The 230,686-nt window shown below is 68.3% G+C and carries 207 protein-coding genes, 4 tRNA genes and 2 pseudogenes (2 of these 213 only partly in view); 134 read left to right on the top strand and 79 right to left on the bottom strand.

Annotated elements, in window-relative coordinates:
• From B0I29_RS22695 to B0I29_RS22660, 8 genes are all read left to right on the top strand, one after another.
• Positions 1–578 carry the 3' portion of a LytR/AlgR family response regulator transcription factor gene (locus tag B0I29_RS22695; RefSeq protein WP_111651043.1) on the top strand. Its footprint begins 160 nt before the window's first position, so the window shows 578 of its 738 coding nt (coding positions 161–738); its start codon lies beyond the left edge, outside the window; it ends in the stop codon at positions 576–578.
• A gap of 209 nt (positions 579–787) precedes the next feature.
• On the top strand, positions 788–1,474 hold the full coding sequence (locus tag B0I29_RS22690; RefSeq protein WP_111651042.1) for a response regulator transcription factor: 687 nt from the start codon (positions 788–790) through the stop codon (positions 1,472–1,474).
• Positions 1,471–2,523, top strand: coding sequence for a HAMP domain-containing sensor histidine kinase (locus tag B0I29_RS22685; RefSeq protein ID WP_245972682.1), 1,053 nt, complete (start codon positions 1,471–1,473; stop codon positions 2,521–2,523). The genes B0I29_RS22690 and B0I29_RS22685 overlap by 4 nt, the downstream gene beginning before the upstream one ends.
• A 62-nt stretch (positions 2,524–2,585) precedes the next feature.
• A complete protein-coding gene (locus tag B0I29_RS22680; RefSeq protein WP_245972681.1) occupies positions 2,586–4,103 on the top strand; it encodes a DUF4153 domain-containing protein in 1,518 nt (505 codons plus the stop codon).
• Positions 4,104–4,134: 31 nt separating this feature from the next.
• Positions 4,135–4,536, top strand: coding sequence for a hypothetical protein (locus B0I29_RS22675; protein WP_111651040.1), 402 nt, complete (start codon positions 4,135–4,137; stop codon positions 4,534–4,536).
• A complete protein-coding gene (locus B0I29_RS22670; RefSeq protein WP_111651039.1) occupies positions 4,533–6,158 on the top strand; it encodes a sodium/solute symporter in 1,626 nt (541 codons plus the stop codon). Before B0I29_RS22675 ends, B0I29_RS22670 begins: the two co-directional genes overlap by 4 nt.
• Before the next feature lie 40 nt (positions 6,159–6,198).
• On the top strand, positions 6,199–6,984 hold the full coding sequence (locus tag B0I29_RS22665; RefSeq protein ID WP_111651038.1) for an ABC transporter ATP-binding protein: 786 nt from the start codon (positions 6,199–6,201) through the stop codon (positions 6,982–6,984).
• Positions 6,975–8,573 carry an ABC transporter permease gene (locus B0I29_RS22660; RefSeq protein WP_245972680.1) on the top strand — a complete coding sequence of 533 codons (1,599 nt, stop codon included), beginning with the start codon at positions 6,975–6,977 and terminating at the stop codon, positions 8,571–8,573. The genes B0I29_RS22665 and B0I29_RS22660 overlap by 10 nt, the downstream gene beginning before the upstream one ends.
• Here the strand turns inward: B0I29_RS22660 and B0I29_RS22655 are convergent.
• Both B0I29_RS22655 and B0I29_RS22650 read right to left on the bottom strand, forming a co-directional pair.
• A complete protein-coding gene (locus B0I29_RS22655) occupies positions 8,570–8,767 on the bottom strand; it encodes a hypothetical protein (RefSeq protein ID WP_245972679.1) in 198 nt (65 codons plus the stop codon). The two genes, B0I29_RS22660 and B0I29_RS22655, sit on opposite strands and share 4 nt — an antisense overlap.
• A 121-nt stretch (positions 8,768–8,888) precedes the next feature.
• Complete coding sequence (locus tag B0I29_RS22650) at positions 8,889–9,128, bottom strand: hypothetical protein (protein WP_245972678.1); 240 nt, start codon at positions 9,126–9,128, stop codon at positions 8,889–8,891.
• 59 nt (positions 9,129–9,187) lie between these two features.
• Here B0I29_RS22650 and B0I29_RS22645 point away from each other — a divergent pair, with 59 nt between their 5' ends.
• The 9 genes from B0I29_RS22645 (at position 9,188) to B0I29_RS22605 (ending at position 17,940) form a co-directional block, all read left to right on the top strand.
• Positions 9,188–9,751, top strand: a complete 564-nt coding sequence (locus B0I29_RS22645; RefSeq protein WP_375790624.1) for a flavin reductase family protein — start codon at positions 9,188–9,190, stop codon at positions 9,749–9,751.
• A gap of 118 nt (positions 9,752–9,869) precedes the next feature.
• Positions 9,870–10,223 (top strand): DUF485 domain-containing protein, encoded by a 354-nt coding sequence (locus B0I29_RS22640; protein WP_111651034.1) that lies wholly within the window; start codon positions 9,870–9,872, stop codon positions 10,221–10,223.
• Complete coding sequence (locus B0I29_RS22635) at positions 10,223–11,896, top strand: solute symporter family protein (RefSeq protein WP_111651033.1); 1,674 nt, start codon at positions 10,223–10,225, stop codon at positions 11,894–11,896. The genes B0I29_RS22640 and B0I29_RS22635 overlap by 1 nt, the downstream gene beginning before the upstream one ends.
• A 137-nt stretch (positions 11,897–12,033) precedes the next feature.
• On the top strand, positions 12,034–13,260 hold the full coding sequence (locus B0I29_RS22630; RefSeq protein WP_111651032.1) for an LCP family protein: 1,227 nt from the start codon (positions 12,034–12,036) through the stop codon (positions 13,258–13,260).
• A 114-nt stretch (positions 13,261–13,374) separates the two neighbouring features.
• Entirely contained in the window at positions 13,375–14,568 is a 1,194-nt protein-coding gene (locus tag B0I29_RS22625) for an LCP family protein (RefSeq protein WP_111651031.1), read from the top strand.
• A gap of 17 nt (positions 14,569–14,585) precedes the next feature.
• The gene (locus B0I29_RS22620; protein ID WP_111651030.1) at positions 14,586–14,921 is read left to right on the top strand and encodes a rhodanese-like domain-containing protein; all 336 of its coding nucleotides are present in this window, start codon (positions 14,586–14,588) and stop codon (positions 14,919–14,921) included.
• A 13-nt stretch (positions 14,922–14,934) separates the two neighbouring features.
• Entirely contained in the window at positions 14,935–15,729 is a 795-nt protein-coding gene (locus B0I29_RS22615) for a glycerophosphodiester phosphodiesterase (protein ID WP_111651029.1), read from the top strand.
• Between the two features lie 84 nt (positions 15,730–15,813).
• A complete protein-coding gene (locus B0I29_RS22610) occupies positions 15,814–16,992 on the top strand; it encodes a sensor histidine kinase (RefSeq protein WP_111651028.1) in 1,179 nt (392 codons plus the stop codon).
• 72 nt (positions 16,993–17,064) lie between these two features.
• Positions 17,065–17,940 (top strand): DUF5926 family protein, encoded by an 876-nt coding sequence (locus tag B0I29_RS22605; protein WP_111651027.1) that lies wholly within the window; start codon positions 17,065–17,067, stop codon positions 17,938–17,940.
• Between the two features lie 4 nt (positions 17,941–17,944).
• Here the strand turns inward: B0I29_RS22605 and B0I29_RS22600 are convergent, their stop codons facing one another.
• Positions 17,945–19,141 carry an arginine deiminase gene (locus B0I29_RS22600; RefSeq protein ID WP_111651026.1) on the bottom strand — a complete coding sequence of 399 codons (1,197 nt, stop codon included), beginning with the start codon at positions 19,139–19,141 and terminating at the stop codon, positions 17,945–17,947.
• 287 nt (positions 19,142–19,428) lie between these two features.
• Here B0I29_RS22600 and B0I29_RS22595 point away from each other — a divergent pair, with 287 nt between their 5' ends.
• From B0I29_RS22595 to pheA, 5 genes are all read left to right on the top strand, one after another.
• The gene (locus tag B0I29_RS22595; RefSeq protein ID WP_111651025.1) at positions 19,429–20,166 is read left to right on the top strand and encodes a hypothetical protein; all 738 of its coding nucleotides are present in this window, start codon (positions 19,429–19,431) and stop codon (positions 20,164–20,166) included.
• A 92-nt stretch (positions 20,167–20,258) separates the two neighbouring features.
• Positions 20,259–20,711, top strand: a complete 453-nt coding sequence (locus tag B0I29_RS22590) for a PAS domain-containing protein (RefSeq protein WP_111651085.1) — start codon at positions 20,259–20,261, stop codon at positions 20,709–20,711.
• A gap of 83 nt (positions 20,712–20,794) precedes the next feature.
• Positions 20,795–21,187: an ACT domain-containing protein gene (locus tag B0I29_RS22585; protein ID WP_111651024.1), complete on the top strand. Its 393-nt coding sequence runs from the start codon at positions 20,795–20,797 to the stop codon at positions 21,185–21,187.
• Positions 21,188–21,211: 24 nt separating this feature from the next.
• A complete protein-coding gene (locus tag B0I29_RS22580) occupies positions 21,212–21,817 on the top strand; it encodes a hypothetical protein (protein ID WP_111651023.1) in 606 nt (201 codons plus the stop codon).
• Positions 21,818–21,843: 26 nt separating this feature from the next.
• Positions 21,844–22,785: a prephenate dehydratase gene (gene pheA / locus B0I29_RS22575; RefSeq protein WP_111651022.1), complete on the top strand. Its 942-nt coding sequence runs from the start codon at positions 21,844–21,846 to the stop codon at positions 22,783–22,785.
• Here pheA and B0I29_RS22570 read toward each other — a convergent pair.
• The 3 genes from B0I29_RS22570 to B0I29_RS22560 form a co-directional block, all read right to left on the bottom strand.
• A complete protein-coding gene (locus B0I29_RS22570; protein WP_111651021.1) occupies positions 22,782–23,525 on the bottom strand; it encodes an AIM24 family protein in 744 nt (247 codons plus the stop codon). The genes pheA and B0I29_RS22570 overlap by 4 nt on opposite strands.
• A 26-nt stretch (positions 23,526–23,551) precedes the next feature.
• Positions 23,552–23,899: a metallopeptidase family protein gene (locus B0I29_RS22565; RefSeq protein WP_181557928.1), complete on the bottom strand. Its 348-nt coding sequence runs from the start codon at positions 23,897–23,899 to the stop codon at positions 23,552–23,554.
• Positions 23,900–23,981: 82 nt separating this feature from the next.
• Positions 23,982–24,410, bottom strand: coding sequence for an OsmC family protein (locus B0I29_RS22560; protein ID WP_111651020.1), 429 nt, complete (start codon positions 24,408–24,410; stop codon positions 23,982–23,984).
• A gap of 67 nt (positions 24,411–24,477) precedes the next feature.
• Between B0I29_RS22560 and B0I29_RS22555 the strand changes: the two genes are divergently transcribed.
• The 4 genes from B0I29_RS22555 to B0I29_RS22540 all read left to right on the top strand — a co-directional run bounded on the left by B0I29_RS22555 (position 24,478) and on the right by B0I29_RS22540 (position 28,219).
• Positions 24,478–25,179: a hypothetical protein gene (locus B0I29_RS22555; RefSeq protein ID WP_146616860.1), complete on the top strand. Its 702-nt coding sequence runs from the start codon at positions 24,478–24,480 to the stop codon at positions 25,177–25,179.
• A gap of 65 nt (positions 25,180–25,244) precedes the next feature.
• Entirely contained in the window at positions 25,245–26,504 is a 1,260-nt protein-coding gene (gene serS, locus B0I29_RS22550) for a serine--tRNA ligase (protein ID WP_111651018.1), read from the top strand.
• 105 nt (positions 26,505–26,609) lie between these two features.
• Positions 26,610–27,425, top strand: coding sequence for an HAD family hydrolase (locus B0I29_RS22545; protein ID WP_111651017.1), 816 nt, complete (start codon positions 26,610–26,612; stop codon positions 27,423–27,425).
• Entirely contained in the window at positions 27,422–28,219 is a 798-nt protein-coding gene (locus B0I29_RS22540) for an HAD family hydrolase (RefSeq protein ID WP_181557922.1), read from the top strand. The genes B0I29_RS22545 and B0I29_RS22540 overlap by 4 nt, the downstream gene beginning before the upstream one ends.
• A 1,369-nt stretch (positions 28,220–29,588) precedes the next feature.
• Here B0I29_RS22540 and B0I29_RS22535 read toward each other — a convergent pair.
• Positions 29,589–30,044, bottom strand: a complete 456-nt coding sequence (locus B0I29_RS22535) for an Lrp/AsnC family transcriptional regulator (protein ID WP_111651083.1) — start codon at positions 30,042–30,044, stop codon at positions 29,589–29,591.
• Between the two features lie 68 nt (positions 30,045–30,112).
• On the opposite strand from B0I29_RS22535, the gene ddaH reads away from it, so the two are divergent.
• Entirely contained in the window at positions 30,113–30,946 is an 834-nt protein-coding gene (gene ddaH / locus B0I29_RS22530; RefSeq protein ID WP_111651015.1) for a dimethylargininase, read from the top strand.
• 33 nt (positions 30,947–30,979) lie between these two features.
• Positions 30,980–31,543: a bacterial proteasome activator family protein gene (locus tag B0I29_RS22525; RefSeq protein ID WP_111651014.1), complete on the top strand. Its 564-nt coding sequence runs from the start codon at positions 30,980–30,982 to the stop codon at positions 31,541–31,543.
• Positions 31,544–31,718: 175 nt separating this feature from the next.
• Here B0I29_RS22525 and B0I29_RS22520 read toward each other — a convergent pair whose 3' ends face one another.
• The 3 genes from B0I29_RS22520 to mobA all read right to left on the bottom strand — a co-directional run bounded on the left by B0I29_RS22520 (position 31,719) and on the right by mobA (position 33,696).
• Positions 31,719–32,786 (bottom strand): T3SS (YopN, CesT) and YbjN peptide-binding chaperone 1, encoded by a 1,068-nt coding sequence (locus B0I29_RS22520; RefSeq protein ID WP_111651082.1) that lies wholly within the window; start codon positions 32,784–32,786, stop codon positions 31,719–31,721.
• 64 nt (positions 32,787–32,850) lie between these two features.
• Complete coding sequence (locus tag B0I29_RS22515; RefSeq protein ID WP_111651013.1) at positions 32,851–33,096, bottom strand: DUF6457 domain-containing protein; 246 nt, start codon at positions 33,094–33,096, stop codon at positions 32,851–32,853.
• The gene (mobA, locus tag B0I29_RS22510; RefSeq protein WP_281270905.1) at positions 33,097–33,696 is read right to left on the bottom strand and encodes a molybdenum cofactor guanylyltransferase; all 600 of its coding nucleotides are present in this window, start codon (positions 33,694–33,696) and stop codon (positions 33,097–33,099) included.
• Positions 33,697–33,782: 86 nt separating this feature from the next.
• On the opposite strand from mobA, the gene fdhD reads away from it, so the two are divergent.
• Together fdhD and B0I29_RS22500 are read left to right on the top strand one after the other, a co-directional pair.
• Positions 33,783–34,610, top strand: coding sequence for a formate dehydrogenase accessory sulfurtransferase FdhD (fdhD, locus tag B0I29_RS22505; protein WP_111651011.1), 828 nt, complete (start codon positions 33,783–33,785; stop codon positions 34,608–34,610).
• A 71-nt stretch (positions 34,611–34,681) separates the two neighbouring features.
• Positions 34,682–36,313, top strand: coding sequence for an alkaline phosphatase D family protein (locus tag B0I29_RS22500; protein WP_111651010.1), 1,632 nt, complete (start codon positions 34,682–34,684; stop codon positions 36,311–36,313).
• Positions 36,314–36,376: 63 nt separating this feature from the next.
• Here B0I29_RS22500 and B0I29_RS22495 read toward each other — a convergent pair whose 3' ends face one another.
• Together B0I29_RS22495 and B0I29_RS22490 are read right to left on the bottom strand one after the other, a co-directional pair.
• Positions 36,377–37,402: a DUF4192 domain-containing protein gene (locus B0I29_RS22495; RefSeq protein ID WP_111651009.1), complete on the bottom strand. Its 1,026-nt coding sequence runs from the start codon at positions 37,400–37,402 to the stop codon at positions 36,377–36,379.
• Between the two features lie 75 nt (positions 37,403–37,477).
• Positions 37,478–37,981 carry a GNAT family N-acetyltransferase gene (locus B0I29_RS22490; RefSeq protein ID WP_111651081.1) on the bottom strand — a complete coding sequence of 168 codons (504 nt, stop codon included), beginning with the start codon at positions 37,979–37,981 and terminating at the stop codon, positions 37,478–37,480.
• A gap of 57 nt (positions 37,982–38,038) precedes the next feature.
• On the opposite strand from B0I29_RS22490, the gene B0I29_RS22485 reads away from it, so the two are divergent.
• The 3 genes from B0I29_RS22485 to B0I29_RS22475 all read left to right on the top strand — a co-directional run bounded on the left by B0I29_RS22485 (position 38,039) and on the right by B0I29_RS22475 (position 40,386).
• Positions 38,039–38,917, top strand: coding sequence for a fructosamine kinase family protein (locus B0I29_RS22485; RefSeq protein WP_111651008.1), 879 nt, complete (start codon positions 38,039–38,041; stop codon positions 38,915–38,917).
• Positions 38,918–39,090: 173 nt separating this feature from the next.
• Positions 39,091–40,107, top strand: coding sequence for a GTP 3',8-cyclase MoaA (gene moaA / locus B0I29_RS22480; protein ID WP_111651007.1), 1,017 nt, complete (start codon positions 39,091–39,093; stop codon positions 40,105–40,107).
• A 6-nt stretch (positions 40,108–40,113) separates the two neighbouring features.
• Entirely contained in the window at positions 40,114–40,386 is a 273-nt protein-coding gene (locus tag B0I29_RS22475) for a MoaD/ThiS family protein (protein ID WP_111651006.1), read from the top strand.
• On the opposite strand, the gene B0I29_RS45855 is transcribed toward B0I29_RS22475, so the two are convergent.
• The gene (locus B0I29_RS45855; RefSeq protein WP_181557921.1) at positions 40,387–41,205 is read right to left on the bottom strand and encodes a VOC family protein; all 819 of its coding nucleotides are present in this window, start codon (positions 41,203–41,205) and stop codon (positions 40,387–40,389) included. It abuts the gene before it with no gap.
• Between the two features lie 1,295 nt (positions 41,206–42,500).
• On the opposite strand from B0I29_RS45855, the gene B0I29_RS22465 reads away from it, so the two are divergent.
• From B0I29_RS22465 to B0I29_RS22440, 6 genes are all read left to right on the top strand, one after another.
• Positions 42,501–43,646: a metallophosphoesterase gene (locus tag B0I29_RS22465; protein WP_111651004.1), complete on the top strand. Its 1,146-nt coding sequence runs from the start codon at positions 42,501–42,503 to the stop codon at positions 43,644–43,646.
• A gap of 65 nt (positions 43,647–43,711) precedes the next feature.
• Positions 43,712–46,843: a UvrD-helicase domain-containing protein gene (locus tag B0I29_RS22460; RefSeq protein ID WP_111651080.1), complete on the top strand. Its 3,132-nt coding sequence runs from the start codon at positions 43,712–43,714 to the stop codon at positions 46,841–46,843.
• Positions 46,844–46,954: 111 nt separating this feature from the next.
• Entirely contained in the window at positions 46,955–47,563 is a 609-nt protein-coding gene (locus B0I29_RS22455) for an LppU/SCO3897 family protein (RefSeq protein ID WP_111651003.1), read from the top strand.
• A gap of 91 nt (positions 47,564–47,654) precedes the next feature.
• Complete coding sequence (locus B0I29_RS22450; RefSeq protein ID WP_111651002.1) at positions 47,655–48,860, top strand: ATP-binding protein; 1,206 nt, start codon at positions 47,655–47,657, stop codon at positions 48,858–48,860.
• 28 nt (positions 48,861–48,888) lie between these two features.
• Positions 48,889–49,467 (top strand): DoxX family membrane protein, encoded by a 579-nt coding sequence (locus B0I29_RS22445; RefSeq protein WP_111651001.1) that lies wholly within the window; start codon positions 48,889–48,891, stop codon positions 49,465–49,467.
• A 235-nt stretch (positions 49,468–49,702) separates the two neighbouring features.
• Positions 49,703–51,016, top strand: coding sequence for a glycosyltransferase family 87 protein (locus tag B0I29_RS22440; protein WP_111651000.1), 1,314 nt, complete (start codon positions 49,703–49,705; stop codon positions 51,014–51,016).
• Between the two features lie 10 nt (positions 51,017–51,026).
• On the opposite strand, the gene B0I29_RS22435 is transcribed toward B0I29_RS22440, so the two are convergent.
• From B0I29_RS22435 to moaC, 4 genes are read right to left on the bottom strand one after another with little or no spacing between them, the layout of a single operon-like run.
• Positions 51,027–51,452, bottom strand: coding sequence for a molybdenum cofactor biosynthesis protein MoaE (locus tag B0I29_RS22435; protein WP_111650999.1), 426 nt, complete (start codon positions 51,450–51,452; stop codon positions 51,027–51,029).
• Positions 51,453–51,461: 9 nt separating this feature from the next.
• The gene (locus B0I29_RS22430; protein ID WP_111650998.1) at positions 51,462–52,691 is read right to left on the bottom strand and encodes a molybdopterin molybdotransferase MoeA; all 1,230 of its coding nucleotides are present in this window, start codon (positions 52,689–52,691) and stop codon (positions 51,462–51,464) included.
• A 23-nt stretch (positions 52,692–52,714) separates the two neighbouring features.
• Entirely contained in the window at positions 52,715–53,206 is a 492-nt protein-coding gene (locus tag B0I29_RS22425; protein WP_111650997.1) for a MogA/MoaB family molybdenum cofactor biosynthesis protein, read from the bottom strand.
• Positions 53,179–53,670 carry a cyclic pyranopterin monophosphate synthase MoaC gene (gene moaC / locus B0I29_RS22420; protein WP_111650996.1) on the bottom strand — a complete coding sequence of 164 codons (492 nt, stop codon included), beginning with the start codon at positions 53,668–53,670 and terminating at the stop codon, positions 53,179–53,181. The genes B0I29_RS22425 and moaC overlap by 28 nt, the downstream gene beginning before the upstream one ends.
• 455 nt (positions 53,671–54,125) lie before the next feature.
• Here moaC and B0I29_RS22415 point away from each other — a divergent pair, with 455 nt between their 5' ends.
• From B0I29_RS22415 to B0I29_RS22400, 4 genes are all read left to right on the top strand, one after another.
• A complete protein-coding gene (locus tag B0I29_RS22415; RefSeq protein ID WP_111650995.1) occupies positions 54,126–56,654 on the top strand; it encodes a putative bifunctional diguanylate cyclase/phosphodiesterase in 2,529 nt (842 codons plus the stop codon).
• Between the two features lie 5 nt (positions 56,655–56,659).
• Positions 56,660–57,961, top strand: coding sequence for a glycosyltransferase 87 family protein (locus tag B0I29_RS22410; RefSeq protein ID WP_221402544.1), 1,302 nt, complete (start codon positions 56,660–56,662; stop codon positions 57,959–57,961).
• A 1-nt stretch (position 57,962) separates the two neighbouring features.
• Complete coding sequence (locus B0I29_RS22405; protein WP_111650993.1) at positions 57,963–58,352, top strand: TFIIB-type zinc ribbon-containing protein; 390 nt, start codon at positions 57,963–57,965, stop codon at positions 58,350–58,352.
• Positions 58,353–58,755: 403 nt separating this feature from the next.
• Complete coding sequence (locus tag B0I29_RS22400) at positions 58,756–59,073, top strand: YbaB/EbfC family nucleoid-associated protein (RefSeq protein ID WP_111650992.1); 318 nt, start codon at positions 58,756–58,758, stop codon at positions 59,071–59,073.
• A gap of 79 nt (positions 59,074–59,152) precedes the next feature.
• Here B0I29_RS22400 and dnaB read toward each other — a convergent pair whose 3' ends face one another.
• Complete coding sequence (gene dnaB, locus B0I29_RS22395; RefSeq protein ID WP_111650991.1) at positions 59,153–60,601, bottom strand: replicative DNA helicase; 1,449 nt, start codon at positions 60,599–60,601, stop codon at positions 59,153–59,155.
• Positions 60,602–61,159: 558 nt separating this feature from the next.
• Here dnaB and B0I29_RS22390 point away from each other — a divergent pair.
• Positions 61,160–65,935, top strand: coding sequence for a hypothetical protein (locus B0I29_RS22390; RefSeq protein WP_111650990.1), 4,776 nt, complete (start codon positions 61,160–61,162; stop codon positions 65,933–65,935).
• Positions 65,936–66,025: 90 nt separating this feature from the next.
• Here B0I29_RS22390 and rplI read toward each other — a convergent pair whose 3' ends face one another.
• The 5 genes from rplI to B0I29_RS22365 form a co-directional block, all read right to left on the bottom strand.
• Positions 66,026–66,475 (bottom strand): 50S ribosomal protein L9, encoded by a 450-nt coding sequence (rplI, locus tag B0I29_RS22385; RefSeq protein ID WP_111650989.1) that lies wholly within the window; start codon positions 66,473–66,475, stop codon positions 66,026–66,028.
• Positions 66,476–66,489: 14 nt separating this feature from the next.
• On the bottom strand, positions 66,490–66,729 hold the full coding sequence (rpsR, locus tag B0I29_RS22380) for a 30S ribosomal protein S18 (protein ID WP_007073789.1): 240 nt from the start codon (positions 66,727–66,729) through the stop codon (positions 66,490–66,492).
• A gap of 35 nt (positions 66,730–66,764) precedes the next feature.
• Complete coding sequence (locus B0I29_RS22375) at positions 66,765–67,331, bottom strand: single-stranded DNA-binding protein (protein ID WP_111650988.1); 567 nt, start codon at positions 67,329–67,331, stop codon at positions 66,765–66,767.
• Between the two features lie 65 nt (positions 67,332–67,396).
• Positions 67,397–67,687, bottom strand: a complete 291-nt coding sequence (gene rpsF, locus B0I29_RS22370) for a 30S ribosomal protein S6 (protein WP_014448192.1) — start codon at positions 67,685–67,687, stop codon at positions 67,397–67,399.
• Positions 67,688–67,981: 294 nt separating this feature from the next.
• Entirely contained in the window at positions 67,982–68,965 is a 984-nt protein-coding gene (locus B0I29_RS22365) for a hypothetical protein (protein WP_146616859.1), read from the bottom strand.
• A 128-nt stretch (positions 68,966–69,093) separates the two neighbouring features.
• Between B0I29_RS22365 and B0I29_RS22360 the strand changes: the two genes are divergently transcribed.
• Positions 69,094–69,870 (top strand): deoxyribonuclease IV, encoded by a 777-nt coding sequence (locus B0I29_RS22360; RefSeq protein WP_111650986.1) that lies wholly within the window; start codon positions 69,094–69,096, stop codon positions 69,868–69,870.
• A 24-nt stretch (positions 69,871–69,894) separates the two neighbouring features.
• The gene (locus B0I29_RS22355; RefSeq protein WP_245972677.1) at positions 69,895–71,910 is read left to right on the top strand and encodes a polysaccharide deacetylase family protein; all 2,016 of its coding nucleotides are present in this window, start codon (positions 69,895–69,897) and stop codon (positions 71,908–71,910) included.
• Positions 71,911–71,947: 37 nt separating this feature from the next.
• Here the strand turns inward: B0I29_RS22355 and B0I29_RS22350 are convergent, their stop codons facing one another.
• The 3 genes from B0I29_RS22350 to B0I29_RS22340 form a co-directional block, all read right to left on the bottom strand.
• Positions 71,948–73,465, bottom strand: coding sequence for a glycosyltransferase family 87 protein (locus tag B0I29_RS22350; protein WP_111650985.1), 1,518 nt, complete (start codon positions 73,463–73,465; stop codon positions 71,948–71,950).
• 139 nt (positions 73,466–73,604) lie between these two features.
• Complete coding sequence (locus B0I29_RS22345) at positions 73,605–76,001, bottom strand: transglycosylase domain-containing protein (protein ID WP_311733588.1); 2,397 nt, start codon at positions 75,999–76,001, stop codon at positions 73,605–73,607.
• A gap of 439 nt (positions 76,002–76,440) precedes the next feature.
• Positions 76,441–76,863 (bottom strand): DUF5318 domain-containing protein, encoded by a 423-nt coding sequence (locus tag B0I29_RS22340; protein WP_111651079.1) that lies wholly within the window; start codon positions 76,861–76,863, stop codon positions 76,441–76,443.
• A gap of 159 nt (positions 76,864–77,022) precedes the next feature.
• Here B0I29_RS22340 and B0I29_RS22335 point away from each other — a divergent pair, with 159 nt between their 5' ends.
• Complete coding sequence (locus tag B0I29_RS22335; protein ID WP_111650983.1) at positions 77,023–77,676, top strand: PadR family transcriptional regulator; 654 nt, start codon at positions 77,023–77,025, stop codon at positions 77,674–77,676.
• A 20-nt stretch (positions 77,677–77,696) separates the two neighbouring features.
• Entirely contained in the window at positions 77,697–78,776 is a 1,080-nt protein-coding gene (locus tag B0I29_RS22330) for an inositol-3-phosphate synthase (RefSeq protein ID WP_111651078.1), read from the top strand.
• Positions 78,777–78,937: 161 nt separating this feature from the next.
• Here B0I29_RS22330 and B0I29_RS22325 read toward each other — a convergent pair whose 3' ends face one another.
• On the bottom strand, positions 78,938–79,393 hold the full coding sequence (locus B0I29_RS22325; protein WP_111650982.1) for a methylated-DNA--[protein]-cysteine S-methyltransferase: 456 nt from the start codon (positions 79,391–79,393) through the stop codon (positions 78,938–78,940).
• A gap of 88 nt (positions 79,394–79,481) precedes the next feature.
• On the opposite strand from B0I29_RS22325, the gene B0I29_RS22320 reads away from it, so the two are divergent.
• The 4 genes from B0I29_RS22320 to B0I29_RS22305 all read left to right on the top strand — a co-directional run bounded on the left by B0I29_RS22320 (position 79,482) and on the right by B0I29_RS22305 (position 82,732).
• On the top strand, positions 79,482–79,994 hold the full coding sequence (locus B0I29_RS22320; protein WP_260329723.1) for a SigE family RNA polymerase sigma factor: 513 nt from the start codon (positions 79,482–79,484) through the stop codon (positions 79,992–79,994).
• Positions 79,991–81,028, top strand: a complete 1,038-nt coding sequence (locus B0I29_RS22315; RefSeq protein ID WP_111650981.1) for a YncE family protein — start codon at positions 79,991–79,993, stop codon at positions 81,026–81,028. Before B0I29_RS22320 ends, B0I29_RS22315 begins: the two co-directional genes overlap by 4 nt.
• Positions 81,029–81,110: 82 nt before the next feature.
• Complete coding sequence (locus B0I29_RS22310) at positions 81,111–81,620, top strand: SigE family RNA polymerase sigma factor (protein ID WP_111650980.1); 510 nt, start codon at positions 81,111–81,113, stop codon at positions 81,618–81,620.
• Positions 81,617–82,732, top strand: a complete 1,116-nt coding sequence (locus B0I29_RS22305) for a WD40 repeat domain-containing protein (protein WP_111650979.1) — start codon at positions 81,617–81,619, stop codon at positions 82,730–82,732. The genes B0I29_RS22310 and B0I29_RS22305 overlap by 4 nt, the downstream gene beginning before the upstream one ends.
• Here the strand turns inward: B0I29_RS22305 and B0I29_RS22300 are convergent.
• A complete protein-coding gene (locus B0I29_RS22300) occupies positions 82,729–84,159 on the bottom strand; it encodes a CCA tRNA nucleotidyltransferase (RefSeq protein WP_111650978.1) in 1,431 nt (476 codons plus the stop codon). The genes B0I29_RS22305 and B0I29_RS22300 overlap by 4 nt on opposite strands.
• Positions 84,160–84,216: 57 nt before the next feature.
• On the opposite strand from B0I29_RS22300, the gene B0I29_RS22295 reads away from it, so the two are divergent.
• The 8 genes from B0I29_RS22295 (at position 84,217) to B0I29_RS22260 (ending at position 92,984) form a co-directional block, all read left to right on the top strand.
• Positions 84,217–85,095 carry a hypothetical protein gene (locus tag B0I29_RS22295; protein ID WP_245972675.1) on the top strand — a complete coding sequence of 293 codons (879 nt, stop codon included), beginning with the start codon at positions 84,217–84,219 and terminating at the stop codon, positions 85,093–85,095.
• Between the two features lie 53 nt (positions 85,096–85,148).
• Positions 85,149–86,927: a murein biosynthesis integral membrane protein MurJ gene (murJ, locus tag B0I29_RS22290; RefSeq protein WP_111650976.1), complete on the top strand. Its 1,779-nt coding sequence runs from the start codon at positions 85,149–85,151 to the stop codon at positions 86,925–86,927.
• Between the two features lie 213 nt (positions 86,928–87,140).
• The gene (locus B0I29_RS22285; RefSeq protein WP_111650975.1) at positions 87,141–88,691 is read left to right on the top strand and encodes a protein kinase family protein; all 1,551 of its coding nucleotides are present in this window, start codon (positions 87,141–87,143) and stop codon (positions 88,689–88,691) included.
• A gap of 30 nt (positions 88,692–88,721) precedes the next feature.
• Positions 88,722–89,417 carry an RNA polymerase sigma factor SigM gene (gene sigM, locus B0I29_RS22280; protein WP_375790625.1) on the top strand — a complete coding sequence of 232 codons (696 nt, stop codon included), beginning with the start codon at positions 88,722–88,724 and terminating at the stop codon, positions 89,415–89,417.
• Positions 89,414–90,319: a hypothetical protein gene (locus B0I29_RS22275; RefSeq protein WP_111650973.1), complete on the top strand. Its 906-nt coding sequence runs from the start codon at positions 89,414–89,416 to the stop codon at positions 90,317–90,319. Before sigM ends, B0I29_RS22275 begins: the two co-directional genes overlap by 4 nt.
• A 122-nt stretch (positions 90,320–90,441) precedes the next feature.
• Positions 90,442–91,401 carry a thioredoxin-disulfide reductase gene (gene trxB / locus B0I29_RS22270; RefSeq protein ID WP_111651076.1) on the top strand — a complete coding sequence of 320 codons (960 nt, stop codon included), beginning with the start codon at positions 90,442–90,444 and terminating at the stop codon, positions 91,399–91,401.
• 15 nt (positions 91,402–91,416) lie between these two features.
• A complete protein-coding gene (gene trxA / locus B0I29_RS22265) occupies positions 91,417–91,734 on the top strand; it encodes a thioredoxin (protein ID WP_111650972.1) in 318 nt (105 codons plus the stop codon).
• A 98-nt stretch (positions 91,735–91,832) separates the two neighbouring features.
• Positions 91,833–92,984, top strand: coding sequence for an N-acetylmuramoyl-L-alanine amidase (locus B0I29_RS22260; RefSeq protein WP_111650971.1), 1,152 nt, complete (start codon positions 91,833–91,835; stop codon positions 92,982–92,984).
• Here B0I29_RS22260 and B0I29_RS22255 read toward each other — a convergent pair.
• Positions 92,981–93,646, bottom strand: coding sequence for a GNAT family N-acetyltransferase (locus tag B0I29_RS22255; RefSeq protein WP_111650970.1), 666 nt, complete (start codon positions 93,644–93,646; stop codon positions 92,981–92,983). The genes B0I29_RS22260 and B0I29_RS22255 overlap by 4 nt on opposite strands.
• Before the next feature lie 191 nt (positions 93,647–93,837).
• Between B0I29_RS22255 and B0I29_RS22250 the strand changes: the two genes are divergently transcribed.
• Positions 93,838–95,148, top strand: a complete 1,311-nt coding sequence (locus B0I29_RS22250) for an aminotransferase-like domain-containing protein (protein WP_111650969.1) — start codon at positions 93,838–93,840, stop codon at positions 95,146–95,148.
• Between the two features lie 8 nt (positions 95,149–95,156).
• The gene (locus B0I29_RS22245; protein WP_375790616.1) at positions 95,157–96,116 is read left to right on the top strand and encodes a D-alanine--D-alanine ligase family protein; all 960 of its coding nucleotides are present in this window, start codon (positions 95,157–95,159) and stop codon (positions 96,114–96,116) included.
• A 553-nt stretch (positions 96,117–96,669) separates the two neighbouring features.
• Here B0I29_RS22245 and B0I29_RS46850 read toward each other — a convergent pair.
• The 9 genes from B0I29_RS46850 to rpmH form a co-directional block, all read right to left on the bottom strand.
• Positions 96,670–97,536 carry a hypothetical protein gene (locus tag B0I29_RS46850; RefSeq protein ID WP_245972685.1) on the bottom strand — a complete coding sequence of 289 codons (867 nt, stop codon included), beginning with the start codon at positions 97,534–97,536 and terminating at the stop codon, positions 96,670–96,672.
• 5,840 nt (positions 97,537–103,376) lie between these two features.
• Positions 103,377–104,489 carry a ParB/RepB/Spo0J family partition protein gene (locus tag B0I29_RS22230; RefSeq protein WP_111650967.1) on the bottom strand — a complete coding sequence of 371 codons (1,113 nt, stop codon included), beginning with the start codon at positions 104,487–104,489 and terminating at the stop codon, positions 103,377–103,379.
• A complete protein-coding gene (locus tag B0I29_RS47490; RefSeq protein ID WP_375790626.1) occupies positions 104,486–105,550 on the bottom strand; it encodes a ParA family protein in 1,065 nt (354 codons plus the stop codon). Before B0I29_RS47490 ends, B0I29_RS22230 begins: the two co-directional genes overlap by 4 nt.
• A gap of 807 nt (positions 105,551–106,357) precedes the next feature.
• Positions 106,358–107,209 carry a 16S rRNA (guanine(527)-N(7))-methyltransferase RsmG gene (rsmG, locus tag B0I29_RS22220; RefSeq protein WP_181557920.1) on the bottom strand — a complete coding sequence of 284 codons (852 nt, stop codon included), beginning with the start codon at positions 107,207–107,209 and terminating at the stop codon, positions 106,358–106,360.
• A gap of 2 nt (positions 107,210–107,211) precedes the next feature.
• A complete protein-coding gene (locus B0I29_RS22215; RefSeq protein ID WP_245972673.1) occupies positions 107,212–107,787 on the bottom strand; it encodes a Jag family protein in 576 nt (191 codons plus the stop codon).
• A 98-nt stretch (positions 107,788–107,885) separates the two neighbouring features.
• Positions 107,886–108,914, bottom strand: a complete 1,029-nt coding sequence (yidC, locus tag B0I29_RS22210; RefSeq protein WP_111650965.1) for a membrane protein insertase YidC — start codon at positions 108,912–108,914, stop codon at positions 107,886–107,888.
• A 1-nt stretch (position 108,915) separates the two neighbouring features.
• On the bottom strand, positions 108,916–109,173 hold the full coding sequence (yidD, locus tag B0I29_RS22205; protein WP_111650964.1) for a membrane protein insertion efficiency factor YidD: 258 nt from the start codon (positions 109,171–109,173) through the stop codon (positions 108,916–108,918).
• A complete protein-coding gene (rnpA, locus tag B0I29_RS22200; RefSeq protein WP_111650963.1) occupies positions 109,170–109,526 on the bottom strand; it encodes a ribonuclease P protein component in 357 nt (118 codons plus the stop codon). Before rnpA ends, yidD begins: the two co-directional genes overlap by 4 nt.
• Positions 109,527–109,564: 38 nt before the next feature.
• Positions 109,565–109,702 carry a 50S ribosomal protein L34 gene (gene rpmH, locus B0I29_RS22195; RefSeq protein WP_111650962.1) on the bottom strand — a complete coding sequence of 46 codons (138 nt, stop codon included), beginning with the start codon at positions 109,700–109,702 and terminating at the stop codon, positions 109,565–109,567.
• Between the two features lie 556 nt (positions 109,703–110,258).
• Between rpmH and dnaA the strand changes: the two genes are divergently transcribed.
• The 6 genes from dnaA to B0I29_RS22165 all read left to right on the top strand — a co-directional run bounded on the left by dnaA (position 110,259) and on the right by B0I29_RS22165 (position 117,946).
• Positions 110,259–112,130: a chromosomal replication initiator protein DnaA gene (gene dnaA, locus B0I29_RS22190; RefSeq protein ID WP_111650961.1), complete on the top strand. Its 1,872-nt coding sequence runs from the start codon at positions 110,259–110,261 to the stop codon at positions 112,128–112,130.
• 1,089 nt (positions 112,131–113,219) lie between these two features.
• Positions 113,220–114,353: a DNA polymerase III subunit beta gene (gene dnaN / locus B0I29_RS22185; protein WP_111650960.1), complete on the top strand. Its 1,134-nt coding sequence runs from the start codon at positions 113,220–113,222 to the stop codon at positions 114,351–114,353.
• A gap of 39 nt (positions 114,354–114,392) precedes the next feature.
• Positions 114,393–115,265: a phosphogluconate dehydrogenase (NAD(+)-dependent, decarboxylating) gene (gnd, locus tag B0I29_RS22180; RefSeq protein WP_111650959.1), complete on the top strand. Its 873-nt coding sequence runs from the start codon at positions 114,393–114,395 to the stop codon at positions 115,263–115,265.
• 3 nt (positions 115,266–115,268) lie between these two features.
• Positions 115,269–116,399, top strand: coding sequence for a DNA replication/repair protein RecF (gene recF, locus B0I29_RS22175; RefSeq protein ID WP_111650958.1), 1,131 nt, complete (start codon positions 115,269–115,271; stop codon positions 116,397–116,399).
• A gap of 328 nt (positions 116,400–116,727) precedes the next feature.
• Positions 116,728–117,315, top strand: coding sequence for a DciA family protein (locus tag B0I29_RS22170; protein WP_111650957.1), 588 nt, complete (start codon positions 116,728–116,730; stop codon positions 117,313–117,315).
• A 175-nt stretch (positions 117,316–117,490) separates the two neighbouring features.
• Positions 117,491–117,946: a hypothetical protein gene (locus B0I29_RS22165; protein ID WP_146616858.1), complete on the top strand. Its 456-nt coding sequence runs from the start codon at positions 117,491–117,493 to the stop codon at positions 117,944–117,946.
• Positions 117,947–117,996: 50 nt separating this feature from the next.
• On the opposite strand, the gene B0I29_RS22160 is transcribed toward B0I29_RS22165, so the two are convergent.
• Positions 117,997–118,563 carry a hypothetical protein gene (locus B0I29_RS22160; protein ID WP_111650955.1) on the bottom strand — a complete coding sequence of 189 codons (567 nt, stop codon included), beginning with the start codon at positions 118,561–118,563 and terminating at the stop codon, positions 117,997–117,999.
• Between the two features lie 530 nt (positions 118,564–119,093).
• Between B0I29_RS22160 and gyrB the strand changes: the two genes are divergently transcribed.
• From gyrB to B0I29_RS22135, 6 genes are all read left to right on the top strand, one after another.
• A complete protein-coding gene (gene gyrB / locus B0I29_RS22155; protein WP_111650954.1) occupies positions 119,094–121,046 on the top strand; it encodes a DNA topoisomerase (ATP-hydrolyzing) subunit B in 1,953 nt (650 codons plus the stop codon).
• A 106-nt stretch (positions 121,047–121,152) separates the two neighbouring features.
• The gene (gyrA, locus tag B0I29_RS22150; protein WP_111650953.1) at positions 121,153–123,666 is read left to right on the top strand and encodes a DNA gyrase subunit A; all 2,514 of its coding nucleotides are present in this window, start codon (positions 121,153–121,155) and stop codon (positions 123,664–123,666) included.
• A gap of 3 nt (positions 123,667–123,669) precedes the next feature.
• Positions 123,670–124,548, top strand: coding sequence for a DUF3566 domain-containing protein (locus B0I29_RS22145; RefSeq protein WP_111650952.1), 879 nt, complete (start codon positions 123,670–123,672; stop codon positions 124,546–124,548).
• Positions 124,549–124,624: 76 nt separating this feature from the next.
• A tRNA-Ile gene (locus B0I29_RS22140) sits at positions 124,625–124,698 on the top strand.
• 179 nt (positions 124,699–124,877) lie between these two features.
• Entirely contained in the window at positions 124,878–125,006 is a 129-nt protein-coding gene (locus B0I29_RS46330; RefSeq protein WP_220091386.1) for a DLW-39 family protein, read from the top strand.
• Between the two features lie 10 nt (positions 125,007–125,016).
• Positions 125,017–125,089 (top strand) — tRNA-Ala (locus B0I29_RS22135).
• 75 nt (positions 125,090–125,164) lie between these two features.
• Here B0I29_RS22135 and B0I29_RS22130 read toward each other — a convergent pair.
• On the bottom strand, positions 125,165–125,575 hold the full coding sequence (locus B0I29_RS22130; protein ID WP_245972672.1) for a tyrosine-type recombinase/integrase: 411 nt from the start codon (positions 125,573–125,575) through the stop codon (positions 125,165–125,167).
• A gap of 306 nt (positions 125,576–125,881) precedes the next feature.
• Here B0I29_RS22130 and B0I29_RS47830 point away from each other — a divergent pair, with 306 nt between their 5' ends.
• The 4 genes from B0I29_RS47830 to B0I29_RS22115 all read left to right on the top strand — a co-directional run bounded on the left by B0I29_RS47830 (position 125,882) and on the right by B0I29_RS22115 (position 129,932).
• On the top strand, positions 125,882–126,424 hold the full coding sequence (locus B0I29_RS47830; protein WP_111650951.1) for an aminoglycoside phosphotransferase family protein: 543 nt from the start codon (positions 125,882–125,884) through the stop codon (positions 126,422–126,424).
• Between the two features lie 335 nt (positions 126,425–126,759).
• On the top strand, positions 126,760–127,161 hold the full coding sequence (locus tag B0I29_RS45255; RefSeq protein WP_146616857.1) for a hypothetical protein: 402 nt from the start codon (positions 126,760–126,762) through the stop codon (positions 127,159–127,161).
• Positions 127,139–128,662: a tetratricopeptide repeat protein gene (locus B0I29_RS22120; RefSeq protein WP_111650950.1), complete on the top strand. Its 1,524-nt coding sequence runs from the start codon at positions 127,139–127,141 to the stop codon at positions 128,660–128,662. Before B0I29_RS45255 ends, B0I29_RS22120 begins: the two co-directional genes overlap by 23 nt.
• A gap of 394 nt (positions 128,663–129,056) precedes the next feature.
• On the top strand, positions 129,057–129,932 hold the full coding sequence (locus B0I29_RS22115; RefSeq protein WP_146616856.1) for a hypothetical protein: 876 nt from the start codon (positions 129,057–129,059) through the stop codon (positions 129,930–129,932).
• A 241-nt stretch (positions 129,933–130,173) separates the two neighbouring features.
• On the opposite strand, the gene B0I29_RS22110 is transcribed toward B0I29_RS22115, so the two are convergent.
• On the bottom strand, positions 130,174–130,947 hold the full coding sequence (locus B0I29_RS22110) for an LPXTG cell wall anchor domain-containing protein (RefSeq protein WP_111650948.1): 774 nt from the start codon (positions 130,945–130,947) through the stop codon (positions 130,174–130,176).
• A gap of 102 nt (positions 130,948–131,049) precedes the next feature.
• Here B0I29_RS22110 and B0I29_RS22105 point away from each other — a divergent pair, with 102 nt between their 5' ends.
• From B0I29_RS22105 to B0I29_RS47825, 5 genes and pseudogenes are all read left to right on the top strand, one after another.
• On the top strand, positions 131,050–131,415 hold the full coding sequence (locus B0I29_RS22105) for a hypothetical protein (protein ID WP_146616855.1): 366 nt from the start codon (positions 131,050–131,052) through the stop codon (positions 131,413–131,415).
• Positions 131,416–131,501: 86 nt separating this feature from the next.
• Positions 131,502–132,905, top strand: a complete 1,404-nt coding sequence (gene mptB, locus B0I29_RS22100) for a polyprenol phosphomannose-dependent alpha 1,6 mannosyltransferase MptB (protein ID WP_111650946.1) — start codon at positions 131,502–131,504, stop codon at positions 132,903–132,905.
• The gene (locus tag B0I29_RS22095; protein WP_111650945.1) at positions 132,902–133,801 is read left to right on the top strand and encodes a glycosyltransferase 87 family protein; all 900 of its coding nucleotides are present in this window, start codon (positions 132,902–132,904) and stop codon (positions 133,799–133,801) included. Before mptB ends, B0I29_RS22095 begins: the two co-directional genes overlap by 4 nt.
• Positions 133,802–133,875: 74 nt before the next feature.
• On the top strand, positions 133,876–134,547 hold the full coding sequence (locus B0I29_RS22090) for a DUF6461 domain-containing protein (protein WP_146616854.1): 672 nt from the start codon (positions 133,876–133,878) through the stop codon (positions 134,545–134,547).
• 95 nt (positions 134,548–134,642) lie between these two features.
• Positions 134,643–134,969, top strand: a pseudogene (locus tag B0I29_RS47825) (NUDIX domain-containing protein); the annotation flags it as partial.
• Between the two features lie 74 nt (positions 134,970–135,043).
• On the opposite strand, the gene B0I29_RS47820 reads toward B0I29_RS47825, so the two are convergent.
• On the bottom strand, positions 135,044–135,466 hold the full coding sequence (locus B0I29_RS47820) for a hypothetical protein (protein ID WP_425452336.1): 423 nt from the start codon (positions 135,464–135,466) through the stop codon (positions 135,044–135,046).
• 158 nt (positions 135,467–135,624) lie between these two features.
• Between B0I29_RS47820 and B0I29_RS22080 the strand changes: the two genes are divergently transcribed.
• Positions 135,625–136,173, top strand: coding sequence for a YbaK/EbsC family protein (locus B0I29_RS22080; protein ID WP_111650942.1), 549 nt, complete (start codon positions 135,625–135,627; stop codon positions 136,171–136,173).
• A 51-nt stretch (positions 136,174–136,224) separates the two neighbouring features.
• Here the strand turns inward: B0I29_RS22080 and B0I29_RS22075 are convergent, their stop codons facing one another.
• From B0I29_RS22075 to B0I29_RS22065, 3 genes are read right to left on the bottom strand one after another with little or no spacing between them, the layout of a single operon-like run.
• Positions 136,225–136,866 carry a DsbA family oxidoreductase gene (locus B0I29_RS22075; protein WP_111650941.1) on the bottom strand — a complete coding sequence of 214 codons (642 nt, stop codon included), beginning with the start codon at positions 136,864–136,866 and terminating at the stop codon, positions 136,225–136,227.
• 1 nt (position 136,867) lies between these two features.
• Complete coding sequence (locus B0I29_RS22070; protein ID WP_111650940.1) at positions 136,868–137,302, bottom strand: SufE family protein; 435 nt, start codon at positions 137,300–137,302, stop codon at positions 136,868–136,870.
• A 40-nt stretch (positions 137,303–137,342) separates the two neighbouring features.
• Positions 137,343–137,732 carry a CBS domain-containing protein gene (locus B0I29_RS22065; protein WP_111650939.1) on the bottom strand — a complete coding sequence of 130 codons (390 nt, stop codon included), beginning with the start codon at positions 137,730–137,732 and terminating at the stop codon, positions 137,343–137,345.
• A 169-nt stretch (positions 137,733–137,901) separates the two neighbouring features.
• Here B0I29_RS22065 and B0I29_RS22060 point away from each other — a divergent pair, with 169 nt between their 5' ends.
• The 7 genes from B0I29_RS22060 to B0I29_RS22030 all read left to right on the top strand — a co-directional run bounded on the left by B0I29_RS22060 (position 137,902) and on the right by B0I29_RS22030 (position 147,297).
• The gene (locus B0I29_RS22060) at positions 137,902–138,672 is read left to right on the top strand and encodes an SGNH/GDSL hydrolase family protein (protein WP_111650938.1); all 771 of its coding nucleotides are present in this window, start codon (positions 137,902–137,904) and stop codon (positions 138,670–138,672) included.
• A 38-nt stretch (positions 138,673–138,710) separates the two neighbouring features.
• Entirely contained in the window at positions 138,711–139,610 is a 900-nt protein-coding gene (locus tag B0I29_RS22055) for a sulfurtransferase (RefSeq protein WP_111650937.1), read from the top strand.
• A gap of 67 nt (positions 139,611–139,677) precedes the next feature.
• Positions 139,678–141,411 carry an HSP90 family protein gene (locus tag B0I29_RS22050; RefSeq protein ID WP_111650936.1) on the top strand — a complete coding sequence of 578 codons (1,734 nt, stop codon included), beginning with the start codon at positions 139,678–139,680 and terminating at the stop codon, positions 141,409–141,411.
• Positions 141,412–141,413: 2 nt separating this feature from the next.
• Positions 141,414–144,314, top strand: coding sequence for a tetratricopeptide repeat protein (locus B0I29_RS22045; protein WP_111650935.1), 2,901 nt, complete (start codon positions 141,414–141,416; stop codon positions 144,312–144,314).
• Between the two features lie 32 nt (positions 144,315–144,346).
• A complete protein-coding gene (locus B0I29_RS22040; protein WP_111650934.1) occupies positions 144,347–144,952 on the top strand; it encodes a TetR/AcrR family transcriptional regulator in 606 nt (201 codons plus the stop codon).
• Positions 144,953–145,077: 125 nt separating this feature from the next.
• A complete protein-coding gene (locus tag B0I29_RS22035; protein ID WP_111650933.1) occupies positions 145,078–146,409 on the top strand; it encodes an acetyl-CoA carboxylase biotin carboxylase subunit in 1,332 nt (443 codons plus the stop codon).
• A gap of 9 nt (positions 146,410–146,418) precedes the next feature.
• The gene (locus tag B0I29_RS22030) at positions 146,419–147,297 is read left to right on the top strand and encodes a hydroxymethylglutaryl-CoA lyase (protein WP_111650932.1); all 879 of its coding nucleotides are present in this window, start codon (positions 146,419–146,421) and stop codon (positions 147,295–147,297) included.
• 120 nt (positions 147,298–147,417) lie between these two features.
• Here the strand turns inward: B0I29_RS22030 and B0I29_RS47485 are convergent, their stop codons facing one another.
• On the bottom strand, positions 147,418–147,549 hold the full coding sequence (locus tag B0I29_RS47485; protein ID WP_260329696.1) for a hypothetical protein: 132 nt from the start codon (positions 147,547–147,549) through the stop codon (positions 147,418–147,420).
• A gap of 70 nt (positions 147,550–147,619) precedes the next feature.
• On the opposite strand from B0I29_RS47485, the gene B0I29_RS22025 reads away from it, so the two are divergent.
• From B0I29_RS22025 to B0I29_RS22010, 4 genes are all read left to right on the top strand, one after another.
• The gene (locus B0I29_RS22025) at positions 147,620–148,558 is read left to right on the top strand and encodes a hypothetical protein (protein ID WP_111650931.1); all 939 of its coding nucleotides are present in this window, start codon (positions 147,620–147,622) and stop codon (positions 148,556–148,558) included.
• Between the two features lie 249 nt (positions 148,559–148,807).
• Complete coding sequence (locus B0I29_RS22020) at positions 148,808–150,121, top strand: chaplin family protein (protein ID WP_111650930.1); 1,314 nt, start codon at positions 148,808–148,810, stop codon at positions 150,119–150,121.
• Between the two features lie 165 nt (positions 150,122–150,286).
• Entirely contained in the window at positions 150,287–151,810 is a 1,524-nt protein-coding gene (locus B0I29_RS22015; RefSeq protein WP_111650929.1) for an acyl-CoA carboxylase subunit beta, read from the top strand.
• 53 nt (positions 151,811–151,863) lie between these two features.
• Positions 151,864–153,021, top strand: coding sequence for an acyl-CoA dehydrogenase family protein (locus B0I29_RS22010; RefSeq protein ID WP_111650928.1), 1,158 nt, complete (start codon positions 151,864–151,866; stop codon positions 153,019–153,021).
• Between the two features lies 1 nt (position 153,022).
• On the opposite strand, the gene B0I29_RS22005 is transcribed toward B0I29_RS22010, so the two are convergent.
• Positions 153,023–153,511 (bottom strand): MarR family winged helix-turn-helix transcriptional regulator, encoded by a 489-nt coding sequence (locus B0I29_RS22005; RefSeq protein ID WP_111650927.1) that lies wholly within the window; start codon positions 153,509–153,511, stop codon positions 153,023–153,025.
• Positions 153,512–153,615: 104 nt separating this feature from the next.
• Between B0I29_RS22005 and B0I29_RS22000 the strand changes: the two genes are divergently transcribed.
• The gene (locus tag B0I29_RS22000) at positions 153,616–154,194 is read left to right on the top strand and encodes a YceI family protein (RefSeq protein WP_111650926.1); all 579 of its coding nucleotides are present in this window, start codon (positions 153,616–153,618) and stop codon (positions 154,192–154,194) included.
• A 180-nt stretch (positions 154,195–154,374) separates the two neighbouring features.
• Complete coding sequence (locus B0I29_RS21995) at positions 154,375–155,853, top strand: glutamate-cysteine ligase family protein (RefSeq protein WP_111650925.1); 1,479 nt, start codon at positions 154,375–154,377, stop codon at positions 155,851–155,853.
• Positions 155,854–155,860: 7 nt separating this feature from the next.
• Here B0I29_RS21995 and B0I29_RS21990 read toward each other — a convergent pair whose 3' ends face one another.
• On the bottom strand, positions 155,861–157,237 hold the full coding sequence (locus B0I29_RS21990; protein ID WP_111650924.1) for an MFS transporter: 1,377 nt from the start codon (positions 157,235–157,237) through the stop codon (positions 155,861–155,863).
• Positions 157,238–157,379: 142 nt separating this feature from the next.
• Between B0I29_RS21990 and B0I29_RS21985 the strand changes: the two genes are divergently transcribed.
• The gene (locus B0I29_RS21985) at positions 157,380–158,123 is read left to right on the top strand and encodes a PASTA domain-containing protein (protein WP_111650923.1); all 744 of its coding nucleotides are present in this window, start codon (positions 157,380–157,382) and stop codon (positions 158,121–158,123) included.
• A gap of 6 nt (positions 158,124–158,129) precedes the next feature.
• Here B0I29_RS21985 and B0I29_RS21980 read toward each other — a convergent pair whose 3' ends face one another.
• Positions 158,130–158,432 (bottom strand): hypothetical protein, encoded by a 303-nt coding sequence (locus B0I29_RS21980; protein ID WP_111650922.1) that lies wholly within the window; start codon positions 158,430–158,432, stop codon positions 158,130–158,132.
• 781 nt (positions 158,433–159,213) lie between these two features.
• Between B0I29_RS21980 and B0I29_RS21975 the strand changes: the two genes are divergently transcribed.
• Both B0I29_RS21975 and B0I29_RS21970 read left to right on the top strand, forming a co-directional pair.
• Positions 159,214–159,438 carry a DUF397 domain-containing protein gene (locus B0I29_RS21975; RefSeq protein WP_111650921.1) on the top strand — a complete coding sequence of 75 codons (225 nt, stop codon included), beginning with the start codon at positions 159,214–159,216 and terminating at the stop codon, positions 159,436–159,438.
• A 145-nt stretch (positions 159,439–159,583) separates the two neighbouring features.
• The gene (locus B0I29_RS21970; protein WP_111650920.1) at positions 159,584–160,069 is read left to right on the top strand and encodes a hypothetical protein; all 486 of its coding nucleotides are present in this window, start codon (positions 159,584–159,586) and stop codon (positions 160,067–160,069) included.
• A gap of 17 nt (positions 160,070–160,086) precedes the next feature.
• Here the strand turns inward: B0I29_RS21970 and B0I29_RS21965 are convergent, their stop codons facing one another.
• From B0I29_RS21965 to B0I29_RS21955, 3 genes are all read right to left on the bottom strand, one after another.
• Positions 160,087–160,719, bottom strand: a complete 633-nt coding sequence (locus B0I29_RS21965; RefSeq protein ID WP_111650919.1) for a hypothetical protein — start codon at positions 160,717–160,719, stop codon at positions 160,087–160,089.
• A 61-nt stretch (positions 160,720–160,780) separates the two neighbouring features.
• Positions 160,781–161,599: a WecB/TagA/CpsF family glycosyltransferase gene (locus B0I29_RS21960; RefSeq protein WP_245972671.1), complete on the bottom strand. Its 819-nt coding sequence runs from the start codon at positions 161,597–161,599 to the stop codon at positions 160,781–160,783.
• Between the two features lie 332 nt (positions 161,600–161,931).
• Positions 161,932–162,014, bottom strand: a tRNA-Leu gene (locus B0I29_RS21955).
• Positions 162,015–162,264: 250 nt separating this feature from the next.
• Here B0I29_RS21955 and B0I29_RS21950 point away from each other — a divergent pair.
• The 7 genes from B0I29_RS21950 (at position 162,265) to pknB (ending at position 171,122) form a co-directional block, all read left to right on the top strand.
• Positions 162,265–163,050 carry an FHA domain-containing protein gene (locus B0I29_RS21950; protein WP_111651073.1) on the top strand — a complete coding sequence of 262 codons (786 nt, stop codon included), beginning with the start codon at positions 162,265–162,267 and terminating at the stop codon, positions 163,048–163,050.
• Positions 163,051–163,055: 5 nt separating this feature from the next.
• Positions 163,056–163,538 carry an FHA domain-containing protein FhaB/FipA gene (locus B0I29_RS21945; RefSeq protein WP_111650917.1) on the top strand — a complete coding sequence of 161 codons (483 nt, stop codon included), beginning with the start codon at positions 163,056–163,058 and terminating at the stop codon, positions 163,536–163,538.
• Positions 163,535–164,938, top strand: a complete 1,404-nt coding sequence (locus tag B0I29_RS21940; protein ID WP_111650916.1) for a PP2C family protein-serine/threonine phosphatase — start codon at positions 163,535–163,537, stop codon at positions 164,936–164,938. The genes B0I29_RS21945 and B0I29_RS21940 overlap by 4 nt, the downstream gene beginning before the upstream one ends.
• 77 nt (positions 164,939–165,015) lie before the next feature.
• Entirely contained in the window at positions 165,016–166,473 is a 1,458-nt protein-coding gene (locus tag B0I29_RS21935) for an FtsW/RodA/SpoVE family cell cycle protein (protein WP_181557926.1), read from the top strand.
• A complete protein-coding gene (locus B0I29_RS21930; protein WP_111650914.1) occupies positions 166,470–167,966 on the top strand; it encodes a peptidoglycan D,D-transpeptidase FtsI family protein in 1,497 nt (498 codons plus the stop codon). Before B0I29_RS21935 ends, B0I29_RS21930 begins: the two co-directional genes overlap by 4 nt.
• Position 167,967: 1 nt before the next feature.
• The gene (locus B0I29_RS21925) at positions 167,968–169,335 is read left to right on the top strand and encodes a serine/threonine-protein kinase (RefSeq protein WP_111650913.1); all 1,368 of its coding nucleotides are present in this window, start codon (positions 167,968–167,970) and stop codon (positions 169,333–169,335) included.
• Positions 169,332–171,122, top strand: coding sequence for a Stk1 family PASTA domain-containing Ser/Thr kinase (gene pknB / locus B0I29_RS21920; protein WP_111650912.1), 1,791 nt, complete (start codon positions 169,332–169,334; stop codon positions 171,120–171,122). Before B0I29_RS21925 ends, pknB begins: the two co-directional genes overlap by 4 nt.
• A gap of 60 nt (positions 171,123–171,182) precedes the next feature.
• On the opposite strand, the gene B0I29_RS21915 is transcribed toward pknB, so the two are convergent.
• From B0I29_RS21915 to B0I29_RS21900, 4 genes are all read right to left on the bottom strand, one after another.
• Positions 171,183–171,833 (bottom strand): aminodeoxychorismate/anthranilate synthase component II, encoded by a 651-nt coding sequence (locus B0I29_RS21915; protein ID WP_111650911.1) that lies wholly within the window; start codon positions 171,831–171,833, stop codon positions 171,183–171,185.
• 4 nt (positions 171,834–171,837) lie between these two features.
• The gene (locus B0I29_RS21910) at positions 171,838–172,125 is read right to left on the bottom strand and encodes a hypothetical protein (RefSeq protein ID WP_111650910.1); all 288 of its coding nucleotides are present in this window, start codon (positions 172,123–172,125) and stop codon (positions 171,838–171,840) included.
• Between the two features lie 3 nt (positions 172,126–172,128).
• Positions 172,129–174,138 carry a class E sortase gene (locus B0I29_RS46840; protein ID WP_245972670.1) on the bottom strand — a complete coding sequence of 670 codons (2,010 nt, stop codon included), beginning with the start codon at positions 174,136–174,138 and terminating at the stop codon, positions 172,129–172,131.
• A 428-nt stretch (positions 174,139–174,566) separates the two neighbouring features.
• Positions 174,567–175,337, bottom strand: a complete 771-nt coding sequence (locus tag B0I29_RS21900; RefSeq protein ID WP_181557925.1) for a DUF881 domain-containing protein — start codon at positions 175,335–175,337, stop codon at positions 174,567–174,569.
• 258 nt (positions 175,338–175,595) lie between these two features.
• Between B0I29_RS21900 and B0I29_RS21895 the strand changes: the two genes are divergently transcribed.
• The 6 genes from B0I29_RS21895 to B0I29_RS21870 all read left to right on the top strand — a co-directional run bounded on the left by B0I29_RS21895 (position 175,596) and on the right by B0I29_RS21870 (position 181,965).
• A complete protein-coding gene (locus tag B0I29_RS21895) occupies positions 175,596–175,859 on the top strand; it encodes a cell division protein CrgA (protein ID WP_111650909.1) in 264 nt (87 codons plus the stop codon).
• 160 nt (positions 175,860–176,019) lie between these two features.
• Positions 176,020–178,170, top strand: a complete 2,151-nt coding sequence (locus B0I29_RS21890) for a (Fe-S)-binding protein (RefSeq protein WP_111650908.1) — start codon at positions 176,020–176,022, stop codon at positions 178,168–178,170.
• Positions 178,171–178,304: 134 nt separating this feature from the next.
• Positions 178,305–179,639, top strand: coding sequence for a hemolysin family protein (locus tag B0I29_RS21885; protein ID WP_111650907.1), 1,335 nt, complete (start codon positions 178,305–178,307; stop codon positions 179,637–179,639).
• A complete protein-coding gene (locus B0I29_RS21880; RefSeq protein WP_111650906.1) occupies positions 179,632–180,663 on the top strand; it encodes a hemolysin family protein in 1,032 nt (343 codons plus the stop codon). Before B0I29_RS21885 ends, B0I29_RS21880 begins: the two co-directional genes overlap by 8 nt.
• A 110-nt stretch (positions 180,664–180,773) precedes the next feature.
• Positions 180,774–181,658, top strand: a complete 885-nt coding sequence (locus B0I29_RS21875; RefSeq protein ID WP_111650905.1) for a LamG-like jellyroll fold domain-containing protein — start codon at positions 180,774–180,776, stop codon at positions 181,656–181,658.
• 31 nt (positions 181,659–181,689) lie between these two features.
• Entirely contained in the window at positions 181,690–181,965 is a 276-nt protein-coding gene (locus tag B0I29_RS21870; protein WP_111650904.1) for a helix-turn-helix domain-containing protein, read from the top strand.
• Here B0I29_RS21870 and B0I29_RS21865 read toward each other — a convergent pair.
• From B0I29_RS21865 to B0I29_RS21855, 3 genes are all read right to left on the bottom strand, one after another.
• On the bottom strand, positions 181,952–185,020 hold the full coding sequence (locus B0I29_RS21865) for a FlgD immunoglobulin-like domain containing protein (protein ID WP_111650903.1): 3,069 nt from the start codon (positions 185,018–185,020) through the stop codon (positions 181,952–181,954). The two genes, B0I29_RS21870 and B0I29_RS21865, sit on opposite strands and share 14 nt — an antisense overlap.
• 435 nt (positions 185,021–185,455) lie before the next feature.
• Positions 185,456–185,526: transfer RNA gene (locus B0I29_RS21860), tRNA-Gly, on the bottom strand.
• Positions 185,527–185,581: 55 nt separating this feature from the next.
• Positions 185,582–186,088: a pyridoxamine 5'-phosphate oxidase family protein gene (locus tag B0I29_RS21855; RefSeq protein WP_111650902.1), complete on the bottom strand. Its 507-nt coding sequence runs from the start codon at positions 186,086–186,088 to the stop codon at positions 185,582–185,584.
• 75 nt (positions 186,089–186,163) lie between these two features.
• On the opposite strand from B0I29_RS21855, the gene dcd reads away from it, so the two are divergent.
• Positions 186,164–186,742, top strand: coding sequence for a dCTP deaminase (gene dcd / locus B0I29_RS21850; RefSeq protein WP_111650901.1), 579 nt, complete (start codon positions 186,164–186,166; stop codon positions 186,740–186,742).
• Here the strand turns inward: dcd and B0I29_RS21845 are convergent.
• A complete protein-coding gene (locus B0I29_RS21845) occupies positions 186,720–187,205 on the bottom strand; it encodes a YcxB family protein (RefSeq protein WP_111650900.1) in 486 nt (161 codons plus the stop codon). The genes dcd and B0I29_RS21845 overlap by 23 nt on opposite strands.
• A 111-nt stretch (positions 187,206–187,316) precedes the next feature.
• Between B0I29_RS21845 and B0I29_RS21840 the strand changes: the two genes are divergently transcribed.
• A complete protein-coding gene (locus B0I29_RS21840; protein WP_111650899.1) occupies positions 187,317–187,622 on the top strand; it encodes a YciI family protein in 306 nt (101 codons plus the stop codon).
• A gap of 49 nt (positions 187,623–187,671) precedes the next feature.
• Here the strand turns inward: B0I29_RS21840 and B0I29_RS21835 are convergent, their stop codons facing one another.
• Positions 187,672–188,214 (bottom strand): phosphoribosyltransferase, encoded by a 543-nt coding sequence (locus tag B0I29_RS21835; protein ID WP_111650898.1) that lies wholly within the window; start codon positions 188,212–188,214, stop codon positions 187,672–187,674.
• Positions 188,215–188,338: 124 nt separating this feature from the next.
• On the opposite strand from B0I29_RS21835, the gene B0I29_RS21830 reads away from it, so the two are divergent.
• Positions 188,339–189,466, top strand: coding sequence for a PP2C family protein-serine/threonine phosphatase (locus tag B0I29_RS21830; RefSeq protein WP_111650897.1), 1,128 nt, complete (start codon positions 188,339–188,341; stop codon positions 189,464–189,466).
• A 22-nt stretch (positions 189,467–189,488) separates the two neighbouring features.
• Here the strand turns inward: B0I29_RS21830 and B0I29_RS45850 are convergent, their stop codons facing one another.
• Complete coding sequence (locus B0I29_RS45850; protein WP_181557918.1) at positions 189,489–189,644, bottom strand: hypothetical protein; 156 nt, start codon at positions 189,642–189,644, stop codon at positions 189,489–189,491.
• 284 nt (positions 189,645–189,928) lie between these two features.
• Here B0I29_RS45850 and B0I29_RS21825 point away from each other — a divergent pair, with 284 nt between their 5' ends.
• The 5 genes and pseudogenes from B0I29_RS21825 to B0I29_RS45835 all read left to right on the top strand — a co-directional run bounded on the left by B0I29_RS21825 (position 189,929) and on the right by B0I29_RS45835 (position 195,406).
• On the top strand, positions 189,929–191,785 hold the full coding sequence (locus B0I29_RS21825) for an acyl-CoA dehydrogenase (RefSeq protein WP_111650896.1): 1,857 nt from the start codon (positions 189,929–189,931) through the stop codon (positions 191,783–191,785).
• A 173-nt stretch (positions 191,786–191,958) separates the two neighbouring features.
• Positions 191,959–193,146 (top strand): Ig-like domain-containing protein, encoded by a 1,188-nt coding sequence (locus B0I29_RS21820; protein ID WP_111650895.1) that lies wholly within the window; start codon positions 191,959–191,961, stop codon positions 193,144–193,146.
• 108 nt (positions 193,147–193,254) lie between these two features.
• Positions 193,255–193,425 carry a hypothetical protein gene (locus B0I29_RS45845; RefSeq protein WP_181557917.1) on the top strand — a complete coding sequence of 57 codons (171 nt, stop codon included), beginning with the start codon at positions 193,255–193,257 and terminating at the stop codon, positions 193,423–193,425.
• Between the two features lie 30 nt (positions 193,426–193,455).
• Positions 193,456–194,280 (top strand): annotated as a pseudogene (locus B0I29_RS47815) (S8 family serine peptidase); the annotation flags it as partial.
• A gap of 70 nt (positions 194,281–194,350) precedes the next feature.
• A complete protein-coding gene (locus B0I29_RS45835) occupies positions 194,351–195,406 on the top strand; it encodes an Ig-like domain-containing protein (protein ID WP_181557916.1) in 1,056 nt (351 codons plus the stop codon).
• Between the two features lie 7 nt (positions 195,407–195,413).
• On the opposite strand, the gene B0I29_RS21810 is transcribed toward B0I29_RS45835, so the two are convergent.
• On the bottom strand, positions 195,414–195,932 hold the full coding sequence (locus tag B0I29_RS21810; RefSeq protein WP_111650894.1) for a SixA phosphatase family protein: 519 nt from the start codon (positions 195,930–195,932) through the stop codon (positions 195,414–195,416).
• A 115-nt stretch (positions 195,933–196,047) separates the two neighbouring features.
• Here B0I29_RS21810 and B0I29_RS21805 point away from each other — a divergent pair, with 115 nt between their 5' ends.
• Entirely contained in the window at positions 196,048–196,329 is a 282-nt protein-coding gene (locus B0I29_RS21805) for a DUF6458 family protein (RefSeq protein WP_111650893.1), read from the top strand.
• Positions 196,330–196,368: 39 nt separating this feature from the next.
• Here B0I29_RS21805 and trhA read toward each other — a convergent pair whose 3' ends face one another.
• Complete coding sequence (gene trhA, locus B0I29_RS21800; protein WP_111650892.1) at positions 196,369–197,043, bottom strand: PAQR family membrane homeostasis protein TrhA; 675 nt, start codon at positions 197,041–197,043, stop codon at positions 196,369–196,371.
• 190 nt (positions 197,044–197,233) lie between these two features.
• On the opposite strand from trhA, the gene B0I29_RS21795 reads away from it, so the two are divergent.
• Positions 197,234–197,980, top strand: coding sequence for a LamB/YcsF family protein (locus B0I29_RS21795; RefSeq protein ID WP_111651069.1), 747 nt, complete (start codon positions 197,234–197,236; stop codon positions 197,978–197,980).
• On the opposite strand, the gene B0I29_RS21790 is transcribed toward B0I29_RS21795, so the two are convergent.
• The 7 genes from B0I29_RS21790 to B0I29_RS45250 all read right to left on the bottom strand — a co-directional run bounded on the left by B0I29_RS21790 (position 197,977) and on the right by B0I29_RS45250 (position 208,462).
• Positions 197,977–199,773: an NHL domain-containing thioredoxin family protein gene (locus B0I29_RS21790; protein WP_111650891.1), complete on the bottom strand. Its 1,797-nt coding sequence runs from the start codon at positions 199,771–199,773 to the stop codon at positions 197,977–197,979. The genes B0I29_RS21795 and B0I29_RS21790 overlap by 4 nt on opposite strands.
• Positions 199,774–199,855: 82 nt before the next feature.
• Entirely contained in the window at positions 199,856–203,539 is a 3,684-nt protein-coding gene (locus B0I29_RS21785) for an LppU/SCO3897 family protein (protein ID WP_146616853.1), read from the bottom strand.
• Positions 203,540–203,871: 332 nt separating this feature from the next.
• On the bottom strand, positions 203,872–204,009 hold the full coding sequence (locus B0I29_RS45830; RefSeq protein WP_181557915.1) for a hypothetical protein: 138 nt from the start codon (positions 204,007–204,009) through the stop codon (positions 203,872–203,874).
• A gap of 201 nt (positions 204,010–204,210) precedes the next feature.
• Positions 204,211–205,611 carry a dihydrolipoamide acetyltransferase family protein gene (locus B0I29_RS21775; RefSeq protein WP_111650888.1) on the bottom strand — a complete coding sequence of 467 codons (1,401 nt, stop codon included), beginning with the start codon at positions 205,609–205,611 and terminating at the stop codon, positions 204,211–204,213.
• A 5-nt stretch (positions 205,612–205,616) separates the two neighbouring features.
• Positions 205,617–206,603 (bottom strand): alpha-ketoacid dehydrogenase subunit beta, encoded by a 987-nt coding sequence (locus B0I29_RS21770; RefSeq protein WP_375790618.1) that lies wholly within the window; start codon positions 206,601–206,603, stop codon positions 205,617–205,619.
• On the bottom strand, positions 206,603–207,745 hold the full coding sequence (gene pdhA / locus B0I29_RS21765) for a pyruvate dehydrogenase (acetyl-transferring) E1 component subunit alpha (protein ID WP_111650886.1): 1,143 nt from the start codon (positions 207,743–207,745) through the stop codon (positions 206,603–206,605). Before pdhA ends, B0I29_RS21770 begins: the two co-directional genes overlap by 1 nt.
• 495 nt (positions 207,746–208,240) lie before the next feature.
• Positions 208,241–208,462 (bottom strand): hypothetical protein, encoded by a 222-nt coding sequence (locus B0I29_RS45250; protein WP_146616852.1) that lies wholly within the window; start codon positions 208,460–208,462, stop codon positions 208,241–208,243.
• Between the two features lie 367 nt (positions 208,463–208,829).
• Here B0I29_RS45250 and B0I29_RS45245 point away from each other — a divergent pair, with 367 nt between their 5' ends.
• Complete coding sequence (locus B0I29_RS45245) at positions 208,830–209,228, top strand: hypothetical protein (protein WP_181557914.1); 399 nt, start codon at positions 208,830–208,832, stop codon at positions 209,226–209,228.
• Positions 209,229–209,235: 7 nt separating this feature from the next.
• Here B0I29_RS45245 and B0I29_RS21750 read toward each other — a convergent pair whose 3' ends face one another.
• From B0I29_RS21750 to B0I29_RS21740, 3 genes are read right to left on the bottom strand one after another with little or no spacing between them, the layout of a single operon-like run.
• On the bottom strand, positions 209,236–210,435 hold the full coding sequence (locus B0I29_RS21750) for a hypothetical protein (protein ID WP_111650883.1): 1,200 nt from the start codon (positions 210,433–210,435) through the stop codon (positions 209,236–209,238).
• Positions 210,436–210,468: 33 nt separating this feature from the next.
• Positions 210,469–212,121: a GTPase gene (locus B0I29_RS21745; protein ID WP_111650882.1), complete on the bottom strand. Its 1,653-nt coding sequence runs from the start codon at positions 212,119–212,121 to the stop codon at positions 210,469–210,471.
• Entirely contained in the window at positions 212,118–213,992 is a 1,875-nt protein-coding gene (locus tag B0I29_RS21740) for an ABC transporter (RefSeq protein WP_375790619.1), read from the bottom strand. Before B0I29_RS21740 ends, B0I29_RS21745 begins: the two co-directional genes overlap by 4 nt.
• A gap of 214 nt (positions 213,993–214,206) precedes the next feature.
• Here B0I29_RS21740 and dnaK point away from each other — a divergent pair, with 214 nt between their 5' ends.
• The 4 genes from dnaK to B0I29_RS21720 all read left to right on the top strand — a co-directional run bounded on the left by dnaK (position 214,207) and on the right by B0I29_RS21720 (position 218,454).
• Entirely contained in the window at positions 214,207–216,069 is a 1,863-nt protein-coding gene (gene dnaK, locus B0I29_RS21735; RefSeq protein ID WP_111650881.1) for a molecular chaperone DnaK, read from the top strand.
• The gene (gene grpE, locus B0I29_RS21730; protein ID WP_111650880.1) at positions 216,066–216,683 is read left to right on the top strand and encodes a nucleotide exchange factor GrpE; all 618 of its coding nucleotides are present in this window, start codon (positions 216,066–216,068) and stop codon (positions 216,681–216,683) included. The genes dnaK and grpE overlap by 4 nt, the downstream gene beginning before the upstream one ends.
• Positions 216,684–216,772: 89 nt before the next feature.
• On the top strand, positions 216,773–217,993 hold the full coding sequence (gene dnaJ, locus B0I29_RS21725; RefSeq protein ID WP_111650879.1) for a molecular chaperone DnaJ: 1,221 nt from the start codon (positions 216,773–216,775) through the stop codon (positions 217,991–217,993).
• A gap of 20 nt (positions 217,994–218,013) precedes the next feature.
• Positions 218,014–218,454, top strand: coding sequence for a heat shock protein transcriptional repressor HspR (locus tag B0I29_RS21720; protein WP_111650878.1), 441 nt, complete (start codon positions 218,014–218,016; stop codon positions 218,452–218,454).
• 60 nt (positions 218,455–218,514) lie between these two features.
• Here the strand turns inward: B0I29_RS21720 and B0I29_RS21715 are convergent, their stop codons facing one another.
• From B0I29_RS21715 to B0I29_RS21700, 4 genes are all read right to left on the bottom strand, one after another.
• Complete coding sequence (locus tag B0I29_RS21715) at positions 218,515–218,961, bottom strand: hypothetical protein (RefSeq protein ID WP_111650877.1); 447 nt, start codon at positions 218,959–218,961, stop codon at positions 218,515–218,517.
• Positions 218,962–219,149: 188 nt separating this feature from the next.
• Positions 219,150–220,301: a cation:proton antiporter gene (locus tag B0I29_RS21710; RefSeq protein WP_221402571.1), complete on the bottom strand. Its 1,152-nt coding sequence runs from the start codon at positions 220,299–220,301 to the stop codon at positions 219,150–219,152.
• A gap of 65 nt (positions 220,302–220,366) precedes the next feature.
• On the bottom strand, positions 220,367–220,864 hold the full coding sequence (locus B0I29_RS21705) for a cation:proton antiporter regulatory subunit (protein ID WP_111650875.1): 498 nt from the start codon (positions 220,862–220,864) through the stop codon (positions 220,367–220,369).
• Positions 220,865–220,930: 66 nt separating this feature from the next.
• Positions 220,931–222,151, bottom strand: coding sequence for a sugar efflux transporter (locus B0I29_RS21700; protein WP_111650874.1), 1,221 nt, complete (start codon positions 222,149–222,151; stop codon positions 220,931–220,933).
• 134 nt (positions 222,152–222,285) lie between these two features.
• On the opposite strand from B0I29_RS21700, the gene clpB reads away from it, so the two are divergent.
• From clpB to B0I29_RS21665, 6 genes are all read left to right on the top strand, one after another.
• The gene (gene clpB / locus B0I29_RS21695; protein ID WP_111650873.1) at positions 222,286–224,874 is read left to right on the top strand and encodes an ATP-dependent chaperone ClpB; all 2,589 of its coding nucleotides are present in this window, start codon (positions 222,286–222,288) and stop codon (positions 224,872–224,874) included.
• A 562-nt stretch (positions 224,875–225,436) separates the two neighbouring features.
• Positions 225,437–226,714 carry a hypothetical protein gene (locus B0I29_RS45825; RefSeq protein WP_181557913.1) on the top strand — a complete coding sequence of 426 codons (1,278 nt, stop codon included), beginning with the start codon at positions 225,437–225,439 and terminating at the stop codon, positions 226,712–226,714.
• Positions 226,715–226,990: 276 nt separating this feature from the next.
• Positions 226,991–227,938 carry a hypothetical protein gene (locus tag B0I29_RS45820; protein WP_181557912.1) on the top strand — a complete coding sequence of 316 codons (948 nt, stop codon included), beginning with the start codon at positions 226,991–226,993 and terminating at the stop codon, positions 227,936–227,938.
• A gap of 392 nt (positions 227,939–228,330) precedes the next feature.
• On the top strand, positions 228,331–228,735 hold the full coding sequence (locus tag B0I29_RS45240) for a hypothetical protein (RefSeq protein WP_146616850.1): 405 nt from the start codon (positions 228,331–228,333) through the stop codon (positions 228,733–228,735).
• A 57-nt stretch (positions 228,736–228,792) separates the two neighbouring features.
• Positions 228,793–229,170, top strand: coding sequence for an ArsR/SmtB family transcription factor (locus tag B0I29_RS21670; RefSeq protein WP_092549981.1), 378 nt, complete (start codon positions 228,793–228,795; stop codon positions 229,168–229,170).
• 97 nt (positions 229,171–229,267) lie between these two features.
• On the top strand, positions 229,268–229,942 hold the full coding sequence (locus B0I29_RS21665) for a class II aldolase/adducin family protein (protein WP_111650869.1): 675 nt from the start codon (positions 229,268–229,270) through the stop codon (positions 229,940–229,942).
• 87 nt (positions 229,943–230,029) lie between these two features.
• Here the strand turns inward: B0I29_RS21665 and B0I29_RS21660 are convergent, their stop codons facing one another.
• Positions 230,030–230,686, bottom strand: the 3' portion of a protein-coding gene (locus B0I29_RS21660) for a VTT domain-containing protein (RefSeq protein ID WP_375790620.1). 453 nt of this gene lie beyond the right edge of the window; only the last 657 of its 1,110 coding nucleotides appear in the window; its start codon lies off the right edge, out of view; the stop codon is at positions 230,030–230,032.

Genomic DNA, 230,686 nt, shown 5'->3' with positions numbered 1-230,686 from the left:
TGGACATCCGGATGCCCGGCCTGGACGGCATGGAGCTGGCCCGGATCCTGCGCCGGTTCGCCCAGCCGCCGGCGATCGTGTTCGTGACGGCGTACGACGACGGGGCTGTGGACGCGTTCGACCTGGGTGTCACCGACTATGTGCGCAAGCCGGTCCGGGCGGAGCGACTGGGTGAGTCGCTGCGCCGGGTGGCCGGTCTGCGCGCGGCACCCTCGCCCGCGACGGCACCTGACGAACCGGCGATCCCGGTCGAGCTGGCCGGCACGACGAAGATGCTGCCCCGCTCGTCGGTGCGCTGGGTGGAAGCGCAGGGCGATTACGCCCGGCTGCACACCGGAGAAGCCTCCCACCTGGTACGCGTCTCGCTCGCGACCCTGGCCGAACGCTGGGCGAACGCCGGTTTCGTGCGAATCCACCGGTCCTTCCTCGTGCAGCTGCGCCTGGTCACCGAGCTGCGCCTGACCAACTCGGGATACGTCGTATCGGTCGACGGCGTGGAATTGCCGGTGAGCCGCCGGCACACCCGAGACCTGAAAGATCGTCTGATTCGGGCCGCAAAACACGACTGGACCCGATAATCCACACGGTTGTCCACAGCCTCACGGACTTCTCCACAGAGTTATCCACAGGCTGACCCCCAGTTTTCTTAAGTCCCGGATCGTCTCCACAGATCCTTTACAAGTCCGCCGCCCCCTCTCCTCAGCTGGTCAATAAGCTGCTGACCCAACCGGCCGGTGAGTCACGGGGACGCACCGGCCGCCTCAAACAGGGAAGCCGGGGACCGAAAATGGAGACGATCGAGCGGCGCGTCCTCGTGGTCGAGGACGAGCGGGTCATCGCCGACGCCGTGGCCGCCCGGCTGCGTGCCGAGGGCTTCCAGGTCCACCTGGCCGGCGACGGTCCGGCAGCGGTCGAGGCGGCCCGCACGATCCGGCCGGACGTCGTGGTGCTGGACGTGATGCTGCCCGGTTTCGACGGCCTCGAGGTGTGCCGCCGGATCCAGGCGGAGCGGCCGGTTCCCGTACTCATGCTGACCGCCCGGGGTGACGAGACCGACCTGCTGGTGGGTCTCGCGGTGGGCGCCGACGACTACATGGCCAAGCCGTTCTCGATGCGGGAGCTCGCGGCCCGGGTGCACGCCCTGCTGCGCCGCGCGGAGAAGAACCAGGCCCACGCGAAAAAGAACCAGCTCCAGCTAGGCGACCTGGAGATCAACTCGTCGGAACGCCGCGTCACCCGCGCCGGGGTGGAGATCCACCTCACCCCGACCGAATTCGACCTGCTGGTTCACCTGGCCGGGCGCCCGCGCACTGTCGTTCCCCGGGAACGCCTGCTGGCCGAGGTCTGGGGCTGGGCCGACGCTTCCGGGACGCGAACCGTCGATTCCCACATCAAGGCCCTGCGGCGCAAGCTGGGTGCGGACCTCATCCGCACAGTGCACGGCATTGGGTACGCCCTTGAGGTCGACCGATGATCACCGGATTCATGCAGTTCGTCCACAATGTCGCCGCACAACTCTTCGGCTGGCTACCCACCCCACTCGACCCGGTCCGCTCGATCAAGGCGAAGCTCTCGCTGGCACTGGGATTCGCGGGCGGAGTGGGCCTGCTGGTCTTTCTCTGGAGCATCGACTTCTACCGGGTCGACCTGCTCTGGATCGCGATCGCCGCCGCCCTCGGCCTGGTGACGCTGCAGGTCATGGCGCATGGAGCGACAGTGCCGCTGCGCGAGATGACGGTGGCCGCCCGGGCGATGGCTCGCGGTGACTACACCCGGCGGATCCGCACCCGCTCGCAGGACGAGGTGGGTGAGCTGGCCTCGGCGTTCAACCAGATGGCCGCGGACCTCGCGGCCGCGGACCGCCAGCGGCGCGAGCTGATCGCGAACGTCTCGCACGAGTTGCGTACGCCCATCACGGCACTTCAAGGCCTGTTGGAGAACATCGTCGACGGCGTGGCAGCGGCCGAGCCGGAGACGATGAGCACCGCGCTGGCACAGACCCAGCGGCTGAGCAGGCTCGTCACCGACCTGCTCGATCTGTCCCGTTTGGACGCCGGCGTGGTGCCGCTGCGCCGCGACGTGATCGACGTGCCGGCGTTCCTGCACGACGCGGTGCGGGAAGCCACCATGAACGCCGGCGACGGCGTGCGGTTCGAGGTCTCCGCACCCGGGATGTCGATCTCCGGTGACCGGGAGCGGCTGCACCAGGTCCTGGCGAACCTGCTGGACAACGCGGCCCGGCACAGCCCGGCCGGCGGCACGGTGACGGTCCGCGCCGAGCGCCGCGACGAGCATCTGCTGCTCGCCGTGGTGGATCAGGGCATGGGCATCCCGGCCGGCGAACGGGAACGGGTCTTCGAACGCTTCACCCGCGGTGAGCGGGCCACCGGCGGCGGTACGGGCCTCGGCCTGGCGATCGCCCGCTGGGTGGTCCAGATGCACCAGGGCTCCATCGCCGTGGTCGAGCCGGACGGCGACCGCGGCTGCCACATCCAGGTAAAACTCCCGCTTCACACCGCCTGACGAAAGGCGAGGCCATCATGCCCACGGCACCTCCAGCTCTACAGACCGGACAAAAGGGAGATTTGCACGGGCCTTGGCCGCCCACTCGCCGCGACGGCGTGCTCTGGCCCGGTCCCGGTGCTCCGGCCTCCGCACCCACCCTGCTGGCCCTGGCCGGCGCCGCGATCGTGGCGGCTCTGGCCGTGCCGCTCGACCGGCCCGGCATCGGCTGGCTGGTCACCGCGATCGCCGGCACCGCCGCACTGATCGTCGCCCGGGTCGTTCCTGGCCGGCCGGGCATACCCCCGCTGGTGCAACGCCCGCAGAAGAAGGGGACGCCGGACCGCTACGGGTGGGCCGTAGCCACGGTCGCCCTGCTGGCCGTCGGCACGTTCCGCTCGGCCGACTGGCTCTTCGCGCTCTGCGTGCTGACCGGCACCGTCACCGGCGCGATCGCGATCAGTTCCGGACGTTCGCTGAGGGCCATCGCTGTCGCGTACCTCAGTGTCCCGATCGCAACCGTGCGCGGCCTTCCCTGGATCTCCCGCGGTCTGTCGCGGCTGCGGAGCAGCAGCAGCGGCTCACCGGTACGCGTTCTCGGCACCGCCGTGGTCTCGATCGTGCTGCTCGCCGTCTTCGGAGCGCTCTTCGCCTCGGCCGATGCCGCGTTCGCCCGGGTCTTCGAGGCGGCGATCCCGGACATCCGCGGTGACGTGGTGGCCCGGTGGATCTTCGTCGGCGGCTTCACGTTCCTGCTGCTCGCCGGTGCCGCATTCCTGCGTGCCGCGCCGCCGTCGGCCGGCAGACTGGATCACACCGAGGGCCGCAAGGTCGGCTGGCTGGAGTGGGCCGTCCCGCTCGGCCTGCTGGTCCTGCTCTTCGCCGCGTTCGTCGCGATTCAGCTCACCGTGCTCTTCGGCGGCGTCCGATACGTGGTGGAGACCGACGGCCTGACCTACGCCGAGTACGCCCGCAGCGGATTCTGGCAGCTCTGCGCCGTTACCGTCCTGGCCCTCGTGGTGCTGGCCGGCGCGGCCCGATGGGCGCCCCGGCGAACCCCTGCCGACCGGATCCTGCTGCGTACCGTGCTGGGCAGCCTCGCCGCGCTCACCCTGGTGATCGTCGCCTCCGCGCTGCACCGGATGAACGTCTACACCGACACCTACGGGCTGACCCGGCTGCGGCTGCTGGTCGCCTGCTGCGAGGCGTGGTTCGGGTTGGTGCTGGCCATGGTCCTGGTCGCCGGCATCCGGATCCGGGCGCCCTGGCTGCCCCGGGTGGCGATCGCGGCCGGCGTGCTGGCACTGCTCGGCCTGGCCGCGGCGAACCCGGACCGGATGATCGCGGAGAACAACGTGAGCCGGTTCGAGCGTACGCAGCGCATCGACATGGCGTACCTCGCCGGGCTCTCGCCGGATGCGGTGCCGGCTCTTGCCGAGATCTCCGACGAGGAGAGGCGGCTCTGTCTGGTGTGGGCGATCAATGACGGTATGTCGCCCGACGACTGGCGTGGCTGGAATCTCGGCCGGCAGTCCGCACGCGAGATCATCGGAAATTCACGGCCGCTCCAGAACTGCTGGGAGCTCATCTACCGGTCTTGACATTTCGGCCGGGCCGGACAGACTCGCGGACATGGCCGCCGATCAGCCCACGTCCGCGCCGGACCCCACCAGCAGGACCCGGGTCGTGCTGGCCGAGGCGGCGGCCCGGCGTAGCGCCACCGACCGGACCGGCATCGATCTCGCCGAGCAGACCCCGGTCGGTGAGGCGCTGGTGAAAGGCCTGGTGCGGGCCCAGCTGGCCCTCGCGCTGCGGCTCTCACTGGTGGTCGTGGCCGGCCTCGGAACCCTGCCGCTGCTGTTCGTCGCGGCACCGGCGGCCGGCTCGTTCCGGGTCGCCGGGGTGCCGCTGCCGTGGCTGCTGCTCGGCCTGCTGTCGTTCCCGTTCCTGGTCGGCGTCGGCGCGGCGTACGTGCGCTGGGCCGAACGCAACGAGCAGGACTTCGCCGCGCTGATCCGGAGGCCGGAGCGGTGAATCCGTACCTCGGTCCCGGCCTGATCGTGGTGGTGCTGCTGACCGTGGCGATCGGGGCGTACGGCCTGCGGTTCGCGCGTACCACCTCGGATTTCCTGGTGGCTTCCCGGTCGGTGAGCCCGACGTGGAACGCGGCGGCGATCAGCGGGGAGTACCTGTCGGCCGCGTCGTTCCTCGGCGTCGCGGGACTGATCCTCTGCTACGGCGTGGACATGCTCTGGTACCCGGTGGGATTCGCCGCCGGGTACCTCGCGCTGCTGCTGTTCGTGGCGGCGCCGCTGCGCCGGTCCGGCGCGTTCACCCTGCCGGACTTCTGTGAGGTCCGGCTGCGATCGCGCACATTGCGCCGGCTGGCGACCGGGTTCGTGCTCTTCATCGGTTGTCTCTACCTGCTGCCGCAGCTGCAGGGCGCCGGGCTGACGTTCGCCACGATCACCGGCGGGTCGTACGTCTGGGGCGCCCTGCTGGTCGGCGTCGTGGTCACCGCGAACGTGGCTTTCGGCGGGATGCGGGCGATCACCTTCGTGCAGGCGTTCCAGTACTGGCTGAAGCTGACCGCGCTGGCCGTACCCATGATTTTCTTGATCTTGCAGTGGCAGTCCGATGGCCGCCCGGCAGCGACGCCGCCGCAAGGCGCGGTCTTCCCGGCCGCCACCACCGTGGTGATCGAGCAGGACGCGATCATCAATGGGAACCAGCCGGTCAAGGCCGGCGAGAGCCTGGAGTTCGCGGCCGGCGATCCGGTGCCGCGGATCAGCACGGTCGACGCCGGCTTCGGCGCGGACTGGCTGCTGCCCAGCGGTGACCAGGAGCTCTTCGCGACATATTCGCTGATCCTCGCGACGTTCCTGGGCACGATGGGTCTGCCGCACGTGCTGGTCCGCTTCTATACGAACCCGGACGGCGCCTCGGCCCGGCGCACCACCCTCGTCGTGCTGGCCATGGTCGGGCTCTTCTACCTGCTGCCCACCCTGTACGGCGTGCTCGGCCGGATCTACACACCGCAACTGCTGATGACCGGTCACACCGACGCTGTGGTGCTGCTGCTGCCCGAGGCCGCGCTCGGCGGCGGTCACCTGGGCCGGCTGCTCGGCGCGCTGGTTGCCGCGGGCGCGCTCGCCGCGTTCCTCTCCACCTCGTCCGGCCTGCTCACCAGCATCGCCGGGGTGATCTTCACGGACATCCTGCGGTCCGGCCGCAGCGGCTCGATCCGCGAGTTCAGGCTGGCCACCGTGCTTGCCGCGATGGTGCCGACCGGGTTCGCGCTCTATGTGTCCGACATGGACGTGTCGAAGGTAGTGGGTCTCGCCTTCGCGGTCGCGGCGTCCAGTTTCTGCCCGTTGCTGGTGCTCGGCATCTGGTGGCGCGGCCTGACCGATGCCGGCGCCATCGCCGGGATCATCGCCGGCGGCGGCGCGTCGGTGGCCGCCGTGGTGATCACCGTTCTCGGCCCGCCTCTCTCCGGATGGGTCGCCACGTTCGTGGAACAGCCCGCCGCATGGACCGTTCCGCTGGCTTTCCTCGTGATGGTCGGCGGCTCTTTACTGACCAGCCGGCGGGTTCCGGCCGACGTTGGGGCGACCATGCTCCGGCTGCACGCACCGGAGTCACTGAGGGTGTGACCGGTTCCGCCGAGGCGCTTCGGACCGATACGTTCGTCTTATGACCATCCCGGCACAGCGCCCTCCGAGCGAACAGCCCAGTGCCGCGATGTCGCTGCGGGGCCTGGTGAAGAATTTCGACACCCGGCTCGCCGTCTCCGGTGTCAGCCTGGAGGTCCCCGCCGGCTCGTTCTACGGCCTGCTCGGCCCCAACGGGGCCGGAAAAACCACGACCCTCTCCATGGCCGTCGGCCTCTTGCGGCCCGACGCTGGTCAGGCTTTCCTTCTTGGGTACGACGTATGGGCCTCGCCAGCAGAGGCGAAAGCCCTGGTCGGCGTGCTTCCCGACGGCGTCCGGATGTTCGACAGGCTGAGCGGCCCGGAGCTGCTGGCGTACCACGGACTGCTCCGCGGCATGCCCGCCGACGTGGTCGACCAGCGCGCCCGGGACCTGCTCGACGTCCTCGAACTCGGCGTCGACAACCGCACCCTGGTGGTCGACTACTCGGCCGGGATGAAGAAGAAGATCGGCCTGGCCTGCGCGCTGCTGCACGCGCCCCGGCTGCTCGTGCTGGACGAGCCGTTCGAGGCGGTCGACCCGGTCTCGGCCGCGCTGATCCGCGACATCCTCCAGCGGTACGTGACCGGCGGCGGCACCGTGGTCTTCTCCAGCCACGTCCTGGAGGTGGTGGAACGCCTCTGCTCACACGTCGCGATCCTCTCCGACGGGGTGCTACGCCTGCACGGCACGCTCGCCGCGGTCCAGGCCGACCGCCCGCTGCAGGACGTGTTCGTGCAGGTCGTCGGCGGCCGGGTGGCGACCGGCTCGGAGCTGGCGTGGCTGTGACCGCCTGGTCGTTCGTCCGCTTGAAACTCCGGATCACCGGCAACGGCCTGCGCGGCCGTACCGCCCGGATCGTGGTCTTCGTCCTCGGCGCGGTCGCCGCCGGGTTCGCCGCGGTCGTCGGTTACTCGGTCTTCGCCGTTCCCGGCCTGCTCGACAATCCGCGCGCCGCCGGCCTGCTCTTCCCGTTCGGTGGCGCGCTGCTCGTACTCGGCTGGTTCTTCCTGCCACTGCTCTTCTTCGGTGTCGACGACTCGCTCGACCCGGCGCAGTTCGCACTTCTGCCGCTGCCCCGCCGCACGCTGATCACCGGGCTCGCCGCCGCCGCGCTGGCCGGCATCCCGGCGCTGTCCACCCTCGCGGCCACCGCCGGAACTGTCGACTCCGCGGCCCGGCTCGGCGGACCGGGCGCAGCGTTCGCCCAGGTACTCGGCATCATTTCCGGCCTGGTCCTGTGCGTGGTGATCAGCCGGGCCCTGACCAGCGCGTTCGCCGGTGCGCTGCGATCGCGCCGGGCCCGTGATCTGGCGACCATCATGCTGGCCGTGGTGGCCGCGTCGATCGGCCCGGCCCAGCTGCTGCTGCTCGGCCTGGTGAACCGGGCGGACTGGGACAGCGCCGCCTCGATCGCCACGATCGTCGGCTGGACCCCGCTGGCCGCTCCCTACACGATGGGTCTCGATGTCGCGGCGGGACGGGTTTGGGCCGTACCCCTGAAGCTTTTGATCGTCCTCGTGGTGATCGCCGCCATGCTCTGGTGGTGGAGCCGCACGATCGAGGCCGCGATGTCCGGCACCGCCGGCAGCCGAGCCGTCGGCCGCGCCACCAGGAAGAACGACAATCGTGATCCGGTCGCGCGGCTGCTTCCCCGATGGGCGCCGCGGTCGCGGTTCGGCGCGCTGATGGCCCGGGAGACCCGGTACTGGTGGCGCGAGACCCGGCGGCGGGCCGCGCTGATCACCCTCGCGGTCGCCGGCGTCTTCCTGCCGCTCTCCACCGTCTTCGGCACGGGCGGCGCGGGCGCCGGGGGACTCGCGGTTCTGGTGGGCGCGATCGCGCCCATCGGTTTGGCCAACCAGTTCGGGTACGAAGGAAGCGCGAACGCCACCAACCTGGCAACCGGAGTTCCGGGCCGGCTGGAGGTGCACTCCCGAGCCGCCGCGCACGCCCTCTTCACCGTGCCGATGCTGCTGCTCGTCGCGGCCGTCACCGGGTTCGCGGCGGGCGGGCCGGGCGGCGTCCCGGCGCAGGTCGGCATGCTCCTGGCGGTGTACGGATTCGGTCTCGCGCTGGTGCTGCCGATCTCGGTGGTGTTCGCGTACGCCCTGCCGGATCCGACGACGCCGTTCGCGCTCTCCTCCGGCGGCGGCATCAGCAAGGCGCTGCCCAGCCTGGGCGCGATGGTGGGCGCGCTGATCGGCGCCATCCCGGTTCTGGTCGCCGCTTACCTGCTCGGCCCGGTCTGGACGTGGGTGGGTCTGCCGCTCGGTGCGGGGTACGGCCTGGGCGCGTACCTGATCGGCGCGAACCTGGCCGGGTCCATGCTGGACAGGCGGATGCCGGAGGTCCTGGCCGCGGTGACGACGCGTTAGCGCATCTTGCGCAGCCCATCCCGCTTCACGAAAATGACCCGTCGCTCGGTGGCGTCGCCGGACGGGCCCAGCACGTAACCGTCGATCCAGAGCCAGCCGTCGTAAGTGATCCGCGGATCGACCCGGATCACCCGAAATGTCAGGGACCGGGCTCCCGCGAACTGGACACTGGCCGCACCACCCACGTAAAGCACGTCCCCTGCCTGGGGCAACGCTTCACTCATAGGCGGGCCGCCTCCCGTCATCACCGCGATCGACACTACACAAATCGGGTGATCGGATGACAGGTAGGCGACCGTCCACTTTCGAGTGCAGTCAGGGCCGGCCCGCCGTACGCGACTCGGGGCCGACCAGGCCGTCCTGGCGTACGAAGATCCGCCGCCGCTGCAGCGCGTTGCCGGCTGGACCGAGGACGTAGCCTTCCAGCCAGATCCAGCCGTCGTAGGTGACCCGCGGGTCAACCCTGATGATCCGGAATGTCAGCGCCCGATCGCCCGAGAACTGGACGCTTGCATCGGCACCGACCATGACGATGTCGCCCGGTCGCAGCACCACTCGACGTCTCCCTCCGTGGACCAGCCGACTACAAAATAGTTCCTGATCAATTAAATGGGATAGCGGCATGCACAATCTGTAATAGGGAGAATGATCGGATGAACACCGACGAACCGGGCGGCCGAATTCACTCATCCGATCCGTTCGCCGTGCCGGACTCGGAAAAATCCGCCGTGCGCCGCCTCCGGGGCCGGTTCGCCGCGCCCGTCACGGTCTGGACCACACCCGGTCCGGGCGGCCTCACCGTCTCGTCCACCGTGGTCGCCGACGGCAATCCGGGCCGGATCCTCGGCCTGATCGACGAGGAGAGCGACTTCTGGGACGCGGCCGAGCAGTCCGGGCGCTTCGCGGTCGTCACCCTGACATCCGCCGACCGGCAGCTGGCCGACCGGTTCGCCGGCCTGATGCCGTCGCCGGGCGGGCTCTTCGCCACCGGCGACTGGCAGGACACCCCGTACGGCCCGGTGCCGGCCGGCGCCGCCACCTGGGCCGGTTGCCGGCTGGAGAGCAACCGCGAATGCGGGTGGGCGCTGCTGGTCGAAGGCGTGATCGAATCGATAAACGTTTCTGACCTCGCGACCCCGCTGGTCCACTATCGGGGGCGGTACACCGGCCTCGCCTGACTACCACTGGGCGCAATCAGACCACCACTGGGCGCAGACGACGACCGGCGGGCGGTGACCTGGCACACACCTTCGTACGGTGCCGGGACAAGACCGAGCCCGAAGGTGGTGAATCCCCGTGCCTGCTTCAGCGGATAGATACCTCGAAGTCCAGCGCTCCGAGGAGTTCGCTCAGCTCCGCCACAAGCTGCGCAGCTTCATCTTCCCGACGACGATCGCGTTCATCGTCTGGTACGCCCTCTATGTACTGCTCTCCGCGTACGCGCGGGACTTCATGAGCATCAAGCTGATCGGCAACATCAACATCGCCCTGGTGTTCGGCATCCTCCAGTTCGTGTCGACGTTCGGGATCGCCTGGTTCTACGCCCGGTACGCGGCGAAGGAGCTGGACCCGCGCGCCGACGCCGTCTACAACGAGCTGGAGAACAACCCCGAGGCCGCCGCCACCACGCCTGAGGGGAGCGCCAGCTGATGGAATTCCTCTTCGCAGCGGAGGCGAGCACCAGCACCTCACGCACGCTGACCATCACGCTCTTCCTGGTCTTCGTCGCGATCACGCTCGGCATCACCATCTGGGCCAGCCGGCAGACGAAGACCGCCACCGACTTCTACGCCGGCGGCCGGCAGTTCTCCGGCTTCCAGAACGGCATGGCGATCGGCGGCGACTACATGTCGGCCGCGTCGTTCCTCGGCATCGCCGGCCTGATCGCCCTCTACGGGTACGACGGCTTCCTCTACTCGATCGGCTTCCTGGTCGCCTGGCTCGTCGCGCTCCTGCTGGTCGCCGAGTTCCTGCGCAACTCCGGCAGGTACACGATGGCCGACGTCCTGGCGTTCCGGATGCGCCAGCGGCCGGTACGCACCGCGGCCAGCGTCTCCACCATCGTCGTGTCGATCTTCTACCTGATCGCCCAGATGGTCGGCGCCGGCGCGCTCGTATCGCTGCTGCTCGGGCTCAAGCCGGGCACCGAGTTCCTCGGGATGGACGCGGCCACCGCCAAGGTCGCGACGATCATCCTGGTCGGCACGTTGATGATCATCTACGTGACGGTCGGCGGGATGAAGGGCACCACCTACGTCCAGATCGTCAAGGCGTTCATGCTCATGGGCGGTGCCTTCATCATGGTGCTGCTGGTGCTGGCGCACTACAAGTTCAACCTGTCCGCGCTGCTCGGCGACGCCGCGGAACAATCCGGCAAGGGATCGGCCTTCCTGGAACCCGGCTTGAGATACGGCGTGGAGACCGCCGGCGACGCGGCCAAGACGTTCTACAGCAAGATGGACCTGCTCTCGCTGGGTCTCGCTCTGGTGCTCGGCACGGCAGGCCTGCCGCACATCCTGACCCGCTTCTACACGGTTCCGACAAGCCGGATCGCGCGTAAGAGCGTGCTCTGGGCGATCGGCATCATCGGCACCTTCTACCTGTTCACCCTGGCCCTCGGCTTCGGCGCGGCGGCTCTGGTGGGTGGCGCGAACATCACCGCGCAGGACAAGGCGGGCAACACCGCGGCGCCGCAGCTCGCTCAGGCGCTCGGCATCGACTATTTCGGCGGCGAGACCGGCGGCGCGATCATGCTGGCGATCATCGCGGCCGTCGCGTTCGCCACGATCCTGGCCGTAGTGGCCGGTCTCACACTGGCTTCTTCGTCGAGCCTCGCGCACGACTTCTACGCCAGCGTGATAAAGCGCGGGAACGCCTCCGAGCGTGACGAGGTGCGCGTCGCCCGGATCGCGGCCCTCGGCATCGGCGCGGTCGCGATCGCTCTGTCGATCTTCGCGCAGAGCCTGAACGTCGCCTTCCTGGTGGCGCTCGCGTTCGCGGTGGCGGCGTCGGCGAACCTACCGGCGATCCTCTACAGCCTCTTCTGGCGCCGCTTCAACACCGCCGGCGCTCTCTGGTCCATCTACGGTGGCCTGGGCTCCGCGGTGCTCCTCGTGTTCTTCTCACCGGTCGTGTCCGGCTCCGCGACGGCCATGTTCCCGGACCAGGACTGGCACTTCTTCCCGCTGTCCAACCCGGGCATCATCTCGATCCCGCTCGGTTTCCTCTTCGGCTGGATCGGCACGGTCATCTCCAAGGAGACCGACCCGGAGAAGTACGCGGAACTCGAGGTCCGGTCGCTGACCGGCCACGGGGCACACTGACTCGACACCTAGCACGGGCCGGCGAGTCGCCACGCCGGCCCGTGTGTCGAATCTCATAACCGGAGAAAATCTCCCACCTTCGTGCCGAAGCGAGCGGCGGGTCCAGATCCTTCGCCTTGACTACGTAATCTGGATCCATGTCAGCCACCTCCTCCCCTAGCGGCTACCCCTCCGGACGGGCGTCCGTGCCCGCTTACGGGGGCCGGGCTCAGGCCCGCCCCACGGGAGGCCCGCGCGACGACTACGACAACTACGACGACTACGCGCCGACCGACCGGTCCCCGAGCGGGCCTGGCGGCCCCGGCGGGCCCGGCGGGCCCGGTGGACCCGGCGGCCCCGGCGGTCCCGGGCGCTCCTACAAGGGACGCCGCCCGCGTCCGCGCTGGAAACGGATCGCGCTGGTGGTGGGCATCGTCCTGCTGATCCTGGCCGTGATCGCCGGCGTCTCGGCGTACGGATACTTCAACGGCCTGGACAACAATCTCAAGCGCACCGACGCGTTCTCCGAGATCACCGCGGACCGGCCGGCCAAGACGGTCGAGGGCGCGTTCAACATCCTGCTGGTCGGCAGCGACTCCCGGGACCCGGACGCGAAGCAGGACGCCAAGAACGCCTGGCGCGCCGACACGCTGATGGTCATGCACGTCCCGGCCGACCACAAGTCCGCTCAGCTCGTCTCGATCCCGCGTGACCTCTGGGTGCAGATCCCGGCCGGCAACAACGACGCCTGCACCTCGGGCAGCCGGGCGAAAATCAACGCGGCCTTCGCGTTCGGCGGCATCCCGCGCGCGGTGCGGACCGTCGAGTGCATGACCGACGTGCGCATCGACCACGTCATGGCGATCGACTTCGGCGGCTTCAAGGAGGTCACCGACGCGATCGGCGGCGTCGACCTCAAGGTGGACCAGAGCATCACGTCGATCCACAAGCCGTACCGGAAGTTCACCAAGGGCATGATGCACATGGACGGCGCCCAGGCGCTGGACTGGGTGCGTCAGCGCAAGCAGTTCGCCCGCGGCGACTTCGCCCGCATGCAGCACCAGCAGGAGTTCCTGAAGGCCGTCATGGACAAGGCCGCGAGCGGCGGCACCCTGGCCAGCCCGACCAAGCTGGACGCCTTCCTGGACTCGGTCTCGGCAGCGGTCACGGTCGACGAGACGTTCTCGCTGAAGGACATGGCACTGCAGTTCCGCAGCCTGCGCGGCGAGAACCTGACGTTCATGACCAGCCCCAACAAGGGCAGCGACACGATCAGCGGCCAGTCCGTGGTGGTGTCCGACCGGGAGAAGGCGATCGCGCTCTACAAGGCGATGGCCGACGACAAGATGGCCGAGTACATGGCCGCAAATCCGGTCAAGAAGTAACATCCGGCCGCAGGTGGGACGGCTTCTTCAGATTGAAACTTGCTAGATCTTCAGTTGTACGCAGGGTGTCCGTAAGGTTATGCAGCCCCTCCTCCCACCCCCTTGGAGAGCTGCATGACCGTCACGGCCGACCGTCCGACGCCGTCATCGGATCTTGCCTCTCTGCTCGACCCCGACGCGCCTGACGGGCCACGGGAGATCCGGTCCCGCAAGGCGAAAAAGGTTCGCTCGCCGCTCTGGGCCCGGATCACCACATCGGTCGGCGTCGTACTGCTGGTGGCGAGCGCGGGCGGGCTGGTCGGCGGCAAGGTCATGATCAGCAAGACGACCGACAGCATCGCGCTGGAGAACCTGACCGGCGACGCGAAAAAGACCGAGGCGGAGGGCGGCGGCGCCACCCTCGAGGGCCCGATCGACATGCTGCTGATGGGCGTGGACGCCCGGGAGCGGTGGGCCGCCGACGAGCTGCGGTCCGACACGATCATCGTGCTGCACATCCCGGCCAGCCACGACCAGGCGTACCTGATCTCGATCCCGCGCGACACCGAGGTCACCGCCCCGGCGTTCGCGCCGAGCAAATACTCCGGCGGCACGGTCAAGGCGACCGAGGCGTTCTTCTTCGGCGCACAGAACGGCGGCGGCTGGACCGGCGGCGCCCAGCTGCTCTCGAAGACCCTGAAAGCCGAGACCGGGATCAGCTTCGACGGCGCCGGCATCATCAACTTCGGCGGCTTCAAGCAGGTCATCGACGAGCTCGGCGGCGTCAAGATGTGCGTCGACCAGCAGGTCACCTCGAAACACATGAAGCTGGTCGGCGGCGAGCCGATGTGGCTGGCCGAGGCCCGCAAGTCCGGCAAGCCGATGAAGGACGTCGTGCACGAGGTCGGCTGCAAGGAGATGGAGGGCTGGGAGGCGCTTGATTACGCCCGCCAGCGCTACGGCCTCAAGAACGGTGACTACGACCGCCAGCGCCACCAGCAGCAGCTGATCAAGGCGATGGCGAAGAAGGCGTCCAGCAGCGGCACCCTCACCAACCCGCTCAAGATCAGCTCGATCATCAAGTCGGCGGGCGAGGCGCTCGTCCTGGACATCGGCGACATCCAGCTCACCGACTTCGTCCTGGGGCTCTCCGGCGTCGCGGCGAACGACATGGTGCTGCTCCGGACGAACGACGGGACCTTCTCCGGCAACGGCAACGGCCGCGAGGTCTTCAACGACACGAGCAAGGCCATGTTCCAGGCGGTCAAAGAGGACAAGCTGGCCGAGTTCGTACTCGACAACCCGGACGTCGTCGCAACCGAGAAGTGACGTCGTAATCTGTTCCCGTGTTCGGACCACACGTACCCAGCATCACCTCTGACGAGGTTGAGCCCGGCGCCTTCCTTCTCGACGTTCGCGAACCCGACGAGTGGACCGCCGGGCACGCGCCCGGCGCCCACCACCTGCCGATGATGGAGGTCCCGGCCCGGATGGCCGAGGTACCGACGGATGGCGACGTGGTGGTGGTCTGCCGGGCCGGTGGACGCTCCGGTCAGGTCGTCGCCTATCTGATCAACCAAGGGTGGGACAACCTCCGCAACCTCGACGGCGGCATGCAGGCCTGGGCCGCTGCCGGGCGCGATGTAGTGAGTGAGGACGGACAGCCGGCCCGCGTGATCTGAAAGTCCCAGGGACATGCCCGCCGAAAACTACCGTCCGCTCGTCTTCGCCCATCGTGGCGGAGCGGACGCACTGCCCGAGCACACGCTCGGGGCGTACCTGCGCGCGCTGGAAGAAGGCGCGGACGGCCTTGAGTGCGATGTTCGCCTGACCCGTGACGGCCATCTGGTCTGCGTGCACGACGGGCGCCTGGAACGGACCAGCAACGGCCGGGGACGGGTCAGCGCCAAGACCCTCGCCGACCTGGAGACGCTGAACTTCGGCTCCTGGCACCCCGGGTACCCCGCCGAGGAGGAGCTGCCGGTCCTGTCCCGGCTGCTCACCCTGGAACGGCTGCTGGAGGCGCTGCTCTCCTCCGGCCGCCGGGTCCGCCTGCTGATCGAGACGAAACACCCGTCCCGGTACGGCGCCGAGGTGGAGCGCCGGCTCGTGCGGATGCTCCGTCACTACGGACTCGCCGATCCGAAGCCGGACGACCTCGTACAGGTCACCGTGATGTCCTTCGCGGCGCTGGCACTGCGGCGCATCCGGGCGCAGGCGCCCGGTGTGCCGCGGGTCTTCCTCATGGAGTTCGTCCCGCCCGGCCTCGGCCGCGGACGGCTGCCGTTCGGCGCGCACGCCGCCGGACCCGGCGTCGAAGTGATCCGGGCACGGCCCGGGCTGCTGCCGGCGATCCGCGCGGCCGGACACCAGACATACGTCTGGACCGTGAACGAACCAGCGGATCTCGAACTCGTCCTGGCACACCGGGTCGATGGTGTGATCACCGATCGTCCACGGTTCGTGCTGGACCAACTCGGTGGAGTGTGACCTGCGACACTCAACGGCCACCAGCTGCAGGATCCGCTTAGGTTCATCTGCCCAAAACCCGGCGGGCGAGGCAGACTCGCAGACATGCCGGACCGCCGTCCCGACTACGTGACACTGACCCGGGGTCAGATCGCGGCGCTCGACCGCGTCAACGCGGGTGAGCCGGGTCTGTCCGTGCTCCAGCAGTTCGTCCGGCTCGCGCAGGACGTGCTCGGGGCACGCGGCGCGGGCTTCGCGGAATACGCGACGGGCCACGCCCGGATCATCTCGGCCACCGGGGTCTGCGAGCCGGCGCTCGGCCGCCGCGTGGAGCGGCCCGGCAACCCGGCGGTGCTGCCTCTCGACTCGGTGAACAGCGCGTTCGCCGGCAAGATCGAGGGCGGGGAGCTGCGCCACATGCTCGGCGCCCGCTGCGAGATGAACCGCATCGTGGTCGGCTCCCTGCACGTCTACTTCGGCGATGACGACGACCCGGGCCCCGAGCACCACGCCGTCATGGAGCTCATCGCCGGCCACCTGGGCCGTCTCTACGGGCGGCAGGCCGGGCTCCCGGTGCACCCGGAGCCGGCGCCCGAGCAGGCCCTGCGCCAGGAGGACCGGGACCTCTGGGTCGCGGTCACCAGCCACGAGTTGCGGACGCCGGTCACGGTCATCAAGGGGTACGCGGACACCCTCACCAACCACTGGGAGACCCTCGGTGAGGCGGGGCGCAGGGAGGCCGTCCGGGTCATCGGCACCCGTGCCGGCGAGCTGGCCCGTCTGCTGGACCGTCTCCTTTCGGCCACCACCGACGACGGCTCGGTCGGCACGTCAGCGGCCGGCCCGTTCGACCTGGCCGAGGCGTTGCGTGCGGCGGCCGGCGAGCTGCCCGGCGCCCTGCGGGGACGGATCCGCTTCGGCGACCTGCCGCCCGGCCTGCCGAAGGCGTACGGGAACCGCGACTCCATCACCACGATCCTCACCGAACTGGCCACCAACGCCGAGCGGAACTCGGAACCGGACACCCCGATCGAGGTCTGTGCCGGCACCGACGACGACACGCTGCGGTTCCGGGTCTCCGACCAGGGCGTCGGCATCGCACCGGAAAACGTGGAGCGTGCCTTCGAGCGTTACTGGCGGGCCGGCGACAACGGCCGCCAGCCCGGCGCCGGGCTCGGCCTCTACCTGGTCCGCCGGTTGATAGAGCGCCAGAACGGCTGGGTCTCGCTACGCCCGAGGGACAGCGGTGGCACGGTCGCCGAAGTACGCCTTCCGCGTGCCTGAATCCTCCCATTTCCGGACACGGGGTGGCCCACGTCACGGGTTCCGAGGAACAACCGCTTACGCTGTTTCCTCGTGAGCAAGCGTCGTAAGTCCCGCGAAACCGCCCCGAAGACCAAGCTGCGCGACATTTTCGTCGCCCGCCCCTTCGAGGGCCTGGCCGATGAGCCGGAGTGGGTCGCGCTGCGCGAGCTGGTCCCCGCGGCCTCCGCGCCGCTGACCCTCAAGCCCGAGGTCGTCGAGGAGTTCGGCGACCGCCCGGTCACCCTCTCCACCGTGCTGCCGATGGCCTGGCCGGCGATGACCCGGGCCGACGGCCGCGTCTTCATCGGTCTTCAGCGGCACGTCCAGTCCGGTGACGTCTCCCGCGACCTGGCCGTGGCGATCCTCAGCGCGCTGCAGACCAAGCCCGGTGACACGGTCGCCGTCCCGGCGCTGCCCGGCGAGGGCCCGCGCCTGCAGGACCTCCTGGTCGACGGCCCGCTCGACATCACCATGCACGACGGCTTCGAGTACTGGCTGGACGCCGACCAGATCCAGGACTCCAACGTGCGGGCGTCCCTGGAGCGGGCGAACGCCTCCATCTACCCGACAATCCGGCTCGCCGCCGCGAAGGCCGCGTACTGGTGCCGGGTCGCCCCGGAGAAGAGCCACATCCGCTGGGTGCTCCCGGAGGCCGAGGACCAGGCTCTGGACGCGCTGGCCCGGCTCTCCGCCGCGGGCGAGCTCCTGCTCGGCGAGAACACCAAGTTCGCCGGCATGTTCCGCGCCCACGGCGTGCTCGTCCCGGTCTGGGACGTCCCCGGCGAGCCGGACGGCACCGACTTCGAGGCCCCGCTGGCCGATTTCGCCAAGCGGTACGCCGACACCCTCGCGGTCAACGAGCCCCTCGACGCGGCCGCCCGCCGCGCCAAGCAGGGCCTGATCGGCCGCCAGCTCACCCTCCGCTGACCCGTTATCGGCTAGTTAGCGGATCACGCGTAATCGGGCAGCTCATGCACCTCGGGCCGCCCCGGCCGCTGCCCAGCTCGGAACCGCTGATCCGGATCACTTCGATCCCGGCGCGTTCCAGCTGGGCGTTCGTCTCCACGTTGCGCTCGTAAGCGACGCAGAGCCGAGGGGCGAGCGCCAGCGTGTTGTTCCCGTCGTCCCACTGCTCCCGCTCGGCGGTCACCGGGTCGAGTCCGGTGTCGATCACCCGCAGGTGGTCGATGCCCATCGCCTCGGCGGCCGCCTCCAGGAACGGGCGTGGCGCGCGGACCAACAGCTCGTCGTCGAGCCCGGCGGTCACGGTCCAGGCCACCAGCGAGCCGGCGACGTTGGGGTACATCACCACGGCGTCGACGTCGACCATCGTGCAGACGGTGTCGAGGTGCATCGTGGCGCGTTCCTGGGCGATCGGCACGGCCAGCACGGTGTGCGCGAGGCCGGCGGACAGCACGCGGCGGGCGAGACGTTCGGCGCCGGCCGGTGTGGTGCGCTCGCCGACGCCGATCGCGAGCACCCCGGGCGCCAGGACCAGCACGTCGCCGCCCTCGACGTGTTCCAGCGCCGGGTCGTACAGCAGTGGCGCCGTGGCGAAGCGCGGGTGATAGCGGTAGATCGCCTGGGTCAGCGTGGTCTCCCGGCGGCGGGCCGGCATGGCCAGGCTGGTGACCGCGACCCGGTCGCCCACCCAGACCGACGAGTCGCGGGTGAAGAGCAGGTTCGGCAGGGGGTCGATCACGAAGTCGTACCGGTCCATCATTTCGTAGACCAGGCCGCCGGCGCCGGGCTTGATCTCCTCGTGCGCCAGGCCCGCCATCAGGACACCGGCCAGGCGCGCCGGTTCCAGATCGCGAAGGTACGACGTGACGACCGCCCGCAACGAGTCGCCGAGGCGTGGATCGGCCAGCACTCCCGCGGTCAGCTCCTCGCGGGCCTGCTCCACGGCGAGGGTTTCGGTCAGCAACGTTTCGAGATACAGCACCTCGACGCCGCGGGACCGTAAGGCCTCGGCAAACGAGTCGTGTTCCTCTTGGGCCCTGCCGACCCACGGAATAGCGTCGAAGAGCAGGGAGTCGTTGTTACGTGGCGTCAGCCGGGCCAGCTCAGCGCCGGGCCGGTGCAGCAGGACGGTGCGCAGGGTGCTCACTTCACTGTCGACGTACACATCGCCGACGTTAGCGGGTACCGAGTGCGATCAGGTCGTGACGTTCTGACTAGATCTTGGGACGACCATGCATCCCACGGACGGTGGCGATAACTTGTCAGGGTGCGACGAGACTGCGGCACTCAGGCGTACACATGCACCATCCGAAAGAAGATGTTGTCCGTGAATGCGGCATTCATCCATAGTCCTTCACCTTTCTTTCCACTCTCCAGACCTGTTCCGTAGGCACACGAGCACGTACGGTAGTTGGAAAAGAGAGCCCAACTGACCTTTTGCCGGAGGTCGCAGTGACTGTCTTCCCCGCCCGCCCCGCTCTTCCCGTCCCGACCAGGGCACTCACGCCCTCTGACCAACACCATCCGGGGCCATCCGCCCTGGAGCCTCCTCGTCTCACGCCCGCCGAGTGGGCGCGGCGTCGTCGCGCCGACCGCGACGCACGGCGTCTCGAGGCAGCCGGAGCTCGCGCGCTGACGCGACTCGACCGTCTCGGGCCCAACTGGCACATCGTCGACTGGCCTCGCACGGACGTCATGCAGGCGTACGCCGAGCCCGATCCCGCCGACGAGCGCGCCGGTTTCCTCGCCATCGGTCCCGGCGGTGTCTATGCGGTCACCGTCGCCGACCACGGCCGGTCCCGCGTCCTGATCGCAGGCGACGTCGTGCAGATCAACGGAAAGCGCCCGCAGTACATCGCGGAGGCTCGCCGGGACGCACGCCGGGCTGCCAAGGCACTCTCCGCCGCCGTCGGGATGAATGTGCCGGTGACAGCCGTGCTGGCATTCGTCGGATCGGGCGTCATCAGCGTCCACGGTCTACCGAAAGACTGCCTCGTCGCCACCGACAAGGAGCTTGACCGCTTGCTGATCGCCGGGGGCGCGAAAATCTCCCCGGCTACCGCCAGCAAACTCTCAGCCGTGGCACACCACCCGGGAACCTGGGCAAATGCGCCCTATCGGCCCGCTGGTGACTACCGTTGGTACAGCAACGGACAGACGGCCGCTGACAAGCGGCCGACCCGCCGGTAACGTTCCTTCCTGACGTCGTCGACGGCCGGCGCCGTGATCGAGTGATCGATCGCCGCGCCGGCGGTCGCCGCGATGGATACGAGGAGGAGCGGGTGGCGCATGTTGAGCTCTCCCTCTCGGGAGCGTTCGTACCCCAGGCCCGGACACCAGCCGAAGCCGAGTTCGTCACCAGCGTGGAGCGCTGGAGCGCGGCGGTGGCGATCGCCGAGGAGCCGTGTCTGGTCATCGACAACAGCGGTCTGATCCTGGCCGTCTCACCCTCATGCAGCGAGCTGCTCGGCCTGGGCAAGCCCGCCGAGGCGCTGGGCCAGCGGCTGAACTCCGCACTGCAGCTGATCGACTTCACCGCCGGCGCAGGCCGGCTGGAGGAGCCCGAGGCGGACAAGATTCCGCCGCTGCTCGCGGTGAGCAGCGAGCGCCTCGCGCGCGGGCTGCTGCGGGTGGCGGGCGACCCTCCGCTGACCGTCGACGCTGTCTCCACGCCGTTGCTGGCGGGTGATCGGGTGGCCGGTTCGCTGACCTTCCTATCCCCAGTACGGTACTGACGTCCGCTTTGTCCTCGAAGGTGTGGCGTTTGCCGCAGCTGACTGGCATTGGTCGTTACACGCCCGCAACGTAGTCTGCCCTCATGCTGGATCTAGACCTGTTACCAGGTGAGTACGCGGTGTGCCGGTTGCCCGCCGGTTCAACCCTGCCCGCCTCCCTCACGACGGGTCCGGACGACAAGAGCGTGATCTCGGTGACCTGGGGCGTCGACGAGCTCTCGATCATCTGTCCCCAGCACCGGGCTCCGGCCGACGCGATCGCCGACACGGCGTGGCGATGTCTGCGCGTGACCGGCCTGGATCTGAACCTGACCATGACCGGCGTGCTCGCCTCGCTGGTCGGCCCGCTCGCCGAGGCCCGCGTCAACATCGTGACCTTCTCGACGTACGACACGGATTACCTGCTGGTCCCGTCGGTACGCCTCACCGAGGCGGTCAACACCCTGACTTCGGTCGGCCACCGTATCGCCGGATGACCGCCCGGCTCCTACGATGAGCCGGTGTCCCCCCGCACACGCCGTTTTCTCCCGGTCGCAGGTCTCCTGCTGATGGCCGGCTGCGGTGCGCCGCCACCCGCGGCCCCCGTGGATGCCCCCGCACCCGTGGTCAGCGCCCCCAGCGTGGCCGCCATCCCGTCGTTGCCGCCTGTCACGTTCGTTCCGCTGGACCCGACGACGACAGCGCCGCCCATCGCGACACTTCCGACGACGTATCCGACCTATCCCACGGTGACCGCGACGGTCCCGACGGTTCCGACGGTTCCGACGACCTCGCCGGTGACCACCACCTCGCCGACGCCGTCACCCACTCTGTCGCATGCGAAGAAGTGCACCGGCGAACCGACCGGCAAACAGATCCTCGCCCTGCTCAAGGGCAACCCGGCCGTTCCGGACGCCACGTTGAAGGTCGACGAGGGCCCGTTCTGCTCCGGCGTCTGGTCGTTCACCACGGTCAAGCTGGCCACCGGGGACGCCGAGACCCTCTCCGTGGTCACCACCGGCAAGGGCAGCACCCTCACCCTGGTCACCGCCGGCACCGACGTCTGCAACCCCCGGGTCCAGACCGAGGCACCGGTCGGCATCCGCGTACTGGCCTGCGGCTCCTGAACCGTCCGAACACATAGACTGGCCCGATGCCCGGTACGCCGCCCACACGATTCGCATACCTCGGTCCGGAGGGCACCTTCACCGAGGCCGCTCTGCGTACCCTCCCGGCCGCCGAGCGTGGGGTACGCACCCCGGCCCGCAGCGTCCCGGAGGCCCTCGAAGCGGTGCGTTCGGGCGAGGCGGACGCCGCCCTGGTCCCGCTGGAGAACTCGGTCGGCGGGGCCATCCCGGTCACCCTCGACGAGCTGATCACCGGCAGCCCGCTGATGATCACGCGAGAGGTGCTGCTGCCTGTCGAGTTCGTGCTGGCCGCGCGGACCCTCACGCCGCTCGCCGAGTTGCGGACGATCGCGGCGCACCCGCAGGCGTCCGCGCAGTGCCGGCACTGGCTCCAGGCGAACGTGCCGGACGCCGTCGTGGTGGACGTGCTCTCCAACGCCACCGCGGCGCTCAGCGCTGCCGCCGGGGAGTACGACGCGGCCATCTGCGCCCCGATCGGCGTGCCCCGCAACAACCTGGCCGTGCTCGCCGAGAAGGTGGCCGACCGGGCCGAGGCGGTGACCCGCTTCGCGCTGCTCACCCGCCCGGGCGCGCCGGCCGCTCCGACCGGCGACGACGTGACGTCGCTGGCCGTCTCGATCCGGCACGACCAGGTGGGCGCGCTGCTCGCGGTGCTCACCGAGCTGGCGGTGCGGGGCATCAACCTGTCCCGCATCGAGTCCCGCCCGACCGGTGAGCAGCTCGGGACGTACGTCTTCTTCCTGGACTGCACCGGGCACGTGGCTGAGGCCCGGCTCGGCGAGGCCCTGCAGGGCCTGCGCCGGATCTGCGCCGAGGTGCGGTTCCTGGGTAGTTATCCCAAGCACCGGCTCCAGCCGGAGTCGCCGGTGGCGCCGCCGCGCGGCCTCTCCGACACCGACTTCGCCGACTCGGCGGCCTGGCTGGAGCAGCTGCGCAACCCGGTCTAGTCGTCGAAGAGGTTGTCCAGGATGCCGCCACCGCCGCTTGACTTCGACGAACCCTGACCGGCGCCGGCCAGGCCACCCGGGGGCTCCTCGGACGGCTGCACGATCACGAAGCCGCGGCCGCTGAAGCTCATCGTGAACCGCTCACCGGTGCTGCGGCCCAGCAGCGTGCCGAAGCTGAACTGCTCGGCCCGGTGGAACCCGGTCTGCAGCGAGGCCGACCAGGCGATCGCGGCCTGCGGGTCGACGTATGTCGGCGCGTCGACGTTGAGCACCACGGGCGTGCCGTTCGTCATCACGGCGATCCGCCCGGCGCCGGTGAAGACGCAGTTGAACAGGCCGGCGTTGGACATCATCCCGGCGCCGCCGACGACCTTGATGTCGTAGTTGAGCGTCGAGTCGAAGGCCAGCACGTTCGACCCGTTGATGGAGAGGGCGTCACCCTGCTCCAGGTCGATGAGGTGGATGTCGGCGGCGCGCTCGGCCAGGAAGACGTCGCCCTGGCCGCGTACCCGCATGAGCGGCACACCCTCGCCGGTCAGCTTCTGCTTGAGGAACTTGCCGAGGCCGCCCGAGCCGAGTGCCTCGAACTGCACCTGACCCTGGTACGCCACCATCGACCCGGTCCGGGCCAGAAATTCGCCGTTCAGCTCAGCCTTGAGCAGCTTGGAGTTCTGGAGCCGCAGCCCGGGCTGAGCCGATTCCTTCTCGAGGTTTTCCGCTGAGAAAAGTTCGCTGCGCATGATCCCAGAGTAGAAACTGGGAGCAATTAACCCCAACCGAGGTCGTGAAGTCGCTGGTCATCGATCCCGAAATGGTGGGCGATCTCGTGCACCACGGTGATCGCGACCTCGTCGACCACGTCCTGCTCGCTGTCGCAGACCTGCAGCGTGGCGTTGCGGTAAATGGTGATCCGATCGGGGAGCGTCCCTGCGTAATCCCAGCCTCGATCGGTGAGCGCCGTGCCCTCGTAGAGGCCGAGCAGGTCGTCGCCGCCGTCCGGCGGGGCGTCCTCGACCAGGAAGACCACGTTGTTCATGAGGGAGAGCAACTCGTTGGGCACCTCGTCCAGAGCATCTCCGACGAGCTCTTCGAACCGTTCACGACTCATGTTCACCGGCACGGTCGCAATTGTGCCCGGAATACAGCGTTCGATGGGAAACCGGCGCGGCCGGAACCGCGCCGGGCCCAAAAAAGATCTAGACGAGCTTCGCGACCAGGGTGATCGGAGCACCCGGCGAGAGCAGCTTGGAGATCGGGCAGTTCTCCTTGGCGCCTTCGGCGATCTTCTGGAAGGTCGTGTCGTCGATGCCGGGAACGTCGCCGACGGTCTCCAGTTCGATGCCGGTGACGCCGAAGCCGCCGTCGACCTTGTCCATCCGGACCTTCGCGACGGTCTCCACCGACGTCGGCGTGAAGCCCGCGTCGGCGAGGCCCTTCGAGAACGCCATCGAGAAACAGCCGGAGTGCGCGGCCGCGATGAGCTCCTCGGGGTTGGTCCCCTCGCCCTCCTCGAAACGCGACTTGAAGGAGTAGTTCCCCTGCAAGCCGCCCTTACCGGTCTTGACAGTGCCGGAACCCTCGGTGAGGTTCCCTTCCCAGCGAGCTGAAGCAGTACGAATAGGCATGACCAGAACGCTAGCCCATCCGGCGGCCGCTGGTCCGTAGTCGACGCAAGGGGCCATTATGGAGCGCATGTCCTCCGATTCCGAGTCAGTGATCGAGTTCGGTGCGCCCGAGGCGGCGGAGAAGCCCCGCCGCTTCACGTACCTTCGCGACCTCGGTTCGGACCGGCGGGTCCCGGCCCTGGTCGCCGGGATCGGCGGTGTCGCGGCCTTCGCCTCGTTGATCTCCGAGTGGCAGGTCACGACGATGGACAACATCGCCTTCGTCGACGGCGAGCCGGTCCAGTCCGAGATGTTCCCGGCCAACCTGATCGATCTCGGTGGGGCCGGCGCGGCGTACCTCGGTGGTCTGTTTTTGCTGGTGACCGCGGTCGTGCTGACTCTTTTCGGTCCGGTGGCCGGCCGGCGTTACACCCGGCTGGCCGGGCTGAGCCTCGGCGGCATGCAGATCGCCCTGCTCCTCGCGGTGATTCAGATGCTCGGCTCCCAGTCGCTGCTGGTCTCCCGGTTCCTGAGCGTGCAGATCAACGACGACCCGCCGGTGGTGGAGTACGGCCGAGGCATCTGGTGCGCCCTGGCCGGAGTGGCGGCCGCCTTGGTCGCCCTCTGGATCTCGGACCGCGCGCCGGAACCGGATGACAACGAGCGCCGCGTGATCACCCGGACGGACGACGAGGAACCGCTGCCGGACGCGCCGCTGGAGCTGAGCATCACCCCGTCAGCGCCGTTCGCCCAGTTCCCCGGAGACCGCGATCAGCCACACCGGCTCTAGCCGATCGGGACGCAGGGGTATATCCGGGTGCTGATCGGACCAGCGCCCCGGTAGGCTCGGCAACCGTGATTGACCTGCGTCTGCTCCGGGATGACCCCGAACTGATCCGCGCCAGCCAGCGAACGCGCGGCGAGTCCACCGAGGTGGTCGACGTGCTGCTGCGCGCCGACGAGGAGCGACGAGCCGCCACCCAGCGGTTCGAGGCGGTCCGGGGCGAGCAGAAGTCCATCGGCAAAGACGTCGCCAAAGCAATAGGGGACGAGCGGGCGGCGCTCTTAGCGCGTACCAAAGACCTTGCGGTTGAGGTGAAAGCGGCGGAAGCCGCGGCAGGCGAGGCCGAGCAGGCACTGCGTCGCGCGCACCTGGCCGTGCCGAACATCGTCGAGCCGGGTGTGCCGGCCGGTGGTGAGGACGACTTCGTGGTGTTGCGCGAGGTCGGCGTGAAGCCGGAGATCGCCAACCCGAAGGACCACCTGGAGATCGGCGAGGCGCTGCGCGCGATCGACACCGAGCGTGGTGCGAAGGTGTCCGGTTCGCGGTTCTACTTCCTCACCGGCGTCGGCGCGCTGCTGCAGCTCGGCATGCTGCAGCTCGCGATCCAGCAGGCGGTCGAGCACGGGTTCATCCCGTCGATCACGCCGACCCTGGTGCGGCCGGAGTCGATGGAGGGCACCGGCTTCCTCGGCGCGCACGCCAGCGAGATCTACCGGCTCGAGGCCGACGACCTCTACCTGGTCGGCACGTCGGAGGTGGCCCTCGCGGCCTACCACTCGAACGAGATCCTCGATCTGAACGACGGTCCGGAGCGGTTCGCCGGCTGGTCGACCTGTTACCGGCGCGAGGCCGGCTCGCACGGCAAGGACGTGCGCGGCATCCTGCGGGTCCACCAGTTCGACAAGGTGGAGATGTTCTCGTTCTGCAAGCCGGAGAACGCGCTCGCCGAGCACCAGCGCCTGCTCGCCATGGAGGAGGAGATGCTCGCCAAGGTCGAGATCCCTTACCGGGTGATCGACGTGGCGGCCGGTGACCTGGGCAGCAGCGCGGCTCGCAAGTACGACTGCGAGGCCTGGGTGCCGTCGCAGGGCCGGTACCGCGAGGTCACCTCGACGTCGAACTGCACCACCTTCCAGGCCCGCCGGCTCAACGTCCGATACCGGGACGAGAACGGCAAGTCGCAGACCGCCGCGACGCTGAACGGGACGCTCGCCACCACCCGGTGGCTGATCCCGATCCTGGAGAACCACCAGCAGCCCGACGGCTCGGTCCGGGTGCCCAAGGCGCTCCAGCCGTTCCTCGGCAAGGAAGTGCTCGAACCCGTCAAGTGATCGCAACCGGCCGGCTACCAATTGTCATGGCAGCTGGTAGCCGAGCCGGTGTAGCGTTCTCCTTCCGCCCTCCGCGGGGGTTTCACCAAACCCTCGGAGGTCACGATGCTCAAGCCCGGTCTCCCCAAACTGATCGCCACGGACCTCGACGGCACCCTCGTCCGCTCGGATGACACGGTGTCGGCGTACACCCACGAGGTCTTGGACCGGGTTCGCGCGGCGGGCATCCGCATCGTCGCGGCGACCGGCCGCGGGCCGCGCCTCACCTCACTGGTCCGCAACGACATCCGCGTCGCCGACTTCCTCGTGCTGGCGCAGGGTGGCTGGGTGCTCGACCAGGCCGAGTCGCGGTACCTCCGCCAGGCCCGGTTGCCCGGCGAAACCCTCGGGCAGGCCCTCGCCGCCCTGGAGGCCGCGATCGGCAGCCCGCTCTCGGTGATGTTCGAGGCGCTGGAGCACGACGAGTCCCCGCTCTGGGGTGACTACGACCCGACCTGGCGTTACCCGGTGACGGTCGAGACGCGTACCCGGGCCGAGTGCCTCACCGGCGAAGTGATCAAGGCGTTCGCGCGGTCGTTCGACCACCACGTGGACGAGCTGCTCGCGGTCGCCCGCCGGGTCGTTCCGGCGGACCTCGCCACGGTGACCCAGGCCGGCCTCGACTACGTGGAGATCTGCCCGGCCGGCGTCGACAAGGGCACCGGCCTGGCCGTGGTCGCCGAGACGGTCGGCGTCGATCCGGCGGACGTGCTCGTCTTCGGCGACATGCCGAACGACCTGCCGATGTTCGCCTGGGCCGGCTGGGGCAAGGTCGCCGTGGCGAACGCCCACCCGGAGCTGCTCGCCCAAGCCGACGCGGTGACGCTCACCAATGATCAGGACGGTGTGGCGGTGTTCTTGGACGAGCTATTGTCGAGGTGATGAGCTTTCGCCTGGTAGCCACGGACATCGACGGCACTCTGATCAACAACGAGCGGGTCCTGACCAGGCGCACTCTGGACGTTCTGGCCCAGGTTCCGGTCCCGGTCATCCTGGTGACCGGCCGCCCGTTTCGCTGGCTCGACCAGCTGCAGGACCAGCTGCCCAACCCGCTGCCGGCGGTCTGCGCGAACGGCGCGGTCATCTACGACCCGCACACCGACGAGGTGCTGCGCGCCGACTCGATGCCCGTCGACGTCCTGCTCGACGTGACAAAACGCCTCCGCGACGCCGTCCCCGACATCGTCCTGGCCGTCGAGGTCGAGGACGGCCGCTCATTCCTGCACGAGGAGGCCTGGCCGATCCGCTGGGCCGGCGACCACCGGATCCAGGTGATCAGTTCCCCGTCGGAGCTGACGTCAGCGCCGGCGGTCAAGCTACTGGCCCGCTCCGCGTCCGCCGACCCCGACGACTTCCTGGCGCTGGTCAGCAACACCCTGGGCGGCATGGCCGAGGCCACCCGCTCCTCCTCGTCAGCCCTGGTCGAGATCTCCGCCGCCGGCGTCACCAAAGCCGCCGGCCTGGCCTGGCTCTGCGAACGCGACGGCATCACCGCCGACCAGGTCCTGGCCTTCGGCGACATGCCCAACGACATCCCGATGCTGACCTGGGCAGGCCGAGCGGTGGCGGTGGGCAACGCCCACCCGGCGCTGCAGGCGGTGGCGGATGAGATCTGCGAGACGAACGACAACGATGGCGTAGCCCTCTACCTGCAAAAAACCTTCAACCTTTTTTAGTACGCCCAACGCAAGGTGCCGTGGTCCCGAGGCCCTGACGTCCATGCCCCGGCGCTTCCCGCCGCCGGCCCTGGCGCCCCCAAGCCCAAACCACCCCACCGCCACTCGCCACCCGCAGCCGTTCCGCAGCGCTCCGCCCGCCGCCGGTTGCCGCCGGTTGCCGGTTGCCGCCGCTTGCCGGTTGCCGCCGCTTGCCGGTTGCCGCCGCTTGCCGCTGCCCGCCCGCCGCACGGTGCCACCGCCAGCCGCCCGCATTCGCCGCCACTCGCCGATGTTCGCCCGCCGGCCGCCGCCCGCGTTTCGCCACCGCTCGCCGATGCCCGCCGCCGATTGCCGCCCGCGTTTGCCGCCGCTTGCCGATGTTCGCCCGCTGGCCGCCGCCCGTTGGCGGCTGTCGGACGCCCTCCACTCTCTGCGAGCCAGGGTGACCCACCCAAAGCCGACACAGAACGGCCCCAACACCGCCCCCGTGTCGAGTTGGGGTCCGAACCGCACCCAAAATCGACACACACACCGCGATTCGTCTGCCGTGTCGATTTCGGGTTCGATATGCGCCTCGATTCGACACGTACCGGCGACGGCACTCGCGGCGTGTTGCCTTTGGCTCCGCCGAGCGAAGTGAAGCCCGGCCCCTGGACGAGCCGTAGCTCAAATAGGTCATCGGACTCTGGTTCGGTGTCTGGCCTACGGCTGGTGGACGCGAGCTGTAGGCCCGGTAGGTCATCGCAGCCCTCGTGATATGTCTGAGCTTCGGCTCGCCCGGGCGAAGAGACCTGCAGCAGCAAAGACGCGCCGTAAGTCGACACGGAACGCGGGTTTCGGGCGGGCGTGTTGAATTCGGGTGCGGATTGAACCTGAAGTCGACACGCAGCTGGTTGGGGCGCCCGATCTTGTGAGGTTGGGGCGTCCGGCCGACCACAAACTCACTAGTTTCCTCAACCCGCCCGGCCCGCCCGACCCGTTCGCCCCATTCAGCCGATTCGGCCCGGGGTCCGGGGTGTCCGCGCCTCAACTCAACACGCAGGGCCACGAATCGGCGGGGTGCACACGCCGAACCCCGCACGGCCGACGCTGGGCCAAGCCCAATCTGCTCAGCCGGCCACGAGGGACACCAGAACCGGCCCCGTCACGGGACACCACGACCGGCCCCGTCACGGGACACCACGACCAGCCGCGTCACGGGACACCACGACCAGCCCCGTCACGAGACACCACGACCGGCCGCAAGCGGCTCCCCCGGAACCGGGTGCGTCAGGGGACGCCGGGGCCGGCGGCGGGAAGCGCCGGCGGGACGGACGTCAGTCGCCTCGGGCTAACAGCACCCCGTGGCTGCGGTTGACCAAGCCGTGTCTCGTACCAAATATGCCCTTTAAACCGGCCCCACCGTCGTAGGCGTTTCCACCAAGCGTGACAAAACCACCATGCTTCGCGTGGACGTCACGAACGACTCGGCGCGCAGCTTCTCCAACGCCTGCTCTAAATGCCCGATATCCGCCGCCCGCAAATGCACCAGAGCGTCCGCCTGGCCGGAAACCGTGTACGCCGCCACCACCTCCGGATGCCGCCGCGCAGCCACCGTGATCTGGGCCGGCGTGGTCCGCCCGGTGCAGAAAAGCTCCACGAACGCCTCGGTGGTCCACCCCACCGCGGCCGGCTCGATCACCGCGGTGAATCCCTTGATCACGCCGCTGGAGCGCAACCGGTCGACGCGGCGTTTCACGGCCGGGGCGGAGAGGGAGACCTTGGCGCCGACCTCGGCGTAGGAGGCGCGGGCGTCGGCCACCAGCAACGCAATGATTCGCTGGTCAATCGCGTCCATCTGCAACGATTCGCCTCCGAGGAGCAAGATTTCTAGCTGTTTGCCGCACCGCAGCCTACCTACCCTTTAGTTTCATGAGCTACATCGAGCGATCGCCGCGAAACAGGACATATCTCATGTGTCCGCCGGAGCATTTCACGGTGGAGTACGCCATCAACCCGTGGATGGACACCAAGATCGCGGTTGACGGCGCGCTGGCGCTCAAGCAGTGGGCTTCGCTCCGCGACACTCTCACCGATCTTGGACACCTGGTGCACGTGCTCGACGCGCGGCCCGGTCTGCCCGACATGGTCTACTCCGCGAATGGCGCGTTCTCCGTCGACGGCACGGTCTACGGCGCCCGGTTCAAATACCCGCAGCGCGCCGGCGAAGCCGACGAACACCGCGCCTTCTATGCCGAAAAAACCGACAACTGGCGATTTTTCGCACCGGAGCAGGTCAACGAGGGTGAGGGCGACTTCACCTATCTCCCCGGCGCCTACGGCGGCATCGTCCTGGCCGGTTACGGCTTCCGCACCGACCCGGCCGCCCACGCCGAGGCGCAGGAGATCCTCGGCCGCCCGGTCATCTCACTCAAGCTGGTCGACCCGGCGTTCTACCACCTTGACACCGCCCTGGCCGTCCTCGACGACCGGCACGTCACGTACTACCCCGAGGCGTTCTCCCCGGCCTCCCAGCGAGTATTGGCCCAGCTCTTCCCGGACGCTCTGCTCGCCGACCGTTCCGATGCCGAAGCCTTCGGCCTGAACCTGGTCAGCGACGGCCGGCACGTGATCCTGAACACCGAGGCCACCGCGATGGGCCACAAGGTGCGCGCCGCCGGATATCTCCCGGTCCACGTGAACCTCTCCGAGCTCAAACTGGGCGGCGGAAGTGTCAAGTGCGCCGTGGCGGAGTTGCGGCCGTAACGCCACGAGATCGGGTGCGCAAAGATAGAACCCATGACCGACGACACCCGCACCACTGAGCACTCCGAAGACGGCTCCGTCATCGTCGTGGGCCCGGACGGCCGTCCGATCGGCACGTTCCAGGAGGACGGCTCGCTGACTCCGGAGGAACCGGGCAACCTCATCGAGCAGCCCGCGAAGGTCATGCGCATCGGCAGCATGGTCAAGCAACTGCTCGAAGAGGTGCGCGCCGCCCCGCTCGACGAGGCCAGCCGCGGCCGCCTGCGGGAGATCCACCAGCGCTCGATCAAGGAGCTGGAGGACGGCCTCGCACCCGAGCTCCGCGAAGAACTGGAACGCCTCTCGCTGCCGTTCGAGGGCGACACCCCGCCGAGCGAGGCCGAGCTGCGCATCGCTCAGGCCCAGCTGGTCGGCTGGCTGGAAGGCCTCTTCCACGGCATCCAGGCCGCCTTGGTCGCCCAGCAGATGGCCGCCCGGCTCCAGCTCGAATCCATGCGCGGCGGCAGCGGCCGCCCCGCACTCCCGGTGGGCGGCAGCCTCATCCCGGGCCGCCAGGCCACCGGCGAAACCCCCGGAAACACAGGTCAATACCTCTAAAAGATTTGGTACGCACAACGCAAGCGCCCGCGATTCCGAGGCGACTGACGCCCCTCCCGCCGGCGCACTACGCCGCCGGCACCGGCGTCCCCTCACGCTCGGCCTGCCGCGATCTAGGCAAGTTCGGCCCACATGTGGTGACCGAGACTTGCCTAGATCGGCGGTCAGCTGACGGCTAGAGGTACATCCCGGGGCGGTGCTCGTCGGACGGGCGGTCCTTCGCCGGCACCGGCTTGTCACCCTCGCCGAAGAATCGTTTGCCGCCGAACTCGCCGTGCAGCCGGTCGTCCAGCTCGTCGGCGAGGCCGGTCATCACCTGCACGGCCAGCATGAGGTGGATGGCCTGGAAGTTGCGGCCGAACACCGGGATCGACGCCCACACCGTGTCCTGCGCGACGTACAGCCGGCCGATCGGCATCCGGTTGGTCAGCTCGGAGAGCTTCACGTAAAGCTGCTCGGTCGGCTCGACGTCGGTCAGGACCGGCGAGAAGACGTCGACCAGGGGCGGGTTGTCGCGTACCCGTACGAAAACCATCGCCGAGCCGGCCCGGATGCCGATGTCGCCGTCGGCGTCCACCTGCAGCTGGTCGACAGTGGTCTTCGACATGGTGGCGACGACCGTGCGGACGCGCTCCTCCAGCGGCACCACGTCGGCGTCGACGTTCGCGAGGGCGGCTTCCAGTGCGGCGTCGTCCTCAAGCCCGCCCAGGTCGGCAACGCCACCGATGGACGGCTCGTGCCGGGCGGTACCGAGCGGCGCCGACTCGATCGGCTCGTCCTGCTCGTCATGGACCAGGTAGACCAGGAACGCCGGGTGCGGAGCCCCGTACACATCGCGCAGCGTGCGGGAGACCACGGTGGCGAGCTGGCTCGCCTTCTCCTGTGAGCTCCGCAGGCCGAACGAGTCGCCCGAGCCCGGCAGCACGCCGGGCGGGGACCAGCCGAGCGCGACCATGTCGGCGACCGCGGTGCGGTTCATCCGGTACTCCGTGGGGAGTTCGGCGTTGCCCACCGCGAGAGCCTCGACAACACCGTCCTGCAGAACCCGCAGACTCACCGAGTAGACGGCGGTGCCGGTCCCGGACGCGGTCGGGTCCAGGGTGATGTCGACGTGAGCGTCCGGCGGCAGCGCCGGCAGCAGCGCGGCGAGCGCGGCGGCGAACTCCCGCCATGCGTCAGTGACCTTCGCTCGCAGGTCTGCCGTGGTCGGCTCCTCGAGCAGAATGCTTTCGTCCGGCGTCATGATCGCCACCTCCGTTCCCGTCACCCTATCGAGCAATGACGGGACGTGAACGCCCTGTCCGGCGTCAGCTTTGATCTTTGCGATCGCCCCAGGTCAGCGCCCGGGAACTGATCTTGCGAGCCACTTCCGCCGGGTCCGCTCCGCGGCCCACGGCAAGACCCATGAGGTACGCGGTGACCGGCGCACCCGGCCGGAGCACGTTGTGCGCGACATCGCGTGCCACGTCCAGCAGCTCGGCCGTCGGCACCTCATCGGGCCGGACACCGAGTTCGGGCCCGATGACGGCGAGCCAGTCGTCCAGCTCTTTCACCTATCGCGCCCATTCCTCGGCGGTGCGCAGGTCGTCGTCGGTGTCGCAGTCGAACCACGGCGGCGGGCCGGGACGACGCCAGGACACCTCGGCGACCCGGACCTTGTCGAGCAGCGACCGCACCGAAGCGCCGTGCAGGTCACCGCGCTCCTCGGCGAGCCGGTCCAGAGCGGCGCGCAACGATTTCGTCCGCCACACACCACAGAGCACCTGGAGATGGCCCTCGGCGTCCCGGTAGACAGCGCCCTCCATCGGCGCCGACTCCATCGTCAGCCGCAGCACGTCGATCGCCTCACCGGTGAGGAAAGGCAGGTCGGCGGCGAGCAGAGCGGTGAACGCGATCGTGTCGGGGACCAGCGCCAGCCCGGCCGCAGCGGCCGCGACGGGCCCGCCACCGGGCGGCTCCTCGCGGGTCACGTGCACCGAGACCGGCAGGTCGGACGGCACGCGGCCGACCACGACCCGAGGGTCGGCGTCGTGAACCGCGGCCAGGACACGGGTCAGCATCGACTGGCCGGCAACCGGCAGAGTCGGCTTGTCCGCACCGCCCATCCGCCGTGCCGCACCACCGGCCAGGACCACCGCCGCAAATCCCCCCACGTGAGTACCGTATCCCGACCGCGTGCCGGACGTGACCGCGCGCTCACTTCAAAGCCGTGTGGTGAACGTCGCCGTACGCTTCCCACATGGGTAGGAACGTGACGCGCCGCACCGTGGTCAGCGTCGACTTGGGCGCGTCGCCGCCCACCCGGCGGCGGCCTGACGAGCTCGCGGCGGAGGAACCGCTCGAGATCAGGGTGCGGAAAAAACCGCTCGCTGTGACCATGCGCACTCCCGGCCACGACATCGACCTCGCGATGGGCTTCCTGCTGAGTGAGGGCGTCATCGGCAAGGCCGACGACGTGCTGACCGCGCAGCTCTGCGCCGGCACCGACACGCCGAACACGTACAACGTGGTCGACGTGGTGCTCGACCCGCACGTGCCGCCGCCGGTCACCGACCCGAGCCGGAACTTCTACACGACCAGCTCGTGCGGGGTCTGCGGCAAGGCCAGCATCGACGCGATCCGCACCCGCTCGAAATTCGAGGTGGCCGGCGACCCGCTGGAAATCCCGGCGCGAGTCCTCGCCGAGCTGCCGGAGACGTTGCGCGCGTCGCAGCGGACGTTCGACCGGACCGGCGGGCTGCACGCGGCCGGCCTCTTCACCGCCGCCGGCGACCTGCTGGTGCTCCGCGAGGACGTCGGCCGGCACAACGCTGTCGACAAGGTGCTCGGCTGGGCGCTGCGCGAGGGCCGGCTGCCGCTGTCCGGGCACGTGCTGATGGTCTCCGGCCGGGCCAGCTTCGAGCTGACCCAGAAAGCGTGGATGGCCGGGCTTCCGCTGCTCGCGGCCGTCTCGGCGCCCAGCACGCTCGCTGTGGAGCTGGCCGACGAGGCGGGGATGACGCTGATCGGCTTCCTGCGCGGGCAGCGCATGAACATCTACGCGGGAGCCCAGCGCGTCACGTTCTGACCATATGACGTTCCGTTGACCGCAATGTCGCACCGGCATCCACATTCATCCATGCGACACAGGCTGCGGTCATGTCTGTTTCGCGTCGTAGCCTGCTGCTGACCACCGCCGGCGCCGCCACTGTCTGGCCGCTCGCGGCCGCGGCGGCGCCTTATCGAGGACCACTGCGCTCCGACCCGTTCACCCTGGGCGTCGCCTCCGGTGACCCGGATCCGGACGGTTTCGTCCTCTGGACCAGGCTCGCCCCTGTCCCGCTCGCCGAGGACGGCCTCGGCGGCATGCCGTACCGCAACGTGCCGGTGGCCTGGGAACTCGCCGCCGACGAGAGGTTCCGCAAGGTGATCCGCCGCGGTGTGGCCGTGGCCCGTCCCGACCGCGGGCACAGCGTCCACGTCGAGCTGGACGGCCTGTCGCCGGGACGGGAGTTCTTCTACCGCTTCCGGGCGGAGCGGTTCACGTCGCAGGTCGGCCGGACCCGTACCGCGCCGGCCCGCTCGGCCAGGGTCACAGCGCTCGCCATGTCGTTCGTCTCCTGCTCGCAGTACGAGCACGGGTACTTCACCGCGTACCGCCGGCTGGCCGAGGACGAGCCGGAGCTGATCCTGCACCTCGGCGACTACCAGTACGAGTACGCCCCGGACACCTACAACATCCCGGGCGGGAACCCGCGCGACCACGAGGGGCCGGAGACCGTCACGCTGGCCAATTACCGGCAGCGGCACGCCCAGTACAAGACCGACCCGGACCTGCAGGCCGCGCACGCCGTGGCGCCCTGGGCCGTCGTCTGGGACGACCACGAGACCGAGAACAACTGGGCCGACGAGGTGCCCGAGGCCGCCGACCCGAACTTCCTGGCCCGCCGGACCGCCGCGTTCCGGGCGTACTACGAGAACATGCCGCTGCGCCGCACCTCGGTGCCGCGTGGGATCGACCTCCAGCTGTACCGGCGCCTGCACTGGGGCCGGCTCGCCACGTTCCACATGCTCGACACCCGGCAGTACCGCGACGACCAGGGCTGCGGCGACGGATACAAGGACTGCCCGGCCGCGTACGACCCGGCGCGCAGCATCACCGGGCCCGAGCAGGAGAAGTGGCTGCTCGACGGCTTCCGGCGGTCCACGGCTCGCTGGGACGTGCTCGGCCAGCAGGTCTTCTTCGGGCAGCGGGACAACAACTCGGGCCCGTCGAAGGTGCTCAGCATGGACTCCTGGGACGGTTACCAGGCGTCCCGGGAGCGGATCACCCGCGGCTGGGTCGACGCGGGCGTCCGCAACCCGATCGTGCTCACCGGCGACGTGCACGCGCACTGGGCCGACGAGCTGAAGCTGGACTACGACGACCCGACCTCGAAGACCGTCGGCACCGAACTCGTCTGCTCCTCGATCACCTCGGGCGGCGACGGCGCCGACGTGGCGAGCGGCAACCACCCGTGGGCGGCCTGGAACCCGCACCTGCGCTTCTACAACAACCAGCGAGGGTACGTCCGGACCACGATCACCCAGGATGCGCTGACCGCTGATTTCGTGGTTCTGCCGTACGTGACGACCGCTGGCGCGCCGGCGCACACGCGGGCCACCTTCGTCGTCGAGGACCGGGTGCCGGGACTGCACCAGGTGGCGGACAACCCGGCCCCGGCCACGTCGCTGCGAGCCGGAACCGATCTCGGCGAGCAGACCGTCCAGCAGGAGACCGAACGTCCCTGACCTCGCTCATCGGGCCCGCCTTCTTGCTTATCGGGCCCGCCTCGCTCACCGGGCTTGCCTCGCTCATCGGGCCCGCCTTTCACGGCGGGCCCGATCCGGGCGCGCCATCGAGCCGACCATGTGCGGCGACAGCCCGAACCCGAGCACCTGGTGCAACAGACTCGCCAGCTGGTGCTGCGGCTCGACGGCGAGGGCGCGGTCCACCGCCACCCGGGCCAGAGCGCCGTTGCCGGCACGCCAGGCGGTGAAGCCGAGCAGGCAGGCCGGCGCCGGGACGTAGACCTGCTCGACCCGGCGCAGCACGTCGGTCCAGAGCCGGATCCGCCACTCCTGCGGCTTGATCCGGTCCAGTGCGTAATCCTCCACGGCGCGGTCCACCAGCAGTGCGCCGAGCCAGGCCAGCTCGTCCGGGTCGAGCGAGCGGGACGACCGATATCGGGACTCCGCCTGGCGGACCGCGATCTGGCCGGCGCGGCAGATCCGGCGGGCGTACCGTGCCGCGCCCAGGTCGTCGGCGAGCAGCTCGGCGAACCGTTTCCGGGCCCGCTCGGTGGCCGCCGCCATGGCCTCGCGTTCCTCGCCCTCCACCGGCGCCACCCGGGCGACCAGGTCACGCCGGCTGGGCAGCGCGACCTGACCTCGGAACGTCGCCTCGGCCGCGATCACACTGTCCGGCGGCAGGCACGGCGTCCCGTCGTCCGGACAGCAGCGCAGGTCCTTACAGAGATACGACCACCAGCGTCCTTCGGTCACCCGGAGTGCGTCGTTGAGGCGTACGCCAGAAAAGCGCAACGCCACCATCAGGCGCGACACCGCGGGGGTGACTCGGGCCGCAGGCCCGAAGCCGACCACAACGAGTGACTGGATCTCCTGGCGGGCCACCGTCGCGGCGACCGTCAGCGCGAGTTCCTGGGCGTCGCCGTCGTCGCAGTCCGGTGGCGGCAGCTCGTAGCAGGCACCGAAAGTCACGTCCTGTCCGGTGAGACCGAGCACGGTGACGCTGTTGGCCGGGTGGTAACCGAGCACGAACGGCACGATCGCGATCAGATCGGACGGGGTACGGGCGATGAGCGGGCAGTCGGTTGTCATGCCCGGCAGAGTTGCGGCTTTCTCACCCCGGCCGCGTGCCTCAATTGTTTTCTGTGGACAACGTGTCCACAGGCTCTAGCTTTTGAAGGGCAGCTCGTGGAGCTGGAGGCCTTCCTCGTGCCAGGCGTGGCTGTGCCGGTCCAGGTCCATGGTCAGCTCGATCGAGGAGACCACGTCGTAACCGGCCGCGTGCAGGCTGCGGATCGCGTCGACGTTGCGTGACTCGGGGGAGATGGTCAGCGACGTCATGTTCCGGTTTTTCGCCTCGGCCGCGACGTGCTGCAGCAGCAGGCGGCCCACGCCCTTGTGCCGGTGCGTCGCGGTGACGACCACCGGGTCGACCTCGCCGGCCCGGTCTCGCATGATCAGCCCGACCATCCCGATGACCCCGTCGTCGGCATGATCGGCGACCCAGAGCCCGGAGAGGTCGAGCCTCGTCAGGTACTCCTCGAAGCCCGCTCCGCTGTCGTCGGCGGTTTCCCCGTACATCTCGTTGTGCTGCCGGGTGAGCTCCGCCCACAGGTGCCGGCCCGCCGAGTGATCGCTCGGGCGATAAGAACGCACAGCGACAGGGGTCATGCCGCCCATCATGCCTTCGAATTGGGATGTTCGTCACCAGAAGCGCAAGATAAGCGGGTGGACATGGCGTACCTGCGCGCGCATCCCCAGCACCTCCCGACATTTCTCACTCACCAGCGGATCCGGGAAACGCCGGTGGGCGCGGGAGTGTGCGTCGCGCGGCGGTTGACGCTTGATGACGGAACGTCGCTTTTCGCGAAGAACTGGCCTTCTGATCCCGCGCCGACGGGGCTGTTCGCGGCTGAGGCGTCGTCACTCGGGTGGCTTCGAGAGTCCGGCGCGGTGCCCGTACCCGAGGTGTTCGTCGCGCTGCCGGACCTTCTCGTCCTGGAGTGGGTCTCGCCGGGGTTGGCTTCCGCGTCGGCGGCGGCTGCGTTCGGTCGTCAGCTCGCATCGCTGCATCGCAGCGGGTCGCCCACTTTCGGCGCGCCATGGCCCGGCTGGATCGGACCGTTGCCGCTGGACAACAGCGTGGTTTCCGGCGCGTGGGGGTCCTGGTTCGCGGAACGCCGCCTGCTGCCGTACCTCCGGCTTTCAGCCGATCGCGGCGCGCTCTCCGGCGAGGACGTCACGGCCGTCGAGAAGATCATCAAAACCATTGATCGGTACGGGGGTTCGGAGGCGCCCGCTCGCATCCACGGAGATTTGTGGCCGGGCAATGTGCTCTGGGGTGCTGGTGGGCAGGGGTGGCTGGTTGACCCGGCTGCTCATGGGGGTCATCGGGAGACGGACCTCGCCACGCTGCGGTTGTTCGGTGGTGTGCCGTTCTTCGATGTGGTTCTGGAGAGTTATCAGGAGGAGTGGCCGCTCGCTGATGGGTGGCGGGAGCGGGTGCCGTTGCATCAGTTGCATCTTTTGCTGGTGCACGCGGCGGCGTTCGGGAATGGGTATCGGAGTGCTGTGATGGGTGCGGTGGACGCGCTTATGCGGGCTTGATCGGGTGGCGGGTCTCGCTTTTGCGAGCGGTTGGGTTTGCCTTGTTCGCGCGCTGCCTCACTGCTGTCCCGGCTACTGCCCATACAGCGATATGCGTAACGGCGATTCGGGTCTGGAGCGGCTAGATTCGATGTTGTGAGCCTCTTCCAGAGATCAGCAGCCGTCCGCGTTCGGTGGCGTCCGTGACCGTGCTCGCCGACCGGTTCGGCCGCATCGCGACCGACCTGCGTGTCTCACTCACCGACCGGTGCAACCTGCGGTGCACCTACTGCATGCCCGCCGAGGGCCTGGCCTGGATGCCTCAGCCCGAGCAGCTCACCGACGACGAGGTCAGCCGCCTCGTGCGGATCGCGGTCGAGCAGCTCGGTGTCACCGAGGTCCGCTTCACCGGCGGTGAACCGCTGATCCGCCGCGGCCTGGTCGGCATCATCGCGGCCGCGGCGAAACTCACGCCCAAGCCCAAGCTGTCGGTGACCTCGAACGGCATCGGCCTGGACCGGATCGCGATCTCCCTGAAAGAGGCCGGCCTGGACCGGGTGAACGTCTCCCTCGACACCCTGGACCCGGCCCGTTTCCACACCCTGACCCGCCGCGACCGGCACTCCGACGTGCTGGCCGGCCTGCGCGCCGCCGCCGAAGCGGGCCTGACCCCGGTGAAAATCAATACCGTGCTGATGCGCGGGGTCAACGACGACGAGGCGCCGGCTCTGCTGCGCTTCGCCCTGGACCACGGTTACCAGCTTCGCTTCATCGAGCAGATGCCGCTGGACGCGCAACACCAGTGGGACCGCCACGTCATGGTCACCGCCGAGGAGATCCTGGCCGCTCTGGAACCGTTCGCCCTCCAGCCTGACGATGTTTCACGTGGAACAGCGCCGGCCGAAACCTGGCTGATCCCGGGCTATACGGACGCGGCCGGCCAGCCCGCCCGAGTCGGGGTCATCGCCAGTGTGACCAGGCCGTTCTGTGGGGACTGCGACCGTACTCGTCTGACCGCCGACGGCCAGGTCCGCAACTGCCTCTTCGCCACCGACGAGAGCGACCTCCGCAAACTGCTCCGCGGCGGCGCCACCGACGACCGCATCGCCGAGGCGTGGCGAGCCGCGATGTGGGGCAAGCGAGCCGGCCACGGCATCGACGACCCCACCTTCCTCCAGCCCGCCCGCCCGATGTCCGCAATCGGAGGCTGACCGGCAATGAGCCTGATCTCCAGTGAGGCTGGTCCCGTGCTGACCGTGCGCTATTTCGCCGGTGCCCGAGCCGCAGCCGGCGGGGTGTCCGAAGAGTCCGCCGAAGCCGCAACGGTGGACGAACTGACCCAGCTGCTGACCAACCGCCACGGCGAACGGCTGGCCCTGGTCATGAAGGCAGCCAGCTTCCTGGTGAACGGCCTGGCCTGCCACGACCGCACCGCCGAACTCCCGGCCGGCGCAACGGTGGACGTACTGCCCCCATTCGCCGGCGGCTGATCAGTCCCGCCCCTGCCAGGTGGTCACACAGATCTCGTTGCCTTCAACGTCGGCCAGAACCCAGAAGGCCGGCGCCCGGGTGTCCGACAGCAGCCGCCCGCCGGCTCGTAGGGCGGCGGAGATGCGGGTTGAAGCGTCGTCGTGCGGAACGCAGAGGTCCAGGTGGATGCGGTTTCGCTGCGGCCGAGGCTCAGTCATCTGCTGAAACCAAACAACCGGCCCCTGCCCAACCGGGTCAACAAGAGGCCCGCTGCCAGCTTCGCCCTGAGCGGGCCGTGTTTCGGAGGGCTGCGTTTCGGAAGGCCGTGTTTCGGAGGGCCGTGTTTCGGAAGGCCGTGTTTCGGCGGGCCGTGTTTCGGCGGGCCGTGTTTCGACAGGCTCCGTTTCGGCGGGCTGCGTTTCGGCGCCGAAGTCCGTGTATCCCAGCACCGCCTTCCAGAACGGCCGGATCGCTCCGACGTCGAGGGCGTCGATCGCAATCTCGAGTTCCTGCACCGATCGAACACCAGCAGCCGGATCCGTCCTCAACCCGAGATCCCTGGCAGCAGCGGTGATCCGATGCGCGAGTTCAACGTCCCGGGCGGTGACCCCAACCGGCCGCCGCGACTCAAGCACAAACTCAACCCGGTCCGCCCGCAGGTCAACCCGAAGATGCTCGTCGGCCTCCCCACCACAAACCTCAACAGCCTTAGCAGCGACGGCAAGCCCAACACCAAGCGATCCCACCGACACCGAGGTCCGCAAGGTACCCAACAAAAAACGCCAACCGTGCCCACCAACAGCTTCCGAAGCCCCACCACGACTCAAAATCCGTTCCACAGCAACAGCCTCAAGCAAAGATCCCCCACAGGTCGACCCCACGCACTTTGCTCCACCGCACCGAACTCCTCCACCGCACAGGGTTGCTCCACCGCACCGAATTCCGGCAGGTCCAGCGCCGGCACCGATCCCCAGCCAGGACGTCCGGTCCAGCAGGCCGCACCGAGCACCAACCAGTCCGCCCGGTCCCAGCTGGCCCCAGCGCCGTCACACCCAGCATCGAAACCAGCTCGCCTGATCCAGCTGCCCTCCACTGCCCCCACACGGCCGGCGAACCAACACCGACCCCGCCGGCCATCTGAGGTAGCCGCGTCACCGGCGATGCGCGACGTCGAACTGTGGCCGAGCGTGTTCCGTCGCCCTAGATCTCATCGCCGCAGGGCCGAGCCGTAGCTCAGATAGGTCATGAGGCTGCTTTGACCTGTCTGACCTACGGCTCGTGCCCCGCAGCCGTAGCTCAGACACCCCAAAGACGTCCGATGACCTATCTGAGCTACGGCTCGCCCCGTCGAACGGCTCGCCCCGTCCCAGCAGCCGCCCCGTTCCCGCAGCCGGTTCGGTCCCAGCGGCCGGTTCGGTCCCAGCGGCCGGTTCGGTCCAGCGGCGGGGGTGGTCCGCTTGGCGAGGCCGAGGGCATCACACCGCGAGCATTCCCGCCCCGCTGTGTGTCGAGTCGAGGTGCATATCGAACCCGGAATCGACACGGCCAGGGTGGTTCGCGGGCTGCGTGTCGCAGTTTGGGGGCGTGTCGAACCCGAAGTCGACACACTGGTCGGGCCTGCGCGATCTTGGGCCACTGTTCCCGTCAGAGTGTGGTTCGGGGACCACGATCGCCGCGGGAAGGCCCGGGGCGGACAGGACCGAGCGTCCGCTGCCAGCGGGATTTTAATCAACCAGCAGGGGTCAACGCCGACAGCCAGCCGACCCCGATCCACGCAGCGAAGGCACTCAAAAGCCCACCGTGTGCCCCCGTCCCGGGCAGCCAACGCCACACCGTGCGCCCTCGTCCCGGGCGGCCAAGAGCCCACCGTGTGCCCCCGTCCCGGGCGACCGAGAGCCCACCGTGGGCTCTCGCATCGCTCGACACCCGAAAAGCCCACTTCGTCGGCCTCCTAACCGGAGCACACTCGCGATCTTGAGCGATCTCACACCCCAGAAGGTCGAAAATCGCTCAAGATCCGAGGGGAGACGGCCAACCCCGCGAACCGCGCGAACCCAGCCCCCGCCACCCCTCGGCAACACCGAATCCGGCAAGCTGTTGACCAGGCGTGCCAGCCCCAAGGAGGCAAACCCAGTTGATCTTCAACACGCTGGTTGTGATCAGCATCGTGGTGATCCACTGGTACCTCTGGAAGCGCCTCGTCCACAACACAACCCACCCCGGCCTGCCCCGCCGCATCGGCACCGCAATCGTCATCGCCCTCGGGATCTCGATGCCGATGACCCTCTTCGGCGTCCGTGACGGCTACTTCCCGTGGCTCTACTGGCCCGGATACATCTGGGTAGCGGTCATGTTCTACCTACTGGTCACCCTCACCATCGTCGAAACCCCTCGATGGATCCGCTGGGCGATCACGCGCAGGTCGAAAACCCGTACCCAAGAAGCTCCTGAAAAACCCGATGAAGAACGACGGCTCCTTCTCGCGCGCGGCACCGCGATCTTCGCGGGCCTCACGGCCGCGAGCATCACCGGGTACGGAGTAAAAACCGCAGCCGGCCCACCAAGAATCAACCGCTTCCACATGCCGATGACCAAGCTGCCGAGACGCATGGACGGCATTCGCCTGGCGGTCGTCTCGGACATCCACATCGGCCCGACAACCGGCGCGGAGCACGCCCGGCGAGTAACCCAGGTGATCAATTCGGTGAACGCGGACATCGTCTGCGTCGTCGGCGATCTGGTCGACGGCACGGTGGCGCAGATCGGCCCGTTCGTCGCGCCACTAGCCGGAATCCAGTCCCGAAAAGGCACCTACTTCGTCACCGGTAACCACGAGTACTACACCGATTACACCGAGTGGATCGACGAAGTAGCCGAGTTCGGAATGCGGCCGCTGCGCAACGAACGGGTGGAACTCGACGGCCTGGATCTGGCCGGCGTCAACGATCTGGACGGGGAAATGTACGGCGACCCCGCCGATTTCGCCCTGGCTCTCGGTAATCGGGACATGACCCGTCCGGTGGTCCTGATGGCGCATCAGCCGGTCGCCGCCGAGGAGGCCGCGCCCTACGGCGTGGACCTCCAGGTCTCCGGTCACACCCACGGCGGCCAGATGGTGCCGTTCAACCTGCTCGTCCGGCTGTCGCAGCCGGTAGTCTCCGGCTTCGGGAACGTGGACGGCGTGCCGGTCTTCGTGACCAACGGCGCCGGTTCGTGGGGCCCGCCGGTTCGGGTCGGCGCCCCTCCGCAAGTCACCGTCATCGAACTGCGTTCGGCGTGACCAATCAAGATCGGTAAGTGTGTTTGAGCGTGGCGATTCGTGGCGGCACCGAGGGCCGTGACAGGATGCGGGACGTGGAGGTCACCGCGGGAACTTACGTCGCGGACCTTCACATTCATTCGCGATACTCGCGTGCCTGCAGCCGTGATCTGACGCTGCCGAACCTGGCCTGGTGGGCCCGGCGCAAAGGCATCGCCCTTCTCGGCACCGGCGACTTCACTCACCCGGCGTGGTTCGAGCATCTCAAGGAGAGCCTCGAGCCGGCCGAACCGGGTCTGTTCCGCCTGAACAAAGACGACGAAGCGAACGTGACCAAACGGCTGCCCGGCTCACTCAGCGGCACCGCACCGGCCCGCTTCATGCTGAGCGTCGAGATCTCCACGATCTACAAGCGGGACGATCGCACCCGCAAGGTCCACCACCTTTTGTACGCGCCGGACTTCGCAAGCGTCGAAAAGATCAACACGGCCCTGGGCCGGATCGGCAACCTGACCGCGGACGGCCGGCCCATTCTCGGCCTGGACTCGCGCGACCTGCTCGAAATCACCCTGGAGTCCGGCGGGTACCTGATCCCGGCGCACATCTGGACGCCCTGGTTCTCGGCGCTCGGCTCCAAGTCCGGCTTCGACGCGATCGCCGACTGCTACGCCGACCTGGCCGAGCACGTCACCGCCGTGGAGACCGGCCTCTCGTCGGACCCGGCGATGAACTGGCGCGTCTCCAGCCTCGACAAGTACCGCCTCGTCTCGAACTCGGACGCGCACTCACCCGCCGCGCTGGCGAGAGAGGCCACACTCTTCACCGGCACACCCGATTACTTCGCGGTGAAGGACGGCATCGGCCTGGCCGGCACGCTGGAGTTCTTCCCGGAAGAGGGCAAGTACCACGCGGACGGCCACCGAGCCTGCGGCGTGAACTGGGATCCGGCGAAGACCCGCGAGTCGCAGGGCCGATGCCCGGAGTGTGGCCGGCCGTTGACGATCGGCGTGCTGAGCCGGGTCGAGGACCTGGCCGACCGCCCGGTGGGCTTCCAGAAACAGCAGCACGTCGAGCACCTGATCCAGCTGCACGAGATCATCGGCGAGATCCACGGTGTCGGCCCGAAGTCGAAGACGGTCGAGGCCCAGCTGAACCACCTGGTCGCGACGCTCGGCCCGGAGCTGGACATCCTGCGCAACGTTCCGGTCGACGACATCGGCAAGGCGGGCGGCGAGGAGCTGCGCGAGGCGATCACCCGGCTGCGGCGCGGCGAGGTCCGGCGGATCTCGGGCTACGACGGCGAGTACGGCGTGATCACCCTGTTCGAGCCGGGTGAGCTGCGGAACCGGAACAGCGCGCCGCAGGTGGAGACGCTGTTCGACATGCTCCCGGTGGATAAGCCGAAGACGAAGGCCGAGCCTTCCCAAAAGGACAAAAGGCCTAAGTCGACCAAGGAGCGGCCGGCCTCCCCGCCCCTCGCGCCCCCGCCCAGCCCGCACGAGCCGTTCGAGCCGATGCTGGCCGGCATGGAAGAGGTCGGCACCGGCCTGCTGGACCGCCTCGACGCCATGCAGCGAGTGGCCGCGTCCGCACCGGGCGGGCCGCTGCTGATCGTCGCCGGCCCCGGCACCGGCAAGACCCGCACGCTGACGCACCGGATCGCGTACCTCTGCGCCGAGCTGGGTGTCTTCCCCGAGCGGTGCCTGGCCATCACGTTCACCCGGCGGGCCGCCGCCGAGCTGAAGGAACGCCTGGACGCACTGCTCGGTGACGTGGCCGAGGACATCACGGTCGGCACGTTCCACTCGCTCGGCCTGGCCGTGCTGAAGGAGAACGCCAAGGCGGCCGGCCTCGGCGCGAACTGGCGGATCGCCGACGAACGCGAGCAGGCGCAGGCCCGGGAGCAGGCCGGTGTCGACGATGCCGCGTACCGGAAGCTGCTCCGCCAGCAGGACCTCGTCGATCTGGATGACCTGATCAGCCTGCCGGTGTCGCTGCTGCGCGACGACCAGGCGCTGGTCGAGCGGTACCGCAAGCGCTGGCAGTGGATCTTCGTGGACGAGTACCAGGACGTCGACGAGCTCCAGTACGAACTGCTGCGCCTGCTCAGCCCGCCGGACGGCAACCTGTGCGCGATCGGCGACCCGGACCAGGCGATCTACTCGTTCCGCGGCGCCGACGTGCGGTACTTCCTGCGCTTCAACAGCGACTTCGTGGACGCCCGCCTGGTACGCCTGACCCGCAACTACCGCTCCTCGGCCCCGATCCTGGCCGCCGCGGTGCAGGCCATCGCGCCGTCCTCGCTGGTCAGCGGCCGCCGGCTGGACCCGGCCCGGCTCGACCCCGAGTCACCGCTGGTCGGCCGGTACCCGGCGCGCAGCGTGGCCGACGAGGCCGACTTCGTGGTCCGGACCATCGACGAGCTGGTCGGCGGACTCTCCCACCGGTCGCTGGACTCGGGCCGGGTCGACTCCCGCGCCACGGTCACCGGAACCGTGTCGTTCTCCGACGTCGCGGTGCTGTACCGCACCGATGCGCAGTCCGGCCCGATCCTCGACGCGCTCTCCCGGGCCGGGGTGCCGGTGCAGAAGCGCTCGCACAACCGGCTGCGTGACCGGCCCGGCGTCCAGGTCATCGCCCGCGAGCTTCGCCACGCGGGCGGGCTCGGTGGCTCACTCGCGGCGCGGGTCAAGCTCGCTGCTCAGGTCCTTGCCCAGCGGTACGCGGCACCGACCCTGGACGGCGAACAACTGGCCCCTGAGGACGTCTGGTCGGCCGCGGACCTGCTGATCCCGTTGGCTCTGCGGGTCGGTGACGACCTGCCGCTGTTCCTGCAGCAGCTGGAGACCGGCGCCGAGGTGGACGCTCTGGACCCCCGCGCCGAGGCGGTCAACCTGCTGACCCTGCACGCCGCGAAGGGCCTGGAGTTCCCGGTGGTCTTCCTGGTCGGCTGCGAGGACGGGCTGCTGCCGCTGCGCTGGCCCGGTTCGGCGCCGACCGACGACGAGATCGCCGAGGAACGCCGGCTGTTCTTCGTCGGTCTGACCCGGGCACAGGACCGGCTCTACGTGAGCTACTCGGCCAAGCGATTCCGGCACGGCAGCGAGCGAGAGCAGTCCCCGACGCCGTTCCTGGACGTTATCGATTCGGGGCTGTTCGAGCGGCTGGGCGAGGCCACGCCGTCAAAACCGAAGGATCGCCAGCTCCGGCTGCTGTAAGAGCCCTCGAACAAGGCAGCCTGCGAAAAATGCCCGCGATTCCGGCAACGTCCGGATCCGTGCCGCGCGCTACCGTGGCAGGCAGCGAAATCCGCTTCTGGAGGAACCCCGATGTCGCAGAACGGGCCGTTCCCTGGCCAGCCGTGGCCTGGCCGGCACACCGAGGAGCCGTACTCGGAACCGTCCGACCCCTGGGGCGAGCACGAGCCGTCGCAGCCCTGGAGCCCACCACCGGCCCCGCCGATCCCGCAGCAGCAGCCGTACGCGCCGCAGTGGAACCAGCCGCAGCCACAGCCCAAGCGCGGATTCGCGATGGGCGCCCTGGTCGCGGTGCTCAGCGTGCTGGTCGGCGGCGGCATCGCGACGGCGGCCTGGTTCGTGGTGAACCGCGACGACGACAAGACTCCGCCGGTCGCCGCGGAAACCACCGCACCGGCCGGCACCGGCCCGCGCCCGCAGGCCAGCGAGGACGCCCGGTTCGCGACGAAGGGTCAGTGCGTCCGCAACGACGGCACCAACCTGGAACCAAAACTGCGCGTGGTGGCCTGCGCGGCGAACACCTATGAGGTGCTGAAACGCGTTGACGGCCGGACCACCGGCGACAAGGACGCGATGGGCAAATGCGCCAAGGTCGACGGCTACACGAAGTGGTACTACTACGACACCGAGTACGACGACGTCGACGTAGTTCTCTGCCTACGTGAGTATGGGAAGGTCTAGCAAATTCGCTAGATACCTCTAGAGGCCGGTCGAGAGTGAATTCGAGCGGACTCTAGCGTTCACACTAGACAGCCCGATACTGTGCTACGCCATGGATCCCGTGCGGAACCCGTATGCTCCCGGCGCCGGCCAGCGCCCACCCGAGCTGGCCGGGCGAGGCCGTGAGCTGGACGTCTTCGACATCGTGCTGGAGCGGGTCGCCCGCGGCCGCCCGGAGCGCAGCCTGGTCCTGACCGGCCTGCGTGGCGTCGGCAAGACCGTCCTGCTCAACACTCTGCGGTCGGCGGCGATCGGCCGCCTCTGGGGCACCGGCAAGATCGAGGCCAGGCCGGACCAGTCGCTGCGCCGCCCGGTCTCCGGCGCGCTGCACATGGCGATCCGCGAGCTGGCGCCGCACCACCGCGACCCGGACCGGGTGGACGAGGTGCTCGGCGTGCTCAAAGCCTTCGCACTGCGGGCCAACGACGGCAACGCCAAGCTGCGGGACCGCTGGGCGCCCGGCATCGACGTGCCACCGGCCCGCGGCCGCGCCGACTCCGGCGACATCGAGATCGACCTGGTCGAGCTCTTCACCGACGCGGCGTCGCTCGCCACCGACGTCGGCACCGGGATCGCCCTCTTCATCGACGAGATGCAGGACCTCAGCGCCACCGACGTGTCGGCGCTCTGCGCGGCCTGCCACGAGTTGTCGCAGCTCGGCGCGCCACTGATCGTGGTCGGCGCCGGCCTGCCGCACCTGCCCGCAGTGCTGTCCGCCGCGAAGTCGTACTCCGAGCGCCTCTTCCGGTACGCCCGGATCGACCGCCTGGACCGCGACGCCGCCGACCTGGCCCTGGGCGTACCGGCCGAGCGTGAGGGCGTCGAGTACGAGCAGGAGGCGCTGGACCTGCTCTACGAGAAGTCCGGCGGCTACCCGTACTTCGTTCAGGCGTACGGAAAAGCGACCTGGGACCACGCGCCGCAGACCCCGATCACGGCGAACGACGTGCAGGTCGCGGCACCCGAGGCGGAGGGTGAGCTGGCGGTCGGCTTCTTCGGCTCCCGGTTCGAGCGGGCCACCCCGGCCGAGCGGGAGTACATGCGGGCCATGGCCGTGCTCTCCAGCGATCCGGGCAACGACATGGACGCCGCCGTGCCGACCTCGGACATCGCGACCTCGCTCGGCCGCAAACCGGCCAGCCTGTCCCCGGCCCGGGATGCGCTGATCAAAAAAGGACTCATCTACTCCGGCGAGCGCGGCACTGTCGCGTTCACCGTCCCGCACTTCGGCCGCTACCTCAGAACGCAGCCGGTATGACACCCCTACTACGGGTATAACGAAGTTCATGAAGCCCGTTCGCAGCGCCGCCCGAGCCATGCTCGCCTCGATCTTCGTGATCAGCGGGGTCCGCGTGCTGATCCAGCCCGGTGAGGGCCGGATCGCAGCGGCCCGGCGGGTCACCGACCCGATCACCCCCCTTCTGGAGAAGGCGGATCCGCGCCTGCCCACTGACCCCGCCACGCTGGTCCGGGTCAAGGCCGCCGCCGACATCGTGGCCGGGCTCGCCCTCGCCACCGGCCGCTTCACCCGCCCGGCCGCCGCGGTGCTCGCCGCCGGCCTGGTGCCGACCACCCTCGTCGGCCACCCGTTCTGGGCCGCGGCGAAAGAGGACCGGGCCAACCAGCAGATCCACTTCCTGAAGAACCTGGGCCTGCTCGGCGGTCTGCTGCTCGCGGCCGCGGACACCGAGGGCCAGCCGGGCCTGCGCTACCGGACCAGCCACGCCGTCGATCGCAGCCAGCAGAAACTGACCCATGCGGTCGACCGTTCACAGCGTGAGGTGAAGCGCGCTGTGCGTACCGCGAAGCGCGAAGCACGCATCGCCGCGCTCTCCGCGTCGGCCGCGCGGAAGCTTCCTGGCTGATCTTGAAACCACTCGTCCGGCTGATCCCGCCGCTTAGATTGTCCTGATAACAACCTCTAAGCGGCCTTTGCGTTAAAGCGGACGAGGGGCCGCACGGTCGGTATGCGCCTTCTAAGCTCACTTCCGCCCGGCTACAAACCTGCCGCCCACTCTCACCTGGTTTGCCCATTTCTGGGTCCGGCCGCGAGAGGGCGACAGCCGTGCCGTGCCCGGAGGACGAGACGGGGGTCGCTCCATGCCGGCAATCGAGAAGGGTGCGCGCCGCGCTGCGCGCAGACGTTCAGCGCTCCTTGCGCTGGGCGGCCTGCTCACGCTCCTGCTCATCACATTCTGCATTCATGGGTACGCACTAAGCACCCTTGAAGTCCAGTTGGCGGCAATCCGCTCCTGGATAATCGGGGACGGGCTCTATACGTACCGTGAGGACGGCACCCCGTTCGGCGCCGCTCTCTCCCCAGTCCTGGCCCTGATGCTGGCACCCCTCGTGGTGCTCCCGCTGCCGGTGGCCGGCTGGCTGCTCGCCCTGACCAGCCTGGCCGCGCTGATGCTCGCCCTGATGGTGCTGGCCGGACCGGCCGCCCGCGAGCACGGCCGCAGCCGCACCCTGATCGTCCTGACCCTGACCGCGCTGGCCCTGCTGGCCGGCCCGGTACGCGCCACGATCGGCCTGGGCCGCGTCGACCTGATCCTGTTCGGCCTGGTGGCGGCGGACCTGGTGGCCCTGCGCCGGGCGACCCTGGCCCGGCAGCGCTGGTGGCGAAGTCGTTCCGCCACCGGTGACCGATCGCCGGCCGCCCGGCTGCGCCGCGTCTGGTTCACCGGCGGCTGGGCCGGCGTGGGCATCGGCCTGGCCGGCGCGATCGCCGCCGGCCCGCTCCTGCTGATCGGATACCTGCTGGTCAGCAAGCAGCGCCGGGCCGCACTGACCGCCCTGGTCACCGCCACAACGGTCTCGCTGTGCGCGCTGATCGCCGCGCCTTCGGAAACCCTGACCTGGTTCGGCACCACCCTCTGGGAGATCGACCGCGCCGCGCCGCTCAGCGATCCGGGCAACCAGTCGCTGGCCGGCGTGCTGGCCCGCCTGTACGGCGACTCCGCGCCACCGGTGCTGGTCTGGATCTCGTTCGGCGTGCTGCTGCTGGCGGTCGGCCTGATCCGGGCTCGCTCGGCGCACGCCGACGGCGACGAGACCGCGGCGTTCACCCTGGTGGCCCTGGCCGGGGCGGCGGCCGGACCGGTCACCTCGCCCGGCGAGGCGATCTGGCTGCTCCCGGCGGTGCTGATCCTGGCCGACGAGGCGATCCGCCGCCGGTTGGGCACCCGGCTGCCGCGCTCCCGTTTCACCGGCGTCGGATTCGCGGCGACCGCCCTGGCCGGTTACGCCCTGATGGTGCTCGACCCGCTCGCCGCACAGACCTGGAACGGTTACGCCGTTGCCCTGATCCTGCTGGTCAACGCGCTGCCGTGGCGTCACGACAACCTGCCCGCCGCGCCGGCGCGCCGACCGGTCCGGCGCGCCGCCGCGATCCCCGGCCCACGGGGCGGCTAGGGCTCAGTGGCTAGGGGCAGTTCACCCATTCCTCGGTGCCGTCCTGGAAGACCTGGCGTTTCCAGATCGGCAGCCGGGCTTTCGCCTCGTCCACGAGCCGCGCGCACGCCTCGAACGCGGCCGCCCGGTGGGCGGTGCTGACCGAAGCGACCAGCGCGACATCGCCGATCTTCAGGGTGCCGACCCGGTGCGAGACGGCCACCGCGTAAACCGCCGGGTCGGCGGCGATCTCGTCGGCCACCTCCCGCAGGATCGCCGCGGCGGTCGGGTGGCCCTCGTATTCCAGCAGGGTCACACCTCGCCCGTGGTCGTGGTCGCGCACCACACCCTGGAAGGAAACCACCGCTCCGGCCCGCACGTCGGCCACCGCGGCCTCGTGCGCGGCCAGGTCCAGTGGTTCGTCGACAACCTCGGCGTGTGTCACCACGCCAGCCATGACAGTCACTCAGCGCTCCCCGGGCAGCAGTGGAAGGGGCAGGAAGGGCACCAGGTCGCCGGCCTGCGCCTGGGTGCCGGGACGGACCACGACGAACCCGTCCGAGTTCGCCAGGCCGCGCAGCATCGCGGAGCCGACGTGGCCGACCGGTGTCGCGGTGCGCCCGGCCGGATCGAACGCGGCGAGCGCCAGGTGGGTGAAACCGCCCCGGCCGGGCACGGCGGTGCCGGCCTCGACCTGCGGCAGCGGCGGCAACGGGCGGCCACGCAGGCCGGCCAGCAGCGGCGCGACAAGCGTGACCAGGGCGATCACCGCGGACTGCGGATTTCCGGGCAGGCCGGCCAGGAACCGCGGACGGTCGCCGGGCACCCGGGCCAGCAGCATCGGGAACCCGGGGCGGACCGCCACCGTGTTCACGATGTACTCCGCACCGAGCTCAGCCAGCGCGGGGTGCAGGTGGTCGACCGGGCCGTGCATGGTCCCGCCGGTGGTGCAGATCAAATCGGCCTCGTCGAGCCCGGCGCGGATCGCGTCGAGGTGGGCGGCCAGGGTGTCCTTGACCGGCCCGGTCACGCCGGTGACGGTCGCGCCGTAACGGCGCAGCCAGCCGGGGACCTGCGGGCCGAGTGAGTCGCGGACCCGGCCCGCGCCGGGCGGGCCCTCGGTCAGCAGCTCGTCGCCGAAGACCAGCATCGCGGCGCGCGGCTCCGGAAAGACCGCGAGGTCCTGGTAACCGCAGGTGGCCGCGACGCCGATGACCGCCGGGTCGATCGCGGTCCCGGCCGGCAGCAGTTCCTCACCACGGCTGGCCTCCTCGCCCGGCAGACGCCAGTCGGGGATCTGGCCCCGGCGCGGCTCGCCGGAGACCCGGCCGTCGGCACCGGTCGTCGAGTCCTCGATCCGGACCAGCGCGGTCGCGCCCTCCGGCACCATCGCGCCGGTGGCGATCTCGACGCAGGCGCCGTCACCGCTGAGCGGCGGTGGCGTGCCGCCGGCCAGCACCCGGCCCTCGGGAAGCCACGGTCCCGGCCCGCGCACCGCCCAGCCGTCGATGCTGGAAGTGGGGAACGCGGGCAGGTCGGTGAGCGCTCGCAGCGGCTCCGCGAGGGTCCGGCCATCCGCGGCGGCGAGCGGGATCCGCTCGGCACTGCCGGAGGCGGCCAGGCCCGCCGCGTATGCCAGAGCCCGCGCCTGCTCCCAGTCGACTGGGCCCTCGGTCACACCGGTCGTGTCGGTCACCCCGAGAGCCTATCGCCGAGACATCAATGATCTCCGCCGCGGATCTGGTCGACGGTGTGTTTCAGGATCGGCCCGAGCACGGCGAGCCCGTCCTTGGCCCCGCCCGTCGAGCCGGGCAGGTTGACGATCAGGGTGCGGCCGGCCACACCGGCCAGGCCACGGGAGAGCGCCGCCGCCGGAACCCGGTCCCGGCTGTACGCGCGAATCGCCTCGGCGATGCCCGGGATCTCGAAGTCGAGCAGTCCCCGGGTCGCCTCCGGCGTTCGGTCGGTCGGCGTCACGCCGGTGCCGCCGCTGGTCAGCACGACGTCGAAACCCTCGGCGACGGCGGCTTTCAGCGCCTCGGCGACCGGGTCGCCGTCCGGCACGACGACTGGGTCGCCGATCTCGCAGCCGAGCTCGCGTAGTCCGCTGACGAGGCGCGGGCCGCTGGTGTCGGCGTAAACGCCGGCCGCCGCGCGGTTCGAGGCGACGATCACCCGCGCTCTCACGGGCGGTCCTCCGGGCGTACCCAATCTCCGGTCTTGCCGCCCTCTTTGCGCAAGACGCGGACGGCCTCGAGGCTCGCGGCCGGGTCGACCGCCTTGATCATGTCGATCATCGCGAGGCCGGCCGTGGCGACCGCGGTGAGGGCTTCCATCTCGACGCCGGTGCGGTCGGCGGTCTTCGTGGTTGCGGTGATCTCCACTGTGGTGTCACCGAGTGTCAACTCCACGGTGACACCGTGCAGTCCGATCGGGTGACAGAGCGGGATCAGATCCGGGGTGCGCTTGGCGCCCATGATGCCCGCGAGGCGGGCCACCGCGAGGGCGTCACCCTTGGGCAGGCCGTCGCGGCGCAACAGGTCGATCACCTCGGCCGTGGTGCGAACCCGGCCTGCGGCGACGGCACGGCGGTTGCTGACCGCCTTGGCCGACACGTCGACCATCCGGGCGGCGCCGGTCTCGTCGACATGAGTCAGCTGGAATTCCTGGGGCATACCGGGAGCTTATAGAGCGCCGGCGGCCATCGCGTTCGCATCACTGCCGTATTGGCTTCACACTTTGTCCATACCGGGAGGTCATGCTTCCGGCACTGGTCAGGGCAGGCGCGGACGCGGACGAAAATGAAATTCGGAATGCGATTTCCATCGCATTGAGTCGCCATTCCGAAACTGTCGGTGACGAAGTTGCGATCTATTCTCGCATTCTGCGCATAGTTACACGATCCACTTGAAACCGACATGCTCAGGACCCTAAGTTCTGTCCTGTCGCGACAGACAAGTGCCAGATCCCCGTCACCGGAGCACGTTTCCGGCGGCGCCCGCCCAAAATGAGGAGAAAGCCATGCGCGGCAGCAACGACTGGAGCTGAGGACGACAGTGCGCGATAAGGCGTGCATGAATAGCCTGATGGCCTGGAGCGACGAGGCGATTGCGCTCGGCAACGAGGCGACATGACTGAGACCAGCACCAACGACGACGCGACCGATCGGCGGCTACGGCTGCTCATCGGTCTCGTCGTCGTTGCGGCGTTGATCACGACGGCCGGCTGGGTGCTCTACCTTCTGCACAACCCCGGCCCGATTCCGGCGCCGTGGGCGCTGGCCCTGCTCAGCGTGGCGGTGGTGGCCGCCAACCGGCTCAAGGTCTCGGTCCGCATCCGGTCCAGCTTGGACGGCACGACCTGGGGCGAGGTCCCGGTCCTGGTCGGCCTGATCCTGTTCCCGGCGCCGTGGGTGGTCCTCTGCTCGGTCGCCGGCGTCACGGCCCTCAAGATCTTCGCCCGTCAGGGTTCCCTCAAAACGGTGTTCGCGGCCGCCAAGGAAGCGCTGACCGCGAGCGCGGCCGGCCTGGTCTTCCTGGTGGCGGGCGTCCAGCCGGACATGCTCGAGCCGTCCTTCGCGCCCCTCGCCATCGTCATCGCCCTGGCCGCGTTCACCCTGGTCGACAACGTCGTCTTCGTGCCGGTCATGGCGGTGAACACGCAGACCAGCGTCCGTCTCGCCGCGCTGAAGAACAGCAAGCGCAAGCTCCTCGGCTTCCTCGGCCAGCTCGCCGCCAGCCTCCTGGTGGCCGGCTTGCTCGCCGCCGACGCGAACATGCTGCTCCTGCTGGTCGTCCCACTCGTTGTGGCTTGCATGCACCTCTGGCAGTCCCGCAGCGCCCGCACCCGCGAGGAACGCGAGTCGTGGCAGCGTCTGGCGAAAGCGACCGACGAGCTGAACGCGGTCGACCTCACGCAGGTGCTGCACGCGGCGACCACCCGTGCGGCGCAGATCTTCTCAGCGGCCGAGGCCACGATCGACGTGACCGCCGGCGGCGCCCGGCGCACCGTGCGCGCCACCGATTCACACGTGCTGACCGACGGACCGCTGCTCACGGCGCCACCGCAGCGGGACGAGAAATCGGTCGACCTGGTCGCACACGACGGCGGCATGCGTGTCGGCGTGCTGCGGCTCGGCTTCGGCGGTGCGGTCCGCCTCACCGAGGTCGAGCAGTACAAACTGCGCACCTTCGCCTCCGCGGTCTGCACGGCCATTCGCAACGCCCAGGCGTACGCGGAGCTCGCTCGGATCGCCGCGGAAAATGAGCACGCCGCCACCCACGACCCGCTCACCGGACTGGCCAACCGCCGCCGGCTCTACGAGCACGCCGGTGACCTCTACCAGAGCACCGATCAGGCCGGTCTCTTCGCGCTGCTGCTGATCGACCTCAACCACTTCAAAGAGGTCAACGACACTCTCGGGCACGCCGCCGGCGACGACGTCCTGCGCGAGGTCGCCGGCCGGCTCAGCGACGCGGCCGCCGAGGGTGACCTGGTGGCCCGGCTCGGCGGCGACGAGTTCGCGGTGCTGATGACCGGCCTGCCGACACCGGCGCTGGCCACCCACCGGGCCACCTCGATGCTCACGTCGCTGGACGCCAGCATCGAGGTCGAGGGCATGCAGATCACAGTGGACGCTGCCGGCGGCATCGCCCTGGCGGCCGGCAGCGGTGGCGTCGAGGAACTGATGCGTCGCGCCGACATCGCGATGTACCAGGCGAAACGCACCGGCCAGCCGACCGCGATCTACGTGCACGCCCGGGACACCGCCGACCTGGAACGGCTCATGCTCACCGGCGACCTGCGGCGGGCCGTGGCCGAGCACGAGTTCTCCGTCGAGTTCCAGCCGATCGTCGACCTGGGCAGCGGCGAGGTGGTCTCGGCCGAGGCGCTGGCCCGCTGGCGGCACCCGGCGCAGGGCAGCCTCACCCCGGTGCAGTTCCTGGAGACGGTGGAACGCTCCGGTCAGCTGCCGGCGTTCGCCGACGCGGTGCTGGAGCAGTCGCTGATCGCCATGCAGACCTGGCGGGAGGCCGGCTTCGACCTTCCGGTGGCGGTGAACGTGTCACCGCGCAGCCTGCTCGACCCGAAATTCCCGGCCACCGTGCTGGCCCGGCTGGCCCGGCACGACGTACCGGCGAACAGGCTCACTCTCGAACTCGCCGAGACGCTCACCATCAGCCAGCTCGAAGTGGTCGAACGCGCGCTGGCCGAGCTGCGCAACGCCGGCGTCCGGCTGGCGATCGACGACTTCGGCACCGGCGTCTCGTCGCTCTCGGTGCTCTCCCGGATCCCGGTGCACCAACTCAAGATCGACCGCGAGTTCGTGGCGGCCGTGGAGACGTCGGCGGAAGCGTCCGCCGTCATCCGGACCACCGTCGACCTGGCCCGTAACCTGCACCTCACGGTCGTGGCCGAGGGTGTGGAGAGCGAACCGCAGCGTCGCGCCCTCTGGGAGCTGGGCTGCCTCGCCGGGCAGGGCCACCTGTTCGCCAGGCCGTACTCGGCGGCCCGCTTCCTCGCGGCGCTGCAACGCGGTTCCGGTGGTCGTCCCGGGGTGCTCGCGGCGGCTCTGCACGATGCCGGCGCCGTGGTGCGGATGCCGGTGCGCCGAGCCGGCGGCACCGGGAGATCACCTCTGCCACACTTGCCCGCGTGACCGACCTGCTCAAAACGACCGGCCTGCTCAAGCGCTTGGACCGGGCGGGCGGCGGGCTCGTTGCCGACCTCGTGCTCTACGTGTTGTCCGCCGCGTTCGCACTGATCACCGCGCTGACCTCGACGTTGCTGCCGCACCGGGCGTGGGGGGCGGTGGCCGCCTGGGGTTACGGAGCGGCTGCTCTGGTCGTGGTGGTGCAGCTCTTTCGGCGTACCCAAGGGTCTCGCTCTGGCCTGGATTTTTCCGCCGGTCGAGCGGTCCTTGCTTGGGTGACCTGGGCCGCTGTCGCGCTGTTGCCGGTGATCATTCAGTCGGTGCAGCGGGCCGGCGGGCGCACCGATCGCGCGCAGGAAGAGGTTGTGGTCGTCGAGCACATGGGCGAGTCGCTGGTGCACACCGGCACGCCGTTTCTGAGCCGCGCCGAGATCGCCGCGCTGCCACTCGACGAACGTCTGCTCGGTTATCGGCCCTACCAGCCCGGCATGTCCATTTTCGGTCTTCCGCGCGCGATCGCCGGTGATCATTGGTGGACCGACGCCCGGATCTGGTTCGCGATCTTGACGGTGGCCGCGCTCGCCGCGGCCGTCACCCTTCTGCGTTCCCACCCCCATCGGGTACGCGCGATCCAGGCGGCAACCGTGCTCCCGGTGACCGCGCTGACCCTGGCTACCGGCGGCGACGACATCCCGGTGCTGGCCCTGTGCCTGCTCGCGCTGGCCCTGGCCGCGACCGGTCGTTTCGGCTGGTCGGGCGTCGCGGTGGGAGCGGCCGCCGCCTGCAAGCTCTTCGCCCTGCCGGTGGTCGCCGTCCTGGCCGTGCTGGCCGTGGTGACCGGGCACTGGCGCCGGTTCCTGCCGGCCGCGATCGGTCTGCCGCTGCTCGCCCTGGTGCCGCCGCTGCTGGTGAACGCGGACTCGCTGATCGAGAACGTGCTGCGGTTCCCGCTCGGGCACGGCCTGGTCACCAGTCCGGCGCAGTCGCCGTTTCCCGGATATCTGATCTCGCAGATCCAGCCCGGCGGGCGTTACATCGCCATGGGTCTGCTGGTCACGGCCGCTGCGGGCATCGGGTTGTGGCTGATCCGGCGGCCACCACGCACGGCGTCGGCGTCGGCGCTGTTCTGCGGGTGGGGGCTGCTCGCCGCGATCCTGCTGATGCCGACCACCCGTTTCGGGTACATCCTGTACCCGGCGGCGCTGCTGACGTGGGCGCCGGTACTGGGTTTGACGAGTTTGTCGGCGGTCGGACACAGCCAAGACACAGGTACAACGGCTGCATTGGATGACACAGCCTTGTACCGTCAATGAAATGATGACCTGTCCCAAGTGTCATGGCGAGATGCGGGTCTACGAGCGCAGCGGCGTGACGATCGACCAGTGCGGCGAGTGCCGCGGGATCTTCCTGGACCGCGGCGAGCTGGAGAAGCTCTTCGCCGCCGAGGCGTCGTTCAACGCCCGGCCGGCAGGACCGGGGCAAGCTCCGCCGCCCCCGGCGCCGGCTCCGCATCACCAGAGCCACCAACAGCCCGGTTACCCGCCGCCTCCGCCGCCCCCGCCGGCTTACGGCGCTCCGGGTTACCCGCCGCCCGCTCCGGCGTACGGTCGCCCCGCTGCCTACGGCCACCACGGGCACTACCGCGGCCAGCAGCACCACGGGCACTACCGGCGCCGGAGTTTCCTCCACAACCTGTTCGACTGAGCTTCCGGGTCCGCCTGGGCCTTTGGTTCGTCGTTCCTCAGGGCCGATCGGGCCGCGACCTGCTTCAGAGTCGTGGCTGGGTCGGCCCTGTGTCGTTGCTGGTTTTCCTTGTCCACGTTTTGCTCGGGGCTGTCCGCGCTTTGGGAAGTTGTGTTTCCGGACCCTGTCTTTCGGGCTCCGAGGGGCGTCCACGCTCAGTGATGACGCCTATTCCTTTTTTCGCATTCGTGGTGCCATTGATCACTGTCGGTGACCACCAAGCGGAGTCGGCCCGTCACTTAAGAGCGAACTATTTCGATAAGTCTCTCTTTTCGTGTGCGTTACGAAGTTACAGAAATACGCAACGTCGCGGATCTTGGGTATTGTCACGTCGCCCCCTCTTGCGGTGAACGGAGGAAGAACCGTGACTGAAACCCTGCGGACCGACCTCGAAGACGTGTACGGACGATACGAAGAATTACGTTCCGGAGTGGACGAATTGCAACGGAGCATCGCCACGATGCAGGTGAGCTCCGAGTCCGAGGACGGCGCCGTTCGCGCCACTGTGGACGCCGACGGCCGCCTCATCAACCTGCTGCTGAACCCGGACGCGTGCCGGGATTGGGACGCCAACACGCTGGCCCGCGTGATCGTCCAGACCGTGCAGAACGCCTCGGCCGACAAGTACGACCAGATCGAGAACCTGGTCTCCCACCACCGGCCGGCCGAGACCGAAGCCTGACGACGTTCGCCCCGGGTGGGGGCCGCGGCGTGTTTGCGCCGCGACCCGGGGTCTTGTTGTTTCAGAGTGCCGGATCGACTCAGATGGCCATGTCGACGAAGCGCGAGAGATGCAGCTGAGCTGCCACGGTGACCGTGTCGGTCGGGCCGTTACGGTGCTTGGCCACGATGAAGTCGGCCTCGCCGGCTCGCGGTGATTCCTTGTCGTAGTAGTCGTCGCGGTGCAGCAGGATCACGACGTCGGCGTCCTGCTCGATCGAGCCGGACTCACGCAGGTCGGACAGCTGTGGCCGCTTGTCGGTGCGCTGCTCGGGACCACGGTTCAGCTGGCTCACCGCGATCACCGGGCACTCGATCTCCTTGGCCAGCAGTTTCAGGCCACGGGAAAGCTCCGAGACCTCCTGCTGACGGCTCTCGGTCTTTTTCGGCGAGGACATCAGCTGGAGATAGTCGATGACGAGCAGGCGCAGGTTGTGGCGCTGCTTGAGCCGCCGCGCCTTCGCCCGGATCTCCATCAGGTTCATGTTGGGCGTGTCGTCCACGAAGATCGGCGCCTGACTGATCTCGCCCATCCGCCGGGCCAGTTTCGTCCAGTCGTCGTCGGAGAGCTGCCCCGACCTCAGGTTGTGCAGCGGCACCCGAGCCTCGGCGGAGAGCAGACGCATCACCATTTCGATCTTGCTCATTTCGAGCGAGAAGATGGCGCTGGCGTGACCGTGCTGGATCGCCGCGTTGCGGGCGAAGTCCATGCTCGCGGTCGACTTACCGAGACCGGGGCGGCCGGCCACGATGATCAGCTGGCCGGCGTGCAGACCGTTCAGCAGGCGGTCCAGGTCCTGGAAGCCGGTCGGGACGCCGGTCATCATGCCGCCGGACGCACCGACCGCCTCGATCTCGTCGAGGGTGGGCTGGAGCATGTCGCCGAGGGCCGCGAAGTCCTCGCTGACGCGTTTCTCGGTGACGTCGTAGATGGCCTGCTGGGCCAGGTCGACGATGTCGTCGACGTCGCGGCCGCCGTTGCCACCCGTGCCGTAACCGAGCTGCACGATTTTCGTCCCCGCCTCGACCAGGCGGCGCAGGATCGCGCGCTCCGAGACGATGCGTGCGTAATAGGCGGCGTTGGCCGCGGTCGGCACGCTCTCGATCAGCGTGTGCAGGTATGGCACCCCGCCGATCCGCCCGAGGTCACCGGAGTCCGCAAGCGCCGCCGACACGGTCAGGGCGTCAGCGGGCTCACCCCGCCCGTAAAGATCGAGGATGACGTCGTAGACCGTCGAGTGCACCGGACGGTAGAAGTCGGTCGTCTTGAGGATCTCGACGACGTCAGCGATCGCGTCCTTGGAGAGCAACATGCCGCCCAGCACGCCCTGCTCGGCCGCGACGTCCTGCGGTGGGGCCTTGTCGTAACCGCCTCCGCCGCCCCCGCCACCACCACCGCCGCCTGAGCCGTTGCCGCCCTTACCCCCCGAACCCCCGCCGGACTGCGACGGTGGACGAGACTCCGGCCTTGCGTCATCGGTGATCGACACCCGGAGACTCCTTCCCGCTGGCAATGCCTGGTTGTCACACCCACTTGTCACGCCCGCTTGTCACGATCGAACAACCTGGGTACGACACTTTCGGCTGAACCTCGGGCCGAGTTCAGAGAAAGTCTCCGATCAAAAACGGCACCCGGGGCTGGACCACTGTACGAATCCGGCCCCCACCTGCCCAACTACGTCGGTGGACGAGCCTCGGGACAACCTCGGGACAACCTGTGGACATCTGCCTTCTGCCTGTGCACAGCATGTGGACAACTCTTGGGGATGCGAGCGGTACCCCATGCCCCAGCAGGAGTTTTGTCATCCCCACCTGTGGAGGGCAGAAAAGGTTCCGGATCAGGGGAAATACCGTCCCGGGTGAGCAAACCGTCGCACTGAGGCGTTGCGGTTCCGTCCTGAGCACGTCACCCTTTGCACGTGGACCAACGGGAGTGGGACTACGGCGCCCGCATGTCGCGCGAGAGGCGCGCTGCGGAGGCTTGGCCCACCCGGGAACCGGAACCTGATCCGGAACCCAGATGGGCCTCGCTCACTGACACCGGCAGCATGGCGCCGAGTGACGAGGCGCTCACTTGGCAGCGTCGCGCTGACGCATGGGCGCAGAACGCCGACGTCGAGGTTTACGACGGCGGTGGCGGTCACGCTGTGGAACCGTCTGGTAACCGTTGGTCCGATGTTGCCTCGACGGGGCGTACCGCCCTTCCCGCTGAAGGCACCGGCTGGCGCACCGAGACCGCCGAGTGGCGGGCCACCGGCGCACGCTGGCGACAGACCACCGAGTGGCGCTCGTCCACCGGCTCGCACGTGTGGCGTTCCACCACCGAGGCGTGGGAGTCCGACGAAGAGCTCGCCCGGGCCAACGAGCAGCCCGCCATCTCCGGCACGGCCTGGCCCACACCCGCGCAGGAGGAGAGCAGCGGCGACAGCCCCGCCTCCTGGCAGCGCCGGGCCACCACGCCGGTCGAGCAGACACCATCCTGGCAGCAGCCGTCCACCTCCACCCCGTCGTGGCAGCAGCCCGCCTCGTCAACGCCCTCCTGGCAGCAGCCGGCCTCCTCTTCCTCGGCTCCGTCGTGGCAGCAGCCGGCCTCCTCGGCTGCCGCTCCCTCATGGCAGCAGCCGGCCTCTTCGTCTGCCGCTCCCTCGTGGCAGCGGGCCAGCGGATCGTGGAACAACCGCGTGCCCGAGCAGCAGCAGCCCGGCCCGGGTGAGAACACCACCGGCCTGGCCCGCTGGGAACGCGCCGACGCCCCCGGCTGGCAGACGACACCCGCCGAGGACGCGCAGCACCTGGTTCGTGAGGACGATCGGGCTGCTTGGCGGCGCGATTCGGCGTACCGGGACGAGCCGCCGCGCCGCGGCCGCCGACGCGCCCCCGAGACCGAGGCGGCGCCCTCCGGCGGCACCGGCTGGTCGACCGGATCAGAACCGGACACCTGGGAACGCCACACGGACACCGGCAGCATCCCCGCCTGGGGTGCGGAACCGCCCGCGTCCGACACCTCCACCAAGGGCGGCCAGCCGCGCCGCTACAACAAGGGCGGCGGCGACTGGCGCGAGGACACCTCGTCCTGGAGCGCCGAGCCGGACACCAGCAACTGGACCCGCGACCCGGACACCGGCCAGTGGAGCCGCGCCGAGGACGACCCGCGCGTACTCGCCTGGCGCGCCGAGGCAGCTCGCCGCGAGTCGGGGAAGGGTGACGAGGCAGCGGACGAGCCCCTGCCCACCCGCACCGGCCGACGCTCCCGCCGCGACGGTCCCGGCGGCGGTGCTCCTGGCGGCCCTATTGGCGGTCCTGTTGGTGCCGGCGGCCCTGGTGCTCCTGGCGGCGCGCGTTCTGGTGGCGGGCATTCCGGTGGTTCTGGCCGGGGTGCTGGTGGCCCGCGTGACGGTGTTCCGGGTGGTCCGCTGCCGAGTAGCTCGGCGCCTTCTCCGGATGCCGCGTGGCCGACCAGTTCCGTTCCCGGCGACCCGCCGCAGACCGGCTCACGCGGGACCGCGATGCTGCCGGCCCCGCGAAGCAGCATGCCGAGCAGCCGCCCGCGAAGCGCACTTCCCGCCTCGAACGGCGCGGCTCCGGGCAGCGCGGCGCCATGGAGCGGCGCCTCAGCACCGAGCGCTTCCATGCCCGGTGCTTACGACACGGGCCAGTTCCGCTCAGGCGAGGGCGGACGAACCCGTCCTGGCGGCGACACAGGCCAGCCACGCCCCGGCGACACCGGCCAGCTGCGTCCCGAAAACACGGGCCAACTCCGTCCTGGCGACACGGGCCAACTCCGTTCCGGTGACACCGGCCAGCTGCGTCGCGATGACAGTGGCCGTCTCCGGCCCGGCGACACCGGCCAGTTCCGCCGTGATGACAACGGTCGACTGCGTCCTGGCGACACGGGCCAGCTGCGCCGTGATGACAGTGGCCGCCTCCGACCGGGCGACAGCGGACAAATCCGGCCTGGCGACACCGGCCAGTTCCGGTCCGGGGGTTTCCCCGCTGACGAACGCCGGGGGCGTGAGGAGCGAGGCTCCGAAGGTTATGCCGCGACGCCGCCTGGCGGTGGCCGTCGCCGTGCGCAGGAGCCCGATCCGGGCGCGGAGCCCTGGCAGGTCCGCCGCGACGCCGAACGCCCCGGCCCGCTGCCCCCACGCCGCGAACTACCCGCCGGCGGCTCGCAGCGTCCCGATCCGGACCAGCAGCGCCGCCCCTACGGCGACCAGTCGCAGCAGTGGGCGCTGCCCAGCGCCCCGCTGCGCCCCATCGAACCGCGCACCGACCAGCGCCCGGCCGATCAGGCCCGCCCGGACGACCGCTGGGACACCTCCCGCGAGCCGTCGGCCCCCGATCGCGCCTGGCCCGGCACTACTCGCCCGGACGCTGCCCGCTCGGACACCGCCCGCCCGGTGAGCGGCCCCGCCTGGCAGGACGGCTCCCGCGGCCAGACCTGGCAGGACGGCGCCCGCAACGACCCGGCCCGGCCGGTGAGCGGCACGGCGTGGCGCGACGGCACTCGCCCCGACCCGACGCGACCGGCGAGTGGGCCCGCGTGGCAGGACAGCGGCCGAGGTTCGGCCTGGCCCGACCCGGCCCGTAACGACCCGGCCCGCAACGAGCCGGCACGGCCCGATCTGGGCGGCCCGTCCGGCGGTACCTCGTGGCAGGACACTTCTCGCGGCCCGGCCCGGCCCGGCGACACGCGTGGTGCTCCCAGCTGGCGTGACTCGTCCCGTGACGACACTCGCGGTGCGGCGTCCGCCCCTTCGTGGCAGGACACTTCGCGTACCGACCCGGCCCGTCCGGTGAGCGGCCCCGCCTGGCGCGACGGCACCCGCAACGATCCGGCGCGCCCCGCGAGCGCCCCGGCCTGGCAGGACGGCGGCAGCGGCGCGTCCTGGTCCGACCCCGCCACCGGCCGGCCCGGCCCTGCCCGCGGCGACCAGCGCGGCCCCGGAGCCACCCCCAGCTGGCAGGACGGCCAGCGCGGCCCGTCCGAGCGGGACGCGGGCGGACGCCCTTCCTGGCAGGACACCTCCGGCGACGTGCGCGGTGCTGCCAGCGGTCGCCCCTCATGGCAGGACACCTCCGGCGACACCCGGAGCGCCCGGCCGTCATGGCAGGACACCTCCGGCGACACCCGCGGCACACGCCCCTCGTGGCAGGACACCTCGGGCGACGTTCGGGGTGACAACAGCGGACGCCCGTCCTGGCAGGACACGTCCAACGACATCCGCGGTGGCCGCCCGTCATGGCAGGACGCAGGCCGCGGCGGCCCCTCGCGGCAAGACGACCGCGGCACCGGCCCGTCATGGCAGGACGACCGTGGTACCGGCCCCTCGTGGCAAGACGACCGTGGCACAGGCGGCCCGTCATGGCAGGACGACCGTGGCACCGGCGGTCCCTCTTGGCAGGGTGAGCGCGGATCCGGCCGTCCCGAGCAGCCCGCACGGCCGACCTACAACGCGCCCCTCGCGCTTCCGGCGGGCCGCGAACTTCCTCCGGGCCGTGAACTGCCCCCCGGCCGCGAGCTTCCGGCCGGCAACGGCTGGAACGACGCGCCCCGCGACAACCCGGGACGCCCCGGATACGGCGCTACCCGCGACGAGCCGGCACGACCCGGCTACGGCGGGGCCCGTGCTCTGCCCGCCGGCCCTTCCTCGTGGCAGCAGCCGGCACAGGAGCCCGCACAGGACCCGTGGAACGAGGGTCGCAAGCCGGCCTACGGCACGCCCGGTCCGTCTCGCGAGCTGCCCGCCGGCGCCTGGCCGGACCCTCTGAGCAACCCGCCGCGACGGGCGAGCGTTCCGGGATACGGCTCCGCCGACCCGTGGAACCCGCGCGGCCCGATCGCCGAACCGCCGCCCGGCAACGGGTACGGCGAGACCGGTGAAACCGCCGACTGGCTCGCGGCCGAACGTGCCGCTGGTGGTCGCCGGGGTGCTGACTATCGCGACGGCGCCGGTGAGGGTGGTGAGACCGACTGGCGCCAGTCGCTAGAGCCTCAGAGCGACGTTGCCGAGGGTGAATCCCGGCGATATGACACGTCGGACTTTCCCCCCTTTCGGCCCAGTGGGTCCGCAACGGTCGCCGGAGCGGCGAATCTGGCCCTGAGTGCCACGTCCGTCATCTCGACGGTCCCGGACGGCACCCCGCCCGGCGCGATCCCGACAAATCCGGCAGCCCTGGCAACCGGCCCGGCCCGGACGGCAGCACCGGCGACGCCCGGCGCACCACGAACGGCACCGGCACCGCCCGGCACGCCACGAACGGCACCGGCCACGACCGGCGCGGCGCGAACGGCGCCGGCTACGGCCGGTGCGGCGAGCTGGGCGACGGCAGGTAACCCCGCCGGGACGTCGGCCGGTGCGGTAGCCGAGGACGACCTCGACACCTCGTGGCCGCCGCGCCGCAGCACGGGTGCGTTCCAGGGCACCGGCTCCTACGAGCGGCGCCCGATGACGAGCGGTCTCGTCGCGAGCCGCGGCACCGACCTGCTCGACCCGGACGACGACGAGGCCGACGAAGAGGCAGCCGGCGGTCCGCTGGCGGCTGTCGGTTACACGGTGGTCTGGTACGGCGTACCCGTGGTCCTGTTTGTGGGCGGCATGTTCCTGCTCAACTCCGGGCAGCGCAGCCACGCCCTGGACACCCTGGCGAACGCAGCACCCGAGTTCGCCGTCTCGCTGTTCATCAGCGTGCTCGTGGCGGTCGGCCTGCGCAAAGCCACCACCGCCTGGAAAGCCGCCAGCATCGGCCTGGCCGCAGCCGTGGTGGGCGGCGGAATAGCGACCGTCCTGAGCTCCGCCATCACCGGCAACAGCCTCAGCTGACCGCACCACCCCACCGAGACGAGCAAACCCACCGGGAAACACAAAAAGCGCGCCGGGCCGAAGCCCAGCGCGCTTTCTCGTGCAGCCTGATTACTTGGCGGCGACGACGTTCACCGGGAACGTCGCGGTCACCTCGGGGTGCAGCTTGACCGACACGTTGTACGAGCCCGTGGTCTTGATGTGACCCGGGAGCTCGAGACGACGACGGTCCAGAGCCGGACCGCCGGCGGCCTTGACCGCGTCGACGATCTCGGCCGGGGTGATCGAGCCGAACAGGCGGCCACCGTTGCCGGAGCGCGCGTTCAGCGTGACCTTGAGGCCGGACAGCTGGCCCTTGACCTCGGTCGCCTGGCCCAGGTCACGGATCTCGCGGGCCTCGCGGGCCCGCTTGATGACCACGACCTGCTTCTCAGCGCCCTTGGTCCACTGGATGGCGAAGCCCTGCGGCAGGAGGTAGTTACGGCCGTAGCCGTTCTTGACCTCGACGATGTCGCCGGGCGTGCCGAGACCGGACACTTCCTGAGTGAGGATGATCTTCATCTGGGTGTCCTCTCTCAGCGCGCCGTAGCCGTGTACGGCAGGAGCGCCATCTCGCGGGCGTTCTTGACCGCGCGGGCGATCTGCCGCTGCTGCTGGGAGGTCACACCGGTGACGCGGCGGGCACGAATCTTGCCGCGGTCGGAGATGAACTTCCGCAGAAGCGCGGTGTCCTTGTAGTCGATGTAGGTGATCCCGTCCTTGTCGAGCGGGTTCACCTTCTTCTTCGGCTTGCGAAGCGCAGCAGCCTTAGCCATTGCTCTTACTCCTGAACTCAAGAAAGCCCGAGGGCTTAGAAGGGAGGCTCATCGTCGAACGAGGAGTTGCCGCCGCCGGAGCGGCCGCCACCACCAGTGGAAGCGGCAGGTGCAGCCGTGGCCCAGGGGTCGTCGAAGTCGCGGTTTCCGCCGCCGCCTCCGCCGTTGGTGTTTCCACTGGGCTGCCGATTGCCACCACCGGAGGCGCCGAAGCCGCCACCCCCGCCGCCGCCGGACCGGCTTGCCTTCTGCACTTTCGCCGTGGCGTAGCGCAGAGACGGGCCGATCTCGTCGACCTCGAGCTCATAGACGGTGCGCTTCTCGCCCTCACGCGTCTCATACGACCTCTGGCGCAGGCGGCCCTGCACGATCACCCGAGCGCCACGCTGCAGCGACTCGGCGACGTGCTCAGCAGCGTCACGCCAGATGTTGCACGCGAGGAAGAGTGGCTCGCCGTCTTTCCATTCGCCCGACTGCCGGTCCAAGGTCCGCGGCGTGGAAGCGATGCGGAACTTGGCGACTGCCGCACCCGAAGGGGTGAAGCGCAGCTCAGGGTCGTCGGTAAGGTTCCCGACGACCGTGATGGTGGTTTCTCCTGCCATGACTTCTCCTCGCCGCTTTCAGTCGTTAGAGGCAAAGGGTCTCAGGACCCTCTGACAAAAACGCCTCAGCGGGTCTCGGGACGGATGACCTTGGTGCGGAGGATGGACTCGTTCAGCCGGAGCTGACGGTCCAGCTCAGCGACGGCCTCGGGGGTCGCCTGAAGGTCGACGACGGCGTAGATGCCCTCGGCCTTCTTGTTGATCTCGAACGAGAGCCGGCGACGGCCCCAGACGTCGAGCTTCTCCACCGAGCCACCCGCGGTCCTGATGACGTTCAGGTACTGGTCGAGCGACGGTGCGACGGTGCGCTCCTCGAGCGAAGGATCGAGGATCACCATGAGTTCGTAATGACGCAAGACATTCACCTCCTGTGGGCTATACGGCCACGGTCTCTCCGTGGCAGGAGGTCTTGTGTCGCACGCAGAAGAAAGCCGTGGGTATCGAGCGCCCACGGCGAACACACTGCGAACCGAGCCAGCATACCCAGCCGAGGCCGCTTACCCAAAAAGCGATGACCCCGTCAGGTGACGAGGTCATCGCTTCGTACAGCCGCGGGGCGTCCGGTCCGATTCGTTGGGTGGGACCTGGGGAGGAACGACCACACCGATGAGGTTGGACGCGTCCGCCCCGCGGAGCTTTCAGAAGGGAGCTTACGCCACATTCGTGCGAGATGCACGTTGTGACACGATTGCCCGAATCGCGGCGATTGAGACGCCGAGAACGCAGACCAACGCCGTCATCCCGAGCAGCCCGATCGGCTTACCCTCGCGAATCGGCCCGACCGCGGCGACCGGATCGGTGGCCGCCACAGCCGACGGTTCCTCGTCGTCCAGCACCGGCACGGCGAATTCGTCGGAGATCGAGGGGATGACCGAATCGGTGGCCGGGGCCGTCTTCTTGGACACCGCTTTTCCGGGCGGCATACCGGCGAATGCAGGTGCGCCTACTCCACCCGTACCCCTGACTGGTTTTGCTCGCAGACGCTGGCTGACGGCGCCCTGCGGCATGGCCGCGGCGGAGGCCGCGCTGCTCACCGAGGCCTGGGGACGATCGGTTGCGGTTCGGCGCGAATCGGTACGCGAGGAGTTCGCCCCGCGGTCCGGACGCTGCGCAGCCGAGGCCGCGCCCGATTTCGAAGAGCCGCCATGGGTACGCGCAGGCGAGCCCGACCCGGACGGCTTGGAAAGCGTGGCAGCGCCACCCTGCGGGCGAGGGCTCAGGTTGGGCCGGCCCGACGTTGCCGAGGGCTCGGCCGTGACGATCATCGGGACGACATCCTCGCCGTGGTCACACTCCGGCGTGAGCATCACCGAGGTGGTGCCGCGACGGAACACCAGGTCGGCCGAGCCGTCCTCCGGGATCGTGCCCTTCTCGACGTTGCCGAGCTTGAGCCGCGCGTCATGACCGGTCCGGTTCCGCACCTGGATGACGCTGTCCGCGGGAACCTTCATCGACTCGACGCTCGGCTTCGACTCGCAGGTCAGGCCGAGCACCCCGTCACCGTTGAAGCTCACCCGGCGGTCGCCCGGGTCGAGCTGCTCGGCGCTCGCCGTCCCGCTGGCAAGCAGTGGCGCGCCGAAGATCAGCCCGCATAGAAACACTGCTGCCACCCGGTATCGGACTCGCCGCGACATGCACCACTCCCCAAGTTCGCCACCGGACACGCCGGTATCAGTCAAACCGTAACCAATACGGACAACGAGGACGGAACGACCACGTGACGCAAGAGAAAAGCGTCGGACCCTCGTCGTACGCTCGACCCATGCGCATCGGAGCCCACGTCGATTCCGCCGAACCGCTGGTCGAGGCCGCCGCTCGCGGCGCCGACGCGGTGCAGTTCTTCCTCACCGACCCGCAGGGTTACAAATCCCCCAAACCGCGCGAGGACGCAGAGCAGCTGCGAGCCTCCGAGGTGGACATCTACGTCCACGCGCCGTACATCGTGAACGTCGCCTCACCGAACAACCGGATCCGCATCCCCAGCCGCAAACTGCTTGTCGCGCACGCCAAGGCAGCCGCCGAGATCGGGGCAAAAGGCCTGATCGTGCACGGCGGCCACGTCGGCTCGGGCGCCGACCTCGCCGACGGCTTCGCGAATTGGCGAAAGGCCTTTGAGTACGCGGAGAAGGAAGGCGGCCTGCCCCTCCCGATCCTGATCGAGAACACCGCGGGCGGCGACAACGCGTGCGCCCGGCGCTTCGACGACCTGGCCCGCCTCTGGGACGCGGTCGGCGGGTTCGGTGCCGGCTTCTGCCTGGACACCTGCCACGCCTTCGCCGGCGGGGAAGACCTGACCGGCATCGTCGACCGGCTCAAGTCCATTACTGGCCGCATCGACCTGATCCATGCGAACGATTCAAAGGGTGGATTCGACTCGGGCCAGGACCGTCACGACAACCTCGGGAGTGGGAAGATCGACCCCGAGTTGGTGGTGGCCGCGATCCGCGCTGCTGGCGCTCCGGCGATCGTGGAGACCCCGGGCGGAGCGGATGGCCAGTCCGCCGACATCGCCCTTCTGCGCGAGCGGGCGGGCGGCTGACAGGCACCGCGGCACTGGAGGGTCATGACCGAGCAGCAGCAACCTAACGCCGGGGCGGCGGTCAAGCCCCGGCGCTGGCTCAGGCCATGGCTCGGAAAATCCGAGGCGAAAGCCGAGGTCGCGCTGAAGATTCCGGAGCAGCGCAAACCGGCAGAATCCCCCAAAGAGGATGCTCAGGAAAAGGTCGCTCCCGAAAAAGAGCGGACCCCTCTGCCTTCCACCCGGCCGCCCGGCGCGCCGCCCGACCCGTGGACCGTCTTCGCGACCACCCCCGAGCAGCCGCCCGGCCGGATCCGCCGGGGCCTGGCCGCCGTCGGACGCACCCTCATTCATGAGTACGCCCTGGCGGCGTACGCGAGTGTCGTGATCGCCGTCCTGATGACCTGGCCGGCTATCCGTTACCCGCTGCACACCCTGCCGCAGGACCTCGGCGATCCCTCCCGTCAGGCCTGGCAGCTCGCCTGGGCCGGGCACATCCTGATCACCGATCCGAAACTCCTGTGGCATGCGAACGCGTACTTCCCGCTGACCGACAGCTACGCGTTCGGCGACAGCCTGCTCGGTTACGCGCCGTTCGCGATGCTCAGCAACGGGCCGGTCACCGCCGTCCTGATCTACAACCTGCTGTTCATCGCGGCACACGCGCTGCTCGTCTTCGGGGCGTACGCCCTGGTTCGCCAGCTCGGCGCCCGTCCCACCGGTGCGGCCGTCGCCGCGATGGCGTTCGCGTACGCGCCTTGGCGGCTGGCGCAGGAGGGCCACCTCGACATCATCTCGGCGGGCGGCATCCCGCTGGCCCTCGCCATGCTGGCCCGGGGCCACGGCTGGTCGATGCGGTACGGCCTGCGCCCGTCTCGGCGGCACGCCGGCTGGGCGGCCGCCGGCTGGCTGGTCGCGGCCTGGCAGATCAGTCTCGGGTTCGCACTCGGCATCCCGTTCGCGTACGTCCTGGGTCTGATTTTGATCGTCCTGGTGGTCGGATCGCTCGCTCGCCGGGTGCGGAAACCCGAGTTCCGCGCGCTGGCCCGGTTCCTGCGCAAACCAACAGTTCCGCTGCTCGGCTGGCGGCTGGCGATCACCGACACGCTCGGTGCCCTGATCTTCGCCGGGGTCGCGCTGCTCATCGCCGTGCCGTACACCCGGGTCGCGGACAGCCCGACCCGGGCCGATGAGATCGACTTCTTCTCGCCGCCGCTGCGCAGCCTGCTGATCGGGCCGGCCGAGTCGCGGATCTGGGGCGGCGCGCACGAGGTGCCGCGCGCCTCGCTGGGCTGGGCCGCCGAGATGTCGCTGCTGCCCGGCTTCGTGCTCTACGCGCTCGCCCTGGCCGGCCTCGGGTTCTCGGTCTGGCGGCTGCGGCACCGGATGGTCCTCATGGTCGCCATCACATTCGCGGTGGTGCTGACCATGGGTACGAACTACCTCGGCGGGCGCTTCACCTACCTGCCGCTGTTCGGCCACTACGGTGCCTCGTTCGACCAGCGCATTCCCGGCCGGCTGATGCTCTGGGTGACGTTGCTGCTGGCGATCCTCGCGGCCGGCGCGGTCGACGACTTCGTCCGGCGTGCCGAGCATCTGGCCGCGCAGCGGGTGCCGGCATGGCCCGGCCCGTGGCTGCGGCTCGCGATGCTCACGCCGCTGATCCTGGTCGCTCTGGAGGGCTGGAACAGCACGGCGCATCCGGTGGTCCCGGAGCAGCCCGCGGCGATGCGTACCGTCACCGGTCCGATGCTGGTGCTGCCGACGGCCGAGCTCTCCGATCAGACCGTGCAGCTCTGGTCGACCTCGGAGTTCCAGGCCATCGCGAACGGTGGCGGCACGTTCGCCGCCACCCGGCAGAGCGAGCTACGCAGCCGTGTGGCGACGTTCCCGGACATCGCCAGCATCGAGTACCTGCGGTCGATCGGGGTCGGCACCGTGCTGCTTCTGCGCGATCAGGTGGCCGGCACGTCGTGGGAACGTGCCGGCGACATCCCGGTGGATTCGCTGAACATCAAGCGTGAGGACCTGACCGACGCGGTCGTCTTCCGCCTGAACTGAGGCCCGGGCTGAATCCTGAGCTGAAGCTCGAACCGCTCTACAGCGTTTTGATCAACGACCTCGGGTTGGCGCGGATCTCCTCCGCCGCCTCCGGGGAGGGCCCGAGACCGAACGCCCGCCGGAACCGGGTGACCCACGGCGCCTCCGGGCCGTCCAGCGGACCGGCCTCCGGGTCGGCCCCGTCGTATGACTGCCGGACGTCGTCCAGTTCCGGCCGCCAGATCTCGCGCGCCACCAGAGCGAAGAGCAGACCGACGGTGACCAGGCGTGCCGTCGAGGCGAGCACGAACGTGCCCTCCGGGATGACCGACTTGCCGCCGGCGCCGATCAGCTCGGCGTAGAACGCGGCGAGGTACCCGACCTCGGCGATGCTCCACGCGATGACCGCGCCCCACTTCGGCCGGGCCAGGACGATCAGCGGCAGGAGCCAGAGCACGTACTGCTGCGACCACACCTTGCTGGAGATCAGGAACGCCGCGACGACCAGGAACATCACCTGCGACAGGCGCGGCCGGCGCGGGGCGAGCAGGCCGAGGAGCAGGATGCCGAGACAGATGAGGGCGAAGAACCCGTACGACACGTAGTTGAGCGTCGGGACGTGGTTGCTCAGCCACTGGAACGGACCCTGGTCGCCCTCGGTGCCGGCGGCCCACTTGCCGTCCAGGTACCGGCCGACGTACCAGAACGTGCCCCAGTCGATCGGCCGCTCCGAGTTGAGCTGGAAGAACCGCAGCCAGCTCTCGTGGTACCAGTAGAAGACCGGGAAGTTGACCACCGCCCAGGTGACGGCCGTGGCGAGGAACGAGCTGATGAACGGACGCAATCGTCCGGTGCGCAACGCGAGGATCAGGATCGGCCCGAGGATGAACAGCGGCCATAGCTTCGCCGCGGCACCCAGTCCGAAGAAGACACCCGCCCAGACCGGCTTGCGCTTCGTCCACAGGAAAAGCCCGTACGCGGCCAGGCCGATCGCCAGGAAGTCCCAGTTGATCGTCGCGGTGAGCAGCAGGATCGGCGAGAGCGCGAAGATCGCCGCATCCCATGGCCGGCGCCGGCGCAGCGCCAGGATGATGCCGACAGTGGCGACGGCGAAAAGGGACAGCACCAGGGCGTTGGCGTTGTAGAACCAGCTGCCCTGGTTGATGTCCGGGTGATCCTGGCCGTACCAGTGCACCGGCAGGCCGAGCGCGCCCATGAAGTAGCCGGTGACGACCGGGTACTCCACCGGGTGGTCGACGTACGGGACCTTGCCCTCGTTGATGCCCTCGGCGTAGTAGAGCGCCAGCACATCGGTGTAGCAGTACCGGGTGTACTGGACGTTCTTCTGCCAGTTCCCGTCCATGCAGGGCGACTTCTGCACCCAGGACAGCGCCAGGACCAGGCAGGTCAGCGCGAGGACGATCCGTGGCGCGTTCCAGAACCGGCCGGGCCGCGAGTCGGGTCGCACCGCGTGCGAGCCGAGCGGGCCGCCGATGAACTGAGAGAGTCCCCGTACGAAACCGTCCGAGGTCGGTTCAGAGACGTCCGGCTGATCGGTGGACGGTTTCGCGCTCATGACTTGGCATCATGCCGCATCCGCCGCCATTAGCGGTGACAGGCCGCGGTGCCACACCGATCTTCACAGAACTCTTCCCACAACAAGGACGGCGCCCGCCTCCAACCGGAGGCGGGCGCCGTCAACGCATCAAGACGCGTCAATCACCGTCGTCGGTGTCCCCGTTACCGTTTCCATTGCCGTTCCCGGCATTGCCGGTGTCTCCGGTGTTCCCAGTGTTCCCGGTGTTGCCTTCCTGACCCTGGCACAGGATCGGGAACTGCTGGCAGACCTGGCTCTGGTTCGGGTCCTCGGTCGGAGTCACGACCGGCGGCGGGTCCTGGCCGTTCGCGTACTCGCTGTCGGGGTTACCCGTCTCGATCCGGTCCGGGAAGTCCTTCTTCTCCCACTTGAGCTCGTCGACAACGGTCTCGATGAACTCTTCCCAGATCGCGGCGGGAGTGCCGGAGCCGAACATCTTCTTCGTGCCGCCGGCTTCCTTGAGCTCGACCTTGTCCTTGGCGCCACCGACCCAGACGGTCACCGCCAGCTGCGGGATGCCGCCGACGAACCAGGTGTCGCCGTTGCCCTTCTTGTACTCCCAGGTGCCGGACTTGGCGACCGACTCACGGCCGTCCGAGATCCGGTTGTCGGCGGCCTTGGGGATCTCCGACATGACACCGAGCAGGTTGGACATCTGCGCCGAGTCGAAGACCTGCTTGCCCTTGAGGTTGTCGCTCGAGACGGTCGTCTGCTTGCCGGTGTTCGAGTCGCGCTTCTTCACCGTCTTGATGAAGTGAGCGTCGTGCCGGACACCGCCGTTGACGATGGTGGCGACACCCTGGGCGTGCTCGAGCGGCACCACGCGGTACTGGCCGAAGGCGACCTCGTTGTCGAAGTAGCCACCGCTCTTCCACTTGGAGGCGTTGGTCTTGGTGAGGTCGACCATCTCGCCGCTGAGGCTGCCCTCTTTGGCGTCCGTCCACATGTAACGGATACCGGCGTCACGGGCTGCCGCGATGACCTTGTCTCGACCGATGTTGTTGGCGATCCAGTAGAACGGGAAGTTGTACGACTTGACCGTCGCGAACTCCAGGTCGCAATACTTGATCTTGCCCTGACACACGGCTGAGTCCTCGGCGCCCGCGTTACTGATCTTGGTGCCGTTCGGACGCTTCTGCGTACCGTCCCAGGTCGTCTTGAACGAGATGTCTTCCTTGAGACCGGCGGCCAAGGTGTAAATCTTGAACGTCGAGCCCGGCGACTGGCCGCCGTAGTCGAGAATTCCACTGCCGTCGCCGGCCATGTAGCCGCCGTAGTCCATGCCGTTCGGGTCGTCGCCGGCGTAGTAACCGAGCACCCGGCCGGTGTCCGGGTCGATGCCGATCACGGCGGACTGGTAGCTCTTCGGGCGCCCGTTCAGCGGCGACGTCTTGCTCTTGCGCGAGCCGGCGGCCTCGGCCGCGGCCTGCACCTTCGGGTTGATCGTCGTGGTGATCGTGTAACCACCCTGGTTGTACTCGTCCTCGGTGATGCCCATCTGCGCCAGCTCGAACTTCACGTGCCGCATGACCATGCCGACCGGCTTGCCGTCGGCACAGGTCTTGCACGTGGCGCTCTTGCTGATCGGGTTCACCTTCGGGTACGCCCGCTTGTCGTACTGCTCCTGGGTCATCCAACCCTTTTCGAGCATGTTCGCCAGCGTGTACTCCCACCGATCTTTGGCATCGGTCGGGTTGTAGTTCGGGTCGTAACCCTTGTGGTAATCGTTCGGGTAGGGCTGCTTGATGATCGAAGCGATGACCGCCGCCTGGTAGACGTTGATCTCGTTCTTCGCGCCCTTGACGACCGAGGCGTTGAAGTAACCGTTGGCCGCGGCCTCTGCGCCGTACCGGCCCTCGCCGAGGTCGATGTAGTTCAGGTACATGCCCATGATCTGGGGCTTGTCGTACTTCGACTCGAGCTTGCGGGCGATGACCGCCTCACGCAGTTTCCGGCTGTAGCTGATCTCCTTGAGCTCAGCAACGTGCCGGGCGTACTGCTGGGTGATGGTCGAGGCGCCCTGCTTGTCGCCACCGGTGAAGTTGTTCCACGCGGCGCGGGCGATGCCCTTCATGTCGATGCCGTTGTGGGTGTAGAAGTTCTTGTCCTCAGCGGCGGCGACGGCGTTCTGCATCACTTCGCTGATGTTCTGGTAGGGGACGTTGATACGCGGCGAACCATCTTTCGCCAGCGTGTTCCCCTTCGAGTCGGTGATGACGTTCATCTGCGCCTCGGCCTCAGGCGTGGGCAGTTCGACGTCGTCGAAGAAGTACGTGCCACCGACGATGCCGACACCGAGCATGATCACCAGGACGGCTGCCGCGGCGGTGAGGATGTTGGCACGGCGATGCTTCTTGTCCGCCTTGCTCCGGCCACCTCGGCCGGGCCCACCACCACCGGGGCCGCCGAAGCCGGGACCACCCGGGCCGCCAGGACCGCCTGGCCCACCACCACCGGGCGGGACGGGCCGCACCGCGGCGCGGGCGACGGAGGCTCGGCCACCAGCGGGTGGCACCGCGGCGCCGGCCCGAGCCGGGCCAACCGAAGCCGAACCGACCGAGGCGCGCCCAGCTGGGCCACCAACCGAGGCGGAACCGACTGAGGCCGAACCCACCGATGCCCGGCCTGCTGAAGCGCCGCCCACCGATGCACGCCCGGCCTGACCGGCCACTGACGCGGAACCCGAGGGACGTCCCCCGAAATCGTCGTCAGGCGTGGAAGCAGCGGACGGCCCGGGCACTCGGGCCCGGGCTCGTGCGGACTGCGGATCGCCGTACCCGTTCATGTGTTCACACCTACCGGTCGCGGGGGCGGAACAGGCCGACCCGGCGGGGCCGTCCTGTCTATGCGCCTCGAGCGGACGTTTTCAGCTGCGATGGCGGCTGTCTTGTCAAATCCTGGAAGTAACAGAAACTCGGTCCCAAACCTGTACACGGTAACGAGATCGAACCGGTTCACCGACGCCCCTCCCCACCGTGTGACGCAAGCGGCGTGTCGGTATCGGATTCAACGAGGCCATCCCGGCCGAGCACGTAGCGCTCGATCAGGTGGTTCCACGCGCAGGAGCGGCACACCTCGACCACGAAGACCTGAAACTCACGCAGCGTCATCGCGAGAACTGGCAGCTCTGCCAGTTTCCGCGCCTGGCCGGCGGAGTTCTTGAGCTCTTCGCCATAGACGTAGTGCACAAGTGTCAGGTTGTCGCGGCGGCAGATCGGGCACCGCTCGTCGGTCGGCTCGCCGTGGTATGTCGCCGCGTTTCTCAAGTAAGGAGACGCGTCACACACCTCAAGTGCGCCGACCTGGCCGTTCCGCACGTCGCGCAGGACTGCTCGCCTCTGTAGCGAGTAGTCGATGACCTGCCGCTGCGTGCGCATGGCGAAGAGAGTACGCGGTTGCCGCATCCGCGGCGACAGCCATCACGCAGCGTGGCGAGTCAACTCCGGAGCAGTGTCCGAGTTGCGCACTTGGCGGGGCCGATCTACGGTGACGATGTATCGGGCCGATACATCGGGACACACCGCGAGGAGGGTCGAGTGCTGGAATTGGCGATTCTCGGTCTCCTCCAGGAGGCTCCGATGCACGGTTACGAACTCCGCAAGGAGCTCGCGACCAAGCTCGGCACGCTCCGGGCCGCCATCAGTTACGGCACGCTGTACCCGACGCTGAAGCGTTTGAAGCTGGCCGGTTGGATCGGCGAGGCCGAAATGACCGAGACCAGCGACATCATTCCCCCGATGACCAGCAAACGGGGCCGCGTTGTCTACAAGATCACGGCCGAGGGCAAGGAACGCTTCGCGGACCTGCTGACCCAGACCGGCCCGGAGACGTACGACGACACCGGCTTCGGCGTCCACTTCACGTTCTTCTCGCGCACCGACCGGGCCACCCGCCTCCGCATTCTGGAAGGCCGCCGCCGCCGGGTCGAAGAACGCCGCGAAGGACTTCGTGAAGTTTTGGCTCGCGCTGCCGATCGTCTGGACGCGTACACCCTTGAACTTCAACGCCACGGGCTCGACGCGTGCGAACGCGAAGTCCGCTGGCTGGAAGAACTGATTACCAATGAGCGCTCCGGCCAGACCCCCGGGCGCAGCCGTTTCGGCCCTGCCGGAGCGCAACCGGCCGCCACACCGGCGGCCGGCTCGGAAACACCCCCGGAACAACCGCGTCCGCATCTGGACCGGCCGTGATGAACAAGGAGGCAAACGCGATGGGCTCCGTCCGCGTCGCCATCGTCGGTGTGGGTAACTGCGCCTCGTCCCTCGTGCAGGGCGTGGAGTACTACAAGAACGCCGACCCCAACGACCGCGTCCCGGGTCTCATGCACGTAACCTTCGGCGACTACCACGTCTCTGACGTGAAGTTCGTCGCGGCGTTCGATGTGGACGCCAAGAAGGTCGGCATGGACCTGAGCGACGCGATCGTCGCCAGCGAGAACAACACGATCAAGCTGACCGACGTGCCGCCGACCGGCGTCACCGTGCAGCGCGGCCCGACCCACGACGGTCTGGGCACGTACTACCGCGAGATGATCGAGGAGTCCTCGGCCGAGACCATCGACGTCGTGCAGGCTCTGCGCGATGCCGAGGTCGACGTGGTCGTCTCCTACCTCCCGGTGGGCTCCGAGGTTGCCGACAAGTTCTACGCGCAGGCCGCGATCGACGCCGGTTGCGCGTTCGTCAACGCTCTGCCGGTCTTCATCGCCTCGAACCCGGAGTGGGCGCAGAAGTTCACCGACGCCGGTCTCCCGATCGTCGGCGACGACATCAAGAGCCAGGTCGGCGCCACCATCGTGCACCGGGCGCTGGCGAAGCTGTTCGAAGACCGCGGTGTCGAGCTGCTGCGCACGTACCAGCTCAACTTCGGCGGCAACATGGACTTCATGAACATGCTGGAGCGCAACCGCCTGGTCTCGAAGAAGATCTCGAAGACCCAGTCGGTCACCTCGCAGATCCCGCACGAGATGGTCAAGAGCGACGTCCACATCGGCCCGTCGGACCACGTGCCGTGGCTCGACGACCGCAAGTGGGCGTACATCCGCCTTGAGGGCCGCTCCTTCGGTGACACCCCGCTCAACGCCGAGCTCAAGCTCGAGGTGTGGGACTCCCCGAACTCGGCCGGCGTGATCATCGACGCGGTCCGCGCCGCGAAGATCGCCCTCGACCGTGGCGTCGGCGGCCCGATCCTCTCGGCCTCGTCGTACTTCATGAAGTCCCCGCCGGTGCAGTACAGCGACCACGACGCCCACGCGGCCGTCGAGGCGTTCATCAAGGGCGACATCGAGCGCTAAGCACCACCTGAGCGAAACTCAAGCTCAGCGAAAAGGCCGGTCCACGTCGTGGGCCGGCCTTTTTCACAACCCCACTTCGGTACGCGTCGACGGCCTCTCGGTCCACCCGGCCGACTGACGTCCGTCCCCCCGGCGCGCTCCGCCGCCGGCACCGGCGTTCCCTAACTCCACAAACTGGTCAGCGCCACCCGTGCCTCCAACTCCAGCAGCTTGCGTTTGCGATCGAGGCCGCCGCCGAAACCGACCATCTTGCCGCCCGCGCCGACCACCCGATGACACGGCACGATCACCGGGATCGGGTTGCGATTGCAGGCGGTGCCCACGGCCCGAGCCGCTCCCGGATCACCCAGCGCGGTGGCGATCGCCCCATAAGTGATCATCTCGCCATAAGGGATCTTGGCGATCTCGCCCCAGACGGCACGCTCGAACTCGGAGCCGCCGCGCATCTCGACCGGCACCGTGAACTCGGTCAGCTCACCCGCGAAATAGGCGCTGAGCTGCTGTGCGGCAGGATGCTCGGCGACCGGGCCCGGCTGCGCGCCGAAGCGCACGCTCACCACGACGTCATCCTCGGCATGAACACCCAGCGGCCCGATCAGGGAATCGACGACGAACATGGCTCCGATTCTCCCTCGGAGGTCTGACAACTTCGTGCAAAGTTCCAGGACCGAACGGCGTACTTCTATCCGGGAGGTGACCGTGACTTTGTCGAACGAGGCGGAGTTCACCGCGTTCGTCGTCGATCGGGCGCCGGCGCTGGTCCGTGTCGCGTACGCGCTGACCGGCGACCAGCAGACAGCAGAGGACCTGGTCCAGTCGGCACTGGCGAAGGCATACGCCCGATGGTCGCGGATCAGCGGTGATCCCGAGCCGTACGTGCGACGGATCATCTACAACGACCGGGTCTCCGGCTGGCGCCGCCAGGGCCGCCGTCCCGAACTGCTGATGGCCGAGCTTCCGGAGGCGGGTCCGGCGTACCGGCACGACCAGGACACCGCGCTGCGCCTGACGCTGCGGCAGGCTCTTCTTTCCTTACCTCCCCGGCAGCGTGCCGTGCTGGTCCTGCGCTATCTGGAGGACCGATCGGTCGAGCAGACCGCCGAGGTCCTGGGCTGCCGGCCCGGCACGGTGGCCAGCCAGGCCGCCCGCGCGCTGAAGAAGCTGCGCGAACTGGTGCCCGAGTTGGACGACGCGACCGCCGTGGAGGTGCTGCGATGATCGACGACCTGCTCCGAGCCACCGTCCGCGATCTCGCCGACGAATCCGGCACCCCGCACGGTCTGGCCGCCCGGGCACTGGCCGACGGCCATCGGATCCGGCGCAACCGCCGCACTGCCACCGTCGCCGCCGCGCTGGCCGCGGTGCTGGCCGTGACCGTCCCGATCGTGATCGCGCGAACGCCGGCCGACGAGACCAGGCCGTTGCCGGCCGCGACGGTCACGGTGGCCCCTGCGCCGGCCTTCAAGCAGACAGAGGTGTTCACCGGACCCGGCGGCGTTCCGTTGCTGAGCATCGAGGACCGCACAAAGACTTTCGTCCTGAACCCGAAGACCGGCGGCTACCGAGAACTCCCCGCGGGTGTCGTCTGGATCGAGCCGTCCCCGGACGGCCGGCGCGCGGTGGTCGGGCGAGAGAACTCGGAGAAGGTGGAGATCCTCGACCTTCGCACCGGCGAATCCTGGCGGACAGCAGTGACCAGGACATCAAACGTTTCCTGGTCGGGAGACGGCTCCCGGGTTCTGGTCTCCCACGAGACGGGCTACTCGATCATTGAGCCGGCCCGGCGGCGAAGCACAGACCGCACGATCGAACCCGGCCAGCTGGCGTGCCTCGAATTCTGCGAGTTCACCTGGTTCGCCGGCGACACCCGGATCGCGCTGCCGCAGGTCTCGAAGCTCGGCGAGCAGGAGTCCCGAGTCAGCGGCGTGGCGACGTTCGAAGCGAACAGCGGCACGGTGATCGAACAACTGCCGATCAAGGCGCTGCCGATCGACCAGTTCTCGGCGTCCCCGGACGGGCGTCTGCTGCTCACCCGGCAGAACCAGTCGCCGGAGCAGATATCCATGATCGAAATCGCTTCCCAACGGGAGATCGCTCACTTCTCCGTCGCCTGGTCCCAGTTTCTCGCCGACGGGACGGTGCTGGCCCAGAACGGGGGCATCCTGACCAGGTATGCCGCGACCGGTGCCGTACTCGAGAAGGTGGCTCTGCCGCCAGAGCTGACCGGACGGCACCTGACGTTCGGTCTCTGACGTTCGGTTTCTGACGCTCGGTTTCTGGGAGAACATGCAAGCTTTCCGATCGGTCATGCGTCTGACCTCGTGGAGGTGACCGGTGAAGCAGTCGCTCGAAGACGAGTTCACCGCGTTCGTCGCGGAACGAGGGCAGTCGTTGCTCCGGATCGCGCACGCTATGACGGGGGATCGGGATGCCGCGCAGGACCTGGTGCAGGGTGCGCTGGCCAAGGCGTATTCGCACTGGCCACGCATACATTCCGACGCGGAGGCGTACGTCCGCAAGATCTTGTACAACGACCGGGTGTCCGCCTGGCGCAAGGCCGGCAACCGCAACGAGGTGACCGTCGCCGACGTGCCCGACCGGGCGAACCGGGAACGGCACGACGACGACGTGGCGGAGCGCCTCGCACTGCGTGAGGCGCTGCTCTCGCTCCCCGCCCGCCAGCGCGCGGTGCTGGTGATGCGTTACCTCGAGGACCGTTCTGTGGAGGAGACCGCCGAGGCGCTCGGCTGCCGGCCCGGAACGGTGGTCAGTCAGGCCTCCCGTGCCCTGGTCAAGCTTCGCGCCCTGGTCGGACGTGTCACGCCCTTGGAGGCATCCCGATGAGAGATCTGGAGGACAACCTGCGCGACGCGGTTCTCGACCTCGCCGACGATGCTCCTCGGCCGCTCGATCTCGCGGCCGCCGCGCGTACCAAAGGCCGCCGGATCCGGAGGCGGCGCCATATCGCCTTCGGCGCTGTCGCGGTGGCGCTGATCGCTGTCACCGTGACGCCGTACACCGTGCTCCGCAAGGACGCTGCCGAGCCACTGCCGGCGGCAACCGTGAGCCCTTCGGTGGAGGCGACGCCGACCACCGTTTCCCTGAGCGCCTTCGACGCCGGCAAGCCATATCGGCTGCTCGGCGGCGCGGTCATCACCGCGCTGAGCCGGACCGTGGACAAGCCGGACTCGCCGGACGTGTACACCGAGGACGAGATCCATCACGTGCTGCTCAACCGGAAAACCGGCCGATACGGGGAGCTGACCGGGAGGTACGGGGCGGTGGTGCCCGGCCCGGACGGCCTCATCGCGGCCTACGGCGGCGCGACGGCGGAAAAGACGACACGCATCGTCACCGCGTCGGGAGCCATCCGGCGCACGATCTTCTACCGGCCGATCGGCGGTGACCCTGATCCTGAGTGGTCGCCGGTCGACTCCCGGCTGCTCATCCCGACGTCGGAGGGCTTCGCCATCACCGACGTGACACGGGACGACGACGTCAGAACGGGCGCACTCTCCAACTGCCCGGACTGGTGCTCCCTGTCCTGGCTACCGAACGGCAAGGAGTTCGCGGTGACGCAACGCGACTCCACCCAGCCGCGCTCCGAGGCGATCCAGGAAAAGGTCGGATCGCTCGACATCTACTCGGCCGGCACCGGCAAGCTGGTGCGATCGATCAAGATGACCGGCCGGCCGCTCGGCACCCGTGCCTGGTCCCCCGACGGCCGGCACGTCCTGGTCCGCCCCGAGAGCGGCGCGATCACGCTCGCCGACGTCAGGAGCGGCGCACCGATCGCCGAACTGATCGGCTCGGACGCCCTCTATCTGAAGGACGGCCGCATCCTCACGGTCGACGACGAGTTCGTGATGCTCTACGACGCACAGGGCCGCGCCCTGGAACAGGCCGACCTGCCCCGAGAATTCCAGGGCCTGACCGTAAAAGCAGGACTGCCCTAAGAAACGTGCCCCTGCTCGCGGGCCCACTTGAACAACTCCGCCTCGGCCTCGTCGCGATCCAGCGGCCCCCGGTCGAGGCGGAGCTCTTTCAGGAACCGCCACGCCTGCCCGACGATCGGACCCGGCGGCACACCGAGGAGCTCCATGATCGCGTTGCCGTCCAGGTCGGGGCGGACCTTGGCCAGGTCCTCCTCGGCCTCTATCCGGGTGATCCGCTCCTCCAGCGCGTCGTAATCCGTCGCCAGCTGCGAGGCCTTGCGACGGTTGCGGGTGGTCACGTCGGAGCGGGTCAGCTTGTGCAGACGAGAGAGCAGCGGACCGGCGTCGGTGACGTAACGGCGCACTGCCGAATCAGTCCACTCGCCTCTCCCGTACCCATAGAAGCGCAGGTGGAGGGCGACAAGCCCGACCACCTCGGAGATCACGTCCTTGGGGTACTTCATGGCTTTCATGCGCTGCTTGGTGAGCCGCGCGCCGACCACCTCATGGTGGTGGAAGCTGACCCGGCCGTCGCGGCCGACCGCCTTTGTCGCCGGCTTGCCGATGTCGTGCATGAGGGAGGCCATCCGGAGTACGAAGTCCGGGCCCCCGTCGCCTTCGAGCCGCATCGCGTTCGTCACGACGATCAGCGTGTGCTCGTAGACGTCCTTGTGCTGGGCGTGCTCGTCGATCTCCAGCTTGAGCCCGGAGACCTCGGGGAGGAACCGGTCGGCCAGCCCGGTGTCGACCAGCAGGCGCAGGCCACCGATCGGGTCGGCGGCGGTCATCAGCTTGGTGAACTCGTCACGGATGCGTTCCGCGGTGATTCGGTCGAGATCAGGCGCCATGTCCCGCATAGCGGAAATAACCGGCTCGTCCACTGTGAACCCGAGCTTCGCCGCGAACCGCGCGGCCCGCAGCATCCGAAGTGGATCATCGCCGAACGAGGCCTGCGGTGCGGCCGGCGTCCGGATGAGCTGCCGTGAGAGGTCCTCAAGCCCGCCGAACGGGTCGGTGAACTCGTGCCCCGGCACCGAGACGGCCATCGCGTTGATCGTGAAGTCCCGCCGCGACAGGTCGTCCAGCAGCGAGTCGCCGTAGGAGACGATCGGGTTGCGGGTCAGTCCGTCGTACGCCTCGGCGCGGAACGTGGTGATCTCGATCCGCAGACCGTTTTTCTGGATGCCGATCGTGCCGAACTCCCGGCCGGTCTCCCAGATCGCGTCGGCCCACCCGTGCACCGCCGAGAGCGTTTGCTCCGGCCGCGCGTCGGTGCAGAAGTCGAGGTCGTCGCCGAGGCTGCCGAGCAGCGCGTCACGGACCGAGCCTCCGACGAGGTGGAGCTCATGGCCCGCGGCGGCGAACCGGCGGCCTAACTCGTCGGCGACGGGGGACACGCGGAGCAGCTCGGCTACCGCTTTCTGCTGGGCGGAATTTAAGACAGACATGGGGTGACCAGCTTATAGGCTTTGGCAGTCGGCCAAGTCGCCGGGCAGGATGGCTGCGTGCCCGTTTCTGAGGCGCTGCTTCCCCTGACCCAGGACCCCGGGTTCTGGACGGGACAGATCAGCGAAACCGACGACCTCCCACCACAGCTCCGCGTGTCGTTTCCGGTGGTGGACGGCTATTCGCTGGTCCTCGACATCGAGTTTCCCGCAGGCGATCGAGCCCTCGGTCTTCGCCGTCCCGCGTCGAGCGAACCGGTCCAGCTGGGCTGGTCGCCGGCCGCCGGTCCGTACCCCGCCGCGCTGCACTGGTGGGAGCTGGAGTCATTCGCACGGGTGATCGCTCTGGAAGATCCACTGCTGCCCCATCCCGGTCTGGTGGTGGCCCTGCTGTCCCCGTTCGCCCCGGCGACCGCCGACGACGATCTGACGGCGATCACGGCGGTGCGTGAGGCCGCGTACCGATCGCTGCGCCGGGAGGTTCCGCCCGCGATCGATTCCGGGCCGGAACAGACCCCGCTGCCGCTTTTCGCCGACGAACGCTGGTGGCCGGCCCCGCAGGCTCTCTCACCCCAGGTTCTCGACGAGGCCGCTGTCGCGGCCCTGAGCGCCCCGGCCTGGGCGACACTCCAGGTCCGTGCCGGGAGTCGCTTTCCGCACGAGGACATCCTCGATCTCGTACGCCGAACCGGCGCGCGCCTGCGCCACATGCCCGAACAGCATTGGTACGCACAAACCCGCGCCCTGGCCCGCCGGATCACCGACTCCGGCGACCTGGCCCTGGTGCCGGCGCTGCTCGGCGCGCTGACCGAGGCCGGATGCGACCACCCCACCGTTCTGGATGCGCTGAGTGAGCCCTTGGTTCCGCTGGAGGCATGCTGGATGGTGGAAACGCTGGCCGGAGCAGATCCCGGCACCCTCCTGCGTCACCACCTGTGACCGTCACCCTTATGGTGACTTCAATATCGGCACGTGTGTAGGAGGAGACTCGGGTGAACGGCGGTCTCTACCGGAGCACGCATGCGACGCCAGATGATCAGCAACCACCGGCGGAGGACGGCGTCACCGTGATCTCGGTGGATGCCGAGATCCCCGGCGGCGACCAGGCCCTGCCTCCCGAGCAGGTGCCGCCGACGCAGGGCAGCGATGCCCAGGGAAGCGGTGACGGCGGCACGGCCGGGCAGAGCGCGATCATGGCGATCGGCAGCCTGGTCAGCCGGGTCATCGGCTTCGTCCGGAACGCTCTGATCGGCATGACCCTCGGCGCCGGCGTGGGTGACGCGTACACGAGCGCCCAGTTCCTCCCCGGCCAGATCTACGAGCTGCTGCTCGGCGGCATCCTCTCCAGCGTGCTGATCCCGCTGCTGGTCCGGCGGCGCAAGGCCGACCCGGACGGCGGCCAGGAGTTCACCCAGAAACTGCTCACCTTCGCCGTCACCTCGCTGGCGATCGCGACGGCGCTGGTCGTGGTGGCCGCCCCGGTGATCACGGCGTTGCAGGCCAGCGACGGGAACACCGAGGCGTACTCGGGACTGGTCACCAGCTTCGCGTACCTGATCCTGCCGATCATCTTCTTCACCGGCCTGTCCGCGCTGATCGGCGCGGTGCTGAACGTACGCGGCCATTTCGCCGCGCCGATGTGGGCGCCGATCCTCAACAACATCGTGGTGATCGCTACCTGCGGTGTGTTCGTGCTCGCCTTCGGCACCGACGGCGGTCTCACCCCGGAAAGCATCACCCCGGCACAGATCGCGCTGATCGGCGGCGGCACCCTGCTCGGCATGGTGGTGCAGGCCGCCGGCCTGCTGCCGGCCCTGCGCAAGGTCGGTTTCCGCTGGAAGTGGCGCTGGGACCCGCGCGCGCTCGGCCTGCGCGAGATCGGCAACCTGGCCGGCTGGATGCTCTGTTACGTCGCGGCGAACCAGGTCGCGGTCTTCGTCGTGGTCCGCATCCTCAACGAGGTGGCCGGCAAGGGCAGCGCCAGCGTCCTGGCCTTCAACAACGTCTACCTGCTGACCATGATGGCGCACGGCATCATCGGCGTGTCGGTGATGACCGCCCTGCTGCCGAAGATGAGCGCCGCAGCAGCCGACGGCCGGTACGACGAGGTCAGCGCCGACCTGACCCGCGGCATCAAGCTGGTCAGCGCCGCGCTCGCCCCGATCGCCGTGGTCTACGGCGTGCTCGGCGACCCGCTGGCCGTCTTCCTCTTCCAGGGCGGCAACTTCGACAACGACGCGGCGCTGGACACCGGCACCGTACTGACCGTCTCAGCGTTCGCTGTGCTGCCGCTGTCGATCAGCTACCTCTGCACCTATGCCTTCTATTCACTGCAGGGCAACAAGACGGTCGCGCTGATCAACATCCCGGTGGTCGCGGTCCGGATCGGCGCGTACTTCGCCCTTGCCGCAATCCTCAGCGAGTCGCTCTCGGCGGCCGGCATGACCGCCGCGAACGCCGTGTCGTACCTCGCCTCGGCGGTGATCTCGCTGACCGTGCTGCGCCGCAAGATCGGCCGGCTGGACCTCGGCTCGGTCGCGGTGTCGCTGATCAAGGTGATCGTGGCAGCCGCGGTCGCCGCCGGACTCGGCCTGCTGGTCGTGAGCCTGCTGCCCGGCGCCGGCGAACCGGACGGCCGGATCGAGGCCCTCGTCCAGCTGCTCGCGGGCGGCGCGGTGATCCTCGTCGCCTATCTGGCCGCGGCGCTCGGCCTGCGTGTCCAGGAGATCAGCCAGGTCGTCGGGATGGTTCGCCGCAAACTGGGTCGTTGATCAAGCGGAAGCCCGTCCTGATCAGGAGTTTCTGATCCAGCTCCGCCCGGAATGTCCCGATTGATGGCGGCACGATGCGATGCCGCGCCGGGGGGACGACCTGCCAGACCCTGGCCCTGTACGGGTATGGTCGGTGAGCATGTGCGCGGGAGCACGTTGTCCTGAGCGCCGAGTCATGTACCACCCAGGTATGCACCACCCGAGGGAGGACTGGTGACCCAGGTCGGCGAAGGCCACGAGACCGCGGCCGACGAGGCCGGACCGGTCTTGACCTTCGGTGCGCCCACAGCCGGGGAGATCCTGGCTGAGCGTTACCAGCTGGAACAGCACGTCAACAACGACAGCGCGGGCCGTCAGGTCTGGCGCGGCATCGACGTCATTCTCCGGCGCCCGGTCGCCGTCGTTCTTCGACACCCCGGCGGCGCTTCCGCCACCGAGATGCTCCAGGCCGCGGTCGCCGCGAGCCGCGTGATCCACCCCAACCTGGTCGGCGTCTACGACGCGATCGACGAGCAGGAGCGGGCGTACGTCGTTCGCGAGTGGGTCGAGGGCGAGTCGCTGCGTGACCTGGTCGGTGCCGAGGGTCCTCTCGACCCGGCGCGGGCCATCGCCATCGCGCACTCGGTCGCTGACGCGCTCACGTCGGTGCACGCCACCGGGATGATCCACGGCAACGTGCACCCCGGCACCACGCTGATCGGCGACGACGGCCGGGTCGTGCTGGCCGACGCCCGGGCCGACTCGGCGGACAGCGTCGAGCTGGACATCCGCGCGGTCGGCGGGCTTCTCTACTTCGCGCTCACCGGCCACTGGCCGCACAACGAGATCAGCGACTCCGCGCTGCCGGATGCGAATCGCGACAGTTCCGGCAACCCGGCGGCGCCGCGGCAGATCCGGGCCGGCGTCCCGGCGTACCTGGACGACCTCACCATGGACCTGCTGGACAGGCGGGTCGCCGCACCGGCGGCCGACGCGCTCACGGCCGAGCTGGGCCGCCTGGACGCCGCCGCCGAGGACGAGGAGTACGAGGACGTCGGTCCCCTGCGCTTCGTCCAGGGCAACGCGTCGTCGAGCGAGCCGATCAAGAGCACTCCGAAAATCATGCTGGGCGTCGGCGCGCTGGTCATCATCGCGATCGTCGGCCTGATCTTCGGCATCCGGGCGATCAGCAGTTCCAGCAGCACCGACACCGAGGCCAACCCGCCGGTCACGGCCGGCGCCGGCCAGGATCCGGAGACACCGGCCGGTGGCGAGACCGCGGCGCCCGAGCCGAAAAAGATCGCACTCACCGCCGACCAGGTCCGCATCGTCGACGCGCCGCCCGGTTCCCGTGGCGACTCCGGCGAGGCGAAATACGTCGTCGACGGCGACCCGGAAACCGCCTGGACCACCTCGCGGTACGACGGCGCGCCGAACTTCGGCAACCTGAAAGAGGGCATGGGCGTCCTGATCAACCTGGGCAGCCCGCGCTCGCTCGCCGAGGTCCGGGTGTCCACATCCGCGCCCGGCGTGGCCATGGACGTGCGCTACGGGACGAACGACCCGGGTGACAGCCAGAGCGGCGACGGCAAGATCCTCAAGGACTACAAGAAGCTCGGCGACGGCGACGCGGAGAAGAGCACCGGCACCAACTGGGCGTTCTCCGGCTTCGAGCCCGACCAGAAATACCAGTACGTGCTGGTCTTCCTGACCGAGCTCCCGCCGAACGAGGACGGCGCCGGTTTCAAGGTCAGCGTCAACGAGATCGAGTTGTACGGGTTCTGACGGCCCCTCCCAAGAGCCGCGGTGGACTACATTGCTGGCGTGACTTCCCGGGACGTATCTGCCGGTGTGCCCGGTGCGGGCGAATCCGCGCCGAGTGATGCCGAGTTGATCCGTGCCCACGTGGCAGGCGAGCCGGATGCTTTCGCCGAGCTGGTTCGCCGCCACCGGGACCGCCTCTGGGCGGTGGCGCTGCGCACTGTCGGCGAGCGCGAGGAGGCCGCCGACGCGCTGCAGGACGCTCTGCTGAACGCGCATCGCAACGCGGCCCGGTTCCGCGGCGACTCGGCCGTGACCACCTGGCTGCACCGGATCGTGGTGAACGCCTGCCTGGACCGCCTTCGCCGGCGCCAGGCCCACCCGACCGTCCCGCTGCCTGACGGCAACCGTGACGAGGATCGCCCGTCCGCTCCGGAACCGGCTGCTCCCGCTCCCGACCATGACACCGCGCTCGTCGTCCGCGACGCGCTGGCCGCCCTTCCGGTCGACCAGCGGGCCGCGATCGTGCTGGTCGACGTGCAGGGATACCCGGTCGCCGAGGCGGCCGTGATGCTCGGTGTGGCGGAGGGCACAGTCAAGAGCAGGTGTGCCCGCGGGCGAGCCAGGATGGCGGTGACCCTCGGGTTCCTGCGGGGCGAAGGGAACCGTCCGGGCGGCGGCAACGTCGGATCCGGGTCGGGGCCGGTGACTTCCTTGCCGGCCGGGCACGATCGGAGGGATCAGCGGTGACGGGCGCCGAGTTCGACGGGGTCGACCTCGATCTGCTTGCCGATTTCATCGGCGGCGCTCTGATCGGCACGCCCGACGACGAGCGGGTGAGCGTCCTGGTCGCCGACGACCCGGTGTGGCGGGAGGCCTATCAGCGCCTCGCCCCGGGGATGGCGGCGATCGGCACGATGCTGCGTGACCTGCCTCCCGACCCGATGCCGACTGATCTTGCCGGGCGGCTGGACGCGTTGTTCAGCACGGCTCCCACGGTCACTGCGCCGTCGCAGGAGCAGGCCGCTGATTCCGTACCCGGGAAGGTCTTGGATCTTGCGGAGGCGCAGCGTGAGCGCGCCGCTGGGGCCCGGCCACGACGCAGGCCGCGCTGGGCCGCACCCGTCTCGATCGCGGCCGGGGTGATCGCTTTCGCGGGGTTCGGGCTGAGCCAGATCTCCGGCGGCGACGCGACCGACTCCGGCGCGAGTCTGAGCGAGGCGCAGGGCGCCGCGGACCCTGACGCACCGATGGTCGCGATGGCGCCGGCGGTGGGTTCGGTCCTGCAGTCCGGCTTCGACTACGACGCCGCGACGCTGATCCAGGAACCCGCGTCGCTGATGGGCAGCCGTTCGGCCTCCTCAGCGGCGGTCTCCTCCAACGATGTCGACGAGTCCGCGGCGGCGACGAAAAATCCGCTCAGCCGGCTGCTCGAACCGAGCGCGCTGGCCGACTGCCTGGACGCGATCGCCCGGCAGAACGGCGGAGGGCCTCTCACTGTCGACTCGGTGGATTACGCCTTCTACACCGGCGCTCCGGCCCTCATCGTCCGGTTCGCGGCGGCCAACGGCGGGTGGGTGTGGGCGGTCGGGGTGGCCTGCGGCACGCCCATCGGTGACGCCGACGCCCTGGCAAAACTGCCGGTACGCTGACCGAACCCCGGTGAGGTCCGACACGGCCGGAACCTGGGGAATGGCGAATGCCTAGCATGACGTTCTAGCGTGCAGTGTCGCCGGCGTTTCGGTACGGCGACAAACAGACTGAGGAGTCGGCAGTGGACGAGGTCCGCAATCTGATCATCATCGGTTCGGGGCCGTCCGGCTACACCGCGGCGCTCTACGCGGCCCGGGCGAACCTCAAGCCCCTGGTGATCGAGGGCGTCCAGTCCGGTGGCGCTCTGATGACCACCACCGAGGTGGAGAACTTCCCTGGTCACCGCGACGGCATCATGGGCCCCGAGCTCATGGACAACATGCGGGCGCAGGCCGAGAAGTTCGGCGCCGAGTTCATCACCGACGACGTGACCCGCGTCGAGCTCGGCGACAAGCCGACCGAGCCGGGCACCGAGGGCCTCAAGACCGTCTGGGTCGGCGAGAAGGAATACTTCGCTCGCGCCGTGATCCTGGCGACCGGTTCCGCGTGGCGCCCGATCGGCGTGCCCGGCGAGCAGGAACTGCTCGGCCGCGGTGTCTCGTCGTGTGCCACCTGTGACGGCTTCTTCTTCCGCAACCAGCACATCGTCGTGGTCGGCGGTGGCGACTCCGCGATGGAGGAGGCCACCTTCCTCACCCGGTTCGCCGAGACCGTGACGATCGTGCACCGGCGTGACTCCTTCCGGGCCAGCAAGGTCATGCAGAAGCGTGCGCTGGACAACCCGAAGATCAAGGTCGAGTGGAACACGGTCGTCGAGGAGGTCCTCGGCGACGACGGCAAGGTCGGCGGCGTCCGCCTGCGTGACGTCAACTCCGGCGAGACCAAGGTTCTCGACGTCACCGGCGTCTTCGTGGCGATCGGTCACGACCCGCGCAGCGAGCTCTTCAAGGGTCAGGTCGAGCTGGACGACGAGGGCTACGTCAAGGTTCAGTCGCCCAGCACCCGGACCAACGTCGTCGGCGTGTTCGCCGCCGGTGACCTGGTCGACCACACGTACCGGCAGGCCATCACCGCGTCCGGCACCGGCTGTGCCGCGGCGCTGGACGCCGAGCGTTTCATCGCTTCATTCGTAGAGCTGTAAGACCGGAGGGTCCTTGTGAAGGTCGTCACCGAACAGACATTCGCCGCCGACGTGCTGCAGTCCGACAAGCCTGTGCTTGTCGACTTCTGGGCCGAGTGGTGTGTGCCGTGCAAGAAGGTCGACCCGCTGCTCGCCGAGATCGCCGAGTCGGAGCTGGGCTCGCAGGTGGAGATCGTCAAGGTCAACATTGACGAGAACCCGCAGATCGCGATGCAGTACCAGGTCATGTCGGTTCCGACGCTGACCATCTTCAAGGGCGGCGAGCGAGTCAACTCGGTCGCCGGCGCGAAGCCGAAGAGCTTCCTGGTCAACTTCATCGAGTCGGCTCTCTGACGGCCGTTCGTAAGCCCGTTCGTACGCCCCGCGCCGTTCTGGTACGCGGGGCGTACGCTCGTCAAGGTTCGTCCTTCCTCGCCCCTAGGGAGTCGTGAGTGCGGTCCATCCGACGCGGAGACACCGGTCCTGCAGTTTCCGAAATCCGGTCGATCCTGGCCGGTCTGGAGCTGATCTCCTCAGACGAACCGGATGTGTTCGACGAGGCGGTCGAGGACGCGGTTCGCGCGTTCCAGCAGGGCCGAGGGCTCGGTGTCGACGGTCTGGTCGGCGACGAGACCTGGGGCGCTCTGGACGCGGCCCGCTGGCGTCTCGGCTCGCGGACGCTTTTCCACTCGGTCCCCGACGCGCTGGTCGGTGAGGACGTGCGGGCGCTTCAGGAGCGTCTGCTGGAGATGGGTTACGACACCGGCCGGCCCGACGCGATCTACGGTTCGCGTACCGCCCGGGCGGTGGCACAGTTCCAGCGTGAGGTCGGCCTGGCGCCGGACGGCTCCTGCGGCCCGCAGACCATGAAAGCGTTGCGCCGGCTCGGCCGCAAGGTCGTCGGTGGCCGCCCGCAGTGGCTGCGTGAGGCCGAGGCCTTCCGCCAGTCCGGTCCCAACCTGGTCGGCAAGACCATCGTGATCGACCCGGGTCACGGCGGCGGTGACGACACCGGCGTCGTGGTGCCCGACGGCCCGCTCCGGTGGAACGAGGCGGACCTCGTCTTCGACCTGGCCACCCGGCTCGAGGGCCGGCTCGCCGCGGCCGGCATGCGGGTGCACCTGACCCGTGGCCCGTCGCCGACGGCCCCGATGAGCGGCGCCGAGCGCGCTGCTCTCGCCAACAGCCTCGGCGCGGACCTGCTGATCTCGCTGCACCTCGACGGCCAGGACTCCGAGACCGCCCAGGGTGTCGCGACCTATCACTACGGCACCGGCAACGGCCTGAGCTCCACTGTCGGCGAGCGTCTGGCGGCCCTGGTGCAGCGCGAGATCGTGGTCCGGACCGGGATGCACGACTGCCGCACCCACGCGAAGACCTGGGACCTGCTGCGCCTGACCCGGATGCCGACGGTACGCGTCGACCTCGGTTACCTGACGTCGCCGCACGACCGCGAGCACCTGATCGACCCGGCGTTCCGTGAGCAGATCGTCGAGGCGCTGCTCGCCGCGGTCCAGCGGATGTATTTCCCGGTGGAACGGGACGTGCCGACCGGCTCGATCGACGTCCGGCAGCTGCGTCTCGCCTTGGCCGACCGCGCCTAGTTGTCCATGCTGCTGGTGGCCGGCATCGGCCGCAGCAGCTTTTCCGGGCTCATCGAGCCCAGCAGCTTTTCCAGCGCGTACTCGACGTCGGACTTCCAGGACAGGGCCGTCCGCAACTCCAGCCGCAGTCGCGGGTAACGGAAGTGCGGGCGGACCGTCTTGAAGCCCACCGACAGGAAGAAGTCGACAGGGGCCAGGCAGGTGCCGTCGCGCTTTTCCTCGTCGTCGGGCTCGCCGGCTTTCGCGTCGCCGAACGCCTCGATCGCCTTGATCCCGCGTTTCGTCAGGTCACGCGCCACGCCCTGAACCAGCATCCGGCCGAGGCCGCCGCCGGCGAACGCGGGCACGACCTTGGCCGTGGTGAGCAGCGCGGCGTCCGCGCTGACCGGGGACGTGGGGAACGCCATCGAGCGGGGGACGTAAGCCGGTGGCGCGTACATCACGAAGCCGGCCGGCATGCCGTCGACGTACGCCAGTTTGCCGCAGGAGCCCCACTCCAGAAGCGTCTGGGAAACCCATGCTTCTTTTTCCAGACCGGGGTCACCACTGGCACAGGCTCGCTCGGCGGAGACCGGGTCGAGCTCCCAGTGAACGCACTGCCGACAGGGCCGGGGCAGGTCCTCAAGAGTGTCGAGGGTGAGATTGACCAGGCGCCGCGACATGGCGAACCCCCTGCACAGGACCGGGACGGATTGGAAACGCTCATCCGCGCCCCCCGGCGAATCCTACGCCGGAATCACCATGAACGGGAGCAGGTCGGGCAACGGCCCAATGGGACGGCCGGGCTCAGGTGCCCTTTCCCCGTTTACTATCGATGGCGTCTGCACCACCGATATAGCGAGGTGAGAGCCGCATGACCGGCACAACTCAGGACGATTACACCGATCGGTACGCGCGACGTGTTCGCGGGATGACCACTTCGGAGATCCGCGCACTGTTCGCCGTCACCAGCCGCCCCGAGGTGGTGTCGCTGGCCGGCGGTTCGCCGTACATCGCGGCCCTCCCGCTCGACGCGGTCGGCGAGATGCTGAACCGTCTCGGTTCCGAGCAGGGCACCACCAGCCTTCAGTACGGCATCGGCCAAGGCACGATCGAGCTGCGCGAACGCATCTGTGACGTGATGACCCTGTCCGGCATCCACAACGCGTCCCCGGACGACGTGGTGGTCACCGTCGGCGGCCAGCAGGCCCTCGACCTCCTGGCCCGGCTCTTTCTCGACCCGGGCGACGTGGTGCTCGCCGAGGGGCCGACGTACGTCGGCGCACTCGGCGTCTTCCAGGCCGCCCAGGCACAGGTGAAGCATGTGGCCATGGACGCGGAGGGCCTGATCCCGGCAGCACTTGAGGAAGCCATCGCGGAAACGGAGAGAGCAGGCCGCCGGGCCAAGTTCCTCTACACGATCCCGACCTTCCAGAACCCCGCCGGTGTCACCCTCTCGGAGGAGCGGCGCGAGCAGGTGCTCGACATCTGCGAGCGCGCCGGTCTGCTGGTGATCGAGGACGATCCGTACGGAATGCTGTCCTTCGAGGGTGAGGCGCCGCTTCCGTTGCGCGCCCGCCGCCGCGACGGCGTCTTCTACGTCAGCACCTTCTCCAAGACGTTCGCGCCGGGCCTGCGGGTCGGCTGGATCCTCGCGCCGCACGCTGTCCGGGACAAGCTCGTCATGATGAGCGAGGCCAACGTGCTCTGCCCGAGCGCGTTCGCCCAGGGCGCCGTCACGCAATACCTGACGGCGATGCCCTGGCAGGAGCAGATCAAGGTCTACCGCGAGATCTACCGGGAACGCCGCGACACCCTGCTCGAAGCCCTCGAGGCGCAGATGCCGGAAGGCACCACCTGGACCCGCCCGACCGGCGGCCTCTTCGTCTGGGCCACCCTCCCCGAGGGCCTCGACTCCAAGGCGATGATGCCCAGGGCCATCGCCGCGCGCGTCGCGTACGTCCCCGGAACGGGTTTCTACGCCGACGGGACGGGCCGGGGCAACATGCGGCTCAACTTCTCGTTCTCGTCGCCTGAGCGGCTTCGTGAGGGCGTGCGGCGCCTGTCCGGGGTGATGGAGAAGGAGCTGGAGATGCGTGCCGTCTTCGGCGGCTCCGCTGCGCTGGCTCACCAGCGCCGTCGTGGTCCAGCCGCTGCCGACACTCCCGGCCACGAGTTGGCATGATCACCCCTATGGGTACGCGTGACGAGTTGCGGATTTTGGTGCTGGCCGGCGGTCTCTCCTACGAGCGGGACGTGTCCCTGCGGTCCGGCCGCCGGGTTCTGGACGCGCTGCGTTCGGCGGGCCTGACGGCCGAATTGCACGACGCCGACGTCTCGCTGCTTCCGGCTCTGCAGGCCGACCCGCCCGACGCCGTGGTGATTGCCCTGCACGGCGCCACCGGCGAGGACGGGTCGCTGCGCGGGGTCCTGGACCTCTGCGGGATTCCGTACGTGGGCGCCGACGCGCGCACGGCCCGCCTCGCGTGGGACAAGCCGTCGGCGAAGTCGATGCTGCGCGAAGCAGGTATCCCGACGCCGGACTGGGTGGCACTGCCACACGACCGGTTCTCCGAGCTGGGCGCCGTGGCGGTGCTGGACCGCATCGTCGACCGCCTGGGCCTGCCCCTGATGGTGAAACCGGCACAGGGCGGCTCAGGCCTGGGCGCAGCCGTGGTCCGCGACGCCGCGGACCTGCCGGCGGCGATGGTGGGCTGCTTCGCGTACGACTCGACCGCGCTTGTCGAACAGTTCGTCACCGGCACCAATGTCGCCGTCTCGATCATCGACCGGGGCAACGGCCCGGAAGCACTGCCGATCGTCGAGATAGTCCCGCGCGACGGGGTGTACGACTACGCGGCCCGATATTCGGCGGGCCTGACGACGTGGCACGTGCCGGCCCGGTTGCCGGCCTCACTTGCCTCGCAGGTGTCGGAGGCGGCGCTGGCGGCGTACAAGGCTCTGGGTCTACGCGACCTGTCCCGCATCGACGTGATCGTCGGCGCGGACGGCGAGGTGCAGGTGCTGGGCTGCAACGTCTCCCCGGGGATGACAGAGACCTCGCTGCTGCCACTGGCCGTCCAGGCTGCCGGGGTGGATCTGGGTGAGGTCCTGAGCGGGCTGGTGGAACAGGCAGTGGGCCGCACCGCCTGAAGTTCCGGTGAAGTGGTTCAGCGAAGCCCGGTCGTCGTTGGTGACGCCGGGCTTTTCGCTTGCCTGCTCGCTTCTATGCGGTAGTCGCCGTTGCTGAGAGGCCTCCCAGGCGTTCACCACTCGGGCCATCTGTTCCGTTTTCTGAGACGGATCACAAAGCGATCGTGGTCCCCAAAGATCTCGCGGTTCCAACGAGTGTGTCGAGTTCGGGTTCGGTACGCGCGAACTGACAGGCGCTCAGCCTCATTGCGCGTTGCGCGTTGCCGTGCTCGTCGGCCTTCGCGGTTCGATGTTTCCCGTGAAACATGCCGCCGGCGACCCGGTCTGACGAAGCGGTGGCCAAAATCCGGGCGTTGCACAGCGGTCTGCAGCCTCGCACGGGCGTTGCCTCGCGATCCGGCCCGGAGCCTCACAGGCCCTTCGTGAGCCCGCTTCCCCACGCTCGGGTCGGGCTGAAGCCTGGGACTGTCAGCCGAGTCAGCCGAGTCAGCTGAGCCAGCTGAGCCAGTTGGGTCTGCCGGGCCAGTTGGGTCTGCTCGGTCTGCTGAATTGGTCAGGCTGGCTGAGGGTTGGTGGGTGACTGGGGTGCGGCTGCGGTGGGCGCTTCGGGTAGCGGCGCCGTTCGAGAGTGGGGCTCTGGTTCGGCGTCCGGCGCCGGGTCACCTTGCGGAAGCGTCGAGCCGACGACTGTTTGCGGGGTGTCCGAGGGCGATTCGGTTACGCGTACCCCAGAATCAGCCGCCGCCGAGGCGGCCTCGATGTCACCAAGGGTTTTTGGCCGGCGGTTTTCGTCGGCGTCCGTGTCCTGCGCCGCGGCGGGGTTTGTGCTCGTAGGGGTGGGGGCCGCGAAAGTCCCGGCGGACTCCCACTGGATGTGAGCCGGTTCGGCGTTCGCCTTGCCGCCGAAGTCGGCGAGCCAAGCGGCGACGTGGGCGAGGTTCTCGCGCCACTGGGACTCCGGGATGACCGGCAGGAGATCGTCCCAGAGCGAGAGGAACGTGCCGCGGAGCTGCAGGCGCCCATAGGGCCTAGCGAGGAACCACATGTGGAGATGCGCGGAACCATCACCCCATCGGTTGACGTGCACCCGCGCCACGCCATCGAGCGAGCGGATGGCCCGCTCAAGCCGGACGGTCATGACGCCGAGCTCTGCGGCCAGCATGTTGGTCAGGTCGCCGATGTCGAAGTGCGAACGGCACTCCAGGATCAAAACCATCGGCAAGCCAGTCGGGCGGTCCATCGCCCGGACCCGCCATCGCTCACTAACCCAGATGTACGCGTCGTCGTGCGTGCCGCAGGCCACACAGTCCGACGCATCCTCACCGCTTCGCGGCGGCTCAACCTCCACGGGAGGCGCAAGCTTTTTGACCCGCATGTCCCCCTCAAAGGGGAAAGACGGCCAACGTGTGAAGTCAGGCAGGGGGGCGGTGTTCTCGGACACGACGTGACCTTAGCCCAGCTCAGGAGGGGCTGTCCTGGGTCAATTTCGCACGACGGAGGGACGCCTTTCCACCCGCCCGAGCGGGGTTGGCACTTAGACAGGCGTAACGCTGCCACTCTCCCCGGATGCATCCCAAAGTTATCCACAGAAGTTATCCACAGGCTGCCGCGTTTCACGTGAAACGCGACGTAGAACGCTTGTAGACCCTGTGGATAGAGCGGTGGACGAAGGTGACGGCATCGGCGATGTTTCACGTGAAACGGGTTGAACGCGTTCGTCAACAGGCGTCACGCACAGGTTGTGGATAGTGGCGTTGGCGTATGCGCAGAGAGGGGCGAGCGTCACTTTCGAGGATGGCTACGGAGGGTGGTGGTCGGGGTGGGTCTCGGGTTGCGGTGATCCACCGTTTGGAGGTCGCTCGACGGTGGGAGACCTGTTTCACGTGAAACGGGCGAGGCATCGGTGTGTCGCTAAATCTTGTGCTTGGTCGTTGCCGGCGCGGTGGAGAGTTAGGCATCCCCGAAGTGGTCGGCTGCCGGGCTTAGTCGGGGTGACCCACCGCCGAGGGCGGGTCGGCGCGGGTGTTGGTCGGCGCGGGTGTTTGGTCGGCGCGGGTGTTGGTCGGCGCGGGTGTTGGTCGGCGCGGGTGCTGGTCGGCGCGGGTGTTGCTTGGCGCGGGTGCTGCTTGGCGCGGGTGCTGCTGGCGCGGGGACCTTGGCCGCGTTCTCTGCCGCCATGTTTCACGTGAAACGCGAGAGTGACTTGCATCACGCTGCCGCCGTTTGAGGGACCGGCTGGGCAATGACGGCTGCGATCGCTCGCCGAGCATCGCCGGCGCCTCTCGGTCCATGCCCAAGGGAGCACCACGATGCCGGCCTAAAGTCTCGTCCCGTGGCCCCCGGCGCGTTGTCCAAAAACGTTCACCGGGTTAGCGCCTACTTCACGGGCAGCGGATGGGCCAGGCGCTGGGTGTAGCAGCGTATGCGCCAAGACCGCCGCCATCCGCGCGCCCAGCTGCGGATCTTGTTGACTCTCACGGATACGTGTCCGCACAACTCTTCAAGGTCGAATAGGGCTGGCCGATGCTGAGCAACCGCACTGGCGAACTCCATCGCGGGTCAATCACGTTTCGTGGGCCCGGCAACCGTTCGTGGTCAACGCACCGGGCGACAACGCCCTCGAGAGACCTGGAGTGGCGGTTCCACAAGCCGGCTTCGGCAAAAGCGATCTACGCAACGCTCAGCTCAAACTGACGGCACTCGCCCGCAACCACCGGGGACCAAAGGTTCCAAGGGTGAAGCACGCCAAGGCACCAGTTGATAAATCGGCCAGCCGACGGCAGCTCGCCATGTACACCTTTGCGCTTGCTGGACTGACCCGGGCCGGCGCCTCGTAACCCATCGCAAGTCGGCCCGACTCCACCGAACACACAGAACTCCAATCAACGCCGATCCCGGTTCCCGAGGCCCCGGGCCCCCTGGGCGCGGGTCGGAGCGCGGGCGCGGGTCGGAGCGCGGGCGCGGGTCGGAGCGCGGGCGCGGGTCGGAACGGGCGCGGGTGCGGGGTGCGGGGCGCGCGGGGAGCGGGGAGCGCGGGTGCGGCTTCCCATCAAGTTTTCAGGAGTCGGCCGGATTGGCTCCAATCGGGCTGATGCCCATGCTCCTTCGACACTGACGCGGGACGTCGATCAGGTAGCCGCAGGTCGACGGATCCGGTCATCCCCATCGTTGTGCCAAACGATCGCCGTCCCGAGCTCCTGCCGTCAGCCCACCCAGTCGGGGCCTAGCCCAGCCTCCAGTCGAAGGCCATAGGGATCGTCAACACCCACGACCGATGAGACATCGGGGATGGCGCTGCTCAGCAAACAACCCGCCTCCTGCTGATCTGAACCACGGCCGTCGGGAGCGCTGCACGGCCAAATTGGCCTCGGCTCCAGGAGCTGGTCACCGACCCCGAACCGCACCCCCGGTTCAGGCACCGACGGTCTGCGGCCTGACTTGACCAATGTGCCGGCTGACGAACTCGCCTAGGTACACGCACGTCGCACGCCGCCGAAGAGCGCGGGCGACAGACACCCGACCATGCGGGTCCAGGCACCGCCACCCGAACTGCGTGCCAGGAAAGCCCGCCCAATCCGAAGTAGGCCGGGGGAAGCCTGCCCCTCCGCCGGCTTACCCACCACCAGCCAGCAGACCATCCACCAATTTCGGCGCCTGACGATGCTCCACCCAAGGAGCAGACAAGGTTGCCTACGACGTTCCCGGCCGGAGTACCTCGGGCGCAAGACTCACCGAGGACCCACCTGGCTCAACCTCGCTGACAGCCGGGAGGGGCAGCGGCTGCCTCTAGGAGCCCGGCCACGAGAGCATGGCGTGGCCGATAGCTCGAGGCAGTAGCCGACACCGCGGACCTCAAACCCGGGCTACGGCGCATGGCACGACCCCGTCGTAGCTACCAAAACTCGACGTGATGCCACCCCTGCCGATCCCAGTCGTCCCAGTCGTGCATCCAGCCCGAACATAAGGGAGCCGATTCAGATAGGTGCTACCGCCCATCCCGACAAGGCCAAGGCACTGAGACCACCAGACTCCAAGGCGGCGGGGCGGGCAGTACGCGGCGAAGGCATCCTCGTCGCAGCCTGTCGAATACCGGCATGGACCGCAGCATCAAGTAGAAGCCCGTCTGCCCGTTGACCGATACCTCTTTCCTAGCCGCCATGAATTCAGGTGGGCCCGCTACGCGCAGGCGTCCAGGAGGGCCTCGGGGGAAGGACGCAGGCGAGGCGAGGCGGCGTGCACCGGTGCCGGGCGGACGGAAGGCGGCAGCGCCGGGCGGGGCAATGAACGACGCTGAACGGAGGGCTAGGCGGCGATTGCAGGGGCGGGAGGGACGAGCCGGCGGGCAGACGAGCCGGCGGGCAGGAGGGCAGACGGGCATCGAGACGGTCAAACTCAGTGGATGACAGCGAATGACCGGGTTTGGCAACTTCGCTCCCCAACGGCCTAACGCGGTGCCGAGCGCCGACGTACATGCGACATGACGTTGTCCTGCCATCAGGCTCGGTCCAGGAGTCAGCGCGATTGCCGTCGGGTGCTCGTTTCACGTGAAACATCGGGATCGCGAAGTGCTGTGGATCCGCCCCGGAACGGAGGGCTGCCAGCATGCCCGAGCACAGCCCTACCCGTCTCAACAAGCTTCGCGCAAAACGCGGACGCCTCAAAACGGCCCGGGCCGGAACTGAGGTCGGCTGCCAGCGCCCCGCCCTCGCCCGCCAGGGGTTGCCCGTCTGCTGGGCCGTTCCTTATCGCCGCCACCGTCAAGGCACGACATCGCTGCCATCGTTGAGGCACGACGTTAGTTCGGCCGAGCTACAGATGCGGTCAACAACCAGGGGCCGGCCACCCTGCTACAAAAAGCTCCAACCCGCGGACACACGGCCAGTCCTCGGGACGACTCACACCAAACGAAGGTCTCACCAGAAGGTTCGGCGACGCCAGCCGTCGAACACGCCGGAGCAGTCAGTCTGAACGCCCGAACTCTTGGACCGGGACTGCCGGGCCAGTTCACAGATCACCCACCTGGCTGCCAAGAGCTACCGCGGGTCTGAACTATCCCGGTCTCAGGCTCCAGCCCACCCAGGATCGACTCGCGACCACGCACCGCAGCACGACGACTCGCGACCACGCACCGCAGCATGAAACTGCGCGGAGCTCGCCGATACCCAAAAGTTCGATAGCCCTAAGGACCAACAGCCTGGATGAGACAGAAGGCTGAGAGCCGAAACCGACCGCGCCACCGCGCCTCCGGCTGCTCCGACATCACGGCCGCTCGCCGCCGGCCACTCGCCATTGCCTCCTCCTCGCCCGCATCCGTTGTCCGGACCCCAAGCGCTCCGGCCTATGCCGGCGCGGACTTGGGACCCACTTTCCAGCCGAGGCAGCGAGGGCAGGGCCCGGACCAAAACCGGCCCTGCGGATAGCGAACCGGCTGTGGATAGCAAACGGGCGACCGCCAAGCTACCCATCGCAGCCCCGTCACCCAACGCGCGGCCGTCACGCGATGCCTGCAAACCCGCCTCGTCTAGACCGGCCCGTTTTCCGCTGTTCAATCAAGACCGAGACGAACACCGCCGACACCTGCTACCCGGACCTAGCGGGGGGCGGCCGATTCCTCAACAATCGCTGTCCCCGTTTCACGTGAAACATGACGAGCGCCGACAGCTCCAACACCGAGCGGCGAGAAACCACGCTCCGCATCGCGGCCACAGAAGAACGAGGCGCGACAACAAGGACCGATCAGAAACCCAGGGCAAGGATGACTCGCCACTCCATCGCTTCCAAGGAGCGCAGCCCGCCAACTCTCCGTTCGGAATCAGCCCCAAAAGAAGACCCGAGACGACCACTGGCAGCGGGTCCAATCGCCGCCTCCCGTGACTAGCGATGTCCACCATCGGAAGCCTGAGAATCTGCACTTCGATAGGCAGTGCATCGCGGGCAGCGCAATAACAGTGCCTCGTACTCCACTACGGCTGACCCACTCACGGCTCACAGGTCGGACGCGCCAGCCGTCACCAACGAGAAGAGGGCTGCACTCTCGGCATCACATGCGCCCGCGTCTTGCATGGACAGGTTGGCCCCGCATCAGACCGCCCCCGATGCGCGCAGACCTCCATCCGGCCAAGCGCAGAACCGCCTGCCTACTGATGGGAGAGCCGAACCCGCCCCGCCTGGCGTAGGACCTACGCCTACTCGGACGTCACCACCGCTCAGCGTCCGTTAGCCCAGCCGGCTGATGCGACTGGGCTAGATCCGCACCGCACCTTGGCCGCCGCCCCCGACCTTCCAGCGCGCGCCCAAATCTCGCCAGGGCAGGCCGGTCATCATCGCGACCCCGTGCCACCGAAACTGTTCATCGGCCTAAGCAAGCCAGGCGCCCAAGGAACCCCGAATCGGAATTCCACGAGGGCGAATCATTCCGACCTAGACCCATGCCTGGCTGAGGGTGTCTAATCGCTAGCCCCTGGCCCTAGTCCTGGCCCAAGGGCACACCGGGCGGCGGCCAGCTTGCCGGCTAGTCCCGGATTGAAGTCGGAGCCAAAGCCACGTAGGCCCAGGAACACCTAGCCCACATCCACGCTAGGCGAGAGGCGCTGCAGACGACGTGTTGTCACCGCAGGGGCTTGCCAGTCACAGCCCTCGCCTCCGCGATTCCCCACCTCTGCACCCTCGACCCGTCACGGCCTGATGGGACGACGCCTCAAACTGGCAAGGCCGCGAAGAAAGTAGAGGAGGGACGCGGAGCAAGAAGCATGCCACCCGAAAGAAGAAGTGAGGCAACGCGATAGATACCCCGACCCCAGCCGCAACAAGAACCACCACCGGTCGAAGACTCGATCGTCACGCCCGACCAGAGGGCCCAGGACGAGACCCTTCCACCAGTCGACGCTCACAGCGGCATAGGGCAATGAGTAACCCAGACCGCGCACGCACGCGGCATGGTCAACACCAACCACGTCGACAGCAACGCCCCACCGACCGCAGCTCCGAGATCGCAAATCCAGGTCGCAAACAACCACCACAACCACGAAGATCACTCAGCTTTTGGAGAAGCCGACGAAACCCCCAAAAGCCACAATCCAAACGCCCCAAACCGCCTGCCCCACCCACCACAAAACCCCAGGAGAATCGTTCTGACAGAAGCCCCTGAAGCCCTTCTCACATCCAAGACCAACCCAGAAACGCCCCAAAAAACAAGGCGCGCTCCAAACTCGGCGCGCGCCCAACAAATCCAAAACCCAAACCAAAACCCAAACCCGAAAGCTACTCGCCCGACTCTTCCCCGCGAGCACCCTCATCCTCGACACCGATCATGCCGACTATCCGTTCCAAGTCATCCACCGTCGCGAACTCGATCGTGATCTTGCCCTTGTTCCGGCCGATATCAACCTTCACCCGGGTATCGAACCGATCTGACAACCGCTCAGCCAAATCATTCAGCGCCGGCGCATGCACCTTCGCCCGCCGAGCCGGCGCCGTCTTCTTGACCGGCCCGTCCGCGACAGCAAGCTGCACAAGCTCCTCAGTAGCCCGGACCGACAGCCCTTCAGCCACGATCCGCAGCGCGAGCTTCTCCTGCGCCTCGCTGTCGTCCAACCCGAGCAACGCCCGAGCATGCCCAGCCGACAACACCCCAGCAGCCACCCGGCGCTGCACCGGCGCCGGCAAATTCATAAGCCTTATGGTGTTGGAGATCTGCGGCCGACTACGCCCGATCCGCCGAGCCAACTCCTCATGAGTGGCCCCGAACTCTTCGAGCAGCTGCTGATACGCAGCCGCCTCTTCAAGCGGGTTCAGGTTCGCCCGGTGGATGTTCTCCAGCAGAGCGTCACGGAGCATCGCGTCATCAGGCGTACTCCGGATGATCGCCGGGATCGTCTCTTTACCCACAGCCTGAGCAGCCCGCCACCGGCGCTCACCCATGACGAGTTCGAATCGGCCATCGCCGACGTCACGCACCACGATCGGCTGAAGGAAGCCGACCTCCAGGATGGAGGTCTTGAGTTCCTCCAGCGCTTCCTCGTCAAAAACGTGCCGCGGCTGCTTAGCGTTGGGCTCGATCGAGGTGACCGGAAGCTCTGCAAACCGGGCACCAGGCACCGGCGCCAGCTCCACATCCGAACCATTCGAAACCGGCGGCGCAGAAACAGCGGGAACAGCAGAAGCCCCCGAAGAACCGGAACCACCCGAAGAACCGGAAACGCCGGAAGCGCCAGAAGCGCCCCCGGAAGGTGCCGCAGCCGGCACCGAAACCGCCACTGACTCAGGTACCGCCACATCCACCGAGGAAGGCGCAGCAGCCGGTTCAGCAGCAGGAGCCGTGGGGATCAACGCACCCAGGCCACGGCCTAGGCCACCCCGCGGACGGTTCTTCATGCCGTGCCTCCTGTGTTGACCCCACGAACTGCGATCTCAAGGGCGGCCTCGAAATAGCTGGTCGCACCCCGTGATCCCGGATCGTAGGTCATCACAGACTGTCCGTAGCTCGGAGCCTCCGAGACTCGCACGTTTCGGGGAATGACTGCGTTCAGAACCTTCGTCCCAAAGTGGTTGCGGACGTCCTGCTCCACCGCGTCAGCCAGCCGGGTCCGGCGGTCGTACATCGTCAAAAGGATGGTCGAGACGTCGAGCGTCGGGTTCAGGTGCTGCCGGACCAGGTTGATGTTGTTGATCAGCTGGTTGAGGCCCTCCAGCGCGTAGTACTCGCACTGGATCGGGATCAGCACCTCCTGCGCGGCACACAACGCGTTGACCGTCAGCAGGCCGAGCGAGGGCGGGCAGTCGATGAAGACGTAGTCGAACTTCTCCGGGTGCCCCGCGATCGCGCGAGCAAGGCGGGACTCACGAGCCACCACCGAGACGAGCTCGATCTCCGCACCGGCAAGGTCGATCGTCGCCGGCACACAGAACAGGTTCGGGATGCCCTCGACCGCCTGCGCGACCTCGGCCAGTGGCACGTTGTCGATCAAACAGTCGTAGACGTCAGGCACACCGGCGTGGTGTGGCACGTTCAAACCGGTGGAGGCGTTGCCCTGCGGGTCAAGGTCCACCACCAGGACGCGGTTGCCGTGCAGGGCGAGCGCCACTGCCAGGTTCACCGTCGTGGTCGTCTTCCCGACGCCGCCCTTCTGGTTGGCGACGCAAATCACCCTCGGGTGGTCTGGGCGCGGCATGATGATCTCGCCGCTCGGGTTGAGGATCTGCACAGCTCGCAACGCTTCCATGGCAAGGGGCGGATCGTCCTCATCCCCGCCCGGCGTTTCACGTGAAACATGCTCGTCCGGCCGAACGGGGACACCAGGAAGTGGAGCGCCAGGGGTAAGCGCAGCCGAGACGGAGGGTGGAACGCCGTAGTCATACGACGCCGATGGGCCGTATCCCCCCGCCCTGGGCTGCGGAACGTTTTGGTCGCCAGCGTGCAGTCCGCCCACGCTCACTCCCGACGGCCTGTCGAGAGGCGACTCGGTTTCACGTGAAACACCGTACTCATGCACCGCTATATCCCTGTTGGTTAGGAACGGGTTGGCCGGCAGAACGTGGGCCCCGGCAACAGAAATCCGGTCCACACTATCGACGCTCAGCCAGCCTACGGGTGTCGGGCAGGTGTTGCCATGGTCCGAAGTCTGATGAGTCGAGCGCAACGTCGCACCATCATCTGCCGAAGCATCTTTTGACCATGCCTCCCGGAAGACCATCGCCCCAGGCACGAGCCGCAAAAACCCCCCGCCATCGCCGCCGGCTTCCTGCAACGCAGGCTTCAAATCTCTGTTGGTACGCGTAACCGACCGCCACAAACGCATCGCAGCACTAACGCCAGCCCCAGGCTCGCCGTCCGCCCCGAAAACGTCGGCACCTACACGCCGCCCGGTCGACACGACTTCGGGCGCCACAGTGGCACTCAGGCCCCTCAGAAGACCGCCCGCACGCGAGCCCCCGGCTGCCACGGCCCCCTGAACCAATTCGACCACCGCCCCAGACGAAGGTCCGGCGGATTCTTGGAGAACCTCGTCCACAGCAGGCCAGATCAGAAACCCGCACACGACACGAGGACCAGCCGACAGTTCAATTTCGGTCAGGACGTCCCGCTCAACGGCGACAAGGTCACTCGAAGGCGCGACCGAAGCCCCCGAAAGAACCGAACTCTCAGGAGCCGACCCCCCCGAAAGAGCGGGATCAACCGATGGCGCGGGGTGCGTCTTCCGGAAAGGACGAAAAGCACGCTTCCGTGCACCCCGCTTGGCCATCTATCTCCTCCGCGTCTTCTTCCGCCCCCCACCGCGCTCAGCGGCCCGAGAGTTTTCACTCCGCGCCCGAACCGGTGACGGCTGGCGCTCTTTCACCACGTCCACCACCGTCGCGGGCGGTTCGATCAGTCCCACCCCGCAGAGCCGGACGGCCACTTCACCGCCGCCCAGGTCGGACAGCGCCTGCCCGTGTTCAGCGACCTCGTCGGCCGCCGAAGCACCCTTGAGCGCCAGCAGCCGGCCACCGACCTTCGCGAGCGGCAGGCACCAGCCGGCCAGCTTGTCGAGGGCGGCGACAGCCCGGGCCGTGACGATGTCCGCTTCGAGGTGGCCGGCGACCTCTTCGGCGCGGCCACGGATGACCATGACGTTGTCGAGGCCGAGTTCATCGACCGCCTCGTCGAGGAACGCGGTACGCCGGGCCAGCGGTTCGACCAGCGTGATCGCAAGATCAGGTCGGGCCACTGCGAGCACGATACCGGGCAAACCAGCACCAGAGCCGATGTCAACGACCGAAGCGCCGAAAGGGATTATTTCCGCCATAACGCCACAGTTGATCAGGTGACGTTCCCAGAGACGCGGCGTCTCCCGCGGACCGATCAGCCCCCGGATCACCCCGTCAGTGCCGAGCAGCTCCGCATAACGAACAGCCACCGGAAGCCGGTCCCCGAAGATCTCCTCCGCAACCCCCCGCAACTCATCAGGCGGAAGCGGAAATCCCGGGGGCAAGGCACCTTCCCCCGAAGAAGAAAGACCAGAAGAAGAAGGACCAGAAGAACGCGGGAAAGACGACGGCCCGGGCGAATCACTGCCCGGGCCGAGGTCACCCGCGCCGAAGCGTGGGTTCGTCACGATCAGTCCGCCACACGCACCACGATGCGGCGGCTGGGCTCGACACCCTCGGACTCGCTCTGCACACCCGGGATCGCGTTGACCACGTCGTGCACGCACTTGCGCTCGAACGCCGACATCGGCTCGAGGCGTACCGGGTCGCCGTGCTCCTTGACCTTCTCCACCGCGTTGCGGCCGACCGCGGCAAGTTCCTTGCGGCGGGCGGCGCGGTATCCGCCGATGTCCAGCAGAAGCCGGCTGGGAGAACCGGTGGCCCGGAAGATCGCCAGCCGGGTGAGCTCCTGCATCGCTTCGAGCGTGGCGCCGCGCTGGCCGACGAGCGGCTGAAGCCGGTCACCGACGACCTCGACCATCGGCCGGCCGGCCGAGACCAGCTCGTCGATGTCACCGTCGTAGTCGAGGATGTCCAGCAGCCCCTCGACGTAGTCCGCAGCGATCTCACTCTGGCGGAACAGGTCGCTGTCCGAGGCGACGCTCTCCGACTTCTTCGCCTCGGCCGGGGCCTCGGATTTCTCGTCGGCAGTGGCCACGACGGCCTCAGCCGGCTCGGCGGAAGGGGGAGTGCTGGTGTCGGTCACGGTCTCATCTCCGTTGTTTCCGATGTTTCCCGCAGAGCGGGGAGGTCTGTGGCGGTAAGGGGAGCGGTCCAGGCCCTGATCAGGGCCTGGACCAGCGATCATCCCTTGGGTTTGTTCGCCGGCCGGGTGCCCTTCTTCGGATTCACCGGTTTGGCGCCGGGCTTCGGGGCCAGGGCCTTGGTCTCGGCGACCGGAGAAACCGGCTCGGGCGCGGACTTACGACCGAAGAGCCCACCAGTACGCGCGGGCTGCACCGGGTTGGCGGCACCGGTACGCGAACCCGAGGATGCCGGACGGGCCGACGACGTGGTCGCAGCACCCTTGTTCATCTGGATCGGCGGGAACTTCCGGAGCACCCACTGCTGCTGGGCAAGGGTGAACAGGTTGTTCGTGACCCAGTAGATGACGACACCGATCGGGAACAGCGAGCCGGAGATCAGCAGCGAGAACGGGATGCCGTAGAGCATCAGCCGCTGAATCATCTTCTGCTGCGGGTCCTCGGCCCAGCCGGTCTTCAGGATCATCTGACGGCTGGTCAGGAAGGTCGTCGCCATCATGATCAGAACCAGGACGCCGGCCAGGACCTTCACGGTCATGGCATCGGCGCCCACGGCCGCGAGCTCGGCGGCGGACGAGCCGAACTTCGCGCTGATCGGGGCGTTGAAGAGGTGCGCGTTGGCGGCACTGTCGAACTGCTCGAGCGACCATCCGTACAGAAGCTTGTACTTCTCGGAGATGCTCGGGTCGAGGTGCTGGAGCACGTGGAAGAGGCCGAAGAAGACCGGGATCTGCAGGAACATCGGAAGGCAACCCATCAGCGGGTTGGCCTTCTCGGTCCGGTACAGCTCCATCATTTCTTTCTGGAGCGTCTCCCGGTCACCCTTGTGCTTCTCCTGGAGAGCCTTGACCTTCGGCTGCAGCGCCTGAATCGCGCGCTGGCTCTTGATCTGCTTCACGAAGACGGGGAACAGGATGATCCGCAGGGTCACGACCAGGAAAATGATCGCCAGGATCCAGGCCCAGTTGGTGCCGAGCACGCGGCCGTCGGGGATGCCGATGGCGTCCCACAGGGCATGCCACCGTAGGAGGATCCACGAGATGGCGTTGTAGATCCAGTCGAGACTCAATCTAAGCTCCAGTCACATCGGCAGGACGGTGACGGATCCGCTCAGGCACCGGGTCGTACCCGCCAGGGTGGAAAGGGTGGCAGCGCAGGAGCCGCCAGATCGCCAGGCCCGTCCCTCGCAACGCACCGTGCCGCGCCAGAGCCTCCTGGGCGTACGCGCTGCATGAGGGATAGAACCGACAGCGTGCCGGCAGCACCGGACTCAAGTATCGACGGTACGCGACGACCGCTGCGGTCAGGAGCCGGGCAACGACGCTCATCGAGGCCGCCGGGGTCTGCGAGCCGCCGCGATCGCCCCCTCCAGATCCGAGGCGAGGGTGGCGTACGCCGCCTCGGCGGAAGGCGGCAAAGCGCGAACCACCAGGAAAGCACCCTCGGGAAGCTCAGCAAGATGCGACCGGACCAGCTCACGTAGCCGTCGGCGAACCTTGTTGCGGATCACCGCGTTGCCCACCGCTTTGGAAACGACGAAGCCGGCGCGCGCCGTAGAGGCGAACGCCGGCTCCTCGATAAGCAGATGAACGACCAGAGTCCCGCGACCAGCACGGCGGCCACCGCGAATCGTTGCGGCGAAGTCAGTGCTACGTCGCAGTCTCTGTGCCGCGGCTAGCACGATTATCCGGTCATTCAGGCCTGCGCCAAGCGGTCGGATCAGGCCGACAGCTTGTCGCGGCCCTTGGTCCGGCGGGACGACAGGATCGCGCGGCCTGCACGGGTGCGCATGCGCAGCCGGAAGCCGTGGGTCTTGGCACGCCGGCGGTTGTTCGGCTGGTAGGTGCGCTTGCTCACGTCAGAACTCCGTCTTCGTACTACGTCCAGGGGGCATCGGGCTGCAAGACGCCACTTTAGCAGAACGCGGCGGAGCAACCGCCCAACCCTACGGAGAGGCCATCTCACGGTCAACCATATCCTTGGTCGGCACGCCGACAGGCGGGTCTGAACGACAGCCACCAGGTCTTTCCGCGCACAAAGTGAATCTTTTCCTGCAATCGGGCCCCGCACGGTCCGGTCTGCGGTTGTAGTCCACCTGTCACCGCTGTTAGCGTGCGCGGTTGCTGGTCTCACCGGGCCGTTCGCAGACCGTGAAGCGGCGGCCAAAACCGGACAAGCAGGTGGATCGTTCGCCACGGTGAGCCTGATTTCAGCCCGCGCCACTACAGGCTCCGGTAACTCTGCCGACCAATCCGGCCGGGAGCGGCCATCAGCAACGCCACGGGTTGTGGATAACCTGTGGATAGCCGGTGGCGCCGTGCGTGTTCAGCACGTTAGCTGGACACGGGTTGGACAGGCGGAAGGCCGGACACAAGGTCCACCGGGGGTCGGTGGCGATGGGGGTGGCGCGGCGGTGGCCGATCAGGTCGACCTTGGTGAGGTGTGGAAGGCGACTCTGGGTGAGTTGTCCGACGAGATCGCCTCACCGCAGCAGCGCGCCTACCTTCAATTAGTACGTCTACGGGCAATCGTCGAGGACACCGCTCTGTTGTCGGTTCCGGACGCCTTCACTCGTGACGTCATCGAGTCCCGGATGCGCCCGGCAATCACCGAGGCACTCACCCGCCGGCTGAACAGGCCGATACAGGTCGCGGTCACCGTTCGTCCTCCCGAGGACGGCTCAGGCATGCCCGGCCGGGTGTACGGCACTCCGATGGAGGCTGCCCAGCCCCAGGTGGAGCCGCAGCCCCGGCACTACGCCGACCCGCCGCGGTACAACGAGCCCAATCCGTACCAGCAGGAGCTGCCCGGTTACCCCGGCACCCAGCGCCCTCAGGAGCCGGCGTACCAAAAGGACTCGTACCAGAAGGACCCGTACCAGAAAGACCAGTACCAACAGGAGCAGTACCAGCAAGAGCAGTACCCGACCGGCTCCGCGCAGCACTCCCGCAACGTGCCCATCGCGCGTGACGGCCAGGAGGCGCTCTTCGCCGACCCGATGCCGCAGTCGCAGCAGCCGCCGCATTCTCTGAACCGTCCGCAGGCCCGCCAGATGGACAAGGCCCCGGATCCGGAATCGCCGAACGACACCGTCGCGCACCGGACCGCCGCCGACCAGTCCCACCTGCGCGACAACCAGCGGCGTCACGACCCGCGCCGCGACGAACCGATGCCGACGCGCGGCGACAACGGCCCCGGCCGTCCACAGGTCGACCTGCGTGGTCCCGGCTCCTCGCCGCGCCCCGGTGGCAACGACGGCAACCGGCTCAATCCGAAGTACATGTTCGAGACGTTCGTCATCGGCTCGTCCAACCGCTTCGCGCACGCGGCCGCCGTCGCTGTCGCCGAATCGCCGGCGAAGGCGTACAACCCGCTGTTCATCTACGGCAGCTCCGGGCTGGGCAAGACGCATCTCCTGCACGCGATCGGCCATTACGCCACCACCCTGGGGCACGCGCGCTCGGTCCGCTACGTGTCGACCGAGGAGTTCACCAACGATTTCATCAACAGCCTGCGGGACGACAAGACGCAGGCGTTCCAGCGGCGATATCGCGACGTCGACATCCTGCTGATCGATGACATCCAGTTCCTGGAGAACCGCGAGCGGACCCAGGAGGAGTTCTTCCACACCTTCAACACGCTGCACAACGCGAACAAGCAGATCGTGATCAGCTCGGACCGCTCACCGCGCCAGCTGGCCACTCTGGAAGACCGCATGCGCACGCGCTTCGAGTGGGGCCTGCTCGCCGACATCCAGCCGCCGGACCTGGAGACGCGTATCGCGATCCTCCAGAAGAAGGCCGCCCAGGAACGGATGTACGCCCCCGACGACGTCCTCGAGTTCATCGCCTCGCGCGTCTCCAACTCGATCCGTGAGCTCGAAGGCGCCCTCATCCGGGTGACAGCGTTCGCCAGCCTCACGCGCTCGCCGGTCCAGCTCTCCCTCGCCGAAGAGGTCCTCCGCGACTTCATGCCCGACGGCGCCGGCCCGGAGATCACCGCCGACCAGATCATGGTCTCCACCGCGGATTACTTCGGCGTCTCCCTCGAAGACCTGCGCGGGCACTCCCGCAGCCGGGTACTGGTCAACGCCCGCCAGGTCGCCATGTACCTCTGCCGCGAGCTGACCGACCTCTCCCTCCCGCGCATCGGGCAGGCATTCGGAGGCCGCGACCACACGACAGTCATGCACGCCGACCGCAAGATCCGGCAACACATGGCCGAACGCCGGTCGCTCTACAACCAGATCGCTGAGCTGACGAACCGCATCAAGCAAAACACCTAGATCTTTTGGGTACGAGTCCAAGGGCTCAACAACCGCAACAACGTGGCCCCTGCCGTTCGAGGCAGGGGCCACGCCCGTTTCCAAAGACATCGCACCCACACCGCCCACAGGGCCTCTGAGCCGCTTGTGCACAGCCCATAACCCCAGCTCAAGCGGCCGACAACCGCACTTGTCCACAGGGTGTGCGCAACGCACGGCACCGCACTGTCCTGGTTGATCAGCAACGGCCGCCAGCGATCATCGCCCCCGAGCCGCCGGACACCGCTGTACACAGGCTGCTCGCGCCACCTTGCCCACATACCCACAGGCCCTTAACCAGCGCCTATACCAAAACGGCACAGGTTATCCACCGCTTGTGCACCGCGTTGTCCACAGGTTATGCCCAGATCATCGCAGCTCAGCCCGCATATTGAAGCTTTTCGCAGAGCAAGATTGAGAGCCGGAACCGGGATGTTGTCAACGTCGGAACGGGTCGGTTTCGTGCCAACGTTTTCCACACTAATCCACAGGTCTCCACAGGCTCTGTCCCCAGACGGTGGATAACTGCTGACACCACAACCCACAGATGTGCATGAACCCTGTGGAAATCGATGTGGACAGACACGGACGGTCACATCTTTGTCCACCGCCTGTGGACGCCTGTGGATTTCCTGTTGAAGGTTCTGGGGACGACGACCCGGTAGCGTCCCAACGTTTTGCACAGGGCAGGGGATAAAACCGGTGGACAACCTGGGGACAGCCTGGGGACAGCGGTGGACAAACGCCCGTACGGTCAGCGACTGTGGACGAAGGCGGGGGTTTATACCCTGGTTATCCACCTGTGAATCACCGGTGGATAACCCTCTGACCAGGTGAAACTCGGGTTCTCCACAGAATCCACAGCACCGATGAAGACGACTAGTTATCTCTTTAATAGAGAACAAAAACCAATCATCAGCGTTGTGGAAGGTGTGGAGGGGTTCGCGAGAGCTCGCCGACCGTCCTGCTCGACTTCTCAGCACCGGGGTCGGGCGCACACGCAGAGCACCGGAGCCATAGAGTTTCAGTGGGGTCGAAGCCCCCGTAAGAGAAAGCATCGCGGAGGACAGCATGAAGTTCCGGGTGGAGCGAGACGCACTTGCCGACGCCGTGGCCTGGACAGCCAAGAGCCTGCCGAGCCGGCCGTCGGTTCCGGTGCTCGCCGGCGTCCTGCTGCGGGTCACTGACGGGCGGCTGCAGGTCTCAGGGTTCGACTACGAGGTCTCGAGCCAGGTGAGTGTCGAGGTTCAGGCGGACGCTGACGGCGCCGCTCTGGTCTCCGGCCGCCTGCTCGCCGAGATCACCAAGGCACTCCCCGGCAAGCCGGTCGACATCGCGGCTGTCGGTGCGCACCTCGAGCTCGTCTGTGGCAGCGCACGTTTCACCCTCCCCACGATGCCGGTGGAGGACTATCCGGCTCTTCCGGAGATGCCTTCCAGCACCGGCACCGTCGACGCCGCTACGTTCGCCTCAGCGGTCTCCCAGGTGGCCATCGCGGCCGGCCGGGACGAGACGCTGCCGATGATGACCGGCGTCCGCATCGAGCTGAACGGCACGTCGATGGCGATGCTGGCCACCGACCGCTACCGGCTGGCGATGCGTGAGATCGAGTGGAGCCCGGACGACCCGGACATCAGCATCAACGCGCTGGTCCCGGCGAAAACCCTGAACGACACCGCCAAGGCGCTCGGCCCGATCGGCGGCGGAGTCACCCTGGCCCTGGCGCAGGGCAGCGCCGGCGAAGGCATGATCGGTTTCGCCGGTGGCGCCCGCCGCACCACGAGCCGCCTGCTCGACGGGGCGAACTACCCGCCCGTCCGCTCGCTCTTCCCCAGCTCGCACAACTCCGACGCCCGCGTCGGTGTCGCCGCACTGGTCGAGGTGGTCCGCCGTGTCGCGCTGGTCGCCGAGCGCACCACCCCGGTGCTGCTGAGCTTCAGCGAGGACGGTCTGGTCGTCGAGGCCGGCGGGACGGAAGAGGCTCGGGCGAGCGAGGCGATGGAGGCCACCTTCACCGGTGAGCCGCTGACGATCGGCTTCAACCCGCAGTACCTGATCGACGGTCTGCAGAACCTCGGCGCACCGACCGCGGTGCTCTCTTTCGTCGACGCGTTCAAGCCTGCTGTGATCTCCCCCGCTGGCGAAAGCGGCGAAATCATCCCGGGATACCGCTATCTGATCATGCCGATCCGGGTAACGCGCTGATACTGAGCGAGGATCATTCGCACTTCTAGGGGGAAGACCATGCAACTCGGCCTGATCGGTCTCGGCCGCATGGGTGGCAACATGCGGGACCGACTGCGTGCATCGGGGCACGAAGTCGTCGGATTCGACCACAGTCCGGACAAGAGCGACGCCGCCAATCTTGCCGAACTGGTCGAGAAGCTGGCCACGCCGCGCGTGGTCTGGACCATGGTGCCGGCCGGCAAGATCACCGAAGACACCATCAACGAGCTCGCGGGACTGCTCTCCCCGGGCGACATCGTGATCGACGGCGGAAACTCGAAGTTCACCGACGACGGACCGCGTGCGGAACGTCTGAAGGCCAAGGGCATTCACTACCTGGACGTCGGCGTCTCCGGCGGCGTCTGGGGCATCACCAATGGGTACGCCCTGATGGTCGGCGGCGAGGCCGAGCAGGTCGCGCACTGTCAGCCGATCTTCGACGCGCTCAAGCCCGCTGGTGAGTTCGGCTTCGCGCACGCCGGCACGCACGGCGCCGGCCACTACGCCAAGATGATCCACAACGGCATCGAGTACGGGATGATGCAGGCCTACGGCGAGGGTTACGAGATCCTCCTGGCGTCCGAGCTCGTCCACAACGTGCCCGCGGTCATCAAGAGCTGGCGTGAGGGCAGCGTCGTGAAGTCGTGGCTGCTCGACCTGCTCGACCGCGCGCTGGACGACGACCCGACGCTCGCCAACCTCAAGGGGTACGTCGAGGACACCGGCGAAGGCCGCTGGACCGTCGACGAGGCTGTCCGCCTCGCCGTGCCGGCCCATGTCCTGGCCGCCTCGATCTTCACGCGTTTCGAGTCGCGTCAAGCCGACTCGCCCGCGATGAAGGCCGTTGCCGCACTGCGTCAGCAGTTCGGTGGGCACGCGGTCAAGCGCTGATTCATGCACGTACGCCGGGTCGAGCTCACCGACTTCCGCTCCTATGAGCGAGTGGCCGTGGATCTCGACCCCGGCGTGTCCGTGCTCGTCGGCCAGAACGGCATGGGCAAGACGAACCTGATCGAGGCGCTCGGTTACGTGGCCACTCTGGACAGTCACCGGGTGGCCACCGACGCGCCTCTGGTCAGGGCCGGGGCGACCTCCGCCGTGATCCGGTGCGCGATTGTCCACGATGGACGTGAACTGCTGGTCGAGCTGGAGATCGTTCCGGGCAAGGCCAACCGGGCCCGCCTCAACCGTTCGCCGGTGCGCCGCCCTCGCGAGGTGCTCGGCGCCCTGCGCATGGTGCTCTTCGCCCCGGAGGACCTCGAGCTGGTCCGTGGCGATCCGTCCGAGCGCCGTCGTTACCTCGACGACCTGCTCGTCGCCCGCCAGCCTCGGTACGCCGGCGTCCGCGCCGATTACGACCGGGTGGTGAAGCAGCGAAACGCCCTGCTCCGGACGGCGTATCTGACTCGCAAGGTCGGCGGCTCCCGCGGCCAAGACCTGTCGACGCTCGCCGTCTGGGACCAGCATCTGGCCCAGCACGGCGCCGAGCTGCTGGCCGGCCGGCTGGAGCTCGCGGCAGCCCTCGGCCCGCACCTGACCAAGGCATACGACGCGGTGGCTGCCGGGCGGACTTCGGCCGCGATCGCGTACGCATCCCGGCTCGGTGAATCGCTCACCGCCGACCGGACCGCGTTGCGGGAGGCCCTGCTCGCCTCTCTTGAGGAACGCCGCACCGCGGAGACCGAGCGGGGAACGACCCTGGTGGGCCCGCATCGCGACGATCTCACCCTCAGCCTCGGCGATCTGCCGGCCAAGGGCTACGCGAGCCACGGCGAGTCCTGGTCGTTCGCGCTGGCGCTCCGGCTCGCCGCCTACGACCTGTTGAGATCGGACGGCATCGAACCCGTGCTGGTCCTCGACGACGTCTTCGCCGAACTCGACTCGGGTCGCCGCGAACGCCTCGCCGCCCTGGTTTCCGACGCCGCCCAATTGCTGGTCACCTGCGCGGTCCCGGAAGACGTCCCGCCCTCGCTGCGCGGCGTCCGCTACGACGTCACCACCGGGTCGGTGATCCGTGCCGACTGACCACGATCGGACACCCTGGCCCGACGAAGAGTGGCCCAACGAAGAGCCCGACGTCCCTTACGAGCCCCCTCAGCTCTTCGGGGAGGCCCTGGGTGATCTTTGGGGTGGGTCGGGTTCGGGTGCGCGTCCGGCGGAGCGTGGAGCGCCCTCTGAGGGCGCGCGGCGTCCCGCCGGCGATGATCCCTGGGCGACAACCCCGGAGTGGAGGTCCAAGCGACCCGCCCCCGCCCGCGGACAAACCCGCGAGGGTACGCCCAATGCACAGCCTGTGGACAACGCAGCGGAGCCGCCCCGGAGACCCACCGCCAGCCGCCCTGTGGACAAACCTGTGGGTTCTGAAAAGTCCAGTGAATCCGCAGTTCAGAAGCCTGTCTCCGATGAGGTTAAGGCTGAGGAACCCGCTCTGCCGAGCCCGGATCTGGCCGGCCCGGAGCTGGCGCGAGCCGTTCTGGACGCGGCCCTGGCTCGCCGGCGGGAGTACGCGAAGCAGCCCAAGCGCCGCAAAACCGGCGGAGGCAGCGGGCGACGCCTACGCGGTTACTCCGGGCCGGGCCCGGACCCGCGCGACCCGCAGCTCTTCGGCGACATGCTGCAGCGGCTGATGAAGTCCCGCGGCTGGGAGAAACCGAAAGCCGAGGCGACCGTCTTCGGCTCGTGGTCGAAGGTGGTCGGCCCGGACATCGCGGCGCACAGCCGGCCGGTGAAACTCGAAGGCGGCGTCCTGACCGTCGAAGCCGAATCCACAGCCTGGGCCACCCAGCTCCGGATGCTCGCCGCCACCCTGCTGCGCAAGATCGCCGGCGAGGTGGGCCACAACGTGGTCACCAAGCTGAACATCCACGGCCCGGCAGCACCGTCCTGGAGCCGAGGCCCTCGCCGAGTGCAGGGCCGAGGCCCCCGGGACACCTACGGCTGACCACAGGCCGCAGCACCCGCTCAGCTCGACTACCGCCACCCCTGGCGATCTTGGCGAGTTTGGGCCGAAATGTGGTCGCAACTCGCCAACATCGATGGGATTGGTGCAACCAGACGCCGGGTTCGAGCGTCTGAGTTGCATGATCGTGCGACGGTTGGTGGTTTTGCTGCTTCTCGTGATCGGTCCGATACCGTTCGTGGCCGGACCGGCCTGGGCCTGCTCCTGCAAGGACGGCATCGGGATCGAGGACGCCGAGCTGGCGTTCGACGGCGTTGTCCGGACTGTCGAACGCGACAGCGGTCAGCAGCAGGTCCGGTTCGCCGTCGAGGCCGTCGCCAAGGGCGTGGCCGGCAACGAGGTGACGCTGACCACATCGGACAACGAGGCGTCCTGTGGATATCGGTTCGCCGAAGGCGGGCGGTACCGCGTTCTCTCCGTCGCCGGCACCACCTCGCTGTGCAGCGGCAACGAATTGCTGACGGCCAGCCCCATTCCCAGCCCCGGCACCCGCGCGGCGATCGGCAGGGTCGCCGACGACCGCGTGGCGATCTTCTGGACGGGTTCCGGCCTGGTCGCCCTCTTCGTCACCGTCGGCCTGGCCCTGCTGATCCGCCAGCCGAAGTCCCGCTGACCCGCTGCCCACAGGCTCGGTCTGAGCCTGTGGAAAACCGGCTGAACGACTCAGTAGTCGGCGAAGATGGCGAAGCCGCGCTCGGCGCAGCGGCGGTAGAAACCGGCCAGGATCACCAGCTCGGTGCGGGCGAAACTCCAGTGCGGGGCGTTGCCGGCGTCGTCGCGCAGCGCGGTGAGCCGGTGTTCGAGCCAGCGAAGCTGCTGGTCAGCCAGCCGTCCGCCGGCGATCGCAGTGCGCATGACCTCGGCGACGGTGTCGAAGGTGACCAGGTCGCCGAACTTGTCGTGGCCCTCGACGAAACGTTCCAGACCGCCGGCGATCCAGGCGCAGCCGTCCGGATCGATCACCGGATCCTCGTCCTCGGCGGCCGCGTCGGTGGCGTACAGGACGCCCTCCAGACCCAGCAGAAGATCGACAAGCTCGGTGTACGCGGTCGCGCGTACCGTCCCTGTCTTGGCGATGTGTAGCGCGAGCGCGCCGGTAGGCGCGGCGATCTCGGGTCGGTCGGCGATCGTTCCGAAGTCGACGAACTCGGCGGGCGCGACCGGGTCGTAGTACTGATTTGTCCGCGGCCAGTGCACGGCGACGTTGTCCAGGCCCTTGTCATGAGCCATCGGGGCCACCCCTCCTCGGACTGTCATGCGGCGCCTCCGGTGACACCGGCCCGCGCGGGCGAGGTTACGACACCAGCCCCTGCCGCTGTCGAGCAGTGTCGCAGTGTGTGCCGGTTAGGCACGGCAGGCGCGCCCGGCACTTCTGGCACCCGCAGCACTTGTCGTTGCGGTGGGCGGCAAGTCCGTGTAGGGGAACACGTGGGTAGCGACCCAAATCCCGCTACGGGACTCTCAGGCACCCGGAAGGGGTGCCGGACCCTCGCCAACTCGCGTCGGCGGAGTAGAATCGACAGTGACCGGGAAAACTGTGCTTGGCGGTGGAGGGCAACCCTCGTCGTTACGCTACGCGGTTTTCTCAGCCGATCACGATCCGCGGGCCGTCCGCGGCGACCGGCGCGCATGGTTTTACCGGTGGTCCGCTTCCCCCCCGCGGGTGTTTTCCCTGGTGAGACGTGTGCGCGCGGCCGCTGCCGTCGTGCCCGCCAACCCCGCTGCGGGGCAGACGTTCCGCAGCGAGAAAGTGGCCGAGGGTGTCAGAGAACAAGCAGGAGTACGGTGCTGATTCGATCACCGTGCTCGAGGGCCTCGAGGCAGTCCGCAAGCGTCCCGGCATGTACATCGGCTCGACCGGTGAGCGCGGTCTGCACCACCTCGTCTGGGAGGTTGTGGACAACGCCGTCGACGAGGCGCTGGCCGGATACTGCGACACCATCGACGTGGTCATCTTCGACGACGGCGGGGTTTCGGTCACCGACAACGGCCGTGGTTTCCCGGTCGACCTGCACCCGCAGCTGAAAAAGCCGGGTGTCGAGGTCGCGCTGACCGTGCTGCACGCGGGTGGCAAGTTCGACAACCAGGCCTACAAGGTCTCCGGCGGTCTGCACGGCGTCGGCGTCTCGGTCGTCAACGCGCTCTCCACCAAGATGGCCGTCGAGATCCACAAGTCCGGCAACGTGTGGCGGCAGAAATACGACTACTCGAAGCCGAGCGAGCTGATCAAGGGCGAGCCGACCGACAAGACCGGCTCAACCGTCCAGTTCTGGCCGGACCCGAACATCTTCGAGACCGTCGACTTCGACTTCCAGACGATCTACCGCCGGCTTCAGGAGATGGCGTTCCTCAACAAGGGACTGACCATCAGCTTCACCGACCTGCGGCCCACCTCGGTCGACGAGAACGGTGAGGCCCGCTCGGTCACCTTCATGTACGCGGACGGCATCGCCGACTTCGTGCGGCACCTCAACGCGACGAAGAGCGCCATCCACAAGACCGTGATCCAGTTCGACGCCGACGCCCCCGAGGAGGGCATGGCCGTCGAGATCGCGATGCAGTGGAACGAGTCGTACGGCGAGTCGGTCTACACCTTCGCGAACCGCATCAACACCCACGAGGGCGGCACCCACGAGGAGGGTTTCCGCGCCGCACTGACGACCATCGTCAACAAGTACGGCGTGGAGAAGAAATTCCTCAAGGCCGACCAGAAGCTCTCCGGCGAGGACATCCGTGAGGGTCTCGCCGCGATCATCTCGGTGACCTTGGCGAACCCGCAGTTCGAGGGCCAGACCAAGACGAAGCTCGGCAACACCGACATGAAGAGCTTCGTGCAGAAGGTCTGCAACGAGCAGCTCGCCGACTGGTTCGACCGCAATCCCGCGGACGCCAAGCTGATCATCACCAAGGCGGACCAGGCCGCACGCGCCCGGATCGCCGCGCAGCAGGCGCGCAAGCTGGCCCGGCGCAAGTCGCTGCTGGAGTCCGGTTCGATGCCGGGCAAGCTGGCCGACTGCCAGTCCACCGACCCGCGCGAGACCGAGCTGTTCATCGTCGAGGGTGACTCGGCCGGCGGTTCGGCCAAGTCCGGCCGGGAAAGCCGCATCCAGGCGATCCTCCCGATCCGCGGCAAGATCCTCAACGTGGAGAAGGCCCGGATCGACCGGGTGCTGAAAAACAACGAGGTCCAGGCGCTGATCACGGCGATGGGCACCGGCATCCACGACGAGTTCGACCTCTCGAAGTTGCGGTACCACAAGATCATCCTGATGGCCGACGCCGACGTCGACGGCCAGCACATTCAGACGTTGCTGCTCACCCTGCTGTTCCGCTTCGTGCGGCCGCTGGTCGAGCACGGCCACGTCTACCTGGCCTCGCCGCCGCTCTACAAGCTCAAGTGGAACAAGCGTGGCGACGACGCCCAGTACGCGTACTCCGACCGGGAGCGGGACGGCCTGATCGCGCTGCGTCAGCAGAAGAAGCCGAACGCGAAGCCGGACGACATCCAGCGGTTCAAGGGTCTCGGCGAGATGAACTTCCAGGAGCTCTGGGACACCACGATGAACCCGGACACCCGGACGCTGCGCCAGGTGACGCTTGATGACGCCGCCGTCGCGGACGAGTTGTTCAGCGTGCTGATGGGTGAGGACGTCGAGGCGCGGCGTTCGTTCATCCAGCGCAACGCCAAGGATGTTCGCTTCCTGGACATCTGATCCGGGGCCGTATCCACAGCGTGCAGGTACTTTCCACAGTGTTATCCACAGCATTTTGTCGGCTTTGTCCGAACTTGCCTGGAATCACCTTGAGTAAGGGTTAACAGTGACTGACACTCCCGAGCCCCCGGACGGCGACGAGATCCAGGACGATGCCGGCGGCGGTGTGAGCCAGCGCGTCGAGCCGGTCGGCCTCGAGGTCGAGATGCAGCGTTCGTACCTCGACTACGCCATGAGCGTCATCGTGGGCCGCGCGCTGCCCGACGTCCGCGACGGCCTCAAGCCCGTCCACCGCAAGATCCTGTACGCGATGTACGACGCCGGCTTCCGGCCGGACCGCGGATACGTCAAGTGCGCGCGCGTGGTCGGCGACGTGATGGGTAACTACCACCCGCACGGCGACTCGTCGATCTACGACGCCCTGGTCCGGATGGGTCAGCCGTGGTCGCTGCGGTACCGGCTGATCGACGGCAACGGCAACTTCGGTTCACCGGGTAACGACCCGGCCGCCGCCATGCGGTACACCGAGGCGAAGCTGTCCCCGCTGGCGATGGAAATGCTGCGGGACATCGACGAAGACACCGTCGACATGCAGGACAACTACGACGGGCGTACCAAAGAGCCGACGATCCTGCCGGCCCGCTTCCCGAACCTTCTGGTCAACGGCTCCGAGGGCATCGCCGTCGGCATGGCCACCAAGATCCCGCCGCACAACCTGCGCGAGGTCGCGGCGGCCGTGCAGTGGTGTCTGGACAACCCGGAGGTCGACGAGGCCACGACGCTTGAGGCGCTGCTCGAGTTCGTCAAGGGCCCCGACTTCCCGACCAAGGGTCTGATCGTCGGTCAGCAGGCGATCCAGGACGCGTACCGCACCGGTCGTGGCTCGATCCGGATGCGCGCGGTCGTCGAGGTCGAGGAGGACCCGCGTGGTCGTCCGTGCCTCGTGGTGACCGAATTGCCGTACCAGGTGAACCCGGACAATTTGGCCGAGCGGATCGCCGAGCTGGTCAAGGAAGGCAAGCTCACCGGCATCGCGGACATCCGTGACGAGTCCTCCGGTCGTACCGGTATGCGCCTGATCCTCGTGCTCAAGCGCGACGCGGTCGCCAAGGTCGTGCTGAACAACCTCTACAAGCACACCCAGCTCCAGGAGACCTTCGGCGCGAACATGCTGGCGCTGGTCGACGGCGTGCCGCGCACGCTGAACCTGGCCCAGTTCATCCGGTACTACGTCGAGCACCAGATCGAGGTCATCCGCCGGCGGACCGCGTACCGCCTGCGCAAGGCCGAGGAGCGCGCGCACATCCTGCGTGGTCTCTCCAAGGCGCTCGACATGCTCGACGAGGTCATCGCCCTGATCCGCCGTTCGCCCACTGTGGAGGATTCGCGTCAGGGCCTGATGCAGCTGCTCGACGTCGACGAGGTGCAGGCCACCGCGATCCTCGACATGCAGCTGCGCCGCCTGGCCGCCCTGGAGCAGCAGCGGATCATCGACGAGCTCGGCCGGATCGAGATCGAGATCGCCGACCTCAAGGACATCCTCGCGAAGCCGGAGCGGCAGCGGGCGATCGTTTCCGAGGAACTCGGCGAGATCGTGCAGAAGTTCGGGGACGAGCGGCGCACCCAGATCATCCCGTTCGACGGCGAGGTTTCGATGGAGGACCTCATCGCCCGCGAGGACGTTGTGGTGACCATCACACGAACTGGTTATGCGAAGCGCACCAAGGTCGATCTGTACCGGTCGCAGAAGCGCGGCGGCAAGGGCGTGAGCGGCGCATCCTTGCGTCAGGACGACATCGTCTCGCACTTTTTCGTCATCTCGACCCACGACTGGATCCTGTTCTTCACGAACAAGGGCCGGGTATACCGGGCGAAGGCGTACGAACTTCCCGAAGCCATGCGTGTGGCCAAGGGACAGCACGTCGCGAACCTGCTGGCGTTCCAGCCGGACGAGCAGATCGCCCAGATCATCCAGATCCCGGATTACCAGGTCGCGCAGTACCTTGTGCTCGCCACTAAGAATGGGCTCGTGAAGAAGACGCGCCTGGAGGAATTTGACTCCAACCGCAGCGGTGGCATCATCGCCATCAACCTGCGGGAGGATGACGAATTGGTGGGCGCGGCGCTGGCAGCACCCGAGGAAGATCTGTTGCTGGTCTCCAAGAAGGCGCAGGCCATCCGCTTCAACGCGACCGATGAGGCTCTTCGCCCCATGGGTCGTGCGACCTCCGGTGTGATCGGCATGCGGTTCAGTGACAACGACGAGCTTCTCGCCATGGAAGTGGTGCGCGAGGGCATGGATGTGTTGGTCGCCACTGACGGTGGGTATGCGAAGCGCACGCCGATCGAGGAGTATCCGGTGCAGGGCCGTGGCGGCAAGGGTGTGCTGACCGCCAAGATCACGGAGCGACGTGGTGGACTTGTGGGTGCTCTGGTGATCAGCCCGGAGGATGAACTGTTTGCCATCACCAGCAATGGTGGTGTCATCCGGACTCCCGTGAAGCCTGTACGGCGCACGAGGGATCGGAACACAATGGGGGTCAAGCTGATGGACCTCCCTGAAGGTGTAACCATCGTGGCGCTTGCTCGCAATGCCGACGAGCCTGACGAACAGGACTAGTTGATGCCGGAGACACAGGCGAAGTCGGGGGGCCCGGGAAGCTCAGCGACTCCGGACGATGCGGCGAAAAAGGACGCAGCCGCAGCGAACGGACGCGAGTCCGCAGGGCGCGCCGCTGTCCCCGCCGATGCCCCGACCGCGCCGAAATTCACTCGGGCGCCGGGCATGGCACCGCCGCCGGGTGACCCGGCCGGCGACGGCCAGGCCGCTGACAAGCGGCCAGGCGGTCCGTCCGTCGTGAAGGGCTCGGCATCCGTGCCGGTCGTCACCAAGGGCAAGGGTGCGGCGCCGGGGGCTTCCCAGGGACGTCCCACTGGTGCACCCGCACCGGGTCAGGGCCAGACCGGCCCGCAGCGGCCATCTGGGACCGCCGCGCCGGCCGCGCCAGGCGCGGCCAAGCAGCGTTCCGGTCCGCCGGCCGCGGGATCCGCGGCGGTCGGTGCCGCCCGTGTCTCCGAGGCGGTTCGTTCCGCGCGCTCCACGGTCTCCTCGGCCGCGGCACGCGGACCCCGCAGGGCCCGGCTCAACCTCAAGCGGATCGACCCCTGGTCCGTCATGAAGTTCGCGTTCGCAGTCTCGATCGTGCTCTTCATCGTGGTTGTCGTCGCGACCTCGGTGCTCTACCTCGCCCTCGACACCATGGGCGTGTGGAGCTCGGTCAACAACAGCCTCAAGGACCTCGTCACCGCCAGCGGCGGCGCCGAGGCCAGCTCCGGCGGCTCCTTCCGGATCACCGCATGGGGCGTGATCGGCACGTCGATGCTGATCGGCGCGGTCAACGTGGTGCTCTTCACCGCGCTGGCCACCCTCGGTGCGTTCATCTACAACGTCTGCGCCGACCTCGTCGGCGGCGTCGAGCTCACGCTCGCCGAGCGGGACTGACATCTGGTCGGGTTGCGAGCCACCCCCGCTTTGGAGGCTCGCAACCCGATGCGGTAACGTTCACCCCGCAGTTGAGGGGGCTATAGCTCAGTCGGTTAGAGCGCAGAGCTGATAACTCTGAGGTCGATGGTTCGATTCCATCTAGCCCCACGATCGTGATGGGTGATCTGTGTTGGTGAGTTTCCACCAACCAGGTCACTTTCGTCATGTCTGCCGGGGGGGCCGAGCCCCCCGAACCCCCCACGGTGCGATTCGCTTGCGCTTGCTGGTGGGTTGCGGTTTGCTTTTGTACGGGGTTCGCGTGCTCGTATTTCCGAGGGGATGTGCTCGTGCTGAAGAAGCTTCTGATCGTGGCCGGTGTGGCTGGTGCTGCTTACCTGGTTGTGAAGAAGGTCAAGGCTTCCAGCGACGAGCGTGCCCTGTGGCACGAGGCCACCACTTCCCCCGACCTTCGCTAATCAGCGAAACGGGGCCCTAGCTCAACTGGCAGAGCACCGCCTTTGCAAGGCGGGGGTTAGGGGTTCAAGTCCCCTGGGCTCCACTTTTCTGGTCCCTGACCAGGCAATTCTGAGTTCCAAGATCTTTGGGACCATCTCGGGACCATCTCGGGACCACTTCACTGGTGGTCCCACCGGCCCGCAGCGGCCGACTTCAGCACCTCTCCGACCACTCCACGGCGGCGCTCACGGCGCGGCCAGAAGTGGACGTAGGTCTCCAGGGTGATCTGGAGTATGGAGTGCCGTAGCGCTCTCTGAACCTCCTTCGGGTCCGCGTGATTCGTGATCAGCGTGGTCGCGAAGCAGTGCCGCAGCGCGTGGAAGCCGCCGTGTTCCTCGGGCCAGCCGGCGGCCCGGCGCCACTTCACCCACTCAGCCGACCAGGTGCGGTCCGTGAACGGATTGCCGTGCACGGTGGTGAACAGCAGCGGCACCGCGCGCCGGACCGGGCGACCGGTCGTGATGTCCGGCATCCCGACCTCGACCGGCGGGTATTCCTTCACGTGGTACTCCAGCGCGGCGGCGACCATCGGGTCCAGGTCGAGGGTGCCGGCGGCCGGGTCGAAGGTGCGGACGCCCTTGGGCAGGCTGAGGTAGAACCCGCCGTACCGAAGCAGCCGACCTGTGGGCCGCGCACGTCGAGGAGCAGTTCCGGGCGATCTGCGAGCGCTACCGGGCCACCCCGCGTGAGGTGCTGTCAGCGCGGTACGGGTTCGTGGTCGCGGTCGACACCGCCGACGGCCCGCTTGTGATCCGCAGCAGTCCCGACCCGCACGAAGCGATCAAGCCGCTGTTGCGGCCGCGCTTGCTGACCTGGGCGCCGCGCCGCTCCCCGTGTGCACGAAACGCTCACTACGGATCACTGCACCTGGACTGTGCTCGACCGGGTGCTTCCAGGCACACCTCTCAGCCAGGCCAACCCAGCCACGGTTGATCCGCGTGCGCTTTTCGAGCCGCTGGCAGCGATGGCCGATCAGGCGGCGCCCCGACCCGACAGGCCCTCGATTTTTCATTGGCTTCGTGAGCGGCTCGAAGACGACCACCTTACGGACCTCCGGCCGGGCACATCCGTTGCTCCAGCAGGAGAGCGGGAGACCGCCTTGGCGCTTCTGGACGATCTGGGCCGCGATCACCGTCCCGCCCTATGCCACGGCGACGCCTCAAGCGGCAATATCATCTCCAGCGGTCTACGGGATTGGAAGTACATCGATCCACGCGGTATGAGCGGCGAGCACACTTACGACGTTGCGGTTTTGGTCATTAGGATTCGGTCAGCCCGGGGGTCGCCAAATATGACTCGCCGGATCGCAAGTTTGACCCAAGTTGCCCTCGACAGGCTCGACGCTTGGACGGCGGTGGCCTCAGCCGCACGCGTGTAGTTTCGGGACGTAGACCAGCTAAAACGGTCATAAGGCGGCCATATCCACGGCCGCCCCAGCCTCATCAGAGGCGAGTGAACCAGCCCTGTGCAGTGAATTACCGAGTTGCTCTAGTAGATCGACGATGGCGATGGGGAAGCGCAGGTGAGCACGTACGGGTGCTGCCTGGAGGACGTGTTGCCGACGCAGGTCCCCTCGATCATCCGCGTCTGGCACGATCGAACACTATGGCGAGTCAAGCAGCGGGCCCGAGTGACCAAAAGCGGTCTTGGCTGTTGCCCACACTCGTAGGCCTGGGCGTCTGGCTAACAGCTGGACTCGGTTTCGTCATCAACATGGCGACTGACCTGGTGCCAGAGTCCTGGGAGAACTGGGAGCCCTACCCATGGGTAGTCGGTGGAGCAGTCCTTGCGCTCTCAGGACTTGCAGCATGGGTGGCGGCAACCGCTCAGCGTCGGGAGCTGGATGCCAGCCCTAGCGCTACCTTGGGCCAGGACAGTAGTCAGCAATCGGGTGGCATAGCAGTAGGTATAAATCAAGGCACTGTGGTATATACCGAGCCGGAAAAACCTACCCAGGGCGGTCCAATGCTTCGAATCAACCGCTGGGATGGCACAAAGTCGGAGTCGGTCGAGATCTTCAGTGAAGAGCTGGCAATAGCTTATCTACAAATTGAATCGACCTGGAAGCGAAACGGTGAAACCGGCGAGGGCCATGATGACCGATCCAATGTCTGATGTTCTAGCACGGGTCGAGCGGTTTCGTCGCCAGGTAGAGGAAGCGAATGAAGGCGATGCCACAGAGCTTTCGAACCTGCTTGCTGATTTGCCCGAGTCTGTTGATAGGGCGCGTGTCGCAAGCGAAATGCGAGGGCGCCTAACCGCGGTTGCGGAAGCGTTGCGGCAATGGCTCTCTACCGCCCAGGGAGGCGAGGGTGCAGCCGCTGAAAGTGCTGTGGACCTAATGGCAGATATCGCCTCGGCTCTCCGAGAGTTGGGCGATCCATCTGAAGCCAGGAGGCTCTTGGAGCTGGTATTAGAGGAACGTCGAGAAAAGCTTGGCGAGAATAATCGCAGCACTCTTACGACAAGAAACAACCTCGCTGCTGCTCTCCGCGATCTAGGTGATTTCTCGAGCGCTCGGCGGATCTTCCAGGAAACCCTTGATGCTATGCGTCGGACTTTGGGAGAGGAGGATCCGGAAACGCTTACAGCAAAAAGCAATCTTGCCACCGCACTAGTCGATGCAGGAGATGTTACAGCAGGCATTGACCTACTTTCGGATACCTTGCAAGCGCGGCAGAAGGTTCTCGGCGCTGAGCATCCGGACACGCTTGTAACCAAAAGTAACCTGGCTGCTGTCCTTTTGCGTGCCGGTCGACCGAATGATGCCACTCCATTGTTGCGCGAAACTTTGCAAACAAGGGAGCGAATTCTAGGCGAAACTCATCCGGTCACCCTAACAACTGTGAACAACTTGGCACTATCGCTGGCGAATAGCGGTCACGATGTAGAGGCTTCTGCTCTCATGGATAGCGCTATTTCCGCGCTTCTTGAGGCTTATGGGGAAGATCATCCCGACACGCTCGCTGCCCTTAATAATAGGGCGACGATGGCTGCCCGGACGGGTGAACACGTGCTCGCTGAGGAATTATTGCAACGTGCGTTGGTGGGGTATCGCCGAATACTCGGCCCTGATCATCCTTCATTTCTTACCTCAATGAACAACCTTGGTGTTGAACAGAGGAGCCTCGGAAATTATGCGCAGGCGAGGGAAACGTTTGAGGAAACTGTGCGCGCCATGCGTAGGGTTTACGGTCCTTCGCATCCATCCACTCTTCGTGCTATGAGTAATTTAGCGGCAGTGTTGAATAGCCTTGGGCAGGATGATCTGGCGGAGCCAATACTTCGAGATATTCTGGCGACGCGTTCTCAAAATCATGACCCAAACCCCTCGGATAGGGTTGCGGCTCTCTTGCGCCTTTCGGCAATTATCACTCACCGGGCTGGTGAGAATGGCGGTGCTGAGGTTGCCGCGGTACGGAGAGAAGCTATTCCGTTCATGGAGGAAGCGGTGCGGCTTGCTAAATGGAAGTATGGCGATGATTCGGAGTTCACCGTTGAAGTTGTTAGGCTGCGAAACGAGCTGACTAGGTCGGTAGCAGACTTCGAAAACGAGGAGCGGGCGGATTCGGAAGAGCTTAATGATGACGCGGCTGGCTCGAACAAAGAATCTTGATCGACTAATACTCTAGCTGCGGCGAAGAGGATCCGGGATCTGGATTCCGGTTGGGTGATGTTGCCGAATTTGCCTGTACTGGATCAAGGCGCCGCGCAAGCGCGGCGCGGGCCGGTCGCACTCGGCCTGCTGGCGGGCTCCGCCCGGCATCGGCCGGCGCGCCGGCCGATTGCTGTGCGAGCAGAGACAGTGCGACGCCTCCGGCGGGGGCACTCGGACTTCTGGGATGAATGCCATCCCGACCACCGACGACCCAGGCGAAGCCGAGCAGGTCTGGGCCTGGGTGGCAAGGTCGTTCGTCCGGTTGGGCGCTCCACCTTGTCACCCAGGCCCAGACCTGCTTCACGGTGTGTGGGTCGACGGCGGACGGGATGGCGGGCGGTACGCTGCCGCGATGTCGGACTTCCTGGGACGGGTCGGCCAGCTTGGCCGTGACCTGTGGGATTGGATCGGGGGCACAAACCCAGATGCTTGGGCTGCGGGTGCCGGTTGGACTACTGCGGCGATCGCTTTAGTGGCCAGCATCGCGGCTTTCCGCCAAGTACGCGAAGCGCGAACACTCCGAGAAGAGCAGGCACAGCCCTACGTGGTTGCCTTCATGGAGGCCAGCCAGACCAGCCAGCACATTGTGGAGCTGGTCGTGAAGAACTTTGGTACGACAGTGGCGCGGAATGTGCAGATGGACTGCCAACCTCCTCTGAAGCGAACGTCTTCCGGTAAAGACGCCACCGAGGAGGTCAGGGTATTCGAGTCCTTGCCCGTCTTGGTGCCTGGACAGGAATGGCGCATTTTCTGGGATAGCGGTGTTTCGAGGAAGGATGCGAACCTGCCTGATAGATACGAGGTGACGCTTCGCTATCAGGATTCGCATGACAAGAACATGCCGCCTACGCAGGCGATTCTTGATTGGGGCTTCTACAAGAGCCGAATGTGGGTGGAGACGTTCGGAACGCACCATGCCGCGAAGGCTCTTCGCGAGTTGAGCTCTTCGGTCAAGCAGTGGACCGAATCAGACGGCGGGCTAAGCGTCTTTGTGCGAGACGGCGAAATCGAGGACGAGCGGCGCCGCGCAAGGAATGCGGAGATGTACGCAAGGCTAGAGGCACTCAACGCGCTTCAGGTGGAGGGTGGGGGAGACGACGTTGAGGACGCACTTTCCGCTCCCGCTAACGAGGATGCAGTCGCAGAGGGATCACCTGACAGTGAAGGGCCGACGGAACGGCCGACGGGAAATGGCGATGTGACCGGCGACCGAGTACAGCCAGCGTGAGAAGATCATCCGGACCATATCGGGACCACATAAGCCCGCAAAGTGATGTCAGATGACGAGCTTTGATCTAAGACAACAGCAGCTCACACGACGGTTCGCTACTGAGAAGCCGATGATCTCGCCTTTGGGGTTCAAGTCCCCTGGGCTCCACTTTCAACGCCTCTCACCAGGCGATTTCGCGAGAGCTTGCTCAATGAAAAACCCCAGGTCATTGACCTGGGGTTTTCTCATTGCGGGCCGGTTAGGCCACGAAGCGGGAACGGCGGCGGCGGCCGATCAGGTAGCCGGCTCCGCCGAGGAGCAGTAGCGCGCCGCCTACGCCGGCCATGGTTCCGGTGTCGGTACCGGTCACGGGCAGTCCACCGTCTTCGCCATCCTCGCCGGCGGGAGCGTCCGTGCTGGCGGAGGGCGTAGCAGCAGGTGTGGCAGTTGTCGTGGCGCTGGGACTCGTGCTCGCCGTGGCGCTGGGACTGGTGCTGGGCGTGGCGCTCGGTGTGGTGCTGGGCGAGGCGCTTGCCGTCGGGGTGGGCTGCGACGCGCAGTCGAGGGCGCGTGCGGTGTACAGATCCTCGTTCAGGTAGGTCAGGAAAGCGTCGATGGTGCCGTTGCCGAGCACCTTCTGTGCGGCAGCCTGCACGTTGGCGCCGGCGTCGGTCATCGTTCGGTTGACCGAGATCCGCAGAGCCACCGTCCAGGCGGTCTGCACGCCCTTCTTGAGGAAGGCACGCAGGTCGTCCGCGGTGCCGTCCAGCCGATCCTGGATCGCGCCGGGCAGGACGGGCAACGAGTCGGTTTTCGCCGCGGCCAGGATCCGGTTGGCGACAACCCGGATCTCGACGTCCGTGGCAGTTTCCAGGTCGATGGTGATCAGCTCGCGGATGTCTTTGAAGAGCTTGCGCTCGACCGTTTGGCAGGCCGCGTCGAGCCCCGGAGTTGCGGCCTGTGCCGTCGCCGGTGCCGCAGGGATCAGTAGGGCCAGCGCCACCACGCCGCCGGCCAGAATCATTCGTCGCATCTAGGTCTTTCCCCCGTTGAAGGCCAAAGCCCGCAGATACTAGCGTCGATGGACGGAGAGGTTCCAGCGTGTCCGGCCGGGTCGCGGCACTATCGTGGCTGGGTGGATCAGGGTGAGCAGACGCAGGCCAGGTGTTCCGGCGACCATGAGATCTTCAAGGAGCGACCGTTTCCGTTTCCCGGGGACCGCTTTCCTGAGGACCTGGGCGCGGTCATCCAGCGGACGGTTTCGGACGGTGCCGAACCGGCTCGGGAGGTCATTCACCTCGATGACAACGGCTGGCTTGTCAGCGACGGCGTGAACGACTGGAACGCGCCGGGTGCCGTTCAGGTGGCTTGCCTGACTCACCTCGTCGACCTCGACCCCTCGGTGGAGCAGGTGGCGAACCTGCCGCTGGGACATGTGGCATTCCGCAAGGACGCCAGAAGTCCGTGGACGGTCGAGCCGTTCGCCGGCCTGGAGGATTAGGCAGCCGCCGGCGTGTTCAGGTCGGCTGGGGTCCACTTTCAACTCCGGTTGGTCGGTTCGACACTCTTCGTTGAAAGAGTGCGGCCGTGTTCAGCGATCATGGCGCGCGGCAGCTTGCCTTCTCGCGTGTCGCCGGGGCGGCCGGCTCCTCTCTGATTACCGGGGGCGGGTTCGCCGCCGGCGCGCTTCCGGTCGGGGTCACCTTCGTGACCGAGGTCCGGCATGCCCGGGTCGGTCTGGTCTGTGTTTACAGCGGGCTGGCGCTGCTCCTTCTCGCCTGGTGGTGGTACGGGCGAGTGACCAGGAGCACACCCGACGAATCCTGCCGGACACACTGGCAGACCCTGGCTCTCTGGGGCGCGCCCTTCCTCATCGCCCCACCACTGTTCAGCCGGGACGTCTACAGCTACCTCGCACAGGGGCTGATGATCGATTCCGGTCTGGATGTGTACCGGTACGGGCCGGCGGTGCTCGGCGGCGCCTTTGCCGAACAGGTGCCGGCGATCTGGCAGCACACCCCCAGCCCGTACGGTCCGGCCTTCCTGATCGTCGCTGAGGCCGTCGCCGGGCTCTTCAGTTCTCACATGGTCGGCGGGGTCATCGCGATGCGTCTCGTCGCCGTCGGCGGGCTGATCCTGCTGGCCGTGGCACTCAAGGCTCTCGCTACCTCCGCCGGGGTGAGCCCTTCGGCCGCTACCTGGCTGGCCGTGCTGAACCCGCTGGTGCTCATCCACTTCATCGGCGGGGCGCACAACGACGCGCTGATGGCCGGCCTGCTCGCCGCGGGGCTGGCGGCAGCTGTTCGAAATCGGCCGGTTCTCGGTGCGGTACTGGTTGCCGGAGCCGCCCTGATCAAGGCGCCGGCCGCCCTCGGCCTGGTGGCCGTGGCGGTGATCTGGGCCGGCCGGCTGCGCGGTTCCTGGCCGCAGACCAGGGCCTCGGTGGCGGTCGGCTTCACCGCTGCCCTCGCCACCGTGCTGATCACCGCGGTGGCCGGAACCGGGTACGGCTGGATAACCGCCCTCGGCACTCCGATCACCGCCGGGAACTGGTCGCTGACCGGGCTGCTCGGCAGATGGAGCGCGACGATGGCCCAGGACGCCGCCGGCGCCGAGCTCATGCACAGCCTGTGGCGCGGCACCGGCCTTCTCGCCACGCTGATCGTGGCGGTGCTTGTCTGGATTCACCGGGCCCGCCTCGGACCCGTCTATGGGCTCGGCATCGTGCTGGTGGCGCTGGTGCTTTTCGGTCCCGCCATCCGTCCCTGGTACCTCGTGTGGGGACTGGTGCCGATCGCCGCGGTGGCAGTCGGGCAGGGCGTTCGGCGTACGCTCGCTGGGGTTTGCGGGTTGTTGGTTTTGATGGTTCTGCCGGATGGATTCGCGGCGGACGGCGACCGGCTGATGTTGGCTCTGCTCGGTGCGTTTCTGGGTGCCGGCGCATTTCTGGTGGCGCGGACCGCCGCCTATTCCAGGGCGGTCGCGCAATGAGGGGCCGCTGGTTTCTCGTGCTGTTCGCGGCGGTTGTTGTCGGCGTTTTCACGGTTACCGTGCCGACGTTTCGCGAGTTCTTCGACCTCGGCGTCTACCGCGGCGCGGTGCAGCACTGGTTGCTCACCGGCGAGGATCTGTACGCGTTCCGCTACCAGGAATCGGTGTACGGCTTCACCTATCCGCCGTTCGCCGCCCTGGTTCTGAGTCCGTTGGCGCTCACTTCGTGGCCGGTGGCGGTGGCTGTTTCGCTGATCGTCAACGTGTTCTGCGTGATCCTGTTGCTGCGCTGGTTTCTTCCGCCCGCGCTGCGCCGGATCAGCTGGCTCAGCGCCCTGGCATTCCTCGCGGTGCTGCTTTTCGAACCGGCTCGGGACACGTTCAGTTTCGGTCAGGTCAATCTCGTGCTGCTGGTCCTGGTCACGGCTGGTCTGCGTTATCCCTGCTGGGCCGGCGTCGGCATCGGCCTGGCCGCCGCGATCAAGCTCACGCCGGCGGTCTTCGTCGGTTACCTGCTGCTGACCCGGCAGTACCGCTCGGCGGCGATCGCTGTCGGTACCGCTGCCGGCGCGACCGTTCTCGCGGCCCTGATCGCGCCGCAGGCGTCCCGGGTCTTCTGGACCGAGGCGCTCTGGGACACGGGCCGCGTCGGCAAGCTGGAGTACGTCTCCAACCAGTCGCTGCGCGGCGTGGTCGCCCGGCTGGACGTCTCGTCGGTCTGGTGGCTGGTCGCCGTCCTGATCGTGGTCGTCTGCTGGGTCTGGTGGCTGCGTGGGAACGGCGCGGCGAATCCGGCAGTCGCTGTCGCGCTCACGGTTGGGATGCGTTCCTCGGCAGCAACCTTTACGTCTGGGCGACCGTGGCGCTTGCGGTGGCCCTGGTCGCGCCGAACCTAAAGCCGAACTTCAAGCCGAAACTCAGAGCGAGAGCGGGTCAACCGCGCGGGCGAAGCTTTGGTTGACTGTTGATCGTGAAACGCCGCTCCATCCTTCTCCTCGTCGCTCTCGCCGGCCTGGCCGGCTGTGCTGACACGGGCGCCACCGTGCCCGACGTCAGTGCCTCCGCCGTGCCGGCCGACGGCTATACCTGGCCGCTGCGGGAATCGGATCTCGCCGCCGGCTTCTGCTTCACCCTCGTCCAGGACCTCACCCCGAAACAGGTGATCGACCGGCTCGGCGGCAAGGAGCTGGAACGGGTCGAATGGCCGCAGCTCGTCGGACCCGGTGACGGCGAGGTCGACGCCTCTCAGCGGTACTTCGTCGGATTGGCGCGGCTCGGCGACTGGACCGTGATCGTCGAGGACGCCGGTGAGCTCGGTGTGACCCGTGAGATCGTGCGCCCGTTGTCGAAGGGGCGCAGCCTGTTCGCGTACCGAAGTGATGTTGCCGGGCACGGACGCCTGCTGGTGCTGCAGGACGGCGAGGTGCTTCTCGACTTCGATTCGGTGGCTCCGGAGCGCTGGGGCGGCAGCCGGCCAGGCGACTTCGTTCCCGCCATGCGGGCGGCCGGCCTCATCGGGGGTACGGACGTGACGGAACCCACCGGACCCGCCCTGTCGTTCCTGGCCGACCGCACCGGCATCGCGCTGACCCGGGAACTGTTGACCGAACGGACGTATCTGCTGGTCACCGTTCCGAAGTAAAGATGACTATTTGCCCGTTCTTCGATGGATGAAGTCATCCACAGAGGAATGAATGAGTTCTGCGCCGCACAGCTCCTGCGGTTAGCCTGCGATTCGTGACCGAACGAAGACGGGCCGCTGCCGTGATCGTCAGGGAAGGCCGTGTGCTGATGGTGCACGAGCGAAGCCGGCGATCAGGCGGCGGCGAGTGGTGGACCCTGCCAGGCGGTGGTCTGCGTCCGGGCGAGACGGCCGAGGAAGCGTTGCACCGCAAGGTCTTCGAGGAGACCGGGCTGGTGGTCGGCGACGCCCGATACGTGCTGGAGATGCCGTACCCATCCGGCATGACATCGGTTTTTGCGGTGACGGTTGCGGACGGCGAACCACGGGCCGGTCACGACGACGGATTCGGGCCGGAGCCGCTCGGGGTGGACTGGCTACCGGTGCCCGAGCTGCCCATCGAGACGAGCGGGGTGCCGGTGCCCCCGCTCATGGTGGTGCTGCCGACCCTCGACGATCACACCGACGGCGTGGCATCCGCGGCGGACGGTTCCACGGCGACAACCGGGTCGACCGGGCCGGCCGTCGGCGACGGGACGAACGGCGTGGCAAGCGTGCGGAGACGCTCCACGACGAAGTAGGCGCTCGCCGCCGCGTACCCCGGGGAGAGCACGCAGCCGAGGATGAGCACCGGCCGGGAACCGACACCGATCAGGGCGGCGGCGCACACCGCCCAGCAGGCGAGCAGCACCGCGTTGACGGTGTCGTACCGGCCCCAGTCGCGGGCGCGGCGACGGGCCTGGCGCTGGATCTCGACGACCAGGGCGTGTGCCATCACTGCCGCGAGCAGGGTGAGCAACAGGGTCGCAAAGATGGAACGGTGGCCGCCGGCTACGGCGACCAGGGCAGTGGCACCGGTGAGCAGGGCGAGGCCACTCACGGTCCCGACGCGTGCTTTCCTTCGGTCCTCCACAAACCCAGACGGTCGGCAAGATCTGCCGGGACCTGAGGAATCGCGCCCGGTCCTCGACACGGCGGCCGATATGTGGGGTCCCGGTGGTGCACGACCCCCGGTCCGGGGAAAGGATGACGGACATGATGGGAAGCCTGAAGACCGAATCCGCACAGTCCCGCCTGGATCTGCTCGCTCCGCCGGTCGCGAAGGCCCTGGCGGTCTGGCCGGTTGAGGCGCCGATCGACGCCGACCAGGTGCTGGTCGCCCCGATCGATGCGGGCCTGGCGGACACGGCCGCCTTCTGCGAGGCGTACGGGGTGAGCCTCACCGAGTCCGCGAACTGCGTGATCGTCGCCGGCCGCCGTGGCGACGTCACCAGGTACGCCGCCTGTGTCGTGCTGGCCACCACCCGGGCCGACGTGAACGGTGTCGTCCGCAAGTACCTCGACGTCCGCAAGGCGAGCTTCGCGTCGATGGACGACGCGGTGTCGCTGACCGGCATGGAGTACGGCGGCATCACGCCGATCGGTCTTCCGGTGTCCTGGCCGATCCTGGTCGACTCGCGGGTGATCGCCACCCCGCACGTGATCATCGGATCCGGTGTGCGGCACAGCAAGATCGCGATCGCCGGCCCGGCCCTGGGTGCACTCCCCGGAGCCGAAGTGATCGACGGCCTCGCCCGCGAAGCCTAGATCCGATGACGGACGTCGATGTCGTTTCACGTGGAACGACATCGACAAGCGTCACGCTGTTGCGTCGGCGGCTTCCCGGCGGGTGATTTCCTCGAAAGCGGCGAGCAGCGTCGGCGCCTCCTGGGCGCCCTGAACCACGAACTTCCCATCGATGACGAAGGTCGGCACGCTCGAAATCCCGAGCTCGCCGGCCTCCTTCAGATCGGTGTGAACCGCCGCGCTGCCCGCGTCCGACTCGAGGTGGACCAGGGCCGCCGTCTCGTTCAGGCCGATCCCGCCGGCCACCCGGGCCAGCGCCGCCGGCGAACCGATGTCGACGCCGTCGGTGAAGTGGGCGACCTGCAACGCCTCCAGCATGTCGGCCTGTCGTTCGTGGGTCGCCGCCCACGCGATCAGCCGATGCGCCGCGAACGTGTTGGCCGCGATCGCCCGGTCGAAGTCCAGGCGCAGGCCCTCGCCGGCGGCGATCGAAGTGACGTGCGTGAACATCTGCTCCGCGCGCGCCGGGCCGCCGAATTTCGCGGCCATCACCTGCTTGATCGGCAGCGGCTCGGGCACCGGTCCCGGGTCGAGCTGGTACGCCCGATAGGTGATCGTGACAGCGTCGTCGAAGTCGGCCACGGCTCGTTCCAGCCGCCGCTTGCCGATGTAGCACCACGGGCACACGACGTCGGACCAGACCTGGATGTCCATGTCACGCCTCCGAGACGGCAGCCGCGACCTGGCGCTTCAGCCGTCCCAGGATCGCCGTGCCACCGCGGATCCGCAGCGGGCTGATCGCCTGGGCCAGCCCCATCCGGGCGTAGAGGTCGTCCGGCACGGCCAGGATCTCCTCGGCGCTCGCCCCGGCCAGGCCCTCGGCGAGGATGCCGGCGAAAGCGCGGGTGGTCGGCGCCTCAGGTGGGCAGTCGAAGTGGGTCACCACGGTCCCGTCCGGCTGCACGAGGGCCTTCAGGAAGAACTGGGTCTGGCACTCCGGCACCTGCTCCATGCCCTCGTGGCCGGCCAGCGACTCGGGCAGGGGTGGCACCGCGTCCGAGAACTCCAGCAGCATCTCGAGCACCACCTCGCGCGGTGCGGAGGCGAAGTCGTCGACGATCTCGGCGAGCTTGGGCGGCATGTCGGTCACCCGATCGACCCTACGCGGCCGATCAACCCGGTGGCCTGTCTCAGGCGGCTGCCGAGGCGGACAGGAGGGCAACGTCACTGAGGCTGAGGATGCCGACCACGTTGCGGTCCGCGTCGCAGACCAGGAGACGGCGTACGCCCCGGTTGCGCATGGCCGTTACCGCTTCGTCCACGGTGGCGCTCTGCTCGACCATGATCAGTTCCCGGGTGGCGATGTCGCCGAGGCGGGTGGTCTCCGGCGGCAGGTGCTCGGCGACCGCCCGGATCACGATGTCGCGGTCGGTGACGATTCCGGCCATCGTCGGTCCGTGCGTCACCACGACGTCGCCGATGCCCTGGTCGCGCATGGCCTGGGCGGCCTCGTCGAGGCTGGTGTCCTCCGGCAGGTAGACCACCCTGCGGGTCATCGCGTCCGCGACGGATCTAGCCATGTTCCCCACCCCCTGAACGCGGTTACGAAACGGTTACCCGGCGTCTCCGGTGATTACACACCTGATCGTCCACAAGGGTCCATGTCGTCAGCGTCACGTAGACGAGACATCCCTGTCGGGTGGAAAACTGACGAGGCAACCAAAGCTGAACTTCCGTTAGGGGAGAACGATGGCCTGGCGCAGCTTCGTGGCAATGGGGGACAGCTTCACCGAGGGCATGTCCGACGCGTACCCGGACGGCACCTATCGGGGGTGGGCTGACCTGGTCGCCACCCGGCTCGCGGTCGAATCGGGGCCGGCTTTCGGGTACGCCAATCTCGCGATCCGCGGCCGCCTGCTCGAACAGGTGCTCGCCGAGCAGCTCGAACCGACCCTGGCGATGCGACCGGACCTGGTCAGTTTCGCGGCCGGCGGCAACGACATCCTGCGACCGAAAGCCGACGCGGCGGCGCTCGTGGCCCGGATCGAGCCGGCGGTCGCCCGGATCCGGGCCGCCGGCGCCGACGTGGTGCTCTTCCGGTTCGCCGACGTGGCAGCACACATCCCGGGTGGTCAGCGGATGATCGGGGCCCGTGCGGCAGCGCTCAACGACGGGACCCGGGCGATCGCCGAACGGCACGGCGCTCACGTGATCGACCTGTTCGCGGACGAGGCGTACCTGCATCCGACGATGTGGAGCGCGGACCGTCTGCACCTGTCCGAGCTCGGCCACCGCAGGGTTGCCGGGCACGTGCTGAACGCGCTCGGCGTCGGCGTCGAGGAGGACTGGATGCTGGTGCCGCCGGCGCCGCAGCCGACTCCGTGGCGGCTGGCCCGCAGCGCCGACCTGAAATGGGCCCGCGAGCACCTGGCCCCGTGGGTGAACCGCCACCTGCGCGGACGTTCCTCCGGCGATCTCGTCTCCGCGAAGCGTCCAGCACTGGGCCCGATCAGTGAATAGAAAACGATCAGCGAGCAGGAAGCGCTAGCGTGACAAGCATGTCCGTTTCGAACGATCCGGCGCAGGCCCTTCAGGCTTACGCGCACCCCGACAAACTGGTCACCACCGAGTGGCTCGCCGAGAACCTGGAAACGCCCGGCCTCGTCGTCGTCGAGTCGGACGAGGACGTGCTGCTCTACGACACCGGCCACATCCCAGGCGCGGTAAAGGTCGACTGGCATCTCGAACTGAACGACCAGATCACCCGCGATTACCTGGACCCGGCCGCGTTTGCCGCGCTTTGCGAGTCCAAGGGCATCGGCCGTGACGACACGATCGTGTTCTACGGCGACAACTTCAACTGGTGGGCGGCGTACGCACTCTGGGTCTTCAGTCTTTTCGGCCACCGTGACGTGCGCCTGCTTGATGGCGGGCGGCAGAAATGGGCGGCTGAGGGGCGCACCCTGACCCGCGACAAAACCGTGCGAGACCGTGCGGACTATCCGGTTCCGGTCCGCAACGATGCCGCCATCCGCGCGTTCCGTGACCAGGTCATGGGGCACATCTCGAGCGGACGGCCGCTGGTCGACGTCCGGTCGCCGCAGGAGTACTCCGGCGAGCTGACCCACATGGCGGCGTACCCGCAGGAGGGTGCGCTGCGCGGCGGTCACATTCCGGGCGCGCTGAGCAAGCCGTGGAAATCCGCGGCGAACGAGGACGGGTCCTTCAAGCCGCACGACGATCTCGTCAAGATCTATGCCGACGAGCTCGGGCTCGACTCGGCGGACGACATCATCGCGTACTGCCGGATCGGTGAGCGGTCGTCGCACACCTGGTTCGTGCTGCACCACCTGCTCGGATACCCGCAGGTCCGCAACTACGACGGTTCCTGGACGGAATGGGGCAACCTGGTCCGGGCACCGATCGCCCAGGGCACCGAGCCCGGCGGCCTGAGCTGAGTCAAAAGCGGTGGAGCAACCGGGCGGGCACCGAAATTGTCGGTGCCGCCCGGTACCGTGATCGACCGTGAGCAACACGTTCCAGGTCGATCTGCGAGGGATCGTCGATCTCCTCAGCCACCATCTTTACGCGAGCCCGCGCGTCTACATCCGCGAGCTCCTCCAGAACGCGGTCGACGCGATCACCGCGGTCGGTCCCGACCACGCAGGCCGCGTGGAGATCGTCACCGGGGACGAGCTGCGCATCAGTGACAACGGCATCGGCCTCACCGAGGCGCAGGTGCACGAGCTGCTCGCCACGATCGGCCGCAGCTCCAAGCGCGACGAGCTCGGCTTCGCCCGGCACCAGTTCCTCGGCCAGTTCGGCATCGGCCTGCTCTCCTGCTTCATGGTCGCCGACGAGATCCGGGTGCACACCCGCCGTGGCGACGCCCCGCCGGTCCTCTGGACCGGTCACTCCGACGGTCGCTACGACGTCGGTCCGGGCGAGGACCGCGAGCCAGGGACCACGGTCACCCTCCTGCCGCGCCGCGGCTCAGAGCACTTCCTTGTGGGTACGACAGTGCGCGAGCTGGCCGGCCTCTACGGCTCGTTGCTGCCGGTCGCCGTGACGGTGGACGGCCGTGCCGTGACCGACGACGTGCTGCCCTGGGACCGCCCGCAGTCCGAGCGGCTGGCATACGCCGAGGCCACCCTGGGTTTCCGCCCATTCGACGTGATCGAGCTGAACGTGCCCGCCGCCGGCCTCAGCGGCGCGGCGTTCGTCCTGCCCGCCCCGGTCAACCCGGCAAGCCGCGGCGGCCACCGGGTCTACCTGAAACGGATGCTGCTCTCCGAGCACGTCGAGGGCCTGCTCCCGGAGTGGGCGTTCTTCGCCCGGTGCGTGGTGGACAGCAGCGAGCTGCGGCCGACCGCGAGCCGCGAGGCGCTCTACGACGACGGCCAGCTCGCCGAGACCCGGGACGCCATCGCCGACCAGCTGCGCGGCTGGCTGGCCCGGCTCGCCGCGACCGACCCGCGCCGCCTCGCCGCCTTCCTGCGCATCCATCACCTCGGCGTCAAGGCGCTCGCCCTGCACGACGACGAGATGCTGCACCTGGTCGAGCAGTGGTACCCGATGCAGACCAACATGGGTGAGATCACCCTCGCCGACTTCCGCACCCGGCACGGCCTGCTGCGGTACGCCGCGACCGACGACGAGTTCCGGCAGCTTGCCGCGGTCGCCGCCGCGCAGGACATCGCCCTGATCAACGGCGGTTTTGTGTACGACGCCGACCTGATCGAGCGGCTCGCCGCGGTCGACCCGGAGACCCGTGCGGAGCGGCTCGACCCGTCCGACCTGGCCACCCGGTTCCAGCCGGTGGAGGCCGAGGTTGAGCTGCGCCTGCGCCCGTTCCTCGCGGCCGCCCAGCGCCGTCTGGACAGGCTCGGCTGCGAGGTCGTGGTGCGCGCGTTCGACCCGGTCACGCTGCCCGCGCTCTACCTGATCAGCCGGTCCGCGACCTTCCAGGAAGAGTTCACCACAAGCCGCTCGCAGGCCGACGACCTCTGGGGCGGTGTGCTCGACGCACTGGCGCAGACGGTGCCGACCGACCGCCCGCAGCTGGTGCTGAACTATCGAAACCCGCTGGTCCGGCGGATCGCCGCGCTCGGCGACGACGAGCTCGCCGGCCTCGCGGTCGAGTCGCTGTACGGCCAGGCGCTGATGCTCGGCCACCACCCGATCCGGCCGGCCGACGCCGCCCTGCTCACCACCTCACTTCTCGGCCTTCTGGACCGAGCCGTTCCGGGAGAGTCCTGACCATGAAAACGGCCGAAGAGCTCTGGGGACTGCTGAACCAGGCAGAGGACTTGCCGTACGGCGCCGCACAGATCGCCCTGGTCGAGCAGGTGCTGCGGCACGTGGACGGCGCCGGCGACCCGGCCCTGGCGTTCTACACGCGCCTGTTCGCCACCACGGCGTACATGTACGGCGGCGAGCCGGTGAAATCGTTCCCCACCTTCTCCTGGTGCGTGGCCGATTTCGATCGCAAGCCCGCGCCGTACCACGAGCGGTGGACGCACAACCTGCTCTGGCTCTTCAAGAACATGGTCAACGCGCTGACCCGGTTCCCGGAGGTCCCGCTCGCCCGGACATACGTGGTGCTCGACGACATGGAGCGCCGTTACCGCGAGCACGGCCGTGGTCTGCAGGCCGTCTACAAACACCGCTACCTGGTCGCCCAGCACATCGGCGCGACCGAGGAGGCGCAGGGCTGGTTCGAGAAATGGCAGGCCGCGCCGCGCGACGAGCTCTCCGACTGCGCCGGGTGCGACCCGACCTCGCTGGCTTACCACCTGATCGGCAAGGAGCAGTTCGCCGAGGCTGTCGAGCTGGCCGAGCCGGTGCTCGCCGGTCACCTGTCCTGCAGCGAGCAGCCGCAGAGCATCCTCAGCGAGCTGATGGTGGCCTACCTGCGGTCCGGCCGCCCGGCCGAGGCGGCCGACGCCCACCGCCGGTCCTACCTGATCGAGCGGAACAATCTGGCCGACTTCGGCGGCATCGGCGACCACATCTCGTTCTGCGCCCGCAGCGGCAACGAGCACCGCGGCCTGGAGATCCTCCAGCGGCACATCGACTGGTTTGACCGCGCGCCCTCGCCGTCGTCGGCCATGTGGTTCGCCGCCGAGTCGTCGATGCTGTTGCGCCGGATTACCGAGCTGGGCCACGGCGACGTGGTGATCCGCCGCAGCGGCAAGCCGGACATCACGGCCGCCGAGCTGTCCGCGGAGCTTGCGGCGTTCGCGACCGAGACGGCGGCCAGGTTCGACGCCCGCAACGGCACCGACCACCAGGGCGAGAGCGTCCGTAAGGCGCTCATTGCTGAGCCCTACGAGTTCGCGGTGCAGCTCTCCGCGACGGCCCGTCCGACCCCGGTCGGTCCGGTTGCCGCACCGCCCCGGCCGGCTGAGGTCGTGCCGGAGCCGCCGGCTGAGATTCCAGCCGGCTCGAGCATCGCCGAGCTGCTCGATCTGGCCGAGCACTACCGGTCCGAGGACCGCGACGCCGCGTTCCGCGAGGTGATGACAGCGGTCGAGGCCGAGGTCGAGGCGCAGCTCAAGGCGCAGGGCAACGCGACGGGCGACGTGCCGAGCTACGTGCCGGGCAATGCGCCGGGCGGCGTTGTGTTGGAGCCGGCGCTCGCGGCTCGGTTGTTCAAGGCGCGTGGCTTCGTGCTGGCTGATGGTCAGCACGAGGAGACCGTCGACGCCTGGTCACGGGCTGCCGAGCTGTTCGCCGAGGCGGGCGAGGAGGGCGAGGCGAGCCTGATGCGGGCCAGGGCCGCGCTGGTGCGATCTCTGGCCGACGAGCCGACCGACGAGCTGCTCGCGGTGATCACGGCGACCGTCGCTCACCACGAGGAGCACGGCAATCCGGACAGCCGAGCGAGCGCATGGTTGCGTCTGTCGCAAATGTACCGTTTGTTAGGGCGCCTCGACGACGCCAACGAAGCCGGCGACAACGCGGACCGGTTCGCCGGGGAAACCGGTGATGCGCGCCGGTCGGCCTTCCACGCGATCGTCCGGGCACAGAACCGCGCTCTCGCTCACCGGCATGAGGAGGCTGCCGCAGCGGCCCGGCTGGCGTTCGCCTTCTACCAGGAGAACGGCCCGGCCGACTCCGGCACCGAGGCCGCTGTGCTGCTCGGTCAGCTCACCGAGTCACCCGAGGAAGCGGTGGCCGTCCTCACTCCGGCGCTCGCCACCGACCTCGGTGGCGCGGCTGTTCCCGCTCGGATCCACCGTGCCCGCGCCCTGGTGAGCCTGGACCGGCCGGCCGAGGCGATCGAGGACTACGTCGAGGTGATCGGCCTGACCGCGGAGCAGGGCGGCACCATCGACGACCCCGAGCTGATGGACCACACGGGCATCTTCGCCCGGCACGAGCTCGCCCAGGCATACCAGACAGCCGGCCGCACGGCCGAGGCGATCGAGGTGGCTGAGGAAGCGTTGCTCGGCTTCGAGCGGTTCGGCATCGAGGAGCCGGCGGTCAACTGCCGGTTCCTGCTGGCCAATCTCTACCGTGATCTCGGCGACAACACCCGGGCCCTCGACGGCTTCCGGGACCTGATCGAGCGGCTGGTGGACAACCCGGCCGGCCGCGGGCAGATCGGCGAGCAGGCCGGCCAGCTCTTGTACGACTTGGACAGGGACAGCGAGGCCGCGCTGACCTTCCGGGCCGCCGCCGAGTCGTTGCGCGAGTCCGGTGACCCGGTCGGCGAGCTGCGGGTGCTGCGCCGGCGCCTGATGGCGCTCAACTACGCCGACCAGGTCGCCGAGGCCGAGGAGCTGATCGGTGAGGTCGCCGAGCGACACAACGCTCTACCTGCCGAACTTGCCGCCGAACCGGTCGTGATCTGGGGCCGGGGGGTCTTCGCGTTCGAGGTCGGCAACCTGTTGATGCGCCGCGGACGGTTCGATGAGGCGGTGCCGCATCTGCGTGGCGCACCGGAGCGGTTGCGTGAGATCGGCGCGACCGACGACGCCGATCGGGTGACCAGCATGCTGGCCGAAGCGTTGCTCCGATCCGGCTCGGTGGACGAGGCGGAAACGATGCTGGACACGTTGCTGGCAGGCATGGATCCCGATGCGGCAAGCCGGGAACTCACGGTAACGCTGCTGGACGAGGCCCGCGAAGCCAAAAAGGGGCTGAACGACCGTTAAGTGAGGGCTTGACGCCGGGTTACAGTTGCCACGTGACGACGGTAGAGCAGCGGCACCGGACCACCCCTCCGGCGCCTCGGCGGCGGTCACGCCGCGACGAGATTCTGGAGATCGCGGTGGGCTTGTTCGCCTCCCGCGGTTATCACGGCGTGTCGATGGATGACATCGGCTCCGCCGCCGGCGTCACCGGCCCGGCTCTTTATCACCACTTCGCCGGCAAGGAGGCGATGCTGGTCGCCGCCCTGATCCCGGTCAGCGAGAGCCTGCTGGAGGGTGGCAAGGAGCGAGTGGCCCGGCACTCCGACGACGTCGAGGCCGCGCTTGCCGACCTGGTCGACTTCCATGTGGACTTCGCGCTGACCAACCCCGCGGTGATCGCTCTGCACCTGCACGAGCTGGACCGCCTGCCCGATGAGCCGCGCCGGCAGATCCGCCGTTTGCAGCGTCTCTATGTCGAGGAGTGGGTGTCCGTACTCTCCCGGGTGCGCCCCGAGCTGGCCGCACCGGAGGCCCGGGTTCTGGCGCACGCCGCGTTCGGCTTGATGAACTCGACGCCGTTCCTCGGCGGCGAGGTGGAGCGCCGTCGCCGGGCCGATCTGTTGCGTGACGCGACGATCCACGCCCTCGCCGGCCGCTGACCTGCTGGAATTACCCGATAGAACACCGAATACCTCGACAAAAACGCGTCATCGACACCGCCCCACCACCGGCGGTGTCGAAACAGCGCCCCACAAGGGCGTAAGACCGACCGCAAAGGAGCGGAATGATCGAGTCGTTGCTCGTCGCGAACCGGGGCGAGATCGCCCGCCGGATCATCCGGACCGCGAGGAGGCTGGGGATCCGGACCATCGCGGTCCACTCGGATACCGACGCTGACCTGCCGTTTGTTCTCGAAGCCGACGAGGCCGTGTGCATCGGTCCGGCCAATCCGGCACAGAGTTACCGCAACGCCGACGCGATCCTGGCAGCCGCGAAATCCACCGGCGCACAGGCGATCCATCCCGGCTACGGCTTCCTGAGTGAGAACCCGGACTTCGCGCGTACCGTCGTGAACAACGGCCTGGTGTGGGTCGGACCCGGCGCTGACGCGATCAGCGCGATGGGCGACAAGATCAATGCGCGCAACCTGATGGCCGCGGCAGGCGTGCCGGTCGCGCCCGGGTCGTCAGACCCGGCGGCGACCGTCGAGGAAGCCCGGAGGGCGGCCGAGTCGATCGGCTATCCCGTGATGGTGAAGGCGTCGGCCGGCGGCGGCGGGATGGGCATGGCGGTCGCGAACGACGACGCTGAGCTGCACAAGGAGTACGAGAAGGTGCGCACCTTCGCCGAGCGGATGTTCGGCGACGGATCGGTGCTGATCGAGCGCTATTTCCCCAGGGTGCGCCACGTCGAGGTGCAGATTCTCGGTCTGGCCGACGGCCGGGTGATCGCCCTCTCCGAGCGGGAGTGCTCGGTGCAGCGCCGCAACCAGAAACTGGTCGAGGAGGCGCCGTCTCCGGCTGTCACTCCTGAGTTGCGTGAACGGCTGCTGGCCGCCGCGGTCAAAGCGGGTGAAGCGGTCAACTATCGCAATGCGGGCACTGTGGAGTGTCTGCTGGACCCGGCGACCGGCGATTTCTTCTTCCTGGAGATGAACACGCGGCTCCAGGTCGAGCACCCGATCACCGAGATCATCCACGGCATCGACCTGGTCGAGGAGCAGCTGCGGATCGCGTCCGGGATGCCCTCCAGTGTGGATCTTGGAAAGACCAGCGGGCACGCGATCGAGCTCCGGATCAACGCCGAGGACCCGAAACGCTTCTTCCCCGGCCCCGGCCGGATCACCACCTGGGTGGAGCCGTCCGGCGAGGGTGTCCGGGTCGACTCCGGTTACACCGAGGGCACCACGGTCAGCCAGAACTACGACTCGCTGATGGCCAAGCTGATCGTTTTCGGTAGTGATCGGCAGGAGGCGATCGAGAAGGCCCGTGCCGCGGTGGCCGGCTTCGCGATCGCCGGGCCGAAGAACAACCTGCCGTTCTTCGCCGAGCTGCTGGAGAACCCGGAGTTCCTGTCCGGTGACTACGACACCGGCATCGTCTCCCGGATGCGGTGAGGTGAGGTCATGACTTTCGTCAGCATTCGCGAAGTCGCACCCCGGGACGGTCTGCAGAACGAAGACCCGGTCCCGACCGAGGCCAAGGTCGCCCTGATCGACGCGCTGAGCCGCACCGGCGTGCGCCGGATCGAGGCGGTCTCGTTCGTCCACCCGAAGGCCATCCCGCAGATGGCCGACGCCGACGAGGTCTGGGCCACGGCCTGGCACAACCCCGGCGTGCGGTACTCGGCGCTGATCCCTAACGGTCGTGGCGCGCAGCGCGCGATCGCTGCCGGCTTCGCTGAGATAGAGGTGGTGGTGTCGGCGAGCGACACCCACAACCGCCGCAACCTCAACCGGTCGACCGAGGAGTCACTGGACGACATCGCCGGCCTGATTCCGCTGGTGCACGAGTCGGGCGCGACACTGGAAGTCATCGTCGCGACCAGTTTCGGCTGCCCGTTTGAGGGCGACATCGATCCGGATCGGGTCGCGGCCATCGTGGCTCGCGTCCGCGCCGATGGCGCGGACCGCATCGCCTTCGGCGACACGACCGGCATGGCAACTCCCCGCCGGGTGCGTGACCTTCTTTCTTCGGTACGCCCGGACCTGCTGCACTTCCACGACACCAGGGGTACGGGTCTCGCGAACATCCTGACCGCCCTGGATCTCGGCGTGACCGAGTTCGACGCCAGCGCGGGTGGCCTGGGCGGGTGCCCGTACGCGCCGGGTGCCTCGGGCAATGTTGCCACTGAAGAGGTGGTGCACATGCTGCACGACATGGGAATCGACACCGGAATCGATCTGGACCGGTTGATCGAGGCCGCTGAGCTGGCCGAAAAGGTGGTTGGCCGGCGCCTTACTTCCGGTGTTCTGCGGGCCGGGCCGCGTACCCGGTTGGTGTGATTCCGGCGGTCCTTTCCCGGACCCATTTTTCCCAATTGTCCGCGTGACTTCTCGTTCGCCCCCGTCGTTACCAATACCGAGTGGCCAATATCGCCTGGTCCTAACGGGACAGCGTTCTTCTCAGAACGTGGCGAGCAGGCCAACGGCCGGCGTCGACGACGGGGGGTGGATCATGACGGGCTGGAAGGTCGAGCGCTTCACGCGTACGGCGAGCAGGTCCTCGTCAGTCCCCGACGGCGGCTCCCCGCTCATGCCGTCCCCGATCCAGGGGGCGGAGCGGCGACAGGAGCGCCGCGCAGGGCACACCGGCTCTCGGTGGGCCGTGCGTGCACTCGTCATCGGCGGACTGGCCGGAGCGGCCTGGCTGCTCACCGGCACCGCCGCGAACGCCGCGGATCACGACGACGAGCCCGCCGGCTCGGTGTACGAGTCCACGTCGAACAGCGTCGCGCAGGTGTACGGCGACGAACTGATGGTCGGTGAACTCCTGAAGGCGGCCGTCCAGCCGCTGGAGTCCGAACCCGCACCGAAACTCCACAGGCGTGTCGTGGCGTCGATTCTCACGACAGCGGAACGGATGCTGTCCGGGCCGGTGGAGATGCCCTACGAGGTGACCTACGACGGAACCGCGATCGACGCGGACCCGTTCGGTACGGAACCGCGTTGGAAGATCGCTCCCTCGCGTACCAGCGGAGGACGGGCGGACGACCGTACGCGACCCGAACCGGCGAAGGACGCCGCGGTTACCGTGACCGAGCCGGAGACGCCGGACGCCGAGGCCGACAGGCCGCAGGTGGACGTCGAATCACCGCTCGACGACGGCGGCGCCGCCCCGGTCGCGAAGCTGCCCCAGGTAGCGGGCGATGCGGTGGCGGCAAACAAGATCGACCCGTCCACTTCGGAAAGCAGCAGCATCAAGGCCTCTCGCGCTCCGGCCGGCGTCACGCCGGCACGGCACGCGAAGGCCGGGTCCCGGTCCCATGTTCACCGCCGCGTCCCGGCTGCAAGGCCGGCTCAGCCCGTGGCGTACCGCCCGCAGGAAGCGCCTGTCGAAGACGGGCCCTCGCCTGCGCGGATGAATCTCGGGACTGTCAGCGGTATCCCGGCCGGTGGGCCGGGAGCGTCTCCGGAGGTTGGCCCGGTGGCCGTCCTTCCGGCTCGAGTCGTGAACGGCGCGGTGGTCAGTCACCGGTTCCCGTTCGCGGTCGATGTCGAGGCCCGGCGTAACGATGCCGTGGCACCGACCGTCTCACCTGACTAGTTCAGTGATGGCACCGCCTCACGCCGGCGCTTCGCCGTGCGTGCGGGTCATCCGATTCCCGAACCGCTTGCGCACAGGCGGCGAATCGGCCGAACGGCCCGCGGACCATCACTTCACCCGCTGATAGCGGAGTCAACGCAGAAGAAACGAGCCTGGGCACCGCTGCGCCCGAAAACAGGTTCCGGAACCAGCCAATTGAATACGCAGAAATTCCTTGCTGACCATTTCGTGAAAGGCACTTCTTTCCAAATGAAGAAGACTTGGGTTCGTAAGACGCTCAGCATCGGTGTGCTCGCCGCCGGCGCCCTTCTCCTCGCTCCGGCCGCCGCGGCTCAGGCCGGCATCGACCAGGCCGGCCTCGGCAACTTCGGTGAGGGCAACGGCTCCCAGATCGCGTTCCCGGTCGTCCTCCCGATGAACCAGGTCGGCAACGCGGACAGCCTGCTCGGCATCTCCCAGGGCTCCGGCTCCGGCGTGAACGCCATCGGCGCCGGTGGGCACCGTGGACAGAACGGCTGGAACGACGGCATCGGCCAGCAGAGCGTCGGCAACTTCGGGATCGGCAACGGCACCCAGATCGCCGTTCCGGTCACCATGCCGATCAACGCGTGCGGCAACGCGACCAGCCTGGGTGGCGTCTCCTACGCCGCCGCGGCCTGCACCAACGCGATCGGCGTCGACGGCCGTAAGAGCATCGTCAAGAAGTCGTCGATGCAGCGCGAGAGCTTCGGCACCGACCGCAACCTGCTCGGCAACAACGCCATCGGCAACATGGCCCACAACCTGGCCCACGGCACCGGTGGCCAGCACGGCCTCGGTGGACAGCAGGGTCTCGGCGGCCAGCACGGCGTCGGCAACGTTGTTCCCGGCGGGTTCGGGCACGGCCTCCCCGGCCAGGGTGGCCTCGGACAGGGCGGCCTCGGACACGGTGGCCTCAACCCCGGCCACGGCAACCTCGGCAACTTCGGGTTCGCCCCGACCGGTGGCCACGGCGGCAACGTCGGTGGCAACTGGGGCGGCATCCGGCAGAGCAACGCCGGCAACTTCGGGTTCCTGAACGGCACCCAGTTCGCCGCGCCGGTCACCGCGCCGATCAACATCTGCGGCAACTCGCTGTCGTTCCTCGGCCAGTCGTACAGCCAGGCGAACTGCGCGAACGTGATCGACAGCAACATCAAGAAGGTCAAGCCCGTCAAGGACGACGACGGTGACGTGGCCGGCGACGACGGTGGCTACGGCGACGAGGCTCCGGCCGACACCGACATGCCGGGCGACGTTCGTGGCGACGGCGGCTACGCCGACGAGGCACCGGACGTGGCGGACGAGGCTCCGGCCGACGACGTCATGGGCGACTCGGGTTACGGCGACGAGGCTCCGGCCGACGAGCTGCCGGCCGACGTGCAGGACGACGCGGGTTACGGCGACGAGCTCCCCGACACCTACACCAAGGGCAACGGTGGCCGTGCCGCCGAGAAGTCCTCGCTGGGCCGTCTGACCGACCTGGGCGGCGTTCGCAGCGCCGGCCTCGGCGGTGGCCTGGGTCTGCTCAACAGCCTGCGCTGATCATCGCGCAGCGGTAGCACGTAAATAAATACGGACAGGAGCTTCCGCAGCCGCGGAGGCTCCTGTCCGTCGTTGCCGTCGTCCCACCAAATGGGCTAGCCTAACGACCGTTAAGGTTTCTAACGATCGTTAAGGCGGGTGACCCCGCCGGGATGCGGAGGAACGATGGACGGCGACGCGCTCGCGGCCGTACGCAAGCGTGTGCTGGCCGGTGGCGCCGAGAAATATCACGCCGCCAACGCCGCCAAGGGCAAGCTCTTCGCACGCGAACGGATCAGCCTGCTGATCGACGAGGGCACGTTCGTCGAGGACGGCATCTACGCCAACAGTCTCGCGGACGGCCTGCCCGCCGACGGTGTGATCACCGGATTCGGGCGGATCGACGGCCGGCCCGTCTGCGTCATGGCGAACGACTCAACGGTCAAGGCCGGTTCGTGGGGTGCGCGTACCGTCGAGAAGATCGTCCGGATCATCGAGCGGGCGTACCGCGAGAGCGTGCCGATGGTCTACCTCGTCGACTCGGCCGGCGCCCGGATCACCGACCAGGTCGACCTTTTCCCCGGCCGCCGCGGCGCCGGCAAGATCTTCCACACCCAGGTCCGTGCCTCCGGTGCGATTCCGCAGGTCTGCGCGCTGTTCGGGCCGTCCGCGGCCGGCGGGGCGTACATTCCGGCGTTCTGCGACGTGGTCGCGATGGTCGAGGGCAACGCCAGCATGTACCTCGGCTCCGACCGGATGGTCGAGATGGTCACCGGGGAGAAGACGACGCTCGAAGCCATGGGTGGCGCCCGGGTGCACTGCACCGAGTCCGGCGTCGGCCACTTCCTCTGCAAGACCGAGCGCGAGGCGCTCGACGTGGTGCGAACCTACCTGTCCTACCTTCCGGCGAACTGGACGCAGCAGCCGCCTGCGGCGACCGCGGCGGAGCCCGGCCGGGTCGATCTCAGCGCGTTGGTTCCGGTGAGCGAGCGCCAGGCCTTCGACATGCGACGGTACGTGAAAGGCCTGGTCGACGAGAATTCGTACTTCGAGATTCAGGCCCTGTGGGCACGTGAGCTGACCGTCGGATTCGCCCGCCTCAACGGCGAGGTGGTCGGCGTGGTCGGCAACAACTCGATGTTCAAGGGCGGGGTGCTGTTCGTCGACTCGGCCGACAAGGCCACCCGGTTCGTGCAGCTCTGTGACGCCTTCAACGTTCCGCTGCTCTTCCTCACCGACGTGCCCGGTTTCATGGTCGGCACGGCCGTGGAAAAGCAGGGCATCATCCGGCACGGCGCCAAGATGATCACCGCGATCTCGGAGGCCACGGTTCCGAAGATCTGTGTGGTGGTGCGTAAGGCGTACGGCGCCGGCCTTTACGCGATGGCCGGTCCCGGGTTCGATCCGGAGGCCACGATCGCCCTGCCCACCGCGAAGATCGCCGTGATGGGCGCCGAGGCCGCGGTGAACGCGGTGTACGCCAACAAGATCGCGGCGATCGAGGACCCGGAGGAGCGCTCCGCCTTCGTCACCGCGCGCCGCGCCGAGTACGAGCGCGACATCGACATCATGCGTCTCGCCGGTGAGCTGGTCGTGGACACGGTCGTCGAGCCGGCCGATCTGCGGGCCGAGCTGGTCCGGCGCTTCGACGCCGCGCGAGGCAAGGACCGCACGTTCTCTCGGCGCCGGCACGGCGTCACTCCCGTGTAGCTCTGTGTATCTCCGTGTAGCTCTGTGTAGCTCCTGAGTAGAGAGAGGCAGTCATGGTCGACTTCCGGCTCGGCGACGAGTACGAGGAGCTGCGCGCGAGCGTGCGCCAGTTCGCCCGGGAGCAGGTCGCCCCGGTGATCGCTGAGCACTACGAGAGGAAGACTTTCCCGTACGAGATCGTGCGCCAGATGGGCAAAATGGGACTTTTCGGTCTGCCCTTCGACGAGAAGCACGGCGGCATGGGCGGCGACTACTTCGCGCTCTGCATCGCCCTCGAAGAACTGGCCAGAGTGGACAGCTCGGTCGCGGTCACCCTGGAAGCGGGGGTCTCGCTCGGCGCCATGCCGATCCACCGGTACGGGACGGACGAGCAGAAAGAACGCTGGCTGCCCCGGCTGACCAGCGGTGAGGCGCTCGCGGCGTTCGGCCTGACCGAGCCCGGAGCCGGCTCGGACGCGTCCGGGACGCTGACCCGGGCGGTGCTCGACGAGTCGGCCGGCGAGTGGGTGATCAACGGGACGAAAGCGTTCATCACGAACTCCGGCACCGACATCACCTGCCTGGTCACCGTGATGGCGGTGACCGGCCGGAACCCGGACGGAAGCAAGGAACTGTCGACGATCATCGTGCCGTCCGGCACGCCCGGCTTCACCGTCGCGCCGCAGTACTCCAAGGTCGGCTGGTGCGCCTCGGACACCCACGAGCTGTCCTTCGACGACGTACGCGTACCCGAGGCCAACCTGCTCGGCGTACGAGGCCGGGGTCTCGCCCAGTTCCTGCGGATCCTCGACGAGGGCCGGATCGCGATCGCCGCCCTGTCGGTGGGTCTCGCGCAGGGCTGCGTCGACGAGTCGGTGACGTACGCGAAGCAGCGCACCGCTTTCGGCCGGCCGATCGGCGACAACCAGGCCGTGAGCTTCCTGATCGCCGACATGGACCTGCGCGCGCACGTGGCCCGGCTCGGCTATTACGACGCGGCCTCCCGGATGCTCGCCGGCGAGGACTTCAAGCGGTACGCGGCGATCGCGAAGCTGAACGCCAGCAACGCCGCCATGGAGAACAGCCGGTACGCCACCCAGGTGCACGGCGGGTACGGCTTCATGAACGAGTCGGCGGTCGGCCGCTTCTATCGTGACGCCAAGATCCTCGAAGTGGGCGAAGGCACGTCCGAGGTGCAGCGCATGCTGATCGCCCGAGGCCTGGGCCTGTAAATCAGGCTGCCGGCTGGATCGGCTCTTCGCTGCCGGCCACTGCGCACGGGTTGACCGCATCGCGGATCGTGCGCAGTGAGCCCAGCAGCTGATCGAGCCGCTCCGGCGGGAGCAGCCCGACGTACCACTGCTGAACCAGTTCGAGATGTCCCGGCAGGACCTCGTCGAGGCGCTGCATGCCGGCCTCCGAGATCACCGCGTACGAGCTGCGGCGGTCGCTGGCGCACGCCTCCCGGCGGACCAGGCCGCCCTTTTCCATCCGGTCGACAACGCGGGTGACGCCGCTGGTGGAGAGCGTCGTCTGCCCGGCCAGGTCGGTCATCCGCAGGCGGTTGCCGGGCGAGCGGGCGAGGCGCATCAGCACCTCGAACTCGACCGAGGACAACCGGTGCTCGTCGAACTGCGCGGCGAAGCGGTTCATCAATCCCGTGTAAGCCTCCGCGAGCAGTCCGACTGCGGTGAGGCGGGGGTCGTCCAGATCCGTGTTCACACGATCAACACTAGCAGGCACTTGACAGGGGGAATATTGCAGCGCATATAGTTGCTCCGTCAGACAAGCATCCAGTCGCTCAGGTTTCGAAAGAAGGAACAGTCATGACCGTCAGCACGCGTGAGTTCGAAGGTCTGCAGATCCCGGCCGCCGGCACCTACGACCTGGACGCAGCACACAAGCGCGTCGGTTTTGTGGTCAAACACCTCATGGTGAGCAAGGTCCGCGGCCAGTTCGCCGAGGCCACCGCCACCATCACCGTCGGGGAGAACCCGCTGGACTCCGCTGTGACCGCGTCCATCAAGACCGCCAGCGTCGAGACCGGCCAGGTCGACCGCGACAACCACCTGCGCACCGGCGACTTCTTCGAGTCGGAGAAGTACCCGACCATGGACTTCCGCAGCACCGGTGTGAAGTCGCACGCGGGCGCCGAGTTCGTCCTCGACGGCGAGCTCACCATCAAGGGTGTCAGCCGTCCGGTCGAGCTGGTCGTCGAGTTCGAGGGCGCCACCACCAGCCCGTACGGCCAGCACGTCTTCGGTTTCAGCGCGCACACCGAGATCGACCGTGACGACTGGGGCCTGAGCTGGAACGTCGCCCTGGAGAGCGGCGGCTTCATGGTGAGCAAGAAGGTCAAGATCGAGATCGAGGGCGAGGCCATCCTCCAGCAGGACGCCGCCTGATCCCAGTAGATCTTCAGCGACGCGCCGCCCGGCTTCCGGGCGGCGCGTCGCTGCGTCCGGGGTCCTCGGCTTCGTCTGGCGGTCCTCCGCCCGGGATGGCAATGTGTACCGAGCGCGATTGTTCGTTCACAGAGCGGTGATCGACGTCCTTTAGTCCGCCGGTCGTCCCCGGGAGGGCACATGGGCAAGGATCTGGTGAACGCCGTCTTCTCGTCGCGGGACAGGGTTGCGTTCCGCCGCAAGCTGCATCGTTGCCTCGACGTCCTGGGCGAGATGTTGGATACATCACCGTTCGACTGCTCCGCGCCGATGACCGGCTTGGAGATCGAGATCAACCTGGTCGACGCGGACGCCGGCCCGAGCATGCGCAACGCTGAGATCCTGGCGGATCTGGGTGACCCGCGGTTCCAGCCCGAGCTCGGCAAGTTCAACCTGGAGTTCAACGTGCCGCCCCGGCTCATCGCGGGCGACGGTCTGGGTGATTACGAACGGGACATTCTGGACGGTCTGCGCGCCGCCGCCGACTGCGCCCGCAAGAGCGAGAGCCGGCTCGCCCTGATCGGCATGCTGCCGACGCTCCAGCCGTCGCACCTGGTCCCGGCGAATCTCTCGGCCGGCGAACGATTCCGTGCCCTGGACAGCGAGATCGTCGCCGCCCGAGGTGACGAGTTCCGGATCGACATCGAGGGATTCGACCGTTTACGCACCAGCAGCGACACGATCGCCCCCGAATCGGCCTGCACCAGCGTCCAGTTCCACCTCCAGGTCCCGCCGGCCGACTTCGCGCGATCTTGGAACGCGAGCCAGGCCATTGCCGCGGTCCAGGTCGCGCTGGGGGCAAATTCCCCTTATCTGTACGGAAATCGACTCTGGGCCGAAACGAGGATCGCCTTCTTCGAACAGGCCACCGACGCCAGGCCGGACGAGTTCAAAGCCCAGGGGGTACGCCCTCGCGTGTGGTTCGGCGAACGATGGATCGACTCGGTCCTCGACCTCTACGCGGAGAACGTCCGATATTTCCCGCCGCTGCTGCCCGAGCTGCACGACGAGGACCCGGCAGCCGCACTCGAAGCCGGCGACATCCCCGGCCTGCATGAGCTGCGCCTGCACAACGGAACCGTCTACCGCTGGAACCGTCCGGTCTACGACGTCTCGGGCGGTAAACCCCATCTTCGCGTGGAGAACCGGGTGCTGCCCTCCGGGCCGTCCGTGGTCGACCTGCTCGCCAACGCGGCGCTCTACTTCGGTCTCGTCGCCGAGCTGGCCGCCGAGGAGTCACCGATCTGGGAGCGGCTGCCGTTCACCGACGCCGCGTCGAACTTCCAGGCCGGTTCCAAGGACGGCATCGCGGCGGTGCTGCGGTGGCCCGGCCGGGGCGAGATCCCGGTCGTGGACCTGGTCCTCGGAGAGCTGCTGGAGAAAGCGCATGCCGGGCTGGACCGGTTCGGTGTTGACGCGGCTCAGCGAAACCGGCTGCTCGGCGTGATCGAGGACCGCTGCCGCACCGGCCGCAACGGGGCGACCTGGCAGACCGCCGCCGTTCGCGCCGCCGAGAACCGGGGGCTGGACCGGCCGTCGGCGATCCGCGAGATGACCCAGCGATACGTCGAGCTGCAGAGGCTCAACGAGCCCGTGCACCGGTGGCCGACCGAACCCTGACGAACCCCTACTTGCGGGAGGGATCGTCCGGGTTGATGCGGGCGACCGTCGGGTTCGCGGGCGGCGGGGTGATCGTGGAGCGGGGCTTGCCGCCTTCGGGCTTGCCGTTGTCACCCTTGCGACCGGTAGCCCGCTTGATCGGATTACGGCTTGGCCGGGCGGCGGCAGCGATCTCCGGATCCGCGTAGGCAGGCGGTTTGTCCTGTGTGGCCGGTTTACCGACCGGGCTCGGGGTGGCCTGGCCCGGCGCCTTGGCGGATCCGGTGGCCTTGGCCGGAGCGGCCGGCGGCGGGCCGGTGGGTGCTCCGGCTGACGGCGGCGGCCCCAGAGGCTTCGGGGTCGGCGGCATGCTGACCGGCTTGGGCTCCGGCCGGAGCGGCTGCCTCGGGGCAACAGGCTTGCGACCAGGCACTTCACTCACCGGCGACGTCGGCTTGGTGGCCGTCCCGACGGGGTTCGTGAAGACGTCGTTGTCCGAGTCCGGGGTCGTCACCGGGACCAGATCGGGGCGGTTGCGGCGGGTCTGGCTGCTCTGAGCGAGCGCCGCGGTCAGGGCCGAGCCGGCGAGACCGGCGAGAACCGCGTACGGGGCGATCAGGTACGCCGACTGCAGCGGGCCGGTTGCCTGGGTCAGCTGGGGCGCCAGGATCAGGAACGAGAACGCGACCAGAAGCGGTCCGACCGCACCGGAGATCGCGGTGCCCAGGCCGGTGCTGCCACGGCGGGCGGCGGGCCAGGCGGCGATCAGTCCGATCACGAACGCGGCGGCCAGGGTGAGCAGCGCGCTCGGCCAGTAGATGCCGCCGTACCGGACCGGGCTTGCCGCCTCGGCGAACTGCCAGCTGGTCAGGTAGGTGGCGAAATCACGGCCGGTCACCAGCTCGGCGACCACCCCGGCGATGGCCAGGGCCCAGAGCCCGGCCGCCGTGCCGATCAGGTTGGCCGCGACCGGTCCCGACGAGACCGCCCAGAACGCCACGACCAGGCCGGCGAGCAGGCCGGCGAGCGCGTATCCACCGGCCATGAGCTGCGGCGACAGGTCGTCAAGGCGTACCGCTGAGCGGGCCGGGAGCGCGACCAGCGCGACCGAGACGAGGGCGCCGAGTGCGGAGGCCGTTGCCAGTGCGAAGCGCCAGAGGCCGAGCCAGCGTCCGGGCCGGTCAGGGCGCAGCCGACTGGCTGTCACCGCGCCGAGCACGGTGGCGCTCGCGGTGATCCAGGTGGCCCAGCCGAGGCTGCCCAGCCAGATGTTCTCCGCCTCGGCGGCAGTCGCCGGCCAGACGAGTACGCCCAAGCCGTAGCCGAGACCCAGTTGTGCGGCACCCGTGCCAGCCGCGATTCCGGCCGCCGTGGCGGCCTGTGATGTCCAGCCCTTCTCGGCCATGCCGGGCACTGTACTGGTACCTGCCGATGTCTGTGAAACGCCTGGCAAGGTTGCATTCGGCCGGAAAACCCCACGTAGCCTCAAGATTCGATACCTTGACGCTTGCGGCGAGCACAGATGTACGGAGTGAAGGGAACCGGCGATGGCCGACGAGCGTCCCCCGGAGCCGGACGAGACGACGCCGATGGAACCGGTCGAGGCGAGCCCGACCGAGGTGAGGTCTGGCGCGGCGGATGACGCCACCCGAATTCAACCGTCCGGTGGTCCCCGATCGGATGACCGCGACAACGCGATCTGGACCGGGCGGGCCGAGGTTCGGCCGCCGAGGCCGGGCACCGAGTACTACGAGAGCGACTGGGCGGACCCTCGTTCCGAGGAGCCGCGAGGACGCTGGTGGGCGCCGATCGCTGTCGGCACCGCCGCGCTGGCGCTGCTGGGCCTGCTCGGTTTCGGCATCGCGGTGATCGTGCAGAGTTCCGACGATCAGACCGAGACGCCCGCGACGACTCCGGCGACGGTGGCGACCACTGCTGCCGAGCCCACGACCGCGTCCACGACGGAGCCGACCACCGAACCGGCCAGCCCGTCACCGACTCTGAGCACCGTCGAGCCGACCACCGAGCCGGCAAACGCCGAGGTCACGGTGCCGGCGCTGCGGGGTATGCCGGTCGCCGACGCACAGTCGGCGTTGCAACGCACCGGACTGACGTTCCGGGTGATCCAGCGCGCGAGTGACGCGGAACCGGGAACGGTGATCGACAGCGATCCGCCGGAGGGCAGCCTGGTGCCCTCCGACACGCGCATCACTCTCGTCGTCTCGACCGCGCTGCCCAGCAGCCCGGTGGCGACGACGACGTCGCCGGCTCAAGCCCCCGCCCAGGACTGAGCCGGCTCAGCGGTTGGTGCGGACCGTCCGCGCCGGCAGTACGCCGGGACGAGCGGCTGGCTGACGTGCGTTTCGTGCCCGCGGATCCGGGGCTTTGCCCACCGGACGCAGGCCGTTGACCTGCACGAATATGGAGCGGCGTTCGACCGCGTCACCGGCCGAGTTGAGCTCGTAGCCGTCGAGCCAAACCCAGCCCTCGTACGTCGGCCAGTCGTGAACCCGGATGACCCGGAACAGCAGCGGTGATGCGAATTGGACGCTCGCCGCTTTTGTCACGTGGATGACATCACCGGACCGAGGAAGAACCACGTCATCTCCTGCCCTGAGACTCGTGTGGGGTGGACTCTTGTGACAGATGCACCAGTGTGCCTGTCTGGTACACCTTTGCAACCCTTCGATGTGCCAAACCATCGAAGAATGTTGCGGAACGTCACCATCGCCGATCCTGCCACCCACGTCAGGGGCAGAAGTCCACCATGGACTCCCAATGGCTCGGCGCCCCGTATCGGACGTCGTTTACATGCATTTTGTCGGACTTGCACGATCCACTCAAGAACGTTGCGTGATGCAAGCCATACGGAAAGATTGCACCACCGATTCCTTCGATGCAAGTTGCATGTACGCCTTCCGTGATCCTCTGTGATCATCGGCCGAACCTCGAAGATCGTTTCCGGAACCGGCGATCGCTGTCGCCGGGAATGCCGCCGAGCCAATGCGTGGCGCGATCATGAGCCAGCCGCAATAAGCGCCATTTCGGACATAAAACCCTTACCTGGATATTGCCGGTCTCTTCCCGCCGGAATGGTGCATCGGGCGGCCTTGACCAGGGGAAACACTAAAGGGCAGGCGGGTTGGCCGGCGCGTTAAGTCGCTATGGCCCCATTTGAGGCGCCCGATCGAATGAACGAGATCGGTAATCGCCCAGCGGGTCCGCGTCCGTACGAGAAAGCGGTCGTTACTGATTCAGGACGATCCAATCGATCTCTGGCCACTTGATCTCCGGGCAGCGCTCGATGACCTGGGCGGCCGAGCGGCCGAGGGTCTGGCGGCCGCCCACCACGTTGATCGAGATGCTGACGAAGGAGACATTGTGGAATTCGAGACGAAGGGTCTCCGGATCGACCTGAGCCGGGCCGAGTGGTTCAAGAGCACCCGAAGCGGTTCGGACTGTGACAACTGCGTCGAGGTCGCGTTCGTTGGTGAGGCGATCGCCGTCCGCGACTCCAAGAATCCGGCCGGCTCCACATTGATCTTCACGACCGCTGAATGGGACGCGTTCGTCGGAGGGGCCAAGGACGGCGAGTTCGATCTCTGAGCGTTCCGCTCGGTCGACTCGCTTTATCCGGTTGTAGTCATTTGCCCGTTTTTCCCGTCGCTGGGCGGGACTCGCCTCGTTGATTGCCTTAAGCGCGGACCGGACCGCGCTTTGCGGCGACAATCGAACGAGGCAAGGCAGAGAGATGACTATTGGCTCGGAGAACCTCACCAACGGTTCGTCGACAGCGCAGGACCGGTTCAGCGGTGGCGTCAGCGCGTACCGGCAGAATCGTCGGGACTCGACCCTGACCGGGGACATCGGGGACAGTGAGTTGCTGTCCCGCAGCAGCTCGGGCCTCCCGACCCGCTCGCCCGGCCGATCGCACAGCATCGAATCGCGAAGCATTGAGTCGCGCAGCATCGAGCCGACCAGTGCGCTGGATCGCGCGGGGAAGCTTCCTTCCCTTGACCTGCACGGTTTGACCGAGCCGGTCTTCGCCACGAGCACCTGGGCGGACTCGTCCAGCGAATCGATGGCGGATCACCCGTTGCTGCGTGGGCTGCTCCTCGAGCTTCCCGCCCGCGGCACGCTGCCGCCCTCGGACTGGCTGGACCGGTGGTTCGAGGCGGCACGCTCCATTCTGGAGCTGCTGTACCAGCAAGAGGCGAGGAACCACCGGAACAAGTAAGTAGGTAAGGCCCTTTTTCAGCGGACGCCGGCGGGAGTGCGCTCCCGGCGGCGCAGCGATGACATCACCAGCGGCGCCATCACCAGCGGGGCGAATCGGCTGTGCCGCAGGCCGGCACGGATGCCGATCGCCACGACGGCGACCGCGACCACGGTGATGGCCACCCCGGCGGCCGTCGACGCGCCGCCCGAGGGAACCTCGACGAGCCGCGCCGCGATCGGGATGCCGACCAGCGCGGCCAGTCCGGTGATCTGCAGAGGTGCGGCGACGAGCGGATGCGCGGCGGCCGCACGCAGGGCCGGCGGAACCGGCGCGAGCGGCGCGGTCGCGAACGCGCCCGCGCCGCGCCGGACCCAGGCGAGGCGGCGCAGGGTCGCGGTCAGCACGATCAGAGCGGGTACGGCCGGGAGCAGGGCCGCCGTGGGCGCCGACGAAACGCCGGGGATCAGCCCGGTGATGACCGGCACCGCGACGAAGGCGGTGGCGCCGATCGCGACCAGCACGGTGAGCAGCACGGCTCGGCGGCGGAGCTCGCTCGCGGTGCCGGCGGTGGGCAGCCCGTCGACCAGAAGGCCGGCGGCGAGCCAGACGGCGGCGAGGGTGCCGATCAGGATGACGTCCACAACGGTGTCCACATCGATAGCGTTCACCGATTCACGCTGTGCCGAAACCGGGATATGCCCCGAACACGTACCCGTAGGGGGTGTCGGGTCAGACGGCGAAGTCGTACACGCGCTCGGTGGTCGGCGCCGGTGCTGTCGCTTTCCAGATGCCGAGCTTCTGTGCGAACAGCCGTGCCAGGTACGCCGGGTTCAGCAGGATGTACCGCTTCCACAGGCGCTTGGGCTCGAGGCCGAGACGCCAGAGCCACTCCAGTGCGTACTTCTGCATCCACGCGGGCGGGTTCTTCAGCAGACCGGCGTGGTAGTCGAAGGCGGCACCGACGGCGAGCAGCGGCATGTCGAGATGCGGACGCATCGCGTAGGTGAAGATCTCCTGGCGCGGGCAGCCGAGGCCGACCAGCACGATCCGCGCCCCGGAGGACTTGATCCGCTCGGCGATCTCCAGTTCCTCGCCCGGCAGCGATTTCCGGAACTTGGACGGCTCGATGCCGACGATCTTCAGGGCCGGGAACATCTCCTGGAACGCCGGCACGAGCCGGTCCAGAACGGGCTGAGTCGACCCGTACAGGTAGATCGGCAGTCCTTCGGCCGCGGCCTGCTCCACGACCTTCAAGGTCAGCGACGGCCCGTACACGCGGTCGGTGAGGCCGGCGCCGTGGAGAAGGTTCAGCGCCCACCGGACGGGCTGACCATCCGGCGTCACAAGATCAAAGGAGTTGAGCCGGCCGTTGTGCGCGAAATCCTCGACCCCGGTCATCACGCCGTGCACGGCCAGAGCGGTAACCGCGAATGGCCGCTGCTCCCGGGCCGCCGCGACGATCAGATCGACCGCTTCCGCGTAGTCCGTCACATCGACGAGCACCCCGAGCACGTTGCGCTTGCCCCGAACAGTCCCGGTGACCGACACGCCCAACACTCCAGCCCTGAAGACAAGAACAAATGAGGAACACCAACAAGAGGCGGCGAGCATAGCGCCCACCCCAACCATCACCCGAAAGATGCCCGACCCACGGCACCTTCCCGTGACCCCAACCCCTCAAAAGCCCCAAAGCATCGCCCGTGTGGGAAACAGCACGCTTAGCGCGTACCCAAGGAATTAGGGCCGGAGAGAGGGACCAGGCAGCTTCCAGGGTGACCATCGCACCGTGGGGGGTTCGGGGGGCTCGGCCCCCCGGCTGGCATAACGAAAGGAGCCCTGGGTTTGCGCGTTACGCAAACACAGGGCTCCCAGCGAACTCGTGGGGATGGGGGGAGTTGAACCCCCACGTCCTTTCGGACACACGGACCTGAACCGTGCGCGTCTGCCATTCCGCCACATCCCCATGTGACTTGCCGCCAAGATCATATACGCATGATCTCGTTGGCCTGAAACCGGCTGGTCGAGCCGACTTCTTGTTACTGGCTGCGACAGACTACGCTGTCGCACGTCACTAGGCGAGATCAGTACCAAGTGAGTTGATATCACCCCGCGACGCAGGAAACATTAGCACGGCGTCGTAGGGCGTCATACGAGGGTCAGAAGTGCCGGCTGCTCTTGGGCTACGGATGCGCAAGCAGTCGCCGGATACCATCATGTCCTCGGAACCCGAGGAGGAGCCGGTGAGCGTGCTGCAGCGCTTTGAGAAGCGATTGGAAGGCCTTGTCGAGGGGGCCTTCGCGAAGGTGTTCAAGGGTGTCGTGCACCCTGTGGAGATCCTGAATGCCATGCAGCGGGAGGCCGAGGCACACAAGGCCATCCTCGCCGGTGGCCGCACCCTTGTGCCCAACCGCTATGTGATCGATCTGTCGCCCTACGACCACAGCCGGCTGGCGCCGTATGCCGCGGCCTTGGCGCAGGAGCTGGCGCAGTCCCAGGCCGAGTTCATCGGTGAGCAGGCCTGGACCGTGTACGGCGACGTGATCGTCGAGATCGAGCGGGGCGATGGCCTGGACACGGGCATGTTCCGTGTCACCGCTGAGGTGTACACCGGTGGCGAGGTCGCCCCGGTGCAACAGCCGGCATATGACGCGGGGCCTCAGTACTCGCCTTATGACCAGCAGGGCGGCTACCCGCCGCAGGGTGGTCACGGTGGCCCGCGCAGTGTCGGTCTCGTGTCCGGCGACGGGCGTACCTACCCGTTGCAGATGGGCTCGACCGTGATCGGCCGCGGCGACCAGGCGAACCTTCGCCTGCCGGACGTCGGCATCTCGCGTCGGCACGCCCGTCTGGACTACGACGGCAACCAGGTCGTTCTCACGGACCTGGGCTCGACGAACGGCACGATGGTCAACGGCCAGCGCGTGTCCGCCGTCGCATTGAACCCGGGCGACATGATCCAGCTCGGGACGACCACGCTCACCTTCCGAGTGGACGGCTAGCGACCTTGCCCGAATTCGTCCTAACCGTTGCCCGCTTCGGGTTCCTCGTTCTTCTGTGGATCTTCGTGTTCACGGTGGTCGGGGTGATCCGGCGGGATCTCTTCTCCGGCGCCCGGTCCAAGAGCATCGTCGCCAGCCCTCGGGGGGTGGGTGGCGCGGTGCTCCAGGGCCGGCCGGCGAAGGCGAAGCGCGGGAAGGCGGCGCGGCAACTCGTCGTGACCGCCGGCCAGCTGGCCGGCACGAGGATCACGCTCGGTGAGGCTCCGATCACGATCGGGCGGGCCGAGGATTCGACGCTCGTCATCACCGACGACTTCGCCTCTGCCCGGCACGCCCGGTTGGTACCCCGCGATGGCCAGTGGTTCGTCGAAGACCTCGGCTCGACCAACGGCACTTATCTAGATCGCGGTAAGGTCTCCGGACCTACTCCAGTCCCCCTTGGCGTACCGATCCGCATCGGGCGCACTTCACTCGAGTTACGGCCATGACCCTGACCCTGCGCTATGCCGCTCAGAGCGACCGCGGTCTGATCCGAGACCTGAACCAGGACTCCGTTTACGCCGGGCCGCGACTTCTCGCTGTCGCCGATGGCATGGGCGGCATGGCCGCCGGTGACGTGGCGTCCAACATCGTCATCGCCGCGATGGCGCCTCTCGACGACGACGTCCCTGGTGACGCCATGGTCGATGCGCTGCGGCACGCCGTCGGTACCGCCAACCAACAGTTGCGCGACACCGTCGACGCCAACCCCGCGCTGGAGGGTATGGGTACCACGCTGACTGCTGTCCTTTTCTCGGGCAGCAAGTTCGGCATGGTGCACATCGGCGACTCCCGCGCCTACTTGCTCCGCAACGGTGAGTTCTCGCAGATCACGAAGGACGACACGTACGTCCAGATGCTGGTCGACGAGGGCCGGGTCAGTCCCGAGGAGGCGAGCAGCCACCCGCAGCGGTCGCTGCTCACGCGGGCGCTGGACGGCCGGGACATCGATCCTGAGTACTCGGTTCGCCAGGTGCTCAAGGGCGATCGATACCTGATCTGCAGCGACGGCCTCTCCGGCGTCGTGAGCGGTGAGACGATCGGCCAGACCATGCGGGAACTCGCCGACCCGAAAGCCTGCACCGAGCGGCTCGTGCAGCTGGCGCTGCGCGGCGGCGGTCCGGACAACATCACCGTGGTGATCGCGGACGCGACCGACGCCGACATCATGGAGCAGTCTCCGATCGTGGGCGGCGCTGCCTCCCTCGACCGGGGCAACACCACGGTGGCGGACAGCTCGACCGCTGCGGCCCGTGCCGCGGCCCTCAAGCCGCCGCGCCCGGCCCAGCCGGAGCCGGCCTCGAGTGGGTACGAACCGGAGCCGGCCGGACACCCGGTCCGGACCACTCTCATGGTTCTGCTGCTGCTCGGTGTGCTCGGCGGCGGCCTCTGGGCGGGCTGGCAGTACACCCAGGACCAGTACTACGTCGGCGCGACCGAGGCCGGCCAGCTCGCCATATTCCAAGGCGTGCCGGGCCAGGTCGCCGGTCTTGACCTGTCCACCGTGAGCGAGACCAGCTCGGTCCGCCTGGACGACCTCACCTCGGTCGCCCAGGAACAGGTCAAGCAGGGCATTCACGCGGACAGCCAGGTCGAGGCGCGCACCACGCTCGCCGAGCTCACCGACGAAGAACCGACGAACCCGAACCTGAAACCGGTCTGCAGCGTCGCCAGCACCGCGCCGGTGACCACGAGCTCGGTGGCTCCGAGTGTGGCGGCTTCGAGTTCGGTGGCTCCGACGGTCCAGGCCAGCACCACCGCGCGTCCGCCGGCCTCGGCTGCCGCTTCGCAACCGTCCGAAAGCGCTCCTGCCACCGTCGACCCGGTTGGCTGCCGGACCGTCAACTGAGCACGGCCTACACGTCTGGGGATTCATCTTTGACCGCGCCCGCCGTACCGGCTCCGACGCCCGCCTCCACGGGCGAGATGTCGCGTATCCCGACGGGATGGAAGACACGCCGTAACGCTGAACTCGGCTTGCTGGCGTTCGCGATGTCGATCGTCGCCGTGTTCGGCGCGACGGTGGAGGCCAACCAGTTCGACGAGATCCGGATGACGTCCTGGATCCCCGCCGCGCTGGTCGGCATCCTCTTCCTCGGGCTGCACGTGGTGGTGCGCTTCACCGCGCCCTTCGCCGACCCGGTGCTCCTGCCGGCGGTCGCGCTGATCAACGGCATCGGCGTGGGCTTCCTGCGCCGGCTGGACCTGGCCAAGGCGATCGCCAACAAGCAGCCGGAGCCGGGCATCTTCGCCGGCACCGGCGGCCGTCAGCTGGCCTGGACACTCGCGTCGCTGATCCTCGCGGCGATCCTGCTTCTGGTGATTCGCGACCACAAGATCGTTTCTCGGTACGCGTACACGCTGGGCCTGGTCGGCATCGTGCTCGTGATGATCCCGGCGGTGCTGCCGAGCAGCATCTCCGAGGTCAACGGCGCGAAGCTGTGGATCCGGTTCGGGTCGTTCTCGATCCAGCCGGGTGAGTTCGCCAAGCTGGCACTGGTCTCGTTCTTCGCGTACTACCTGGTGCGAAAACGGGAAGTGTTGTCGCTGGCGAGCCGGCGGTTCCTCGGCATCGACCTGCCCCGCGGCCGCGACCTCGGTCCGGTCGTCACGGTCTGGCTGCTCAGCCTCCTGGTCCTGGTCTTCGAGAAGGACCTCGGCACCGCCCTGCTGTACTTCGGGCTCTTCGTCGTCACGCTCTACGTCGCCACCGAGCGGGCCAGCTGGCTGATCATCGGCCTGGTGCTCTTCTTCGGCGGTGTCTATCTGGCGTACCTGCTGGGTGCGTCGGTGGGCGGTCCATTCGCGAATTTCTACGACCGCGCCGAGGTCTGGCTCGACCCGTTCGCGCGGGCGAATTACGAGCGGGTGAGCGGCAGCAGTTACCAGCTGGTCCAGGGCCTGCTCGGACTCGGTAGCGGTGGCCTCTTCGGCGCCGGCCCGGGTGCTGGTTCGCCTGGCAAGGTGCCCGAGGTGCGTACCGACTTCATCTTCGCCGGCCTCGGCGAGGAGATCGGCCTCTTCGGTCTCACCGCGCTGCTGGTCTGTTACCTGCTGATCGTCGAGCGTGGCCTGCGTGCCGCCCTGGCGGTGCGTGACTCGTTCGGCAAGCTGGTCGCCGGCGGCCTCGCCTTCACGCTGGGCCTGCAGGTCTTCGTCATCCTCGGTGGCATCACCGGCCTCATCCCGCTGACCGGGCAGACCACCCCGTTCCTCTCCGCCGGTGGCTCCTCACTGATGGCGAACTGGTTGCTGGTCGCCATGCTCCTGCGGATCTCGGACGCGGCCCGCCAACCGGCCACCGGGACCGGGCCGGACCGAGCCGGACCGAAGAAAGCACCTGTTCAGCTGCACGGCGCCATGACGGAGGTGATCAAGCCGTGAACGCACCACTTCGCCGCTCCGGCGTGGTCATCCTGGTCCTGTTCGGCCTGCTCTTCGCCAACCTGAACTGGGTCCAGTTCTACAAGGCCGACGAGTACCGCACGCACGACTACAACAGCCGCGTCACGGTTGCCGAATACGAGACGCCGCGCGGCGTCATCGAGGCCGGTGGCACCGCTCTCGCGCAGAACAAGACCACCGACGACGAGCTGAAGTACCTGCGTACCTACCCGGAAGGGAAGATCTACGCACCGGTGCTCGGTTACAAGCCGGTCATCGGCGGCGCGACCGGCATCGAGTCCTCCGAGAACGACTTCCTCTCCGGCGCCAGCGACAAGCTTTTCGGCGATCGGCTCAGCAGCATGTTCACCGGTGACAACCCCGGTGGTGGCAACGTGGTGCTGTCGCTGAGCACGAAAGCGCAAGAGGTCGCCTGGAAGCAGATGACCAACAACCAGCGTGGCGTCACCAAGGGCGCGGCGGTCGCGATCGACCCGTCCACCGGTGCGATCCAGGCGATGGTCTCGATGCCCAGTTACGACCCGAACCCGCTGGTCAGTCATGACACTGAAGAGGCGGCAAAGGCGTACCAGAAGCTGGCGAACGACGAGGACGACCCGCTGATCAACCGGGCGACCGGCGCGACCCTGCCGCCCGGCTCGGTGTTCAAGGTGATCGTCTCGGCGGCCGCGCTGCAGAACGGCTACAAGACCTCCAGCGAGATCGAGGCGGGCAGCGTCTACAAAGAGGGCGGCGCCACGATCCGCAACTCCGAAGAGGAGGTCTGCCCCGGCTCGCAGGTCACCCTCAAGGAGGCGCTGACCGAGAGCTGCAACACCGGTTACGCCCGGCTCGGCGTCGCGCTCGGCGCGGACAAGGTCAAGGACACCGCGAAGGCGTTCGGTTTCGAGGACGACACCCTCAAGGTCGGCGACCTGGACAGTGGAGCCGGTCTCACCGTGGCGGCGAGCCGCACCGGTGACATCCAGAACCAGGACGGCAGCACCGACACCGCGGCCCTGGCCCAGTCCTCACTCGGCCAGCGCGATGTCCGGATGACCCCGCTGCAGGGCGCGCTGATGGCCGCCACGGTGGCGAACAGCGGCCAGCAGATGCGCCCGTACATGGTGCAGAAGCTGCTCGGACCGGACCGCCGGACGATCTACACCGCGAAACCGGAGAGCCTGCGCGACCCGGTCTCCTCGACCGTCGCCAGCGACCTCAAGGACATGATGGTCAGCGTCGTCGAGAACGGCACCGGCACCCGAGCCCAGATCAACGGACTCACCGTCGGTGGCAAGACTGGCACCGCACAGAACGCCGAGGGTGCGAACCCGCACGGATGGTTCATCGGATTCGCCTTCGATGGCGATAAGCCCGTCTCGGCGGTCTGCGTCATGCTTGAGAACGTGTCCGGTGGACACGCGAGTGCCGAGGCCGCCCGGATCGCCGGGCTCATCATGAAGGCCGCGGCGGGTCGGGGAGGGGACTGACATGATCCGCCCGGGGGTCACGCTCGGTGGGCGGTACCGCTTGGAGGAGCGGATCGCCGGCGGCGGCATGGGTGATGTGTGGCGCGGCATCGATGAGGTGCTGGGCCGTACCGTCGCCGTCAAGATCCTGCTACCCGCCCTGCTGGACGAGCCGGGCTTCGCCGAGCGCTTCCGCGGCGAGGCACGGACCATGGCCACCATCAACCACCCGGGCGTCGTGGATGTCTACGACTACGGCAGCGACCAGCAGCTCGCGTTCCTCGTCATGGAATACGTCGAGGGCGACGCCCTCTCCCGGACGCTGAGCCGGGTGGGCCGGCTCACGCCGGCCCGGACCATGGCGCTGGTCGCGCAGGCCGCTGACGCGCTGCAAGCAGCGCACGGCAACGGCATCGTGCACCGCGACGTCAAACCAGGAAACCTTTTGGTACGCCCGAACGGCACCCTGGTCCTGACCGACTTCGGCATCGCGCGCTCGGCTCTCGTCGGGCAGCTGACGGTGGCCGGCGCGGTGCTCGGCACGGCTTCGTACATCTCGCCGGAGCAGGCCGCCGGTGACGTGGCGACGCCGGCCTCCGACGTCTACGCGCTGGGTGTCGTGGCTTACCAGTGCCTTTCCGGGCACCGGCCGTTTGACGGCGCGACCCCGATCGAGATCGCCATGAAGCATGTCCGGGAGTCTCCCCGGCCGCTGCCCGGCGACATCCCGCCCGCGGTCCGCGCCATTGTGGACCGCGCGATGGACAAGGACCCGTCCAGCCGCTGGCCGAGCGCCGCCGCGATGGCGTCGGTGGCCCGTCAGGCCGCCGCGTCGCTGACCACCACGGTCCAGCCGCCGATCTCCTCGCCGCCGAACTCGCCGCCGATCTCCGGTCCGCCGCGCAACGTCGGGCCGTCGCGCCCGCAGTCCGGTGCGGCCGCTCGCGCCTCCGTGCCGCGGCCGGTCTCCGGTGCCCGGGGCGCGGCCTCGGTGCCGACGTCGCCGCCGCCGTACATGCAGCAGCAGCCACCGCCTCAGCCGCAGCCGCAGCAGTACCGGCCGCAGTCGGGACCACCGATCAATTCGTACTCACCCCCGGTGTCACCGGCCGCGAAGCCGGAGAACACTTTCGGGCGCCAGGTCCTGGTCGTTCTGGCCGTGGTGCTCGCCCTTCTCGTCCTTCTCTGCGCCGGCGTCATCTCTTTCCTATTACGAGATGGCAACGGCAGCAGCGCCGTAGGCAGCACGCTGGGCTATCACAGCAGCTCTGCGGCTATCCTCCGCTCGGGCGTGGTTGCTGACCCAGTGTCGGCGGCGTCGTACCGTCTTATGAAGGCCGATGCCCAGCTCGGCCGGATCCGACTGAACGAAGGACGACAGACGTTATGACGGCGCAGGCCCGCCTGCTCGGTGGCAGGTATCAGGTCGGCGAGCTGCTCGGCTACGGCGGCATGGCAGAAGTGCACCGAGGACGCGACCTGCGCCTCGGCCGTGACGTGGCCATCAAAATGCTGCGCACCGACCTGGCTCGGGACGCCACGTTCCAGGAGCGGTTCCGGCGTGAAGCACAGAACTCGGCAGCTCTGAACCACCCAGCGATCGTCGCCGTTTACGACACGGGCGAGGAGACCTCCGCCGCGGGCGAGCGTCACCCGTTCATCGTGATGGAGTTCGTCAACGGTCGCACCCTCAAGGAGGTTCTCGCTCAGGAACAGCGTCTTCAGCCACGGCGGGCACTCGAGATCACGGCGGACATCTGCGCCGCGCTGGAGTTCAGCCACCGGCACGGGATCATCCACCGGGACATCAAGCCCGGCAACGTGATGATCACGCAGAACGGCCAGGTCAAGGTCATGGACTTCGGCATCGCCCGGGCGCTGGCAAGCGGCGCCACGACGATGACGCAGACCAGCGCCGTGATCGGCACGGCTCAGTACCTCTCACCCGAGCAGGCGCGCGGCGAGTCCGTCGACGCACGCTCCGATGTGTACGCGGCCGGCTGTGTCCTCTTCGAGCTGACCGTCGGACATCCCCCGTTCGTCGGCGACAGCCCGGTCAGCGTGGCGTACCAGCACGTCCGGGAGGATCCGCGCCCGCCGAGCTCGATCGTTCGCGACCTCCCGCCGGACATCGACGCGATCGTCCTGAAGGCGCTCGCGAAGAACCCGCTGAACAGGTACCAGAGCGCCCAGGAGATGCGTGCTGACGCGCTCCGTGCGGTCTCCGGCCGCCCGGTCATGGCCACCCCGGTGATGAGCCAGGCCGAGACCGTGGCGATGACCGGCGGCGGCCCGCACCAGTGGCAGCCGCAGGGCGCCACCACGATGCAGCGGCCGATTCCGGGTGGGATGGGTCAGCAGGGCAATCCGGAGAACAAGTCGTCCTGGGTGATGGCGGTGCTGGCCGGCCTGAGCGTGCTGGTCGTGATCGTGCTGGGTGTCGCACTGGCGATGAGCCGCGACCGCGACAACGAGCCCGAGACACCGGCAGTCACCACGGTCACCATGCCGAACCTTGTCGGGCTCAGCGAGGCTGACGCCCGCAAGGAACTCGATCAGCAGGGCCTGACCAACCGGACCGCGCAGGATCCGACGACCAAGAAGGACTGCACCGGCGACGTCGTGGCGCAGGCGCCGATTGCGAACACGCAGATCGAGGTCACCACCTCGGTGAGCTACCAGCTCTGCCTCGCACCCGAGGACGTCCAGGTGCCGACCGGCCTGGTCGGCGGCACGACCAGCGCGGCCGAGGCGGCCCTGGTCGCGAAGGGTCTCACCCCGGTGATCCGCGAGGTGGCCAGCATCAAGCCCAAGGGCGAGGTCATCTCGGTGGAGAGCGCCGGCAAGAGCGTCGAACCGGGCACGTCGATCACCGTGAAGGTGTCCGACAACAGCCAGGTCGAGGTTCCCGAGGTGACGGGTCTGTCGCAGGAGATCGCTCAGGACCGGTTGGAGCAGGCCGGCCTGAACTTCAGCATCGAGACGATCCAGGCCGAGGGCAACCCGGGCGACGTCGCCAAGCAGAGCGTGGCCAAGGGCAAGAAGGTCGACAAGGGCAGCACGGTCGTCCTCAGCGTGATCGGTGAGCCGGTCGAGGAGTCGCCGAGCCCGGACCCGTCGACGGGGGAGACCCCGCCGGAGGAGGACGACGGCAGCGGCGGCGGCACGTCGCAGTAACAGCAGCTGACAAGAAGAGGCCGGTGACCCCGCGAGGGTCACCGGCCTCTTTCGTTGTGGTCAGGCAGTCGCGAACGCGGACTTGCGGCGGGTCTCCACCTCGGCGGCGAGCGCCGGGGCTTTCTCCAGGGCCGACGACAGGCCGCAGGAGGCCAGCCAGTTCGCCAGCATGGTGTGGCCGCCCTCGGTGAGCACCGACTCCGGGTGGAACTGCACACCCTCGATCGGCAGCTCGCGGTGCCGCATCGCCATGACAACCCCGGATTCGGTACGCCCGGTAACCTCGATCTCGGCCGGCAGCGTCTCCGGCAGCACGGCGAGCGAGTGGTACCGGGTCGCGGTGAACGGGTCCGGCAGGCCGGCGAGCACGCCGTCGCCGGTGTGGTGCACCTCAGAGGTCTTGCCGTGCAGCAGCTCCGGCGCCCGGGTCACCGTCGCGCCGAATGCCGCGCCGATCGCCTGGTGGCCGAGGCAGACGCCGAACATCGGCAGCTTGCCCGCGTACGCCTTGATGACGTCCATCATGATGCCGGCGCGTTCCGGTGTGCCGGGGCCGGGTGAGAGCAGCAGACCCGCGGCGCCGAACTCGCCCACCTCGGCGACCGAGATCTCGTCGTTGCGCCGGACCTCGCACTCGGCACCGAGCTGACCGAGGTACTGGACCAGGTTGAAGACGAACGAGTCGTAGTTGTCGATGACCAGGATGCGCAAATCATCACCTGCTGGGGCTGGAGCTGGGATGGGGGTCATTGGAGTGAGTGCTGTAGGGCAGCTCGTCGGGCGCTTCCGGGTCCTCGCCCGAGTCGTCACCGGGGATGACCGTCTCCGAGTCGACCTGACCGGAGCCGGACTCGACCTGCACATCGTCGAACGGCAGCAGCGGCGTGGCCCAGGGGAAGATCACGTACCAGAGCAGCGCGCCGGTCGCGGCGATCAGCCCGAGCGAGACGGACAGCTTGCCCCAGACAGCACCCGGGAGCTTGCGCCAGATCCAGGCATACATCTGTCAGGACGCCTTCATCTCGGCAGGCATGCCGGCATCCGGCTTGGACTGGTCGCGGGGGACCGTGCTCACCAGCTCGGCGTGCACGATGAGCCGCTCGTAGTTGTTGAACTTCGGGTTGCAGGTGGTGAGGGTCAGCAGGGCCTTCGTCGGCGTCGCTTTGGGCTTACCGGGTACCGGCGCGACCACCTCGACCTGATTCGGACGGACGACCTCGGACTTGTAGACGTGGTAGACGAACCAGCTGTCCCGCGTCTCGACGCCGATCACGTCACCGTCGTTGAGCTCGTCCAGCCGCCAGAAGATCTTCTTGATCCGGTGGCCGGCGACCGAGAAGTTGCCGATCTCGCCGGGCAGGGCGGTGTCCGGGTAGTGGCCGGGCGCGTACTTGATGTCGTCCGGCTGGACGCCGTTGACGACCACCCACTCCTTGTCGAACTTCGGGATGTAGAGGCGGCCGACGAGGCTGTCGCCGGGCGCGGCCGGACCCTGTGCCGCCGCCGTGGGCGCCACGGTCGGATCGGCCCAGGCCTGGTCCAGCTCCTGCGCCAGGTTGTCCTGCTCGGACTGGACCTTGGCCGAGTTTCCGAAGACCTGGTAACCGGCGAAGAGAAGCACGATCAGACCGAAAGTGATCATTACTTCGCCGGAGGTCCGGATGCCCGTGCGGATCCGGGAACCGACGGTGGGCCGCGTCAGCTCGGAGTACACGCTCTTGTAGCCCTCGCCGGTCTGCTCCGGACGGAGTTTGACCACCCGCTCACCGCGTTTCGGATTGCTGGAATCGTCGTCCGGAGTCTCGGCGTCAGCCGGGTCTCCCGGGCTCGCGGGGCTGACCGGGGTCGCACTGACCGAGGCCGCGCCGAGCGTCGCATCAGGCCCGGCCGCCTCACGCGCGGCTTGCGCCGCCGCGCCGGGCGGGAGAGCGGTGAGCTTGCCGGGCAGCGGAGCTCCGGCCGGCAGCGTGGGGAGCATGCCGGTGGGGGCGTCGATCGTGCGGATGACGGTGGTCACGCTGGGGTCCCGGGTGGGCCCGACAGCCCCGTTGGGGTAACCACCGACCGCCGCACTGCCGTGACCCGGGGCATGGCCGTTGCCTGAGGCATGGCCGTGACCCGGGGCCTGGCCGTTGGTGGACCCGCCGGATGAGCCGCCGGCCGGGACGCTCGCGGCGCCGGCTGCAGGGACCGGGACGCTGGCTGCCCCGGCTGCAGGGACCGGGACGCTGGCTGCGCCGGTCGCAGGGACCGGGACGCTGGCTGCGCCGGTGGCCTGGCCGGTGGCCGCGCTCATCGCGGCCCACTTCTGCTCGGCCACGGAGGGCTGGTCGGCGGCGGACCGCTGGGCGGCCACCGGTCGCTGGGCATCCGCCGGGTTCTGGTTCTGCGGGCCGGTCGGGGCCTGGGTGCCTGCCGCGCGCTGCGCGCCCACCACACCGAAAGCGGCGGTGGCGTCAGCTGCGAACGGCGTCCTGGCCTGCGGGGCCGGACTCTGCGGCTGATAGCTCGAAACCGTCGGAACCGGAGCCGTCGGACTCTGCGGCACGTGACCCTGCGCGACCTGACCCTGGGAGATCTGGCCCTGGGAGATCTGGCCCTGCGGGATCTGGCTGTGTGGCGCCGGGCTCTGGGGCACCGGGCTCTGGGGTGCCGGGCCGCCTGCGCCGGTGGGCTGCCATCCGGCGGTGGTGTCCGATTCTGCACGTCGTCTGCGGCCGACTCGGGTGGCCGGCGCGGGGGCGGGTGACTGCGGCGCCTCGATGGGCGGCTGCGGAGTCGCGGCCCACTCGGTGGTGGTGTCACCTCGGGAGTCCGCCAGCGGCTGGGCAGCGACCGGCTGGGCGGTGCCGTTGGTGCTGAGCCTTGCTGTGGCCGCCGGATCGGTCCAGGTAGCGGCGGGGGCGGCCGGCTCGGCGCGTGGCACCCACGAGGGCTGCTCGGCCGGGCGCGGCGCCTGGGCTGTCTGCGCACCCGGAAGCGGCGTCTGCGCACCCGGAAGCGGCTCGGGAGACACGGCCTGAGGCCGGATAGGACGGGTCGGTCCTTCAGAAGCTGAATAATCAGACGAAACACCCATTGGGGACGAAGGGGCCGTCTGTGGGGACACAGCCACTGAAGGAGCGGCGTCCAGCGAGGCCGCGGTAACCGGTGGCGTCACCCCCGCGCGCCGTCGTGCGGCGGCGGCCGCGGCGCTCACCTCATCCTGAGCGGGCAGTTCACTGCCCGGCGCAACCGCGCCCGGGGCTGGAGGTGCACTGGGAACCGCAGGAACGTCCGCGGCTGCGGGCTGCTGCGCCGCCGGGGTGCGGGTGGGGCGGGCTGGAATACCGCCCAGGCCGACCGGAGGCGCCATCGGCCCGCCGGGCACGCCGTCGTCGGATGCGTCGGTGAGCCGGGGGATGAAAGCGGTCTGACCGTCGTTGTCAGGTGCGCGGTGACGACTCACTGGGCGGCCTGCGCCGATCGGAGGTCGGTCGAACCGTCGTACGCCTGCACTGTCACGTTCTTCTCCACCTTTTCCGTGTAACCGAGCCCGAAGTCGGCGACGGCCTCGCGGAACTGCCTGACTCCATCTGCCGAGTCCAACGCACGACTCATGGCTGTGGGTTCGCCAATCGCCGTGATCTTGAACGGTGGCGAGAAGACCTGGCCGTGAAGGAGCAGCGTATTGCCGACACATCGTACCGCGCTCGTCGAGATCACCCGGACATCCATGATCGTCATAGCCTCCGCCCCGCCTGCCCAAAGGGCGTTCACAACGGCCTGAACGTCACCCTGATGCACGACGAGATCGTCGTTGTCGGGAGCGTTCTCGGCGAAGTCCGATCCGCGTCGCGGTGAGTCGTTGAGTGACACGGTGAGACCTGGGCCACGTAGCGCGGTGAAGCCGGCCGGTTCCCGGATGGCGTCCGCGTTCTCGCTGGCGATCTTGACCGGTTGGTCGACCTGGGCCAGCCGGGCGGTCTCGTCGTCGACCTCGGCGAGGAGCTTGGCGGCCCGTTTTTCGCTGGCGGCCAGACGTTCACGCTTTTCGGTGATCAACTGGGCCAGCTGCGGGCGCCGGTCGTCGCGCAGTGCCGTACCGTCTGCGGTTGTCGCGGAGGTGGTGAAGAGCAGACCCGCGGCCAATGCGATCAGCGGGACTCCCGCGGACCAGATGGATTTCTTGTGATTTCGCCGTGGCCGGAGGCCACGCGCGGCACGCCGCAGCACGAGCCGCCAGGAGGCCCCACCAGCACCGTCGTGGGCGTTGTCGCGCCCTTCGATGCCGTCGCTGCCCGCTGGAAACACCACCCCAGACTCCCTCCGAAACCCGACGCCAGGTATTTTCCTCGCCCGGCGGGTGCCTGTCTGTGCGCCGCCTTGACTACGCTAGCTGTCGAACAGTATTCGCCACGGGCAGCATTCGGGGCTTCCGGAGCCAGCCCAGCGGTGGGTTGTTCACCACTTGTTGCCCTTCAGGAGAGCACTGTGCCGAAGTCAGAGGTTCGCAAGAAGAAGGTCTACACCCCGCCGTCGGATATCCGGCCGGCGGCGGCTGGGGCGTCCAAGAAACCGAGTCCCACGTGGATTCCGGTCAGTGCGGTTGCCCTGATCGTCATCGGTATCGCCTGGCTGGTCATTTACTACCTCTCGTCCCAGCAGTGGCCGGTCGAGAGCTGGCGCTACTGGAACCTCGCGGTCGGCTTCGGCTGCATGGTCGCCTCTCTGGGCCTTCTTTCTCGTTGGCGCTGAGTTTCGCGGTCCGCTTCCTGCGGATACGTGAAAATCAGCCAAAGTGAGCGCACCCCCGCTTGTCGTGGGGTGCGCTTTACCTTGACGGACAGGTGTTCGCCCGTCTATTACTCGTGGGTAACATGGGCTGGCGCACCGCCGACCGAGGAGGCACAACCGGATGGGCATTCCACAGATCGTCGCCACCGTCTTAGCGGGGGCGATCACGGTTGTGGCCGTCTACCTGGCGGTGAAGGCCGTCCTCACGATCACCGCGGTGATCCGCCAGGGACAGCCTGACCCGGCCCGGTTCGCCGACCCCAAGACGCGTACGAAGACCATGCTGGTCGAGACCGTGGGTCACACCAGGATGCTCAAGTGGAGCGCGATCGGGGCGGCCCACTGGCTGGTGATGGTCTCGTTCGTCATCCTGTCGTCGCTGGTGCTCGAGGCGTACTTCGAGGTGGTGAGCCCGAAGCTGGGCCTGCCGATCATCGGGCACTGGGTGGTGTTCGGCCTGGTCACCGAGTGGATCGGCATCCTCGGCACGGTCGGCATCCTGTACCTGGTCTTCGTGCGTCAGCGGCAGAAGCCGGGCGCGGTGAAGCGGAGCCGGTTCCTCGGCTCGACGATGTGGCAGGCGTACTTCGTCGAGGCGATCATCATCGGCGTCCTGATCTTCGGGTTCCTCATCCGGGGCTTCAAGGTCGCCACCGACCACTTCGAGTACCCGCTCTGGGCCACTCCGCTGAGCCACGCGATCGGATCGGTGCTCCCGGCCTGGGAGGACGGCGCCACCTGGATGGCGCTCATCAAGATCCTGATCTCGATGAGCTGGCTGATCACCATCTCGCTGAACCCGACGATGGGTGTGGCCTGGCACCGGTTCCTGGCGTTCTTCAACATCTACTTCAAGCGCAGCCCGGAGAAGCCGGCCGGTTCCGGCCTCGGTGCGCTGAAGCCGATGATGAGCGACGGCAAGCCGCTCGACTTCGAAGAGGCCGACCCGGAGAAGGACCTGTTCGGCGTCAGCCAGGTCGAGCAGTTCACCTGGAAGGGCCTGCTCGACTTCTCCACCTGCACCGAGTGCGGCCGCTGCCAGTCGCAGTGCCCGGCGTGGAACACGGCCAAGCCCCTTTCGCCGAAGCTGATGGTGCTGTCGCTGCGCGATCACGCGTACGCAAAAGCTCCTTATCTTTTGGGTGGTGGCGGCAAAGACCTGATGGGTGAGGAGAAGGCCACCGAAGCGCAGCTCGCGCACATGGATGTCCTTGCGCTCGCCGAAGGCAACCGGCCGCTGATCGGCACCGCTGAAGAGGGCGGGATCATCGACCCGGACGTCCTCTGGTCCTGCACCACCTGTGGCGCCTGCGTCGAGCAGTGCCCGGTTGACATCGAGCACATCGACCACATCGTCGACATGCGGCGTTACCAGGTGCTGATCGAGTCGAGCTTCCCCTCCGAGGCCGGCGTGATGCTGCGCAACCTGGAGAACAAGGGCAACCCGTGGGGCGCACCGCAGAACACCCGTGAGGACTGGACCAAGGGTCTGGACTTCGAGGTGCCGCGGGTCGGCGAGACCGAGGACTTCGACTACCTGTTCTGGGTCGGCTGCGCCGGCGCGTTCGAGGACCGGGCCAAGAAGACCACCCGCGCGGTCGCGACGCTGCTGAACGAGGCCGGCGTCAAGTACGCGATCCTCGGCGAGGGCGAGACCTGCACCGGTGACCCAGCCCGCCGCATCGGCAACGAGTTCATCTTCCAGATGCTCGCGCAGCAGAACGTCGAGACGCTGACCGAGGCGCTCGGCGAGGACAACAAGACCAAGAAGATCGTCGCGACCTGCCCGCACTGCTTCAACACCCTGGGCAACGAGTACGAGCAGCTCGGCCTCAAGGTCGAGGTCGTGCACCACACTCAGCTGCTGGCGCACCTGGTCAAGGAAGGCAAGCTCACCCCGGTCCAGCCGATCGACGGTGACATCACCTACCACGACCCCTGTTACCTGGGCCGGCACAACCGGGTCTTCGACGCGCCCCGCGAGGTGCTCGGCGAGGCCGGCAACGTCATCGAGATGCCGCGCAACTCCGAGCGGTCCTTCTGCTGCGGCGCCGGTGGCGCCCGGATGTGGATGGAAGAGCGGATCGGCAAGCGGATCAACGTGGAGCGCACCGAGGAGGCCCTCGCGACCGGCGCCAAGACGATCGCCGTGGGCTGCCCGTTCTGCTACACGATGATCGGCGACGGGGTGACCGGTAAGGGCAAGCAGGAAGAGGTCGAGGTCGTCGACGTCGCGACCGTGCTGCTCCGGTCCCTGAAACAGGACGCCTGACCTTTGTTTCACATGAAACGGCCGCTCACCCTCGTGAGCGGCCGTTTTCCGTTTGACCCAGTGGCCCTTGTCACCGCCACGGTTGGTCCCGGATGGCCCGTATCCGGCAGAATGATGCCCGAGGTGAAGCGATCATGGACGGCCTGCTCCTGACCGCGGTGCTCCCGCTGGTGGCGTTCGCGCTGCTGACGGCGGGCAACGCGTTCTTCGTGGCCGCCGAATTCGGTCTGGTCACTGTCGACCGGGCGGAGATCGAGCAACGCGCCATGTCCGGGGATCGCCGGGCGCGTACCGTCCGGAACGCTCTGCACGGGCTCTCGTTCCAGCTCTCCGGCGCTCAGCTCGGCATCACGCTGACCGCCCTGCTCACCGGTTACCTGGCCGAGCCGGCGTTCGCCGAGCTCCTCACGCCCCTGGTGAAGCCGCTGGCCGGGTCGGCGACCGACACGATCACGCACGTCTGCGCGCTGGTCGTCGCGACACTGCTCTCGATGCTCTTCGGTGAGCTGGTGCCGAAGAACGCGGCGCTGGCCCGCCCGATGCGGATCGCGCTGCTCACCTCCGCACCCCTGCACGGCTTCTCGACGATGCTCAAGTGGCTGATCGCCGCGCTCAACGGCACGGCGAACTGGCTGGTCCGCCGCCTCGGCATCGAGCCGCAGGAGGAGCTGGCGAGCGCACGCTCCCCGGAGGAACTCGGCCTGCTCGCCGCGATCAGCGCCCGGGCCGGCGCGCTGCCCGCCGAGACCGCGACGCTGCTGCGCCGCACGATCCGGTTCGGTGAGAAACGCGCGGCCAAGGCGATGACCCCGCGCGTCGACGTGGTCGGCCTCAAGACCACGGCCAGCGTCGCCGACCTGATCACGGTGGCCCAGCAGACCGGGCACACCCGCTTTCCGGTGTACGAGGACACGCTGGACGTGGTGACCGGAGTGGTCGGCGTGAACGAGGCGCTCGGCGTGCTGCCCGAGCGCCGCGCCGCAACCAAGGTCTCCACCCTGGCGAAGGAGCCGGTCTTCGTGCCGGAGAGCCTCAGCCTCGACAAGGTCCTCGCCGCTCTGCGAGCCGCGGACGCCGACCTGGCGATCGTGGTCGACGAGTACGGCGGCACCGACGGCGTCGTCACCGTCGAGGACCTGATCGAGGAGCTGGTCGGTGAGATCGCCGACGAGTACGACATCGAGCTCGACGAGACCGCCAACCAGGAGCTGACCGCGCCCGGCGGCGAGAAGACGTTCCTCGTCGACGGCCTGCTCCGCGAGGACGAGGTGCTGGAGCAGACCCGGTTCAAGCTGCCCGAGGGGCCGTACGAGACCCTGGCCGGCTTCCTGCTGGCCCGGCTCGGTCACATCCCGGTCGTTGGTGAGTCCCTGGAGGAACACGGGTGGGAATTCACCGTGATGGAGGTCGACCGGCACCGCATCGAACAGGTGCGCGTCGTCGCCCCGCCGGAGCCGGCCGATGACTGAGCTGTTGTTCGTCGCCGTCCTGCTGATCGGAAACGGTCTTTTTGTCGGTGGCGAGTTTGCTTTGATCGCGTCTCGGCGTACCGCGCTGGAACCGCTCGCCGAGACCTCCAAGGCCGCACGCTGGGCGTTGTCGGCGATGAGCCAGATCCCGCTGATGATCGCCGGCGCGCAGCTCGGCATCACCATCTGCACCCTGGTCCTCGGCGCGCTCGCCGAGCCGACCGTCGCGCACCTGCTGGAGGGCCCGTTCGGCGCGATCGGCCTGCCGGAGAACGTCGTACACCCGGTCGCTTTCGTCTTCGCCCTGGTGATCGTGACGTTCCTGCACACGGTGATCGGCGAGATGGTGCCGAAGAACATCACCCTGGCCGGACCGGAACGCTCGGCGCTCATCCTCGGCCCGTTCATGCTGGCGTTCTGCATCGCCACGAAGCCGCTGCTCAACGCGATGCGCTGGGCCTCCCGCCTGATCCTCAAGATCTGGGGGATCGAGACCACCGACGCGGTCAAGACGGTCTTCACCGCCGAGGAGCTGGCCGGCATGGTCACCCAGGCGCGCAGCGAGGGCCTGCTCGGCTCGGAACAGTACGCCCGCATCCACGCCGCACTCGGCCTCAACAGCCGGACCGCCGCCGACACTCTGCTGCCCTGGTCGCGGGTCACGACGGTCGCCGCGGACGTCTCACCGGCCACCCTCGAGGCGGTGGCAACCCGCAGCGGTCGCTCACGCTTCCCGGTGGTCCAGCGCGACACCCGCCGGGTGCTGGGCTTCGTGCACGTCAAGGACATCATTGGGTACGCGGCAACGCAGCGCCGTCTCCCGATCCCCGCCGAGGTGATCCGGCCTCTCGCGGTCGTCGCCCCGGAGCGCAGCCTCGCTGATCTGCTGCTGACGATGCGGCGCGACCGGCTGCACATCGTGCTGGTCAGCGACGGGCGCCGGCCGCTCGGAGTGATCACTTTGGACGACGTCCTGCACGCGGTAGTCGGCGAGCCGGCCGGAGCGGCCGCAAAGATCCGCTGACCTCTTTGGTGGGTTCCGCCTCGGTTGTTCGACGGAACGCGTAAGGGTGCAATCGCTCACACGCGGAGTTTCATACGGCTCTCGCCCGGATAATCCGGACAATAACCCCCATGCTTCACAAAAGACGGCGCGCTTATCCGCTCGGCGCCCTGTCAGCCACACTCGTTCTCAGCTGCGCCCTCCTGTTGATCAATCATCTCCCAGCCCAGGCCAGCAGCCCGGCTGCCGCGCCGCCCGCGGCGGGTGTCCTGGAGCCTTCAGCGGGTTTCCTGAAGCCTTCAGCGGGTGTCCTGGATAACGCCGGGTCCGCCTCCGCACGATCCACTCCCGGCCAGGTCAGGGTCGCCGGCGGCCCGGTGAGCCTCCGATACGACTTCGACGACGGCGTGGGCAGACCCATCGCTGACCTCCGTGGACGGTACGAACTACGGCCTCTCGGCCAGAACGGCGGCCGGCTTCGGCTCGTACCCCAGGGTGGTGGCCTCGCTGTCGACTACCCGGACCGGTGCACGCTGGCCCGGGAACGCGACTGCCCCCGGGCGATCCTGGAAGGCGTACGCGACGACACCCTGAACCCGGGCCGCCGGGCGCTCCGATACGGCGCGTCCGTCCTGATGACCCACGCGGACCTGGCCGACGGCGCCAACGTGCTGCAGAAGGGGTACTCAGTCGGCGGGGTGAGCCAGTTCAAGCTGCAGGTCGACCACCGGCAGGGCCACCCGAGCTGCGTGATCGCCGGCCAGCGAGCCCGAATCTACCGAGCCGAACCGACGATGGACGTGGCCGACGGCACCTGGCACTCCCTGGAATGCCGCCGCACCCCGAACCGCCTGATCATGTTCGTCGACGGCGTGCTGAGAGCCTGGGTCCCGATCCCACCGCTCCTGTCGATCGCCAACGCCGAGCCGCTGAGAGTGGGCGGGAAGGGCGCGGCCCCGGGCAACGACCAGTTCGCCGGCGCCATCGACAACGTCTTCCTGAACATCACCACCTGACCAACGGCGGCTCGCGCGGATCCTGGCGCACATGGCGAACGGCCACAGCGTCTCGGTGGTGCCAGAGCACGCCGAGCTGACCACCCAGCAGGCCGCGGACCTTCTCAAAGTGTCACGTCCGTACCTGATCGGGCTGCTGGAAGCAGGCGAGATCGAGTTCCGGAAGGTCGGCACCCACCGCCGCGTCCTGGCCGGCTCGATCCTGGCCTACAAGTACCGAGACGACCTACGCCGCCGCACCGCCGCCGACGAGCTGGCGCAGCTCGCCCAGGACATGGGCGAGCGGGGGCTCGTCAGCGGACCTTGACGGAGGGGCTGGTGGCTCGGCCGTTGGTGTGGCCGGGGCGTTTGGCGATCACGGTGACCGTGAGCTTCTTGCCCCGCATCGAGGACTTCAGCTTCAGGGTCGCCCCGGTCGCGCCCTTGATCAGCTTTCCGTTCAGGCGCCACTCGTACTGATAGGCGGTCGCCTTCGGTGACCAGGTGCCGGCCGACGCCTTCACCTTCTTGCCGACCTTCGCGGTGCCGGTGATCTTCGGCTTCTTCGTCGCCTTCGGCGCCTTGCCCTTGGCCACCGCGGCCGAGGCCGCGGACTTCGCCACCCCGCTCACATGCCCGGCGCGCTTTGCAGTGACGGTCACGGTCAGGCGTTTCCCCAGCATGGCGGCGGGGATTGGGTACGCCGAACCGGTCGCGCCCTTGATTGCGACCCCGTTGGCCGACCACTGGTAGGCGTACGAGGCCGCCGTCGGGGACCAGGTGCCGGTGCTGGCGGTGACCGTGGAGCCGACGGCGACGGTTCCGCTGATCGTGGGGGCCTTCGAGGCTTTCGGCGCCGATCCGGCCACGACCGCGGCCGAGGCAGCGGACGTCGCCACTCCGGACAGATGTCCGGCACGCTTGGCGGTGACGGTCACGGTCAGGCGTTTCCCCAGCATGGCGGCGGGGATTGGGTACGCGGAACCGGTCGCGCCGCTGATCGCGACCCCGTTGGCCGACCATTGATAGGCGTACGACGCCGGCGCCGGGAGCCAGGTGCCGGTGCTGGCCTTGACCGTGGAGCCGACAGCGAGGGTTCCGCTGATGGCGGGCGCCTTCGTCGCGATCAGCGCGTTGCCGACGGCGAGGGCAGCGCCCCGGCCGTCGGCCGGGGTGGCGGTGAGTGTCCAGGTGAAGGCGTTGTCGGCGACCGCTCGGCCGGCCGGATCCTTGCCGTCCCAGGTGGCCTCGATCAGGCCGTGAGCGGTCGAGCCGTTGATCGTGCGCAGAATCGCCCCGGTTGTGCTCCGGATCGTCAGCTGCCAGGACGAGGCCGGCTTCGACAGCCACCAGGAGCCGGTCCAGTTCACGGCCTTGGCGCCGACCTCGGCGTCGATGACCGCGAGATCCGCCGCCGGAGTTCCCGTGGGCACGATGTGCACTCGCTGCTGGGTATCGACGTAGGCGACCCCACCGCCGAACCGGTCAACGGTCCAGTTGGTCCGCTGCGCGTCCTGATCGTCCTCCATCGCCCAGAAGCCGAGCTGTGCCGCGCTCGCCAAAACCCGGCTGGGCAGGTCGGCGTACGAACCACTGGCCGGAAGCCCATTGTGCAGGTCGATGAGCCGGAGCCCGGTGTTGGTGACCTGTTCGACCAGATAGCCGTCGCCGAGCAGCACTTCGTCGGCCGGAGCGGTGACCGTGCGCTTGGTGGCTCGGTCGTAGATGCCGGCCCCGACGATGCCGCCCAGGAAGTGCTTGCAGACCCAGTACACCCACCGTCCGACGGCCTGCAGCTCGGAAGGAATACAGCCGTTGCGTGTCGCGAAGCTCTCGAGGACGGCGCCGTCGGGCAGCCGGGTGGCTTGGATGACGCCGGTGAGGCCGGCGCTCTCCGATGCGAAGTTGGCCGGAGCGGTGCTGCTCCACAAGGTCGAACCCCAGATCGCCGCAGCGACATGCTCGCGCCTCTTGAGGATGGCTCCGTCATGGAAGTCGACGAGGTACTGCGCTCCGTCCTCGACAATTCCGTAACGCCCCGACAGATCGGCCAGTTCGGCCCGGGTGCTGCCGATGGGGACGGCGGGACCGTCGTTGCTTCGGGCGCCGTTGGAATACAGCAGCGTGCTGCCGTGCTCATCGCTCGTCACCCGACCGTGATGGCCGGCGCCGTCGGCGAACATGTGAATGCAGCGGGACTTGTCCACGGGACAGGACGGTTCCTCGTCCTGGTGCGCAAGGACCAGACCGTCAACCGTGGATCGGGTGACACGGGGCGCTGTTCCGCTGCTGATCCAGGCGCTGCGGTACGAGCCGATGATCGCGGAGCCCTCGTAGATCGTGCTGTTGTCGGCGGTGGTGAGGACACCGCTGCCGAGGGACAGTCCGTACACGTCGGCGGGTGCTGGTTCCACCGCGATCACTCGGGTGCGGACGATGGAGCCGTCGCCGGCCTCGGAGATCCGGTAGATGCCCCAGTCCAGGTCACCCTCGGCGACGCTTTCCTGCGCACCCGCCACCAGCACGGAACCGTCGGGTGCCGGCGTGATCTGGAAGGCGGCAGGGTCCATGATCTTGGTGGTGCGCGACCCGGTCATCGCCCAGAGGGCCTGCCCACGATATTGGTTGTCGCCCGGAGAGATGGGCTCGACGGCAAGCACGGCCGATCCGGTGATCCCGAAATCCGCCTCGATTCCGACCGGCGAGACGACCTGGTGCAGCACGGCGGTCGTGTCGGCACGGTCGAGCACGTCCACCTTGTCGCCACGCAGCCGAAGTATCGAGTCCGCGCCGAGGCGGAATCCTTCGACCTCCCACGCGGCAGAGCCGTCGATCCGATCGGGCAACGGGGTGAATTCCCCGTCGGCCAGGTCGACGATTCCCCACCGCTGGTTGCCGTTCGTGCCTTGCGGATCCACGTAACGAAGAATGATCGATCGCGCGTCGCCATCCTCGATCGTGATCAGGCCGGCCCCAGCGGGGATTCCGGTCGCCACCACCTCGGTGACCAGGCCATTCGTCAGCCGCCACAGGTGGTAGGTGTCCGTCGACCCGTACTCGCCGGCCCGGCTGACCACGGTCTCGCCGTAGGTTCCCAGATAGTTGTGCTCCGCGGGGAGCATGACGTCCCCGATCGCGACATTCGCTCGGAGCAGGCTGATGCGCAGTGGATCGTCGTCGGACTGGATGGCGATGACATCGGAGCCGCGGCCGTACCCCGGCCCCGAAATGCCGCCACTCCAGCGTCCCGAGTCGATGTCGTACCGAATCGGCGACGCCAGCCTCTGCCCCACCGCACTGGTCACACCATTCGCATAACCGGTCCAGAGCAGCCGGTCGTCACCCTCTTGAACCCAGAGAAACCCGCTGTCCCCGGCATTCAAAATCAAAGTGAACCGAGGCACAGCCCGATCAGCAGCCGAAACCACCACCTCCCCCGCCACCACCCCAGCAGCGGACGAAGGAGCCGGGCAATACACCCCCACCCCCACCCCCAGCCCCACCACAAGGCCAAGAGACACAACCGCACGCCCGGCAAAGCCCACGAAGGACACGAAGCCCACCCAATCCCCCAAAGGGTGAAAACCACAAAAAGTCGCCACCCAATCCACCGGGAAACCCACCAGGGAGGACGCGTGCCAGGCACCTTACTGCCAGCCAGGAACCTTGATCAACATCAAAAGCCGTACCAACGAAAGAGAATGACCACCCACAAAGGGCGACCAAAAGTCACCGTGGGGGTCTGGGGGCTCGGCCCCCAGGCAGAAATGCGAAGAGGCGCGGTTCGCGCTTTCCGCGAACACACGCCTCCGCCTCCGAGCGGGTGACGGGAATCGAACCCGCACTGTCAGCTTGGGAAGCTGATGTTCTGCCATTGAACTACACCCGCAAGCGGCCCCACTGTACCTGATTATCCGACTGCACGGCGGGACCGCCCCGGCTTGTCAGCTGGCGACGGCCAGGGTTCTGCGTAAGTTTCTGGTGGCCTGCCACGTCTGGGCGAATGCTGGTGCGAACGGGGTGGCTGCCAGGGGTAGGGCGCCGGCTGGGCCGTGGTGGCGGAGCATGGCGGTGTCGATGGTCAGCTCGAAGAGGCTCCAGTCGACGTCGGGTGAGGCGTGGAGGGTGCCGGCCAGGTGGGTGATCGCGGCCGGGTCGGTGACCTCGATGGCGCGGCCGGTGATGGTGGCCTCGTCGTCGTTGTCCTCCGGTGGGTACGCATGAAGGGCGTACCGACCGTCGCGCACCAGGTCGCGGCGCTTGGGTGAGTCGACGATGAAGCAGTAGAGGCCGTCGTCGGTGAAGACGGGCGAGACGGGGTGCACCCGGGGGCCGCCGTCGGGGCGCACGGTGGCGAGGTATCCCATGCCGGGGCCGTACTGCTCCATGAGCGCACGGATGCCGGCGGCGAGCAGCGGCTCGGCGGCGGCGAAATCGGACCAGGTTGCCATGGGAGCAGTCTATCGAACATGTGTTCGAGTCATCCAGTGAACACGCCGATATGGGCAGGTCGGTATGGTGTTGCGATGCTGCTCTCCGACCGTGACCTGGTCTCCGAGATCAAATCCGGGGATCTCTCGCTGGAGCCTTTCGAGCCGTCGCTCATGCAGCCGTCCAGCATCGACGTGCGGCTGGACCGCTTCTTCCGGGTGTTCAACAACCACCTCTACACGCACATCGACCCTGCCGAGCAGCAGGACGAGCTGACCGCGTCGGTGGAGGTCGCCGACGGTCAGCCGTTCGTGTTGCATCCGGGCGAGTTCGTGCTGGCGTCCACCCTGGAAGTGATCAGCCTCGGTCAGCAGCTTGCTGCTCGGCTGGAGGGTAAGAGCAGCCTCGGGCGGCTCGGCCTGCTGACGCACTCGACGGCCGGTTTCATCGACCCCGGGTTCTCCGGGCACGTCACGCTGGAGCTTTCCAATGTGGCGAACCTGCCGATCAAGCTGTGGCCGGGGATGAAGATCGGCCAGCTCTGCATCTTCCGGCTGTCCAGCCCGGCGGAGCACCCCTATGGGTCGTCGGTCTACGGGTCGCGGTACCAGGGGCAGCGCGGGCCGACGGCGAGCCGATCGGCAATGAACTTCAAGACCTGGCCAACTGCCTGACGGCGAGGCCTTGGGCTGCGGCCATGGCCAGGATCTGATCGACCTGGTCGGTGGTGAGGCCCATTGTCGGCACCGGCATGAGCCGGCCGTCGGCCAGGCCGAACACCAGCTGGCCGGGGAGCTCGTCGACCGAACGGATGGCGGGCCATGCGTACGAATGACGGCTCTGGTCGTCAGCGCTGGCGATGCCGCCCCCGCTGATCTCGTACGTGGTGGGCCGGCCGCCGCGCATGGCCTGGCGGGCGGTGCGGTTGAGCATGATCAGCGGTACGCCGACGGCCAGAACCGCGCCGATCGTGAGCAGCGCCGGGCTGAGGCTGCCGGTGGTCACCAGCACGAACGCCGCGGCGAGCAGCCCGGCCCAGCCGGCGGAGCGGGCCAGGAACACGGGCCGGCGCAGGCCACGCCGGACGGCGGCCGCGATCAGGACCGGGTCGGGGGCCGCGGTGATCTGGATCTGCACACCCGCAACGGTAGGTTCAGTCACCGCAAATCGTCACCGTGCGGATATCCCGGGCATTTCGCTCAGCGGCTGATCCATCCATCACCCGATCGGGCCAGACGCGGATCTACGATGAGCGGCGTGTATCTGATGATTTCGAAGTACCTGAAGCCGCTCGCTGAGGTGGACGCCGCCCGCGAGGATCACCTGGCCTTCGTCGACGGACTGGAGAAGGGCGGGTTCTCGGTCACCGCCGGGCGCCAGGACCCCGCTGCCGGCGGCATCATCCTGCTCGACGTCGACACCCAGGCCGAGGCCGAGGCGCTGATCGCCGAGGACCCGTACGTGCAGCGTGGGCTGGCTGTCTACACCGCTACGGGCTGGCACCCGACGCGTGGCGCGCTCGCCGGGTATCAGCGGGTACGGCCCAGCGCTTAGGGCGTACCCAAAGGGCCGCGAGGAAGGATGAGAGGCCTCGCGGCCTGGATCACGGGTCCAGGTCGGACCCGGACAGCAGGCTTCGGATGATCAGCTCGGCGGTGACCGCGGGCGGGCATTCATCGACGATCACAGCGGTGCCCACATAGCGATCGCCGACAAGATTTCGCAGGCCACGGGCCTGTGCGCCGGTCGAGGCCCAGTCGTCGACGATCAGGACTCGGTCGGCGGGGGAGATCAGCCACTCGCGCACGCCCAGGTGCTGGACGTCGCCGCGGTGGTCGGCCGGGACCTCGGTCCAGATCATCGGCTCGGCGATCGGCCGGCGGGCTCCGGCGCGGTACGCCTCGACGAAACCGACTCCGAGGGCGCGCGCCACGAGCGGGCCGAGCATAAATCCGGTGACTTCTGGCGAGACCACAACGGTGGGACGGTCTGACCGGAAGAGATCAGCGAGTGCTGGACCGAGACCGTCCAAAATTCTCGGTTCACGCCACCAGCCGGAGCGGTCGCTGACGAAATATTCGCTGTTCGGGCCGGGGTTGGTCCAGCGAAACTCGGAACGCAGAAGATCACGCAGATCGGTGCTCACACCAACATCCTGTCACCGAGGACCGGTTCTTCCTGGACCGACCGAATGACGCCGGTACTGACGGGTGGACAGAACCGCCTCAGCCTAGGGGTCAAGATGATGCCTGAGGACACGTCGATCGGGCATGCTGTTCGGCGGAACCATGCCTACTTTGCTGCCGGGCCGACGCCCGATGAGTCCAGGGAACCGCGCCGGGCTCGGCGCGGCCATTGTGATGCTCGCTGTCGTGTCCGCCGTGGAGCTCACCGACCCTGATTCCGCCGAGTTCGTGGGCCTGCTGGCGGCGGTGCCGTTCCTCGCCGCTGTCTTCGCGGCGTGGCAGTTCGTGCTCGGTGTCGGCGTGGTGGCCACGGTGGTCGGCGCGATCTTCGTGGGCGCGTCCGGCGGCCAGGGCATGGCCAGTGTGGTCAACCTGATGGGGATCATGCTCGCGACCGGTGTCGCGGCGGCCGGCGCCACCATCCGGGAGCGCCAGGCGGATCGGATCGCCGAGTTGCTGCGGCTCGCCTCGGTGGCCCAGCAAGCGGTGCTGCGCCCGATCGGCCCACAAGTGGGAGCGCTCTCGGTCGCTGGGCGTTACATCTCGGCCACCGCTGCGGCGGACATCGGCGGAGACCTGTACGAAGCGCTGAACACGCCGTACGGGGTCCGGATCATCATCGGTGACGTCCGGGGCAAGGGTTTGGACGCGGTTCGCCTGGCGAGCATCGTGCTGGGCTCGTACCGGCATGTCGCGTACGAACGGCCCGATCTCAAGTCGATCGTTGCGGACCTGGACCGGGCGGTGGCCCGGAGCGTCGGCGACGAGGACTTCGTGACCGCCGCGCTCGTCGAGGAGCGCGGCGGCACCCTGACCATCGTGAACTGTGGACATCCGGCGCCGTTGCTGCTGCGCCGGGGCCAGGTCATTCCACTGGAGCCCCCGGCACCGGCGCCGCCGCTCGGTTTCATGCCCGAGGTCAAGGCACGGGTCGAGCGGCTGGAGCCCGGCGACCGGTTGCTGCTCTTCACGGACGGGCTCGGCGAAGCTCGCCGCGAGGGCGAGTTCTTCCCGACTGCGGACCGGGCCTGGCGTCTGCTCGGGCACGGCACGGTCGGGGACGGCCTGGCGTCGCTGGAAACCGCGCTCGTCGACTGGGTCTACGGCCGGCTCGAGGACGACATCGCCCTGGTTCTTCTGGAATATGTGGGCCCGGACGGCGACGCTGCCGTGTCGGTGCCGAGTTGGGAAGTCGGAGCCGCAGGCTCCTAGGCCGCTCTTTTAAAGCCGGCTCTTAGGCCGCCGTGGTCTCGTCAGGCTCCGGCGCTGCCGGGGAGGTCGGCGCCGGAGCTGGTGGGGCCGTCTCGGGCTGGCGATGCCGTCCGACGTAATTGCGGGGCTGGCTGGCCTGGCGCGGCTCCGGGATCAGGTTCTTGATCGTGGCGAACATCGCGTCCCCCTGGGTGTCGGCGAAACGTTCTTCGCTGTCTATCCGGAGAAACGAACCTCATCGGCGAGCGATACGTGGTTCTGAGGGTCGAAGTCCGCAAATGGCCGAACGGTGGTCAGGTAAGCCACCCGATCGGCGACGTTTGTCCCACGAACCGGCGGACAGGCTCCCCTACCCGGTGGGTCTGACCCGAAACCCTGCCCGGGTTGTCGCTGGCTACCGATGGGTAATACAGTGGGGTTACTGACGGGTAACTCGCGTCCAGGAGAGCGGGGCCAAGCACGATGACGCACTACAAGAGCAACCTTCGGGACCTCCAGTTCAACCTGTTCGAGGTCTTCGGAGCGGAAAAGTCGCTCGGCCAGGCGCCGTTCGACGAATTCGACCTGGAGAGCGCCCGCGACGTGCTCGCCGAGGTGGACCGGCTGGCCCGGGAGGACCTCGCTGCCAGTTACACCGACGCGGATCGCAACCCGCCGGTCTTCGACCCGGCGACGAACACCGCGCCGCTGCCGGAGTCGTTCAAGAAGTCGTACGAGACGTTCATGGCGTCCGAGTTCTGGCGGCTGGACCTGCCGACCGGTCTCGGTGGCACGCCCGCGCCCCGCAGTCTCGTGTGGGCCGTCGCCGAGCAGATCCTCGGTGCGAACGCCCCGATCTGGATGTACTCGTCCGGCCCGTCCTTCGCCAACGTCGCGTGGACCGAGGGCACCGAGGAGCAGAAGCAGTGGGCCAAGCTCTTCGTGGAGAAGCAGTGGGGCTCGACGATGGTGCTGACCGAGCCGGACGCCGGTTCGGACGTCGGCGCCGGCCGGGCCAAGGCCATCCCGCAGGCCGACGGCTCGTGGCACATCGAGGGCGTGAAGCGCTTCATCACCTCGGGTGAGCACGACCTCACCGACAACATCATCCACTACGTTCTCGCCCGCCCGGTGGGCGTCGAGGGCGAGGGTGGCCCCGGCACCAAGGGCCTGTCGCTGTTCATCGTGCCGAAGTACCACTTCGACGCGGAGACCGGCGAGCTGGGCGAGCGCAACGGCGTCTACGCCACGAACGTCGAGCACAAGATGGGCCTCAAGGTCTCCAACACGTGCGAGATGACCTTCGGTGAGCACGGCACCCCGGCCAAGGGCTGGCTGCTCGGCGAGGTGCACCAGGGCATCCGGCAGATGTTCATGATCATCGAGAACGCCCGGATGATGGTCGGCACGAAGGCCATCGCCACCCTGTCGACCGGTTACCTGAACGCGCTGGAGTACGCGAAGAATCGCGTACAGGGCGCCGACCTGGTGCAGAACACCGACAAGGCCGCGCCGCGCGTCACCATCACCCACCACCCGGACGTACGCCGCTCGCTGCTGCTGCAGAAGTCGTACGCCGAGGGTCTGCGTGCCCTGGTCATCTACACCGCGACCTGGCAGGACAAGGTTGCCATCGCGACCGCGGCCGGCGACGAGAAGGCCGCGAAGATCGCGAACAAGATCAACGACTTCCTGCTCCCGCTGGTCAAGGGCGTCGGCTCCGAGCGGGCGTACGAACTGCTCGGTCACGAGTCGCTGCAGACCTTCGGTGGTTCCGGCTTCCTGCAGGACTACCCGCTGGAGCAGTACGTCCGGGACGCGAAGATCGACACCCTGTACGAGGGCACGACCGCGATCCAGAGCCTCGACCTGATCTTCCGCAAGATCGTCAAGGACAACGGCCGGGCGCTCGGCACCATCGCCGCGGAGATCCAGGGCTTCGTCGAGAGCGAGGCCGGCAACGGTCAGCTCAAGGACGAGCGGCTGGCCCTCGGCAAGGCGCTCGGCGAGATGCAGCAGATCCTGGGCATCACGCTGGGCTGGCTCCAGGAAGTACAGGGCGGCGAGGCTCGCGAGCTCTACAAGATCGGCCTGAGCTCGCGCCGGATCCTGCTGGCACTCGGTGACGTTGTCCTCGCGTGGCTGCTGCTGCGCCAGGCCGAGGTGGCGCTGAACGCGCTGAACACCGAACTGTCCGAGGCGGACAAGTCGTTCTACACCGGCAAGGTGGCGGCGGCTCGCTTCTTCGTCCGCGAGATCCTGCCCCGGATCGGCTCCGACCGTCGCATCATCGAGAACACGAACCTCGATGTGATGGATCTGCCCGAGGACGCTTTCTGATCCTCGCGGTGCACAAGCTTTTCCCACTCTCCTGAAAAAGACGAAGGCCGGCGGACAATGGCGTCCGCCGGCCTTCGTTGTTCCCCGGAACTTTTCGCCACTTGGTATCAGAAATGATCTTCGATATGCTCCCGAGTCAATCTTGTGTGGACACATGGCAACGGGGGCCATCGGTGCGCGTTCTGACTTTTGCTCTTGTCACCAGCCTGCTCGCCGGAGCGTTCGCCGCTCCGGCGGCCGCCGCGGAGACTTCGCGGACGAAAATCGATGCCGTTACGGCCGTGCCGACCGCCGAGGTCGTCTCACCGGATTGGTACAAGCGGGTCCGCAGCGGCCCGATCACGGTGGTCGTCCGCGGTTCGGCTGACGTCGTCTCCGCGTCGGTCAACGACGTCGTCATGAGTAAGGTGCCGGGCACCCTGGACTGGTCCGCGACCGTGCCGGTCACCGCGACGACGCGGGGCTTCTTCGGTGTCGCGTACGACGAGGAGGGGAACGCTGCCGCGTTCCGCAGCTACATCCTGGTCGACGACGACGGTCCCGGGTTCGACGCTCCGTTCTCCCCCGCCGCCGGTGAGCGGATCCGGGGCGACTTCCGTGCCTGGGCGAGCAAGGTCTACGACGACGGCCCGGTGGTCAAGGCGGAGCTCTGGGTGAACGGCAAGTACTACGGCTCGGACAATCCGGAGCCGCCTTACAACCAGGCCGGTTTCTCCGTCCTGGTGCGCCCCGGCACGTACTCCGGAAACCTCAAGCTGACCTGGAAGGTGAGCGACGAGCTGGGGAACTCGACCAGCCGCTCGTGGAACGTGATCGCGGACAACACCGGCCCGACGGGCACGGTCAACCCGAAGCAGAACACCCGGGTCCGCGGCACTTTCACCACCACGCTGACCGGAGTGAAGGACCTCTCCCGGGTGGCGTGGACCGAGCTCTGGGCGGACGGCAAGTACATCGGCATGGATCAGAAAGCGCCGTACTCCGGCAAGGTCAAGACCGGCAAGAAGAACGGCGCGGTCAAGCTGACCTGGAAGCTCTTCGACGAGCTCGGCAACTCCCGCACCTACACGCGGACCGTGGTCGCCGACAACAAGGCGCCGACCGTAAAGATCACCAAGGCTCCGAAGAACAAGGCCAAGGTCAAGGGCACGGTCAAGGTCTACGTCAAAGCCACCGACAGCTCCGGCATCGCGCGAGTCGAGCTGATCATCAACGGCAAGGTCGTGGCCAAGGACGTCAAGTCCGGCTATTTCCTCAGTGTCAACACCAAAAACCAGAAAAAGACCATGAAGGTACGGGTACGCGCATACGACAAGCTCGGCAACGTCACGTACACGACGACCCGTACCTGGCGCCGATGACATACATCTATATGATCGAACGCTGATGTCTATGGCTACGGGGGCCAATCATTGCGTGCGATTTCGTTAGGTCTTGCTGCCGTCCTAGTGGCCGGCGCGATTACCACAGTGTCCACGCCGGCGGCCGCGGCGTTGTCGGCGCTGCCTTTCACCATCGGCCTCAACCCGGGCGCTGAACCGGACAAACTCCTCAAGAGCCTGGGCTTCACGCTCCACGGGGGTACCGAGTGGATTCCCGGACTGAACGCCGTCCGTGCCGGCCTTGAATACGATGACTAATACGCGCTCAGGAACAAGCTGGACGCAGCAGTGCCGGAGCACTTCCGGTACGTGCAGCCCGAGCTGATTCTCGACTTGCACACCTCGGAACAGGCGCCGCTGACCGGCCGTGAGCTGCAGACCGTGCAGTTGCCGCGGGGCAAATCCGGGAGCGAGCCGGTGACCGTGGCGGTCCTGGACACCGGTGTCACGCCGAACAGTGATCTGCCGCCGAGCCGGTTGGTCCCCGGTGTCGACGCCACGAGGCTGCCGTTCGTCATGCTTCCCGAATACCCGGACATGGGCACAGACAGCTCGGACAAAGACGGGTACGGGACGATGACGGCCGGCATCATCGCCGGCGACTCGGGTATCTGCCCCAGCTGCCGGATCATGCCGGTGAAGATCGCTCACCAGAACGGGGGCTCGGTCCTCGGATTCTCCGCGGCGCTCGCGGCCGGCATCGTCTGGGCCGCCGACAACGGTGCCCAGGTCATCACGACGTCTGCCTCGATCTCGTCGAACCGCCAGCTGATCGCCGAGGCGGTCCAGTACGCGCTGAACAAGGACGTGCTTTTCGTCGCGTCAGCCGGCAAGTACGCGTACAACGGCTCGCCCGCCTACCCGGCGGCCATCGAGCCGGTGCTGGCGGTCAGCGCCGTCGACACGGCCGGCCGGACCACCGGACGTAGCAACTACGAGTCCGGGTGGGATCGCTGGATCGACGTCGCCGCGGCCGAGGGCGCGCCGGCGACGAACCACAAGGGCGACAAGACGTACCTCAACGGTGTGGAGGGCGCCACCGCCGTGGTGGCCGGCACCGCCGCGCTGGCCCTCTCGTCGAAACCCGGAGCGACCGCCGACGAGGTGCGCGAGGCGATCGTCGGGACCACCTCCACCCCCGGAGCGGCTTCCGGTTCTGAACGCCGGCAAGGCCGTTCACCAGGTGGCCGGCAACGACATTGCCGACCCGGAGATCACCGCGACCGGCCTCACCGCCGGCCAGCTGATCGCGAAGCCGATCGACGTGCAGCCGGCGGTCACCGACGACTACGGTTTCGCGCTCGTCGAGATGACGGTCGCCGGCAAGACGACGACCATCCGGAACCCGTGGGAGAAACTGCGGTTCACGCCGCCGGCCGGCTTCTCCGGCGACCTCGCGGTGTCGTTCCGGGTGACCGACTTCGCGGGCAAGACCGACGAGGCCACCACGGTCGTCAAGGTCGACACGGTCGGTCCGGCGGGCAGCATCGTCTCCCCGGTAGCCAACGCTCACATCCGGGGCGTGGCCAAGGTGGTGTTCCGCGGTGCGGCGGACGTCGCCTCCGCCACGGTCAACGGCGTGGCGATGAAGAAGGTCTCCGGCGACTGGACGGCGAGCGTCGCGCCCAACCGCGGCCAGCTCGTGGTCGAGGCGGCCGACTCGTCCGGCAACATCACCCGGTTCACCCGGACCGTCGTGGCGGACAACGAAGGCCCGACCGTGACGTCGATCAGCCCGGCCGCCAACGCCAAGGTCCGTGGCACCTTCACCAGCTCGCTCAGCGGAGCGAAGGACGTGAGCGGGGTCGCCAAGACCGAGCTGTGGGCGAACGGCAAGTACCTCGGCACGGGCACCTCGCGGACGGTCGCGACCGGCAAGGCCAGCGGAAACGTCAAGCTGACCTGGAAGCTGACCGACAAGCTCGGCAACTCCCGGACCTACACCCGCACGGTGATCGCCGATAACAAGGCGCCGACCGTGAAGATCACCAAGGCCCCGAAGAACAAGGCCAAGGTCAAGGGCACGGTCAAGGTCTACGTCGCGGCCACCGACACGTCCGGCATCGCGCGGGTCGAGCTGATCATCAACGGCAAGGTCGTCGCCAAAGATGTCAAATCCGGCTATGTCCTCAGTGTCAACACCAAAAACCAGAAAAAGACCATGAAGGTACGGGTACGCGCTTACGACAAGCTCGGCAACGTCACCTACACGTCGATCCGTACCTGGTACCGCAAGTAGTTGGTTCTCAGCCCCGGGCGGTGTGCTGGCGTGCCAGGCGCATCGCCCCGGGCTGGGTCTCCGACCACGGCTTCTCGCCGCTGTGCACGGCGAGGCCGGAGGTCTTCATTTCGACAACCGTGCCGGTGAACTGGTCGTCCGGCAGCAGCAGCGCGGACACTTCGGACACCGTCGGATTGTGCCCGACCAGCAGAACCGTCCGCACGGTCTCCGGAACCCGACGAAGAAGATCAAAGACTTCGGTACGCCCACCGAGGTACAAACCCTCGTCGTAGATGACCTCGGGTGAAACCTGCCCGTTCTCGCCCTGTGCCATCGCGATCGCAGCCGTCTGCCAGGTCTGCCGGGTGCGCCGGGCCGGTGAGCAGAGCACAAAATCAGGGTGCAGCCGCGCGTCCGCGAGCCACGCACCAGCCGCGTCCGCGTCGGACTCACCCCGCTCAGTGAGCGAACGGTCGAAGTCGACGAGGTCGCCGGGCGTCTCGGCCTTGGAGTGGCGCAACAGGATGAGCGTTCGCAAGGTCATGGGAACAGCTTGCCTGATTGGAATTTCAAGCGGGCGGGTAAACGGTCGATCGACGCATTCATCACGGTCGAGCGCTGAGGGCCCGGCCGGGCGGACACCACCCGAGGAGGGTCAGATGGGCATCGGCGCAAGCATTTTCCTGTTGGCTCTGGGCGCGATCCTGGCGTTCGCCGTGGAGGCGGACATCAGTGGCCTGGACATCAACGTGATCGGCTGGATTCTGATGGTGGCGGGCCTGGCCGGCCTGATCATCACTCTCTGGTTCTGGAGCAGCCGCCGTCGCACGGTGGTGACCCGGACGCAGCAGCCGGTCGCCGGCGCCGGTTACACCAGCGAGTACCGCGAGGTCCGTCGCAACGACGATGTTCCCCCGCCGCCGCCCCCGGCCTACTCCTGATCTAGCTAGAAAGCCCGGGTCCGAACTGGACCCGGGCTTTTACGCGTATAGCGCGAAATAGATCGCGATGTGATGGCAGATGGCCGCGACCAGCGTGCAGGCGTGGAAGAACTCGTGATGGCCGAAGACGGTCGGCCACGGGTTGGGCCGGCGCAGCGCGTAGAAGACCGCGCCGATCGTGTAGATCGCGCCGCCGACGATCATCAGGACCAGGCAGGTCACGCTGACGTGCAGGACGTCCGGGATGATGGCGACCGCGACCCAGCCGAGCGCCACGTACAGCGGAGCGCCCACCCAGCGCGGCACGTGCGGCCAGATCACCTTGAGGGCGACGCCACCCAGGGCGCCTATCCAGACCAGGCTGAGCATCCAGGTGGCCTTGGTGTCGTTCAGGAGCAGCACGCAGAACGGCGTGTACGTGCCGGCGATGAAGATGAAGATCATCGAGTGATCCATCCGCCGCATGATCTGGTAGCCGCGTTCGCTCCAGACCCTCCGGTGGTACAGCGCGCTGGTGCCGAAGAGGCCGCAGACCGTGATGCTGTAGATCAAGCAGCTGATGAACGGGCCGATCCCCGGTCGGGTGAGTGCGATCGAGCAGAGCACGATGCCGCAGACCAGGGCGACGAAGAACGCGTACTGATGCAACCGGCCGCGCAGTCGCGGCTTGCCGAGGTCGGCAGGCTTCATCCGGAACGGGGCTGAGGTCGTCACGCGCTCCAGGTTACGGCACCGTAGGTTACTAGCGGGTAGTGATGCCGGATACGACGAGCTATCCCTGGTGATTTCTCCATGAAAGTACGACGTGCGGGCACCTTCGCGCTACCGATCGGGTGCACGAACGTCGAACAGATGGAACACTGCCGGTCCGGCCGGGGGACTACGGTACGTTTTCGTGACCTCGATTGATCTCAACGCCGACCTCGGCGAAGGCTTCGGCGCCTGGCGACTCGGCGACGACGACGCCCTGCTCGACGTGGTGACCTCGGCAAACGTGGCGTGCGGCTTCCACGCCGGCGACCCGGCCACGATGCATCGGGTGTGCCGGACGGCCGCCGACAAGAACGTCGCCGTCGGCGCGCAGGTCGGTTACCGCGATCTGGCCGGATTCGGTCGCCGCCGAATCGACTACGCACGGACCGAACTGCGCGACGACATCCTGTACCAAATCGGCGCGCTCGCAGCGTTCTGCCGGGCGGCCGGCAATCATGTGCGCTATCTGAAACCGCACGGGGCGCTCTACAACACCGCCGCCGTCGACCCCCTGCAGGCCGGCGCCGTGGTCGACGCGGTGCTCGCCTGGGACTCGGCGCTGCCGGTGCTCTGCCAGCCCGGATCGGTGCTGGCCGTGGCCGCTGCCGAGGCCGGGCTCACCGTCGTCGGCGAGGGCTTCGCCGACCGCGGATACCTGCCCGACGGCCGGCTGGTGCCCCGATCGGCACCGGACGCGCTGGTGCACGAGCCGGCCGACGTGGTCGACCGGGCCGTACGGATGGCGGTCAGCAGCGAGGTGGTCGCCGCCGACGGGACCGTGGTGGCACTCCCGGTTCGCTCGATCTGCGTGCACGGCGACACCCCGGGCGCCGTCGAGCTGGCCCGAGCGGTCCGAGCCGGCCTCGACAGCCACCTTTCGGTACGCGCGTTCGCCTAGCGCTCGTCCATGCCTCGCAGGATCAGGGGGAGGCGGGAGGGTGCGGCCGGGTCGATCACGATCGGGACGCCCCAGTCCTGGCGGGTCAGGTGGCAGGCGCCGTACTCGGCGTCCACATCACACGTCGCGGCCTGGGCCACCACCTGGAGCACACCCTTAGGTACGTCCGGGTTGAGCACCAGTTTCCGGGACAGGTCGGTGGTGACGCCGTCGCCGTCGAGCAGCAGCTCGGCCGGGGACGCGGACACCGTGAGTCGCAGCGGCGAGCCGAACTGGCTGTCCAGTTTCTGGCCCGGAGCCGGCGTGAAGATCACGTCGAGGGTGACCTCGCCCGGTGCCAGGTGCGACGGCGGGCGCTCGGTCCTGTGCCGCTCGCCGTTGACCTTCGTCACCACGCCGGGGGCGAGGCGGGTCAGCCGGTGCGCGGCCGACTCGACGACGAGAACATCGTTGTTGCTGGTCACCAGCACGTCGCTCGGCTCGGCGAGGCCCGAGTCGACGGTGGAGACCTGGCCGGTCGCCGGGTCGAATCGGCGAACCGCGCCGTTGTAGGTGTCCGCGATCAGGACGGAACCGTCGGCAAGCGCGGCCACCCCGAGCGGGTGCTGCAACAACGCCTCGGCAGCCGGGCCGTCCACGTGACCGAAATCGAACAGTCCTTGGCCGACCGCGGTGTGCAGCGCGCTCTCCTCGACGAACCGTAGCGCCGAGGTCTCGCTGTCCGCGATCCAGAGCCGCTTGCCGTCATGGCTGACCGACAGGCCGGACGGCTGAGCCATCCAGACGTCCGGAAGCGGGCCGTCGCGCAGCGCCTCCACGGTCGTGCCGGCGTAGACGCCGACCGTGCGCTTGATCGGGTCGAACCACCAGAGCTGGTGGATCCCGGCCATCGCGATGATGACCTTGTCGTCGTACCAGGCCAGGTCCCACGGTGAGGAGAGGTCGGCGGCGAGCGCGTCGTGCGGGTGGTTGTCCACGGTGGAACGCCACGGCCTGCCGGAGCCGGCCACCAGGGTGATCTCGCCGGTCGCGGTGTTGATCGCGCGGAGCTGGTGGTTCACGGTGTCGGCGACGACCACGTCGTAACCGGCGATCTCGCTGACCTCGGCCGGCAGCAGGACCAGGCCCTGCGGCTCGCTGAACGGATCGTTGCGGCTCTCGCTGCCGAACCGGCGGACCAGGGTCTCGCCATCGGCGGCCAGCTCGACGATCGAATGCCGGGCCGAGTCCGAGACCAGCAGGTTCCCGTTCGGCAGCTCGATCGCCTTGCCCGGGAAACGGAACAGGCTGTCCGGGGCGGGCGGCGCAACGTACGGACCGTCGCCGCGGTGCAGGGTGCCGTCCGCCTCGTGCTTGGTGATCAGCTCGTCGATCAGCCGGGACAGGCCCTCGGCGTGACCCTCACCGGCCATCGAGGCGACCAGGTAACCGGTCGGGTCGACCACTGCCAGGGTGGGCCAGGCCTTCGCCGCGTACTGCTGCCAGAGGTGCATGTCGCCGTCGTCGACGACCGGGTGATGAACGCCGTACCGCTCCACGGCGGCGGCCAGCGCCACCGGGTCACGCTCGTGCTCGAACTTCGGCGAGTGCACGCCGATCACCACGATGGCGTCGCCGTACTTCTCCTCCAGCGGCCGCAACTCGTCCAGCACGTGCAGGCAGTTGATGCAGCAGAACGTCCAGAAATCCAGGATCAGGATCTTGCCCCGGAGGTCGGCGAGGGTGAGGTCCTTGCCGCCGGTGTTCAGCCAGCCGCGGCCCTTGAGTTCGGGCGCACGCACACGAAAGTTCATGCCGCCCATCGTGCCTCAGGCCCGCGGTCCCGCCCAGCGGCGGGACCGCGGCCTGTGCCGTGGATCAATCAGGCTTTCAGCCTTACGCCTTTGGCTTCAGGCACAGCACCTGGTCGCCGCCATCCTTGGGTACGACGATGTAGGGCTGAGCCTGGTCGGCGCACTGCTCCTTGGCGGTGGCGATCGACACGACCTCGAACGCGCCGGCCGTCGAGCAGTCCGCTTTCACCGGGGCGTTGTCGGCGGTGCGGGTCACGCACTCACCCTGGGCCACGCTGAACTCGTCGTCGCCGGCGATCAGCGAGACCAGGCCGAAAACGATGCCGAGGAGCAGCGCGGCGCCGAGCACCACGGCCAGGGTGACCGGCACGGTACGCACGTTCACCTTCACCGGAGCCGGGGCGGCCGCGGGCTCGTCCGACTTGAACTGCTCGAACCGGCTCTGGTCGCCCTCGGGACCGGGCCAGCTCGTGGTGTCCTCCGGGCCGGGCGGGGTGACCGTGGCACGGGCCGCCGGGCTACCCGGGTAGACGCCGGGAGCGGCCTCGCCGGGCATCGGCGGCAGAGCGGGCGCCGGGACGTACGGCGAGTTGCCCCGGCCGGACATGTCCGTGGTGTGCTCGTTGAACTGGTCCGGGCCGTTCTGGTTGCTGGTGAACTCGTTGTACGGCGGGCCGGGAACCGGAGAACCCGGGTTGCCGAAGGCAGGACCGCCGGACGACGGGAACTGCGGTGAGCCGGGCATCGAGTACGGCGAGCCGCCCGAACCCGGGAACGGCACGCTGCCGGAGTCCGGGTACGGCACGCCACTGCCGGGCGCTTCCGGCGGGGCGACCCGCGCGCTCGCCGAGGCGCGGGCCGAGGCCCGAGCCGGCGACTGCGGGTTCACACCGGCGTCGCCGGTGCCGAAGCCGCCCTCACGCTGCTGGAACGGGACGCCGCCGAAGCCACCGCTCGGCTCGCCGTCGGTGTTCTCCTCGGCGCGCTGACCGTAGGTGTTGCTCTGCTGGCCGTCGCCCGGACGCGGGTTGTCACCGGGCCGCGAGTTGTCACCGGGCCGCGGGCCGAACGGGTCGGCCGCCTCGGGAGCGTCGCCGGGGCGGGGCCCGAACGGGTTCGCCTCAGGGGCGTCACCGGGACGTGCGCCGAACGGGTTTCCCGCGGCGGGTGCTTCCCCGGGACGCGGGCCGAACGGGTTCGCCTCAGGGGCGTCACCGGGACGTGCGCCGAACGGGTTGGCGGCGTCGGGTGCCTCGCCGGGGCGCGGGCCGAACGGGTTGGCCGCACCAGGGCCTTCGCCGGGACGCTGGCCGAAGTGGCCGTTGTCCTCCGGGGCGGGCTGCTGCGGGTAACCCCGCTGAGGCAGCGGGGCGGATGCGAAGCCGCCGCTGGGCTCTTCATCGGTACGGGGTGCGGCGCCCGGGAAGCCGGGGCCACCGCTGTTGTGCTGGCCGGCCGGCGGGTAGCCACCGGGCGGGGTGAACCGGTCCTCGGCGCCACGCTGCTGGAAACCACCGGACTGTTCGTCCTGGTCGGCCCGCTGCGGGGCGAACGGAGAGTCAGCACGCTGCGCCCCGAACGACGCACCGTCGCGATCCGACGAGCCGTATTCCTGCGCACCGCGGTCCGACGAGCCGTACTCCTGGCCGCTACGGTCCGGGGAGCCGTACTCCTGAGCACCGCGATCCGGAGCGCCGTATTCCTGCGCGCTGCGGTCCGGGGTGCCGTATTCCTGGGCGCCGCGGTCCTGCTGGAACGGGGCTTCGGTTCGCTGCGGGGCGAACGGGGTGTCCGTGCGCTCCGGGGCGAAGGACGACTCCGTGCGCTGCGGCGCGGCCGGGGAGAACGGGGCGGGCGGGAAGCCACCCGACGGTTCGTCGGAGCGGTTGTCGTCGTCGGATTCCGGTTCGGCGGGGGGTGCCGAGGCGGGACGGCCGTAGACCCGGGCCTGCGGTGCGGGTGCGGGCGGCGGGAGTTCGGCGGCGTCGACGCGGGAGCCGGGCACCGAAGCGCTGGCCGTGACCGGGCGGGCCGAGCCGACCACCGGACGTTCGCCCGGGTCGCGCGGCTGCGGCACGGCACTGCCGGACGTGGGCGCGGGAATCGGCGCCCCACCGCTGGAGAGCGAGGCACCGGGAACACGCTGCGGGTAGCCGGAACCACCGGTCGGCTCGGAGTCGCGCTCAGCGGGTGCGTCCGAGGGGTCAGCGGAGCCGAACCCAGGCCCGGACTGCGGCGCCGAGCCAAACGGCTGCTGCTCGGCACCGGACTGAGCCGAACCACCGAACGGCGAACCGAAAGGCTGCTGGTCAGAGCCGGACTGAGCCGAACCACCGAACGGCGAACCGAAAGGCTGCTGGTCAGAGCCGGACTGAGCCGAACCACCGAACGGCGAACCGAAAGGCTGCTGGTCAGAGCCGGACTGAGCCGAACCACCGAACGGCGAACCGAAAGGCTGCTGGTCAGAGCCGGACTGAGCCGGGCCACCGAACGGCGAACTCGGCTGCGCCGGGCCACCGAAACCGGGGCCGGACTGCGGTGCGGAGCCGAAGGGCTGGCCCTCAGGGGCCTGCTGCGGCGAGCCGTAAGACGGCCGGCCGTCGGAGCCGGTGCCGAACGGCTGGGCGCTGGGCTGCGGCACACCGGACGACGGCGCTGCGGAACCGAACGGCTGGGCGCCGCCCTCGGGCTGACCTGCGGAACCGAACGGCGAGGCGGGTGCTCCGGAACCGAACGGCGAAGCGGGTGCTGCGGAACCGAACGGCTGGGGCGCGCCCGAAGCGGGGGCCGCCGAGCCGAAGGGCTGCGGGTCGTTGCCGAAGGGCTGGCCGGTGTTGCCGAACTGCTGGCCGCCGTTGCGGGTGGGCAGGTCGGCCGCGGGGCCGCCCTCGGGGCCTGCGGGGGCGCGCAGCGGGAAACCGCCGCCTTCGCCTCGGCGGGCCGGGAACGTGGTCGCCGCCCGGTTCGCGTCGGTGGGTTCGGCGTTGCGGGCGTTGTTCTGCATCCAGCTGTTCTGCGCGGGGCCGGCGGTGAAGCCGCTCGGACCGGAAGCGTCGGGTAGGTCGGTGAGGCTGGCGCCGGGTACGCGCACCGGCTGGTCACCGAAAGCGGAGAAACTGGTGCCACCGGAGTCGTCACCGACGGGCACTGAGGCACCCGGCGTGCGGGTGGGCAGGCCGGGCAATCCGGGCGGAGTGTTCAGACCGGGCGGCGGCGACGGGTTCTGCGGGGCCCAACCAGCCTGCCCAGGACCAGGCTGCCCAAGACCAGACTGCCCGAGACCAGGACCAGGCTGCCCAAGAGCGGGATCAGCCTGCCCCGGACCGGCCTGCGCAGCGCCACGCTGAGGAAGAGCTCCACCCTCAACCGAAGAAGCCGCGGGAACAGAACCAGCGGAACCGTACGACCCATAGGGCGCGGCGGAACCGGCTGCGCCGGGCGTCACCGAACCGTACGGGGAAGCGTCGCGCCGGGGCAGCTCCTCGGACTCCGGCTGCGGCACGCGGGCCGAGCCGTACGGAGTGCCGGCCGGCTTGGGGCCCGCGCCGAACGTGGAGACCGGCGGGACCACGAACGGCGAGCCGCCGTTCGGAGTGGCTTGCGGTGGAGGTCCGTATGAGGTCGGGAAACCCTCGGCCGGCGTCACCGGGGCTGATGCCCGGCCGGCCACTCGCTGACCCTCGGCGTCGGACGGGTAACCGTCCGAAGCGGGTCCGCCCGACGTGGCCTCGGCCGGCTGACCGGCGTGGTGCCCCTCGGACGTCATACGCGCCTCCTCATTTCTGCGGCCGTGCCAGCTTTGCACGGACAAGACCCCTGCGGCGTCCTTCCACCAAAGGGCCGTGCCAGCTCTCCGGCCAGGCCGTGCCGGGCCCCGATCAAGAAGGGCCCTGGTCCCGTCCGCCGACCGGCCGTGCCGGCTTGGGAACCGTGCCCAACCGTACCGGGCGTCGGCGGCGTGAGGAATCCCGGTGTACGCCCCGGAGGGACTGTTGTCCGATCTTCAAGCGTGGTTTTTGACACGAAACGGCCCGTCCGGATGATCCGGACGGGCCGTTCGATGTTTGTTCCCCCCGAGAAGCGCTCCAGCGCGGCTGCCTAGCTGGGCTGCCTCTGGGAGAAGAAGGCGATCTCGTCGCGCATCGACTGCGTGGGCGCCGACTGCATGGCGCGGTCGATGGCGCGGTTCTGGCGGCTGATCATCCGACGCCGGCGGATGCGGTCGATCATGCTCATGGCACTGCTTCTTTCCCCGGCTCTTGGCCGGCCCTGCTCATGACGAGCGCGACCGGTCCCGCTTGTGGCGGTCACCTCGGCGCACGTCTCGGTGTTGATTGAAGTATGCGCCTTTGGCTATGCCATTGCCAAAGTTTCAGGGGGTGAGCTGGGTCATGTGCCTAAGAATCGAAAGTCCACAACCGTCGGCGACGAACGAATCTAACCCCAGGTGAGCATCGCCGTCTTCGGGTCGGCCAGGAAGGCGCCGATGTCGCGGAGGAACTTCGAGCCCAGCTCGCCATCGACGATCCGATGGTCGAAGGAGAGCCCGAGGGTCGTCACCTCACGGATCTTGATTTTGCCGTTGTGCACCCAGGGCGTCGGCCGGATGGCGCCGAGCGCCAGGATGGCCGACTCGCCGGGCGGCAGGATCGGAGTGCCGGTGTCGACGCCGTAGACGCCGACGTTGGTGATCGAGAACGTTCCGCCGGACATGTCGGACGGCGGCGTCTTGCCCGATCTCGCGGTCCGCACCAGATCGTTCAGCGCGGTGGCGAGCTCGGGCAGGGTGAGCCGGCCGGCGTCCTTGACGTTCGGGACGATCAGGCCGCGCTCGGTCGCCGCCGCGATGCCGAGGTTCACGTACTCCTTGACCACGATCTCGCCGGTCTCGCCGGACCAGGTCGAGTTGATCATCGGATGCCGCTTGATCGCCAGCAGCACGGCTTTCGCCACCAGCAGCAGCGGGGAGATCCGCTGCTCGGCGAACTCCGGCCGGCCTTTCAGCTTCTCCAGCGTCTTCATCGAGCGGGTCACGTCGACGGTGAGGAACTCCGTGACGTGCGGCGCGGTGAAGGCCGACGCGACCATGTTCGCCGCGGTCAGCTTCCGCACCCCCTTGATCGGGATGCGCTGCTCCCGCGAACCGGCGTCTGCGACGCCATTCAGAACCGCGATCGGCTGCGGCTCCGCGGGTGCTTGCGCTTCGTTCACAGCCTTGTGTACGTCGTCACGCGTCACCGATCCGAGAGGACCGGAGCCGGTGAGCGAGGTGAGGTCGACGCCGAGGTCCCGGGCCAGCTTGCGGACCGGCGGTTTGGCGAGGACCCCCGATCCCACGGGCCGCAATGCCTTTGCGGGCGGTGCGGGCGGGAGATCGGCGGTAGCCGCCGGAGGCGGGGGAGGGGTAGCTGCGCTTGTGGCAGGCGTAGGCGTACCGATCCTGGCTCTTCTTTTGGCGCTTGTGGTTCGCGGGCCGTAACCGACGAGGACGGCCGTGCGGCCGCCCGGAGCCGGACCACCGATGAGACCGGCTTCGGTCTCCTCGCCTGCGGGAGTCGCGGCGGGGGGATCCGAAGGAGCCGGACCGGCGCTGGGGTCGGTGTCGATCGCGATGATCGGCTTGCCGACCTCGACCACCGTGCCGGCCTCGTGGAAGATCCGGGTGACGACGCCGCCCCATTTCGCGGGGATCTCCACTGCCGCTTTGGCGGTCTCCACCTCGACGATCGGCTGGTTCAGTTCGATCGTGTCGCCGACCTTGACGAGCCAGGCCAGGATCTCACCCTCGGTGAGGCCTTCGCCGAGGTCGGGCAGGTTGAATTCCTTGATCCGTGACATCGGGGTCACCAGCCGAACGAACGGTCGACGGCGTCCAGCACCCGGTCCAGGTCGGGGAGGTACTCCTCCTCGGCGCGGGCCGCGGGATAAGGAATGTCATAACCGGTCACGCGCAGGACCGGCGCTTCCAGGGAGTAGAAGCACTCCTCGGTGATCCGGGCGGCGATCTCCGAGCCGAGGCCGAGGTTGCCCGGCGCTTCGTGCACGACGATGGCGCGACCGGTCCGCTTGACCGAGTCGAAGATCACCGGGTAGTCGATCGGCGAGAGCGAGCGCAGGTCGATGACCTCGAGGTCACGGCCGTCCTCGGCGGCGGCCGCGGCGGCGTCCAGCGCCACCTTGACCATCGGGCCGTAAGCCAGCAGGGTCGCGTCGTTGCCGGGACGGGCCGTTCGCGCGGCGTGCAAGGGGTACGCGCCGTCGAGCGGGAGGTCCAGGTCGACCTCGCCCTTCTCCCAGTAACGCCGTTTCGGCTCGAAGAAGACGATCGGGTCGTCCGACGCGATCGCCTGCTGGATCATCGCGTACGCGTCAGCCGGGTTGGAGCAGGTCACGACCTTGAGGCCGGGGGTGTGCGAGAAGTAGGCCTCAGGGGACTCGGAGTGGTGCTCGACCGCGCCGATCCCACCGCCGAACGGGATCCGGATGACGATCGGCAGCCGGACGTTGCCCTTGGACCGGTAGTGCATCTTCGCGACCTGGCTGACGATCTGGTTGTACGCCGGGAAGACGAACCCGTCGAACTGGATCTCGCAGACCGGCCGGTAACCGCGGATGGCGAGGCCGACCGCCGTGCCGATGATGCCGGCCTCGGCGAGCGGGGTGTCGATCACCCGGTTCTCGCCGAAGTCCTTCTGCAGGCCGTCGGTGATCCGGAAGACGCCGCCGAGCTTGCCGACGTCCTCTCCCATGATCACGACTTTCGGGTCGTTCTCCAGGGAGCGGCGCAGGCCGTGGTTGAGTGCCTTGCCCAAGTTGATCGTCTCGGCCATCAGTGCCCACTCCCCTCGAACGAAGCCTGGTAGTCCTCGAACGCCTTGCGCTGCTTGATCAGCTCCGGCGAGTCGTTCGGATAGACGTTGTCGAACATCGCCACCGGTTGTGGATCAGGCATCGCCAGTACGCGTTCGCGCAGGTCAAGCGCGAGCTTGCCGGCGGTGTCGTCGACCTCGCCGAAGAAGTCGTCGCCGGCCACCTTCTGCTTGGCGAGGAAGGCCTTGAGACGCGCGATCGGGTCTTTCGCCTTCCACGCCTCGACCTCGCTGGAGATCCGGTAACGCGTCGGGTCGTCCGAGCTGGTGTGCGCGCCCATCCGGTACGTGTACGCCTCGATCAGGGTCGGGCCCTGTCCGTTGCGGGCGTTGTCCAGCGCGGCCTTGGTCACCGCGTAACTGGCCAGCACGTCGTTGCCGTCGACGCGTACGCCGGGGAACCCGTAACCGGCGGCACGCTGGTAGAGCGGGACCCGGGTCTGCCGTTCCAGGGGTTCGGAGATCGCGTACTGGTTGTTCTGGCAGAAGAAGACGATGGGTGCGTTGAAGACACCGGACCAGACGAACGACTCGTTGACCTCGCCCTGACTGGTGGCGCCGTCACCGAAGTACGCGATCACGGCCTCGCCGTCGGCACTGCCGGTCTTGCCGTCCATGGTGATGCCCATGGCGTAACCGGTGGCGTGCAGCGTCTGCGAGCCGATCACGATGGTGTACGTGTTGAACCGGAACTCGTTCGGATCCCAGCCGCCCTGGTCGACGCCCCGGAACAGGCCGAACGGCATGATCGGGTCGATGCCCCGGCAGTAGAGAACGCCGTGCTCGCGGTACGTCGGGAAGGCCATGTCCTGTGATCGCAGGGCCCGGCCGGATCCGACCTGGGCGGCCTCCTGGCCGAGCAGGCTGGCCCAGATGCCCAGCTCGCCCTGACGCTGCAGGGCGACGGCCTCGGCGTCGAGACGCCGGACGGTCACCAGGTCGCGGTAGAGCTCGCGGTATTCCTCGTCGGTGAAGTCGACGGTGTAGGTGGTTCCGTCGGCGGTGGTCGCACTTTCGATGCGCTCGCCGTCGGGGGTCAGCAGTTGGACGAAGCCGCCGGCCGGCACATCGTTTCCGGCCTTCTCGCGCTCGCCTTTCGCCATCCGTGTCTCCTGTTTCCTCTCCACGCCCCGCGGCGGGTGTCTCCCGGCCACGCGGCTGACCACTCAGGGCTGGCCGCGCCTGGCCCGGGTGGGGTTGCCGCGCGGCTTTTCCGGCCGTTGGTTCTGCCGGGACGAACCCGCCGAAGCCCCGCTGGTTGGCGGAGGGCGACGGCGGCGGTGCCGTCGATCCCATCCTGACAGAGGGAGTGAGCGCCGTTACAGACTGCGTGGATCACGAAATTAAGTTTTCTGCTGACGCATCGTTAAGGGTATTTGTCCGATTTAGTAGTCTTTGTGATCTCACTCTAGTACGAATGGCATGGGGGTGCCGCTGCCGAAACAGGAATGCGTCGTTCAGCCCTTTGTCCGGAACGGATCCAGGTGGATCTTTCTTCGTACAAGGAGCTCTCGCGTGCCGCACCTGCCCGATGAAGACGACTTCGCACCACCTTTCAAGGTGCTGCGTAAACGCCTCGACGGGGTGTACAGCGAGGATCACGGCTTCTCCGGGACGACCCGTCGGTACGTGATCATGGTGGCGTTCCTGGTCGGGCTCGCTTCGGTGCCGACGCTTGCCGTACTCACCACCGGCTCGAACGAGATCTCCGGGCGGGATCGGCCGGGCGCCATGGACGTTCCGTTCCTGCCGCCGCCGTCCAGCGGGCCGATCGACCCCGGGCCGTCCTGGCCGGTCCTGTCGCCCTCGCTATCTCCCACTCTGTCGCCCTCTCTGTCGCCCTCTCTGCCTGCCTCTCTGCCTCCCTCTCTGTTTCCCGCGACGCCGTCGCCCTCCGCGCCTGCCGCCTCCCCGTCTGGCGGGCCTTCCGGCCCGGCGGCCTATCGGCCTTCGGGTGGTCGCTCTTACGGTTCCGGTCCGGCTTCGGGCGTGGCCGATAAAGATCAGACAAAGCATGGGTACGCGGGGAAGGGCACGCCGCGTTCGAAGAGCCCGACCCGGAAGCGGCCGGCGCCGGGGCGGAAGAATCCGGCGATTTCGGATCCTGCAAAACCACGAGAATTTCCTGTTCGGGGTAAATTGCCCGTTGTGCCGGATTTGCCGGTAGTGCCTGAGGAGGGCGACGACGTGTCCCGTCCGGAGGAACCGCAGGACTTCCCCACGGTGCCGGGGCTGCCCGAAGTGCCGGCGGACGCGGAAGAGCCCTGTGAAGAAGACGATGACGAACCCAGCCGGAGGTCAGCGGTGGCCGAGCGCCCGTACAACATCCGACCCGCCCGGATCCTCGAGCAGAGTTATCCGGAGCGCGGACTCAACATGAACCGGCTCTTCTCGCAGAGCCGCTCCGACGACACCCAGCCCCGCTCGGACGAGAGCCGGATGATGAACAACCGGCCGTACCGCGGGGCGCACCGAGCCGAGTACACCCAGCAGGCCGCTGAGATCAGCGCCGCCTGGCAGCGGAGCACGAGGGTGGGCAAGCACCACTCCGGGCCGGCCGAGGACCACTACATCAACCAGCGCTGACTGGTTGTCAGTCCTCGCGGTTGGCGTCCAGCCAGGCCTCGATCGCGGTCATGTCGTTCGGGTCGACGCCCTCGGAGATCAGCTGGGCGACCGCGGCGGTCGCCGGGCTGCGGCGCTCGCCGGTCCGATAGAGACGGACGAACTCCGGGATCAGTTCCTCCACCACGGAGCTGGTCCCGGCGACAGCGGCCTCGGACAGGCCACGCTTACGGCCCGAGTACGCCGTCCAGGCGCGGATCACCATCGGCAGCATCGCGGCGTCGTCGATGTCGAGCACGGCACGCCGGTGCACCCAGTCCAGCAGGAACAGCCCGGCCACGGCCGGGCTCCAGCGCAGCGGATCGGCGCCGGGCAGCGTTTCCGCGTGGTCCAGGATCAGGCTGACGCAGAAGGCGAACGAGGCCCGGTCGGCCTCGCGCGCGGTGTCCGGCAGCCCCTCGGCCGCCGCCTCCGGTGAGTCGGCGAAATCGCGGGCCAGGTCGGCGCCGCTGCGGCCGGTCGGCTCGTCCAGCGGCGGGGTGCTCACCACCGGCAACAGGGCGAACCGGGCCGTGGCGAGCGCGTGGTCGGTGGCGAGTGAACCGTCGGCCGGCAGGTCGCCGAGGTCGTCGGTGATCTCCAGATGGCGGCCCACCTCGTCGCGCAGACGGCCCGGGTCCTCGGTGCGGAACCACATCAGCTCGTCGGCGTCGCAGAGCGCGCGCACCTGGCTCAGCATCGACTCGGCCGAGGACGAGACGAAGACGTCTTTCGCGATGCCGATGTTGTGGTCCACGATGGCCACCACGGCGTGCTCGGGGCCGCCGTCGGCACTGTCCTCGTAGGCGAACGTGACCAGGTATGACGTCTGGTCGCCGTAGACGTCTCCGTACGCATAACAGCCGGTCGGGCGGACCCGGCCCAGCTCGGTGACCCACGACGGGGCCCGGCCGTCGTGACCGACACCCGCGGCTCCGTCAGCGTCCGGCACGAGCGCGGCGAAGACCTCCCGGATCGTCACCGCCTCGGGCGTGTGCTGCCGCTCGGTCGCGACCAGGAAACGGCCCACAAAATCGCGGACCGCCTCGGCGCGGCGCTCGGCGGCCACCGAGTAGATGCTGCCGAGCAGCGCGGTGCCGAGCATCTCGGCATCGAGCGCGCAGCCCAGTTTCGTGACGTCGCGGGCCGCGTGGAGAACGGCCTCGTACACGGGGCGGGGTGCGGGCATGCCGCGAGCCTACGCTCGCGGCACCCGGCAGAACTACTCCGAACGCACCACGCCGAGCGCTTCCCTCGCCTGGGCGTACGCGTTCAGCACCTCACGGACCGGAACGACGACGTGCGCACGGGCCACCTCGGTGACCGCGGCACGCAGCCGTTGCTCGGCCCGGCGCTTCGCCCGTTTCGAACCCGCCACCACGAGAGGTTTCAGCAGCAGCCAGAGAAGCAGCCCGGCGAGCAGGCCGCCGAGCAGCAGCAGGGTCGGCAGCGGAACCGCTCCCACCTGCGGATTGTCCAGCTCGGGCAGGCCCAGGGCGCGGATCGCGTAACCGGCGATCAGCCAGAGCAGACCGGCCGCCGCGGTCGCCAGCAGCACCCACTGGAGGCCACCGACCACCCGCCACCAGATCGGGGCACGCTGCACACCGAGGTCGGTCGTGGCGACCGCCCGGTCCAGCGCGTCCGGCAGATCGTCGGCCCGGGATCGGGCCGCTGTGGTCAGCGCCGGCGCCCAGACCTCCGGCAGTGGCGCCGCGGCCCGGGACGCGACCGCCCGGACCGAGATGCCGACCGCGGAGCGCTGCGCGGCATCAGCGGCCGGCACCGAGGTACGCGGAACGATGTCGGTGGAGACCGCGTCGGTAGGCGTTTTCTCGCCCAGGTGCAGGCGGCGCAGCGGGTCAGGGCGCAGCCGGTTGAGCCCGCGCACCAGCGGCCAGCCGGTCGCCGCCGCGGCCCGCTGCCGGTACGCCTCGGCGGTCGCATCGGCCACCGCCGGGACACCGGCCGACGCGGCGAGCGAGTCGGACAACTGGCGGACCGTGCTCCGGTCCACCTCGTCCTCGGCGGCCGGCGGCCCGATCGTGACGGCCAGTTCCTCGCCGACCGTGTCCAGGTCGGCGGCGAGCCGGCGCAGCGCGGCCTGCCGGTCGGCGACCGTCTTCTCCAGGGCGCCGCGCAGGTCGCGGAGCATGCCCGGCTGTTTCGCCGAGGAGGCCAGCACCGGCGTGCCGGTCAGGCCGTCCTCTTCGAGAAGCCGGCCCAGGTCGGCGAGCACCACCTCGGTGTCGCCCGGGGTGAGCCGGTCGGCCTGGTTCAGCACCACGATGGTGACGCCGGCGTGCGAGGCGAACTGGGAGAGGTATGCCTGGTGCAGCACCCGGTCGCCGTACTTCTGCGGGTCGACCACCCAGACGATCTGGTCGACCAGGCCGAGCAGCCGGTCCACCTCGAGCTGGTGGGTGCGCTCGACCGAGTCGAAGTCCGGCAGGTCGAGCAGGATCAGGCCGTGCAGGCCGGCCTCGTCGTCGCCGTCCAGCGCGCTTTCCCGGACGAAGCGCTGCCGCGGCAGCACCCCGACCCAGTCGAGCAGACGGTTCGCCGGCTCCAGCGGGCCCCAGACGCAGGCGTGCGCGGTGCCGGTCGTCGGCCGGCGAACACCCACCTGGGAGAGCTTGAACCGGGCCAGCGCGTTGAACAGGCTCGACTTGCCACTGCCGGTGCTGCCGGCGAGCGCCACCACGGTGTGGTCCAGAGACAGCGAGAGCCGATTGCCGGCCCGTTCCACCAGGGTGTGCGCTGCGACCAGCTTGCCGTCCGGGAGGTACGGCCCGGTCACCCGCAGGAACCGGGAGAGGGCTTCGAGCCGCCGGGACAGGTCCTCGGCGTCCACCTTTTGTTCCACGAGATTCATTGCCCCGGTCCGGTCAACGCGAGTTCCTTCCTGGCAGCCTCCACCTCGGTGCCGACCCGGCGCAACAGCGTGCCCGGCTCGGCTTCGAGGCGTACCGTCGCGGTCCGCTCGGTGAACCGGGCGGCCTCGGCGGCGAGTAGATCATCAACCCGGGACAGCAGCTCGGTGCGGGCGCGGGTCGCGAGGGTGCGGATGGCCTGGTCGCCGAAGACGGCCTCGAGGACCTTCTGCGCGGCGACCGCCGTTCCGGCACCGGCGGCGACCTCCAGGCCGGTGGGTATGAACGCGGTCGTGGTGAACACGGCGATCATCACGGCGAGGCCGGCGCCGTTCACCGCGTACGCCGCTCCGCGGGCCACGGTGCGCTTGTCGGCGGCTTCCCGGCGGACCAGGTCGAGCACCCACTGCTGCCAGTCCCGGACCAGCCGGTCGGCGCGCTGTGCGAGCTCGGGGTCGGCTTTCTGCAGGGCGGGTTCGAGCAGCGCGGCGCCGGCCGGGTGCGACTGCCAGGCCGCGTACGCCTGCTCGGCCGCGTCCGCCGAGACCCCGCGCAGCAGGGTGACCAGCTGCGATTCCATCGCGACCTGAAGGTTGCGCCCGGGCGCCGGGCGGCCGCTGAGTGCCGCGAGGAGCCGGTCGCGCATGTGGCCCACTCGCGACTCCAGGCTGCGCAGGAACTCGCCGGTGCCGATGAACTCCTGCCAGCGGGCCAGAACCTCGCCGCGGAGCAGCCGGCCGTCCTGAAGGCCTTCCTCGGTGGTGCGCCGGGCGCTGCGGTACGCCGCCGCGACCCGCTCGTCGAGCGCCTGGGCGGTGGAGAGCTGCTCGTCGGCGGCCTCGGCCAGGCCGTGCAGAGCCGGGGACAGGGCGCCGAGCGCACCGTCCAGGGTCTGCCGGACCACCGCGGAGCGCGCGTTCGCGTCCGAGGACAGCTGGGCGAACCATTGGCGCATCGAGCCGACCGCGGCTTCCGGCAGCATGCCGTTGCTGTCCAGACCGGTTTCCGGGATCACGAACAGCGGGGCCGAGCCGAGGTCGCGCTCGGTGAGCATCTCGCCCAGGTGCGCGGCGATGTCGGCGGCCGCCTCGGCCGGGACCCGGTCCAGCACCAGGGAGATCACGGTGCCGCGCAGCCGGGCGGTGGTCAGCAGTTCCCACGGGACGGCGTCCGCGTACCGCGCGGCGGTGGTCACGAAGAGCCACAGATCGGCGGCGGCCAGCAGCTGTGCGGCCAGCTTGCGGTTCTGGTCGACGACCGAGTCGATGTCGGGCGCGTCGAGCAGGGCCACGCCGGGACCGATCGACGGCGCGGCGATGACCTGCAACACGTTCGGGTCGGTGCTCTGCTCGCCGGTGCGGACCAGGCCGGGCAGCAGCCCGCCACGGCCGAACCAGGTCAGATCGGCCGGGTTCGCCACCAGCACCGGCGACCGGGTGGTCGGCCGCAGCACGCCGGCCGTGCTCACCGGTGCTTGGACCAGGCTGTTCACCAGGGTGGACTTGCCCGCGCCGGTGGAACCGCCGACGACCACGAGCAGCGGCGCGTCGAGCCGGGCCAGGCGCGGCAGAAGGTAGTCGTCGAGCTGCGAGCGCAGCGACCCGCCCACCCTGCGTGCTTCCTCCGCCGAGGGCAGGACCAATGGGTACGACACAGCGCCCAATGCCGAGCGCAATTCACTCAATGCGGTGGCGAGGCGTCCCAGGGCGGGTGGCACCGCGGCCGGCTCAGGGAGGTTTCCCTGGTTTGCCGGTCGAGGCTGGTCTGTCCCCGTACGCTCTGATGGGCTACCGCTGACCTGGCTTTTCTCATCCGTTACGGCGGGGACGGCGGAAAGGGCCGACGGACCGACCGCGTCTCCGTGCGTCGTCACGGGTAAAGCGTGCACGATCTATGCATCTCGGGCAACAGCTCCCGGTATGCCGTGACCGGACAGGTATGCAGGTGATTTCCGAATCACCGGCCTCACGCGCCGACTTGCGCCGCTCTGACTCAACTTCGATTTGACGTTGCGTGTCACCGTGGCATCATTGAGTCGGTTCCACTCAACCCTGTACGAACCAAGCGGTAAGAAGCGAGGCACAACCATGGCACGTGCGGTCGGCATCGACCTCGGCACCACGAACTCCTGCGTCAGCGTTCTGGAAGGAGGCGAGCCCACCGTCATCGCCAACGCGGAGGGCTCTCGGACGACTCCGTCGATCGTCGCCTTCGCCCGCAACGGCGAGGTTCTCGTGGGCGAGGTCGCCAAGCGTCAGGCGGTGACGAACCCCGACCGGACCATCCGCTCGGTGAAGCGTGAGGTCGGCACCAACTGGTCGATCGACATCGACGGTAAGAAGTACACCCCGCAGGAGATCTCCGCGCGGGTGCTGATGAAGCTCAAGCGTGACGCCGAGGCCTACCTGGGCGAGCAGATCGCGGACGCCGTCATCACGGTTCCGGCGTACTTCAACGACGCCCAGCGTCAGGCCACCAAGGAAGCCGGCGAGATCGCCGGGCTGAACGTCCTGCGGATCGTGAACGAGCCGACCGCGGCGGCCCTGGCCTACGGCCTGGACAAGGGCTCCAAGGAGCAGACCGTCCTGGTTTTCGACCTCGGCGGCGGCACCTTCGACGTCTCGCTGCTCGAGCTGGGCGACGGCGTCATCGAGGTCAAGTCGACCTCCGGTGACAACCACCTGGGCGGCGACGACTGGGACCAGCGGATCATCGACCACCTGGTCAAGACGTTCCGCGGTGAGCACGGCATCGATCTCTCCCAGGACAAGATGGCCCTGCAGCGTCTGCGCGAGGCCGCGGAGAAGGCGAAGATCGAGCTCTCCGCCGCCAGCACCACCAGCATCAACCTGCCGTACATCACGGCCGGGGCGAACGGCCCGCTGCACCTCGACACGTCCCTGAGCCGCGCCGAGTTCCAGCGCATGACCCAGGACCTGCTGGACCGCTGCAAGGGCCCGTTCGAGTCCGCGATCAAGGACGCCGACGTCAAGCTCGCCGCCATCGACCACGTCATCCTGGTCGGCGGCTCGACGCGCATGCCGGCGGTCACCGAGCTGGTGAACAGCCTGATCGGCCGCGAGCCGAACAAGGGCGTGAACCCGGACGAGGTCGTCGCGGTCGGCGCCGCTCTGCAGGCCGGCGTGCTCAAGGGTGAGGTCAAGGACGTTCTGCTCCTCGACGTGACCCCGCTGTCCCTGGGCATCGAGACCAAGGGCGGCATCATGCACAAGCTGGTGGAGCGCAACACCACCATCCCGGCGCACCGCTCCGAGGTCTACACCACGGCTGACGACAACCAGCCCTCGGTGCTGATCCAGGTCTACCAGGGCGAGCGCGAGATGGCGGCGTACAACAAGAAGCTCGGCACCTTCGAGCTCAGCGGCATCGCGCCGGCTCCGCGTGGCGTTCCGCAGATCGAGGTCTCCTTCGACATCGACGCGAACGGCATCGTGCACGTGTCCGCCAAGGACCTGGGCACGGGCAAGGAGCAGAAGATGACGATCACCGGCGGCTCCGCGCTGCCGAAGGACGACATCGAGCGCATGATGCGCGACGCACAGGACCACGCGGACGACGACAAGAAGCGTCGCGAGGACGCGGAGACCCGCAACCTGGCCGAGCAGCTGCAGTGGCAGACCGAGAAGTTCCTGGCGGAGAGCGGCGACAAGCTCCCCGAGGACAGCAAGAACAAGATCGGCGAGGCTCTCGGCGAGCTGCGCGGCGCCCTCGGCGGCACCGACATCGAGAAGATCAAGTCGGCTCACGAGCGGCTGTCGCAGGTCTCCCAGGAGGCCGGTTCGTTGCTGTACTCGCAGGGCGAGGCCCCGCAGGCCGGTCCGGACGCCGGTGCCGGCGCTCCGGGTGGCGCCACCGGCGCCGGCCCCTCCACCGGTAACGGCGGCGACGACGTCGTGGACGCCGAGATCGTGGAGGACGACAAGAAGTGACGGCCAAGGACGACGACAACGACGGTCCGGTGACCGAGCGGGAAGTCATCCAAGGCGAGATCGATTCGTCAGCCGAGGAGACCCCCGCCGAGGATCCGGTGGCTCAGTCGGGTGGCGCTCATCGCGCCCCCGAGGAGGAGGACGAGGCTCCGGTGTCTGACGACGCCATCACCGCGATCGGCATCGAGCTGGCAACGCTGCGCAGCGAGCTCGACGAGCGGACGCACGACCTGCAGCGGGTCACCGCGGAATACGCCAACTACCGCAAGCGGGTCGACCGTGACCGCGGCGCCGCTGCCGAACAGACCACGGGCTCGGTGCTCACCGCACTGCTCCCGGTTCTGGACGACATCGACCGTGCGCGTGAGCACGGCGACCTGGTCGGACCGTTCGCCTCGGTGGCTGAACAGCTCACCGCGGTGACCGGCAAACTCGGTCTGGTCGCGTTCGGCGAGAAAGGCGACGCCTTCGACCCGAACCTGCACGAGGCGGTCGCGCACCAGACGTCCCCGGACGTCACGGAGCCGACCTGCGTCGAGGTGATGCGTCGCGGCTACAACCTGGGCGAGCGGTTGCTCCGTCCGGCGATGGTCGCCGTCGCAGATCCGGAGTGAAACTGGTGTCGTGTCCCGCCCGCCGGTTCGCCGGCGGGCGGGATCCCGCAGTCAGGTCGAAAGCAGTCGAGTCGAAGGAGGTGGACTGAATGAGCTCGAAGGACTGGCTCGAGAAAGACTTCTACGCCGTGCTCGGCGTGAACAAGTCCGCCTCAACCGACGAGATCAAAAAGGCGTACCGGAAGCTGGCCCGCGACCTCCACCCGGACCGTAATCCGGACAACAAGGCGGCCGAGGAGAAGTTCAAGGCGACTTCCGAGGCCTACGACGTGCTCTCCGACGACAAGAAGCGCAAAGAGTACGACGAGATGCGCTCGCTGTTCGGCTCGGGCGCGTTCCGCCGGGGCGCCGCGCGTTCCGGCAACGGGACCCAGTTCGACCCCTCCGACCTGTTCGGCGGGTTCAGCGGGGCCGCGGGCGCCGGCGCGGGTGCGGGAGCCGACCGCCGGTTCGGTGGCACCGGCTTCTCGGACATCTTCAGTTCGATCTTCTCCGGCGGTGCCGGTCCGGGCGGTGCCGGTGCTGGTCCGGCCGCGGCCCGGCGTGGCCCGCAGCGCGGGCGTGACGTCGAGACCGAGGTGACGCTGGACTTCGTCCAGGCGGTTCGCGGCACCACGCTGCCGCTGACCCTGCGCACCCCGGGCGCCTGCGACACGTGCCGCGGCTCCGGGGCCAAGCCCGGGACCACGCCGCGCGCCTGCCCGAAATGCCAGGGCTCCGGCATGATCTCCAGCAACCAGGGCTCGTTCAGCTTCTCCGAGCCGTGCCGTGACTGTCAGGGCTCGGGCAGCGTCGTGGACGAGAAGTGCCCGGAGTGCCGGGGCACCGGCGGGGTCACCAAGACCCGGACGATCAACGTGCGGTTCCCGGCCGGCGTTGCCGACACCCAGCGGATCCGGCTGTCCGGCCGGGGCGAGCCGGGCGACCGCGGTGGCACGGCCGGCGATCTGTACGTGCAGGTCAAGGTCAGGCCGGACGAGCTGTTCGGCCGCAGTGGCGATGACCTGACGCTGGCGGTGCCGATCAGCATGGCGGAAGCCGTGCTCGGCACGGACCTGAAGGTGCCCACTCTGGACGGCCCGGTCACCCTCCGGGTCCCACCGGGTACGCCGAGCGGCCGCAAGCTCCGGGCCAGAGGCAAAGGTGTGGTCCGCAAGGAGGGCCAAGCCGGCGATCTGATCGTCACCGTCGACGTGCAGATCCCGTCGGACATCACCGGCGAGGCCCGGGACGCGCTGGAGAAATTCGCGAAACTCACCCCGCCCCCGGGGCGGGAGCGGCTCGACGCCCGCATGCGCCGAGCTGGTTAGGACCTCACGGGAGGTGGCACATGTATGAAGAGATCCACATCTCCACGGAAGCCTCCGAAGCGAAGGTTTTGATCATCTCGGTGGCCGCGCGGCTGGCCGGGATGCACCCGCAGACGCTCCGGCAGTACGACCGCCTCGGCCTGGTGCAACCGGGCCGGGCGGGCGGAGGCGGCCGGCGGTACAGCGAGCGGGACGTCGCGCTGCTCCGCGAGGTGCAGCGACTCAGCCAGGACGACGGTGTCAACCTGGCCGGGATCAAGCGCATCATCGGGCTCGAACAGCTCGTCGGCGACCTCCAGCACGAGGTGGCCGAGCTGGCGCACCAGCTGGAGGCCGCGTACCAGCGGATCGCCCAGCTGGAAGCGATGAGCAGCCCGTACGCCGGCCGGGACCTGGTTCGCCAGGAGACCCACTCGACGGCGCTGGTGGTGTGGCGGCCTCGCCGCTCCCCGGACAAGTAAGTGAAACGGCGGCCCTGGGTTTCCCGGGGCCGCCGTTTACTACTAGTAGTTAATAAGTGATTACCGTCGGTTGAAGAGACCCAGTCGACGCGGGTGGCGGACCAGGCCACCCTCCATCCAGTCGTGGTGATCGAAGAGCTCCGGCCGGGTCAGCAGAACCCGGCAGTTGTGCGCCCAGATCTGCATCGGCTCGTCGCCGACCTCCTCGGCGCGCTCCACGAACTTCTTCAACCGGCGCTTACGCTGCCCGCTCGCGTTCTGCCGCACACCGTCCGCGCCGTAGATGTACATGCAGTGCTGCGCGAATCGCCGCGCCGGGCACTGCCTGTCCATGGCCAGCTCGAACAGGGTCGGGCCGAGCACGTCACCGGAGATCAGCAGATCCCAGTCACGAGGCATGGTGCTCAAAGGGACGGACTCAGGGTGGTACGCCCACGCCTGAAGCTCGTCCGGACGGGGATCGACCGGATTCCCGAAACCAAGGAAAGATGCTTCACGCACGCTCACGCCGCCGCCTAACTCAACCGTTCACAGCATGCAACCGATGTCACTCCGTCGGTCACTGGTGTCGAACGTCCCAATACTCAGAGTCGTCGCTCGGAGACGGTAGCGCGCCGAGTGTTTCAGCGGAAGTGTCAAGGCTTCACATTCAGATACTGGACAGTAACTTTAGGCGTTCTTCATGGAGACGCAGGTCACTCCGGTGCGGGGAGCGGATTTGCCTTCGCTGCCTGGGCCGCCATTCGTTTCCGGACAAGGTTCTTGAACCACTGGTAGTCCGGAAGCCGCGCCAGCATCGGCCCGGTGACCACGGTGATCAACACGTACGCCGTGGCGAGCGGGGCCAGCCTGGCGTCCACGCCGTACGCGACAGCCAGGCCGGCGATGACGACGGAGAACTCGCCACGCGGCATCAGGGCCAGACCGGATCGGAGCCGGCCGGGCAGGGCGATGCCGGCCCGCTTGGCCGCGAGGTAACCGGTCAGCACTTTCGTCAGCATGGTCAGCACGGCCAGCCCGAGCGCCGGGAGCAGCACCCCGGGCATGTCGGCCGGGTCGGTGGACAGGCCGAAGAAGACGAAGAAGACGGCGGCGAACAGGTCGCGCAGCGGCGACAGCATCTCGGTGGCGTGGTGCGCGACCGGACCGGAGAGCGCGATGCCGACCAGGAACGCGCCGACCGCCTCGGACACCTTCAGCTCGCCGGCCACCCCGGCGATGAACAGCGTGAGGCCGAGGACGCTGAGCAGCAGTGCTTCCGGGTCCTTCACCGAGATGAAGCGGCTGATCTCGCCGCCGTACCGGATCGCCACGACCAGCACCGCGACCACGGTGACGACAGCGACGCCGAGGGTGGTCAGGCCGGGGATGAGGCCGCTGCCGGCCAGCACCGCGGTGGCGATCGGCAGGTAGAACGCCATCGCCAGGTCCTCGATCACCAGCACCGAGAGGATCACCGGGGTCTCGCGGTTACCGACGCGGCCCAGGTCGCCGAGCACCTTGGCGATCACGCCGGACGAGGAGACCCAGGTGATCCCGGCCAGCACCAGCGCGGCCTGCCAGCCCCAGCCGAGCAGCAGCGCGAACGCGGCGCCGGGCAGGGCGTTGAGCAGCATGTCGATCAGGCCGGCCGGAGCGGCGGCGCGCAGGTTGTCCACCAGCTCGTCGGCTGAGTACTCCAAGCCCAGCATGACCAGGAGCAGCACCACCCCGATCTGGGCGCCGATGCCGATGAACTCCTCGCTCGCCGACAGCGGCACGATCCCGCCGCTGCCGAAGGCCAGGCCGGCCAGCAGGTAGAGCGGAATCGGGGAGAGGCCGAACCGCCGTCCGATGCGCCCCAGCATGCCGAGGCCGAACAGGAGCGCGCCGATCTCGATGAGCAGGATCGTCGTGTCGTGTTGCACGGGGGTCAGCCGTCGTCGTCGCCGGCCAGGATGGCGGTCACGCCGTCCAGACCCTGCCGGGTGCCGACCGCCACGACCACGTCGTTCGACTCGAACCGGAACGACGGCTCGGGAGAGGCGATCACCTCCCGGTCTCGCAGAACAGCCACGATCGAGGCGCCGGTGCGGCTGCGAGCGCGCGTGTCACCCAGGCGCCGGCCCACGAACGGAGAGCCGGCGGGGAGGGCGACCTGCTCGGTGAGCAGACCGGCCGCCTGCTGTCGCAGGCCGGCCAGCTGACCCAGCATCAGCGAAGCGCCGAGAACGTCGGCCAGGGCCTCCGCCTCGTCGTCGGTGAGCGGTATCGAGGCGAGGCTCGCGTCGGGGTCGTCCACGTCGTACAGCACCAGGTCGCGGCGGCCGTTGCGGTGGGAGACGACTCCAACCGTACGGCCGGACGACGTCACCAGATCATGGCGGACGCCGATTCCCGGCAGAGGAGTCTGTTCCACCCGTACGCGCACGATGCCAACGTTAACCCGCAACGAGCCTGTTGCTGCCCCGAAACAGGCAGTCGAGCTTGATCGTGGTCATTGGGCCTGTTCGGTGGCCGTCTTCTGATCGGCTTCCACCGGGTTCGGCGTGTCCGCGTGGCCGCTGGACCGGAAGACCGCCACCAGGACCAGGCCGAGCGCGACCAGGACCAGGTTCAGCACGTACGCCAGCCGGAAGCCGTTCTGCTGAGCGATTCCGAAGAGCGGGGCGGCCAGGATGCTCCCGAGCGGGAACGTGTTGGTGAACATGGTGGTGGCCCGGCCCGGGAAGCGGGGCATGAAGTCCTGCACGTACGAGATGCCCAGGCCGGAGGTCGCCGCGATGAACAGGGCGTTCGGGATCTGCGCGACGGCGAGCATCGCGACCGAGCCGGCCGTGGCCATCAGGACCTGGTAGATCACCGCGCAGAGGGCGCCGCCGATGACGATCAGGCGGATCGGCACCCGGGTGGACAGCCAGCCGAAGCCGAGCATCAGCGGGATCTCCAGGCCGGCGCAGAGCCCGAGGAGCAGGCCGGCGTCGCCGATCGAGCCGCCCAGCTCGGTACTGATGAACAGCGGCAGCGCCTGCACGCCGAGGACCATCGAGGTCTGCAGCAGGGTGAAGCCGGCCAGGATCGGGTAGAGCACCGGCGGCACCTTGCCCGAGACCTGCTCACCGCCGTGCGACGCGGCCGGCGCCTCGACCTCGGGCAGCCAGCGGACCGCGACCAGCGCGGCGATCAGGTACGTGACCGCGGCGGCGCCGTAGACGTACTCGAAGCCGCCGGCCTCCACCAGGAACGCGGCGAGCGACGGCCCGCCGACCCAGGCGACCGAGAAGACGGTGCGCAGGGTGCTGATTCCCATCGCCGCACGGGCCGGATCGTCGCGTTGGAGCACCTGTCGTGCGTACGCAAAGGATTGTGGGAAGAGTGACCCGGCAATCGCCGTGGCCGTCGCGGTGAGCGCGAGCAGCACCCAGTAATCGCGCACGTAAGCGGTGAGGGCGCAACCGACGCAGCCGGCGAGCCCCGCGGTGATCAGCAGCATGCGACGCATCGGACGGCGATCGGAGATCCGGCCGATCGCCCAGGACATCACGACACCGGAGACCGACGAGACCACCAGGAATACGGTGACCTGGACCGGACTGGCGTCGACAGTCGTGCTGAGGAAGAGCCCGAGGAAGGGCCCGACCACCGCGGTGGCGATGCCGGTGGTAAGGAAGACGAGGCCGAGCGGGAGGAGCCGTCGCGTTACGGAGGGCAGCGACACAAGTCCGTACGTTACGGGTTCTTTCCTGTTGTCGCCTCTCTCCGGTGGTGGCCGTCACGGCTTTGAGGCGCGCGCTAAAGTTGAGTGGCATACGCTCAAGTCCGCACTTGGTTGGGATCCGATCAGGGGAGCACATGAACACCGAACGCTTGACCACCAAGAGCCGCGAAGTGATCACCACCGCGGTCGCCGACGCCGGCAGCCGCGGGCACGCCACGGTCGAGCCGTGGCACATGCTGCTGTCGTTGCTCGACACCGGCGGCTCGACCGCGACCGCGCTGCTGAGGGCGGTCGGGGCGAACCCCGCTGACGTGCGCCGGGCGGCCGCCCGCGCGATCGAGCAGCTGCCCTCCGCGCGTGGCGCGAGCACCGCGGAGCCCAGCCTCTCCCGCGAATTCGTGAACGCGATCGGTTCGGCCGATCTGATCGCCAAGCCGCTCGGCGACGAGTACGTGTCGACCGAGCACCTGCTGGCCGGCCTCGCCCGGGTCGGCGGCGCGGTCGGGCACACCCTGCAGAGCGCCGGCGCTACCGAGGAAGCGCTGATCGCGGCGTTCCCGCAGGTCCGCGGTGGCGAGCGGCGGGTCACCAACGCCGACCCCGAGCAGACGTACAAGTCGCTGGAGAAATACAGCGTCGACCTGACCGCGCTGGCCCGGGACGGCAAGATCGACCCCGTCATCGGCCGGGATGTCGAGATCCGCCGGGTGGTGCAGGTGCTCTCCCGGCGTACCAAGAACAACCCGGTGCTGATCGGTGAGCCCGGCGTCGGCAAGACCGCGATCGTCGAGGGCCTGGCCCAGCGGATCGTGGCCGGTGACGTGCCGGAAAGCCTGCGTGACAAGAAACTGGTCTCGCTCGACCTCGGCGCGATGGTCGCCGGCGCGCAGTACCGCGGCCAGTTCGAGGAGCGGCTGAAGAGCGTCCTCGAAGAGATCCGCGGGTCGAACGGGCAGGTCGTCACGTTCCTCGACGAGCTGCACACGGTCGTCGGCGCCGGCAAGGGCGAGGGCTCGATGGACGCCGGCAACATGCTCAAGCCGATGCTCGCCCGCGGTGAGCTGCGCATGGTCGGCGCCACCACCCTGGATGAGTACCGCGAGCACATCGAGAAGGACCCCGCTCTGGAGCGTCGTTTCCAGCCGGTCGTCGTCGGCGAGCCGACGGTCGAGGACACCATCGGCATCCTGCGCGGGCTCAAGGGTCGTTACGAGGCGCACCACCGGGTGCAGATCACCGATGCCGCGCTGGTCGCGGCCGCCAGCCTCTCCGATCGGTACATCAGCGACCGGTTCCTGCCGGACAAGGCGATCGACCTGATCGACGAAGCGGCCTCCCGGCTCCGGATGGAGATCGACTCCCAGCCGGTCGAGCTCGACCAGCTCCAGCGCCAGGTCGACCGGATGCGGGTGGAGAAGCTCGCGCTCAGCAAGGAGACCGACCCCGCGTCGGTGGCCCGGCTGGAGCGGCTGGACCGCGACCTCGCCGACCGCGAGGAAGAGCTCACCGCGCTGACCGCCCGCTGGGAACGCGAGCGCGGTGGGTTGAACCGGGTCGGTGAGCTGAAGAAACGCCTCGACGAGGCGCGGGCCGCTCAGGAGCGCGCGCAGCGTGACGGCGAGCTGCTGGAGGCGTCCCGGCTGCTCTACGAGATCATCCCGGCCCTGGAGAAGGGCATCCGGGAAGCGTCCGAGGCCGAGGACGAGCGCGCCGAGCCACCGATGGTCAAGGAGGAGGTCGGCGCCGACGACATCGCTGAGGTCGTCTCCGCCTGGACCGGGATCCCGGCCGGCCGGATGCTGGAGGGTGAGACCGCCAAGCTGCTCCGCATGGAGGAGTCGCTTCTGGACAAGGTGATCGGCCAGCGCGAAGCCGTGGCCGCTGTCGCGAGCGCGGTCCGGCGTTCCCGGGCCGGCATCGCCGACCCGGACCGGCCCACCGGCAGTTTTCTCTTCCTCGGCCCCACCGGTGTCGGCAAGACCGAGCTGGTGAAAGCCCTGGCCGGCTTCCTCTTCGACGACGAGCGGGCGATGGTCCGCATCGACATGAGTGAGTACGGCGAGAAACACTCGGTGGCCAGGCTGGTCGGCGCGCCGCCGGGATATGTCGGGTACGAGGAAGGCGGCCAGCTGACCGAGGCGGTGCGCCGCCGGCCGTACAGCGTGGTGCTGCTGGACGAGGTGGAGAAAGCCCACCCGGATGTCTTCGACCTGCTGCTCCAGGTGCTCGACGACGGCCGGCTCACCGACGGGCAGGGCCGCACTGTCGACTTCCGTAACGCGATCCTGGTGCTGACGTCGAACCTCGGCTCGGCGAACGCCGACTTCACGATGGGTGACGAGGAGCGTCGCGACGAGGTGCTCGCCGCGGTCCGGGGGCACTTCAAGCCGGAGTTCCTGAACCGGCTCGACGACATCGTGGTCTTCCATGCGCTCACCAAGCAGGACCTGATCGCGATCGTCGACATCCAGCTGGCCCGGCTGCGCGGCCGGCTCGCCGAGCGCCGGCTCGACCTCCAGGTGGCACCCGAGGCGGTGGACTGGCTGGGCGAGCACGGGTACGACCCGATCTACGGCGCCCGTCCGCTGCGGCGCCTGGTCCAGTCCACGATCGGTGACCTGCTCGCCAAGGCGCTGCTCGGCGGTGAGATCCGGGACGGTGACGTCGTGGTGGTCTCGCTCAGCGACGCCAAGGACGGTCTCTCGGTCCGGCGCGGGATCTGAAAAAAGGGCCCCGGGGTTTCCCGGGGCCCTTTCTCCTAGTTCTCCACCTCCCGTTGCCGGTAGGCGTGAGTCATCAGGATGTCCGTGATGTCATGATCGCCATCAGCGGACCAGATGCGGATGCCGTCGCGGTGCAACTGGTATCGCACATCTTTGAACCTTGTTCGAGTGTCGTCATGGTGAACGACGGTCAGAGTGTCGGCGTGTGGCATGGGACTCACCGGTCCTTGTCAGCTCTGGGGCAGCCGCGGTGTGGTCACGCGGCCGGCCTAATGGGAAGGGCGCCGCCAGCCGGTCTGCCTCGGCCCCGGAGATAGATGCGCGGGGCGGGCGACTCGTGCCGGAGGCAGGGCGGTCCGCTGGAGGTCTTTGCTGCCAGCTGGACGCCACGGCATCGAAGTCTAGGCGGGTGTGTCGAACAGTGCCGCCCCCCGAAAGAGCGACCGTTCGCGGGTTCTAGGACCATCGTTGCCCGATGCTTCCACACGGTTGCGGACCGTGAGGTGTGGTCGCGGTATATGGCCTGCGACCGATACCGTAAATGGATCTAGAGGAGGGCAGTGTGACCGTTCCCATATATCCCACCCCAAATCCGGCGCCGGCCGCCCGTCCGCCGCGCCCCGGTGTCGTCACCATGTCGTCCTACCTGCTCTACGGAGTGGCGTTCCTTCAGCTGCTGACCGCGTTCGTGTCACTGCTGACCGTCAGCGGCGTCCGGGACGCCGCGCGGCAGACCGCCGCGGGAACCGAGCTGGCGAGCGAGGCCGAAAGCATCGCGACCGTCGTCATCGTGATCATCGCGCTGGCGTACGGGGTGATCGCGGTCGGTCTGGCCGTGCTGTCGATCTTCAACAGCCGAGGGTCGAACGGCTCCCGGATCACCACCTGGGTCTTCGCCGGCCTCGGCCTCTGCTGCAACGCGCTCGGCCTGACCGACGTGACCGGCAACGCCGTCTCCACGGGCGAAGGCAGCGGTGGGCTCAGCGACAGCCAGGTCGACGCGCAGCTCTCGGTCTCCCTGCCGGGTTGGTACGAGCCCGTCCTCTGGGTTTTGACCCTGCTCACGGTCCTGTCGCTGATCGCCGTGATCATCCTGCTGGCGGTGCCGGCGTCGAACGCGTACTTCCGCAAGGCGGTGGCGGGGTACCCGGGGTATCCGATGCCCGGTGGCGGGTATCCGGGTTATCCGGCGCCCGGTGGCTATCCGCCTCCGGGGAGCTATCCGCCTCCGGGGAGCTATCCGCCTCCGGGGAGCTATCCGCCTCCGGGTGGGCAGCCGGCTTACGGTCAGCCTTATCCGGGACCGGCTTATGGGCCGCCGCCCGGTGCGCCTGGTTATGGGCCGCCTCCGGGTGCACCCGGTTATGGGCCGCCGTCCTATGGCCCGCCGGGATACGGGCCGCCTAGCTATGGTCCGCCTTCGTCCGGGCCTCCGGCGGGGCAGCCTGAGACGGGATATCCGGCTCCAGGGCAGCCCTCGCCGGGTCTGCCGCCCTATGTCGGCGAGCAGAGCCACTTCGGGGCGCCGGAGCAGTACGGGCATCCTGGTCAGCCTGCGCCCGGGCTTCCTCCGTACCCCGGACAGGCCGGAACCGGCGCGCCTGGATCTCCGCCGCAGCCCGGTCCCGGTGCTCCGCCCGCGAGTCTGCCGCCGAGCGACCCGTGGGCGTCGCCGCCCGAGTTCCCGTTCGGTGATCAGCCGCCGGCGGCCGATCCGACCTCTGGACCTGCCGACCCGACCTCTGGGCCTGCTGACCCGGCCTCGGCGCCTGCCGACCCGGCTGATCGGCCCGGTGGCGACCAGCCGCCGCAGCCGCCGCGGCCCGCCGACCCGGCCTGAGGCCTGAGCCGGCCTGAGGGCCGACCCGGCCTGACGCTCGACCCGGACTGACGCTCGACCCGGACCGGTCCGCCTTTGCTGGCGGGCCGGTCCGGCCACTTTCCGATGCCGCAGGCGGTAGGTTTTGGCCAGCCGAACCACTGCGGGAGCCCATCGATGTCATATGCCGCCCAGCCGCCCGTTGCCGAGCCGTCGTCGGGTGCGCCGTCACCGGGCTCGTGGTCTCCGGGCCCGCCGCCGCAGGATTCGCCGCGAGCGAGTGTCCGGCCGGCCGCTGTGACGACGGCTGTCGCTCTGCTCTGGACCATGGCCGTGGCCGGTTTTGTCTATGCGGCCGGCATGGTGGCGGTGACTCCGGGCACGGTCGGCCGATTCCAGGACGCGACCTCCGGTTCCGAGGTGGCCGACAACTACGTCGCCGTCATCTGGCTCGGCTCGGCCATCGGCGCCGTGGTGGCGCTGCTGATCGTCGCGCTCTTCACGGTGCTCGGTGTCGGCCTGCGCCGCGGCAGCCGGCTGGCCCGCGGGATCACGCTGGGCGTCTGCGTGCTCGGTGTGATCGGTGGCTGCGGGTCGGTCGCGGCGATCGGCGGGCAGCAGTCGGGTGACGCGGTGTCGGGTTCACTCGGCGCGGCACTCAACGACGCCTACCCGGGCGGCTGGATCGGTCTGAACGCCGCTGTGGCGGTCGCTCAGGTCATCGCGTACCTCCTGGTGGCCTTTCTGCTCCTGCTCGCGCCTCGCGCGTTCTTCGGCGGCGCAAGCGCCGCCGCGGGTGCGGGAAGCGGCCCGGTGGGGAACCCGGCGTGGGGCGGCCCGGCGGCGGGAAACCCGGCCTGGGGTGTTCCGGCGGCCGGGAATCAGGGCTGGGGTGCTCCGGCGGGCACTCAGGCCGGTGGTGCGGGCTGGGGCGCTCCGGCGCCGGCGAATCCTTACTGGGGTCCGGGTCCGTCTGGCGGAAACCCGACTGCGGCGCCCGGCACCGCAGGAGTGAATCCTGGCGGCGGGACGCCGCCGGGTGGATTCGGGTACGGGAACCCGCCCGTATACCCATCGAGTGATCCTGCCGTCACAGCTTCTCCGTGGGCCGCACCACAATCGACGGATCAATACCCGCAATCGGATCAAAGTTCGTCCGAAGCAGATCAGAACTTCGTTCACCCTCCGGTACAGAAGCCGACTCCTCGGCCCGAAGACGAGTACTGGTCGCGACCTTCCGACTGAACTCACCGGTAACAAACACAAACCGGTCCCGTATCGACGACTGTGGGTCACTCGAACGGGTACGGTGCGTTTCTGCGGGCTTCACCCGATCGGCTGTCCGGATAGATGGAGATCGGCCGACCGGTGGGTGTTTTCGCCTGGACGGACAATCGTGTTTCAGGCCCTCACAGCAGTCTCACAGCGCATCCACCAGGTGATCCTGAGGTGCGCGGGGGTACCGTGGCGACGTTACCTGCTTTGAGCTGCATCTATGGTCTGGGGAAAGGCTGAGGGCCGATGAGGGATCGGTAAACCTTCTTTACAGAAGGTGGTTTAGCCCTGGGTCAATAGTTCCGTTCCGCCCCGGCGGGGCGAAAGATTCCGGTTTCCATCCAGCCAGTACGCTCGATGTCATGGAAGCACGGCACGACCTGGGTAAATTCATCACTGAATTAGCCGTCGCGCAGCGTGGCGCCGTGCTTTCATCGGGTCGTGAGCTGTTGGGTTCGGAGAGTGGCGGCCAAATGATCGCGCAGTGCCGCGTGATGGTCTCGATGCGTTCTGTTCCGGGTCATCGTCCGAGATCGGTGACTCGAAACAATCGACGAATTGGCAATGTGGCCCGCCTCACTCCGGAGACGGGGATCGAGAGCTCGACACGGATGGGTAGCGACCAGATGGCGGCTGAGGCGTTGCAGGAGGCAGAGACCGAAGTCGTCGTCGCGGTTAAGGGCGATCGGAACCAGTGGACGGTGCGCGTTGCCGGCCAATGTGACCGGTCGGCCGTCCCGGCGATCGATGTCGGCCTTACGGCCTGAAAGTTAGCCGGTTCGTTCCTGCTCACATGCAGGAGAATCGATGCAGTTGGTGGAAGGATGGAGATCGTGGGAACTGCGTTGGCGGAAATGACTATGCCTCAGATCTCGCCGCTTGCTGGCGAGCCGATTGAACGCGCTGACGCCGAGCGTCTGGCGGGAGTGCTGAAGGCGCTCGCCGACCCGGCCCGGCTGCGGCTGCTGAGCCTCATCCAGTCCGCGACGGATGGCGAAGCGTGCGTCTGCGACCTTACGGCCCCTCTGGGCCTCTCGCAGCCGACCGTGAGTCACCACCTGCGGATTCTGACGGAGGCTGGTCTGCTGGAGCGCGAGAAGCGCGGTGTCTGGGCGTACTACCGCCTGGTGCCGTCCGCAATCGCGACCATTGCGGACCTGCTCACCCCGCCGCGGAAGCGGGCCACGAAGAAGGCCCGCTGATTCGTTGGGAAATGCCTGGCGTCACCGAAACATGGGGGCGTGACGCCAGGCCGAGGACTTCATCCAAGTCCACTTGGGCGAACCTGAGGAGGAACGGGTGAACTACGTCCCCGGAGACCTGCGTGACCAGCTCGCGCACGTGGGTTACGACGTGGTGCAAGCGGGCCTCGTGTGTGGTTCGGGCGGAAACCTGTCCGCCCGGATCCCCGACGAGGATGCCATCTGGGTCACCGCGAGTGGCTCCTGGCTCGACAGACTTAGCCGTAACACCTTTACGTCGGTTCAGATCTCCGACGGCGCGCCGACGATGATCGGCACGATTCCGCCGCCGCAGATCGAACCGACAAGTGAACTTGCTCTGCACCTTGCGCTCTACCGTGCTCGCCCGGACGTCAACGCCGTGGTCCATCTGCACCCGCAGACGGCTCTGCTGCTGGACGCTCTCGGCGAGCACATCCGGATAAGCACGACCGACCACGCGTTCTATCTGCGCCGGGTCGCCACCGTGCCGTTCCGGATGCCGGGCACCACGGAGCTGGCATCCCTGACCGCGGCGATGGCCGCTGACGGCACCGATTGTCTGGTGCTCAGTCAGCACGGCTGTGTCGTGGTCGGAGACTCCGTGGAGCTGGCGCACAAACGGGCCCGCAACCTTGAGGAAGCGGCCTCACTGACCTACCGGGCGCTGGCCGCGGGTCGGCTGGAGAACCTCCGGGACTGTCCGGAAGAGTTCCTGGATCGGCTGCACGGCTCCACCGCCGTCACGGTCTGAGAAACCCGTCAAGGTCTGAGAAACGTGGAACGGCCCGGCCCCCTTCGCGGGGAGCCGGGCCGTTTTTCGTGTGCGTGACCGCTCGGGTCAGCGCGGCCAGTTCTGGTCGTTGTCGTACTGCTGCGGCTGGCCGTACGTCTGCGGCGGCCGGTTCTGCTGCGGCGGCTGCGGCTGCTCCTGCGCGGGCTGCTGCGGCGGGTACGGCTGACCGAAGTACTGCCCGGTCGGCTCGTCGTAACGCTGCTGAGCCGGCTCGTCATAACGAGGCTGAGCAGGCTCGTCGTAACGGGGCTGGGCCGGCTGCCCGTACGTCTGGGGCTGGCCGTAGACGTTGCCGCCCTGCGGTTGCGCGTACCCCTGCTGTTGGGGTTGACCGTAGTTCTGGCCGCCGTAGGGCGGCTGCGGGGTCTGCTGCTGGTGGTGGTGCGGGTGGATCTCGTCGTGTGCGGCGTCCGCGATGCCGGCGACGCTGGCCGCGGCGACCACACCGAGAGCCTCAGCCGGTCCGGGAGGCGTGCCCTTCTTCTTGGCACGGCGCTCGCGGAGGATCTCGATGAGGATCGGCAGCACCGAGATCAGGACGATCAGCACGACCACCGGCAGGATGTAGTGGTCGATCTTGTCGCCGATGGCGTCGTAGATCTGCTGCGCCAGCAGGTAACCGATCAGGATGATGCCGTCGGTCCAGAGGATCGCGCCGACCACGTTCCAGATGAAGAACTGGCGGGCCGGCATGCCGAGCGT

The organism is Actinoplanes lutulentus (genome assembly GCF_003259845.1).
Lineage (GTDB): Bacteria > Actinomycetota > Actinomycetes > Mycobacteriales > Micromonosporaceae > Actinoplanes > Actinoplanes lutulentus.
Note: the sequence above shows the minus strand (reverse complement) of the source record. Positions and strands in the feature narration are given on the sequence as shown.

What these genes read in the sequence shown, in the direction of transcription:
- B0I29_RS22690 (WP_111651042.1), top strand. Translation starts at nt 788, where the DNA reads ATGGAGACGATCGAGCGGCGCGTCCTCGTGGTCGAGGACGAGCGGGTC.
- B0I29_RS22685 (WP_245972682.1), top strand. Translation starts at nt 1,471, where the DNA reads ATGATCACCGGATTCATGCAGTTCGTCCACAATGTCGCCGCACAACTC.
- B0I29_RS22675 (WP_111651040.1), top strand. Translation starts at nt 4,135, where the DNA reads ATGGCCGCCGATCAGCCCACGTCCGCGCCGGACCCCACCAGCAGGACC.
- B0I29_RS22665 (WP_111651038.1), top strand. Translation starts at nt 6,199, where the DNA reads ATGACCATCCCGGCACAGCGCCCTCCGAGCGAACAGCCCAGTGCCGCG.
- B0I29_RS22635 (WP_111651033.1), top strand. Translation starts at nt 10,223, where the DNA reads ATGGAATTCCTCTTCGCAGCGGAGGCGAGCACCAGCACCTCACGCACG.
- B0I29_RS22630 (WP_111651032.1), top strand. Translation starts at nt 12,034, where the DNA reads ATGTCAGCCACCTCCTCCCCTAGCGGCTACCCCTCCGGACGGGCGTCC.
- B0I29_RS22625 (WP_111651031.1), top strand. Translation starts at nt 13,375, where the DNA reads ATGACCGTCACGGCCGACCGTCCGACGCCGTCATCGGATCTTGCCTCT.
- B0I29_RS22615 (WP_111651029.1), top strand. Translation starts at nt 14,935, where the DNA reads ATGCCCGCCGAAAACTACCGTCCGCTCGTCTTCGCCCATCGTGGCGGA.
- B0I29_RS22610 (WP_111651028.1), top strand. Translation starts at nt 15,814, where the DNA reads ATGCCGGACCGCCGTCCCGACTACGTGACACTGACCCGGGGTCAGATC.
- B0I29_RS22585 (WP_111651024.1), top strand. Translation starts at nt 20,795, where the DNA reads ATGCTGGATCTAGACCTGTTACCAGGTGAGTACGCGGTGTGCCGGTTG.
- pheA (WP_111651022.1), top strand. Translation starts at nt 21,844, where the DNA reads ATGCCCGGTACGCCGCCCACACGATTCGCATACCTCGGTCCGGAGGGC.
- B0I29_RS22570 (WP_111651021.1), bottom strand. Translation starts at nt 23,525, where the DNA reads ATGCGCAGCGAACTTTTCTCAGCGGAAAACCTCGAGAAGGAATCGGCT.
- B0I29_RS22560 (WP_111651020.1), bottom strand. Translation starts at nt 24,410, where the DNA reads ATGCCTATTCGTACTGCTTCAGCTCGCTGGGAAGGGAACCTCACCGAG.
- B0I29_RS22555 (WP_146616860.1), top strand. Translation starts at nt 24,478, where the DNA reads ATGTCCTCCGATTCCGAGTCAGTGATCGAGTTCGGTGCGCCCGAGGCG.
- B0I29_RS22545 (WP_111651017.1), top strand. Translation starts at nt 26,610, where the DNA reads ATGCTCAAGCCCGGTCTCCCCAAACTGATCGCCACGGACCTCGACGGC.
- ddaH (WP_111651015.1), top strand. Translation starts at nt 30,113, where the DNA reads ATGAGCTACATCGAGCGATCGCCGCGAAACAGGACATATCTCATGTGT.
- B0I29_RS22525 (WP_111651014.1), top strand. Translation starts at nt 30,980, where the DNA reads ATGACCGACGACACCCGCACCACTGAGCACTCCGAAGACGGCTCCGTC.
- B0I29_RS22520 (WP_111651082.1), bottom strand. Translation starts at nt 32,786, where the DNA reads ATGACGCCGGACGAAAGCATTCTGCTCGAGGAGCCGACCACGGCAGAC.
- fdhD (WP_111651011.1), top strand. Translation starts at nt 33,783, where the DNA reads ATGGGTAGGAACGTGACGCGCCGCACCGTGGTCAGCGTCGACTTGGGC.
- B0I29_RS22500 (WP_111651010.1), top strand. Translation starts at nt 34,682, where the DNA reads ATGTCTGTTTCGCGTCGTAGCCTGCTGCTGACCACCGCCGGCGCCGCC.
- B0I29_RS22495 (WP_111651009.1), bottom strand. Translation starts at nt 37,402, where the DNA reads ATGACAACCGACTGCCCGCTCATCGCCCGTACCCCGTCCGATCTGATC.
- B0I29_RS22490 (WP_111651081.1), bottom strand. Translation starts at nt 37,981, where the DNA reads ATGACCCCTGTCGCTGTGCGTTCTTATCGCCCGAGCGATCACTCGGCG.
- B0I29_RS22475 (WP_111651006.1), top strand. Translation starts at nt 40,114, where the DNA reads ATGAGCCTGATCTCCAGTGAGGCTGGTCCCGTGCTGACCGTGCGCTAT.
- B0I29_RS22460 (WP_111651080.1), top strand. Translation starts at nt 43,712, where the DNA reads ATGCGGGACGTGGAGGTCACCGCGGGAACTTACGTCGCGGACCTTCAC.
- B0I29_RS22455 (WP_111651003.1), top strand. Translation starts at nt 46,955, where the DNA reads ATGTCGCAGAACGGGCCGTTCCCTGGCCAGCCGTGGCCTGGCCGGCAC.
- B0I29_RS22450 (WP_111651002.1), top strand. Translation starts at nt 47,655, where the DNA reads ATGGATCCCGTGCGGAACCCGTATGCTCCCGGCGCCGGCCAGCGCCCA.
- B0I29_RS22445 (WP_111651001.1), top strand. Translation starts at nt 48,889, where the DNA reads ATGAAGCCCGTTCGCAGCGCCGCCCGAGCCATGCTCGCCTCGATCTTC.
- B0I29_RS22440 (WP_111651000.1), top strand. Translation starts at nt 49,703, where the DNA reads ATGCCGGCAATCGAGAAGGGTGCGCGCCGCGCTGCGCGCAGACGTTCA.
- B0I29_RS22435 (WP_111650999.1), bottom strand. Translation starts at nt 51,452, where the DNA reads ATGGCTGGCGTGGTGACACACGCCGAGGTTGTCGACGAACCACTGGAC.
- moaC (WP_111650996.1), bottom strand. Translation starts at nt 53,670, where the DNA reads ATGCCCCAGGAATTCCAGCTGACTCATGTCGACGAGACCGGCGCCGCC.
- B0I29_RS22415 (WP_111650995.1), top strand. Translation starts at nt 54,126, where the DNA reads ATGACTGAGACCAGCACCAACGACGACGCGACCGATCGGCGGCTACGG.
- B0I29_RS22405 (WP_111650993.1), top strand. Translation starts at nt 57,963, where the DNA reads ATGATGACCTGTCCCAAGTGTCATGGCGAGATGCGGGTCTACGAGCGC.
- B0I29_RS22390 (WP_111650990.1), top strand. Translation starts at nt 61,160, where the DNA reads ATGGCGCCGAGTGACGAGGCGCTCACTTGGCAGCGTCGCGCTGACGCA.
- rplI (WP_111650989.1), bottom strand. Translation starts at nt 66,475, where the DNA reads ATGAAGATCATCCTCACTCAGGAAGTGTCCGGTCTCGGCACGCCCGGC.
- rpsR (WP_007073789.1), bottom strand. Translation starts at nt 66,729, where the DNA reads ATGGCTAAGGCTGCTGCGCTTCGCAAGCCGAAGAAGAAGGTGAACCCG.
- B0I29_RS22375 (WP_111650988.1), bottom strand. Translation starts at nt 67,331, where the DNA reads ATGGCAGGAGAAACCACCATCACGGTCGTCGGGAACCTTACCGACGAC.
- B0I29_RS22365 (WP_146616859.1), bottom strand. Translation starts at nt 68,965, where the DNA reads ATGTCGCGGCGAGTCCGATACCGGGTGGCAGCAGTGTTTCTATGCGGG.
- B0I29_RS22360 (WP_111650986.1), top strand. Translation starts at nt 69,094, where the DNA reads ATGCGCATCGGAGCCCACGTCGATTCCGCCGAACCGCTGGTCGAGGCC.
- B0I29_RS22355 (WP_245972677.1), top strand. Translation starts at nt 69,895, where the DNA reads ATGACCGAGCAGCAGCAACCTAACGCCGGGGCGGCGGTCAAGCCCCGG.
- B0I29_RS22350 (WP_111650985.1), bottom strand. Translation starts at nt 73,465, where the DNA reads ATGAGCGCGAAACCGTCCACCGATCAGCCGGACGTCTCTGAACCGACC.
- B0I29_RS22340 (WP_111651079.1), bottom strand. Translation starts at nt 76,863, where the DNA reads ATGCGCACGCAGCGGCAGGTCATCGACTACTCGCTACAGAGGCGAGCA.
- B0I29_RS22330 (WP_111651078.1), top strand. Translation starts at nt 77,697, where the DNA reads ATGGGCTCCGTCCGCGTCGCCATCGTCGGTGTGGGTAACTGCGCCTCG.
- B0I29_RS22325 (WP_111650982.1), bottom strand. Translation starts at nt 79,393, where the DNA reads ATGTTCGTCGTCGATTCCCTGATCGGGCCGCTGGGTGTTCATGCCGAG.
- B0I29_RS22315 (WP_111650981.1), top strand. Translation starts at nt 79,991, where the DNA reads ATGATCGACGACCTGCTCCGAGCCACCGTCCGCGATCTCGCCGACGAA.
- B0I29_RS22305 (WP_111650979.1), top strand. Translation starts at nt 81,617, where the DNA reads ATGAGAGATCTGGAGGACAACCTGCGCGACGCGGTTCTCGACCTCGCC.
- B0I29_RS22300 (WP_111650978.1), bottom strand. Translation starts at nt 84,159, where the DNA reads ATGTCTGTCTTAAATTCCGCCCAGCAGAAAGCGGTAGCCGAGCTGCTC.
- B0I29_RS22255 (WP_111650970.1), bottom strand. Translation starts at nt 93,646, where the DNA reads ATGTCGCGGCGCCTGGTCAATCTCACCCTCGACACTCTTGAGGACCTG.
- B0I29_RS22250 (WP_111650969.1), top strand. Translation starts at nt 93,838, where the DNA reads ATGACCGGCACAACTCAGGACGATTACACCGATCGGTACGCGCGACGT.
- B0I29_RS22245 (WP_375790616.1), top strand. Translation starts at nt 95,157, where the DNA reads ATGGGTACGCGTGACGAGTTGCGGATTTTGGTGCTGGCCGGCGGTCTC.
- B0I29_RS22230 (WP_111650967.1), bottom strand. Translation starts at nt 104,489, where the DNA reads ATGAAGAACCGTCCGCGGGGTGGCCTAGGCCGTGGCCTGGGTGCGTTG.
- yidD (WP_111650964.1), bottom strand. Translation starts at nt 109,173, where the DNA reads ATGAGCGTCGTTGCCCGGCTCCTGACCGCAGCGGTCGTCGCGTACCGT.
- dnaN (WP_111650960.1), top strand. Translation starts at nt 113,220, where the DNA reads ATGAAGTTCCGGGTGGAGCGAGACGCACTTGCCGACGCCGTGGCCTGG.
- gnd (WP_111650959.1), top strand. Translation starts at nt 114,393, where the DNA reads ATGCAACTCGGCCTGATCGGTCTCGGCCGCATGGGTGGCAACATGCGG.
- recF (WP_111650958.1), top strand. Translation starts at nt 115,269, where the DNA reads ATGCACGTACGCCGGGTCGAGCTCACCGACTTCCGCTCCTATGAGCGA.
- B0I29_RS22160 (WP_111650955.1), bottom strand. Translation starts at nt 118,563, where the DNA reads ATGGCTCATGACAAGGGCCTGGACAACGTCGCCGTGCACTGGCCGCGG.
- B0I29_RS22145 (WP_111650952.1), top strand. Translation starts at nt 123,670, where the DNA reads ATGCCGGAGACACAGGCGAAGTCGGGGGGCCCGGGAAGCTCAGCGACT.
- B0I29_RS22130 (WP_245972672.1), bottom strand. Translation starts at nt 125,575, where the DNA reads ATGGTCGCCGCCGCGCTGGAGTACCACGTGAAGGAATACCCGCCGGTC.
- B0I29_RS45255 (WP_146616857.1), top strand. Translation starts at nt 126,760, where the DNA reads ATGGCGACTGACCTGGTGCCAGAGTCCTGGGAGAACTGGGAGCCCTAC.
- B0I29_RS22120 (WP_111650950.1), top strand. Translation starts at nt 127,139, where the DNA reads ATGATGACCGATCCAATGTCTGATGTTCTAGCACGGGTCGAGCGGTTT.
- B0I29_RS22115 (WP_146616856.1), top strand. Translation starts at nt 129,057, where the DNA reads ATGTCGGACTTCCTGGGACGGGTCGGCCAGCTTGGCCGTGACCTGTGG.
- B0I29_RS22110 (WP_111650948.1), bottom strand. Translation starts at nt 130,947, where the DNA reads ATGCGACGAATGATTCTGGCCGGCGGCGTGGTGGCGCTGGCCCTACTG.
- B0I29_RS22095 (WP_111650945.1), top strand. Translation starts at nt 132,902, where the DNA reads ATGAGGGGCCGCTGGTTTCTCGTGCTGTTCGCGGCGGTTGTTGTCGGC.
- B0I29_RS22080 (WP_111650942.1), top strand. Translation starts at nt 135,625, where the DNA reads ATGGGAAGCCTGAAGACCGAATCCGCACAGTCCCGCCTGGATCTGCTC.
- B0I29_RS22075 (WP_111650941.1), bottom strand. Translation starts at nt 136,866, where the DNA reads ATGGACATCCAGGTCTGGTCCGACGTCGTGTGCCCGTGGTGCTACATC.
- B0I29_RS22065 (WP_111650939.1), bottom strand. Translation starts at nt 137,732, where the DNA reads ATGGCTAGATCCGTCGCGGACGCGATGACCCGCAGGGTGGTCTACCTG.
- B0I29_RS22060 (WP_111650938.1), top strand. Translation starts at nt 137,902, where the DNA reads ATGGCCTGGCGCAGCTTCGTGGCAATGGGGGACAGCTTCACCGAGGGC.
- B0I29_RS22055 (WP_111650937.1), top strand. Translation starts at nt 138,711, where the DNA reads ATGTCCGTTTCGAACGATCCGGCGCAGGCCCTTCAGGCTTACGCGCAC.
- B0I29_RS22045 (WP_111650935.1), top strand. Translation starts at nt 141,414, where the DNA reads ATGAAAACGGCCGAAGAGCTCTGGGGACTGCTGAACCAGGCAGAGGAC.
- B0I29_RS22035 (WP_111650933.1), top strand. Translation starts at nt 145,078, where the DNA reads ATGATCGAGTCGTTGCTCGTCGCGAACCGGGGCGAGATCGCCCGCCGG.
- B0I29_RS22030 (WP_111650932.1), top strand. Translation starts at nt 146,419, where the DNA reads ATGACTTTCGTCAGCATTCGCGAAGTCGCACCCCGGGACGGTCTGCAG.
- B0I29_RS47485 (WP_260329696.1), bottom strand. Translation starts at nt 147,549, where the DNA reads ATGAGCGGGGAGCCGCCGTCGGGGACTGACGAGGACCTGCTCGCCGTA.
- B0I29_RS22020 (WP_111650930.1), top strand. Translation starts at nt 148,808, where the DNA reads ATGAAGAAGACTTGGGTTCGTAAGACGCTCAGCATCGGTGTGCTCGCC.
- B0I29_RS22015 (WP_111650929.1), top strand. Translation starts at nt 150,287, where the DNA reads ATGGACGGCGACGCGCTCGCGGCCGTACGCAAGCGTGTGCTGGCCGGT.
- B0I29_RS22010 (WP_111650928.1), top strand. Translation starts at nt 151,864, where the DNA reads ATGGTCGACTTCCGGCTCGGCGACGAGTACGAGGAGCTGCGCGCGAGC.
- B0I29_RS22000 (WP_111650926.1), top strand. Translation starts at nt 153,616, where the DNA reads ATGACCGTCAGCACGCGTGAGTTCGAAGGTCTGCAGATCCCGGCCGCC.
- B0I29_RS21995 (WP_111650925.1), top strand. Translation starts at nt 154,375, where the DNA reads ATGGGCAAGGATCTGGTGAACGCCGTCTTCTCGTCGCGGGACAGGGTT.
- B0I29_RS21990 (WP_111650924.1), bottom strand. Translation starts at nt 157,237, where the DNA reads ATGGCCGAGAAGGGCTGGACATCACAGGCCGCCACGGCGGCCGGAATC.
- B0I29_RS21985 (WP_111650923.1), top strand. Translation starts at nt 157,380, where the DNA reads ATGGCCGACGAGCGTCCCCCGGAGCCGGACGAGACGACGCCGATGGAA.
- B0I29_RS21970 (WP_111650920.1), top strand. Translation starts at nt 159,584, where the DNA reads ATGACTATTGGCTCGGAGAACCTCACCAACGGTTCGTCGACAGCGCAG.
- B0I29_RS21950 (WP_111651073.1), top strand. Translation starts at nt 162,265, where the DNA reads ATGTCCTCGGAACCCGAGGAGGAGCCGGTGAGCGTGCTGCAGCGCTTT.
- B0I29_RS21940 (WP_111650916.1), top strand. Translation starts at nt 163,535, where the DNA reads ATGACCCTGACCCTGCGCTATGCCGCTCAGAGCGACCGCGGTCTGATC.
- B0I29_RS21935 (WP_181557926.1), top strand. Translation starts at nt 165,016, where the DNA reads ATGTCGCGTATCCCGACGGGATGGAAGACACGCCGTAACGCTGAACTC.
- B0I29_RS21925 (WP_111650913.1), top strand. Translation starts at nt 167,968, where the DNA reads ATGATCCGCCCGGGGGTCACGCTCGGTGGGCGGTACCGCTTGGAGGAG.
- pknB (WP_111650912.1), top strand. Translation starts at nt 169,332, where the DNA reads ATGACGGCGCAGGCCCGCCTGCTCGGTGGCAGGTATCAGGTCGGCGAG.
- B0I29_RS21910 (WP_111650910.1), bottom strand. Translation starts at nt 172,125, where the DNA reads ATGTATGCCTGGATCTGGCGCAAGCTCCCGGGTGCTGTCTGGGGCAAG.
- B0I29_RS21890 (WP_111650908.1), top strand. Translation starts at nt 176,020, where the DNA reads ATGGGCATTCCACAGATCGTCGCCACCGTCTTAGCGGGGGCGATCACG.
- B0I29_RS21885 (WP_111650907.1), top strand. Translation starts at nt 178,305, where the DNA reads ATGGACGGCCTGCTCCTGACCGCGGTGCTCCCGCTGGTGGCGTTCGCG.
- B0I29_RS21880 (WP_111650906.1), top strand. Translation starts at nt 179,632, where the DNA reads ATGACTGAGCTGTTGTTCGTCGCCGTCCTGCTGATCGGAAACGGTCTT.
- B0I29_RS21875 (WP_111650905.1), top strand. Translation starts at nt 180,774, where the DNA reads ATGCTTCACAAAAGACGGCGCGCTTATCCGCTCGGCGCCCTGTCAGCC.
- B0I29_RS21870 (WP_111650904.1), top strand. Translation starts at nt 181,690, where the DNA reads ATGGCGAACGGCCACAGCGTCTCGGTGGTGCCAGAGCACGCCGAGCTG.
- B0I29_RS21855 (WP_111650902.1), bottom strand. Translation starts at nt 186,088, where the DNA reads ATGGCAACCTGGTCCGATTTCGCCGCCGCCGAGCCGCTGCTCGCCGCC.
- dcd (WP_111650901.1), top strand. Translation starts at nt 186,164, where the DNA reads ATGCTGCTCTCCGACCGTGACCTGGTCTCCGAGATCAAATCCGGGGAT.
- B0I29_RS21840 (WP_111650899.1), top strand. Translation starts at nt 187,317, where the DNA reads ATGAGCGGCGTGTATCTGATGATTTCGAAGTACCTGAAGCCGCTCGCT.
- B0I29_RS21830 (WP_111650897.1), top strand. Translation starts at nt 188,339, where the DNA reads ATGCTGTTCGGCGGAACCATGCCTACTTTGCTGCCGGGCCGACGCCCG.
- B0I29_RS45850 (WP_181557918.1), bottom strand. Translation starts at nt 189,644, where the DNA reads ATGTTCGCCACGATCAAGAACCTGATCCCGGAGCCGCGCCAGGCCAGC.
- B0I29_RS21825 (WP_111650896.1), top strand. Translation starts at nt 189,929, where the DNA reads ATGACGCACTACAAGAGCAACCTTCGGGACCTCCAGTTCAACCTGTTC.
- B0I29_RS21810 (WP_111650894.1), bottom strand. Translation starts at nt 195,932, where the DNA reads ATGACCTTGCGAACGCTCATCCTGTTGCGCCACTCCAAGGCCGAGACG.
- B0I29_RS21805 (WP_111650893.1), top strand. Translation starts at nt 196,048, where the DNA reads ATGGGCATCGGCGCAAGCATTTTCCTGTTGGCTCTGGGCGCGATCCTG.
- B0I29_RS21790 (WP_111650891.1), bottom strand. Translation starts at nt 199,773, where the DNA reads ATGAACTTTCGTGTGCGTGCGCCCGAACTCAAGGGCCGCGGCTGGCTG.
- B0I29_RS21785 (WP_146616853.1), bottom strand. Translation starts at nt 203,539, where the DNA reads ATGACGTCCGAGGGGCACCACGCCGGTCAGCCGGCCGAGGCCACGTCG.
- B0I29_RS45830 (WP_181557915.1), bottom strand. Translation starts at nt 204,009, where the DNA reads ATGAGCATGATCGACCGCATCCGCCGGCGTCGGATGATCAGCCGCCAG.
- B0I29_RS21775 (WP_111650888.1), bottom strand. Translation starts at nt 205,611, where the DNA reads ATGTCACGGATCAAGGAATTCAACCTGCCCGACCTCGGCGAAGGCCTC.
- B0I29_RS21770 (WP_375790618.1), bottom strand. Translation starts at nt 206,603, where the DNA reads ATGGCCGAGACGATCAACTTGGGCAAGGCACTCAACCACGGCCTGCGC.
- pdhA (WP_111650886.1), bottom strand. Translation starts at nt 207,745, where the DNA reads ATGGCGAAAGGCGAGCGCGAGAAGGCCGGAAACGATGTGCCGGCCGGC.
- B0I29_RS21750 (WP_111650883.1), bottom strand. Translation starts at nt 210,435, where the DNA reads ATGCCCGCACCCCGCCCCGTGTACGAGGCCGTTCTCCACGCGGCCCGC.
- B0I29_RS21745 (WP_111650882.1), bottom strand. Translation starts at nt 212,121, where the DNA reads ATGAATCTCGTGGAACAAAAGGTGGACGCCGAGGACCTGTCCCGGCGG.
- dnaK (WP_111650881.1), top strand. Translation starts at nt 214,207, where the DNA reads ATGGCACGTGCGGTCGGCATCGACCTCGGCACCACGAACTCCTGCGTC.
- dnaJ (WP_111650879.1), top strand. Translation starts at nt 216,773, where the DNA reads ATGAGCTCGAAGGACTGGCTCGAGAAAGACTTCTACGCCGTGCTCGGC.
- B0I29_RS21720 (WP_111650878.1), top strand. Translation starts at nt 218,014, where the DNA reads ATGTATGAAGAGATCCACATCTCCACGGAAGCCTCCGAAGCGAAGGTT.
- B0I29_RS21710 (WP_221402571.1), bottom strand. Translation starts at nt 220,301, where the DNA reads ATGCTGGGGCGCATCGGACGGCGGTTCGGCCTCTCCCCGATTCCGCTC.
- clpB (WP_111650873.1), top strand. Translation starts at nt 222,286, where the DNA reads ATGAACACCGAACGCTTGACCACCAAGAGCCGCGAAGTGATCACCACC.
- B0I29_RS45240 (WP_146616850.1), top strand. Translation starts at nt 228,331, where the DNA reads ATGGAAGCACGGCACGACCTGGGTAAATTCATCACTGAATTAGCCGTC.
- B0I29_RS21670 (WP_092549981.1), top strand. Translation starts at nt 228,793, where the DNA reads ATGGAGATCGTGGGAACTGCGTTGGCGGAAATGACTATGCCTCAGATC.